This window comes from Streptomyces sp. CCM_MD2014 (assembly GCF_000772045.1).
GTDB classification, from domain to species: domain Bacteria; phylum Actinomycetota; class Actinomycetes; order Streptomycetales; family Streptomycetaceae; genus Streptomyces; species Streptomyces salinarius.
Map to the genome: position 1 here is coordinate 8,087,843 of NZ_CP009754.1, position 186,201 is coordinate 8,274,043.

Sequence of the window (186,201 nt, forward strand, 5' to 3'; positions counted from 1 at the left end):
GCTTCGGCGTCATCGGCTTCACCGCGCTCGCCCAGGGGCTGCTCACCGGCCGCTACCTCGACGGCGTGCCCGAGGGCTCCCGCGCCACCCAGGGCAAGTCCTTCGCGGCCGACTGGCTCACCGAGGACACCGTCCGGCGGCTGCGCGCCCTCGACGACATCGCCGCCCGCCGGGGCCAGAGCCTGGCGCAGATGGCGCTCGCCTGGGCGCTGCGCGATTCGCGCGTCACCTCGCTGGTCATCGGCGCCTCCCGCCCCGAGCAGCTCGAGGAGAACGTGGCCGCCCTCGGCAACCTCGCCTTCGGCGACGACGAACTCGCCGAGATCGACCGGCACGCGGTCGTCGACGGCGACGTCGACCTGTGGCGGCAGGCCCGCACCGGCGCCCTCGGCTGAGGCGCCGCCCGCCCGGACGCTCCGTTCAGGCCCCCGGCGTTCCGTTCAGCACGAGGGTCCGCCGGCGATACGGAGCAGCCGGGGCGGCTCGTGCGCCGGTTCGGGCAGCCGCAGCGGCTCCAGCCCCGGCGTGACGGTGCCGAGCAGAGCCGCCCGGCGCGCCCCCGTACCCGAGGGAATCGCGCCCGGCAGGCCGTTGACGGTCAGGAAGCCCAACAGGGCGAAGGCCAGCGCCTCCTTGGCGTCCGACGGCAGCCCGAGCGCGTCGCTGGAGCCGAGGGCAACCCCGGGCAGCTCCTCGGCGATCATGCGCATCAGCACGGGATTGCGCGCCCCGCCGCCGGACACCACGACCCGCGTGACGCCGTGCGCACGGCAGGCGCCGGCGACCGTGACGGCGGTGAGCCGGGCCAGCGTCGCCAGGACGTCGTCGGGTTCCGCGACGGGCGCCGCCTCCAGCGCGTCGAGCAGGTACGGCAGGTGGAAGTGCTCCTTGCCGGTGCTCTTCGGGGCCGGCCTGCCGTAGTAGGGGTCGTCGAGCAGCACCCGCAGCAGCTCCGGATCGACCCGGCCCGCCCCGGCCCGGCGCCCGTCCTCGTCGTACTCGGCCGCGCCGTCCGTGAAGTGCCGTACGGCGGCGTCCATCAGGGCGTTCGCGGGCCCGGTGTCGAAGGCAAGCGGTTCGGCGCCGGGCGCGACGACGGTGACGTTGGCGATCCCGCCGAGGTTGAGGGCCGCGGGGACGCCGGGCAGCGCGGCCAGGGCGAGGGCGTCGGTCATGGCCACCAGCGGTGCTCCCTGGCCACCGGCGGCGACGTCCCTGCCGCGCAGGTCGGAGACGACGGGCAGTCCGGTCGCCTCCGCGATCCAGGCGGGCTGCCCGAGCTGGAGGGTGCCGCGCACGGAACCCTCCTCCACCCAGTGGTACATGGTCTGCCCGTGCGAGACCACCAGATCGGCGCCGCCCCCGCACAGCTCGCGCACGGCACGCACGGCCACGTCCGCGAACGCCTGCCCGATGCCGGTGTCCAGTTCGGCGACGGCCCGCATCGTCACCGCTGCCGGCGGCAGACTGCCGGCGATCAGGTCGCGCAGCCGGCCGGGGTAGGGGGCGGAGAGATGGCCGAGCGGACGCATCACCAAAGTCTCGCCCCGGAGTTCGAGGTCCGCGGCGGCCGCCTCGACGGCGTCGTAGGACGTGCCTGACATCAGGCCGATCACACGCACGATGCACTCCTGCGATGGTTGGGCGAGCCGGGCGGGCCACGGTGCCCGCCCGGACGGGATCACTTCCGGTCGGCCGCCGTCGTCAGCCGGTCCGGCCCGGCACCCGGCTCCTTGTCGAGCGCGTTGCCCGCCGCGGACCGGGGCGCCCGGTGGAACAGGCTCAGCACACCGCCGACGACCAGGGTGATCACCACGCCGATGGGCACCAGCCACTGGGCCGCGATCGCCTGCGACACCGTCGTCCCGTCCGAGGTGACGTCGATCTTCACCCCGCGCACGATGTACGTCATCACGCCGATGGTGACCAGGAAGGCCACGATGGAATCGGCCTCGTTGGCGCGTTTGACGAGCCGCCCCAGCAGGAAGGCGCCCAGCAGCGCGCCGTAGGTGTAACCCGCGATGGTGAGACCGGTCAGATAGACGTTGCCCGTGCTCGCGCTGAACGCGCAGGCGAACACCGCCATGAGCGTCGCCCACACCAGCGTCGTCCAGCGGGCCAGCCGGAGCAGCGTCTCCTCGGACGGTGTGGTGCGGAAGAAGCTGTGGATGATGTCGGCGACCGTCGAATTGGACATGGAGTTCAGCGCCGAGGACAGCGAGCCCATCGCGGCGCCCAGGATGCCGGCCACGAGCAGGCCCGAGACGACCACCGGCAGCCCGTGCAGGATGAACTCCGGGTAGAGGTTGTCCGAGCTGGACAGCCCAAGCTCCGAGAAGGACCTGCCCTCGTTGAACGACCACAGCAGGGCGCCGACGAGCGAGAACGCGGCGAACTGGACGGTCACGAAGACGCCCGAGGCGATCATGGCCTTCTGGCCCTCGCGCAGCGTCCGGGTCGCCAGCACGCGCTGGACGATGAGCTGGTCGGAGCCGTGCGAGGCCATGGCGAAGATGGCGCCGCCGACGATGGCCGTGGGCAGGGCGAACGGGCTGGTGAGGATGTGGGCGAGGTTGAAGTCGGTGTCGAAGAGCGTGAACCGTCCGGCGTCCAGGGCGCGCGCGTAGCCGTCGCCGCCGACGTGCGCGGACAGCACCGCCACGGCGAGGACCGCGCCGCCGAGGTAAAGGATCATCTGGATGGCGTCGGTCCAGATGACCGCCTTGATGCCGCCCAGGTAGGTGTAGACGACGGTGATCAGCGTGATCACGACGATGATGACGCGGTAGCTCGCGTGCACGCCGAACTCGTCGAGCAGCAGCTTGATCGGGATGGCGGAGGCGAACAGCCGCACACCCTCGGCCAGAAGCCGGGTGAACACGAACGTCACCGACGCGAGCCCCTGCAGCTTCAGCCCGAACCGGTCGCCCAGGTACTGGTAGGCGCTGACGAAGCCGCCGCGTTTGTAGAGGGGGATGAGCACGGTGGCCACGACGACACGTCCGACGACGTAGCCCAGGGCGAGTTCGACGTTGCCGAATGCCTGGCCGCTGTAGGCGCCGCCGGGGACGCTGATGACGGTCAGCACGCTGGTCTCCGTGGCGACGACGGAGAAGGAGACCGTCCACCACGGCATGTGGCCCTCACCGACGAAGTAGTCCTTCGCCGACTTCTGCCGGCCGGCCTTTCGCAGGCCGATCCAGGCGATCCCGATCAGATAGACCACGATCACCACGAGGTCGAGCTGGCGCACGCTTGCTCCTAGGCACGGGCCGGTGGGTTCGCCGGCGCGGGGGGAAGTGGGGTGGCGGCCGTCCGGTGGACGCGGACGACGAGACGGGCATGGGGGGTGGAGCGGTCCACGGCCAGCAGCCGGGCCCCGTCGAGGGGGTCGCCGAGCGCGGACGTCAGCCGCACCGGGAGTCCGGATCCGGTGAGCGCCGCGGTCAGCGGAGCCGTCAGGGCCGGGCCGAGACCCGTGAGACCGCCGGTGACGGCCAGGGGCAGCGGGCCGCCGTCCGAGACGATCCGGCCGGCCGCCGCGAGGGCGGTCTCGGCCAGGTCGGCGGCCGCCTCCCGGACGATCGCCGAGGCCACGGCGTCCCCCGCGTCGGCGGCACGGGCCACCTCCGGGGCGAACGAGGCGGCAGTCCGGGCCGGGTTGCCGTCCCCTCCGACGGTCGCCGGCAGCCGTTCGGGATCGCCGAAGAGACGGGTGGCCGCGTCCAGCAGGGCGGTGGCCGGGCCCCGGCCGTCGTGGGCGCGCAGGGCCGCGCGCAGTCCGGCCGTGCCGATGCGGGCGCCGCTGCCGTCGTCGCCGAGCAGGGGACCCCACCCGTCGACGCGTGCGTACGTCCCGTCGGCGCCGATGCCGACCGCGACCGACCCGGTGCCGATCGCCAGCACCACACCCGCCCGTCCGCCGAGCGCGCCCGCGTGGGCGGTGACGGCGTCGCTGGTGACCGCCGCATCGTCGACGGGCAGGTCCTCCAGGAGAGCGCTGGCCAGGGCACGGGACGCCGCGGGGGCCGAAGCCGCTCCGGCGGCACCCACCAGGACGGCTTCTGGCCGGGCGCCGCCCCGCTCCCGCAGCAGCGGCTCGACGGCGGCACGCACCGCCGCCCGGGCCGCCGCCACACCGTCGGGCGCCGCCAGACCGGGAGCACCGGCCACGGAGCTGACGGACGGTGAGGACTCGGCGCCGCGCCACAGCACGGCGCGACAACCGGTCTTCCCCAGATCCACCGCCACCACTGCAGTCATACGGCTCGCCCCTTGCCCGAGGACCCGGCACGTCGAAGGCCACCGGGTCGCCGGTGACCGGTGCGGATCGCCGTCCGAGTATGGGAACGCCGCCCTCCGGATGTCAATAAGTAACGTGCGGTCGTTCACCACGTAACTTTTTGACGCCTTCGGGGCGCCCCACTACCCTGTGTTCACCACACCCAGGAGGGGCCATGGTCCGCCAGTCCTCGTCCCGCGTGCCGGAGGAGTCCGCCCAGGACGCCCCGCCCGCCGACATCCTCACGCGCATCCGCGCCGCCCGCCCCTCCCTGGCTCCCTCGGAACGGCGGGTGGCCGACGCCGTCCTGGCCGACCCGGGACAGGTCGCCGAGCTCTCCATCCACGCACTGGGGGAGCGGGCCAGCACCTCGGCGGCCACCGTCATGCGGTTCTGCCGCACCATCGGCACGGGCAACTACCCCCAGCTGCGCCTGGCGCTGGCCGCCGCGGCGGCGCGGGAGCACGCCCTGGGCGGCGAACGGGCGGCGCAGGGCGGCACCGACATCAGCCCCACGGACTCGCTGGACCGGATAGTCAGCAAGATCATCTACAACGAGGTACGGGCCCTGGAGGACTCGGGCGCCGGACTCGACGTCGACGCGCTGGGCCGGGCGGTCGACGCCGTGGCCAAGGCCCGCAGGGTCGACATCTTCGGCGTCGGTGCCAGCGCGTTCGTCGGCCAGGACCTGCACCAGAAACTCCACCGCATAGGCCGGATGGCCTTCATCTGGAGCGACCGGCACGCGGCGCTCACCGCGACGGCCCTGCTGGGTCCCGGCGACGTGGCCCTGGCCGTCTCCCACTCCGGCGAGACCGAGGACACCACCGAACCCCTCCAGGCCGCGGCCGAACGCGGAGCCACCACCATCGCCCTGACCAACGACCCGGGCTCCACGCTCGCGACCAGTGCCGACCTGGTGCTGACGACGTGCGCGCGGGAAACGCCGTTCCGCTCCGGCGCGACCGTCAGCCGCATCGCCCAGCTCGCGGTCGTCGACTGCCTCTTCGTCGGAGTCGCCCAGCGCTCCTACGACGCGGCGACCACCGCCCTCGAAGAGACCTACGGGGCCGTCCAGCGCCGCCGGCGCCCCGCACGCCGCACCGGATGACGAGGCGTCACTACCGCCCGGCCCCCACGCCTCGCGTTTCCGGGTACTCGCCCTCGCGCAGGCTCGTCACCAGTTCGCGCGGCAGGCCGTGGGTGTCGTGGAGGTAGTGGAAGTCCTCCTCCCCCAGCGGGCCCCGGAAGCGAGGCCGGGCGAGCACGTTCCGGCCGCGTTCCAAGAGCCGCCGGAACCGGCGCTCCTCCTCCACGAGCAGACGCCGTACGAGACCGGGGTCCCCGTCCTGCCGGAAGTGGTCGAACGTGTGCGTGATCAGCTCCTGCGGCAGGTCGCCCAGCTCCCGCGAGGGATCGTCCCGCCACAGCACGGTGAGCAGCCGTCGCACCAGGCGGCGCAGCACGTATCCCTGGCCGGTGTTGGCCGGACGCACCCCGTCGCCGACGACCACGGCCGAGGACCGCAGATGGTCGCAGACCACACGGAACGACGGTTCGTCCAGCGGCCACAGGGACGGCAGCACCCGACGCCACGGTTCGAAGACGTCGCACTCGAAGACCGACGACCTGCCCTGCAGCAGCGAGGCCAGGCGCTCCAGGCCCAGGCCGGTGTCGACGTTGCGCTGCGGAAGCGGCACGAGACGCCCGTCGTCGAGCCGGCGGTGACGCATCATCACGTGGTTCCAGACCTCCACCCAGCGGTCGTCGCCCGTGGGCGTGGACCGGGGCGGGCAGTCACCGCTCCACAGGAAGATCTCCGAGTCGGGTCCGCACGGACCCACCGGACCGTTGGACCACCAGTTGTCCTCCTCCGTCAGCTCCACGGGCACGCCGCGCTCCTGCCACAGCCGCAGGGACTCGGTGTCCGGCCCGACCTGCTCGCCGCCCCCGTACACGGTGGCGTGCAGCAGACCCGGGTCGACGCCCAGTCCCTCGGTGAGCAGCCGGTGGGCCCAGTCGAGGCTCCGTGAACCCCCGTAGTCGCCCAGCGACCAGGTGCCGAGCATCTGGAACACCGTCAGATGGCTGCTGTCGCCGACCTCGTCCAGGTCCGTGGTGCGCAGACAGCGCTGCACGTTGACCAGCCGCCGCCCCAGCGGATGGGGGCGGCCCTCCAGGTACGGGGTGAGCGGATGCATGCCGGCGCTGGTGAACAGCACGGGGTCGCCGGGTTCGGGCAGGAGTGTCGAGCCGGTGATCCGGCGATGGCCGTGTTCCTCGTAGTACTCGACGAACGTCCGGACGATCTGCTCGGTGTCCATGAGGTGACTCCTTCGCTTCGAAGCGGGAGGGGCACCGGAGAACGGCACGGTGTGGTCCTCGCACCGAGGCGAAGGCGACCGAGCGCCACGCGCACCACCGACGGGCCGTTTCCGGTCGCCGGTGGAAGAGGGGAAGGTCAGACGGCGGCAACCGGCGAGCTGGTCGCTCGCGCGGTCGCAACGGTGCGTGTGCCGATGACGTTCATGTCACGAACATAACGCTTCCGGCCCCTGCAGGCACCTGGGTTTTCCGCAACCGAGGCATCCCGTCCGGCCGTCCCCACCTCGGCACAGCAGCGCCCGGCGGCCCTGCGCCCTCGTAACACCTCAGTTGTCACCCCGCAGAGGTTTTGGTACGGCCCCCGCCCACACGGCGGGGGTCCGGCCCGACCACGGCTGTGCCCGTTCGAGCTGTCCGGCGAGGCGGAAGAGGAGGTCCTCGCGCCCGAAACCGGCGGCGAACTGCATGCCGACCGGGAGTCCCGTCCCGGTGTCGGCCGTCAGCGGCACGGACATGGCCGGTGTGCCGGCCACGTTGAACGCCATGGTGAACGGTGAGCGGTCGTTGAGCCGGTCGATCCAGCCGAGGCCGTCGAGCGCTTCCGCCCCCTCGCCGTAGGCGCCCAGCAGCGGGGGGAGCTCCGGCAGGGTGGGGGTGAGCAGCAGGTCGTGGGTGCCGAAGAACCCGGCCAGAGCGCGGGCGACGCGGTTGCGCAGGGCGAGGGCGTCGACGAACTGGGGCCCGCTGACCCGCTGTCCGTAGCGGTGGGCGGCCAGTGTCGACGGCTCGAGGGTCGAGGAGTCGACGGGCCGGCCGAGGGCGGCGGCCAGACCGTCGACGGAGGCCGCTAGGTTCGCCGTCGAGAGGCGGGCGTTGGCCAGCACGAACTCCTCCCAGCCGGCACCCAGGCCGACCGCGACCTCCTCCGTCCGGTGGCCGAGGGATTCGAGCAGCCGCACCGTACGCTCCAGCGCGTCGGCCACCGGGGCGGTGGTCCGGCGCCCGCCCCAGGCCTGCGGGAGGACCCCGATCCGCAGGGGTCCCGGAGCGCGGGTGACTTCCTCCGAGTAAGGGATGCGCGGCTGCTCGGCGAAGTAGGGGTCGCCCGGTTCCGGGCCGCGTATCAGGTCGAGCAGCGCCGCGCTGTCCCGCACGGTCCGGCTGACGCAGCCCTGGACGGCCAGCCCGTTGAACCCCTCGTCGAGGGCGGGCCCCATGGAGACCCGGCCGCGGGTCGGCTTCAGCCCGAAGAGGCCGTTGTACGCGGCGGGGATGCGCAGCGAGCCCGCCGCGTCGGTGGCGTGGGCGAGAGGGACCACCCCGGCCGCCACAGCCGCACCCGCGCCGCCACTGGATCCGCCGGCGCCGCGGCCGGGGTCCCACGGGTTGCGGGCCGGGCCGTACAGCACCGGTTCCGTGGTGATGCTGTAGGCCAGCTCCGGTGTCGCGGTCCGCCCGAGGGTCACCAGGCCGGCCCGGCGGAAGCGCCGCATCAGGAAGGAGTCGGAGCGGGCGACGTGCCCGGCCGCCAGACGGCTGCCCATCTCGGTGCGCCGGCCCGCCATGGAGATGCCGAAGTCCTTGATCAGGAAGGGAACTCCGGCCAGCGGCGTGCTGCCGGGGGCGGGCCGGTCGTCGGCCGGCCAGGTCTCCACGACCGCCCGGATCGCGGGATCGACCGTCCGTACCGCCTCGCGCGCGGCCGCCTCCACCTCGGCGGGCGACACCTCGCCCTCGGCCATCAGCTCCGCGAGCCCCACCGCGTCGTGGCGCACGTATTCGGAAACTCTCACTGTCACTCCTCGGAACACAGAACGGTACTGGTGAGTCCCATGCGATACCGATCGGTATCGTCCGGGACGGACTGGTACCGTAACAGGAAGGGAAGAGCCCCATCGAGGCACGTCACGGAGCAGGGATGACATCGACCGCCGCCAGGCCGGGCAGAGTGGCGAAGCTGCCGCCGCGTGAGCGCATCCTCGACGCGGCCGAGGAGCTGTTCCAGAGAGAGGGCATCCAGCGCGTCGGCGTCCAGGCCGTCGCCGAGAAGGCCGAGACCACCAAGATGGCGATCTACCGGCACTTCGAGACCAAGGACGCGCTGGTCGCGGAGTGGCTGCGGATCCTGGCCGCCGAGTACCAGGCGGCCTTCGACCGGGTCGAGGCCGAACACCCCGGCCGGCCCCGGGAGCAGATCCTGGGCCTGGCCCGCTTCATCGCGGAGGGCCTGCCGTCGCTCTCGTACCGGGGCTGCCCCTTCATCAACTCGCTCGCCGAACTTCCCGACCGCTCCCACCCCGCGCGGAGGGTGATCGAGGAGCACAAGGCGCACCAGACCCGCAGACTGGTCGGCATGTGCGCCGAGGCCGGGCTGCCCGACCCCGAGCAGGTCGCCGCTCAGATCACCTTCGTACTCGAGGGCGCTCAGGTCAGCACGCAGAACGGAAGCATCGACCGGGCGGGGGAGCGGTTGATGCGCATCGTCGAGGCGATCCTCGACCAGTAGTCCCGGGCAGAAGCGGCCCCCGGCGCGCAGGCCGGGGGCCGGTGGTGACGGGGCGGCGTCAGTGCGCGTCCGTCAGGGGGCGGGCGTTCCGTAGACACCCATCTCGTACAGCGAGTAGCCCCAGGTCGTCTTCCGCTTCACCCCCTGCATCCGCACGTACCGCACGGTCTCGCCGGAGTCCACCCGGACGACGTCGTTGCCGCAGGCCTCCGGGCGCCGGGTGGACACGGTCCGCCAGGTCACGCCGTCGGGCGAGGTCTGGACGGCGTACTCCGCCGCGCAGGCGCCCTCCCAGGCCAAGGTCACCGCCGCGACCTCGGCCGGGGCCGCGAGCTGGACCTGCACCCACTCGTCGTCGGAGTAGCCGGACGCCCAACGGGTGCCCAGTTCGCCGTCGTTGACGTACCGGGCCGCCAGCCGGTCGAGGTCCTGCTCGACGCTGGACGCGGACGCGGTCCCCGCGAGGGCCAGGTTCTCCCCGCCGCCCGCGGAGTCCCACAGCCGCAGCCGTAGCTCGGCCTGGACCAGGAAGGCGTCGAGCACACCGTCACCGACCTTCGGCTGGACCTTGCCCCACGAGTTGCGCGGCGGATCGACCCGCACCGCCCGGGCCTGCTCCCGGAGCCTGTTGGACTCGGCGAGCAGCCGGTCCGAGGTCTCCTCGTCGCCCTCCTGCCGCGCCGCGAGCGCGTCGAGCATGGCCTCCATGGCCCCGCCCCACAGCTCGGTCGCGTCCAGCCAGGGCGCCGCGTCGACCGTGAAACCCTCGTCCACCGCGCCGCCGCGGATCGTGGCCGGTGCCCGCTCGATCGCGCTCGCGTAGGTACGCAGCGCCTCGACGGCCTCGGCGCGCCCGCCCTCGTCCCAGGCCGTCCAGAACCGCTCGACGCGCCGGGCGAGTTCGGGTGCCTGCGGCTGCCAGGGGGTGGCCCCGAAGGTCGGTGCCATGTGCTCCAGGTCGCCGAGGACGAGCAGCGCGTCGGTGGCCTCGGGATCGCCGCCGGCCAGGTAGGACATGGCGCGCGGCCAGTTCGTGTCCGCGTCGTACGCCCGGTCGTTCCAGGTGAAGTCCGCGGTGCCGAAGACGGCGACCTTGCTGGCGTACGGCTGGTTCATGGGGTTGGCGACGATGCCGGAGAGATGCTCGGACAGGCCGGCCTCGCGCTTGTCGTACGGGGCGAGCAGCAGCCGCCCGCTGGTGTTGCCGAAGTCGTTGACCGGGTAGTTGTCCCAGACGAAGACCTTGCGGCCGAAGAGCCTGGAGACCTGGTCCGCCTCGTCGTTGGTGATCTTCGGCGGGACGACGGCCGTGCCGGTCCACATCACCACGACCGCCGGGTCCAGCGTCTCGCGCATCGTCTGCTTGTAAGCGGTGTCGGTGAGGTCGCCGTATTCGGTGGGCACCATCTGCAGGGGCTGGACGCCCTCGTGGCCTGCGACGAAGTTGTGCTGCACGTCGTTGAGCAGGTCGACCTGGGCCCTGGCGGCCGCCGCGCGGCCGGGCTCGCCGTACGCGGCCCGGTCGCCCTCGCAGTTCCAGCGGGTGTAGCTGATGTCGTCGAGCGGGATGGAGAAGGCGCGCGTCCCCAGGTCGTACAGCGCCTGGAGCTTGGCCTTCAGCGCCGCGCGGTCGGCCGGGTCGGAGTAGCAGACGGACTCGCCGGGGGAGACGGCGAAGGTGAAGCGCACGTGGTTCTCCGTGGCCCGGTTCACCAGCTCGCCCAGCTCCGCCAGCTTGTCCGCGGGGTAGGGCTCGCGCCACTTGCCCCGGTGGTAGGGGTCGTCCTTGGGGGCGTAGATGTACGTGTTGGCCTTGACGTCCCCGTAGAAGTCCATCTGGTCGAGGCGTTCGGCGTGCGTCCACGGCTGTCCGTAGAACCCCTCGATGGTGCCGCGCAACGGCATCGAGGGGTGGTCGCTCGCCCGGACACCCGCCACCTTCCAGCGTTCGTCACCCGCCCGGACGAAGAGCTGGCGGAGGGTCTGCACGGCGTAGAACTGCCCGGCGGCGTCCGTGCCGCCGAGGGCGATCCGCTTGTCCCGCCCCGCACCGAGGACGCGCAGGGCGTAGCCCTCCGCGTGGTCCGGCACCGTCGTGTCGCCGAGCGTCCGGGCGATGTCGGTCCGCGTGGCCGGGCCGAGCCGTACGGTGAGCAGTCCGGCGGACGCCGGGGGAACGTTTCCGGGGGCGACGACGTCCACCCGGTGGGCGCCGTGGGCTTTCAACTCCCGCACCAGACGGGTCCGGGCGGCGGCGTCCGTGTCCCGGTCCGCCACGACGAGCACCCGGTCGGTCACCGGAACGTCGTCACCTGCACGGCTGAGGGACTGGGGGGTCGGTGAGACCGGCGGGACCCTGGACGCCGCGGCGGCAGGCGCGTCGTCGGCGGCGGCCGGGAGCGTCTCGACTGCCAGGGTGCTTGCCAGTGCAAAGCATACGCCGAGCGTCGTCAGCGTTTTCGTGCGTCTTCCCATGGGCCCTCCAGGCTTGGTCTGGACCAGGTGATCAGCCGTTTCTCCAGGGATGATGCGGCACGACCGGAGGGAGACGTAAGACGTATGGGGTCTAGACCTCTTTGAGGCATGCCTTTACTCTGGCCAACATCGTTCCCCGGGCGCCGATTTGGCATGCCCGGCTCATGGATCGGGCTGAGGCTCATGGAGAGGTGGCCATGAAAGTCGGACGACGACGCGGCATCGTGGCAGCGATCTGCTCGATGACGGCCCTCGCGGCCGCACTGCTCCCGGGCACGACCGCCGCCGGAGCCCCGGACCCGGGCACGGCCGTGGCCCCGGCCATGGCAGAGGCCCCGGCAGTGCTCCCCGCGCTGCGGGAATGGCGGGCGGAGAGCGGGCAGTTCAAGCTTGCCCCGGGCGCCCGGATCGTGCTCGGCCACGCCGACGCCACGACTGCCGCCGACGCGCGCAGGTTCGCGGCCGAGTTGCGCGAGGTCACCGGGCGGACCCTTGCGGTGGTCACGGCACGGGCCGGCAGACCGGGCGACATCGTGCTGCGCCAGGACGCCACCGCGCACCGGGACCTGGGCGACGAGGGCTACCGGCTGCGCTCCGGCGACCGGCTGACCGTCACCGGCGCCACCTCCGCCGGCGTCTTCTACGGCACCCGCACGGTCCTGCAACTCCTGCGCGGGGACGGCACCGCACCCGCCGGCGCGACCCGCGACGTGCCGGAGTACCGCGAGCGCGGCGTCGGCGTCTGCGCCTGCTACATCCACATCTCCCTGGACTGGTTCGAGCGGCTCATGCGCGACATGGCGCAGCAGAAGCTCAACCAGCTATGGATCGAGGCCAAGGTCAAGAGCGACGTCGACCCCGAGTCGGCGTTCTGGGGCTACTACACCAAGGACGAGGTGCGCCGTCTGGTCGCGATGGCCGAGCGCCACCACATCGAGCTGATCCCCGAGATCAACTCGCCCGGCCACATGGACCCGTACCTGGAGCACCACCCCGAACTGCAGCTGAAGGACAAGAACGGCGAGGCGTCCCCGCCGCGCCTCGACATCACCCGTCCGGAGGCGTTCACCTACTACACCTCGCTCGTGGACGAGGCGCTCGACGTTTGGGACGCCGGTTCCTGGCACATGGGCGCCGACGAGTACATGATCGGCTCCGCCTATCCCGACTTCCCGCAGCTCCAGGCCTACGCCACCGAGAAGTTCGGCGCCGGGGCCACGCCGGACGACGCCTTCGCCGACTTCGTGAACCGGGTGGGCGAGCACGTCCGCGCGGAGGACCGCACGCTCCGCATCTGGAACGACGGGCTCCTCGGGCGCAACACGGTCGTCCCGCTCGACCGGGACGTCGCCGTGGAACACTGGCTCGGCGGCGGCAGCACACAGAAGCCGTCCGCCCTCCTCGCCGAGGGGCGTCCGGTGATGAACTCCGCGTACGCGCTCTACCTCGTGCGCGGCGGCTTCACCATGAACACCCGGCAGCTGTACGACTCCGGCTGGACGCCGCTGCGTTTCGAGGGGGAGACACTCACCACCCGGCCCGCCAACCTCACCGGCGCCAAGATCTCCATGTGGCCCGACAACGGAGCAGCCGAGACGGAGAACGAGGTCGAGGCCAAGGCGTTCATGCCCCTGCGCTTCATCGCGCAGGCCACCTGGGGCGGGCCGCGCCCCAGCGCCTCCTACGAGGACTTCGAGGCCCTGGCACGCGGCATCGGACACGCGCCGGGCTGGTCGAACACCGACCGCAGGCCCCTGCCCGACGGCACGTACGCCCTGGCCGGCCCCGGCCGCCGGAGTCTGTCACCCACGGCCGACGCGGCCGGCTCCACGGTCGCCTTCGTGTCCGGCGACAGCTCGGCGTGGGACCTCACCGCCACCGCCGACGGCTACTACACGCTCCGCTCGACACGGACCGGCCTGTGCCTGGACGCCGACCGCGGCAAGCGCTACCTGGGCGCCCCGCTCGAGCCCGGAGCGGAACTCACCCAGGAGACCTGCGCCGCGGACCGGCGCACCCAGCGCTGGCAGCTGACGACGCGCGGCGGCGCGCTGACGCTCACGAACGCCGTCTCCCAACTGGTGCTCGCGGCGGACGGCGCCTACGGCACCGCCGTGCAGGCGGCACCGGACACGACCGCCCCGACCCGGGTGCGGGCCGTACCGCGCGGCTGACCCGGCCGCCCCGGCCCGCGGGCGACGGTCAGCGCCGCGGGGCGTGCCCGGTGCCGCGGTCGTCGTCACCCCGCGGTCCCGTCGCCCAGGAGGGGAGCCAGGTGTCCTCGGGCAGCGGGTCCAGGCTCGCGAAGTGGCTGACCACCGCCCGGAGCCCCGGGTGCGGATTCTCCCGGGGGAGGAGCAGCGAGAGCGGGTAGGCGAGCGTCGGACGCACGATCGGGATGCGGCGCAGGTCGTGGCTCGCCGGCCAGACGTACCGGTCGCGGGAGCCCACGAGGGTGGCCACGTCGTCGGAGTCGGCGAGGATGTCGAGGAGCACCTCGTTGCCGAAGTTCGGGCCCGTGGCGTCCACGCGGAGGCCGAACGCCGCGGTGAGCTGATTGTAGAAGTCCGCCCACTCGCTGCCCGGCGCGATGCCGGGCACCCAGATCCGGTGCCCGCGCAGCCGGGCCGGTGTCACGGCGCGTGCGGGGGCGAGCGGGTGCCTCGGACCGACGACGAGTTCCAGCGGGGAGTGGAAGGCGTGGATCATCCGCACCTCGCGCGGCAGGGTGGCCGGGTCGGTCACCGAGCGGAAGGAGGCGTCCACGTCGCCGGCCTGCACGGCGGCCACCGCGAGCCGCGGATCGTCGACCTTGAGCGTCACCACGTCGAGCTCGGTCCCGGGATGCGAGCGCCAGTAGTCGTGCAGGATGACGGCCTGCGCGCTCCGCAGGCCCAGAACGTCGATGCGCAGGGCCCGCGAGCCCCGCCGGATCGCGGCGACGGCGCGGTCGACGTCCGCGACGATGTTCCGGGCGTGCGCCAGGAAGGCCTGGCCGTCGAGCGTCAGCTCGACCCCTCGGGCGGTACGGGTGAACAACCGGACGTCGAGGGTGCGTTCGAGGGCCGCGATCCGCTTCGAGACCGCCTGCTGCGTCACGCCGAGCTCGTCGGCCGCGTGCCGCAGCTGTCCCAGCTCGGCCGCGCGGACGAACGACCGCACCGCCTCGGTATCCATGGCGGCGAGCATAGGGCGTGCCCGACCGGCGCGGAGACCGGCACCGCGGCGCCGGGGCCCGCACCTTCGTGCCATAACCTCGTGCGTGGGAACGTCGGTTGCCATGTGTCCACACCGAGGAGGCGGCGGTGCTCAACAAGGGCGGCTCGCGATTGCTCATATGCGCCGTGGCACTGGCCTGCCTGGCGCTGATGGGCCCCAGCGGCCCCGGCGGCGAACCCTCCGGCCGGTCCCTGCCCGCCGAAGCCGTCCGGGACGTCGTGCCGAACCGGGTCATGACGTGGAACCTGTGCAACCCCTGCGACGCGAGCAACCTCGACCGGGCGGCGGAGATAGCCGCCTACGCGCCCCAGGTCATCGGCATGCAGGAAGCGTGCGCCCGCGACGTCGACCGGATCCGGGACTACCTGGAGGTCTTCCACGGGCTCGTCTACCACGTCGCGTACGGGTCGGTCCTGGACAACTGGAGGCGCTGCGGGGGAGCCCCGTGGAATCCCGGCGGCTTCGGCCAGGCCATCCTCTCGGCCGCACCGATCACCGACCGGGTCAACGTCGAATACCCCGAAGGCGGTTCCGAGGACCGGGGGTATCTCGCGGTCACCACCGAGGTGGGCGGCCGGTCCGTCCGGGTCTTCGACACGCACCTCGCCCAACGGCGCCAGGAGGAGTTCCGGAAGGACCAGGTGAGCGTCCTGGCCCGGGAAGTCGCCCGGCACGACCGCGCCGTGGTCCTCGGCGACTTCAACGCCGTGCCGGACGCGTCCGAACTCGACCCCATGTGGGCGCTGGCCATGGACACCGACCCCCAGTGCCGTCCCGCGGCCGCCGGCGGCTGCGAGCCGACCACGGACTGGCGAAGCAAGTTCGACTACGTCTTCCTGCGCGGCATCGCCCCGCTCCGGCACCGGGTGGTCCGCACCGAGCACTCGGACCACGACATGCTCTACAGCGACCTGGACGTGACCTGAGCGCACGGTCGTCCGATGCGGTGGCTCTGCCAGAAGGGGCCGAGATCCTCGTCCGTCATGGACTGGGCGGCCCGCTTGAAGTCCTCGGTGGTGGAGACCCCGAACCAGTGGTCCCGCGCATAGCGCTTCAGGAGCCGCGCCATGGCCTCGGGCCCCAGGGTGCGTTCCAGGTCGGACAGGGCGCAGGGCCCCGCCGTGTAGACGAGGTGGTACTCGCCGCGGTGCTGCGACCAGTAGCCCATGGAGGCGGTCAGTTCCGTGTCGTCGGCGGGCCAGTAGACGTCCGACCAGCAGTCCTCCGTCTCCAGGCCGTAGAAGCGGAAGTTGGCGTACTGGGCGAAGCTCTCGTCCAGCCACGGCGAGGCGTACTCGTCGTTGCCGACGATGCCGTACCACCACTGGTGCGCCAGTTCGTGGACGACGGCGCCGCCCTCCTCCGTGGTGCCGAGCAGCACGAGGCCGGGATACTCCATGCCGCCGCCGAACCCGCTGGTCATCACGAGATCGATCTCGCCGTAGGGATAGCGCCCGAACTCCCGGCCGAACCGGTCGATCGCGGCGACGGCCTCCTCGCGGCTGAGGCGCACGCCCGCCGCGGAGGTGCCGGGCGCCCAGTACGCCTTCACGCGCACGCCGCCGGGGGAGGTCTGGGTCGCCGTGCGGAAGGGACCCGCGGCCCACGCGAAGTCGCGCACCCGCTCCGCGACGCTGAGGGTCACCGTACGGCCGGGGCCTCCCGGACGGGTCCTGGTGCGGCCCGTCGCCGGTACCTCCAGGCCCGACGGGTGGTCGAGCCGGACCCGGTAGTCGCCGGTGAGCGAGTAGAAACTCTCGCCGACGGCCACGTACGGGTCGAGGTGCCAGCCCCGCGCGTCGTGCACGGCGAGCACCGGCAGGGCGTTGCCGAGGAAACGGACGGCGCCCTCGCGGCCGAAACGGGCATTGCGGTCGGGCACCGCGATCGAGACGTCGAAGGCGACGGACGCCCGCTTCCCGTGCGCGAGGGGCTTCGGCAGAGCGATGCGCAGCGCCGTGCAGCTCACCGCGAGCGGGTCCGCCGTGCCACCGTGTACGCCCGACACGACGACCGGGGAGGGCACGCCCGGCGCACCGGGCCCGCCGGGCGTGCCGCACCCGTCCTCCCCGTTGCCCCACAGGCGCAGGTACACCTCGCGCAGCGGCCGGCCGGAGGCATTGCGGAACGACACCCGCTGTCGTCCCGTCCAGTGACCGCCGTCGGCGTCGGACCGGAGGTCCACGTCGTAGCGGGCGCGATCGGGTGTCGCCGCCGCCCCGGACCCGGTCGGCCCGGCCACCGCGACGGCGTCACCCACCAGGGCGCCGACCGCCAGGAGCAGCACGAGCAGCATCACGAACGGACGACGACCGGCCTGGAGCGGCGACGCGTCGGACAAGGACGTGCCAAGCAGCGACATGGCAGCGGATACTGCCACAACTCACCAGCCACCGAACCGGTTCGGCCGGAGCTTTGGTCCGCCGGGCCCCGAGCGACCGCATAATTGGTTGCCTGCCCACGCCGGCGGCGGATGCAATGTCCGGCATGGTCACCCAGGTGCACCCGCGGGGGCGGGACGGCAACGACGCGCACGTCCGGATCGGCGCCCTCGCGCCACTGACCCGGCCCGGCTGGGACGAAGCGGGCCGGCACCTGCTCGCCGGAATGGAGCTGGCCGCACGCGAAGTCAACGACGCCGGCGGCATCGCGGGCAGACCGCTCGAACTGGTGGTCCGGGACACGGCGGCCGATCCGGACGGGGCCGCGGCGGCCGTGGACGAACTGGCCCGGCTGGGCGTGGCCGCTCTCGCGGGGGAGTACCACAGCGTGGTCGCCCGCGCGGCCGCGTCCAGGGCCGATGCCCTCGGCCTGCCGTTCCTGTGCTCGTCGGCCGTGCTCGACGCGCTCACGGACCGGCAGACGCCGTGGGTCGCACGCCTTCCCGCGGCGCAGTCCCGCGGCTGGCGGATCTACGCGGACTTCCTTCTCGCCGCGGGCCACCGTCGTATCGCCGTGGTGGCCCAGCCGAGCCTCTACTGGGCGTCCGGTGCCCGCATCCTGCGGGACCGCCTGGCCGGGCGGGGCGGCACCCTCGTCGATCTCGACCTGCCCGAGCCGGACCCCGCGTCGGTGTGCGACGCGCTCGCCGAGCAGGACGCGAGCGCCCTGCTGCTCCTGGTCGGCATCCCCGAACCGGCCGTGTCGATCGTCCGGTCCGTCCGCCGCGACCGGCGCCTGGCCGGGATCACGATCGGTGCTCCGGCCGGGCAGCCGGAGTTCGCCTCATGGGCGAAGGCGCTGGCCGGGGACGGCGCCGCGATCCCGTTCCTGCGCTACCTTCCCGAGCGACTCGGCCCTCTCGGCGCGCGCGTCGGGACGGCCCTGCGCGAGCGGTTGGCCGAAGCGCCCTCCTTCGTCGCCTTCGAGGGCTACGACACGGTGGTGGTCCTCGCCGACGTGCTGCGCTCGCGCGGCGCAGACCGGGCCCTGACCGCCGACACCTGGGCCCACGTCTCCACCGAAGGCACCCGGGGACGGATCGGGTTCTCCCGCACGCCGGACGCCGCCGTGTGGCAGTGGCTCGGTGCTCCGGTCCAGGTCGTCGACCGCGACCCCGCGCAACCGGGCCGCTTCCGCGTCCTGCGCACCGGCTGACACACCGGCCCGTCGAACGCACGCGATCCCCGCGAGACCGAGCGGTCCGGTCAGCCGTACATCGCCACGCGGTGGAGCTCCGCGAGCGCGTCGTCGATGGGATGGGGCCGCGGCCGGCCGGCTTCGTCGAGCGCGTTCCACCTCTGGAGGTTCACCGCCACGGCCATCCGGCGCCTGCCGTCGGCGCTGATCGCGGCCAGGGTCCCGGCGCCCCAGGCCGTACCGCCGTGACCCCAGAAGGTGACCGGGCCGGGCGCCTGGACCGGGTGCAGACCGAGACCGTACTCGATCGTCCGTCCCTCCTGGGAGACGACCGGCACGGTCCGCCGCATCTCCGCGAGCGACGACCGGCTCACGATCTCGCCGGCCAGCAGCATGCCGAAGAAGCGGTTCAGGTCCGAGACGGTGGATATCAAGGAAGCCGACGGCCCCACCCACGACATGTCGTAGACGCTGTAGTCGCGCGGCGGGTCGATCATGCCGAACCAGGCCTCGTAGAGGCGCGAGTGCGGCCCGCCCATGTACGGACCGGTGGGCAGCTCGGTGTCGCTGAGCCCGGCGCGCTCGATGACGTCGCGGGTGATGCACCGCTCGGCGGAGGCGCCGGTCACCTGCTCCAGGAGCAGGCCCAGCAGCAGGTAGTTGGTGTTGGAGTACACGCCCGGAGTGCCGCCCGGGGTGCCGACCGCGGGTGCGGCGACGCCCAGTTCGATCAGTTCGGTGGGCTCGAACCGGGTGAACCGGTGGTCGTCCAGGCTCTGGGGACCGGTCTGCGCGAGCGCGGGGAACGCCTTGAGGGACGGATAGGCGTGGGGGAGGTACTCGGCCAGACCACTGGTGTGGTTCAGCAGCATGCGGACCGTGACGGCGTCGCCGCGCCTGCGGGGAAGCATCCCGGGCAGGTACCGGCCGATCGGCGTGTCGAGACCGATCCGCCCCTGCTCCACCTGCCGCAGGACCGCGGCGGCCGTGAAGGTCTTGGTGATGCTGCCGACCCGGTGGCGCATGCCGGCGCCGACCGGGCGGCCGGTGGCGGTGTCGGCGACCCCGGCGGCGCCCCGCCAGACCTGGTCTCCGTCCCGCACCTCGGCGAACAGGCCCGGCATTCCGGCGAGACGGACGTTCTCGACGGCTGCGTCCAGTACCTCGTGATCCAGTGAGTCGCTCATGACGTGCGTCCCTTCCCCAACCGGTCGACCGGCCTTGCACCCATTATGCACGCAGTGCGTGCATCACCAAGTGCACAGTGGGAACGAGAAGGGAGCCGATCGGGTTCCCGCCGGGCATGCCCGCCCCCGCGTCGGGTAGGACGTCACGTGCGGGCGCGGCCCAGGCGCCCGAAGAGCGAGGAGTGGCGGACGTGATTCGAAAGCTGCAGGCGGTCGCACTGGACTGCGCCGATCCGGTACGGCTCGCGGAGTTCTACGCGGAGCTGCTCGGCGGGCGGGTGGTCGCCGATCCGGACGACGACGAGTGGGTCGAGGTGCACGGGTTCGAGGGGACACCGCTGGCCTGCCAGCGGGTGGACGGCTACCGGGCGCCCCAGTGGCCCGGCCAGGACCGGCCCCAGCAGCTCCACCTCGACTTCGACGTCGACGACCTCGAAGGCGAGGAGAAGCGGGCGCTCGCACTCGGCGCGACGGTCCTGGAGCGGACGGACCAGATCCGTCCGGACGCCAACTGGCGGGTCTACGCCGACCCGGCCGGCCACCCGTTCTGCCTCTGCCTCCACTGAGTCCACCGCCGGCCGGCGGCGCCGGTGCCGACCGCGCCGGCGGGACTCCCCACGTGCTTCGGCCCCTCGGTGTCAGGCGGTCTCCGCCGCCGCGGCCAAAATCGCGGCCAGCTCGTCAGGCCGGGTGATCATGGGCCAGTGGCCCGAGTCGATGTCCGCGAAGTCGACGTGGCCGGCCCGGGCGAGCTCCGGAACGTCGCCCGCGTCGATCCACTTCCGCGCCTGCGCGGGCGTGAACTCGGGGCACACGAGCAGGACCGGCACGTCGAACCGGCGCTCGTCGGTCAGCCGCACCACACCCCGGGCCACGCCCTCGGGCACCGGGACCGCGGCCGCCGCCATCTCCCGCCTGGCCGCCTCGTCGAGGTCCGCGGCATCCGGCCCCTGGAAGGGCTCCCAGCCCGGAAACGGCATGGCGCCGTCCCTGACCTCGAAGAAGTCGGCGTACGGCTGCCCGTCGGGGGTCGGTATGCCACCGACGAGCGCGACCTTGGCCAGCCGTTCCGGTCGGCGGTCGGCGGCCAGCCAGGCCAGTGCGCAGGCCGCGGAGTGCCCCACCACCATGGGCTTGCCGGGCGCCGCGTCCACCGCGGCCAGCACCGCCGCCACCTGGTCGTCGAGCGTCGCGGTCGCCGCGCCGTCGCCCTGGCCCGGGAGGGTGAGCGGCACCGGGCGATGGCCGAGAGACTCCAGCGCGGACGCGACGCGGCTCCACACGGTCGCGTCCAGCCACAGGCCGCCGATGAGCAGGATGTCCATGATCGGTTCCCTTCCTCTGCTTGGCTTCACCGTAGAAGGGAATCCGGACGATCTACTGCCGGTTTGTCTTCCCCGGCCCCTCACGCGCGTCCGGGGTGCGGATTAGCCTGTGCCCGTGCCGAACGACGTCAGCCCCACCGCGCGAGCGCTCCGCGCCCTGGAGATCCTCCGGACCCGCCCCGCCACGACGGCGGACGAACTGGCCGCGCGGCTGGGCGTGACGGAGCGAGCGGCGCGGCGGTACGTCGGGATCCTCAGAGAGGCGGGCATCCCGGTGGAGTCGACCCGCGGGCCGCACGGCGGCTACCGGCTGGGACGCGGGACGAGGCTGCCGCCCGTGCACTTCACCCAGGCCGAGGCCCTCGGCCTGGTGATGGCGGCGCTGAGCGGCCGACCGGCGGTGGCCGACGCGGACGACCTCGTCGGCACCGCCCTGGGCAAAGTCGTCAAGGCGCTGCCGGAGAGCGTCGGCCGGCAGGCGGCACTGCTGCGGGAGTACGCGGCCGCCGCTCCCGACCCGAACGCCGCGCACCCGGATCCGGCCGTCACCAGTGCCCTCGTCGAGGCGGTCGCGCACCGGCGCCGCGTGCTGCTCGCCTACCGCAGCGAGGCCGGCAACGCCTGGGAGGAGGAGGCGGACCCCTGGTCCCTCGTGGTGCGCCACGGGCGCTGGTACCTGCTGTGCCACTCCCACCGCGCGGACGCGATGCGCACCTACCGGGTCGACCGGGTCGGCCAAGTCCGGCTCACCGCCCAGGGGTTCGAGCCGCCGGCGGCCTTCGACCCGGTGGCGGTCCTGGAGGAGAACCTCGGAACCGGATGGCAGTTCACCACCCGGGTGGTGTTCGACGCCGCGCCGGACGAGGTCGCCCCCTGGATCCGCCCGCCGATGGGACGGCTCGAACCCCTGGACGACGGCTGCCTTCTCGTCGGCAGCACCCGCAATCCGGACATGTACGTGCAGGACTGGCTCGCCGGGATGCCGTTCGCCTTCCGTATCGACGGCGGAGACGAACTAAGGGCCGCGGCCGCCAAGCTCGCGGCGCGCTTCGCCGCCGCCGTGGCGGACCGCCCGCCGCCGCCCGGCTCGCGCTGACCGGCCGGGCCGGGGTCAGGAGGCGCGGATCGCGGAGATGTCGAACTGCAGGCGGACCTTCTCGCTCACCATGCTGCCGCCCGCCTCGAGCCGCTGGTTGTAGACCAGACCCCAGTCCCTGCGGTCGATGGTGGTGGTCCCGTCGAAGCCGGCCCGTTCGTAGCCGAACGGGTCCACGACCGAACCGAGGTAGTCCAGTTGCAGCTCGACGGGCCGGGTGGTGTCGCGGATGGTGAGCTCCCCCGTCATGCGGAAGCTCTCCGCCCCCTCGTGGGTGGTCGAGGTGCTGCGGAAGGTCATCTCGGGGTAGCGGCGGGCGTCGAAGAAGTCCTTGCCGACGAGGTGGGCGTCCCGTTGCTCCACGCCGGTGTCGACGCCGGCGACGCGGATGACGATCTCGGCCCGCGACTCGGAGGGGCGGGCCCCGTCGAAGTACAGCCTGCTGTCGTAGTCGGTGAAGGCCCCGCGGACCGTGGTGACCATGGCGTGCCGCACGGAGAACCCGATCCGGCTGTGCGGACGGTCGATGGTCCAGTGCCCGGTCAGCGCGCGCAGGGCCGGGTCGAGCGTGGCCGTCCCCGTCGCGGACCGCGCGGCGGGCCGGTCCTGGCCGGCGGCCGTGGCCGGCTCCGCGGTGGCGGTCTGGCGTCGGCTGAAGATACCCATGAGTCGTAGGCCTTTCGAATCGATCACCTCGTGTTATCACGAAGGCGATCAGCGGCCCGCGGCAAGATGTGCGGCCTCGTCCGGCTTCCATGACCCCGGCCGCAAAGCTGCACCGGTTCGACACCGGGTCCCACGTTTGTGCACGTGGCAGGCTCAACGCAGCCGCCCGAGTGCGTCCCTCAGCCGCCGCGCGTCCCGCAGCCGTTGCTCGTAGGTGGCCCCCAGCACGAGCAGCACCAGACCGGCGAGGGCCGGAGGCACCCAGCGGGGGAGCGCGCCGGCGACCTGGGTGATGTACGGGGCCAGTTCGTGCAGCGTGACCAGCGCGAGCACACCCGCGCCGAGGACCAGCGGCGCCTGGAGACGGTGCCGGGCGCCCGTCAGGGTCACCGCGAGGGCGGCGACGCCGAGCAGCAGGGGGCGCAGCCAGTGCCCGTCGTCCCAGGCGGCGAACAGACTCGGCACCAGGGTGACGGCCAGCCCGGCGCCGTACGCCGTCCACGAGGAGACCGCCGTGTCGCGGCGCCGGCGCAGATATCCGACGACCAGCGCGGGACCGGTCACCGGCAGGGTGTAGGCCTCCGGCATGGTGACGTCCCAGGCCGTCAGGCGCACCCAGGCGGCCAGCAGGAACAGCGCGGCGGCAGCCCAGCCGGCCGGCCGCCGCTCCGGACGCAGGGCGGTGCCCGCCGCGAGGACACCGCCGAGGGAGAGCACCAGGGCCAGCACCGGCGGATCGGTCACGGCGAGTGCGAGGGCGAGCAGCCCGGCGGCCGCACCCGCCGCCTCGACCGGTACGGTCGCGCGGGAGCCGCTCGTACGCGCCGCGACCAGCGCCGCGACGGCGGGGACGACGAGAACCAGCAGCGCCGTCTGAGGCGGCCGCCAGCCCGCGGACGCGCCGATCGCGCAGGCCAGCGCCGTGGCATGGGCGAGGGCGGCGGGCGCGGCGATCGGAGCCGGCCCCGGGCGGCGGCAGACGGCACCGAACACGGCCGTCAGCGACGTGAGGGCACCGATCGTCGCGGCCTCGGAGGCCAGCGCGAGAAAGGCCAGGTCGACCGAGGTGACGAGAGCCAGCAGCAGCGCCGTGAGGCTCAGTGGCGACGGCCGCGGCAAGGTGCGGTCGGCCCACTCCGCGAAGCCCAGCGCCGCCACGACCACGGCCCCCTGCGCCACCAGGCCGGCCGTGCAGGGCAGTCGCAGCACCACCGGGAGGACGGAGACGGCCGCCCAGCCGAGAACGAGCGCCGCCACCGTGACGGCCGCGCGCCGCGTCGTGTTCCGTCCGGCCACCAGCAGCACCGCGGCCACGGCGGCGAGCACCAACGGCACGGTGGCCGCGTACGGAGGCCAGGGCAGATCCGTGAACACGGCCTCCCGGACGTCCCCCGGCAGACCGGACCACGGCCGCGCGCCCTGGGCCGACGGACCGAGGACGGTACCGGCCACCAGGGGAACCGACCACAGCACCGCGACGCACTGGACGGCCGCCGAAGCACGTACCAGCCCCTGGCGCAGCGGCCGGGGCAGCGCCGTCCGGTCCACCGCCAGCAGGGCGATACCGCAGGCCAGACACCCCGGCACCGTCCACTCGCCCGGCACCGCCACCCACAGCACCCCGCCGACCCCCGCGACCAGGCACAGTCCCGCGGCCAGAGCGGCGCCCACGGCGACATCGGCGTCGCGGACGAACCGGCCGGCGGCCAGGGCGACCGCCGCCGCCCCGGCCAGGAGCGCCGCCGCCCGGGCGGCCGTACCCGGGTCGGACGCGGTCCAGCAGAGCCATCCGGCCGACAGGACACCGGCGAGGCCCATGCCCAGTGCGCCGGTCACGGCGACGACCCGCACCGGCATCCGGGCCGCTCGCAGGGCGACGGCGGCACCGCCGGCTGCGGTCACCAGCAGCACGGCCGTCAGCGTGTGCGGGCCCGCGCCGGCGGCTGTCGCCCAGAGCAGCAGGGGGAGATGGGCGGTCGCCACGGCGAGGGGAAGGGGGTGCCGGAGCCCCGGGCGCGCGTCGTCGCCCGCCGAGCCGCCCTCCCCCGTCTCCCGGGCGCTGGCGGGCGACGGCGCCGGCGGGCCCGCGAGCACGGCGTACGCGGCCCACACCCCGGCCAGGACGGCGGACGCGCCCGCCGCGTACCCGACACCGTCCGTGCCGGCGAACGCCACCTCGTGAAGCGCGTAGGCGTCGAGCACGGTCAGGGCCGTCCCCAGCGCGGACACGGCCTCGGCGGTCGACCGCAGCCCGCGCCGCAGCAGCACGACGGGCCCGCCCAGCGCCGCCACGGTGAGCGCGCCGAGGACCAGCGCGCGTCCCGCGATTCCCAGGTGGCCCCAGCTGACGAGGGTGAAAGCGACCGCCGCGATCGTCAGCAGCACACCGCCGAGCACCAGCAGGACGTTCTGCACACCGGGCGCCGAGGCCTCCGGCCGCCGGGCGCCGGCGCCCCCGCCGGCTCGCGGCGGCCCGCTCCCGGCGTCCCGGGCGGGCTGGGGGGCGGCGGCCCGCAGCGTGTGGACCAGCCACTCACGGCGCCGCAGCAGGACGGCACGGCGCAGGTCGAGTTGCCGCAGCTCGGCGTCCAGGAGCCGCAGCTCCTCGGCCGGGGGCGGAAGGTTCGTCATGCCTGGGAGTGTGGCCCCCGCCACGCACCGGGACATGAGCGCGGATACTCAGGCCGTACTCATTGACCCCGGTTACGCCTTGCCGGACCGCTCCGGCAGGGCGCAGGGTGGAGGAATGAGCGGTCAGGAGGGCCCCACGCTCATCGCCTCGGTCCAGCGAGCCTTTCGGCTGATGGAAGCCGTGGGCGCCCACGGGAGCGGCGTACCGGCCAAGCAGCTGGCGCGCGAGACGGGGCTGGCCCTGGGCACCACCTACCACCTGCTGCGCACCATGGTGCACGACGGCTACGTGCGCAAGCTCGAGGACGGCACGTTCGTCCTGGGGGAGAGGCTGGGCGCACTGCACGCGGGGAGCCGCGACCAGACGGCGCTCAGCAGAGTCCGGCCCACGCTGACGGAGCTCCGGGACGGCTTGTCGGCCGCGGCCTACCTGACCCTCTACGAGGAGGGCGAGATCCGGGTCGCGGAGATCGTGGACGGGCCGAAGGCGCCCCGCGTCGACCTGTGGGTCGGCTTCGAGGACGCGGGACACGCCACGGCGCTCGGCAAGAGCGTGCTGCGCGAACTGGACGCCGACGCCCGCGCCGACTACCTCTCCCGCCACACACTGAACGATCTCACCCCGCGCACCATCACCTACCGCGCCGAGCTGCTGCGCCGGCTCGACGCCGCCCCCCGGGGCCCGGCGGTGACCGACATCGAGGAGTACCGGCTGGGCACCGCGTGCGTCGCGGTCCCCGTGCGGCGCGGCGACACGATCGGATCGCTCGGCATCTCCGTGGACGTCAACCGCACGGCCCACCTCGAAGAGGCGGTGGCGACGCTGCTCGGCACCGCGGAACGGGTGTCCCGGGGCCTCTCGCTCACCATCTGAAAACCGGGCTCTTGTGGCACCGCGGCCGTACCGCGTTTCCTGGATGAGACGGGCAAATCGGACAGTGGTGCAGGGGAGCGAGAAGTGAGTGATCAGGGCGTCGCGGGGCCGGACGTGCGGGTCGGCTGCCGGGTGGCGAACGGCTGGACGGTGGTCAGGGCCGACGACGAGCTCGACATCGCCTTCGCCCCCCTGGTCCGGGACGAGGTGGGACGGCGTCTCGCCGAGGGGCACCGGCACTTCGTCCTCGACCTGTGCGACACCCCGTTCATCGACTCCATGGGGCTCGGGATGATCGTGGCCGTGACCAAGCGCATCCGGAGTCATCACGGGTCGCTGCTGATCGCCTGTTCCGACCGGCGGATCCTGCAGGTTTTCGCCCTCGGCGGCCTGAGGGCGGTCTACTCCTTCCACCACTCCGTCGAGCAGGCCGTCGCGCGGCCTCCCGGCGGCGAGGGACTGGCCGGCTGGCCGCCCGCACGGGGCTGACGCGCACGCCACCGCCGGTTCCGTGTTTGGGCCGGCCGCGGCGGTTCACCAGACCGGGAAGCGTGTCCCCCGCGAGCGCGGGAAGGCTGCCCGGTCTCCACGGAAGGGTGGGTCATGAGAGCACGGGTCGGATGCCGGAGAATCTACGAGGAAGCCACGCCGGAGGACGGCAGGCGAGTGCTCGTCGACCGCCTGTGGCCCCGTGGCATGAGCAAGGAGAAGGCCGGTCTGGACGAGTGGCTGCGCGACGTCGCCCCCTCGACCGACCTGCGCCGCTGGTATCACCACGACCCCCAGCGGTACGACGAGTTCCGGCGCCGCTACTTCGCCGAACTGGAGGACTCCGAGCACGAGGCCGCGGTGCGGCGTCTGCGCGACATGGCGGCACACGGCAAGGTCACCCTGCTGACGGCCACCAAGGACGTGGACCACAGCGAGGCCGCCGCCCTGGTCCAGTGGCTGGACGGGGCCTGACGGAGTCCGGGGACGACGGCGCCGTCCGGCGGGCCGTTCGGGACCGGGCGGCGCAGGCTGCGGGCCGGTCCCGAACGGCCCGGTCACCGTCCCGCCGTCACCCCCTGCGCGGGGGCCGCCGGTCCGGGCCCGGCTTCGGGGCCGAGCGCCTGCAGGATGCCCTCGACGCTCCGCCTGGCGTCGCCGAAGAGCATGCTGCTGTTCTCCCGGAAGAACAGCGGGTTCTGCACCCCCGCGTAGCCGGAGGCCATCGAGCGTTTGAAGACGACGACCTGCTCCGCCTCCCAGACCCGCAGCACGGGCATGCCCGCGATCGGACTGGCGGGATCCTCGGTCGCCGAGGGGTTGACCGTGTCGTTCGCCCCGATCACGAGCACGACCGACGTGTCCGCGAAGTCGTCGTTGATCTCGTCCATCTCCAGGACGATGTCGTACGGCACCCTCGCCTCGGCCAGCAGCACGTTCATGTGCCCGGGCAGCCGCCCGGCGACCGGGTGGACGCCGAAGCGCACCTCGATCCCGCGCTCGCGCAGCCGCCGCGTCAGCTCCGCGACCGGATGCTGGGCCTGCGCCACGGCCATGCCGTAGCCGGGGGTGATCACCACGGACCGGGCCCGTGCGAGCAGCTCGGCCGCCTCGTGAGCCCGGATCTCACGGTGCTCGCCCTGCTCCTGGTCCCCGCCGGGCGGGGCCTCGATGCCGAATCCGCCCGCGATGACGGAGAGGAAGGAACGGTTCATCGCCTGGCACATGATGTAGCTCAGATACGCACCGGAGGACCCGACCAGGGCGCCGGTGACGATGAGCAGGTTGTTGTCGAGCAGGAACCCGGCCGCCGCCGCGGCCCAGCCGGAGTAGCTGTTGAGCATCGACACGACGACGGGCATGTCGCCGCCGCCGATGGAGGCCACCAGGTGCCAGCCCAGGGCGAGTGCCAGAACCGTGACCGTCACCATCAGCGGGAGGCTGGGACTGACGGTGAACCAGACCGTCAGCACCACGAACGCGGCCAGGGCCCCCAGGTTGAGGGCGTTCTTGCCGGGCAGCATCAGGGGCCGGGACTTGATCCGCGCGGACAGCTTCAGGTACGCGACCACGGAGCCGGTGAAGGTGACGGCTCCGATGAAGACGCCGATGAACACCTCCGCGTGGTGGATGCCGGTCAGATCGGCGGCGATCCGGCCCCGCGAGCCGTGGGCCTCGACCTCCAGGTAGCTGTTCCAGCCGACCAGGACGGCCGCGAGCCCGACGAAACTGTGCAGCACCGCGATCAGCTCGGGCATCTGGGTCATCTCCACGCGCCGCGCCCGCCACAGGCCCAGCGCGGCCCCGATCACCGTGGCGAGCAGGATCAGCGCGATCGGCCCGGCGGAGACGCTCTGTGCCGAGACGACGACGGTCGCCACCAGGGCGAGGGCCATCCCCGCGATGCCGTAGACGACGCCGGCGCGCGAGGTCCGGTGCTGCGAGAGACCGGCGAGGCTGAGGACGAACAGCAGGGCCGCGACCAGGTCGGCGGCGCGGGAGGCGGTCATGGACGTCATCGGGACTCGCCTCTCGAGAACATGGAGAGCATGCGGCGGGTGACCGCGAAGCCTCCGAAGATGTTGACGCTCGTCAGCAGGATCGCCACGAAGGACAGCACGGTGACAAGCGCGCTCTCGTGCCCGATCTGCAGGAGGGCGCCGATCACCACGATCCCCGAGATGGCGTTGGTCACCGACATCAGAGGTGTGTGCAGGGAGTGGTGCACCTTGCCGATCACGTAGTAGCCGATGACCACCGCCAGCGCGAACACGGTGAAGTTCTCCGCCAGCTGTGCCGGGGCGAAGGCTACCGTCAGGAAGGCCGCGAGCATGCCCAGGCCGATCAGACAGTAACGCCCCGCCGGGGTGAGGCGGGACGGCCTCGCGCCCACCGGGGCGGCGGTGGCCGCCGCCGGGGCGGTGGCGGGCGGGGCCGCCGACACGGAGACCGGCGGGGGAGGCCAGGTGACCGTGCCCGCACGGACCACCGTCACGGCCCGCTGCACCACGTCGTCGAAGTCGACGACGAGCCGGCCGTCCTTGCCGGGGGTGAGCAGCCTGAGCAGGTTGACCAGATTGGTGCCGAACAGCTGGGACGCCTGGGTGGGCAGCCGGGACGCCAGGTCCGTGTAGCCGATGAGGGTCACACCGTTGTCGGTCACCACGCTCCGGCCCGCGACGGTCCCCTCGACGTTGCCCCCCTGGGCGGCGGCCATGTCGACGACGACGCTGCCGGGTTTCATCGCCGCCACGTCGGCGGCGGTCAGCAGCCGCGGGGCGGGCCGGCCGGGTATCAGCGCGGTGGTGACGACCACGTCCACGTCGCGGGCCTGCTCGTGGTAGAGCTCGGCCGCGGCCCGGTCGTAGTCGGCCGACGTCGCCCGGGCGTAGCCGTCGGTGCTCTCCTCCTGGGCCGCGTCCACCGCGAGGTACTCACCGCCCAGCGACCGCACCTGGTCGGCGACCTCGGGACGGGGGTCGGTGGCGCGGACGATCGCGCCCAGACTGGACGCGGCCCCGATGGCGGCCAGCCCCGCGACACCGGCCCCCGCGACGAGGACCTTCGCCGGCGGCACCTTGCCCGCCGCGGTGACCTGCCCGGTGAAGAAGCGTCCGAAGACGTGCGCGGCCTCGATGACCGCCCGGTACCCGGCGATGTTCGCCATGGAGCTGAGCACGTCCATCGACTGCGCCCGCGAGATCCGCGGCACCGCGTCGAGGGCGAGCACGGTGACGCCGCGTGCGGCGAGCGCCTCCAGCAGCTCGGGCCGCTGCGCCGGGGCGATGAGGGCCGCCAGCGTCGTCCCCGCACGCAGTGCCGAGATCTCCTCGTCGGTGGGCGCGTCGACCTTCAGCACGACATCCGCGGTCCAGGCCTCGCCGATGCTCGCCCCCGCCTCGGAGTAGGCCTCGTCACCGAAGCCGGAGGCGGCGCCGGCCCCCGACTCGACGACGACCTCGTAGCCGAGGCCGAGCAGCAGGCGGACCGTCGAGGGCGTCGCGGCGACGCGGGTCTCCCCGGGCAGGGACTCGGCGACGACGCCGACGCGTTGAGGTGGTTGATGAGCGGGTTGGTGTCCAGTCATGTCCAGTCTCTCGTCGAGGCGTTGTTGCCCGGTTCCGTACCCAGAGGAGAGCGGCGGGGCACCGAAAACGCCCCCGCACACGGACGTCAGCCGAGTCTGGCCGCCACGGCGTCGAGGACCCACTCCAGGCCGGTCGCGAAGGACTCCTCGGCGTCCACGTGCGTGCCGTCGTGCACGGCCTTGGCCAGCGCCGGGAAGCGGCCCGTGGCCAGCATGCGCGTCACGTGCGGGCCCCGGGCGCGCTGCCACTCGCTCTTGGACAGTCCCGTGGCGCGCTCGGCCCGCAGCTCCGTGATCTCGCGCCTGATCGCGCCGGTGAAGTAGGCGCTGACCGTCTCCACGGCGCGCATGACGGTGTCCACGTCGGCGAGGCCGTCGAGGGCCGCCAGCGTCGCCTCGGACACGGCCAGGCCGTTCGGGCCCAGGGCCGGGCGGCCGCCGAGCAGGTCGGCCAGCCACTCGTGGCGGAGGGCGGCCCGCCGGGTGCCGTGGGCGAGGGAGCGCAGCGCCTCCCGCCAGTCGCCGGGTCGCTCCCCGGGCAGGATCTCGGCGTACACCGCGTCCACCATGAGGTCGAACAGGTCGTCCTTGGTGGAGATGTACCCGTACAGCCGCATCGGACCGGCGTTCAGCCGGGCGGCGACCTTGCGCAGGGAAACCGCCGCCAGGCCGCCCTCGTCGGCGAGCGCGACGGCGGCGGCGACGATCCGCTCCCGGTCGAGCGGAACGGGGCGATTCGGCTGCTCGGGCCGGTCCCACACAGTCATGATCACACCGTACTGACCGCACCGGACGCTTGCGTGGCGGCGTACGGCGAAAATACAGTGTATCGACATGAGACACCGTATCGCCGTGATCGGCGGCGGACCCGCCGGACTCGCCTTCGCCCGCGTCCTGCACCGCCACGACCGCCCCGTCACCGTCCTCGAACGCGAGTCCGGCCCCGGCGTGCGGCCCGCGGGCGGCACTCTGGACCTGCACGAAGGGCTGGGGCAGCTCGCGTTGGACAAGGCGGGGGTGCTGGCGGAATTCCGGGCGCTGTCCCGTCCCGAGGGGCAGGCCATGCGCATCCTGGACACCGACGGCACCGTTCTGCGCGACTGGCGGCCGGGTCCCGACGACCGGGCCAATCCCGAGATCGACCGCGGGCAGCTCCGTGACCTGCTGCTCGGCCCCGTGGACGTCCGCTGGGGCGAGCACGTGACGAAGGTCGTCCCGGGGACTGGGGACGGCGTGCGGGTCCACTTCGCGGACGGACGGGAGGAGACGTTCGACCTCGTGGTGGGGGCGGACGGAGCCTGGTCCCGAACCCGCCCGGCGGTCTCGGCGGTGACGCCGCACTACACCGGCGTCACCGCGGTCGAGACCTCCCTGGACGACGTCGACACCCGCCACCCCGACCTGGCCCGGCTGACCGGCGACGGCTCCGTGGCCGTGTACGGCGTGAACCGGGCGCTCGTCGCCCAGCGCAGCAGCGGAGGCCACGTCAAGGTGTACGCCCAGTTCCGGGCGCCGCTCGACCGGCACACGGAACGGGACACGGCCGACGCCGGTGCCGTGCGATCGCGTCTGCTGGCCCTGTTCGACGGCTGGGCCGCTCCCGTTCTCGACCTCCTCCGGCACGGCACCGAGTTCGTCCACCGCCCCCTCTACGCCCTGCCCGTGGCGCACACCTGGACCCATGTTCCCGGCGTGACGCTCCTGGGCGACGCCGCCCATCTGATGCCGCCGCTGGGGGCGGGGGCGAACCTCGCGCTGCTGGAAGGCGCCGAACTCGCCGAGTCCATCGCCGCCGCCGGCTCCGGGGACCCGGACGAGACCGTCCGCGCCTTCGAGGAGCGGATGTGGGCCCGGGCCGCCAGGTGGGCGGGTTTCACGACGGCCGGTCTGGAACGCCTCGTGGGCCCGGACCCGGCCGAGGCCCTCGCCCTCTTCGACCAGGTCCAGCCGCCCGGGTGAGCGGCGGCTTCCCGCGTTCCCCGGCGCGTCAGCCGGCGGGACGGCCGAACCAGCGGGACAGGTGCTCGTCCAGGTCCCGCTGGTCGTCGCCGATCCAGGCGACGTGGCCGTCGGGGCGCACCAGGACACACGGAACGTCCAGCGCGGCCGTGGGGTCCGCGACGTGATCGACCCGGTCCGGCCGGCCGTGCACGGTGAGGCGTCCGGTACGGTCCAGCAGCAGACCCCGTCCGCGGTGCAACAGACCGTAGAGACGGCCCTGTGCCACGTCGATGTCCCGCATGCGGCGGCCGACCAGGTCGGGGCCCGTACCGAAGTCGTAGCGGATGCCGATCGCGGTGATCTTCTCCACGAGACGGCGGTTCACCTCGTCGATGCCCGTCAGTTCGGTGAGGAGCCTGCGCACGGCCTGCGGGCCCGGTGCGGTGGAGAGCAGTTCCGTCTGGGCCCGGGTGTTGTCCAGCACGTCCTCGGCGACGGGCCGGCGTTCGGCCTCGTAGGTGTCCAGCAGGGTCTCCGGCGCCCAGCCGCGGATCTGTGCGGCAAGCTTCCAGCCGAGGTTGAAGGCGTCCTGAACGCCGAGGTTGAGGCCCTGTCCGCCGGTGGGCGGATGGATGTGCGCGGCGTCGCCGGCGAGCAGTACACGCCCGACCCGATAGCGCTCCGCCAGCCGGGTGGCGTCCCCGAAGCGGGACAGCCAGCGCGGGGAGTGCACGCCGAAATCCGTTCCGGCGACGGTGCGCAACTGTCGTCTGAAGTCCTCGAGGGTGGGTGCTGGTGCGCGGCCGCCGACTCCCGCGGCGGGAACCACGACGCTGTAGATCCCCGCACCGAAGGGCCGCAGCCAGAACCGCCGCTGGGTCTCGCGCACGGCGGCCACCCTGGCGGCGATCTCTTCCGGCGCCGCACCCACCCGCATCTCGCCCATCAGCGTCTCGTTGCGCGAGGGCTCGCCGGGGAACCCGACGCCCAGCCGTTTGCGCACCGTGCTGCGCCCGCCGTCGCAGCCGACGAGGTAGCGCGCACGCAGCCGCTCCCCGTCGGCCAGCTCCACGGTCACCCCCTCGTCGTCCTGCTCGAAACCGGTGACCGCGCTCCCGTGCCGGACCCGCGCACCGAGGGCGACCGCGTGTTCCTTGAGGATCCGGACGACGACCGGCTGCGGGATGCCCAGCAGATACGGGTAATCCGCGTCCAGGCCCTCCGGCGCGGGTGCGGGGATGGCGGCGAAGAGTCCGCCGACCGGGCGCCGTCGTCCGTGCCGCAGGAGACGGTCCAGCAGCCCGCGCATGGCCATCAGCTCGATACTGCGCATGTGCAGACCGACGATGCGGACGAAGGACGCGGGCTCGGTCTCCTTCTCCAGGACGAGTACCCGCACGTCGTGCAGCCGCAGCTCGGCGGCCAGCGTCGCGCCGGCCGGCCCGCAGCCGGCGATGATCACGTCGAAGTCGTGCCCGGCCGCGTCGCCCGACGACGGCCCGGGGGTGAAGTGCCCGTATTCCATGGGTGTTGCCTTTCGGGAGTGCCTTGGGTGTGAGGCGCTCCCGGCGACAACTGCGTCAGCCGCCGGCCATGACGGGAAGGGGGAGCACCCACGTCGATACAGCGATCACGGGTCTCACCTCCTCGGGCGGTGTCACGGTCCAGCGCAAACTACAACCGCGGGGCTCGGGGCGTCCAACCCTTTTCGGCGGAGAAACTCCCGGGCCGGCCGACGGGGAGCCGTGCCCGCCTACGGCGTGTAGACGGCCTCGCTGCCGTACAGCTCCCTGGTGAACGCGGAGACGTCGGCGCTGCGATCGCTGCCGTCGAGGTTGTACGTCAGATAGACGCCGTATCCCTCGTCGACCGTGCGACGGGCGAGGTCGGCCGCCGTGCCGCGGGAGGTCCGGCCGATCTCCACCGCCGCCGGTGACAGCTTCGACTTGGGCAGCGCGATGCCGGGGACCTGCCAGGTGCCGTAGTACGGGTTCCAGGCGTAGTCGAAGTCGGAGGAGATGTCGACGCCGCCGTAGGACAGGCGTGAGGCGGCCGGACCGATGTTGTACAGGCTGATGATCTTGTCCGGCATGTTCGCGCGCAGGGCCGTCACCAGGTGGACGAACGAACTGTCGTTGGGCTGCGCGGTGCCGTTGGTGCCGTACTCGGCGTACTCGTCGTCGAAGTCGATGCCGTCGAGGCCGTACTCCGCCACGGCGTCCGAGAGTTGCTTCGCGAACGCCGAAGCGTCCTGCTGGGACGGGAAGTTGGCGAATCCGGCGCCCTGGTGGTTTCCGAGCACCGAGAGGAGGACCTTGATGCCCTTTCGCTGCAACGGCCGTATCTGCGTGGCAACGTTGTCGAGGACGCGCTGCACGTTGTCGTTGAAGTACAGATACGCCTTGTTCGTGCCGGTGTCGTAGTTGATGTTCGCCGCGAAGATCACGGCGACGTCGAAGACGTTGCCGCCCCCGTTCGCCAGGGTGTACTTGCCGACGTTGAGCATGCTGTTGTTGTTCACCTCGACGTAGGCCACCGAGGCCGGCCCCTGCTTGACGGGGGCGGGGCCGGCCGGCGCGCCGCTCGCGGCGGTGGCGCCGACGAGCAGGGCCGCGGCGGTCAAGAGCGCGAGTGCCGCCGTCCGGGCCTTTCTCCGTACCAGAGTGAACATGGGTGATGGCCTCCCAACGCGGTGCGGCGCCCCGCCTGTTCGGGGCGCCGACGAGTGCTTCCAGTCTTCCCCTGCCCGATCGAGCCCCCGGACGTGTGCCGGAACTCTTCACGGCTTCCCCGCACGGCGCACGCCGGTGCTCGCGTCCCGGTCAGTCCGCGAAGAGGGTCCGAGCCGCCCCCGCGAGGGGTGACGTCGAGCCGGCCGCACCGGCGAAGTTGTTCTCGACCTCCGCCTTCTCCGCCGCGTCCGGGTACGGGTTCGTGCACGGGACGCCCGCACTCGACCCCGACATCAGGCTGGAGCACGGCCCGGGCTTGCGGTCCGGCAGCCCCAGGATGTGACCGAGTTCGTGGGACGAGATGCGCACCGTGTCGTAGCCCTCGTTCACCGCCTGACGCCCGATCCAGACGGTGCCCCTGCCCAGGGACGTGGGGAGGGCGCGGGGCCAGCCGTCGTCGGCCACGACGCGGATGTCGGCCCGCTGCCCGGCCCGGACCGGACGCAACTGTGCGCCCTCGACGCTCTCGTTCCAGATCTCCGCGCCCCGGTCGACCGCGGACCTGAACTCGGCGGAACCGCCGGCGTCGTAGGTGAGAACACGGGCTGCGGCCGGAGTGCCAACGGTGTCGCCCGGCGAATCGACGGCCACGGCTTCGCCGCTCAGCAGCGGCAACGACATCAGCGCGGCCGCGGCGAGGTGCCCGGCCAGTGTGCGCACGTGCATGCTCGACCTCCTTGTGGGGGAGAGGGGTCGTGTTCATGACATTACAGCGCTTCTCTGCCCGCCGGGAGGCCCCCGCAATCGGTCGATCCGGCTCGGCCCTCCTCAAGAGAGCCGAGCCGTTCAGGTCGTTGCCGTCCCGGCGGTCCGGCTCAGCAGGTCCGGCCGGTGTACCAGGCGCCGTCGATGTCGGAGCTGGCACCGATCCAGGTCACGCCGGGCACCACGCACCGTTCGCTGTTGGGCCCCCAGTCGTCGATCTCGATGACGATGTGCGAGCCGTCCGAGGTGCAGTGGTTGTAGTAGGCGTCGGAAGCGGTCTCGTAGAAGCCGCAGGGGTTCGCGGCGGCCGGTCCGGCGCTCAGGGTGAGGGCGCCGACCGAGGCGAGAGCCAGGGAGAGGGAGGCGAGGGTGCTGGTCACGATGCGACGAAGAGGCACGAAGGACTCCAAACGGTAGGGGATCGCCGGGGCTGGACTGCCGGAGCCGGCCGATCCGTTGTCGGTGCGCGGCCCAGACTCACAGTTCGGGGAAACGGATCCGGTCGACGAAGGCGCCGTTCACCCGGCGAATCGATTCAGTGCTGCGCCGACCGGTTGATCCGCGCCGGTGCGCCGGACTCCGCGGCGGCGAGGTGCTCGGCGGCCGGCGGCCGCAGAGGCCGGGGAAGCCGCCCGGCCGGGTGGGGAAGTGGCTCCTTCCGGCGCCCCCGAAGTGGCCCACACGGGCGGAGTGACTGGGGCATACGGTCGAGATCACGACACGTGACGTGCCCACCGGGCCGCCGGGGGGACGTGTGTGTGCACGACCATCACTTCTTCCGAGGACTCCTCATGCAGGCCATCACCGTCCACGATCGCGACGCAGGAGCCGACGGGCTCACCCTGACGGAACTCCCTCACCCCCATGCCGCCGAGAACGACGTCGTCGTGCGGGTGCACGCCGCCGGCTTCACCCGCGGAGAACTCGACTGGCCCGGCACCTGGACGGACCGGGCCGGTCGCGACCGGACGCCGAGCGTCCCCGGACACGAGCTGTCGGGGGTGGTCGAGGAACTCGGCTACGGCACCACCGGCCTCACCGTCGGCCAGCGGGTGTTCGGCATGGCCGACTGGACGCGCAACGGATCGCTGGCCGAGTACACCGCCGTGGAGGCCCGCAACCTCGCTCCCCTCCCGGCCGACGTCGACCACACCGTGGCCGCCGCGCTGCCCATCTCGGGGCTGACCGCCTGGCAGGGTCTCCTGGAACACGGGCGGCTCACCGCGGGACAGACGGTCGTGATCCACGGTGCCGCGGGGAGTGTCGGGTCGATCGCGGTCCAGCTCGCGCGAGAGGTGGGAGCGCGGGTGATCGCCACGGGTCGGTCCGCGGACCGGGACACCGCTCTCGGTCTCGGCGCCGACGTCTTCCTGGACCTCGAGTCGGAGCGGCTGGAGGACGCGGGCGAGGCCGACGTCGTCTTCGACGTCATCGGCGGCGAGATTCTCGACCGCTCGGCCGCCCTCGTCCGGGCCGGCGGCACCCTCGTCACCATCGCCCAGCCTCCCGAGGTCGGGCCGGAGAACGGCCGCGCGGTCTTCTTCGTCGTAGAACCCGACCGGGCCGGGCTCACCGCCCTGATGCAGCGGGTGCGGGACGGGCGGCTCAAGCCGTCCGTCGGGGAGGTGCGCCCGCTCGCCGAAGCGCCCGAGGCGTTCGCGCCCGGCCGCGGCAAGCGCGGCAGGACGATCATCCGCGTCGTGCCACCCGGCCCGGCACCGGCAGGCTCCCGGTGAACGGCGTCCGGCTCGAAGCCCTGGCCCCGCCCGACGGTGCGACGGCGGCCGCCGCGCTGGACGTGGCGACCGCCTACCTGCCCCCGGCCCTGCTCAACCACTCGCTGCGCGTCCACCTGTGGGCGGCGGCCCGCGGCACGACGGAGGGCGTCCCCTTCGACCCGGAACTCCTCTACGTCGCCGCGCTGTTCCACGACATCGGGTTGGTGCCGGCCTTCGACAGTCACACCGTCGCGTTCGAGGAGGCGGGCGGGCACGTCGCCAGGGTCTTCGCCGCCGGTGCAGGCTGGCCGGCCGAGCGCCGTGAACGCCTGTACGGCGTGATCGTCCGGCACATGCGGCCGCGGGTGGACGTCTCCGTGGACCCCGAGGGACACCTGCTCGCCCGGGCCGCCGCGACCGACGTCGTCGGCAGCGAGGCGGACGCCTACCCGTCCCGCTTCCGCGACGAAGTGCTGGACCGCCACCCCAGGCTGGATTTCGCCGGGGCCTTCCTGGCGTGCTTCCGGGACCAGGCGGCGCGCAAGCCCGCAAGCTCCGCCGCCGGCGCGGTGCGGTCCGGACTCCCCGGCAGAATGGCCGTCAACCCGCTCGACGCCTCCACCTGACCGTGCCCCGGACTTTTCGGGCCGGCCGGTCAGGGCACACGGTCGCTGACCGCGCCGTAACGAGACACGGGAGACCGACGTGGCGGACGACCAGCATCGCCGGCAGGACCCCACCGACCAGTATCCTCGTCCGGACTTCCCGGGCCAGGACCAGCCGCACCCGGGGTGGACCGGGCCGATGGACCCGCCTCCCGACCACGGTGAGGAGTCGTACCGCGGGGCGGGGCGCCTGAAGGGGCGCAGGACCGTCGTGACGGGCGGCGACTCCGGCATCGGCCGAGCGGTGGCCCTGGCCTTCGCGCGGGAGGGCGCCGACGTGCTCTTCACCTTCCTCGAGCAGGAGGAGGACGAAGCCCGGGAGACGTCCCGCCTGGTGGAGGACGCCGGGCAGAAGGCCGTGGCCGTCTCCTGCGACGTCCGCGAGGAACGGAACTGCCGGACGCTGATCGACCGGGCCGTGGCGGAGTTCGGCGGCATCGACGTCCTGGTGAACAACGCCGCCTACCAGATGGCCCAGCCGGACGGCATCGAGGCGATCTCGACGGAGCAGTTCGACCGGGTGATGCGGACGAACCTGTACGGCATGTTCTGGCTGACCAAGTTCGCGCTGCCGCACATTCCCGCGGGCGGCAGCGTCATCAACACCACCTCGGTGCAGGCGTACAAGCCCAGTCCGCACCTGCTGGACTACGCGATGACCAAGGGCGCCATCGTGACCTTCACACAGGGACTCGCCCAGATGGTCGCGGAGCGCGGCATCCGTGTGAACGCGGTGGCGCCCGGACCGGTGTGGACACCACTGATCCCGGCGACGCTGCCGGACACGGCCGAGTTCGGCAAGCAGAGCCCGCTGGGCCGCCCCGCGCAACCGGCCGAGCTCGCCCCGGCGTACGTCTACCTCGCCTCCGCGGAGGCCGGCTACGTCACCGCCGAGATCCTGAACGTGACGGGCGGGACGCCACTGCCCTGAGCCTGTCCGACGATTCCCGTCTGCCGCCCTCGGGCGACGACGCGGATTGTCAGACAGGCCCCGGCCCTCGCCCGTGCGGCCCTGGCTCCGGTGGGCGGCGACTCCCGTGCCGCCCCCGGGTTTCAGGCAGCCTGGGTCAGTTCCGCGCGACCGAAGAGGATCGCGTAGCCGGGAGGCAGCTGGGCGAGGACGCGGTCGAGCAGATCCGGCCCGGCGAGGCGTGCGACGACGCCCAGGACCGAGCCGACGTCCCACCGTGTGGTGGCGAGGGTGCCGCCGGTGCGGGCGGCGAGGTCCCTGACGAAGGCCCACCCGGTCATCGGTCCGGTCTCCGGGATCTGCGCGGCGAAGATCCTGGCCGCTTCGCGGGGGAGACGGGCGGCCAGATCGACCCGCTCCTCGCCGGTGACGCGACGGCCGAGGGCGGCCAGGACGGCGGCCACGACCTCTTCGGCGCGCTCCCTGGTGGGATAGGCGCCGTGGTATCGGACCTGCTCCAGCATCTGCACGAAGGACATGGCCGGCTCGGGCGTGATCGTCGTCGGAGCCGTCTGGGACTGCATCGGTGAGGGGCGCCTTTCTGTGTCGTGGGCTGGTGGTACGGCGTCGTGAGGTACGGCGTGGTCGGCGGTTGGCGCGAGAGCGGGCCTCAGCCCCGGGAGGCGCGGCCCGCGCTCGGGGCGGCGACGTCCTGGGGCCGCCCGAAGAGCAGGTCGTACCCGGGCGGGAGCTGGAACAGCACGCGGCGTGTCAGCTCTTCGCCGGCTGCGTCGGCGGCCACGCTGAGCACGGCCCCGACGTCCCAGGTGGCGGTCTGTTCGGTGGCTCCCTCGATCCACGCCGCCGTGGCCCGCACGAAGCGGTCGGCGGACAGCGGCTCGGTGGCCTGCAGCGGATTGAGGAGGATCAGGGCGAAGCTCTCCGGGAGCCTCGCGGCCAGTTCGGCCCGTACGTCGCCCACCAGGTGGGCGCCCAGGAGGGCCAGCACGGTGCGCGCCGCACGGTCGGCCTCGGCACGGGTCGGGTACTCGCCGCGTTCCTGTACCTGATCGAGGAACACGTCCCACCGCATGGTCATCGCAGTCCTCCTTCCCCGGGCGGTCGGTGCCGACGGGCGGGCGGAGGGCGTGGGCAGGGGACACCCGGTCCACCGCCCGCCGGAGCACGGCTCCCGCCTCAGCCGGAGATCTCCTTGTGGTCCGGGCCGGCACCGATCGAGATCTTGCGCGGCTTGGCCCGCTCGGCGATCGGGACGCGCAGCGTGAGCACGCCCGCGTCGTAGTTGGCGCTGATCCGCTCGGTGTCGAGGGTGTCCGCGAGCATCAGCTGGCGGGAGAACACGCCGAAGGAGCGTTCCGAGAGCTCCATCTGCGCCTCGTCGCCGCCGGCGACGGGACGACGTTCGGCCCGGACGGTCAGCATGTTGCGCTCGACGTCGATGTCGATCGCGTCCCGGTCGACTCCGGGGATGTCGAGGGCGATCACGTACACGTCGCCCTCGCGGTAGGCGTCCATGGGCATCGCCGACGGACGGGACCAGGTGCCGGACGCGGTGGGGAACAACTGCTGGGTGAGCCGGTCGAGCTCACGGAACGGGTCGGTGCGCATCAGCATGGTGAAACACCTCCAGTTCGAGCGGGTCCGCTCATGCGCTGGTTCTTGCTTCTTCTTGTACCATGTCATCGAAACGATGACAACAATTGATGTCATCCATTGGACGACATCGAGGTCGGGAGGTGACCATGGCCGCAGACCCGCGGGAACCCGCAGCCCAGCCCGTGTCCTTCCTCGCCGCCAAGGCGGCGCTGGCGGCGATCGAGGAGGCCGTCCACGGCGCCCAGGCGCCGCGGGACGGCGGGCAGTCCGGCGGCGAGGTCAGCTCGGACCAGGCGCTCGCCGCCCTGCTGCTCCTGCGCGAGATGCGCGACCAGCTGGCCGGGTGGGAGACGGGTCTGATCGAGACCGCCCGCGAGGCGGGGGCCAGCTGGGCGGACCTCGCCGGCCCACTCGGCGTCGCCAGCCGCCAGGCCGCCGAACGCCGGTATCTGCGCCTGCGGCCCGGCGCCCCCGGCAGCACCGGCGAACAGCGCGTCCAGGCCACCCGCGACCGCCGCGCCGCCGACCGCGCCGTCACGACCTGGGCCCGGGGCAACGCCGCGGATCTGCGTCAGCTCGCCGGCCAGGTCACCGCAGTCACGGGTCTCCCCGCCGACGCTCGTACTCCGCTCGTCCAGGCCCTGGGCCGGGACGACGCCGCCGGCCTCATCGAGCCGCTGTCCGGTGCCCGCGAGCACCTCCGTGCGCACCACCGGGAACTGGCCGACCGCATCGACACCCTCACCCGGCGCACCGACCGGCTCCGGCGCACCGGCAGCACCGAGGAGCAGCCGCCCGGCGGAGGGGCGTGAACGGTTAGGCACGGCGTGCCTCGACACATCGCGGGGCGGGGCGAGGGAGACCGCCGCGTCTTCTCCCTCACGTGCGACGACGTGGAGCGACGTCCAAGGAGACCGGGCCGAGCAACTGCTCCGGCCGGCGTCCGCCGGTGGTTCAGGCGGTCCGTCCGGGTGGGCCGACGACCACGCAGCAGTGGCCCGGGCGGGGTGCCAGGACGGCCCTTCCGGGCGGTTCCCCGCCCGCTTCGAGCAGCCCCCGCACCAGGTGCAGATTCAGCCAGCACACCAGTTCGGTGTGCTCCTGGGCGAGCCGGTGGAAGGGGCAGTTGCGCAGGTCGACGCCTCCCTCGGCGGTCGTCGACGGCTCGTAGCCGCAGCCGCGCAGCGCCGCCGTGAGGTCCTCGCCGCCGGCCGACCGGCCTGCCGCGTGCGCGGCCGCGGCGACCGCCTCCCGCACCGTCCCGGAGTCGTCGGCGGCGACGGCCTCGGCCAGTACCCCGGCCAGTAGGCCGTAGTCGCGGGGCGGCACGCTGACCGACAGCTCTTCGTCGGTGCGTGCGTAGCGCTTGGCCGGGCGGCCCGCGCCCGGGCCGCCACGTCCGGCGGCACGCGCGTAACTGGTCGTCAGCAAACCGGCCCCGGCCAGTCTGTCCAGGTGGTAGGCCGCAAGGGTGCGGCTGATCCCGGCCGCCCGCGCGGCCTCCTCCCGGCCCACGGGTTCATCGCGGGTCCGCACGTAGTCGTACAGCCGACGCCGCACCGGATCGTCCAGGCTGCTCAGGTCGCTGATGGCGTCCCTGTCACGGTCTTCGTTCGTACCCACACCGTCAATGTAACACCAATGAGATTTGACAAACGTTCGGCGACGTGGCCAGCCTGTAAAAACAACAAACCTTGGTGATAGACGGAGGCCGTCATGGCTGCTCCCGCTCATGTCCCCGCGCGCACGCACTCCCCCGAATCGGGATGGCGGCGCGCCGTGGACGAACCCGCATACGGCGCGTACTGGCTGCTGCGCGTCGGGTACACCGTGCTGCCGATCTGGATGGGCATCGACAAGTTCGTCAACGCCCTGACCGACTGGCCGTCCTACTTCGCGCCGTGGATCGTCGACGTGCTGCCGTTCTCCGCGCAGACCGCGATGTACGTCGTGGGAGCGATCGAGATCGTCGCCGGCGTCGCCGTGGCCCTCAAGCCCCGGTACGCCGCCTACGTCGTCGCGCTCTGGCTCGCCGGCATCATCGTCAACCTGCTGACCTACTCCGGGTTCTACGACGTTGCGCTCCGCGACGTCGGCCTGCTCGTGGGCGCGCTGGCCCTGGCAAGGCTCGCGGCCGCCCATGACCCGGCGTGGTCCTGGCGCCCCGGCGGCGGAGCCCGCACGCGCTGAACACCCGCCGGCCCGCCCGCCCGGGCCGGCCGGCCACCGCTCGGGGTCCCGGCCCGGGCCCCGCCGGCCCCCCCGGGACCCGCCCGCTCACGAGGAGGACGAGGGATGACTGCCACAGTCCCACTGCAGGTGATCGAGGACGTCACCGGACCCGACCTGGAGGTCGCCGAGCGTGCGGCGCGGGAATTCCTGGCCGCGCTCGGCATCATGGTGGACAGCGAGGGGACGCGGGACACTCCGGCCCGGATGGCCCGCGGCTACGCCGAACTGCTCACCGCCCGCCCCTTCCGGATGACCACGTTCCCCAACGACGAGGGCTACGACGAACTCGTCCTCGCGCGCGACATCCCCGTGCGTTCGGTCTGCCAGCACCACATGCTGCCCTTCGTGGGGAAGGCGCACGTCGGCTACCTGCCGGGTGCGCGCATCCTCGGACTGTCGAAGCTGGCCCGGGTCGTGGAGCACTTCGCCTGCCGGCCCCAGGTGCAGGAACGGCTGACCAAGCAGACCGCGGACTGGCTCGCCGAACAGCTCCGGCCCCGCGGAGTCGGTGTGGTCGTCGAAGCCGAGCACACCTGCATGACCCTGCGCGGAGTCCAGGCCACCGGATCGAAGACCGTCACCTCCACCATGCTCGGAACCCTGCGCGACGACCCGGCCTCCCGGCACGAGTTCCTCGCACTCACCGGCGTCCAGCGGTAGCGAGGCACCGGCCCCGCACCATCACACTGTCCCGGAGGCAGTCATGACCACAGCGCAGCACCCGCCCCGGCGGATCCTGATCGTCGGCGCCGGACTGGCCGGCGCGTCGGCCGCGGCGGCCCTGCGTGAACAGGGGTTGGACGGAGACATCACCCTGTTCGGGCAGGAAAGCCACGACCCCTACGAACTGCCCCCGCTTTCCAAGGGCGTCCTGCTCGGCGAGCGGGACGAACCGGACTGGGTCCGGGAAGCGGGCTACTACGGCGAGCACGGCATCGCACTGCGCCGTGACACCACCGTCACCGCCCTGCGCCCGGCCGACCACGTGATCGTCGATGCCGACGGCGTGGAACACGGATACGACCGGCTGCTGCTGGCCACCGGCTCCCGCCCGCGCACCCTGCCGGGCTTCGACGGCCCCGGCGTGCACGTGCTGCGCACCCTCGACCACGCCCTGGCCCTGAGGGCGAAGCTGACCGGCGGTTCCCGGGTGGTGATCGTCGGCGCCGGCTGGATCGGCTGCGAGGTGGCCTCCGCGGCCCGCGCCCACGGCGCCCACGTGACCATGGTCGACCCCGTTCCCCTGCCGCTGCGCAACGTCCTCGGCGACCGCGTCGGGTCGGTCTTCCGCGATCTGCACGCAGACCACGGCGTCACCCTGCGCCTGGGCGTCAGGGCGACCGGCACCCGCGCCGACGGCCGGGCGGTACTCCTGGAGGACGGCAGCGAACTGCCCGCCGACGTGGTGGTCGTCGGAGCCGGCGCCCTGCCCCGCACCGAACTCGCCGAAGCCGCGGGCCTGGACCTCGCGGCGGGCGGAATCGCCGTCGACGCCGCACTGCGCACCTCGGCCCCCGACGTCTACGCGGCCGGGGACGTCGCCGCCCACGACCACCCGCGTCACGAGGGACGCGTGCGCGTCGAGCACTGGGCCAACGCCAAGGACCAGGGCACCCATGTGGCCGGCAACCTCCTCGGCGGCCACGACGCGTACGGCGCCGACCCGTACTTCTTCTCCGACCAGTACGACCTCGGCTGCGAGTACCCCGGCCTGGCCGACCCGGCCCATGACGAACTGGTCCTGCGCGGTGATCCCGACTCCCGCGAGTTCCTCGCCTTCTGGCTGCGCGACGGACGGGTCACCGCCGCCCTCAACGTCAACTCCTGGGACCACGGCGACGCACTCACGGCCCTGGTCGGCACCCGGGCCCGGGTCTCCGCCCGGCAGCTCGCCGAGGCAGACCTGGACACCCTCCCCACCGTCGGCGCGGCCGACCGGCCGTGAGCCCCTTCCCGAGCGACGAGCAGGAGCCCATGACCGCATGAACGCCACAGCAGTCGACCTCGAGTTCCGCGGCCGCCGCGTCGTCAGCGACCGGCCCTTGGTGATGCTGACGGCGGGCCCCGCCGGCCGCATTTCCACCGGACCGCCCGGCCGGCCCACCGACCTGCGCCTGGCCTCCGTGATCGCCGAGGAGGACACCCTGCTCCTGCGCTACCTCACACGGCCCGCCGACCGCCCCGGTCAGGAGCAGGCCGTTGACGACGACGGCGACGCGTAAAAGGGTGGACGTGGCCGGCGTCCCGCCGCCACCGCCGCTTCCGAGTCCCGAGGACGGACCCACGTGAAGATCACCGCAGCCGACGTCGTCGTCACCAGCCCGGGCCGCAACTTCGTCACCCTGCGCATCACCACCGAGGACGGCCTCACCGGCCTCGGGGACGCCACCCTCAACGGGCGTGAGCTGGCCGTCGAGGCCTACCTGCGCGAGCACGTGGTCCCCTTGCTGCTCGGCCGGGACGCACACGCCGTCGAGGACACCTGGCAGTACCTCTACCGGGGCGCCTACTGGCGCCGGGGCCCGGTGACCATGGCGGCTATCGCCGCCGTGGACACCGCCCTGTGGGACATCAAGGGCAAGGCGGCGGGCATGCCCGTGTACCAGCTCCTCGGCGGCGCGTGCCGCACCGGCGCGCTGGCCTACGGGCACGCCTCCGGCCGGGACATACCCGAACTGCTCGACTCGGTGCGCGAGCACCTGGCCGACGGGTTCCGCGCCGTCCGGATCCAGAGCGGCATCCCCGGCCTCGACTCCGTGTACGGCGTGGCAGCCTCCGCCGCCGGAGAGGGCGAGCGCTACGACTACGAGCACGCCCGGCGTACGCGCACCACTCACCCGAGGCCCACCGAGGAGACCTGGGACACCCGCGCCTACCTGCGCCACATGCCCACCGTGTTCGAAGCCGTACGGCACACCTTCGGCCCCGAGCTCCCACTGCTGCACGACGGCCACCACCGCATGACGCCCATCCAGGCCGCGCGGCTCGGCAGGGACCTCGAGCCCTACGACCTCTTCTGGCTGGAGGACGCGACACCGGGCGAGGACCAGCGGGCGCTGCGGCTCGTCCGGGAGCACACCACCACCCCACTGGCCATCGGGGAGGTCTTCAACTCGGTCCACGACTACACCACGCTGCTCCAGGACCGGCTGATCGACTACGTCCGCTCGGCGGTGACGCACACCGGCGGCATCACCGCCGTGCGCAAACTGCTCGACATGGCCGCCGTGTACGGCATCAGGTCGGGCATGCACGGTCCGACCGACATCTCACCCGTGGGCATGGCGGCCGCCCTCCACCTCGACCTCGCCGTGCACAACTTCGGCATCCAGGAGTACATGCGCCACGCCCCTCAGACGCTCGAGGTGTTCCGCACGTCCTACCGCTTCGAGAACGGCCTCCTGCACCCCGGCGACGCCCCCGGCCTCGGGGTCGAGCTCGACGACGCGGCCGCGTCCCGCTTCCCCTACGAGCCCGCCTACCTGCCCGTGAACCGTCTGCGCGACGGCACCGTCCACGACTGGTGAGGCCCCGGGAGCCCGCCCGTCCCCCGGGGAGCGTGGCAGAGTGGGGATGTCCCGTCCGTCTCCCGGAAAGCCCCGCCGCATGCGTCTCCTGCTCATCAGGCACGGCCAGACCCCGTCCAACCTCAAGCACCTCCTCGACACCGCGGAGCCCGGCCCCGGTCTGACCTCCCTCGGCCAGGAACAGGCCGCGGCGCTGCCGGACGCGCTGGCGTCGGAGCGGATCGACGCGCTGTACGCCTCGACGCTCGTGCGTACCCAGCTGACCGCCGCGCCCCTGGCCGCCGCGACGGGGCTGGAGGTCCGGGTCCGGGCCGGTGTCCGGGAGCTGGCCGCCGGCGATCTGGAGATGCGCGGCGACGACGAAGCGGCACGCCGCTACATGCACACCGCCTTCGCCTGGTCCGCGGGGGACGTACGGCTCCGTATGCCCGGCGGCGAGAACGGGGTGGAGGCGCTGGGCCGGTTCGACGCCGTCGTCGCCGAGGCCCACGAGGACGGCGCGGAGACGGTGGCCGTCGTCAGCCACGGTGCCGCGATCCGCATGTGGGTGGCGGCGCGGGCGGACAACGTGGACGTCGCCTACGCCGCGCAGCACCCCCTGGCGAACACGGGCATCGTCATCCTCACCGGTTCGCCCGGCCAGGGGTGGCGAGCACTGCTCTGGGAGGGCACCTCACTGGGCCCCCTTCCCCACACCCCGGATCCGGACGACCCCACGGGCTCGGCTCTTTCCACGCCCTAACGCGCACGCTCGGCACCATCGGGAACAGCGGGGCCGGCCCGCGCTGTTGCACAGGCGCATGCCCGCCCCATTCGTTCGAGACGCATGTCTTTCGAGACGTGTGTCCGCAGGAGGAAGACTTTTATGACGGACCGACCCTTGACGCTCATGGCCGTGCACGCCCATCCCGACGACGAGGCCACCGGAACGGGCGGTGTCCTGGCGCGGTACGCGGCGGAAGGCGTCCGCACGGTGCTCGTGACGTGTACCGACGGCGGCTGCGGTGACGGGCCGGGGGGTGTCAAGCCGGGCGATCCGGGACACGATCCGGCGGCCGTCGCCCTGATGCGCCGTCAGGAGCTCCGGGAGAGCTGCGACGTCCTGAAGATCAGTGACCTGGAGATGCTGGACTACGCCGACTCCGGGATGGCGGGCTGGCCCGGCAACGACGCCCCCGGCTCCTTCTGGCGGACACCGGTGGAGGAGGGCGCCGCACGACTGGCGGAACTCATGCGGCACTACCGGCCCGACGTGGTCGTCACCTACGACGAGAACGGCTTCTACGGCCACCCCGACCACATCCAGGCGCACCGCATCACGATGGCGGCACTGGAGATGACGGAGTTGACGCCGAAGGTCTACTGGACGACGGCGCCCCGCTCGATGATGGGACGTTTCGGCGAGATCATGCGCGAGTTCGGAGAGGACGTGCCCGAGCCGGACCCCGACGAGGCCGCCGCGATGGCCGAGATCGGCCTGCCCGACGACGAGATCACCACCTGGGTCGACACCACCGCGTTCAGCGGTCAGAAGTTCGACGCGCTGGCCGCGCACGCCAGCCAGGGCGAGAACATCTTCTTCCTCAGGATGGGCAAGGAGAGGTTCGGCGAACTGATGGGCATGGAGACCTTCGTACGCGTCCGGGACACCACGGGCGCGCCCCTGCCGGAGAACGACCTCTTCGCCGGACTGCGCTGAACCCGGGCCGGCGGGGTTTTGGGGCTGTTAGCCTGCGCGCATGTCAGACCTGGGACCCGTCGCCTGGCCGCCCGAGCCGATCAGGACCGCCAGACTCGTGCTCCGCGGGTCCGAGGCCCGGGACCGCGCGGTGTTCATCGAGCTGCTGGCCTCGCCGGAGGTGCACACCTACCTCGGCGGTCCCCGCGCGCGTGAGGAGCTCGAGCGCGAGATGCCCGGGCTGCCGGGGCGGTGGCTCGGGTGTTTCGTCGTCGAGCTCGACGGGGCGATGATCGGCGAGGTCCTGCTCAGGAGACCGGCCGAGCACCAACGTCCGGCTGCCGTGGGGAAGGTCGATCTCGGCTACCTGTTCCTGCCGCGGGCGTGGGGTTTCGGGTACGCCGGCGAGGCGTGCGCGGCGGCTCTCGACTGGCTCGACCGCGCCCTTCCGGGCGAGCCGGTGGTGCTCACCACACAGACCGCCAACGCCCGCTCGATGCGTCTCGCCGCGAAGCTGGGGTTCACCGAGGCCGAGCGGTTCCGGGCATGGGACGCCGAGCAGTGGCTGGGCCTGCGGTCCCCGGCCGAACCGTCATCCTGAGCCGGATGCGCTGTGAGCGGGCGGCAGTTGGCCCCATCACGCGCGGCTCTGTGTGAAGCTTTGCCCATGAGTGATCCGAGTGAAGAAGTCAGGGCCAGACTGCAGACGGATCGTCCGCACTCCGCCCGTGTCTGGAACTATCTGCTGGGGGGCAAGGACAACTATCCGGTCGACAGCGAGGCCGGTGAGGTCATCCTGACGACGTTCCCCGAGTTCGCGGCCGTCGCGCGGGTGCAACGACGGTTCCTGGCACGCGCGGTGGGCTTCCTGGCGGGCGAGGCCGGTGTCCGCCAGTTCCTCGACATCGGCACGGGACTGCCCACCGCGGACAACACGCACGAGGTGGCCCAGCGCATCGCGCCGGAGAGCCGCATCGTGTACGTGGACAACGACCCACTCGTCCTCACCCACGCCCAGGCACTGCTCACCAGCAGCCCGGAGGGCGCCTGCGCCTACGTCGACGCCGATGTCCGGGACCCCGAACGGATCCTGGCCGAGGCCGCCAAGACCCTCGACCTCAGCCGCCCGGTCGCGCTGACCATGCTGGGGATCATGGGGCAGATCTCCGACGCCGAGCGTCCCGCGGAGCTGGTGAACACCCTGCTGGCGGGGCTGCCCCCGGGCAGCTACCTGGCCCTGAGCGACGGCACCAACGGCAACGAGGCCCTCAACAGGGCGGTCGAGGCCTACAACGGGCAGTCGGCCAACACCTACCATCTGCGGTCCCCGCAGGAGATCGCGGCCTACTTCGCCGGACTGACCCCGGTGGATCCCGGAGTCGTGTCCACGGCCACCTGGCGCCCGGACGCCGACCGGCCCGAGGAGACCACGGCCGACGTGTCCGTGTGCGGGGTCGCGGTCAAGCCCTGAGACGTCCCCGCCACTGGGCGCGGCGCGCGGGCGTGGGCGGCCCTGCCGAGGGGCCTGCTGCGCCGTGAGGCGCAGGCTTTCGACCAGGGAGGGGCTCCGGACGGACCGGAGCCCCACCGCGGGTCAGCTCGTCGGGAAGTTGTCGGCGGTGCTGATCCGGCTCTTCAACAGAGCCCCGGACTCGGTCAGCACGGCGCTGCTGCTGAAGTCGGTACCGTTGCAGGTGCCCGGCTTGAAGGCGGCGCTGCCCTCGTCGGCGTCGGAGAACGTCCAGTTCGCATAGCTGATCTTCAGCTGGTCGAGCAGGTCCAGCCACGCGATGCTGCTCGACCGGTCCACCGCGCCTCCGCCGGTGGCGCTCACCGTGCCGAACTCGGAGACGAACAGGGGCAGTTTCGAGGCCGCTCGGCTCACCGTCGCCCGGTAGTCGTCCTTGTGGCTCGCCGCGTAGAAGTGGAACGCGTACATGATGTTGGTCGCGTTCACCGGGTTGTTGACCACCTCGCTCTCGTTCGAGCCGTCCGAGACTCCCAGCGAGGACCAGCCGCGGGTGCCGACGATCACGACGGCGTCCGGGTCGGCTGCCCGGATGACCGGGATGACCTGCTCGGCGTAGTTCTTGACGGCCGCCCAGCTCACGCCGTTGGGCTCGTTGGCGATCTCGTAGATCACGTTCTTCTTGTCCGCGTTGCGCGCGGCGACGGAGGAGAAGAAGGTCTTGGCCCGGTCGAGGTTGTAGTTCGGGTCGCCCGGCGTGAGCGTGTGGAAGTCGATCAACGCGTACATGCCCCGTGCCTCGGCCATGTCGACCAGGCCGTTCACCCGGCGGGTGAACCCGTCCGGGTCGGTCTCGTAGCCGTCCTCCTGCACGTACATGGCCACGCGGAGCAGGTCCGACTTCCAGTCGTCGGCCAGCGCGTCAAGGGACGCGTCGTCGTAGCACGAGCCGAACCACTGGATGCCGTGCGTGCTCATGCCGCGCAGTTGTACGGGACGGTCGTACTGGTTGCACAGATGCACACCGCAGACGTGCAGCTGCCCGTTGACGTCGGTGGGGGTGCCGGTCGCGGGCGGGTCGGTCGGAGGGTCCGTCGGCGGGTCGGTGACGGACCCGGTGCAGGCCACGCCGTTGAGAGTGAACGACGTGGGCGCCGGGTTGGAACCCGTGAAGGATCCCACGAACCCCAGGTCGGCCGACGCACCGGTGGCGAGGGTGCGGTTCCAGTCGACGCCGGCGGCGGTGACCGTGGAACCCGACTGCGCCCAGGTGGCGTTCCAGCCCTGGACGACCTTCTGGCCGGCGTCCGGCATCGTGAACCCGAGCGTCCAGCCGCTGATGGGATCACCCAGGTTGGTGACCTTCACGCCGGCCTGGAAACCGCCCGACCACTGACTGGTGATCGTGTACTCGGCCGTGCAGCCGGTGGCCGCCTGGGCCGGGGGCCCGGCGAGCGCGGTGAGACCGACGACCGATGCGCCGGTCGCGAGTAGGGCCGAAAGGCGTTTCAACGCGAACCTCCTTCAATGGCGTGTGCATGACAGGCAGGCGACCGTTGGGAGCGCTCCCAAAAGGCCGTCGGCCGGAGACCGTACACCCGTGTGCCGATGTGCAACAGGTGTGGGGCCGCCGAACTGTTCCTCGTCGGCCACCACCGCCGGCCGCCACGGCACGACTCCGGTGTAGGTTCCGTGGGTCAGGGGCGGCGAACAAACCAAGGTCCAGCCGGGGGAAACGCGGTGCACACACTCAGAACGGCGCTACTGCCGACGCTCGCCCTGCTCGTGCTGACGGCCGGGTGCTCCTCCTCCGGCAGCGAGGACGAGCGGCTCCTGACCGCCCGGCAGGAGAAGTACTGCCGACAGCTCGGGGTGTGGCAGAAGGCTCGCGACGCCGCACGGACGGCCGAGGCCGAGCCGTCCGGGTACGACGAGGCCGACGGGCTCGCACGGATCGCCCTCCTGACCGTGCGGCCCCTCCGGGACGAGTCACTCGGAGACGGCCGCACGCTGGGGGAGGCGAGCGCCCAGGCGATGAACAACGGTGATCCGGAGGCGGAGGGACGTCTCGTCGAGTACTGCGCGGACGCCGGCTTCGAAACGCTGACCCGCTGAGTGTCCCCGCGTCGCGGACCGGAGACGGGCGAGGTGCTGCCCCTCAGCCGGCGCGTCGCACCGTGAACTCGTTGCCGTCCGGGTCGAGCATGAACGCCCGGCCGCGGTCCCCCTCACCGGCACCCGCGGCGTGCCTCGCCCCGAGCGAGAGCAGACGGTCGGTCTCCGCCTCGAAGTCGGCGTCGAGGGGCAGCGCGAGTTCGAGCTGGAGCCGGTTGGTGCCGGACTTGGGCGCCACCGGCGGGCCACCCCAGGTGATCTTGGTGCCGCCGGCCGGGGACTGGATCGCGGTCTCCTGGTCCTGGTCCCAGACCAGCGGCCACCGCAGCGCCTCACTCCAGAAGTAGCCGACCTCCTGAGTGCCGTCACAGGCCAGCGCTCCGACGGTGCCGGTGCCCGCCAGGAAGTTGTTGCCCGCCGCGACCACGCAGAACTCGTTGCCGTCCGGATCGGCGAGCACCACATGCCCCTCTTCCGGGAGTTGGCCCACGTCGATGTGTGTGCCGCCCAGTCGCAGCGCCCTGGCCACCGTTCGCCGCTGGTCTTCGGGGGACGTGCTCGTGAGGTCGAAGTGCGCCCGGTTCTGGCCGGTCTTGGGCGTTCCGTTCGGCAGGAACCGGATGCGGAACCCGATGCCGTCAGGAGGAAGAATCGCGAGGCCGTCGTCCGCACCGGTGGCCGGCTCCCAGCCCAGGACGCCGGACCAGAAGCGCGCCAGGCCCGCGGGCAGGGAGGTGTTGAAGCAGATCGCGAACAGTTGACTGGTCATACGCCGCTCAACCTCGATCCATCACGTCTTCCATGACGTTCGTACCCGGAACTCCGGCCCGCGAGAGGCCCCTGCGGCGACATGCCCGCCCCATGCGCGCAGCCTAGAGGCGGCCGCCTCGCACCCGCATCCGAGTTTCCCGCCCCCGGCACGGATCGGTGTTCCGTCCGGAAGCCGTAGGGTCGGACCGACCAGTCGACGACCAGGCGAGGAGGGGCACCCGGTGGCCCGGACGGGGACGACGGCGGTGCTGGCGCTGGTGCCGGACGCCGAGCCGCTGTTGCGGTCGGCCGCGGAGGTGGACGGGGCGGCGGTCCGGCCGGGCGTGCCGGCACACGCCGCGCTGCTCTACCCCTGGTTGCCCGCCGGTGAGGTGGGGGAGCCGGAGCTGCACCGGTTGCGGGCCGCCCTGCCGGCCGGCCCGATCCCCGTCAGTCTGGCCGCGGTCGAGCGAACCGGCGGCTTCGTAGGTGTCCCGGTGCCCGGACTGAGCCAGGTGGCCGACGCCGTGCGCACGGCGTTTCCGGCCCAGGTGCCCTACGGCGGCCGGTTCGGCCCTCGCCCGCCGGTGCACGTCACCGTGGCCCTCGACGCGGCCCCGCGGACCGCCGCCGTCATCGCCCGCCGCACCGCCGCCGCGCTGCCGATCACCACGGTGATCAGCGCCTTGCACGTGGTCGGCCTCACGCCCGCCGGGTGGCAGGGTCTCGCCGAACTGCCGCTCGGGCACCAGCGGTAGCGGGTACGCACCGGCGGACAACCGCCGGGCGACCGCGACCGGAGCGCCGGACTTCACGCTGATCTCGTCCACAGCACTGCGATCCGGCCAACCTCCCGCGGTTTCCACCCTCTGGACAACCGGGCAGCCGACCCGTCCCTCTCACAGCGCGAGCACAGCAACAACGTGCCCGCCTGCTTCCTTCCCACAGCACCCCCCAAGCATCAGAAGGACGAGGGATCGATGACCAGAACGCGCACCACCCGGCTGCGACGTCCACTGCTCGCAGGTACCACGGCCGTCGCCGCGATGGCCGTGACCGCCTCACTCGTGGCCGCCACCGCGGAGCCGGCGAAGGCGGCGACGGGGCCGGAACTGAGCCTCATCGCCGCCACCGGCTCACTCACGCTCACCTCCTGGAAGGAGGACCCGGGCGTCTACCTCGACCTCGGCACCTACCTCACCGCGGACGGCAGGCCGCTGGAGCTGAAGGTGACCCGGAAGTCCTACAAGGACCCGGTGACCATCACCCAGACCGTGTACGAGGGCGGAAAGGCCAAGCCCAGGACACTGCCCAAGGGCACGGTGAAGGACTTCTCCGGACTGCCCGGCTTCGCTGAGATCACCGTCACCGACAAGGCGGGCAAGAAGGTCCTCACCAGGACCGAGGACTTCTGCCCGAACAACGCCAGCGGCCGGGTACGCCCCGACGCGCCCGCCACCTCCAAGTATCCGGAGAGCTGCCCCACCAACCCGTTCACCCTCGGCTCGGTGTGGGGCGTCGAGAAGGGCTGGGCGGCAAACACCTACGCGGGTTCCTACACCGAGCCCGTCGCACTGGCGGCCGGGACCTACACCGCCAAGGTCGCCGTCGCCAAGAAGTACCGCGACCTGTTCGGCATCGCGAACAAGCCGGCCACCGTCAAGGTGACCGTGGTGGAATGGAGTTACGAGGACGACCAGGGCGCCGCCGGGGCGGCCGCGTCCCGGTCCGCGACGGCGAACGAGCACGCCGGTCACCCGGCCGCGCACGCGGACCACGGGCCGGGGCACGCCCCGGCACCCGCCCAGGCCGCCGCGCCGGTCACGAGCGGGGCGGGTCCCTCCTACAACGTGGGCCACGGACCGCTCAGGGCGGCGCCGCCCGCCCTGCCGTGGGCGCTGAAGAAGAAGCAGACCGCACGCTCCCTGCCGGTCGGTGACAAGGGCGGCCAGACCGACGGCTCCCGCAAGGCCCTGGCGCTCCAGCCGCTGGCCAAGCGCCCCACCGGCAAGGCCTCCGTCCCGGACGTCCCCAAGCCCGACCTGCGTTCGCTGCCGGCCTACGGCATCGTCGTCACCGACGGGGAGGAGGACATCCCCGGGAAGGACTACCTGGCCTTCAGCGCCAACGTGTGGAACGCCGGTCCGGCGCAACTGGTGGTCGACGGCTTCCGGTCGCCCGGCAAGGCCAAGATGGACGCGTACCAGTACTTCTACGACGCCAAGGGCAAGCAGGTCGGCTACACCCCGACCGGCACCATGGAGTGGGACCCGCGTCCGGGGCACGTGCACTGGCACTTCACCGACTTCGCCAGCTACCGGCTGCTGAAGGCGGACAAGAAGGAGGCCGTGCGCAGCGGCAAGGAGGCCTTCTGCCTGGCCAACACCGACGCGATCGACTACACGGTCAAGAACGCCAACTGGCACCCGTACAACACCGATCTGTCCACCGCGTGCGGTGAGGAGAACTCCATCTCCGTCCGCGAGGTGCTCGACGTCGGCTCCGGCGACACGTACTCCCAGGACCTGCCGGGCCAGTCCTTCGACATCACGGACGTCCCCAACGGCACGTACTACATCCAGGTTCTGGCCAACCCGGAGAAGCGGCTCAAGGAGACCAACCTCGACAACAACAGCGCGCTGCGGAAGATCGTGCTAGGCGGCAAGCCGGACGCCCGGACGGTGACCGTCCCGGCCCACGACCTGGTGAACGCGAACTGACGCGATCCCCGGGGACGCCGGCGTCCCGGGCCTGAACGCCGACGGCCACCGGCGGGTGGCCGTCGGCCACGGCGCAGCCCCGACCGTGCCGTGGTCACCCGGCCACCTCACCGCACACCTCGGCGACCAGCCCGTCGGCGTCGTCCAGCGCGGCACCGAGCGCGTCCGGCGCCGTACCGAGCGCGGAGAACAACGCGTGCGCCCGCCCGGCGAAGTCCGCAGGGGCACCGTCGAGCTCCGCCGCGGCCCGCACCGCGCCCTTCTCGTTGAGCACCCAGCACCTGGCATGGGCGTGGAGCGCGTGCACGAGGAGTCCGACCGCACGGAAGAGGCAGCCGGCGACGTAGAACGTGTCACCGCGCGCGGCCCCCTTGCGGGCGCCGGCCAGGATGAACGGAGCCTCCCACCGGGCGTTGTGGATGAGCGCTTCGCGCAGCGGCTCCGGATAGACGCGCATCTGCTCCCGCAGGGTTCGCAGCTCGCCGCTGGGATCGGCGAGAACGCGTCCCAGGGCCACCTCACCGGCGTAGGCGTGGGAGTACACCCCCAGAGGATGGCCCGGCTGGGCGCCCACCTCGAACCGCCCGGCCCGGCACTGCCGCCAGACGCGATGTACGCGATCCATGTCGCGGTAGATCCAGTCGACGCGATGGCCGTCGATGGTCAGCCAGCCACCCCCGTCGACCCAAGGTCCCCAGCCGCCCGGCTCGGTGACCTCCACCGTCCCGCCGGTCAGCTCGGCCGCCAGCAGACGCAGAGCCGCGGTGTCCAGCGGCGGCCGGTAGTACAGGCCCAGGTCGTAGTCGGAGTCGGGGCCGTGCGTCCCCGTCGCCCGGCTGCCTCCCAGACACACCGCGACGACGCCCCCGACGCCGACCAGTCGATTCGCGATCTCCATCAAGCGGTCCACGCGCCACAGTCTGTTGAGGACGGTCGCCGGACGCGACCGATTTACCGCCGTCCGCGTCCAGGGCCCGACCGCACGAACCACTGCCACGGAGGGTGAACCGGTTCGACGCGCACCGGCGCGTTGCCGCACCGTCGTCCCGGCCGGTGGCGGAGCATGTCACCCATGCTGTCCGGTCTCCTGGCCAGATTGGTCAAACTGCTGCTCGGGCGCCACGGCAGTGCGCTCCACTGGAGGGCCGCGTGCGCCGCGACGGTCGTCCTGGTGTTGGTACTTCTCGCGGGTTCGTACGGTGCCGTCCTCGCCGAGCGAGGCGCGCCGGGTGCGCAGCTGACCACGTATCCGAGGGCGCTGTGGTGGTCCGTGGAGACCGCGACGACCGTCGGCTACGGCGATCTGTATCCCGTGACCCTGGGGGGACGGCTCGTGGCCGTGGTGGTGATGGTCGCCGGGATCACGGCCTTCGGTCTCGTCACCGCCGCGCTGGCCACCTGGTTCGTCGGAAGGGAACAGGAGCGCCGGGGCCACTTGGTGCGCCACACCGAGCGGGCCGCCGAGGAGGTGTACACGCAGGCGACCCAGGCGCTGCACGAGCGTTTCGACCGGCTGGAGCGGATGCTCGACGACCGCCGATGAGTTTGCGCGAGCTGAAGGCGTGGGCGGCACCGTCGTCGGCGTCTGCCGGCCGAACGGCGAGCCCGGCTGCGACGGCTACCAGCCCGAGGTGGCCGCACGGCGTGGTTCACAGCGTCGCCCGAGGCTGCCCCGGGGTGAGGCAGTGCACCCGGGTCCGGTCGGCGTGCGGGATCAGCAGGTCCCGCAGTTCCCCGGCGGCGGTCTCGACGAGGGGTCCGTCGGTGGCGGCGCGGAGGGTTTCGAGGACGAAGGCGACGTGCGTGGAGCCTTCGGTGACGCGGGTGCGGTGTGCGTCGCGGTGGTTCCAGTGCCGGGTGAGCACGCCCGTGGAGTCGGTGTAGACGATCTCTCCGGCCTTGGGACTCTCGACGGTGTCGGGTTCGCCGAGCGGCGTGAAGGTCTCGCTGCCGTCCGCGTGGCGGATGTCGACGGTGCCGGTGACGTGGTCGAGGTCGAACGCGCCGGCGGGGAGGCCGTGGCGGACGGAGACGGAGTTGTAGGAGTCGACGGCCGGGTTGATACGGGGCAGGGTGCCCTTCTTCGCGAGGCGGCGGCCGAGGGCGTCGACGCTGGGGCGGATGCGGCGGGGATTGGTGCCGAAGGCCCGGTAGGCGGTGTGCCATGCCTCGATGCGGGGGTCGTTCTCGTCGGCGGGAGCCCAGGCGCCGTCGGCGAACCGCTGCTCCAGATCTTCCAGCGCGCTGCTGGTGGCGGGCCAGGGTTCGCGGCCGCGCAGGCCGGTCGCGGTGACGACGGCGACGAGGGTGCCGGGGAAGGCTTCGGCGACGGCGGGGCTGAGCCGGAAGGTGCTCATCGGCGCTGCTCGGCGGGCTTGTGATCGTCGTACTCGAACATCGGGGGGTCCTTCCGGGCGCGGGAGTCGGGTGCAGGACGGCGGCGGGGGAGCGACCGCACGAGGCGCATGCGCATCCCCTACCATCAGCAGAACGACTGCACCGTACAACGGACCGACCGTCGCGGGTCAACCGAACGACTGCACGGTCCAGTGTGCCGACCGATTCCTTGAGGGGCGACAGTTATGGCCGAGACCGAGGCGGCGCTGCGGACGCTCGCCCACAACGTCCGCACGGCCCGCACCCGCGCCGGACTGTCCCTGGACGAACTCGGCCGGCGTGCCAAGGTCAGCAAAGGGTCACTGGTCGCGCTGGAGAAGGCGCAGGGCAACCCGAACTTCGCCACCCTGGTGCGGCTGGCCGACACCCTCGGTGTCTCGGTGTCCGCCCTGATGGAAGGGGCGGCGCGGGAGCGCGTCCGGGTCGTGTCCGGCGACACCGTGATGCCGCTGTGGGCGGGACCGCGGGGCAGCGAGGCCAGGCTGATGCTGACGACCTCGGGACCGGCCCCGGTCGAGGTGTGGCGCTGGAAACTCCAGCCCGGGGAGGAATACCCCAGCCACCCCCACCAAGCCGGGGTGGTCGAGACGGTCAGCGTCACCGACGGACGCATGGTCCTGGTCGTCGACGGTGTCGAGTACTCCGTCGAAGCCGGGCAGACCGCCACCTTCGACGGCGACGTCGGCCACGCCTACCGGGGCGCCGGCGAGGAGACCTGCCACGTGATCATGACCGTCCAGTTGCCGCCCGGACCGGGCTGACGGCCTCGTCCCGTTCGCCGCGCCGGTCTCTCAACAGCCTCGAAGATCAAGGACAGCCGAGATCCATGTCTGAACGAGCGACGCAATCCGTCCTGCGGTCCCCGGGAATACCCCACCTGCTGACCGTGATGCTCTTCTGCTTCGCCGGATTCGCCCTCCTGCTCCCCGTCTCACCGGCATGGGCCGTCGGCGGAGTCGCCGACGAGTTCGGGGCCGGACTCGTCACGGCCGTCCTCATGGCAGCCACCGTCCTGGCCCAGATGTGCGTCCGAACGGCACTGCGCACCCTCGGGTGGACCCGCACGCTCGCCCTCGGCGCCTGCCTGCTCGGCGTGCCCGCCCTTCTGCAGAGCCTCAGCGACCACCTGCTGCCCATCCTGTTGACGACCGCCCTGCGCGGTGCCGGCTTCGGCATCGTCACCGTCTGCGGCTCCACCGCCGCGGCCGCCCTGGCCCCGCGCGGACGCCAGGGGGCGGCCATCGGCCTCTACGGACTCGCCGTCGCGCTGCCCCAGGTGGTGCTGACCCCGGCGGCACCCTGGCTGACGGCGACGTTCGCCCTCCCCGTGATCATCGCCTGTGGGGTGCTCCCGGTCCTCGCGCTGCCGTGGACCCGCGCCCTCGGCCGTGCCGTCGAATCCCGGACGAAGGAGCCGGTCACACGGGGCAGCCGTGTGGAACGTCCCGCCCGCGTGGCCACGGTGCTCCGGCGTATCCTGCTTCCGCTCGCCGTCCTGCTCGTGGTCACCGCGGCCGGCGGAGCGGTCCTCACCTTCGCCCCGCAGTTCACGAACACTCCCTCGCTCGCCGCCGCGGGGCTGCTCGCCCTCACCGCCACCGCCGCGGTGGCCCGCTGGGGCTGCGGAGAACTCGCCGACAGGATCGCCCTGCGGCCGATCATCGCCGTCCTGGTCTCGACCGCCTGCGCGGGACTGGCGGTGACCGCCCTGGCCGTCGGCGCGGACGGCGCGGCCGTCCTCCCCCTGCTCACCGGGCTGCTCCTGCTGGGAGCGGCGTACGGGGGGCTCCAGAGCCTCACGCTGGTACAGGCCTTCGACCTCGCGGGCGCGGAGAACCGCCACACGACGTCGGTCGCGTGGAACATCGGCTACGACGCCGGCACCGGGCTCGGTTCCCTCGTGCTGGGCCTGGCGGCGCAGGCCGCCACCTTCTCCGCGGGCTTCGCCCTCATGTCCGCGGTGATGGCAGCCGCGGTCCTCGCGGTCGCCCTCACCCCGACGCACCTCTCCGGTTCTCCGGCAACCGGCCGTCCCGGTAAGCAGGCGGGAGGGCATCGCCCGTCCACCACTCGGCTGCGGAAACGGCCGTAGCGACACGAACGCCCAGGGGCGGGCACCCGAGCGCCCGCGCCCCGGACGGCAGACAAGGCGAGACGTATCGTCTTGTCAATGTCGTCGTCCTGGCGTACCGTCCTCCCCATGGGTTCCCTGTGAGATCACCGGCGCCGACGGCGTAGAGCACCGCTCCGCCGTCGCAGCGCCTCGCCGTGCAGCCATCCACCCCGATCCGGCCGGGCCACCACAGGCGCGGCCAGGAGGGACCCGACCTTGCACACCTCACAACTCGCCCTCAGCCACGTCACCAAGCGCTACCCGGGCCGCACCGTTCTGGACCAGGTCTCCTTCTCCCTGAAACCGGGTGAGAAGGCCGGACTGATCGGTGACAACGGCGCCGGCAAATCCACCCTCCTCAGGATCCTCGCAGGCCGGGAGCGCCCCGACAGCGGTGAGGCGACGGTGACCGCCGCCGGCGGGATCGGCTACCTGCCGCAGACCCTCCCGCTGCCCCCGACGGCCACCGTCCAGGACGCCGTGGACCTGGCCCTCGCGGACCTGCGGGCTCTGGAGGCCGAACTGCGCCGGGCCGAGCACACGCTCGGCGAGGGCGAAGACCCGGCGGCCCTCGCGGCGTACGCCGTGCTCCTCGCGCGCTACGAGGCCCGAGGCGGCTACGACGCCGACTGCCGCGTGGACATCGCGCTGCACCACCTCGGCCTTCCGGGGCTCCGCCGTGAACGCCGGCTCGGCACCCTCTCCGGAGGCGAACGCTCCCGTCTGGCGCTGGCCGGCGTCCTCGCCGGCCGCCCGGAGACCCTGCTCCTGGACGAGCCGACCAACGATCTGGACGACCACGCCGTGGAATGGCTGGAGGGGCAACTGCGGGCGCACCCCGGCACGGTGCTCGCGGTCACCCACGACCGTGTCTTCCTGGAGCGCCTGACCACCACGGTGCTGGAGGCCGAGGCGGGGAACGTCACGCGCTACGGCGACGGGTACTCGGGCTACCGTACGGCGAAGGCGGCGGAGCGCCGCCGACGGCTTCAGGAGTACGAGGAGTGGCGGTCCGAGCTGGCCCGCAACGAGCACCTGGCCGCCGGCCACGCCGCCCGCCTCGACGCCATCCCGCGCAAGGTGTCCCTGGCCAACTTCGGCCACGGCGGCTTCCGGGCCCGTGGCCGCGCACACGGAGCGATGTCCCGCATCCGCAACGCGCGCGAACGGGTCGAGCGACTGACCGAGAACCCGGTGGCGCCGCCGCCGGATCCGCTCGTCTTCACGGCGCGCGTGCGGACGGCGGAAGGCGTCGCGGCGGCCCCCGGGACCGCTGCGGCGGAGCTGCCCGCCGTACGGCTGTCGGGCGTACGCGTGGGTGACCGCCTGTGCGTGAACTCCCTCGCCCTCGGCCGCCGGGGCCGCCTTCTCGTCACCGGCCCCAACGGCGCCGGCAAGACGACGCTGCTGAAGCTCCTCGCCGGTGAAGTACGGCCGGACGAGGGCTCGGTGCGGGTGCCGGGCCGGGTGGGTCATCTGCGCCAGGAGGAGACGCCGTGGCCGCCGGACCTGAGGGTGGTCGAGGCGTTCGCAAGGGGCCGGGCGGGTGGTGCCGACGAGCACGGCGCTGCCCTGCTCGCCCTGGGTCTGTTCCGCCCGGCGGAACTGCGCCTGCGCATGGGCGAGTTGTCGTACGGCCAGCGCCGCCGAGTGGATCTGGCGCGGCTGGTTTCGGAGCCCGCCGATCTCCTGCTGCTCGACGAACCGACGAACCACCTGTCACCGGCCCTGGTGGAGGAACTCGAGGAGGCGTTGACCGAGTTCCCGGGCGCGATCGTGCTGGTCACGCACGATCGCGCGCTGCGGGCCCGGTTCCGGGGCGAGCATATGGAACTGCCGGAGACCGCGGCTCGCTCCCGGAGGCCTCACGGACGCGGGAGCGGGAATTCGGCCTTGGCCCAAAGAGCCCGGAGATCGGCCGTGGGCTGATCACGGGGGTCCGCGTGGCCGCCGGTCGTCCACGTCCTGACCTCGGTGGCGGAGTCGCGGACGGGTGACCGGCCCGGGCTGCCGGTGGCCGCGAAGTCCGCCCAGGCGCGCACCATACGGCGGGCCGGCGTCCGGTCCGCCGGGGTGGGTGCGCCGCCGACGAGGAAGGACAGGCTCGTCGTCCAGGTTGCCGAAGGCGAACGGAACGTCCGCACAGTGCCAGGCGCGCACGGCTCCTCGCGCGTCGGCGCGCCGCCGGTCGAAACGGGACAGGAAGGTCCGGCCGCCGGCCCGGGCGTGGAGTTCGGCGAGCCGGTTGCCGTACTCACCGAAGATCAGGTCGGCGTAGACGGCGAGGTAGACGTCGAGCACCGGGGCATGGGGCATCGCGGCGCGGTAGCCGGCTGTCAGGCCGTCGGGCAGCCCGAAGGGCCACGCCGACGCCGCAAGAGGCTCCCGGAACCGGTTGTCGCCGAAGGGCGGGGCCGCGTAAGGGATCCCGAGGACGGCGACGACGTCCGCGCGCGCCCGAAAACCCCGGACCGCACCGTGTTCCGTGGGGAACACGTCCACCGAGACTGCCTCTCACCGCATGCCGAAGGACCAGGGTGCTTCAGCTTGGCACGGGGCGGCGGACCAGGACCGACCCAGATCACCCGCATTGACGCGCCGGTGATGTCAATTCCCGCACGGGGTGGGCCGGTTCGAGCCTCACCGCCGTGGCTACCGCAGCCAGATCCAGGCCATGGCGTGCAGTCCCGTGGCGGACGCCAGCGCGGCCGACACCCAGCCCGCGTGCCGCCTGAGCAGGGCGCGGCGCAGCTGGAGATAGCGTCCCTCGTACTCCTGGCGCAGCTCTCCGGCCCGTGTCACGGTCGCGCTGAGCATGGCCCGCACCAAGGTGATCCGGTGGTCGACATAGTGCCGGGTGAAGTCTTCGGCCTGGGCCGTGGTCATCCACGGCATCCGGTCGCACAGCGCCCGTGCCTCGGCGCGGGCTTCGTCGTAGTGGGCCTGTGCCCGCAGAAATCCCTCCGCCTGCGTGGCAATGGCCGAGGCGTCGCCCGCGGGCGGGTGCGGGCGACGACCGCCGGTCATGACCGTTCGCCTTCGTGGCCTGCCGCGTCGATCACGTCACGCTGGCCGGTGTTCTCCTTCTGGTCCAGCGACGTGAGGTCGAAGTGGTGCAGGTCGAAGGCAGGGGATTCGGAGCGGATGCGGGGCATGGTGCAGAAGTTGTGCCGGGGCGGCGGGCAGGAGGTCGCCCACTCCAGTGAACGGCCGAAGCCCCACGGGTCGTCCACGCCGACCGGCTTGCCGTACTTCGCCGTCTTCCACACGTTGTACAGGAACGGGAGCATGGACAGGCCCAGCAGGAACGAAGAGATGCTCGAGATCGTGTTCAGGGCGGTGAAGCCGTCTGCGGCCAGGTAGTCGGCGTAGCGGCGGGGCATGCCCTCGGCGCCCAGCCAGTGCTGGACCAGGAAGGTGCCGTGGAAGCCGACGAACAGCGTCCAGAACGTGATCTTGCCGAGGCGCTCGTCGAGCATCTTGCCGGTGAACTTGGGCCACCAGAAGTGGAAGCCGGCGAACATCGCGAACACCACGGTGCCGAACACCACGTAGTGGAAGTGCGCCACCACGAAGTACGAGTCGGACACGTGGAAGTCCAGCGGCGGCGAGGCCAGGATGATGCCGGTCAGCCCGCCGAAGAGGAAGGTGACCAGGAAGCCGGTGGACCACAGCATCGGCGTCTCGAAGCTGAGTGATCCCTTCCACATGGTGCCGATCCAGTTGAAGAACTTCACACCGGTCGGGACCGCGATCAGGAAGGTCATGAAGGAGAAGAACGGCAGCAGCACGCCGCCCGTGACGTACATGTGGTGGGCCCACACCGTCACCGACAGGCCCGCGATCGCGATCGTCGCTCCGACCAGACCCATGTAACCGAAGACGGGCTTGCGGGAGAAGACCGGAAGGATCTCCGTCACGATGCCGAAGAACGGCAGCGCGATGATGTACACCTCCGGATGCCCGAAGAACCAGAACAGGTGCTGCCACAGCAACGCGCCGCCGTTGGACGAGTCGAAGATGTGGGCACCGAACTTGCGGTCGGCCTCCAGCGCGAACAGGGCCGCGGCCAGCACCGGGAAGGCGAACAGGACCAGCACGGCGGTCAGTAGCACGTTCCAGGTGAAGATCGGCATGCGGAACATGGTCATGCCCGGCGCGCGCATGCAGACGATGGTGGTGATGAAGTTGACCGAGCCGAGGATGGTGCCGAAGCCGGAGAAGGCCAGACCCATGATCCACAGGTCACCGCCGATCCCGGGCGAGTGCTCCGCGTTGGACAGGGGGCTGTAGGCGAACCAGCCGAAGTCGGCGGCACCGTTCGGGGTCAGGAACCCGGCCACCGCGATGAGCGAGCCGAACAGGTACAGCCAGTAGGCGAACATGTTCAGCCGGGGGAAGGCGACGTCCGGCGCGCCGATCTGCAGCGGCATGATCCAGTTGGTGAAGCCCGCGAACAGCGGCGTCGCGAACATCAGCAGCATGATCGTGCCGTGCATCGTGAACGACTGGTTGAACTGCTCGTTGGAGAGGATCTGCAGACCGGGCCGGGCCAGCTCGGCGCGCATGAAGAGCGCCATCACTCCGCCGATCAGGAAGAACGCGAAGGACGTCGCCAGGTACAGGGTGCCGATCGTCTTGTGGTCCGTGGTCGTCAACCACTTGATCACTGCGTTGCCGGGCGTCTTGCGCGCAAGAGGCAATTCGTCCGCGTAATGGTCGCCAGCTGCGGGGCTGTGAGGCCCTTCGACGGTGGTCACAGCGAGCATGCCTCCAGATACTTTGCGTCAGGTACGGGGGCATTCTCGTCGCGCGAAGCGCAGCAGGACGCCGAAGGCAAACGAAACGCCGGTCGGCGCGGGCTCATTGCACTCGAACGGGCCAGGCGTGCTCGGCGGCGGCCGGAGGGCGCCCCTTCGGAACGCGTCCCCCGCGAGCCTCTCCGCAGCGGGACGCGGAAGCCCCGCCGACCGGTCGGACATGGGTGCGCGCGAGCCGGGCACCGTCGTTGGCATCGATAACATCGTCTGCCATAGTTCCTGTGCACGGGCGAAAGTCCGGCAAGGCATCGATAACATGATGAGCCTGTACACAGTGATCACCTTCCTCGCGCGCCGGAGGCTCTGGCGCGCGGGCATGACCGCTGGAGCCGTCACGTGACCACCTCCTCCCCGTCGGCCACCCTGACCCACGCCGGCGGCACCCTGTTGCGGAACGGGCGCCCGCACCGCCTCCTGGCGGGCTCGCTGCACTACTTCCGGGTCCATCCCGGCCACTGGGCCGACCGGCTCCGGCGGCTGGCCGCCCTCGGCCTGAACACGGTCGACACCTACGTCCCGTGGAACTTCCACGAGCGCACCGAGGGCGACATCCGCTTCGACGGCCCGCGCGACCTGGCCGAATTCGTCCGGCTGGCCCAGGAGGAGGGGCTGGACGTCATCGTGCGGCCGGGCCCCTACATCTGCGCCGAGTGGGACAACGGCGGCCTGCCCGCCTGGCTGACCGGCACCCCCGGGATGCGGCTGCGCACCTCCCACGGCCCCTTCCTGGAAGCGGTCGACCGGTGGTTCGACGAGCTGATACCGCGCATCGCGGACCTCCAGGCCGGCCGGGGCGGACCGGTCGTGGCCGTGCAGATCGAGAACGAGTACGGCAGCTACGGCGACGACCACGGCTATGTCCGCCACGTGCGGGACGCCCTCGTCGCCCGGGGCGTCACCGAACTGCTCTACACGGCCGACGGACCCACCCCGCTGATGCAGGACGGCGGCGCCCTGCCCGGCCACCTGGCGGCGGCGACCTTCGGCTCCCGCCCCCGCCAGGCCGCGGAACTGCTGCGCTCCCGCCGTCCCGGGGAGCCCTTCTTCTGCGCGGAGTTCTGGAACGGCTGGTTCGACCACTGGGGCGAGAAGCACCACGTCCGGCCGGCGGCCGGCGCGGCGGAGACCGTCGGCGACATCCTCGACGAGGGCGGCTCGGTGAGCCTCTACATGGCGCACGGCGGCACCAACTTCGGCCTGTGGGCGGGCGCCAACCATGACGGCGACCGCATCCGGCCGACCGTGACCAGCTACGACTCGGACGCTCCCATCGCCGAGAACGGTGCGCTGACACCCAAGTTCCTCGCCCTGCGGGAGAGACTGACCGCGCTGGACGGCGCGGGAACCCCGCCCCCGCCGCCGGCCGAACCGCCGGTGCTGGCACCCCGCGCACTCCCGGTGACCCGGCACGCGGCCCTGCTCGGCGGGCTGCGCGCGACGGCCGAACCGGTGCACGCACCCCTGCCGCTGAGCTTCGAAGAACTCGCCCTGGACTCCGGCCTGGTGCTCTACGAGGCCGAACCGCTGCTGCCGCCGGGCGACCACGAACTGACCGTCACCGGCCTGCACGACCGCGCCCAGGTGTTCGCCGACGACGCACCGGTCGCCGTACTGGACCGGGAGACGGCCTCGTTCACCCTCTCCGGAAACGGAGCACCCGTCCGGCTGGCGCTGCTGGTGGAGAACCAGGGACGGATCAACTACGGTCCGCTGCTGGGCCAGGGCAAGGGCATCCTCGGGGGCGTAAGGGTCGAGCGGCGGCTGGTGCACGGCTGGACGATGCGTCCGCTGCCGCTCGACCGGTGGACGCCGCGGGACGTCGCCCGTGCCGCGGCGGCGGCCCCGCCGGAGGGCCGGGCCGGTTTCGCCACCGCGGTCCTGTCCGTGGCCGAGCCCGCGGACGCCTGGGTCGCCCTGCCCGGCTTCGGCAAGGGCTTCCTCTGGGTCAACGACACCCTGCTGGGCCGCTACTGGGAGATCGGCCCGCAGACCACCCTCTACCTGCCCGGCCCGCTCCTGCACCCCGGTGACAACACGCTGACCGTGCTGGAACTCGAACGCCTCGGCGACCGCCTCACCCTGCACGACCGCCCCGACCTCGGACCACCGGAGGAATACGTGGAGACCTTCGACTGACATCCGCGCGCACGGCGAGGTGCGGCCCACCCCTCGGGGCGGGCCGCACGCGGTCGCTGACTCAGCGGGTGCCGGCGGGGCGTTCGCCCGGCGGGTAGCCCGTCGGCAGCTCCACGGGCACGCCGTACACGCGCATCTCCGCGGCGGCCGCATAGGGCTGCCTGTTGAGGGCGTTGAGCGCGGTGAACCGGACGTAGGAGGCGCGGACCCGGTCGAAGGAGACCCGCTGCGTGCGCGGGACGTCCTCCAGGGTGCCACCGGCCACCGTCGTCCAGTCCTTCCCGTCGTCCGACACGGCGACCTCGTAGTCGGCCACGCGCCCGTTCGGGCCGCCGCTCTGACGGCCCAGGTATCCGAACCCGTCGATGTCGGCGGCGCCGCCGAACTTCAGCGTCACCCAGTGCGGATACGGCGCCTGGGAGGCCGTGTAGTCGGTGTGCCAGATGGTGCCGGCGTCACCGTCGAGGACGTTGGACACCGGTCCCTCGCCGGGCCCCGAGGAGGTGTTCTCCGAGTCGGCGGTCGCGGTCATCGAGCCCGGTGAGAGGACGGGTTCGTCGGTCACCGAGGCCCGTGCGCCGGCCGAAACGGTCTTGGTGTCTCCGCCGTGGGCGTACGTGGCGGTCACCTTCCACACGGGGGAGGTGTCCGTCGTGCCGGCCGGCGGGGTCAGCAGCCAGGCGGTGCGCACGGTCGCGCCCGGCTCCACGCTCTCGAAGAGGTTGCCGTTCTTCTCCTTCACCTCGGCCTTCCAGCCCTCGGGCAGGCCGGGGAGCGCGATGCCGACGTTCACGGCGTCGGCGGACTCGTGGTTGGTGAAGGCCGTGACGTACTCACCGGGTACGCCGGGGCTCAGCTCGACGCCGTTCGGTGCCGTGACCGCCGCGCAGGCGGCCCCGGTCTCCGCCACGCCCAGGTCGGTCACGGTGAAGTCGTCGATGACCAGGTCGGCGCCCCGGGCGCTGCCGAGCTTGCGCAGCCCGACCCAGGTGTCCCCGCAGCCGGCGACGATCTCACGGGAGTAGGCCGCCGTGTCCAGGGCCGGCTCCAGGACGTCGCGGGTGATGTCCCGGGAAGTGGTCTTCCCGTCCGCGACCCGGTCCGCACCCGTCACCCAGGCCCACTGGCCCTCGATGTTGGTCTGGTACGAGAAGGAGACCCGGTACGTGTGGCCCTCCTCGAAGGGCACCGTTGCGGGGGTCGTGCGGTGGACCAGCCCGGTGTTCTCCGCGTGGGACTTCAGCGAGTGCCGGCCGGCCAGTACGTCGTCGACCGCCTTGCCCTTCAGGGCCCCGGAGTCGTAGGGGGAGTAGGTGTTCTTCCACTCCTTCTGGCTGTAGGGCTCGTGCAGGTCGCTGATGCTCGTGCGGGGATCGGTGACGCCTCCGGCGTCGCCCTTGACGAACGGTCCCCAGCCGGGCTGGTTGCCCTCGAAGTCGTCGTGGGCGATGACGGTGCCGTCCTCGGCGGTGGGGAGGGGAGCGGTGGTGTCCGCCATGACGCGCACGTCGTCCAGTACGACCGGGGCGCTGCCCGGGACGGCCCCGAGTTCCACGGTGACCGTACCGCCGCGCGGCGCGGTGAACGAGACGGAGGCTCGCTGGGAGTAGGTGTCCCGCTTCTCGTCGGAGGCCATCCTGTTCCGTGCCGGCGTGATGTCGAAGCTCCGGGCCTCCGTGTCCGTTCCGCCGCGCACCCGCAGGGTCGTGGCCCGGCGTGCGCCGGGGCCGATCTCGACGTCCGCGCCGAGCGTGTACCGCTTGCCCGGGGTCAGACCGCGGACCCGCTGAGAGATGCCGGAGGCTTCGTCACCGAGTCGCACCACGTTGTCGCCGTTGTCGGCCCGGACGATCCGCGCGCCGCCCCGTGCGTTCCAGTCGTCCAGGTCCCCGCCGTTGAATCCGGGGTCGGACAGCCCGGTGAACTCGCCGTAGTGGGCGCTGCGATGCGGTGCCTTGCCGCCGTTCGGCACGAGGACGTAGGGCTGAGCCTTCTCGGCGGTGAGGGTCACCCGGCCGTCATGGGCCTTCACCCGGGCCTTCTTCGCCCGGCCCTGGTCGTTGAGTTCGTAGAGAGTGAAGTTCTGGTTGCCCGCGAACTGTTCGGTCAGTTCGAAGGTGTGCTCTCCGCCGGACGCGCTGTAGAAGTACATCTTGTCGGCGTCGCCGGGCGAGGAGACGCCGTCGCCCTTCGCGCTGCCCCAGGGCAGCAGATAGGTGTCGCCCCGGAGGACTTCGGCACCGCCCATGGAGATCCGCCGCTCGCCGTCGACGGACTCCACGCTCACACCACCGGTGAGCTTGGCGGACTTGCCGAGCTCCCAGTCCAGCACCTCGTAGTGCTGGAGGAACTTGGTCGGCAGGTTGTCGGTCCAGATGTTGCGGTAGAAGGCGTTCCAGTCGTCGTGACCGGTCCACCCCTCGAACTCGACGACGCTGGCCCCGCCGAGCAGCGGGTCGACGTTCCACACGTCGCGGTCGGCGTTGGCGATGAACCGGACGATGTTCGAGTTGATGCCCTTGTTGGTGGCGCCGCCGTAGTTCTTGTCGGCGGCCCAGTGCGACCACACCGAGGAACCCTCGAACTTGTACGCCCACTCGGTGGCGACCTCGAAGCCCATCTTGCGCAGCTCGGCGGCCAGGCCGTCGGCCAGCCAGCCGCTGGAGTAGTAGGCGTCGATGTAGACGGTCTTGATGCCCGGCGCGTCTTTTCGGAGTTGCTTGAACCGGTCGAGGACGGCGCCGGTGCCCAGGTCCTTGCGCTGGTCGATGTGGTAGGCCTGGTTGAGCCAGTCCCACCCGTCGGGCTGGCCCTCGACCATGTCCTCGGTGAAGGTCTTCGCCTGTGCGTAGGCCTCGGTGGCGTTGACGTGGACGGCGAAGTCGGCGTTGTAGCCGGCGCCCGTGCGGGTGAGGCGGTTCAGATCCTTCCAGCCGCCCGCGCGGACGTTCTCGTTGCCGCCGTAGTCGGGGTGGGCGGAGTCGTGGCCCTCGCTCGCGTACCCCTTCTCCAGCACCCACTGGCCGAGGTTGTCGGTGGCCATGGAGATGCGCTTGGTGTTGTCCAGTGTCTTGAGGAACGGGTTGGTCGCCTGGCCGGCGAAGTTGAACGGGATCCGCTGGACCACGCGCTCGGGCACCCGCTCCGCGCCGAGCGGGCTGCGCATGTGCGCGCGGTGGGCGATGGCGCCGTCCTGCCAGTCGACCGTGCCGTCCTCGTTGGCGTCGGCGGCGAGGACCACGGTCGCCCGGGGCAGCTCGTAGGTGTCGACGCGGGGGTCGGTGGCGCCCTCGGGGTGGTAGGTGTAGGTGCCGACCGACAGCTCCGCCCGGCGCCGGCCCTCGCCCGCGTCGACGATGCGGGACTGCAGGCGGCCGTTCCAGTTGGTGTTGTCGTCCTGCGGCGAGTCCTCGGTCGCGTTGGTGATGACGCCCGCCGAGAGCTGCGCGTTGCCGACGAACGCGTACGGGGTGCCGACCGGTTCCCTGTCCGGGGACGTGCCGGCCGTGATGGGGATGAAGCGGTCGGCGGTCGTCGTCGAATCCGTGGAGATCTTCGTCCGCGCGAGGTTCGCGCCCGGGTCGGAGGAGTCCACGGAGACCAGGGACTGACCGGGGATCGCGAGGGTGTGCACGGTCGAAGCGGCCGTGCCGGAGATCTTCTCGACGGCGAAGACGACCGTCGTGTCCTTGGTGACCGTGATCGTGGAGGTGATCGTGAGACCGGGCAGGTCCTCGAACACCGAGGTGTAGGTCGCCCTGCTGCCGTGCGCCGTCATCGTGGTGGTGGCACGGTGGGCCTCGCCGTTGACGGTGAAGCTGTCCAGCGCCGTCGCCTGCCCGCCGAGAGTGCGCTGTCCCAGCCGGTAGGAGACGATCTGGGGGAACTCCCTGGCCACGGTGACGGTCAGACCGCCCTCGCTCAGTTCCACCGCCGTCGCAGCCGGAGCCGGGGAGGAGGCGGTCCGGGGCGGGGCCGCGCCCGCGGGGACGGCGGCGGTCGACAGCATGCCGAGGGCGAGGCCGAGCGCCGCGGCGACGGTGCCGGAACGCGGCACTCGTCTGCGTCCGGGCGGGCGGGGTGACGAGGGTGCCTTGGTGTCCACTGGCTGACTTCCTCCTCGGTCGGACGGGACATGGGGTCGGCCTGCGGTCTCGGCGCGCGGTTCCCGACGAGTGCCCACCGCGGTGTTATCGCTGCCATCCAGTCGTCACTTCGGCTCCCGGGTGTCTGCTACGGCACTTGTCGACGAGACCCGCCCACGCGAGGTGGGCGTTGGCGGGAACTATGGCAGAGGATGTTATCGATGCCAATAGGGGTGGCCTGGCTAGACTCAGAGGCGGACCATCACCTGCGCCGACGGCTCGGGCCACGGTGTGAACGGAGAGGCGAGCGATGGCATCGGAAACACCAGGAGCCGGCGGAACGCCCGTGAACAAGCGGACGGTCGACGACGGCGTCGCACGGCAGCCCGGCATGACCGACGTGGCCCGGCTCGCCGGAGTATCCGCCCAGACGGTGTCACGGACCCTGTCCGGCCATCCCAACGTTCAGCACAAGACCCGCGCCAAGGTGCTGGCCGCGGTGGAGCAGCTCGGCTACCGCAAGAACAACGCGGCGCGGATACTGTCGTCCGGGCGCAGCCGGACGATCGGCGTCATCACGTTGCAGACCACCTTCTACTCCCGCGCGAACCTGATCTTCGGCATCGAGACCGCGGCGCACGAGGCCGGCTACTCGGTCAGTACCGCGACCACGGCGTCACTGGACACCGCGGCCATCGAAAGCGCGTTGTCCCGGCTCGCGGAGCAGGACGTCGAGGGAGTGATCCTCTCCGTGCCGCTGGTCCACGTGAGCCCCAGGATCGAGCAGCTCACGCGCTCGGTTCCGACCGTCACCGTCGACGGATCGAGGACCTCGGCGACGGAGGTGGTCGCCGTGGACCAGACACTGGTCGCGCGCCTGGCCACACGCCATCTGACCGAACTGGGCCACGAGACCGTCTGGCACGTGTCGGGGCCGAAGGAGTGGCTCGACGCCGCCAGCCGGTGCGCCGGCTGGCGGGACACTCTCGTGGAGGACGGACTGTCCGTGCCGCCGGTGCTGGAGGGAGACTGGACCCCCGCCTCCGGGTACCGCAACGGACTGGTCCTCGGCAAGATCCCCGACGTCACCGCGGTGTTCGTGGCCAGCGACGAGATGGCCTTCGGCGTGATCCGGGCGCTGCACGAACTCGGCCGCAGAGTGCCGCAGGACATCTCCGTCGTCGGGGTGGACGACATCGCGCTCGCCGAGTACTGCTCGCCTTCGCTGACCACCGTGGCCCAGCCGTTCGCCGAGATGGGCGCCCTCGCGGTCGCTCACCTGATGCGGTACATCGCGGACCCGGCAGCGACACCGGAACCCGCCTCGGTCGAGCCCGTGCTGGTCGTGCGGGGCAGCACGGCGGCGATCGAAAGCCCTGCGGCACGGCAGCCCTGAAACGGCGCCGGTCGCACCGGCTGCCACCGCGCCGCCTCGCACGGTCCCCGCGGCGGGGGAGGGGCGGCGTCCCGTGACCGGTATGCGTCCGACGTCACCGCAGCCCGGCCCGTGGCGCGGCGTAGGAGAACCCGTACCCGGCGAAGTCGGCGACGTGGACGTACCCGAGGCGCTGGTAGAGCGCGTTGCTGGTGGGATTGCCCGGGTCTGCGAACAGGACCACGTCCGTCGCCCCTGCGGCCTGCGCGGCCCTGCTCGCCTCGGCCGTCACGGCCCCCGCGTAACCGCGGCCCCGGACGTGGGCGGGGGTGTAGACGGGGTCCACCCGGACCATGCCCCCGACGACCGGGGTCGAGGCCGCCATGGAGACGGGGACGCCCTCCGGGGTCTCCCAGAAGGTGAACCGCCTGTCGCCGAAACGCGATTCCTCCCAGGACCCGGCGTCGATCATGTCGAGGGAGGACCGCTCGCCGACGGCGACGCAGAACTCACGGCACCACCGCACGATTTGCTCACGGTCCTTGCCACTGGTCGGCCGCCCCCGGCCGTCCGGGGGCGGCTGCGGTGGCGTGAGTGTGCCGAGACGGTACAGATGCGTCCGCCAGAAGGGCACCGACGCCGCACCCGTGCACCGCCGCCACGACTGCGCGAAGGCACCGGCGGTGTCATGGTCCGCGATGACGTGGGCGGGAGAGTGACCGAGGGCGGCCAGACGGGCGGCGAGGACCTCGGTCTGCCCCGGCGGGAGGGGAGTGAGGCCCAGACGTCCTCGAGCAGTGAGACAGAAGGCGGCGCGGACCTCGCCCGCCGACTCCAGCCGTCCGAAAACGCCGGATTCGGCATCATGATCGGCCGTCCCGCGTACCCGCAGCTTCTCCAGGTCCGTCAGCGGTGTGTTGTGCAGGGCGGCGCGCGAGCGCAGGAAGTTCCCGGCCCGGGCGAGGAAGTCGTCGACGTCTTCGGTGAGGTGCCAGTCGTCCGAGAGCATGCTTCATGGTCCCGGACTCTGGCGCCGGTCGCCTCACTCCGGCAGCGTGCCGCCGTGCGGTGCCCGGAAACCGCCGATCCGCTGCTCGAGCAGTTCGGCCAGTCGCAGCGGCGTGCGGTCCTCGTACATCGGACCGACGATCTGTACGCCCACCGGCAGGCCGCCGGGAGACGGGCCCGCCGGTATCGCGGTGGCCGGCAGGCCGGGCATCGTGGCCAGACCGGCCCAGACGAGCTGGTCGAAGAACGGGTACTCGACGCCGTCGATGTCGATCCGGCGTTCCAGCAGATCGGGATCGTGGTCGTGCGGGAACGCGGGAGTCGGCGTGATCGGGCACACCACGGCGTCGAACTCGGCGAAGAACCGCCGCCAGCCGTGACGGTGGAGTTCACGGCGGTCGTTCGCCTCGAGCCAGTCGCGGTGGCTGAGCACCATGCCGCGCAACCGAGCCGCGTCGAGACTGCGGTCGTCCGCGCTCAGTCCTGCGGCGCGCGCACGAAGCTGCTCGTACGCCTCCACGGGAAAGCGCGCTACGGAGCCCGAGAACAGCAACTGCGTGTAGAGCGTCGCGGCTTCGGCCAGGTCGGGCAGGAGCGGAGTGTGCCGTTCGACGCGGGCGCCGCCGTCGACGAGTGCGTCGGCCACTCGGTTCACGCCGGCCCGTACGGCGGAGCCGGTCGGAATCAACGGATGCTCGTCGAGGACCAGGACCCGGAAGTCGCTCAGCCGCTGGTGGCGTGCGAGCGGCAGCGTCAGGTCGTGCGCCACGCCGAGCGTCAGCGGGTCCGGCCCGGCCATGACGTCGAGCAGGAGCGCGAGGTCGCGGGCGGTGCGCGCCATGGGGCCGACGACCGCGAGGTCGAGGTCGACCGGCAAGGCCGGTGCGGGCGGTGGGACCATGCCACGGTTCGCCGCCAGCCCCAGTGTCGGCTTGTGCGCGTAGACACCGCAGAAGTGTGCGGGCGTACGCAACGAACCGCCGATGTCGGAGCCGATGGACAGCGCGCCGAAGCCGCACGCCAGGGCCGCCGCCGAGCCACCGGACGATCCGCCCGACGTGCGCGTGTGGTCCCACGGGTTGTTGGTCGTTCCGTAGATGTCGTTGAAGCTCTGCAGATCCTGCAGCCCCAAGGGCACATTGGTCTTGCCGAGCATCACCGCGCCGGCCTGCCGGAGCCGCGACACCTGTACCGCGTCCTCGGCCGGCACATGGTCCCGGTACTGAGGCATGCCCCATGTCGTGGGCAGCCCGGCGACGTTGTAGGACTCCTTGACCGTCACGGGAACACCGAGCAGTGGCCGGTCCTCGCCCCGGCCGCGCGCCCGGTCGGCGTCGCGCGCGGCGGCCCGCGCACGGTCGAAGTCCGGCACGCAGATCGCGTTGATCGCCTTGTCGTCCCGCTCGATGCGGGCGATCGCCTCGTCGGTCAGCTCCACCGATGTCACTTCACCGGCACGCAACGCGGTCACGAGGTCTTCCGCAGCATGAAATTCGTACCCCATGCGCCGACCGTACTGACCTCACGGAGAAGCCATAAAATGCCGATTCGCACAATGGCTCGGACGTCTCCCCGCGACATCCCGCGGCGGGCGCGTGCCGGCCCCTTGTCGGTCGGTGACCCGGTGACGGTCACCGGCCGGGGTGTCTCAGAAATGTGAGCAGTGGGCCTCGGCACGGCCCGGCATCCGCACGGTCAGTTCCGAGAGCGGCGGAGATACCGGGCGACGGCGGTCTCGAAGGCCGTGTGTGCCTCGCGGGCACGGTCGCCCGACGCGTCCACGCCGACCCGGTCGTCGTAGTCGGGTTCGCCGACCTCGGTCGACGCATCGACCAGGCTGACGGCCAGGCGGAGGAGTGCCGCGTCGTCAGTCGTGAGCGTCAGCTGGGTCAGGGCCTTCGTCATGCCCGACCGCGCCTCGTAGCGGGCCGCCCGGATCTCCGGCGTCTCTTCCTCGCCCTTACGGCGCATGACGTGCTTGAGGTACTGGTGACGGCGGTGGTCGGTCGCAGCGCCGAGGAGGCCGGCCGCGGCGTCGGCGAGTGCCTGGCGGTCGCGGTCGCGACGGGCGGCCACGACGGTGAGGTGCTGCATGGCACCTGCGGTCAGGGCGCCGAGAAGTGTGCCGAGCACGGCAATGATCGCTGTGGCCACGACATCCCCCAGTCAATGTTCGGCATGGCCCTCTGGAGGACCATCCTGGACCACTCGGCCGTGCCGACGGGAACGAGCCCTGGCGGCAGCCTCCGGAACGGGGCGGTCGCCGACGACGACCCGCCCCTGTTCGACCAGCGCTCTCGCCATGGCCGGGCTGAGCGAGGACCGGCTCGCGCAGGACGTGACCCGGGAACGAGCAAATGTGAAACGCCGGGTCATGCTCTGCCGGGGCGACCCTGCCACACCCCACGCCGAGAACGCCGACGTCTGCCTCCGGCAGCCGCCGGACTTTCGCGCGGCCGGCCTCCGGTACGACGACTTCGACCAGGTCGGCGACGACCGAGTCGCCGAAATCCTGAACGGGCACCGGACCTCGCGCTCCCGCCCGTGAGGTGCCCGGCGCCCGACCTTCCGGGCCGGACCGGCGCGCCGTGCGCGGCCGCCCGTGAGCGCCTCGCACCGCGGCTCCCGCGTTCGCACCGGATCGATCGGGACCATCTCGTGACCGGCCCCTCAGGCCGGCCCCGCCGCCGGTGTACCGGCGGGCTGGTGCTCTGCGAAGTAGCGGACGATCGCCGGCGCCGGCGCGGGAACGTCGACCGGTGTGCTGCCCGAGCGCAGCGAGGTGGTCGCGGCGACCGCGGCGGCGACGGCCTCCCGGGCGGCCACGGGCGACGTCTCCGTGGGACCCCCGACGGCGGCGAAGCGCAGGAACTCCTCGACGAGCGCCCGGTCCGCGCCACCGTGTGTCTCCTCCGACGCCACCACGACGGGTACGGAGAGGTCGGCGTCGGCACGATAGCCGGAGCGGCGACGGTTCCACACGTCGACCCGCGCCGGATCGCCGTCGATGCCGTCGCCGAAGTTCTCCAGACGGCCCTCGTCCCCGATGACCGTGTAGTTGCGCCAGTAGTCGGGCGTGAAGTGGCACTGCTGGTAGCTGGCGAGCACACCGTTGTCCAGCCGGGCCAGCATCATGCTGATGTCCTCGACGTCGACGACGGGATTGAGGTCGCGCAGGGCGGACGGCGGCCAGACGTCCGGGTCGAACCAGTCGGGCATGCGCAGACCGGGCGGCACGGTCTCCTGCGTGGCCCGCCGCGGGTTGTCGCCGTAGACGGCGAGCGCGCCCTGGGCGACCACGTTGCGGGAGTAACCACCGGCGAGCCAGTGGATGACGTCGAGGTCGTGGGCGCCCTTCTGCAGCAGCAGACCTGTGGTGTTCGCCCGCTGGGCGTGCCAGTCCTTGAAGTAGAAGTCCCCGCCGTGGCCGACGAAGTGGCGGCACCACACGGCGCGCACACGGCCGATCGCCCCGTCGTCGATCAGCTCGCGCATCCGCCGCAGCATGGGAAGGTGACGCAGGTTGTGGCCCACGTAGAGCCGGGTACGGGAGCGGAACGCGGCTTCGAGCAGCGTGTCGCAGTCGGCGAGGGTGATGGTCAGCGGCTTTTCCACGAACACCGCCACGCCCGCCGCGAGGAAGAACAGCGCGGGCTTGGTGTGCAGATGGTCGGGGGTGAGCACGAACACGGCGTCCAGCTCGTCGTCGAGCATCCTCTCGTACCGGTCGTGCACCGCGACGTCGGCCCCGAACAGCCGCCGGGCGTCCTCCTGGCCCCGCGGGTCCGGGTCGGCGCAGGACACGATCCGGGCGGTGCCGGACCGGTTCACCAACGCGGCCATGTCCGCGCGCTGTCCGATGCCGATCACGCCGACGCGCAGCTGCGCAGCCGGTATCTGGTCACGGGTGCTCACTGGGCTGTCCCTTCGTTCCTTCGTTCCTGTGAGGGTTCGCGCACGTGCGTGTGCCCGCGCCCCACGGTCGGCGTCGGAGGCGCGGCCGGCGCCGCCAGTCCCTCGCTCACAAGCCGGCTCTCGACCTCGTTCAGGGCCGGCCGCACCGCCCCCGGCGCCACGCTCCGGGACAGACCGGACGGGGACGCCCGCTCGGTCACCGCGGACGGCGGGTTGCCGAGCAGTGCTCCCACGACGGACAGCCGATCCGCCTCGCGCATCCGGGACATGTCCGTTCCGGTCGTCGCCATGCCCGGTACTCCCGGGACACGTTGCGGTGCCCATCGCCGAACAATGCCGAACACTTTACTGATTCACCGCCGCGGCCGCGTGCGGCACGAGTCTGCTCCCGGTGCTCACCGCACGGGTGCGCCGTCGCGAGCTGACGCCGGCCACCGCGTCCGTACGCCGGGATACGCGCTCGACGCGTCGGACTTCTCGTCCTTCTTCCGCTCGGCGCCAGGTGAACACCCCCGCCGCAGGTAGTGAAGAGACATCAACCCTTCGCGGTACCACCGGAGTTGCAGCGTGGTCGGACTACCGCCGCAGGCGGGGCCGAGGTTCAAACCAGCGTGTGACGACGTGACCCGGTCCCGCCCGTAGCTTTTGTGCCGCACCACGCGGTGCCCGCCGACCACGGGCGCCGTAAGGGTCACGGGCCGACGGGCGACCCAACGGGGGGACCGGGCCCGCATCAGGAAGGGACAGTCATACCGTGAGTATTCGCCAGCACGCCCTCCTCGTCGTGGCATCCGCAGCCATCGGCCTCGGCCTCACACTCGCTCCGACGGCCTCGGCCGCGGGTCAGCACCAGTCGGGTGAGGCCAACGTCCAGGCCTCGTGCACCTGGCCGTACGTCTGCTTCTACAACGGCAGCACCAAGACCGGCCAGTTCAAGGACGTCACCTCCGGGTACCAGAACCTCCGGAGCAGCCGGGGAGCCACCAAGGTCGTCAACACCCGCAACGACGACGCGGTGCTGCTGCGCCGCGCCAGCGGCGGCCCGCTGTGCATCCTGCCCAACTACACGGTCGACCTGAGGCCGTGGGGCACGGTGACCGGCATCAGGATCCTGAACAGCTCGACCTGCTGACCGAGACGGCGGGAAAGAAGCGGCGCCCCGTCCTTGCCTGGCTGGGGGACGGGCCGCCGCGACCGGCACGAGTCGTCGGCCGGCCCTCGGTTCCGGGGGAGGGAAGGACGGCAGTGGCTCCGGGGATCACGCGAGCGGGCGGCCGCGTTCGCCGGCACAGAGGGTGACGAGGAGGCGGAGGTGCCGCCCGTGCCGGGGCCAGCACCCTTCACCACCGGGCGCGGTGCGGCCCGCGAGAGCCGACCCTCACAGGTCACGACGAGGATGTGTTCCCCGTCGGACCGCAGGACCGCAGGACCTTGGCGTTCTATCCGTCGTCGCTCGGCTGCTCGGCAGAGCGGGAGCGCCGATGGGCTGCGACTCGTTCGCGGGTCGCGCATCGGCGGGAGCAGTAGCGACGCTCCGGACCGCTGCCCTGGGTGATGAAGATGTTCTGGCAGGCGGGGGATGCGCAGATCCTGCCGGGCGGACGTTGGCGGTCCCAGACGAGGACGGTCAGGGCCATGCAGGACGAGGCGAGGAGCCACTCGGCCCAGGGGGCGTTGTCGTCGCGGTCGAGGTGAGGGTGCCAGGGAGTGCTGCCGCCGTGTGAGGTCAGGCGGAGCGGTCCGGTGTGGTCCGTCAAGATCTGGTTGAGGGCGGCCGCGGCGTCATCGGCGTGCTCGGCGGCGAAGACCGGCCTCAGCAGGGAAGCAGCTGTCCGCATCTCCGCGATATCGCGGGTGGTGAGGTCGACGGGGTCGGTCTCGCCGTAGGCGCGGAGCACGTCGGCGACATCGGCTGGGTCGGGGCAGTCGTCGGACAGGGCGTTGATCAGGGCGGCGGTGCGCCGGGCTGTGGTCAGCACGGAGTGCCGGGTGGACCAATCGTCGCTGTGGAATGACACGTGTGGAATGTAACGCATCTTGCGAAGTTTTGAGTTACCTCCGTAACGTCCTGGCGATGAGAAAGCGTTACTCATTCCGCTCGTACCTCGTCGGTGCAGTGGCAGCCCGTGCCGGGGACGAGATGTCAGGACCGGCGCTGATGCTGGCGGCATTCGCCGTGACCGGATCGACCATCGCCGCGTCGTCGCTGCTCGCGGGTATCACGATCTCCGCCGCGGCAGCGGGGCCGATGCTCGGGGCGCTCCTCGACAGGGCGGATCGGCCGGGACGCCTGCTGGCCGGGGCCCTCGCCGCGTATGCGGTGGGGCTGGGGATGATTCTCGGGGGACTCGGCCGGTGGCCGTTCGCCGTCACGCTCCTGATCGCAATGGTGACAGGGCTGCTGGGGCCGGCCCTGTCAGGCGGATGGACGGCTCAACTTCCGCGTGTGGTGGTGGGTGACCACCTGCCTCGGGCGAATGCGCTCGATGCCATGACGTTCAGTGTGGCGAGTCTGGCTGGTCCGGCTCTCGCCGGCGGCGTGGCAGAGGCGTCGGGCGCCCCGATGGCCGTGGTGGTCTCCGTGGTGCTCATCGCCTCGGCGCTGCCCGCCGCGTGGATGCTGCCCGCCCGTCCGGGTCGAGTGCCGGGAGTGCAGGCGACTTCGGTGGCCGGCGACCTTGTCGCCGGAGTCCGGGTCATCGTCGGAAGACCGTCCCTGGCCCGCGCCACTCTCACCTCGAGCGTCTCCTGCATCGCCCAGGGAATGCTGACGGCGTGCATCCCGCTCCTGGGCGAACGTGTTCTGGGCGGGGCCGGCCGTGGCGCGGTGCTGCTCTCCTGCGTGGCGATCTCGGCTTTGGCGGCCAACGTCGTACTCGCGCGGTTTCCGCGCTCCGTTGCCCCCGACACGGTCATCTGGGCCAGTGCCCTTGTCCAGGCTGCCGCACTGGCGTTGGCCGCGTGGGGCCAGCCAGTCGTACTCGTCGTGGCCGTACTCATAGCGGGAACGGGTGAGGGACCCCAGATGGCCGCCTTGTTCGCAGTCCGCCACCGGGAGGCCCCAGAACACCTGCGGGGTCAGATCTTCACCACCGGCGCCAGCCTGAAGATCACCGGATTCGCCCTGGGGGCAGCAGTTGCCGGGCCAGTCGCGGCTTGGTCGCTTCCAGGCGCTTTGGCACTCGCAGCGGGCGTGGCGGTCTTCGCCGCACTGGCCTTCTTCGTGGTCGGGTCGGCAACCGCCGCCCACTCGTCCGGGGACAGCACGACGTCGACTTGAGCGATTCTCAACGAAGGTTGAGCGCACGCTCGCGGCCGCCCCGGAGTTCCCGCGCTCGCCGCGTAACCGCTTCCAGCAGCGGCCCCCGTTCGGCGCATGCACCACGGCGCCAGTGCTCCAGGTGAGGTACATATACGCCTTTCGTACGTCATGCATACGTGATGCGTACGGTTGACGCTAGAGTGCTGCTTTCAGGAGGTGCTCCATGTCCGAGCTGTTCGACGCGGTCGACGCCCTCGTCGCGTCCCGGTCCGCGCTGCCGTCGGCGGCGGAGCGCAAGCGGTTGCGCACGGCGCACGGTTTGACGCTGGACGAGGTCGCCGCCGCGCTGAAGGTGCGGCGGGCCACGGTGTCCGGCTGGGAGTCGGCGAAGAAGCCGGTCGAGCCGCGCGGTCCGGAACGGGAGGCGTACGCCCGGCTGCTGAGGCAGCTCGCCGAGCTCTACCCCACGCCGGAGGAACCGGCCGGCCCGGTGACCGTCACGCCCGCCGCCCCCCATGTCCCGGGGCAGACCGAGGCCCTGACCACCGAACCGGCCGTCGAAGAGGCGGCCCCGCCCGCGACCGGGAACACGCAGCTCTCGGCTTCCGTCCCCGGCGCCACCGCTTCCGCCCCATCGCCCCGACCGGCGCGTGCGGCCGGGGCCTCGTCGACGTCGCACCGTCGGGGCGCCCGGAAGGCGGCCCCGGTCGGCGCACCGGCAGGCGTCGACCCACGGTTCGAGAACGGTCCGCTGGCGGTCGTCGACGCCGGCGCCGACGGCCGGGTTTCGGCGTACTGCACCGGGGGCCTGGTCCTGGACGTGCCCGCCAAGAGCCTCGCGACCCTGGTGGAATGGACGCTGAGCGAGGCGCGGCTCGGGCAGGCGAGGCTGTCGGGGCCGGGCAAGGACGCCGACCCGCTGCTGGTGCTCACCGAGTCCGCCCTCGAACGCTACGGTCTGCCCACCGCTCTCAACGACGAGGAGCGGCTCGCCGGGCGAATCCCGGAGAACCACAAGGTCGTCAAGCAACTGGTCCGCGCACAGTGGAAGCTGACCAAGCGCGGCTTCGGCCCGTGGGCGAGGGTCTACCGTCCCGCTCAGGGTTCGGAACGGGCCTGTGTGCAGTTGTGCATTCCCTCCTGGCACGCACTGGATGCCCGGCACTGGGGCGCGACCGGACAGCTCCCGCCCGCCGAACTCGCCCGTGTGCTGGGCCTGTACGCCTCCCGCGTGATGACACCGCGCGGATCGACCGCCGTGACGGGCCTGGAGTTGATGACCGCACTGCGTCCGCCGACCCGCGCCTCCGGCCTTGACGCGGCGGGCAGGCGGCATTCCGAGCACAACCCCGGCAGCCTGGGCAAGGACCCGGTCGACTGCGCGCCCTGCGAGGCCCCCGACGGGCACCCGCTCCTCAAAGAACTGCCGCGCTTCCACGTCCGAGGCCCGGGAGAGAAACTCTTCGAAGAGGCGTACGACTGGGCCCGGCCGATGACCGACGACGAGTGCACCCTGCGCCACCTGGTCGGCATCGACGTGAACATGGCCTTCGCCGCCGGCGCCAACGGCCTGAACGTGGGCCTCGGGGCCCCGACACGCGTCAAGGCCCCCGCGTTCGACCCCAAGCTGCCGGGCTCGTGGCTGGTGGACCTGTCCCACGTCGACCTGTCGAAGGTGAAGGCCGGCAAGGAGTGGGTGGAGCTGCAAGGCAGCCTCCTGCCCTCCCCGTTCACGCCGAAGGGCGACCGCCCGGAAGGACCGTCCTGGTACGCCACGCCCACCGTCGCCTACGCCGTGGAACTCGGCTACGAGGTACGCCCGCTGGAGGCCTACGTCCGCTACGAGAACGGCCGCTACCTGGACGACTGGTACCAGCGGCTGCGCGACGCCTACCTCGCCACGATGGCCGACCTCGGCGTTGCCGCCGACATGCCGCCGGCCGACTTCCTCAGGGCGATGGACGGCTACAAGGACCGCGACCCTCAGCTAGCCGTCGTCGCCTCCGCCATCAAGGCGACCGTCAAGGGCGGGCTGGGCAAGCTCCGCGAGCGCCCGCGCGGAGAGGGCTGGAAGCCCGGGCAGCCGTGGCGAGCCCTGTCCCGGCCCACCTGGCGGCCGGACATCCGGGCGGCGGTCATCTCCCGTACCCGGGTCAACCTCCACCGCAAGATCGTCAAGCACGCGGCGTTCACCGGTCAGTACCCCGTCGCCGTCCTGTCGGACTGCGTCGTCTACGCGGCCGACGGCGAAAGCCCGCTGGACTTCCTGCCCTACCGCGACGGCAGGCCGCTGCCCGGCGGGTTCAAGCTCGGCGTCAACCCCGGTCTGGTCAAGCACGAGGGCACCCAGAGCGTCCTGTGGGGCGAAGAGGTCCGCGACCGGTTCGACGCCCCGGACCTCAACCTCGCCCGTTACATCAAGGACGGCACCGTCACCGACGCCGACCACGGCGAGTAGGGGAGCAGGCAGGCGATGAGCATGTTCACGGACGGCCTGGAGGCCGCCGTACAGAAGGCGTTCACCCGCCCCGCGCCCAAGACCGCGCCTGCGCAGATGCGCTATCTGGTCCGGCAGTTGAAGGGCACCCAGGCGGTCGCCCAGCTGCTGCGGATCTCCCAGCGCACCGTCGAGCGCTACGTGAAGGGCCAGATCAGAAAGCCCCGGCCGGACCTCGCCGCCCGTCTGGAGGGCGAGGTGAGGAAGCGGTGGCAGCCACAGGTCCGGGCCAGGGCGAAGGCGAAGGCGGCGACGACCGACGGCATCGTCATCGACACTCGCGCCCGCATGGGCTACACCGCGCCGGTCGGCTCGACGGACCAGGACCGCGTCCGGCACCTGACCGTCGCCCTGCCCCCGCGGTACGCCGCCCGCCTCTTCGAGGCGCAGGAGGCCGGCTCCGGCGAGCAGCGGCTCCGGGAGATCGCGGCGGAAGGCCTCAAGGAGGTGTACTTCCAGGACGGCGGCCGTCGCGCCGGAAGCCTGGAAGAGGTCCGCTTCACGGACATCGAGCACCTGGAATTCGATTTGTAGCGGCGTCGATGTCGAGATCCCGTGTCCGGCTCCGTCCCCGCACCGAGCCCTTCCCCCAACGAGGAGCACGAGATGAACCAGCAGACCGGCGGTCGCATCGTCACCAACATGGCCCTCTCCCTCGACGGCCACTACGCCGCACCCGACAACCCGCTCGACATGAGCTGGGTGATGCCCTACGCGGTCTCCGACGTGGCCCGCGACCATCTCACCGGCCTGTGGGAGACGGCCACCACGGCCTTGCTCGGCCGGGTCAACGCCGAGGGATTCCTCGGATTCTGGCCCACCGTCATCGGCATGGAGGGTGCCGACCCGCGAGACGAGGCCTTCGCCGAGTGGCTCGTCGGCACGGAGAAGGTGGTCCTGTCCTCCACCCTTGACACGGCACCCTGGGAACGGACGACGGTCGTCGACAAGCCGACCGCCCAGGTCGCCGAAGACCTCAAGAGCACCCGGAACGGCGACATCCTCGTCCTCTCCAGCGCGAGCGTCGTCAAGGCGCTGCTCCGGGCGGACGCGATCGATCGCCTGGCGCTCACCGTCTTCCCCGTACTCCTCGGTGGCGGACCGCGCCTGTTCGAGGACGGTCTGCCCGCCGGCGGGTGGACGCTCGCCAGGCAGGCCGCGGGCGAAGACGGCACGCTCGCGCTGGTCTACGACCGCAAGCGCTGACAAGAGCCTGCGAGTGCCGCATCCGGGCAGGAGGACCGAGGCCTCCCGGCGGATCTGCGACGGGGGAGCGGTGGATCATCGGGTCGGCTCACCGGTGCTTTCACCGGTGAGCCGACCGGCCGAGGTGGCGGCAGGACGAAGCCCGCCGGCCCGGCGCCCGCGTTGAGAGCACGTCCGTGGCCGCGACCGTGCTCCTCGCCGTGGCGGCGCTCACCGCCCTGCCCGCCAGGCTCCACACCCGCGGACCCGCCGGGCACGTCCTCGGTACCCGCCCCGCCTGACTTGGCCCTCCCCGAGCGGGCGTGGGAAGGAACACGGTGCGGCCCATGCCGATGTCACGTCCCGCTGGACGTCCGCGCGCGGCGGGCCGGGAAAGCGGTGGACCGGGTGGCCGAGGCCGGCGCCACGGTGCTGAGGACCAAGGACGAGCCGGACATGGGACTCCGCGCAGCGGCCGTGCGGGATCCGGAGGGCAACGAGTTCGACGTCGTGGGACCACCACCTCACCCGGTGCCCGACGGCACGGACGGCCACCGGCAAGGGACTTGGAAAGAGCGATGCCGCTCAGCGGCCGGCGGGCACGCGGTCACGGGTCCGTCGGTGCCAGGTTCTGCAAGCCCACCACCCGCAGCAACTGCAAGCGCTCGTACGACTCCGTGCCCGGACGGGCCGTGTGGACGACGAGCTGCTGGTTGTGGTCGGAGTTGACGAGGACCTCGCAGTCGAGCTCGAGGATGCCGATCGCAGGGTGCCGGAAGCGTTTCGTGGAGGCGCGCCGCACAGCGACCTCGTGATCGTCCCAGAGACGGGCGAACTCCGTACTTGCGGTGCGGAGTTCGGCGACAAGAGCGGCCGGTTCGGGGTCCGCGGGCCGGGACGCGGCCACCGCTCGCAGGCCGGCGACCTGCTCGCGGGCGCGCAGGGGGCGGTCCTCGGGCGGGAACAACTCCTGGGCCGCCGGGTCCAGGAAGAAGCGGCGGATCATGTTGCGTCCTCGGGGCGGGCGGGCCAGGACGTCTCCGCTCAGCGCCCGCGACAGCGCGTTCTGGGCCAGGACCTCGCCGCAGTCGGTCACCACCATCGCCGGGGTGTCGTGCAGCCGGTCCAGTACCAGGAGCAGGCCCGGGCGCACGTGCGCGCCGGTCGCCTCCCGGCGCGACGGCTCCTCACCGGCGAGGTGGAAGAGGTGGTCGTGTTCGTCCTCCGTCAGGCGCAGGGCGCGGGCCAGCGCGGTGAGCATCTGGCGGGACGGGCGTGGTCCCCGGGACTGTTCCAGCCGTGTGTAGTAGTCCACGGACATGCCGGCCAGCTGGGCGACCTCCTCGCGGCGCAGCCCTGGTGTGCGGCGGCGCGCTCCGGCCGTGAGGCCCACGTCGGAGGGGTGCAGGCGGGAGCGGGCGCGGCGCAGGAAGTCGGCGAGTTCGGCACGGTTCACCCTTCCAGGGTGCGGGAGGCCGACCGGGTTATCCAGGGACTCGCGGTCCCCTGATGAAGAGGTCTCTCCCGGCTCGTGCCGCCGCGGCCGAGGGTGGTCGTCAACGACGGACGACACGACGCGTGAGGAGCACATCATGCTGACCTTGGTGACCGGCACGACGGGACAGATCGGACGCCGCTTCGTGCCCAGGCTGCTGGACCAGCGGCAGCCCGGCGAGCAGGTGCGCGTCCTGGTGCGGGACGCGGCCCGCGGCAAGCGCTTCGCCGACCTGGGCGCCCAGGTCGCCGTGGGAGACATGCGCGACGAGGGGACACTCCGCGAGGCGCTCGCCGGCGTGGACACGGTCGTGAACGTCGCCGCCTCCTTCCGCGGCGTGCCGGACGAGGAGGCGTGGGCCGTGAACCGGGACGCCGCGGTGGCCCTGGGCCGCGCCGCGCAGGCCTCGGGCACGGAGCGGTTCGTGCAGGTCAGTACGAACAATGTCTACGGCGTCGGACGGGGCCGCCCGCTCACCGAGGAGGACGAGAGCCGGCCGGGCGGCGCGTTGTGGGGCGCCTACCCCGAGTCCAAGGCCGAGGCCGAGCGCGAACTGCTCGCGCTCAAGGGTCTGGACGTACGCATCGGACGGCTCCCCTTCGTGTACGGCGAGGGCGACCCGCACCTCGTCAACGTCTTGCAGTGGGCGGCCCGTTGGGCACCGCACCAGCGCCTGCAGATGGCCCACCACGCGGACGTCGCCCAGGGCCTGATGCGTCTGCTGTACGCACCGGGCATCGCCGGCCGCGTCTACAACATCGCCGACGACGCCCCCGTCACGACGGTGGAGCTGTACCGGCTCAACGGCGTCGAGGTGCCCGCCGGGCTCCACGAGCTCACGGACCCCGACCCGTGGTTCGGGATCATGTCCAACCAGCGCATCCGCCGGGAGCTCGGCTTCCGGCCGATCTACCCGAGCGTGTGGACCGCCCGGGACGCCGGAGCCCTGTGACGCGCCGGTCCTCCGGCACCGGCAGTCCTGACGCCGTCGAGCGGCTACTCCTCGGGCTCCCGGGGGATCGGACGCTCGAACACCTGCGGAGCCGCCCTCGGTCTTCAGGTCGCGCGGCGTGAGGCGGCCCCGGACGAGGAGGGCGGCCGGGGTGAGGCGGCCCTCCGGCGTCAGCCGGCCGGATCGGCTCGGAAGGCGATCAGGGCGATGTCGTCGCGGTTGTCGGAGAGGCTTTTCTGCAGGGAGACCAGAAGTCCGGACAGCTCCTCGTCCCGCTGTCGCGCGGCCGCGGTCAGAAGTCTGTGCTGGCCCTCGTCGAGGGAGGAGGTGGGGGTCTCGATGAGGCCGTCGGTGTAGAGCAGGAGGGTGTCCCCGGGGGCCATGGTGTGGGCGTGGCAGGTACGCGGGAGGCCGGGGTCGACGCACAGCGGGGGATCCTCGTCGGTGCCGGTGAGGAAGTAGGGCTCAGCCTTGGCGGGGACCAGCAGTGGCGGCGGATGCCCGGCGTTGGCCCAGGTCATGCGCCAGGTGCCGTCGGACAGACGTTGCAGGCGGGCGTGGATGGCCGTGGCGAAGGAAGCGATGTCCAGCCCCTCGGCGGCGTTCTCCAGCATGGTCAGGACGGCCGAGGGCCGGCAGTCCGGACCGTTGTTCCAAGCCAGGCCCCGGAGCATGCTCCGCAGCTGTCCCATGGCGGTGGCGGCCGTGAGGTCGTGCCCGGCGACGTCGCCGATGTCGAGAACGAGGGTGCCGTCGGTGTGGACGACGGCGTCGTACCAGTCGCCACCGATCTCGTTCGCCGAGCTGGCCGGCTCGTAGCAGGCGGCCAGACTCGCGCCGGAAACGGCCGGCGGGCTGGTGAGATGAGCATGCTGGAGGCGCAGGGCGGTGCGGCGTGCCCGCTGGAGATCAAGCGCCTTGCGCAGGGGCCGCTCCGCGAACTGGAAGATCCTCTGCAGTCGCTCGGTGTCGGCCGGACCGGGAGCGGGGGAGTCCCCGTTGGCGCTGATCACGGCGTAGCCGAGGACGATGTCTTCGGCCACCAGCGGATACAGGGTCACGCTGGTGGCGTTCGCAGTTCTGAGCCATTGCTCCGTGACCGCCGGGACGACGCCTGGCGGCACGCCTTCGCCCGCCGGCAGACGGAAGGTGCGCGGGGTGCGTCGCTCCAGCATGTCCCGAACCGTGTCACCGACGACGACCGTCTGGTCCCGCAGCGGAGGCCGGGCCGGCAGGCCGTGACGGGTCGAGGAAGCGGCCCGTCTGGCCGTGACGGGTACGTGCTCGGGCAGCGGCCACTCCTCCTGGGTCAGCAGCATGATCACGCAAGCGTCGGCGAGGTCCGGAACGATCGCCTTCACCACGGCCGCGAAGGACTCGTCCAGCCCCCCACCGGACACCTGCGCGATCTGCGCGAGAAGGCGTTCGCGCAGCGCGGCGTTCCAGGTGTCCTCGACGTCGTCGGTCGCGGCGATCCATTCCTCGGCGCGGCCGTTGCGCAGGATGGGCACACACCGGGACCACACATGACGGTACGAGCCGTCGGCGGCGCGCACCCTGAACGTGGTCTCGAACAGACTCGGCGGCTCCCGTTCGAGCGCGGCACGCCAGTCCCGCCGAAGACGGGCCCGGTCGCGGGGGTGGATGAACGCGGCCCATCGTTCGTCCATCCGGTCGTGCCACGGGCTCCCGGTCAGCTTCTGCCAGCCGGGGACGAGCTCCTGAGCGGATCCGTCCGCACGCAGCACCCAGACCATCTGGGAGACGGCCGTCACCACCGCCTCGTACCGCTCGAGTGCCATCGTCTCGGCCGTGGTGTCCAGCGCGACGACCATCACGCCGTGGCCTTCCGCGAGGGAGACGGGCGTACAGGAGTACACGAAGTACCGGGCCTGTTCCGGGGCGCCGGGGTCGGGCTCGCGCGTTTCGGGGAGCCGGCGGGGCCGCCCGGTGGCGACCACCTCGTCCAGCACGGTCAGAAACTCCTCCGCGTCCGGTTCGGCAAACGCCTCCCTCGCGGGCAGTCCGACCGGCCGGGCTCCGAGCAGCCTTGCACACGCGGCGTTCTGGTAGACCAGCCGGTGTTCGGAGCCCGCGAACAGCGCGATCGCCGCCACCGTCTCGTCGAAGAGCCTCACGTCGAGGGCTCTCACCGAGCCCGTCACCGGCCCGCGCCGTGCGCCCGCCAGACTCGCGGCAGACCGGGAGTCCGCCGGAGCAGGGTCGCCACCTCGGACTCCCCTTCCACGACCGGCCGTCGGGGCCACCCTTCGGCACGCGCGGACTCCGAAGGCCGAACCCGCGGGGACCGCGCCGTCACCCGGTCCCACCGGACCCGCTCGGCACCCCTGCGCTTCTCTGCGGCCATGAAACCATCCAATGAGACCCCACCGAGTCCCGCGCGCGGCCGTACGCCAAACGGGGCCGACGGTCCCGGCATCCCGCGAGGGCCAGCAGCGGCCGACCGAAAGGCCGCCGCGCCCGCTGAGCCGGACTTCCCGGTGCCGTTCGGGCCGGGAAGCCGGTCACCTCGCCGGGGCGCACACTGCAGCTCAGATCGTCTACGGCCAGAACCTCGCCCTGGCGGGCGCGCCGTCGCTCGGCGAGGGCACTCCCGGAAGCATGGCCGTCTGCACGGTCCTCCGCCGTGGCCGCCCAGGCCCACGGCCCGACGACGCCCACGGGAAGCGGCACGAGCACGGCAGGTTCTGATCGCGCCGCCTGCTACGAGGCGGCGTCGGCCCACAGGCCGGTGCTGTGGGCCTCGACGAGGGTGCTGATGCGGTTCACGACCTCACCGGCCGGCCGCGGATCGAGTCGGCGTCCGTCACGCAGGCGCAGTGCGACGTGATCGCCGGCGGCCTCCTTGGCGCCGATGACCGCTTGGTAGGGAACCAGGCGGAACTCTCGGACACGGGCACCCAGGCTCCCTCGGTCCGGCCCCACGATGCGGGCTCTCAGTCCCAGTCGGGTGCAGCGTCGGACGAGGGCGGCGGCGTTCGGCAGTTCGGTGTCGGAGATCGGGAGGATCACCAGTTGGGTCGGGGCGAGCCAGGGTGGGAAGGCCCCGCCGTGCTGTTCGACGAGGTGGGCGACGGCTCGCTCCACACTGCCGATGATGCTGCGGTGGACCATGACCGGCCGGTGCTTGGCGCCGTCCCCGCCGGTGTAGTGCAGGTCGAACTGCTCGGGCTGGTGGAAGTCGACCTGGACGGTGGACAGGGTGGATTCCCGGCCGGCGCCGTCGGTGACCTGGACATCGATCTTGGGGCCGTAGAACGCGGCCTCTGCCTCGGCGGCCTCGTAGGGCAGACCGGAGCGGTCGAGGACATCGGTCAGCAGGGCGGTGGACCGCTGCCACTTCTCAGGCGCGGCCACGTACTTGCCGCCAGGGCCCGGGAGGGAGAGCCGGTAGCGAGTGGCGGTGATGCCGAGCGCCTCGTACGCCTGGCGGATCATCTCCAGTGCCGCCCGGGCCTCCTCGGCGACCTGGTCCAGGGTGCAGAAGATGTGCGCGTCATTGAGCTGGATGGCCCTCACCCGGGTCAGTCCGCCGAGCACGCCGGAGAGTTCGGAGCGGTACATGCCGCCCAGTTCGGCCATGCGCAGGGGCAGTTCGCGGTAGCTGTGGGGGCGGGAGCGGTAGATCACCGCGTGGTGGGGGCACAGGCTGGGCCGAAGGACGACCTGCTCCCCGCCGAGGTCCATCGGCGGGAACATGTCGTCCCTGTAGTGCGCCCAGTGCCCGGAGATCTCGTACAGTTCCCGCTTGCCGAGGACAGGTGAGTACACGTGCTGGTAGCCCGCCCGCCGCTCGGCGGCACGGATGTACTCCTCCAGGGTGTGCCTCACGGCCGCGCCGTCGGGCAGCCAGTACGGCAGGCCCGCGCCGATCAGCGGATCGGTGTCGAACAGGCCCAGTTCACGGCCGAGCCTGCGGTGGTCGTGCGCGGTGGTCATCGCGGTCTCCTCGCTGGTTGCGGGGCAAGTGACCGGGCCTGCGGCGAAGCCCCGGGGCACTCGGCCCCGGGGCTTCAGGTCGTCCGTCAGCGCGCCGGGACACTCTCCGGCGTCGTCGTCATGGCAGCGCGCTTCATGCCGCGGACGTTAGCAGGATGCAGCGACGACCACACGTTCATTACGCGTCAGGAATGCCGGCCCTCGGGTGGCCCCCTGTCCGACTACGCCGCCCGTGCGTGACCTGCGGAGGCCGCCGGGCGGTGTCTCAGTTGTCCACCCCGGCTTCCCACTTGCGCCGACGCAGCACGTGGTCGCTGAAGAGGTGCCGGCACCGGTCGAGCAGTTCGCCCACCTCCGAGTCCCCGCGTCGCTCGTCCGGTGACGCATGCCAGCGCTGTACGGATTGCGCGGCCCAGGTGCGCAGCTTCACATCCGGATCCTCCAGCAGACCGACCGCAGCCCGCAGTGCCGCGACGCCTCCACGTGCGTCGAGGAGGCGGAACGCGCCGACGCGGACGTGCCGCGGCCGCTCGCAGCCGATGCGCTCCAGCAGCCAGTCGGCGGGCAGCTCCTCGGCCGTGGGCAGCAACGCGGCGGCGGTCTCGCGGACGACCCCGGCGGCAGGGTCGTCGAGGAGCGGCCGCAACCGCTTCGCATCCACGCGGTCCAGCGCCCGCAGCCCTGCCACCGCCCGTGCCCGCACCCCGGCCGACGGGTGCGCGAGCAGCGGCCGCAGCAGCCCGGCGTCCGAGCGGTTTCCGCACTCGGCGAGCCCGATGACCGCACCGGGCGGCAACTCGCGGTCGTCCGCCGCCGCGCACCGCCCGCGGTACCAGGCCGCCGGGTCACCACCCTGTTGCCGTACGACATAACGGGCGCAAGCACGCACGAGCGCGGAACGGTCGGTGAGAAACGGCTCCGCCCGCGGGGACCGCTCTGCCCGTCTCAGCGCGGTGACGCCGGCCGAACGGACGCGTGGGTTGCGGGCGGACAGCAGTGGAGTCAGTACGCGCTCGTGGTCATCCTCGTCTGCCAGTGCCGTGAGCGCCGCTGTGGCGCACAGGTCCTGCACCACGGTGTCCTCGTCCCGGGCGGCAGCGCGGGCCAGTTCGGCGGGGCGGAGCAGCCGGCCCTCTACGGCCAGCCGGTAGGCGAACCGGCGGACGGTACGGTCGGGATCAGTGAAGAGTGCGGCGAGCCGGCCGTGGGAGGCCTGACGCAGAGTGCGGCCGAGCGCGTCGACGCCGAAGGCGCCTCTGTCGCGGCTGCCGACGCGGAGGATGAGCGGTGCGAGGCCGAGGGCGGAGTCCGCGTTCAGGGCTTCGCTCAGCAGACGCCGGGCGTCCTCGCGTACCGGCTCGGCCCAGTCGGTGCAGCGGATCACGACCAACGGCAGCAGGCCGGGGTGTCGCAAGGACTGGCGCAGAGCTTCCTGACGTATCCGCCCGTCGCGGTGGCAGAGGGCGAGGGCGAGCCGGGACTCGTCGAGCCGAGTGAGGTCGGCGGAGGGCGGGCCGGAGTGCCACCATGCCGGCAGGAGCCGGGGACGGCACCAGGCCGCCTCGCGTACTGCCGCGTCCAGCGCGAGCCAGTCACCGGGATCGGTGACGTCGAGCGCGCTGTGCAGCGGTACACCTCCCGCGAGCCGCGACGCTGCCTGTGCCCAGTCCTCGATGTCCCCGAGCATGTGTCCGCCCCTCCGGCAGTGGTACTGGCGATCGCAGGATCAGCAGTCTTCCTCGAACGTGTCAGGGCTGGTGACCCAACCCGCGTTGAGGACGAGTCGGGAAGCGCCGTGCAGTGCGAGGAACCCGAAGGGACGGTCGAAGCGGACGCTGACCTCGCGGGCTCGGAACGGGTGGCGGGGCATGCCCGCGGCTCTCATGCCGAAGCCGGTGACGGCCGCGGAGCGGAAGCCGCGTGCGCCGAACGTCGCCGTCGCCGTCTGCGCGGCGGCCTGGACGGCGAGTGGCTTGGCACTGATGCCGGGAAAGTGGCCTCGCGAGGCGTCCGTCGCCGTGCGCAGCCCGAACAGGCCGGGGTCGCCGAGCAGGTCGTGATGGGCTGTGACGGTGAACGGCACGGTGGATACGTGGAGCGTGGGTTCGCCGTCGACGCTGGGAACGCGGGTCACGGACAGACCGGGGCCCGGGGCGCCGTACGGGAGTCGGCTGCCGGGGACCATGGCCCGGCGGTTGTGGAGTGCGTCCACGGCGGCAGTCAGTACCTGGCCCGCGGCTGCTTCGGGTGGTCCGAGGTACAGGTGGACGTCGACGCCCTGGGTGCCGATGATCCGGAGTTCGGTCAGGGGGCCGGCTGTCGTGTCCGCGACGCCGACCCGGTTCAGGAGACTGGTGGTGCGGTGCAGGGCGGCCAGGTCCATGCCGCGCCAGGGTCCTGTTTCGGCTGCCATCGCGCCCGGAGTGAAGGGCCGGATCCAGTCGGTGCGGAGGGTCAGGGCGCCGGCCAGCACCAGCAGGGTCTCTTCGTCCACGGTGACCGGCATCGCCTCGATCTGTCCTCGGGTGCATTGGGCTGCCCAGGTGTCGAGGCGCGACTGGTCGCTGTGGGGGTCACCGGTGAGCTGCCCGTGCACGTCGGCGGGCAGCCGGTCCAGCCAGGCCGGTTCGACGGGCAGGGTGCTGCGGGTCCACAGTCCCAGGGCCGCGCCCAGGCCGCGCGTCGCCCTGAGCATGGAGAGCAGATCTCGCGCTGCCGTCGAGGCGTCGGCCGCCGGCATGCCGAGTGCGTCCGACAGTTCCTGCCGGGCGGGACCTGCGGCACCGTCGGCGAGAAGGCCGAGCAACGGCCATACCCCGGCTGCGGCGAGCACTGTGCCGTCGTGGGGCAGGGCCGCGGCCCAGCGCGAGGTCAGTCCGTTGATGGCTCTGACTGTGCCGTGACTGGCCATGCCTGCCCTTCCGATGCTCCCGATCCTCGGGACAGTAGAGCCGAAAGCGCCTGACTGGCGAGCGAATTCGACGTCGACGTCACTGACGAAGCGCCACTGACTGAGGAAGCGCCACTGGCGGGGGAGCACGTGGCACTACGGCACACCTCGATGCGGTTGCCGTGCCGCGCAAAATCGGTCGACAGGCGCGTCCGTGAACCACTGTGATGGCTACGACTGCCCGCCGCACGGGGCGGGCCGGACAAGGGAGTTGTCCTTGGCGGCTGTTCGAACCGCGGACACACGCCCTCAGATCGATGAGGCGCTGGTCAGGCGCCTGGTCGACACTCAGTTCCCGCAGTGGGCGGGGCTGGCCCTGAGGCCGTTCAGCCCCGCCGGCTCCGATCACGTGATCTACCGGTTGGGTGAGGAGCTGGCCGTGCGGCTCCCGCGCCATCCGGGAGCCGTCGGACAGGCCGGGAAGGAACTCCAGTGGCTGCCACGACTCGCCCCGCACCTCCCGCTGGCCATCCCGGTACCAGTGGGAGTGGGCGGCCCCGGCTTCGGCTATCCGTGGCCGTGGGGGGTGTCCCGGTGGCTGGACGGCGAGGTGGCGAGCGTTGACACACTGGGGGACTCCACCGAGGCGGCCGTCGAACTGGCCCATTTCCTGGCCGCCTTGCAGCGGTTCGCACCCGACCACACCCCCGCCGGGCACACCACGGAAGCCCTCGCCGGCCACCCGTTGTCCGACCGGGACCGCGAGACGCGGATCGCCATCGCCAAGGCACACGGCGTGTTCGACACCACGGCGATGACGGAACTGTGGAACGCGGCACTGAACGCGCCCGGATGGGACCGCTCCCCGGTGTGGTTCCACGGCGACTTCCACACCGGCAACCTGCTGACCTCCGACGGCTGTCTGAGCGCCGTCATCGACTTCGGCGGGCTCGGAACGGGCGACCCGGCCTGCGACCTGACCATCGCCTTCACCCTGATGTCGGCAAACAGCCGAGCCGCCTTCCGCGAGGCACTCGGCGTGGACGACGCCACCTGGCTGCGGGGACGCGGCTGGGCCCTGGCCACCGGCCTGAACGCCTACACCTCCTACGCCGCGGTCAGCCCCCGGGTCGCCGCGCAGACGACCCGGCAGATCACCCAGGCCCTCGTCGGCTGACCACGGCACCACCATGCCGTCGCCGACGACCACTCGGCATGGACGGGCCCGCACGAGGAGGGTGGTGCCGGCCCGGCAAGCAGCGCACGGCCCGCAGGCGGCCCCGCGGAGCCGGACCTGGCGGCCTGGGCCCCGCACGGGCACGCTCCGCGACGACGTCGCAGTCTGCCCCGTCGAGGGAGTCGGGACCGCGTCAGGGTCTCTCTGGCGGCGGGGCGTCCGCCGGTCCGTCGTGTGCTGTACCGGCGGACTCGGTGTGTGAGAGTGCGGCGAGGAGGCGCAGCTTCTCGTCGCTGTCGCTGTCCTTGTCGGGGTAGTAGACGACGAGGATGACGTCGTCGATGGCCAGTTTGTCGCGGTGGAGGCGCAGCTCACCGACGACGGGGTGGTGGACGGTGGTCGTGCCTCCGTCGAGACTGCGGACGTCGTGGCGGGCCCACAGGGTGCGGAACCGCTGACTGGCCAGGGCGAGCTCTCCGACGAGTTCGACGAACCGGGGATCGTCGGTGTCGTCCCCGATGGTGGTGCGAAGGGCGGCGACGAAGTCGGCGGTGGCTTTCGTCCAGTCCTGGTGGAAGGCTTGTTCCTCGGGATCGAGGAGGAGAGAACGCAGCCGGTTCTGGCCGGGCTGCAGGCGGGGGGAGAGCGCGACCGCCATCGGGTTGGAGGCCAGTACGTCGAACGCGCGCCCCTCGACGAACGCGGGGATCTGCAGGTGGGCCAGCAACTCGTGCACGCGCGCCGGTACGTGCTCGGGACGCTTGCGTCGCGGCGCCCTGGGGCGTGCCGCCGCGAGGCCGAGCAGATAGGTCCGCTCGACGTCGTCGAGTCGCAGGACCCGCGCGAGTGACTCGAGTACCTGCGGTGAGGGGTTCTTGTCACGGCCCCGTTCCAGGCGCAGATAGTAGTCGGGACTGATTCCGGCGAGCAGGGCGACTTCCTCGCGGCGCAGGCCGGGCACCCGGCGGTTGCCCCCGGGCGGGAGTCCTGCCTGTGCCGGGGTGACCAGTTCGCGTCGGGCACGGAGGTAGCTGCCGAGCCGGTTGCCGGATGCCTCGTCCTTCATACCGACACCGTAATGCGGTACGCGCGTCCCAGCGGGGGCCCTGGCAGGACCAGGGAAGACGAGGGATCTGCCACACCCGGCGGATCCCGTCAAGACTGCGACTGCACTGTTTCGAAAGAGACAGAGAGCGTCACTGTCTGTGCCGCGGCCCCGACGCCGGCGGCACCCTGGACTGAAGGGAAGATCTCGTGGATCTCTCCAACCGCACCGTTCTCATCGTCGGAGGAACCTCGGGTATCGGGCGAGAGCTGGCCCGGCGGTTCGCTGCGGCGGGCAGCACCGTGGCCGTCGGCGGCCGCAGCCCGGAGGCACTCTCGGAACTCGCCGACGAAGGGTTCGGCACGTTCGCCGTCGACGTCACCGACGGTTCCTCCGTCGCGTCTCTCCGTGATGCCGTGCTCGCCCGGTACCCCGGGCTGGACACCGTGGTGACGATGTCGGGCGTCATGCTCCTCGAGGATCTGCGCGACCCCGCGCACTTCGAGGCGGCGGCGACGACGATCGACACCAACCTGCTCGGCACCATCCGGGTCGTCGACGCCTTCACCCCCCACTTGGTCCGGCGGGGTACCGGCACCTTCGTCACCGTCACCTCCGGCATCGCCTTCCTGCCGTTCCCGCCGATGCCCTCCTACGCCGCCTCGAAGGCCGCGGTGCACGCCTACTCCGAGGCACTGCGTGCGCAGCTCGACGGCACCGGTGTCGGCGTCGTCGAGCTCGTTCCCCCGGCCGTCGCCACGGCAGGACAGGAGAAGGTGAACCCGCACGCGCTGCCGCTCGACGACTTCGCCACCGAGGTCATGCACCTGCTGTCGCAGGACCCCACCCCCCACGAGATCCTCGTGAAGGGCGTCCATGTGCACCGCTGGGCCGAGCGCGACGGCACCTACGACGACCTCGTCGCTCAGCGGTCCCGGGCCCTGGCCATGCTCCCCGGCCGCCAGGGCTGACACCGTTCCCCTCCCGCCTGACCAACGGCCTCGTGACTCGTCTCCCGCATCGCGATGTCGCGGCCCGCTGATCCGTGTCCGCTGTGCCCCCGGCCGCCGCGGTCGCCGACGGGGCGCCTACCCGGCCGCCGACGACCGCGCCCCTGGGGCCCCGTCCCTGACGGCGCCATACTTCGGTGAACGGTCATGTGAGGGTCGTGCGTCGTCACAGCCTGGTGGCCAGCCAGATGGTCACGGCCGCCGTGGCGACGAGTCCGACGTTGAGTGCGATCCGGCGGTCTTCACCAGTGAGGTGCACGGCGATCGCACCGGTCTGCAGCACGACGAAGCCGACGGCCGCGGCCGTCGCCAGCGAGGGCGCGATGCCGGTCAGCGGTGGCAGGACCAGGCCGACGGCGCCGAGTATTTCGACCGTTCCCAGCGCCCTGACGGCGGGCAGGGGCATGCGGTCGACCCAGGCCATCATCGGACGGAGCTGATCGCGGCTTCGGGACACCTTCAGCGTGCCCGCGTAGCAGTAGAAGAGGGCGAGGAGTCCCGCGACGATCCAGTAGGCGATGTTCATCGTTTCCGTTCACGGGCCACGGGTTCGCGCGGCCCTGTCGATTGCGTAGGTTGCAGGAGGGCTTTTCCGTCCCGTCGGCTTCAGCCGAGGTCGGTGGCGGGCTCGGTCGCGTAGCGGCTCATCGCGTCGATGTTGGCTTCTCGCGTCGGCGGCCGGCCGCCGACGAACACGTCCTGGAGATCGCGGAAGTACTGCACGTACAGGTCGGGGGTGAAGGTGCTGAGCATGACGGCGGGCTGGTCGGTCGGGTTGGCGAAGGTGTGCGGGGCCCCGGGCGGAACCATCACGAGCGTGCCCGCGGTGGCGTCGTAGTCGTCGTTTCCGACGGTGAATCGCACGGTGCCGGACAGGACGTAGAAGCCCTCGTCGTGCCGGGCGTGGCGGTGCTGCGGCGGTCCCTGGGTCCGCGGGGCGAGGACGGACTCGGCGATTGCGAGGCGGTGCCCGGTGTGGCTGCCGTCCTCCAGGATGCGCATGCGCGTGGTGCCCAGAAGGATCGTCTCACCGTCGCCGGGACCCACCACCGATATCGCGGGGTCGACCTGCGGCTCGCTGTTCCTTGCTTCTTCGGTCATGCTCACGAGTGCACCGCCGGGACCCCGCCCCTGTCCAAGACCCATCCCGCAGCGCCGATACCTCGTGGGTATCGTTGCAGCGTGGAGCTACGTACCTTGCGCTACTTCGTGGCGGTCGCCGAGGAACTCCACTTCGGCCGGGCCGCCGCCCGACTGCACATGAGCCAGCCGCCGCTGAGCCGGGCGATCAAGCAGTTGGAGGCCGACGTCGGGGCTCCGCTCTTCGCCCGCTCGCCGGCCGGCGTCGCGCTGACGCCGGTGGGCACGGTGCTTCTCGACGAGGCGCGAGCGCTGCTCGACCATGCCGACCGCGTCCGTGAACGCGTCGGCGCCGCGGCCGGCGCCGCCACCGTCACCGTGGGCATTCTGGGAAACGGCAACGATCCGGGGGCCTCCAGGCTGGCCGCCGCCTACCGCCGGGACCACCCCGGCGTCGACATCCGCATCCGCGACACCGACCTGACCGACCCGACGTGCGGGTTGCGCGCCGGACTGGTCGACGTGGCCCTCACGCGGGCGCCGTTCGACGAGACCGGTCTGACGGTGCGTGCGCTGCGTACCGATCCGGTCGGCGTGGTCCTGCGCGCCGACGATCCGCTGGCCCGCCGCGACCGGTTGTGGCTGGCCGAACTGGGCGACCGCCACTGGTTCCAGTTCCCGCAGGGCACCGACCCCGTCTGGCAGGCGTACTGGAACGGTGGCAGGCCGCGAAAGGGGCCGACGGTGCGCGCCGTTCAGGAATGCCTGCAGGCCGTGTTGTGGAACGGCACGGTCGGCCTGGCCCCCCTCGGGGACGACCTGCCCGCAGGGCTGGTCGTGGTACCGCTGACCGACATGGCGCCGAGCCGAGTGGTGGCGGTGTGGAACGAGGGTGACACCAACCCGTTGATCCGGTCCTTCGTCCGGAGCGCGACAGCCGCGTACCGCCACTGAGGGCCGGCAGCCGATGCTGCGTGCAGCCCGTGAACGATCGAACGCTGCGGCCCGGTCGGGACGTCCGCTGGGCCGAACCGGCGGTTCGGTGGACTCGACAGGTTCGCCCCCGCGACCATTTCCGCCCGCCTCGCTGCGGATCCGGAGAGTACCGACGATCCGGTCCGTACGCAGGGCATGCCGACGCTGCCGGCGCCGCTCACCGGCCGGCCCCGGGCGAGGCGGACGAACGGCACACGGGCGGGGCCGCAGACCACGGCGTCGCCGGGGGTGAGGGAACCGCTTCGGCGCGATGGGCGAAGGACTGGTGAAAGCCCAAGTTTTCGAGCATCGTCCGCCGGACGAGAGGAGTCCCGATGACCGTCGGACCAGGTGTCGGCATCGGCACCGTGCGTGCCGATGCGGAGAGCGATGCCTCAGTGATCGCGCGGTCCCGGGATGAGCCCGAGGCGTTCGCCGCGCTCTTCGACCGGCACGCCGACGCCGTGCATCGCTATGTGGCCCGCCGCCTCGGTGGCGAGGTCGCCGACGACCTCGTGGCGGAGACCTTCACGATCGCGTTCCAGCAGCGGCACCGCTACGACCCGGCTCGCGGTGCGGGCACCGACGCCCGGCCGTGGCTGTTCGGCATAGCGACCAATTTGGCCGGCCGGCACCGGCGGGCTGAGGCCCGCCGGTTCAGGGCCATGGCCAGGGTTCCTGCCCCCGCCGACCACGACGAGCCGATGGCCGACCGGGCCGAGGACCGGGTGGTGGCGCGGGCCGTACGCCGCGAACTGGCCGCGGCGCTGGCCGCGCTGCCCGCTCGGCACCGGGACGTGCTGCTGCTGGTGGCCTGGGGCGATCTCGGCTACGGGGAGGCGGCCCAGGCCCTCGGTATCCCCGTGGGCACGGTCAGATCCCGGCTGCATCGGGCTCGCGGCAAGCTGCGCGAAGCGTTGGGCGGATCCGATCCGACGGCACTACGAGAGGTGTCCGACCATGAATGACGAACTCGAACTCCTGAGGGAGTGGGACGCGGACGCGACCCCGCTCACCGGCCCGGCAAGGGCCCGGGCCCGGCACCGGCTGCTCAACGCGATGGCCCACGCGGACCGGCGCACCGCCACCGGCCCCGGTCGCCGCCAGGCACTGCGCCTCGCGGCGGCCGCGGTCGTCGCCACGGCCGTCACGGGAACGGCGGTGCTGGTGGGCACGAACGGCTCCGACGAGGACGGCGCGCCGGGCACGGGCACCCTGCGGGTGGAGATCGCCGCCGCGACGGTGCTGAACGGGGCGGCGACGTGGGAGCGCGAGCAGGAGAAACAGCCGGTGGCGCCCCGCGGCGACCAGTTCATCTACTCGAAGCGGATCATCAAGGAGACGGAGGAGAAGACCGGCGAGGTCACGACCTACACCGACGAGATGTGGGACTCCGTGGACGTCTCCAAGCCCTCCCTGACCATGGAACTGGGCCGCGAGATGTGGGAGCAGCCCGCGGAGAAGGGCGGCGGGGTGTGGCCACCCCGGAAGTGGAGCGAGCTGAAGAAGCTGCCCCGGGAACCGGAACAGCTCGTCATGGCCATCATCTCCCTCGGCTCCCGCCCCGACGGCAGGTCGATCGGCGATCTCGACGAACTCGAACGCTTCGAGGCCTACTGGTTGCTGGGCGAGCTCCTGAAGAACCCGCTGCTGCCCCAGGGACTGCGCCCCGCGGCGTACGAGGCGCTGGCCCTTGTACCCGGCGTCAAGACCATCCCGGGAGTGCGGGACTCCGCCGGGCGGACCGGGGTGGGGATCGCCCATACCGGGCGCGGGTCCCACGAAAGCAAGTACCTGATCTTCGACCCGGTCTCTTATGAGTTCCTGGGATTCCGCGACGAGCGGATCTCGACGTCCGGGAAGAAGTACATCCAGCTGTCGCACGTGGTGGACTGGGGGATCGTCGACCGGGTGAGGGAGCGTCCTTGAGGCCGCTGTCCCGCGCCCGGTCCCGCAGGGCCGCCGGCCCCGGCAGACGGCCGGCGGCCCCGATGCCCCCTCCGGAAGGTCTCTGGGGATGCCGCGGCCGAGCCCGTGCACCGGGCTCGCCCGAACCGCCCCACGACCGCCGACCGTCGGGCAGCGCAGCGACTGCGCTCGCCGGACCGCCGGCGTCGTGCGCAGATACCCCCGGTACCCGTCCCTACGGGTGCGTGTCCGTGATCGCGATGACCTCGTCGAGACGGCCCAGGACAGCCTGCAGGTCTTCGATCTTGGCCCGGATGCGTTCGCGTTCGGCGCGCAGCATGGCTCGTTGCTCGGCGTCGGTGTGCCCGGAGTCCCAGCACGGCAGGAGCTCGGTGATCCTTCGGCTGGTGAGGCCGGCGGCGAACATCTGCTGGAAGAAGCGGACCAGCGAAATGGCGTCCTGCCGGTACAGGCGCTGACCGGACGCGCTGCGCTCCGCGACGAGCAGTCCCTGCTGCTCGTAGTAGCGCACGGCACGCACCGAGACGCCGGCTCCTCGTGCCACCTGGCCGATGCGGATCAGCCGCTCGGCTGCGGCCACTGTGTCGGTCATCGTGATTCCTCTCACCGCCGGCCCCGACCGGCGCACTTGCCTCTGACGCCAGCGTCAGGTTTTAGCGTACCGGCCATGGACATCAACAACTCCGTCGCTCTTGTCACCGGAGCCAACCGCGGCCTGGGCCGCGCCTTCACCCAGCGCCTGCTCGAGCGAGGCGCCCGCAAGGTCTACGCGACGGCCCGCCGACCGGAGACCGTGGACCTGCCCGGGGTCGAGGTGCTGCCGCTCGACATCGCCGATCCCGTATCCGTGAGGGCCGCCGCAGAGGCCGCCGCGGACGTCTCGCTGCTCATCAACAACGCGGGAATCAGTACGGGGACCGACCTGGTCACCGGACCGCTGAACGCGGTGCGGCACGAGCTGGAGACCAACCTGTTCGGCCACCTGGGAATGATCCGGGAGTTCGCGCCGTCGCTCGCCGGGAACGGTGGAGGCGCGATCGTCAACGTCCTCTCCGCCATGTCGTGGTTCGGGAGCAAGGGGGGCAATGCCTATCACCTGAGCAAGGCCGCCGCCTGGGCCATGACCAACGGCGTCCGCTTGGAGCTCGCCGAGCAGGGCACGCTCGTCACGGCGGTCCACCTCGGCCTGGCCGACACCGACATGGCCGCGGGGTGGCCCGTGGACAAGATCGCGCCGTCGGACCTGGCCGACGCGGCCCTCGACGGCGTCGAGGCGGGCTCCGCCGAGGTCCTCGCCGACCAGTGGAGCCGGGACGTCAAGTCCCGTCTGCCGCTGTCACCGGAAGAGTTCAGCGCCGCGATGGACCGCGCACTCGCGGAGCTGATGGCGACCTGAGGACTCCCGAGAGAAGTGCTTTTCCTCGCCCCTTCCCCTTCGCCCTCGTCGGAGGGGCGCGGAACCCGCGTAATCGCCATTGAGTAATCCGGCGACCTCGGCTTCGACGGCCGTCGAGCGCCCCGGCCCTTCTCCCGTCAGGATGCGTTTTCACCCGCCGGTCCGGGTGATGCGGCGCCAGTCGCCTGCTCGGCAGCAGGGGTGCCGACGTCCGTGGAGCTCTTCGGCGCGCCCTCGTCGCTGCCGGCGGCACTCCTGTCGACCGTGCAGTGGAGGGCGTCGTCGACCACGTCGGCGACGATGGTGTCACCGGGATCGGCCTCCCCGCCGAGGAGGAGGTCGGCGATACGGTTGTCGAGTTCCGTCTGGATCGTGCGCCGCAGCGGGCGGGCACCGAACTCGGGCTGGTAGCCGTGGGCGATCAGCAGCTTCTTGGCGGCTTCGGTGACCTCCAGCTTCAGGCCCTGCGCATGTACGCGGTGCGCGCTCCGGGCGAGGAGGTGGTCCAGAATCTCGCTCAGGTCGTCCTGGGTGAGGCTGTGGAAGATGATGATGTCGTCGATGCGGTTGAGGAACTCGGGCAGGAACCGGGCCCGCAGTTCCTGCATCAGCTCGTCCTTGAGGTCGGCGGCACGGCCCTCGTGGTCGAGGATGCGGTGGGCTCCGATGTTGGACGTCATGACGACCACGCAGTGCCGGAAGTCGACGGTGCGGCCCTGGCCGTCGGTGAGGCGGCCGTCGTCGAGGATCTGCAGCAGCGTGTTGAAGACGTCGGGGTGCGCCTTCTCCACCTCGTCGAACAGGAGCACGCTGTACGGCTGGCGGCGGACCTTCTCCGTGAGCTGGCCGGCCTCGTCGTAGCCGACGTATCCGGGGGGTGCGCCGACGAGCCGGGCGACGGTGTGCTTCTCCTGGAACTCGCTCATGTCAAAGCGGATCATGCGGTTCTCCTCGCCGAACAGCAGCTCGGCGAGGGTCTTGGCCAGCTCGGTCTTGCCGACGCCGGTGGGGCCGAGGAAGAGGAAGGAGCCCACGGGGCGGTTCGGATCGCCCATGCCGGCCCGGTTGCGGCGCACGGCACGCGAGACGGCGGTGACCGCCTCGTCCTGGCCGACGATCCGGGCGTGCATCTCCTCCTCCAGCCTGAGCAGCCGCTCCTTCTCCCCGGCGGTCAGCTGGGAGACCGGGATGCCGGTGCGGCGGGAGATCACGTCGGCGATGTCGTCGGAGGTGACCGAGACGACGCCCTCGCGGCGCTCCTCGATGCCCGCGAGTTCGCCCTCCGCCTCGGCGATCTCGCGCTTCAGCTCGCCCGCGCGGCCGTAGTCCTCGGCGGCGACGGCCTGCTCCTGTTCCCGGCGGAGCCGCGCGATGCGGTCCTCACGGCTGACCACCTCGGTGGAGCGGCTCGCGCTGCGCAGCCGTACCCGTGCACCCGCCTGGTCCATGACGTCGATCGCCTTGTCGGGCAGGAATCGGTCGCTGACGTAGCGGTCGGAGAGTTCCGCCGCCGCGGTCAGGGCGCCGTCGGCGAAGCGGACCTGGTGGTGAGCCTCGTAGGCGTCCCGCAGGCCCTCCAGGATCTGCACCGTCTCCTCGACCGTGGGCTCGGGGACCATCACGGGCTGGAAGCGGCGTTCGAGGGCGGCGTCCTTCTCGACGTACTTGCGGTACTCGTCGATGGTCGTGGCGCCCACCACGTGCAGTTCGCCGCGGGCGAGGGCGGGCTTGAGCATGTTGCCGGCGTCCATGGAGCCCTCGCCGGTCGCCCCGGCGCCGACGACGGTGTGCAGTTCGTCGATGAACAGGATGATCTCGCCGCGGGCTTGCTGGACGTCCTCGATGACCTTCTTGAGCCGCTCCTCGAACTGCCCCCGGTACTGCGCGCCGGCCACCATGGCGGACAGGTCGAGGGCGACCACCCTCTTGTCCTTCAGCGTGTCCGGGACCTCGCCGGCCACGATGCGCTGGGCCAGTCCCTCCACGATGGCGGTCTTGCCGACGCCGGGCTCGCCGATCAGCACCGGGTTGTTCTTGGAGCGCCGGGAGAGGATCTCGACGGTCTGTTCGATCTCCTCGGCGCGGCCGACCACGGGGTCGAGTTTCCCGGCGTTGGCCTCCTCGGTCAGGTCCCTCCCGTACTCGTCGAGCGTCGTGGCGGGCTTGCCGGCACCGTCACCCGATGTCCCGCCCGAGCGGGCGACCTGCTCGGTGAGCCCCTCCAGCTTGCCGATGTCCCGGCCCTCCGCGCTCAGCAGCCGGGCGGCGCCGGTGTCGCCGTCCAGAAGGGCGCCCAGTATGTGCTCGGGGCCTATGTAGGAGACGCCCGACGCCCTGGAGCGGGCGTAGGCGGTGGCGAGGGTGCGCTTGGCGGCCGGGGTGAGGCCCGGCTCGGCGGAGGGCTCGCCCGCCTCGCGGGGCAGGACCTCGGCGATCTGGGCCGCGAGCGAGTCGGGGTCGGCGCCCGCCCTGGCGAGCAGTCCCCGCGCGGGCTCGACCTTCGTGGCCGCCCACAGCAGGTGCTCCGTGTCCAGGTCGGACGTGCCGTCCTCCAGCGCCCGCCGGGCGGCCAGGTTGAGGAGTTCCTGCGAGGACTCGGTCAGCATCCGGCCGATCGGCACCCGCTGCACCGCCGGCGGCGAGGACGCGGGCGAGGTACCGAAGAACCGGTTGAACAGATCACTGAACGGGTCGGAGGGACCGAACGCTGAGCCGAACGACATCGACATGGCGACTCCACTGCCGGGGCTTTCCTCCACCCAAACGCCGCGGGCACACTCCTGCAAGCGGACCGGGCCGGTACCGAGCGGCACACCTCCTGCTGCAACAGACCGGACGGGCCCTGGAGCGCCGAAACGGTGCACGCCTTTCCGGAACAGCGCTCCGTCTGCGAACAAGCAGGGTGAGCGTGCCGGCGACGGTGACAGCCGGCGACGGTGACACCAGCACGATTGACCGGCGAGCCGCCGCCCAGGCCCCGGTGCCCGTTGCGGGCGGACCTGCCGAGCGGGACAAGTCACTGAGCAGGAGAGAGACTGGATCCACCGGCCACCGCAGTGCCGTGAAACAGCGGCCGAGCGTGTTCGCCGGCCGGCACCCTGTCGCCGCACAGCCGCCACAGCGCTGGTCCAGGACGTGTCCGCAAGCCTCGGCGAGGTCCAGGCCGACAACCGGCAGTTCCTCTGCCGGGAAGGCCACCGAGCCCGGTTCGTACTCGACCGAAGCGAAGGGCACGATGGAGGAGCGCGTAACTGATGTGACCCCTTGCATCTGCCGAGGGAAGGGGCGCCGACGATGAGCGCACACGAGTCATCGGGGAACCAGAGGTCGGGACCGGAGACGCCCCGGGCGTGGTCGTCATCGGCGGGAGGGATGCTCGACCTGCTCGGTGTGTCGGCAGTCGTGGTGGACGGTGCCGGCCGGATCGTCTTCTGGAGCCCGCAAGCCGGTGACGTGTTCGGCTATTCCTCCGAGGAGGCACTGGGCCGCTACGCTGCCCGGCTCCTCCTCCACGAGGAGCACCGCGGTCTCGCGATGAAATTGTTCGCCAAGGTATTGAGCACCGGAGAGAACTGGGCGGGAGCCTTCCCCATCAGGAGGAAGGACGGCAGCACGCGACTGGTGGAATTCCGCAACGTGCGGCTGCAGAACGACCGGGGCGAGATGTACGCCCTGGGGATCGCCGCAGACCAGAGCGTGCTGGAGCGTGCCGAGACCCAACTCGCGTTGTCCGAGCAACTCGTGTCGCAAGCACCCATCGGCATCGCGCTCATGGACACCAACCTGCGATACGTCCTCGTCAATCCGGCCCTGGAACGCATCAACGGTGTGTCCGCCGCGGATCATGTCGGGCGGCACCCGCACGACATTCATGTCTCCCCCGAAATCGGTGCCGCGGAGGCGGTGATGCGGGAGGTGCTGCTCACCGGTAAGCCGGTGCTCGACCAGTACATCGTCGGCCGCACCCGTGGGGACCCGGACCATGATCATGCATGGTCGGTGTCGTACTACCGCCTCGAAGGACCGGGCGGCCGAGTCATCGGTGTGGCGAACTCGGTCGTCGACGTCACGGACAGACACCGTGCCGCAGCCGAGGCGGACCGGGCCCGCTGCAGGCTGACGTTGATCGCCGACGCGTCGGCGCGGGTGGGGACCACGCTGGGGGTGGAGCAGACGGCACGGGAACTGGCTCATACCGCTGTACCCGAGCTGGCGGACGTCGCGGCGGTCGATGTCCTCGACAGTGTTCTGGCCTTCCGCCGTAACCACGGCCACCGCGACGGCCCTGAGCTCTTCCGTGCACTCGCGGTCGCCACGGCCCACCCGAGCGAGGCCGCCGACGCAGCGGACCCGGTAGGGGACGTGGCCTCCTACAGCGCCGACCGCTTGATCACACAGTGTGTGCACACCGGCCGGCCCGTCCTCGTGCCCCACACCGGTCCGGACGATCTGCAGCGCATCGCGCGCGATCAGGAGGCGGCGACGGCGCTGGCACGCGCCGGCGTCCACTCCTACCTGGCCGTGCCCCTGATCGCTCACAACGAGATCCTCGGTGCCTTCGACCTGATACGCACCCAGAACCCGCTCCCCTTCGATGAGGACGATGTCGTCCTCGCCCGGGAACTGGCGGCACGGGCAGCAGTAGCCATCGACAATGCCCGCTGGTACCAGAGCGTGCGCGATTCCGCCGAAAGCCTCCAGCGCAGTCTGCTGCCCAGCCACCCCTCCCGGCTCCCGGGGCTCGAAGTCGCCTCGCTCTACCAGCCGGCGCACGCCTCCTGCGAGATCGGCGGGGACTGGTACGACGTCATCCCGCTGTCCGGCGACAGAGCCGCCCTGGTCGTCGGGGACGTGATGGGCAACGGCATCGATGCGGCAGCGACCATGGGACGCCTGCGCACAGCCACTTGCGCTTACGCCGACCTCGAGCTCGAACCGCACGAGGTGCTCCGACACCTCGACCGACTCACCTGCGGGCTTGAGCACTACATCGCCACATGCCTCTACGCCGTGTACGACCCCCATCAAGGGGAGTGCCGCATCGCCAATGCCGGACACCTTCCTCCCGTCCTCGTGCGCCCTGGCAAGCGTCCTCGACTCGTCTCCCTTCAAGCCGGAGCACCCCTGGGCGTCGGCGGCGTTCAGTTCGACACCATGACCTTCGGCCTGAAGCCCGCAGACAGACTCGTCCTCTACACCGACGGACTGGTGGAGACGCGTGATCAGGCCATCGACGAACGGCTGGACGCGCTCGTCGATGCCTTGGACGGGCGGCCCTCGCCACTCGACGACACCCGCCGGAACCTCCTGCACTCCTTGCGCCACCCCGACGACCACGACGACGTCGCGATCCTGATCGCCGAAGCCCACAGCACCTGAGCCACCGTGTCGGCCCCTGTCACTTCATGGCGCATTCCCGCAGATCACGCGTACCTGCCGGAGCGCATCGCCCGTCCGCGGGCGAGAAGCCTCGCCCGAATCGAGGTTTGCGCCGGGGAGCGTTAACGTGGCTGACAGGGGGATATCCACGAGGAGCTGCCCCGTCTGGACACAGACATTGCGCCAACGGGAGCCCGGCCCCGACCTGCCCGATTCGCAGGAGGAATCATGACCAATCCCGAGGAAGACCCCAGCCGGCAAGAGGGTCCGGCGGACGGTGGTGCGGCGGGGACGCCGGGTGTGCATGACGGTGGGGCCGACGGTGGTGCGGAGGGTCCGGCGGACGGTGGTGCGGCGGGGACGCCGGGTGTGCATGACGGTGGGGCCGACGGTGGTGCGGAGGGTCCGGCGGACGGTGGTGCGGCGGGGACGCCGGGTGTGCACGACGGTGGCGCCGACGGAAGCGCGGACGAGCCGTCCCCCAGCGGCAGTTGAACGCCTTCCCCCGGGAATGCCGGCGCCCTGAGCCCGCGACAGCGGGCGACGGGGCGCTGCGCCGCCTCACCGACCTGAGCCCGGCGGAGTTCGCCCGAGACGTGTGGGCGCGGACTGCGCTGTACACACCGCGGGCGGGCGACTTCTCCGACCTGTTCTCCGCGCACGCTGTCGACGAGCTCGTCTCACGCCGCGGGCTGCGCACGCCGTTCCTCCGTGTGGCCAAGGATGGTTCCACACGCCCCGACACGTCGTTCACCTCGTCCGCCGGCGTCGGCGCCACGATCTCCGATCAACTGGACGACACGGCCGTGTGGCGGGCGTTCGCAGACGGCGCCACGCTCGTGCTGCAGGCGCTGCAGCGCACTTGGCAGCCGGTCGGCGACTTCGTGACCGGGCTGAGTTCGGACCTCGGGCACCCTGTCCAGGCGAATGCATACGTCACGCCGCCACAGAGCCGCGGTTTCGACGACCACTACGACGTCCACGACGTCTTCGTCCTCCAGATCCAGGGCACCAAGCGCTGGCTCGTCCACGAGCCGGTCCACCGCGACCCGCTGCGGGATCAGCCCTGGACCGACCGGCGCCCCGCCGTGGCCGAGGCGGCGAAGGCCGACGCCCGCATTGACACCGTCCTCGAGCCCGGCGACACCCTCTACCTGCCGCGCGGGTGGCTGCACTCCGCCCAGGCGCAGGGCGCGGTCTCCATCCACCTGACCCTGGGCATCCACACCTGGACCCGGTACACACTGGCCGAACAACTCGCGCAGCAGGCCCTCGCGATGCTGCGCGAGGACCCGTACATGCGTACCACCCTTCCTCTGGGGATCGGGGACCCGCGCGAGGAGATCGACCTCGTCAGGGGCCTCCTCCTCGCCGCCGTCGAGGGGGCGGACTCCGCGCCGTTGTTCCACCGGGCCAGGCGCGGGCAGGCACGGCCGGCCCCGTTGGGGCCGCTGGCCCAGTTCGAGGCCGTCGACGGACTCGGCCCCGAGTCCGCGGTGCGGCTGCGCGAGGGCCTGGAGGCGCGCCTGGAAGGGCAGTGTCTGCGTACCCGAGCCGGCTGGCTGGAGTTCCCCCGGACCGACCTGCCGCCCGTCACCAGCCTGCTCGACGGTGACGTCCACACGGCCGGAGACCTCGGCGTCGCGCTGGTCAGGAGACTGCTGCGCGCGGGCGTACTGGTGCCCGCCGAACCGTGAGGCCCGAGACGGCTGGGACCGGCCCCTTCTTCTGCTCCGACGCCGCCCGCGCACGCGGCGACCCCATCGCCGGCACGGCACCGTACGGCGGCGTCTGGATTCTCGTCGAGCACGGGGGAGGCTGGCCGGCGAACGGGTTCGACGGACTCGATCTCCAGCCGGACGTCAAAGCACGCGTGTACCGCGCGGCGCAAGCCGTGCGGGCCAGGATCCTCCTGGTCAGGAGACATGGGCGTCGCACGGCCTCTACTTCGGCCCAGCGCTGGGCCGTACTGCGCCACGACGGTTCCGGGGTGCACCGCCAACAGTGGGGTACGTGGAGCACGGACGAGGATCTGGCGGAGGTCGTCGAAGCTCTCGCCGCCCCCGGCGAAGTCGGTCTACCACCTGTCGTCCTCGTCTGTGCGCACGGTCAGCACGACCCTTGCTGCGCGGTGCGCGGGCGGCCCGTGGCGCGTGCGCTGAGCGAGCGCTGGCCGGACCTGGTGTGGGAGTGCGCACACGTCGGTGGCGACAGGTATGCCGCGAACGTCGTCGTCGCGCCCGACGGCGTCTACTACGGGGGTCTCGACGGCCGGTCGTCCGTCGCGGTGGTGGAGGAGCATCTGGCCGGCCGCATCCATGCCGAGTACCTGCGGGGGTACACGGATCTCTTCCCGCCGCAGCAGGCCGCCGTCGCGGCCGTCCTCGCCCTGGCCGGACCGGCGGGGCGGCAGGACTACGCGGTCACCGAGACGTCGCGCGACGGCGACCGGTGGAGGATCCGTGTCGCGGGCCGCCCGCCTCGAGCGTCACGGTTCGACGTCGTGGTCCGGTCGTACCGCACCCCGCCGACCCGGTTGACGTGCCGGGGAGTGGCGAGGAGCTCGGCCGTTGTCCACGAAGTCGTCTCGATCAGCACGGCATGAGCCCGCCATACGCCCTTCCACGCCGCCGCGCCGCAGACGCTGCTCGTGGCCACCTGATCACCACCCCCCCCGGCAAGGCGCCGGTGGGCGTCAGGGCCCCCACTGGTGGCGGGCACGGGCCATGTCCACCCGTGCCCCGCGCATCGGTGTTCCCTCGTCCCGCAGGAGGGCCGCCGCCCGCCCGCCGTGGCAGGAGGGCGGCGTCCCGTCCGCGTACACGACACGCCACCACGGCACGCCCTCGTCCAGCAGGCTCATGGCCCGCCCCGCCTGGCGCGCACCGACACCGGCCCGCCGGCCGACGTCACCGTAGGAGGCCACCGCACCCGCGGGAATCGAGCACACCGCGTCACGGACGTCGTCGACGAAGGTCACGGCCCCTCCACGTCGGGTGGCGGGTAGGTGAGATGGCCGTCGCGGACCCTCGCGTGCTCGTTCAACACCGCGGGCTTCGCGGCCGTCCGCGACGTGATGTGCACGACCTCCACCCCGGCGACCAGCAGCGCGTCGGTGATCAACCGACGGTGGCACCGCCACGGCACCGCCTCGCTGCACATGATCGCCGGCTGCTCGCGCCGCGCCAGTCGGATCAGCTCGTGCAGGCCCTCAGCGAATGCGTCGCTCGCCATGTAGTCGGCGTAGTCGCGGAAGGCTTTCACCCGCCACGCGCCGTTCTCGCTGGGAACCCCTTTCGGGGTGTGCCGTCGGCCCCCGAGCTGAGGGATCCAGAGGTATCCGATGCCGGACGGCAGGTTCGTCACCATCGCGGACCGGTTCCACTGGGGGTGCTTCCTCGACGAAGGGTAGGAGCGCACATCGACCAGGCAGGTGATGTCATGGCTGCGCAACATCTCCAGTATCTCGTCGAATTCACGCGTCGAATGACCGATCGTGTACACGCGGCCGCCCATTGGTTCTACACCTTTGTCAACGCGCCACCCTTGTGCATGGCGATGTGGTCGGTCTTGTCACTCTTTATTTCGTATTGCGGGTCATTCGGCGAGCAGTGTCGAGTACGGCCTTTGAATTCCACGTCATGGGTGTGCTTCTTGATGATGACGCCTTCGACGTATCCGGCCTCGGAGTTCCAGCGCACGTGGTCTCCCACGGCAAAGTCCCCAGCCATTGTCGTCCCCTTCTTTCCGTTCCTCGGCCGACGAGATGCGCGGGTTCCCGGCATCCCGACTCTGACACGCCTCCAGATTCCCGCGCCGGCGGAAAGGCGGCTATCCGGTGAACCGCTCGGTTGCCGAGCCGTCGGGGAGTGGCTCCAGCAGACGACAGCTGCCTGACGCGTCACCACAGGTCTTCTTCGGCTGAGCGGCACTGACTGATTGATCGACGGGGGAAAGGGCAGAAGAACTAATTCCGCTGAGCACTCCACGATGCGCCGTGTCGCTCACGGACGACGAGGTCACCGACCTCGCCGAATGATCGGCGGCAGTCGCCGGTGCCACCCGTCCTTTTCGTGGCAACTGCAACCGTGTGCGGGCCCACCGCCGACGGGCAGCGCTTCAAGCCGACCGGCCGGCCCGTGTCAGCCATCGGTGGCCGGCACGGGCCGGCCCGCACTGCTCCGGACGCCTACGGCTTCCAGGCGGACCACCAGGCCTTTTGACGTCGGCTGGTTGCTGATGTCCGCCACGCTGTCCAGCGGCACGAGGACCTGAGTCTCCGGGTAGTAGGCCGCCGCGCAGCCGCGGCTGGTCGGATAGGGGACGACCTGGAAACCCTCCGCGCGGCGCTCCGTCTCGTCGGTCCACACGCTCACCAGATCCACGCTCTGCCCCTCGGACAGCCCGAGTTCCATGATGTCCTCCGGATTGACGAGCACGACTTTGCGGCTGCCGTGGATGCCGCGGTAGCGGTCGTTGTTCGTGTAGGGAATCGTGTTCCACTGGTCGTGCGAGCGGAGCGTCTGCAGCAGCAGGTGTCCCTCGGGGGCCTGCGGCATCTCCCAGTCGTTGCACGTGAACCGGGCCCGGCCCGTGGATGTGCCGTAGATCCCCTCGTTGACGGGGTTCGGCAGACTGATGCCGCCCGGCCGGGTCACCCGCCGGTTGAAGTCGTGGAAACCAGGCACGACGTTGGCGATCCGGTCACGGACGGTCCCGTAGTCGGCCTCGAACCGCGCCCACGGAATGCCGGCTCCGCCGTCCAGGGTGCGGCGTGCCAGCCGGCACAGGATGGCGACCTCGCTGAGCAGCAGGCGGGACGCCGGCTGCAGACGCCCCCGGGAGGTGTGCACCTCGCTCATGGAGTTCTCCACGGTGACGAACTGCTCGCCGCCCGACTGGACGTCCACCTCGGTACGCCCCAGGGTCGGCAGGATGAGCGCGGTCTCGCCGCAGACCGTGTGCGACCTGTTGAGCTTCGTGGAGATGTGCGCGGTGAGCCGGCACCGGCGCACGGCCTCCTCGGTGAAGTCGGTGTCGGGAGCGGCCATCACGAAGTTGCCCGCCACGCCCAGGAAGACCTTGACCCGGCCCTCGTGCATGGCCCTGATCGCGTTCACGGAGTCGAGCCCGTGGTCCCGGGGCGGATCGAAGCCGAACTCGTCACGCAGCGCGTCGAGGAAGGAGTCGGGCATCTGCTCCCAGATACCCATGGTGCGGTCACCCTGCACATTGCTGTGCCCGCGCACCGGGCAGGCGCCGGCCCCGGCCCTGCCGAGATTCCCGCGCAGCAGCAGGAAGTTGACGATCTCCCTGATCGTCGGGACGCCGTGCTTGTGCTGCGTGACCCCCATGGCCCAGCAGACGACGACCCGCTTGCTGCGCAGGACGTCGTCGCGGACCCGCTCGATGTCCGCGCGTGCCAGCCCGGTCGCCCGGAGCACGTCCTCCCAGGCGATGGACCGGGCATGCCGGGCGAACTCCTCGAATCCGCTGGTGTGCGAGGCGATGAAGTCGTGGTCCAGTACGGCGCCCGGCCGGGCGTCCTCGGACTCCAGCAACAGCCGGTTGAGCCCCTGGAACAGCGCGAGATCGCCACCGCTGCGAATGTGCAGGAACCGGTCGGCGATCTGCACCCCGCGACCGATCACCCCGCGGGCCTTCTGCGGGTTCTTGAACCGCAGGAGCCCGGCCTCCGGCAACGTGTTGACCGCGATGACACGAGCTCCGTTGAGCTTCGCCTGCTCCAGGGCGGAGAGCTGGCGCGGGTGATTGGTTCCGGGGTTCTGACCGACGAGGAAGATCAGGTCGGCGTGGTGGAGGTCTTCGAGGCTCACCGTCCCCTTGCCCGTGCCCAGCGTCTCGTGCAGGGCGAATCCGCTGGACTCGTGGCACATGTTGCTGCAGTCGGGCAGGTTGTTGGTCCCGTACGCCCGGGCGAAGAGCTGCAGGACGAAGGCGGCCTCGTTGCTCACCCGGCCCGAGGTGTAGAAGACGGCCTCGTCGGGCGAGTCCAGTGACCTCAGTTCGTCGGAGATCAGTCCCAGTGCGTCGTGCCAGTTGACGGGCTCGTAATGGTCCGAGCCCGGACGCTTGACCATCGGCTCGGTGAGCCGGCCCTGCTGGTTCAACCAGAGGTCGGAGCGCTCGGCCAGCTCGGACACCGAGTGCCCGCGGAAGAAGTCCGCGGTGATCCGCCGCGAGGTCGCCTCGTCGTTGATGTGCTTGGCGCCGTTCTCGCAGTACTCGTTGAGGTGCCGGTGACCGGGGGAGGGGTCGGCCCAGGCGCAGCCCGGACAGTCGATGCCGCCCACCTGGTTCATGTTCAGCAGCGTCACTCCGGTGCGCCGCACGGACGTCTCCTCCAGGGAGTACTCCAGCGCGTGCGTCACCGCCGGCACGCCCGCCGCCCACGTCTTCGGCGGGGTCACCGCGAGTTCGTCCTGGGGCTCTTCGCCCGGTGGCCTGTGCATCAGGGACATCTCTCGCTTTCTGGCGGCTCGGATCAGCCCACGGGCCATCGGGGTACGTGGCTTCGCGGTGGCTCGGACTCCACCGGACGGACGCGTCCGTTGCGGATGGTGCCCCTCCAGCCCGGGTTCCCCTCGCCCAGGCCCTCGACGAACTCCTTGAAATGCGCCAGCTCGGACCTGAGCACGCGTCGCACCAGCCCGGACGCGTCCGCGAGGAAGACCACGACGTTCGGCCGCACGACCTGGAGGCGCACGGTGACCGCGGCACGGTCCGGTGCGGTCTCGTGGAACGTCACCTCACCCCGGTGCCGTCCGTCGAGACTCCGCCACTCCACGCAGGTGTCCGGCTGCTGCTCGACGATCTCCGTGGCGAACTCATGACGCGCCGGCCCCAGACCCACGGTCCAGTGGGTGATGGACGGCCTGACCTGCTCGACCTTCACCACCGAGGTCATGAACCGCGGAAACGTCTTGAACTGGGTCCACTGGTCGTAGGCGGTGCGCACCGGCACCGCGAGCTGGACGGTCTCTTCGATCGTGGTCATGGCTCGCCCATCTGCGATGGCTGGTCCCCACAGTGTCACCGGCGTACTGATGTGCCGCCATATGGATCTTGGAGGAGCGGCACACTCCGGCGACGAGTTCGGTGGCGGGCTGATGACAGGATGCCGGTGCTGAAGCGGAGCAGGACAGCAGACAGTCCAGACGGCTCACAAGCGGCTGATCGGGTGGGCCTATGACCGCGTCACCGGTCACCGGTCACCGGTCACCGGTCACCGCGTCACCGCGTCACCGCGTCACCGCGTCACCGGGTCACCGCGGTCCCGCGAGCGAGGCCACCGCTCCCGTGGCCAGGCGGACCGCCCGCCGGGTCACGGCCTCGAAGTCGTCGCCGGACTCCACCGCCGTCGTGGCCGCGTTGACGAAGCCCTGGAGCAGGCGCGCCGTACGGTGCGGGGCGTCGTCGCCGAGGTCGTCGAGTGCGGCGATCAGTGGTTCCAGGATCTGGGCGTGCGCCTGTGCCGCGCCTTCCCTGAGCACGGCCGCGTCCCGGTCACCGGCGAGCGCCTGGGCGATGCGGTGCTCCCCCTCCCGCACCAGGATCAGCTGCGCCCGGACGTAGGCCGCCACGGCTTCTTCGGGGGTCCGGGCGTCCGTCATCTCGGCGCGGATCCGGGAGGTCCAGCGGGGCGCGGCCTCGCGTACGACCTCGGCCAGCAGTTGTCCGCGGTCGGCGAAGTACTTGTAGACGCTGTTGCGGGCCAGTCCGGTGCGGGCGGCCACCGCGGAGAAGGTGACGGCCGAGGCGTCGCCCTCCTCCAGGATCTCGCGTGCCGCGGCGACCAGTGCGGCACGCTGCTGGGCCCGGTGGTCGGCGACGGAGGCTGCACGGATCTTGGGCACCTCGTCAGTGTAGGAGGCGATCGGCCCCGGGCGGATGGACCCCCGCTTGGGGACGCCGTGTCGCCATCTTCTATGTTGGGGACACCGTGTCCCCAACATTCTCCCTGGGAAGGCCTTCCCGTGTACTTGGCTCTGCTCGAACTGAAGGCGGCCCGTGGCCGCTTTCTCCTGATGGGTAGCGTCGTGGTCCTCGTTGCCGCGCTCGTCGGCATCGTCAGCGGTTTCACCACCGGACTCGGCGACGACACCATCTCCGCGCTGCGCAGACTCCCCGCGACCCACCTCGCCTTCGACCGCGGGGCCGACTCCGACCAGTTCGCCCGCAGCCTGGTGGGCGAGGCGGAACTGGACGGCTGGCGCGAGCGCGACGGCGTCGAGGCCGCTCCGCTCGGCGTCTCCATCGCCCGTGGCACCACGGACCGGAAGGTGGAAGTGGACTTCGCCGCCTTCGGTGTCGAGCCCGGGTCCTTCCTCGACCCCGGCGCCGCCTCCGGCACGGCCCTGTCCGCCGGCGAACCGTCCGGCGTCGTCGTCTCGCAGCAGCTGGTGAAGGACGGCGTACGTGTCGGCGACCTCCTGACCGTCGACCGCCTGGGTGTCGAACTCGAGGTGACCGGCACGACCGGGCGCTCCTCGTACGGGCACGTCCCCGTGGCCTATCTGCCCGTCGAGACCTGGCAGCGCATCCGGTTCGCCACGCCCGGCACGCGGGCCGCCGTCGCCGAGCCGCCGCACCAGTACAGTGCGGTCGCCCTCAAGGCCGGGGCCGGGGCGGATCTCACCGGGGCGGACCGGGCCCTGACCACTCGGACCGTGACCGTCGAGGACGCCTACGCCGCAGCTCCGGGCTACACCGGAGAACGTCTGACCATGACATCGATCCAGGCGTTCCTCTACGCCATCGCACCGCTCGTCGTGGGTGCCTTCTTCGCGGTGTGGACCGTGCAGCGCCGCCCCGAACTCGCGCTGCTGCGAGCGATGGGCGCCTCGCGGGCGCGGTTGCTGGGCCACACCCTCGCGCAAGCCGCGATCGTGGTGACGGCGGGCGCGGTGGTCGGAGCGGCGCTGGCCGCGGCGCTGGGCCTGGCGGTCGGCTCCGAGGTGCCGTTCAGTCTTCCGGCGGGCGCACTCGTCGCCACCATGGCGACGGTCGTCCTGGTCGGCCTCGCCGGGACCGCCGTCACACTGCGCAAGGTGACCACCGTTGACCCGATGACCATGCTGGGAGCCGGCCGATGAGTCTCGACCTTCTCGACGTCACCGTGCGGCTGGGCCGCGGCGAGTCCCGCGTCACCGCTCTGAGCGGGCTGACCGTGAGCTTCGCGCCCGCCGCCCTGACCGCGCTGGTCGGCCCCTCCGGGTCGGGCAAGTCCACCCTGCTGGCCGTCGCGGGCGCGCTGCTGCGGCCGGACGCGGGCCGGGTGCTGCTCAACGGCGCCGACATCGCGGGACTGTCCCCCGCCCAGCAGGCCCGGCTGCGCCGGGAGCGGATCGGCTACGTCTTCCAGAGCGGCAATCTCCTCAGCGGCCTCACCGCCCTCGAACAACTGCTGGCCGCGGCGTCCGTCGCCGGCCGCTCACCGCGGGCGGTACGCGCTCGCGCCATCGAGCTGCTGACCGAGGTCGGTCTGGGGCACCGGCTGCGGCACCGGGCCGACCAGATGTCCGGCGGGGAACGGCAGCGCATCGCCCTCGCACGCGCACTGCTGCTCGAACCGGACGTCCTGCTGGTCGACGAGCCGACGGCCGCGGTCGACCGGGATCGGGCGGCCGGCATCGTCGACCTGCTCGCCGCGACGACCCGGCGCCACAGCTGCGTGACCGTGGTCGCCACGCACGACCCGGTCGTGGTGGACGCGGCGGACCACGTGGTCGACATGGCCCGGCTGCGCGCCGGAGCGGACAGCCCGCGCTGACCGTCGGGCAGCGCCGACCGGCGAAGAGACCGCTCCCGGGCGGAACCGCCACCGGACCGGCGCACTGTGCGCCTGCCCGCCCTGCCCGCCCTGCCCGTCGAACACGTCGGAGGGCGGGTTCCACAGGGACGGCGTGGTCGACGGCCCTGCCCACGCTGACGTTGCCGACGCTCGCGGGATCAGCGGGGCGTCACTGGAAAGGGCGCTCGCTCTCCCGCGTGACCGGGAAGTACTGGTGCCGTACAAGGTTGGACGGAGAGGCCCGCACCGTGAAGGCGCGGGCCTCCTTCGTGCCTCACCGACCGCGGCCGCGGCCCTGCTCGGGGCTGCGGCCGGGTCGGGGCACAGCCGCCGGACTCTGCCGCACGGTCGAACCGTCGCCGGGGGACCGGGTGGCGTTCGTCGACCGGCTGCGCGCCGCCGCGGCGCTGGGACGGGCAGGCAGAGCCGGGCCCGGCTCGCTGACGGCGCGGTGCGCGGCGGTGTGCAGGACCTGGCGCCGTTCCTGCTCCTGCGCCCGCTGGCCGGGCGTGAGTGTCGCACGTCGGGCGAGTTCCCCGAGCAGTCGTTCAGCGGCCGCCTCCTGTCGTACGGCGGTCTGCCCGAGGCCCGCGGACAGGGCCGCATGCCGGTCGACGAGGGTGTGCGCGAGGAGTTGCACGACGGCGGCGTCGGTGTGGGCGAGCAGCGTCGGGTCGGGCCCGGCCGGAGCGGTGCCGCGCAGCTGAGCAGCACGCGTGGAGACCTCCCGCCACGGCGCGGTGGGCGGTGGGAGAATCGGGGCGGCTGCCCGGGCGATGTACTCCAGCTCCGGCATGGCGAAGTCCGGGGCCATCAGCGTCGCCGCCGCGTGCCGGGCGGCGAACTGGGCGGCCTCGGCGGGTGACTGCACGCGGGCGTGCTCGCTCCTGATCGCGGCGACGAGGGTCAGCTGGTCGGCCGGCGTTCCCTGGCCGGCGGCGATGGGCTGGGAGTGGACGGTGAAGCCGTCGCGGCGCAGCACGGCCGCGTAGTTCCCCAGGCCCTCGGCCTCGAAGGCCGCCGCGCCGCGGACCACTCCGGCGAGCGCGGCGTCATGGATGGCCGGGTCGACCAGGCGGCCGTGCCCGCGCTCCCGGAGTTCCTCCAGGTAGCGCGACATGATGCCCAGCCGGCTGATCGGGCCCGGCACGGCGACGAAGGCCGTCTCGATCCGGTACGGGGCGACGCCGGGCGGCAGGTGCGCCGACTGGATGCGACGGCAGATGTTCTCGTACTCGTCCGGGGTGACCATGGCGGACTCCAGCAGGATGTGGAAGCCGCGCTCCAGCGCGTACTGCTGGGCCTGTTCCCACCACGCGTCTCCGTCCGGCCGGACCAGGGCGTCGGCCTCCTGCGGCCGTTCGGCCTGCCAGCGTGCGTAGTCGGGGTGGTGGGGGTTGTAGAAGTCCATGTTGATCCAGGCGACCTCCCCGTTGCGCTCCAGGGTGTCCTTGACCATGCGGGTTACGGCCGTCTTGCCCGCCCCGGTCTGCCCGGCCACGATCACGACCACCGGGTTCTGCTGCGGGGTGCAGCCGTCCAGGTAGACGGGTGCGATCTGCTCGCGGAAGATGCGCCGATTCTCCTCCGGCGGCAGCCGGCCCTCGGTGGTCGGGCTCACGCGGCCCCGCCGGCGAGGTAGCGGCGCACCGTACGGGACAGTGCGTGGGCACGCTCCAGTGCGGCTGTGTCGTCCGGGCGCAGCCGGAGCTGGGCACGGCCCAGGTCCCGCTGGTAGCGGGTGAGCTGCTCGGCGCGCGTGCCGTCGGCGTCGCGCAGCGCGGCGGAGACCTCCGCCACGGCCGACCGCAGGTCGGCGAGGGCGGCCTCGTAGGGCTGGTCCCCGTACAGACCGCCGGGGACCGGTTCGACGTGAGCGAGGACCGGGTCGGTGGGGGAGTGGTCGGTCATGCGGGCGTCGTTCCTTCCATGTCGTCCAGCGAAGTCAGGTGAGCGGTGTCGCCCCAGGTGACCAGACGCAGCCGGTGGCCGTCGCCGTTCCAGTGCGACACAGAGGCGTTCGGGACCGGCGGCAGTTCCCCGGGCGCGACGGCGCCGATTCCGGCGAGGACATGGCGCAGGGCGATGACCACGCCGTCGTGCGCGACGACCAGGACCCGCCGCCCGGGCGCGGCCCGACCCAGGTCGGAGACGAACTGGCCCACGCGTACGGCGACGTCCGTGAGAGCCTCCCCGCCCGGCGGTCGGTAGCACCACTCGCCCAGCAGCTCCCGGCGGTCCGCTTCCTGCGGCGCCCGGGCCCGCAACGCGGCCGGAGGATGCAACTCGAACACCCCCATCTCCCGGTCCCGCAGCCGCTCGTCGACCAGCACCTCCAGCCGCGGTCCGCCGAGCCCGGCAGCGCGGGCCGCCATCCCCTCCCACGTCTGCAGGGCGCGCGTATAGGGGGAGCACACCACGAAGTCCGGCCCGGTCTGCGGCGCCTGCCCGGCCAGCCACTCGCCCAGCGCGACCGCCTGCGCGGCGCCCCGCTCCGACAGCGGAACGTCCCGGTCCCGGCCGGGTACCGGCACGGTGGACCCGGACTTCTCCGCCGCCGCGAAGGCGACGTTGGCCGTGCTCTGCCCGTGCCGCACAGCCCACAGTCCGGCCAGTGCGCAGGGCGGCACCAGGGCAGCCGGCGGCATCCCGTCAGGCGGCGTTCGTACGGTCATGACGTCCCTTCTCCGGACTCCCGGGCTTCGGTACGGAGCTGAACGGCGAGAGCGCCCACATGTCGTGGGGCGCGGGAACGCCCGCCGTGGCGCGGTCGGCGAGTTCACGCGGCTCCGCGGACAGGGCGATGCGGGCCGGAGCGGTGCGGCTGTATGCGTAGCGGTCGGCGTCGGGATCGGGCGCATCCGTCATGTCGTCAGGCTATCCCCGACGATCCGGCCGTGCGGCGCTCCGTCTCGGTCGTGCGTCCTGCACAAGTGGCAGGCGAAAGGGGTCACTTGTTCCCGGCCCGCCACAAGCACCGCACCCCAAGCTCCGTGCCCGTGTTCTCCGGCGACGCGGAGTCATGCGACCGTGACGGGGTCGATTGCCTTGTTCCCATGGTCCAGGGCGCAAACGGCGGTCTGCGCCTCTGCGTTCCCGCATGGGTGACGGGCTCGATCCGGCGAAGCCGCTGCTCGACCAGGGACATGCCGCGACGCAGTCGGCCGTCCTCGCGGGCTTCCCGAGCCATGAGCCTGCTGCGCCGGGTCTTCGCCCGCGAGGTGTCTGTGAGGCCTGCCGCACCTGCCGGCGCGTCTTCGCACCGTACGACGGGACGGCCGGTGTGCGGACGGCCCCGACGGTCCGAGCCGCCGCCTGCGGAGCGGGGAGAATGTACGGCACGTGCTTCCACCGGGGAGCCGGGAGCCCGAGGGTGATGACGATGAAGCGGAGCGAGCACAGCATCGGCGTACTCGTGTTCGACGACATGAAGATGCTCGATCTGTCCGGACCTGCCGAGGTCTTCAGCGAGGCCAATCGGTTCGGCGGCCGCTACCGCCTGACCATCGTGTCGGTCGACGGCGGTCCGGTCTCCTCCTCCATCGGCGTCCGGGTGCCCGTCGACAGCGACGTCACTGCGGCCCCCGGCTTCGACACCCTGCTGGTGGTCGGGGGCGACCGGCTCCCGCAGGGCCACGTCGCCCCGGACCTCGCCGCCGCCGCGCGGAACCTGGCCTTCCGGGCCGGCCGGGTCGCCTCGATCTGCACCGGCGCGTTCATCCTCGGCGCGGCGGGCCTGCTCGACGACAAGCGGGCCACGACGCACTGGCAGCACACCGAGCTGCTGGCCCGTCGCTGCCCCACGGCCCGCGTCGAGCCCGACGCGCTCTTCGTCCGGGACGGCTGCCTCTACACCTCGGCCGGGGTGACGGCGGGCATCGACCTGGCCCTCGCTCTGGTCGAGCAGGACCACGGCGCCGACCTGGCCCGCAGCGTCGCCCGGTCGCTGGTCGTGTACATGCAGCGGGCGGGAGGGCAGTCGCAGTTCTCCGCGTCCCTGCAGGGGCCGGCCCCGCAGACACCGGTGCTGCGGCAGGTCCAGGACGCCGTCCAGGCCGATCCCACCGCCGATCACACCTTGGAGGCCCTCGCCGCGCGCGTGCGCGTCAGCCCCCGCCACCTCACCCGCATGTTCCGCACGGAGCTGGACACGACGCCCATGCGGTACGTGGAACTGATCCGTTTCGACATGGCGAAGGCCCTGCTGGACTCGGGGCACAACGCGACGGAGGCGGCGGCGCGTTCGGGTTTCCCCAGTTACGAGAGCCTGCGGCGGGCGTTCGCACGGCACCTGGGCATCTCCCCGACGAAGTACCAGCGCCGCTTCACCACGACCGGCGCCGGGTCTCGCGCCCCGCAAAGACCCCGCTGAGGCGCGGCCGCGACCGCCCCCGGCGGGTGTGGCCGTTTGCGAGGGGGTGTCGGCCATCCGGTAGCGGACGCCGGGGCCCCGCGGGCGGAAGGTGGAGACACCGACCACCTCTGCCAAGGAGAACCGTCATGAGAGAAAAGATCGCCGGAGTCGTCGTCCCGGACAGCACGCTCGTCCGCGAGGCCACGGATCTGATCCGCAGCACCACCCCGCCGCTGATCTTCCACCACTCCCGGAGGGTGTTCCTCTTCGGCAGCCTGCAGGCCGAGACGCTGGGCCTGCGGCCCGACCCCGAGCTGCTCTACGTGGCGGCGCTGTTCCACGACACCGGCCTGGTCGACCCCTACCGCACTGACGACCAGCGCTTCGAGATGGACGGCGCCGACCAGGCCCGGGCGTTCGCGCTCGCCCACGGGCTGTCCGAGTCCGATGCGCAGACGGTCTGGACGGCCGTCGCCCTGCACACCACCCCCGAGGTGCCCTACAAGCTGGCGCCGGAGATCGCGGCCACCACCGCGGGCGTGGAGACGGACGTGCTCGGACTGAACCTGGGCAACCTCACCCGGGCCCAGATCGACGAGGTTACCGCGGCCCACCCCCGTCCGGACTTCAAGCGGCAGATCCTGCAGGCGTTCACGGAAGGGTTCCGGCACCGTCCGGCCACCACGTTCGGCACGGTGAACGCGGACGTGCTCGCACACTTCGTGCCCGGCTTCCGCCGCGTCGACTTCGTGGACGTCATCAACGATTCCGACTGGCCGGAGTGAGCCGGCATCGGTGCAGTCGGCGGCGAGCGGACATCGAGGACAAGGTGCATGTGACGTACCGGCGGTGTCCGCCCGGTCGCTGCGACTTCGAGGCGGTGGCCGGATGGCCGGTCCGTGGGAGTTGACGGTCGGCGTGGTGGTGGCGCTGCCGGCGGCGACCACGGGTGTCCGGTGCGCCGGCATACTACGCCGGCGCCGACTCCGCGCCTGGACTCTGCGGCCGCAAGGGGGCCGTCCCGCGCGGATCACCGCCGTGGTCGGGCTTGCGATCACAGGCGGCCGACAGTCGCTGCAGGGTGTGCCGGAAGACGCCCGCGTCGATCTGGAACGGGCGACCGGGGAGAGGCGAGGGCGGGTCGTCTCGGAGGAGTTCGGTGGGCAGGGCCTGCGGCGGAGGGTCTGCGGGCAGGTGAGGCTCGGGGAAGGCCAGCCACAGCCACACACCGAGCGGCAGCGGGACCGGGTACGCCGAGGTGCCTCCCGCCGGGGCCCAGGGCTCCCCTGTCTGTGGATGCTCCGGTACGAGGAGGAGGTCCGCGTCCGTGTCGGGAGCGGGCAGGTCCGGACCGGCCAGGGCGGCGTGCAGGGTCGGACCGTCCGTGGAAGGCAATGCGTCCAGGGCGCGTTGGAAGATCTCAGCGGTCAGACCGTGCGGGACGGACACAGGCCGGCCTCCGGAGGCCGCGAGCAGGTGGGCGAGCGCCCGGCCGGCTGCCGCTTCCCACCGCGGGCTCCATGACCACCAGTGGTACAGGCCGAGCCGCCGTCCTCCCCAGGAGGCGATCGGCTCGTACGGAGGTGTGCCCACCGCCGCGGCGGTCACGTCCGCCCAGGACAGCGGAGCGGGGGTGGCATCGCCAACGGCGTGCGGGCGCACGGCGTCCGGGGCGAGCCACACCGCCTGCCAGAGCGAGCAGTCGTCGATCCTGCTTGCCACCGGCAGTCCGCACACCTCGCAGGCCATGTTGGGGCCGTCGGCTCCGTCGAGGCCGCAGCAGTAGCCGCTGCACTTCTCCGGGATCAGCACGGTGCCGCGAGTGTCCCCGGGGGCGATGACGAACGAGTCGGTCACGTCGCCCGACAGCAGCCCGTCAGCCGACGCGTGGCCACCGCGGACGGCCTCGGCGTCCGGGGCGCCCTTCTCCCGGCTGCGCCATGCCGGCCCCCAGGGCTCCGACTCCACGGCAAACGTGCCAGGCTCCATGAGCACCGGGAGCTGGACCCCGTTCCCGTACACCTGATGAGCGTGAGCGGGCAGGGCGACTCGGGACAGCGGAGCGGTCAACTCGGCGCCGCAACCCGCACATACGAAGACGAACACATGCCCTCCGGTCGGGAACGAGGGGCATCTTCGCAGTAGGGCGAAGGAGAAGCCAACGAGATGCTGCCGGAGTGTCCTGCCTGAACGTCAACGAGTCGGCCGCTCGGCTGGGGGTGGTGGCCCCGACGACCGTCAGCCTCATGGTCAGCGACCTGTCGCGGCCGGGCGTCCCGCAGCGCACCGCCGATACCGCCGACGGGCCGTCCGATTCCGTGGACGAGGATTACTCCTTCCGGTTACCTTTGAAGACAAAGCCTTTGGGTCCAAAGGGAACTGGGTTCACCATGCCGCATATGACCGTCCACCTTCCAGAGAGCAAGCTGACCGGGAACGAGCCCATGCTCGTCGCCGCCCTGACCGACGCTGTCGTCGACGTCTACGGCGAATGGGCCCGCGACCTCGTCGGCATCCGCCTCGCCGGAGTCCCCGCAGGCCGTTACGCACGGGGAGGCAAAGCCGTGGACGCTGCCGCCTCGGTGGTCCTGGGCGTCCGCACCGGCCTCTTCGACCGCCCCGACGCCGACCGGATGACCACACGCCTCGGCGCCGCGCTCACCGACGCGATCACACGGGTCCTCGGTGATGATCTCCGCGCCGGCACGGTGGTCGAACTCGTGGCGTCACCGCCGGAACGCACCTTCGTCGGCGGCGCCCCCGCCGTGTGACCTTTCGGCTGGACCACCTCGCGACCGGGCTGTACTCAGGATCAGCAGTGCCCGGGGTGGAACGGTCTCCACCGCGTTTCCGCGTGGGCTTCGCAGGACTGCCCCCGACGTCTGGGCCGTCGTGCCGGGCACCGTAGGCGGCCCAGGCGGACCACTTCGTTGCTGAGCGTCAGGCGGAAAGCGTGACGGGTACGGGTGCGGGGACGGGGCGTGGTGGCGGGCGGCGTCACAGCAACGCGGCGATGCCCTCCCGGTTCTCCGGAAGCCCGGCCGCGCGGAACCACAACCGATTGCCGCCGATGCTGCCCGTCGCCTCGTCGGTGTCCACGAACGCCCGCAGCAGCGCGCGCTGGGCGGAGGTGAGCGAGTGGGCCGGGTCGTAGCCGCGGGAGAAGGCCCTGAACAGGATCGGCCCGCTCTCGTGGTCGACGACGGATCTGTGGCCGGCGGCCACCATGGCGATGGCCACCGGTGCCACCTCCTCGAACGACGCCGCCAGATCCAGCGCGGAACGCAGCACGGTGAACCGGAACCACCCGTCGACCCCACGCAGCGGCTCCGGGAACCATCCGTCCGTCGTTCGGGGCTCCCGCTGCGCGTCGAGGAGCACGGCGAGAGCGCGGGGGCGGTCGACTCGGACGGGACCGAGCGCGGCGCAGACCCGTACGGCCGGGTCGATGTCGGCGAGCAGGTCGGAGGTGTCCATTCCCCAAAGACTCAGCGCCCGCGCCACTGCGGCCCGCTCCCTCCGGCCCGTCATGGTGCCCAGTCGCGCCCGCAGCAGCGCGGCGGCGCGCGGTACCCGTTCGGCAAGGGCCGGGGCCGAGAGAAGCGGCAGCGCGGCGCCGAGCGCGGACTCACAGATCCGGGGGTCGCAGGAGGAGAGGAACGGCTCGACGGCGTCGTACAGGGCAGGACGAATGTCCCGGCACGCTCGCAGTGCGGCCAGCTCGTCGGGGTCGCGCTCGCCTCGCGTGTCCTCGTGCCAGGGCTGCCACTCCCAGTTGGCTCGGTCACGCGCCGGGTCCTCCCCGTAGGCAGCCGACTCGGCCACCTGGCCCAGCCAGTCGAGAAGGGCCGCCCGCAAGCTGCGCGGAGGCCCCTCGTCCCACGGGAAGTGTCCCTCGTGCTCGGAGAGGCACAGGGGATGGTCGAGGATCGCGGCGACGAACAGTGCCGCGGGCGCGGTGACCGTGTACAGAGAGCCCTGGTGCAGCACGCCCGTGTCCAACGCGGCCAACGCCCCGGACCGGACCGCGGCATCCTCGTCCAGAAGGGAACACAGGGACACGGGTATGTCCTCTCCGGTGCCGTAGGCGTGCCGGTGACTAGCCCAGTCCGTCTCCGACAGCAGTTCCCGAGCCACGGCCGGCAACCCGCTCAGGATCCGCTTCATGCGGGCACTCCCACTGTCCGTCATGCGTACAGCCTGCCAGCACCCACCGACAGCGCCCCCTCGGACGAGCAGCCGAGCCGGCGGGGTGACTACGGTCGGGTGCTGCGGACGGCCGGCGGACATGAGACCCGTCCGTACCCCGATGGCCTGTCAGTCAGGGCCCGCTGAGGACTGTGCCGAACAGAGGGAACAACCCTCGGACAAGACGGGAGGCGCTGAGGTGGGCCCAGCCGACCAGTCGGATGCGCCGCGCACGGTGGACGGCTTCGTCGAGAAGCACGGAGCCCGCAGGCGAAATGAGGCGGGCGGTGCGATCGTGCAGCCGCACACGAGATCCCGCATGGCCCTGCTCGGGGCTGCCTTGGCGGTTCGTCGTGCCCCGCACCATCTGGTCCGGCGCCATCAGCTTCGGCCTGGCCGCTTCTCTCAACTGAGGCCTGTGTCTTGGGGCAGCTTCGGTCACGCCCTCTTCACGGCGACCACCGTGTAGTTCTCTGCGTCCGGGTCGAAGGTGTTGGACTCCACTTCAAGACCGGCCGCTTGCAGCTGCGAGACGAGTTCCTCCTGCCGGAACGGCCAGCACGACAGCCTCTCGGAACGCGTCAGTACCGACCCGTCCGACGCCACCTGCGCCACAGCAATCTCCAGTCGGTGCTCTTCGTCCCAGCGCTGCTCGATCTGCCAGTTGTAGACGACGACCGCATCGCGTCCTTGACGCCGGACGAGTCGCTGCCCCACGTCCAGACGAGATCCACGCGCTCGTACGAGCTCCCAGGTGCGGGATGTGAGGACGAGGCGTCCGTCGCGACTCAAGAGCCGCGACATGGCGGTGAGCGCATCGAACCGAGCAGAGGCACCCTCGGCATGGGCGAGCGAGTTGCCCACGCAGAAGACCACATCGAAAGGCGGGGACCCGTCGAGAGTGTCGGACAGCTGGTCCCAGCTGACGCGCGCCGTGCGCAGCGGGACACCGTGTTGCTCCGCGAGTCGACGGGTCCGGCGCACCATCGCAGCGCTCGCGTCCGTCGCCGTCACGTCCAGACCGAGCGCAGCCAGACCCACCGCCAGTTGCCCGGTGCCACACGCGCAGTCGAGCACGCGCGCTTGCGGGGGAAGCCGTTCGACCAGGTCGCCGAACGCGGCGACAGAGCCCGCGGGAGTCAGCTTCCCTTCTGGAATCAGCCACTCGTAAACCTCTGAGAGGGTCCCGTAACCGGCCACTGCCATACACCCCAACCGAACTCGACGACGTCCCAGGCGCACGTGCTCGTCCCAGAGAATCACCCCAACCCTTCGACGCACCACAGGTTTGGAACCCGCCCCCCGCCCGACGTGCGGGGATTCCCCTTGGGAGTCCAGAACGCGCGGGCGATTCGACCACCCACCCCCTCCGACCAGGTCGTGTCTCTTCGGCCAGCATCCGCGGCCGTTCCCGGGGGAGGCGGTGCGGCAGGCGAGGCCCTCGGCCGCTCGTGCGGCGGGTTGACAAGGCCGAAACGGGTTGCGACCGGGCGCATGATCGGATTGGGTGCGTGCTCGTGACCTCTGTGAACGATCTCGTACGTCCGGACCGCTATCCGCGCTCCTCGCAGTATGACCCCGCTTGGTTGCTCGACCTCGACATGGGTCCGAACCCGCTGTGGCTGTTGGAAGACCTCGCCCACGATCTCGACCTGCGCCCGGGCATGCGAGTTCTCGACCTCGGCTCCGGCAAGGGTGCCACGTCGGTGTTCCTGGCCCGCGAGTACGGAGCTGAGGTCGTCGCGGCCGACCTGTGGACCGACCCCGGACAGACGGCTCAGGTGTTCGCCGGGGCGGGTGTCGGCGACCAGGTGGAGGCCGTGCGAGCGGAGGCGCACGCCCTGCCGTTCGAGGAACAGAGCTTCGACGCGATCGTCAGCGTGGACGCCTTCGAGTACTTCGGTACGGCGGACACGTATCTGCCCTACCTGCTGCGCTTCCTCAGGCCCGGGGGACAGTTGGGTATGGCGACTCCCGCCATGACACGGGAGATCCGTGAACTCGGGATGATCCCGTCCCACATCAAGGAAGTGGTCGGCTGGGAAGCGATCGCCTGGCATACGGCGGAGTGGTGGCGCTTCCATTGGGACATCACCGAGTTGGTGAAGGTCACGTCCGCGCGGCTGCAGCCGGACGCCTGGCAGGACTGGCTGCTGTGGGCCCGGGCCGGCGCTGAGTACCAGCCCGACCGCCAGAGGGCAAACCAGCCCGTTATCGACATGCTCACCACAGACCGGGGAGAATTCCTCTCCTTCGCCCTGGTAACCGCGCGTAAAACCTGACCACACGCCGTGTCGACGTTCTTCTTTCCGGTCGTGATCGGAGAGGAGAGCCTGATGTCGTCCCGGAGACGTGAGCGAGTGGCGCGGTGGCGGCCCGCGGCGGACGTCGCCCGCCGGCGACCGTGCCGGCCCTCACCCGTCCGAGTCATCGGCGGGGAGTCCCCGGGTCGCGTCGGGAGCATGAGGCCGTCGACCCCGGGAGCCGCGAGCGATTGTCCGCGACCAGCCGGTACACGCCGCGGGCGGCCCACGACACGGGCGGCACCATGAGTACCACGCCGAGCATTGTCCACGCACCGCCCGCGCTGAGCAGCAGTTTCGCAACGGCGCCGGAGCCGCCGTGGATCGTTCCCGCCGGTGTGACCCACAGGGCCTCGTGCCGGGCCCGCTCTCGCGCGACCCCGAGCCCCGCGAGATCGGCCTGCTGCCAGGCGACGGTTTCGCAGTGCGGGCGAACTTTCCTCTCGATCCATCGCACCGCAGCGGTGCAGAAACCGCAGTCTCCGTCGAAGACGAGCACAGGCACGGTCCGCATGTATTCATGGTGCCCCACTCGCGCTCTTCGGGACTCGCACGCAGCCATCGAACGGTTCCCCCCTCGAAGAGGCTCACGGCGAGCGGGCAGCGTTGTGATCACCTCGGCTCAGCGGTCTGTACGCAGCGGGACGGGCCGAGCCGTCGCACTGAGCCGGGTATTGCGGCTGGGGCCGTGCCATTCCAGGCAGACGACCGTGGCGTCGTCGCCGAGTCGCCCGTCGTGGTGGTCGAGGACGGCCCGCATGAGACGGCGCAGTGTTTCGGGGACGGGGAAGCCGTCGGCGTGGTGGCGGATGATGAAGTCGGTGAACCGATGGAGACCGAACTCCGTGCCCTGCTTGTCGCGGGCCTCGGTGATGCCGTCGGTGTAGAGCAGGATCCGGTCGCCCGGTTCGAGCTGTTCCTCGCACAGGGTGGCGGTGATGCCGAGCCCGGCGCCCAGAGGATGGGCGGGCGGGCAGTCCAGAACGGTGGTCCAGCGCCCGGCGCGGATCAGCACTGGCGGGTGATGGCCTCGGTTGATCCAGGTCAGGAGACCAGTGGCGGCGTCGAGGTCGGCAAGCGTGGCGGTGACGAACGTCTCGTGACTGAAGTGATCGAGCAGAATGTCCTCCACTCGCTCACCGAGCGTGACCAGATCGACCCCCTGACGGCGCTGGTTCCGGCAGGCCGCCACCACCAGGTTGGCGGCCAGTCCGGCATGGCTGTTGTGCCCCATGGCGTCGAAGATGCCCAGGTGCACCTGGTCGCCGGCGAGGGCGTAGTCGAAGGCGTCCCCGCCGATCTCGTACGCCGGCTCCATGGCGGCGGAGATCACCACGTCCTTGTTGGCGAACGAGCGCGGAGGCATCAGGTTCCACTGCAATTCCGCCGCCACGTTCATCGTCTGGGTACGCGACAGCCGGGCGGCCGCGTCGCTGCTCGGCTGCTTACTGACGATCAGCATGCCCACCAGGGACGCGAGTGTCTGGAACTGCCCGAGGTCGGCACCGTCGTCGAGGCTCCCGCGCAGCAGACCCAACCGCTCGGTGCCGTCCAGCACCGGCACCCACCAGCGGGAGCGCTCGCCGTCGGCCACCAGCTGGGGCCGGAGACCGGCGTACACGCGACCCGGCAGTGTGCCTTCGACCGAGTACAGCTCGCCGCCGTCCGCCGCATCGAGTCCGCGCCCGGTGACCTCCCGCAGGATCTCCTGGCGCAGATCGGCCAGGTAGAGGCGCACGTCGCGGATTCCGGCCGGGTCAGCATGGCGGGTGACCAGGGAGGGCAGCTGGTCGAAGCCGACCAGGTGGCTCTCGCCGAGAAGCCCCGTGAGCATTCTCGACGTGCGTTCGGACGCGTTCATGCTCGCCACCTCTCGCTCGCGCAGAGTGCGCCGGTCGCCCTCCCAGCATCGCAGACGAGGACGCGTGAGGGTCGGGACGACGACCGGCACCACGGCCCTCCGCGTGGGCGGGGCCGTAGTGTGACCAGCGGAGGCACGACGGCGCTTCGCGTCGGAGATCCGGGCCACGGTACGTGCCGGAGCGGTCATTCGCCGGGGAGCCCGGGGAGCAGCCGGTCGGCACCTCCGGGCCGGGCGGGGCCCCGGGTACCGCAGGTCCCGTCGCACCCGGACGACGGCGCACGGACGGGCCGCCGGCACACCGTCCCGTCGTCGTCGAGGCCCGTCGCGAGGTCCTACGACACCCGGCTCCGGGGAGCCCGCGAGGCGGACGGGGGAGTGGTCCACAAGGGGCGGGTGCCGAGTCCCGCGATGTCCAGGGCGAGTTCGGCGTACATCGCGTTGGCCCAGGAGAACCAGGGGCGGGTGAAGTGACTGGGATCGTCCTTGTGGAACGATTCGTGCATCTGCCCCGTACCCGCGTCGGTCGCGAGCAGCGTCCTGAGAGCGTCGATGCGCTCGGTTCTGACGTCACTGGTCAGACCCCGTACGGCGATGGCGATCGGCCAGATGTGGTCATCCGGTGTGTGCGGGCTGCCGATGCCTTCGGCCGCCGTCCCCCGGCTCCAGGTGGGGTTCGCGGGTGAGAGGACGAACCGCCGTGTGGCGAGGTACACCGGGTCCGTGGTGGGAACGTTCGCGACGAGGGGCAGGGACAGCAGTCCGGGCATGTTGGCGTCGTCCATGAGCAGCGCGTTGCCGTTGCCGTCCACCTCGTAGGCGTAGACCGGCCCGAACTCGGGGTGCTGGACGGTGCCGTGCCGGACCGCGGCCGTCCGGAGTTCCGACGCCAGTTGGGCGGCGTCCTCGGCGAGTTCGTCGGCGTGGGCGTGACGGGACAGTTCGGCGACGCCGTCGAGAGCGGCGGCGGCACACAGGTTCGCGGGGACGTTGTACCCGTAGCGGCACGCGTCGTCGCTGGGACGGAACCCGCTCCAGGTCATGCCGGTTCGGCCGACCGGCGTTCCTCGTCCGGCGTTCGGCAGCGTGTCGCTGGACGGGCCGTTCCGGCGACGGAAGCGGTAGGCGGACAGACGCTCGTGGTCCTGCTCCGTACGCCACACCGTGATGACGGTGCGCGCGGTCCGCAGCGTCCGCGCGACGTGGTCGGTCCGTCCGGTCGCCGTCCAGAAGCGGTGGGCCAGCAGGAGGGGGAAGGCGAGGGAGTCGACTTCGTACTTCTGCTCCCACACCCAGGGGTCCTGGCACAGGTCGTCGGGATCGTGGGCCCGTCCGGAGGGCCCGTCGTTGAAGGCGTTGGCATAGGGGTCGCGGGCCATGCAGTCGAACTGCCGGTGGAGCACGGCGAGCAGGAGGTCCTGCAGGGCCGTGTCGTCCTGGGCGAGTGCCAGGTACGGCATCATCTGCGTGGAGGAGTCGCGCAGCCACATGGCGGGGATGTCGCCGGTCACGACGAAGGCGGTGCCGTCGGGCATCGGCCGGATCGTGCGGGCCAGGGTGTCGTCCAGGCAGCGCGTCAGCGTGCGGCCGAAGCGCGGGTCGCCGAGGTCGGCGTCGAGCCGGCGGACTGCCCGCCGGAGGGTCGGATGGTCCTTGACACTGGTGGGAAAGCCCATGAGTCGGCCTTTCGGCGGTCGGCTGGTCATCGGTGCCCGCCTCGGCGGGCGGGGTGGTCGGGGCCGCGCACGGCCCGTGCGGGCGCCGTCTCGTCTGTGCGGCACGGGGTGAGGCGAAGGCAGGCCGTCCCATGGCGGGCGGCCTGCAGCGCGGCAACCGTGGCGGAGGAAAACGATCCGGCGGACGCTTCCCGACGAGCCGTCAGGCGTCGGCGGCCGGCCGGCCCTGCTCGTCTCCGGAGGTCACGCCGTGGCGGACCACGCGGGTGGCAACGGTGACGCGCCGGGAGGCGGGCGGCGCCGCGTCCCGGTGTTCGAGGCGGTCGATCAGCAGACGTGCTGCCCGGCGGCCGATCTCGTCGGCGTCGTACGAGACGAGGGTCAGCGGCAGCCCGAGCACGTCGGACAGGTCGAAGTCGTCGAAACCGGCGATGGGCAGGGTGGTGCCCGCCTTGTACAGGGCCCGGATCGCGCCTTGACTGATGCGGTTGTTGGTGCAGAACAGCGCGGTCGGGCGTTCGGCCGCCTTGAGCAGTTCGAGGGTCGCCCGCTCCGCGGTGGCGGAGTCGACCAGGCCCTGGCGGATGAGGGCGTGGGCCGGCTCCACGCCGACTTCTTCGTGTGCCGCCCAGAACCCGCGCAGGCGTTCGGCACCGGTGTACAACGCCGGCGGGTTGCCGAGGAAGGCGATGCGGGTGTGTCCGTCGGCCAGGAGGCAGGCGGTGGCCTCACGCGCGCCGTGGAAGTCCTCGACCAGGACGCAGTCGGTGTCGAGCCCGGCGGGCGGCCGGGCGGCGAGCACGACCGGAACGTGCCGCATGGCGTCGGCCAGGTGCTGCTGACGACTGCCCGCCGGGACGACGATGAGACCTTCCACCTGGTGATCGACGAGCCCGTCGATGATGTCGGGCTCCCGGTCGGCCTGTTCGGCGGAGTTGCTGAGCAGCATGCGGAAGCCGTATTCCGTCGCGACCTCCTGGACGCCGAGCGCGAGGCGCGAGTAGAAGGGGTTGGCGAGATTGGTGACGACGAGGCCGATCATCCCGCTGCCTCCGAGGCGGAGACTGCGGGCGGTCTGGTTGCGGCGGTAACCCAGCCGGTCGACCGCCGCGAAGACCCGTTCGCGGGTCGCTTCCGACACGCCGGGGTCGTTCTTGAGCACACGCGACACGGTCATGGCGCTGACCTGCGCCAGCTTGCCGACATCGTGCATCGTCGGCCCGCTGCCCCGGCGAGCGGTCATGCCCGTGCTCCTTCCTCCGTCTGCCTGCACCGGCGTCTTGGCCTTCACAGGGCGTCCGGCACGCCCTGCGCCCAGCGGGCGGCCCCGATCAAGGCTGCCTCCTCCGGCTGCCGGGCCGGCAGGACGGGTACGGCCGGTCCGCCGGCGGCAACCAGCCCGGTGGTGAGCGCAGGCCGGACCAGGTCCCACGACTGGGCCATGGAGCCACCGACGACCACAGCGGTCGCGCCGAAGCGGTCGATCCAGGGAGCCAGGGCGCGACCGAGTGCGTCGAAAGCGTAGCGGAAGACCTCCGCCGCGGCGGCGTCGCCCTTCACCGCGCGCACGGCTATCTCGTGGACGTCCGGAGGACGCCGATCACCCGCCGAAGGCAAGAGCCGGGCGTAGCGGGCGCGGATGCCGCGGCGCGAGACCGTGTCCTCCAGCGGACGCCCGCGCACCGTCAACCGGTGCACGTGTCCGCTCGGCGGGACCAGGTCGCCGGTGTGGACAGGACGGCCGGCGGCCAGGAAGGAGGATCCCACGCCCGTGCCCAGCGTCAGGCAGACGACGCGGTCGTGACCCGCGGCGGCTCCGGAGCCGAACTCGCCCATGGCGAACGCGTCTGCGTCGTTGAGGAAACACAGCCGCTCGGAGCGTCCGGCCAGGCGCCCGCGCAGGCCGGCCCCGACGTCCACGCCGGACAGGGATTCGAACTTCCCCACGCCGGCGAAGCGGCCGACGCCGGTCGCGTAGTCGAAGGGGCCGGGTATCGCCACCCCCCAGCACGGGCCGTGCCCGGTCGGCAGCGCCAGGGCGGCCGCCCCGATGGCGTCGAGCAGGCCGTCGGCTTGAGCCTGCGAGTCCAGCGGTCTGCGGATCCTGGTGGACGGCAGGGAGCGGCCCGTGACCGGGTCCACGAGTGCGGCGGTGACATGCGTACCGCCGATGTCGAGGACCGGTACCGGTGCCGGGGACCGACCCCCGGGGGACACGGTCACGGCTCGACCACCAGCGCCTTGACGATCCGCACCTCGTCGTCGCCGAGCGCGCGGACGCGGTAGGGGCCCACGGCGGCGGGGATCGTAATGGTCTCGGCGAAAGCCAGGGAGTGGACGCGGCCGTCGCGGGTTTCGACGAGGGCGCCCGCGCCCGCGGCGACGTTGAGGATGTGGAAGCGGCCCGCGGTGTCGTCGTGGAGGACGGCGCCTCCTTCGACGACGAGGCGGTGCACGGCGTAGAACATCTCGGGCAGTGCGCCGAGGACCTCTTCGCGCCAGCCCTCTCCCTCGCGCACGGTGCGCGGCCGCTGGACCAGGTCCTTGGTGACGTCGCCGCCGCGCCGGGTCGTGTCCAGGTTGGCGAAGCCGTGCTCGTAGGGCAGGGGCCGGGACGCGCCGTCGGCGTCCTTGCGGAGCCAGTCGTAGAACCGGAGGGAGTACAGGTAGGGGGTCGCGCTCACTTCGAGCACCAGGTTTCCCGCGCCCGAGGCGTGCGGTGTGCCGGCCGGGATCATGAACAGCTGCCCCACGGTCGCCGGGTGGGTCTGGACGTGGTCCGTCACGGGCATCGGGGTGTCATGGTCGATGGCGTCCTTCACCTGGCGGCGCATGGTGTCGGGGTCCGCCTCGTCGGTGAGGCCGAGCAGTACCTGGGCGCCCTCCTCGCTGGCCGTGACGTAGTACGTCTCGTGCTGGGTGTACGGCCAGCCGAACACCTCGCGCATGTACCGCTCCTGCGGGTGGAGGTGCAGGGACAGGTTGCCGCCGCCCATCGTGTCGAGGTAGTCGAAACGGATCGGGAAGGAGGTGCCGAACCTGCGGTGCACGTCCTCACCGAGCATGTCCTCGGGGTGTTCCACGCACAGCAGCTGGAAGGGGACCTCGACCTGCGGTCCGCCCTTCTCGCCGACCAGGACCCCCGCCTCGGGGGCGATCAGCTCGTAGCCGAGGGCGGTGTTGCCTGCCCGAGGGGTGAAGCCGAGTTCACTGGCCGCCCATTGCCCGCCCCAGGGGGTGGAGTTGAAGTAGGGACGGGTGCGCACCGGGCCCCGGGCCAGGTGCGCGAGGGTGTCGCGCAGCGCGGGACCGCCCAGTGACGCGGGGCGGCCGGCGTCCTGCACGTCGATCCAACGGTCGATCCGCCCCGCGATCGCGTCGCGGTGGCGGTCCAGCACGGGCCAGTCGGTGTAGAACAGGCGAACCAGGTCACCGGGCTCGTCGCGCCGGCCCAGGTTGACGCCGACCGGCAGCTCGCCCTTCGCCACCGCCGCCTCGGCGTAGCGCTTCGGCAGGTCGGCGTACCACAGCACATCCGGACCGCACAGCGAAGCACCGGGCCCGTACACCACGGTCACTCCGTCCGGCGCCGGACGCCCGGCCCGGGGGGCGGAGTCGAACAGGTCCGCGACCTGCGCGGGGGAGAGCGGCGTGAAGAAGGGGTCGCCGGAGTGGACGGGCCGGGCCGTCAGCCGTTCGTCGGCCGCCGTGGCGTAGTGGTCGCGGACATCGAGCAGCTCCACGTCGCGGCCCGCGGAGCGCAGGGCTCCGGACAGGCCGTCCGCCAGCGCGGGCCAGTCGAGGGCCGCGGGGCCGTCGACCGCCAGGACCAGCGCACCGAGCGGCAGGTCCGCGGCCAGGGCCGACCAGCCGGCGGCCACCTCTCCGGTGACCGGCGGGTAGCTGGGGAGGGGGTCGTATGAACGAGGCGCGGGCACATCTGCTCCTTACTCGGCTTCATGGTGCGGTGCGTTAACGATAACAGCGCATGGCTGAAGGTGTCCATGGTTGCAGTGCTGACTCTGTTCGCCTTATTGATCTCTCTGACCTGGGCTTTTTCTGCAATGCATGATGAGTGCGGATTCTTTTCGCCTTGAGGTCTTGCTACCGCCCGAATGGTGTCGTTAACCTCACGCCACACGCTCCAGGGCAGCTCCGGGGTTGATCCGGCGTCTGGGCGCCCTGCGAAACACATCCGGCCATGCAACGGGCCGATTCTGTGAAGGTGATCTATGTCAGCATCGGGCAGGACCAGGAGGGCGGCCGTTCCGCTCGCCCGGCGCCGGTTCCTCGCCGGGGTGGCCGCCGGTGCGGCCGCCCTGACGGCGGGAGGCTGCGCGCGGGGAACGAGTACGTCCGCGCAGCCGGGAACCACCAGCATCTCCAACGACAACGCCACCTGGGACGACGGTTACCGCGCGGCCGGCCACGAGCTGAAGAAGATCACCGGCTACGCACTCCGGCCGCTGTCGAACCCGTCCGTGACCTCGTACCAGCAGGTCGTCCAGATGACCCTGCAGACCTCGAAGGCCTCAGACCTCGTCAAGTGGGCATCCGGATACCAGCTCAAACGGCTGGCACGCGCCGGCGGACTCACCGACCTGAGTCCCGTCTGGCAGCGGTACGCGGCAAAGGGTTGGGTGCGCGGGACGTCGCGGGAGGCCGTCTCCTACCGCGGCAAGGCGTACGGGATCCCGCTGTACGAGTCGTACTACGTGCTCTTCTACAGCAAGCCGGTCTTCGCGAAGCTGGGGCTGTCCGCCCCGAGCAGCTGGGACGGACTGCTGCACTGCGCGGAAGTCCTCAAACGCAACAAGGTCACACCGTTCCTCGCCAGTCAGGTGGGCGGCTGGCCGGCGATCGAGTGGTTCCAGGAACTGGTGAGCAAGGTCGACCCGCACTTCTACCAGCGGCTGGTGGCCGGACAGGCCTCCTACACCGACGCTCCGGCCCGCCAGGCGATGGACATCTGGCACGACTTCATGCGCAAGGGGTGGATGACGTCTCCCGACTTCGACCAGGCGCGCGGCCCCGGAGCGCTGAAGGAGGGCACGGTGGGGATGTTCCTGCACGGCACCTGGCAGGCGTCCGGCATGTCGGCGGCGGGCATGGAACCGGGCACCGAGTACGGCGCCTTCATTCTTCCCACCGTGCGCGCCGCGACCCCGAAGAGCGTCATCGCGGAGTCCGGCGTCTTCGTGGTTCCCGGCCGGGCCTCGTCGCACGACGCCGCGATGGCCAACGTCGCGGCCTGGCTCGACCCGTCCGTCCAGCGCGTGTGGAGCGACTTCCTGCAGGACAGCTCCGCCAACCCGAAGGTGCGTTCCAGCAACCCGGTGGTGGCCGGTCTCCAACGGGACGTCGCCCGCAACCACCGGCTGGCGCTGGTCCGCTACTGGGAGTCCGGCCCGCCCAGCCTCATCCAGGGCAACACCAACGACCTCGGCGGATTCATGGCCGGGCAGACCTCACCGGCCACCACGCTGCGCCGGATGCAGGAACGCGCGGGCGACGAATGGGCGGCCTGGAAGCGAGACGAGGCATGAGCACTTACACGACCGGCCGGCGCCCACCTGGCACGACCGGCACCCCGCCGGCACCCCGGCGCACGACGCCGCGCAGCCCCCGGGAGCACACCCGGGCCACGGTGCGCCAGCGTCTGACGGCCGGCGGCTTCATGGCCCCCGCGGTCCTCCTGGTCACGCTCTTCCTCCTCGCCCCGTTCGTGTGGACCGTCTACCGCAGCTTCTTCAGCGACACACGGACCGCCCCGTTCAGCTGGTTCGAGAACTACTCGCTGTTCGCCTCCGACCCGGCCCTTTCCCGCTCCATCCAGAACACACTGATGTGGGTGGTGGGCACGGTCGCGCTCCCCTTCGTACTCGGGCTCGCCATCGCCTGCATGACCAACTCCGGCCGCTTCTCCCGCCTCGCGCGGCTGTGCGTCGTGCTGCCCTACGCGCTGTCGGGGTCCGCGGTGGCGGTGGTGTGGAACTTCATGCTCACCACCGACGGAGCCGTCAACCAGGTGCTGACCGGCGTCGGACTCGACTCACTGGCCCAGGGATGGCTGCTGACCTGGCCCGGCAACACCGTCGTGATGATCGTCGCCAACGCCTGGCAGGCCACCGGGGTCGCCGTCATCCTCTTCCTCGTCGGGCTGCAGTCCATCCCGCCCGAAACCCTGGAGGCCGGCTCCCTGGACGGAGCGAGCGGATGGCAGCAGTTCCGCCACATCGTCCTGCCCCAGCTCCGCCCGGTGTCGATCATCGTGATCGGCATGAGCCTGGTCAACGGCCTCAAGTCCTTCGACCTGATCTGGGTGCTCACCCAGGGCGGCCCCGGACGGGCCACCGAGACGCTGGCCGTCTCCATGTACAACGAGACCTTCCTGGAACTGCGGCCCGGCGCCGGAGCGGCGATCGCGGTCGTCCTCACCGTGATCGTGCTGGCCGCCTCCTGGCTGTACCTGCGCCGCCAGCTCGACGTGAAAGGCGTGTGACGATGTCCCTCGGCCGAGTCCTGCGCAACGCCGCCATCGGAGTACTGGCCGTACTGTGGCTGGTCCCCACCTGGCTCCTCGTCGTCAACGCACTGGTACCCGCGGCAAATTACTCCGGGAGCCCGCACTGGCTGCCCGAGGACTTCGGGCTCTTCGACAACATGTCCCAGGCCTGGGACAAGGCCCACCTCGGCCCGGCCCTCGGCAACAGCCTCCTGTACTCCGTGGTCAGCGCCGTTGCCGCCGCGGTGCTCGCCGGCTTCGCCGCCTTCGCGACGATCGTCATGCCCGTCAAGCGGCAGGCCCTGTGGTTCTGGGTCATCTACTCCGGCACGCTGCTGCCTCTCCAGGTCTTCATCAGGCCCTTGTTCCTGTCGTACGCCCACACGTCGCTGTACGACACCCAGCTCGGTCTCGTGCTGATCTACACGGCGATCGCCGTCCCGTTCGCCTTCTTCGTCATGCGCAACTACACGCTGACGCTGCCGCGGGAGGTCGTGGAGGCCGCACGTATGGACGGCGCGTCCTGGTGGCGGGTGTTCTGGCAGATCCACGTGCCGCTGACCCGCTCCGCGATGATCGCCGTGTTCGTGTTCCAGTTCGTCGCCGTCTGGAACGACCTGATGTTCGGCATCACCATGGCCACGAGCCGCAACATCCGGCCCGTCATGGCCGCGCTCGCCGACCTGCAGGGCAACTACTCCAACGTCGGACCGCCCGTCGTCCTGGCCGGCGCCCTCCTGGTCTCGCTGCCCACCGTGGTGCTGTTCTTCGCCGCCCAGCGCTTCTTCGTCAGCAGCCTCAAGATCCACCGCTGAACGCCCAGGACGCACCGCTGCAGCCCGGGACCCGCCGTCGAGCCCCGCACGCCCTCGCCTCCTTCCTCATCGCCGCGAAGGGAAACACCATGCTCCGATCGCTGCTCACCCGCGCCACCGCCCCCGTCGTCTGCGCCGGACTGCTCTGGACGGCCGCCCCCGCCCACGCCCAGACCCCCGAACGGGCACGCCCCGTCTCCTCCCACGAATGGGCCGACCGCGCCACCGCCGGCTACCGCGCGCTGCAGAAGCACCTGTACGAAGGCGCCGGCCACCACGGCCTGTACCTGGAGCACACACCCCGCCAGGCGGCGGACCCGGAACACTCCTACCTGTGGCCGTTCCGCGAGGCCGCTCAGGCAGCCGTCGACATGCAGGCACTGCCGCACACCGGGGCCGCATACCGGCGCGACGCGGCCGAACGCTTCGACACGGCCGAGCTCTACCACACCTTTGGCGAGCGTCCGGGCTACGAGTCCTACCTCCCCGCACCCCTGGGCACGGGCGGCGACGTGTACTACGACGACAACGCCGTGGTCGCCCTCACCCAGCTCGACCAGTACGAGGCCACCGGAGACGAACGCTTCCTGAAGCGCGCCGAGAACGTCGTTCCCGTCGTCTCACGGGCCTGGGACGGCGACCCCGGCAAGGCGTGCCCCGGCGGCATGGACTGGTACGACTCGCCGAACAACAACATCCGGGCCACCAACGTCACCGCCCTGTCCGCCCAACTCGCCGCCCGCCTCTACGAGCACACCCGTGACCGCGCCTACCTCGACAAGGCGGAGCAGTGGTACGGCTGGGTCTACTCGTGCATGCGCAAGGCGCCCGGTCTGTACGCCAACGACCGCGGCGACGACGGCAGCACCAACGAGACGCTGTGGACGTACAACTCGGGCGCCATGATCGGCACCGCCACCGCCCTCTACCGGGGCACCGGGAACGCCGGGTACCTGGAGAAGGCGGTGGAGGACGCCCGCGGTTCCCTGGCGTACTGGAAGACGGGCGACCGCCTGCACGACCAGCCGGCCGTCTTCAACGCCTTCTACCTCAAGGACCTCCTCGACCTGGACGCCGTCCGCCCCGACCCCGCCCGGCTGGAGGTGATGAGCGCGTACGCCGACGGCACGTACCGCACCAACCGGGACCCCTCCACCGGCCTCTTCCGCTTCCAGCCCTCCAACGGAGGCGACTACGACCCCGCGGCCCCGGCCGCGACCCTCAACCAGTCGGCCATGGTCCAGATCTTCGCCACCCTCGCCCACGCCACGGACCAGCACCGCCGGCCCTCCTGACGCGGTCCACCGCACCATCCCGCCCTCGACACCGAAGGACCTCACGCACCATGCCCAAGCCACCGCTGACCCGGCCGTCCTGGTGGGACTCCGACATCGCCCGCGACATCCTGAAGGAACGCGTGGCCACCACCGCGGACCTCGGCGGCCTGCACGTGCGGATGTCGGGAGAGCCTCTGCTGCGCAGTGACGGAAGGGGCGGACTGCTGCAGTCCATCCGGCTGCGGGTGTTCCGTCCCGGCGACGCCGCCGGGCACCCTCGCGTCACCAGGGCCCGCGTCACCACCGGCGGCGGCTCCCCCGTCCACTGCGAGGTCGTACCGGGCCCGGACGGCGACACCCGCCTCCTGGTCCCGGAGGTGGACGCGCCCACTCCCTTGCTGATCGAGCTTCCCGAGCTCGAAGAGGGCGCCCGGCTCACCTTCGAGGCGCGACCGCAGCGGCACTGGACGCTGCACCTGGTGCAGCACTCCCACCTGGACATCGGCTACACCGACCCGCAGGGCCGGGTGATGGCCGAGAGCCGCGCCTACCTCGACTCCCTCCTCGAACTGTGCCGGGACACCGACGACTGGCCGGACCCGGCGCGGTTCCGCTGGGCCGTCGAAGGATTCCACTCCTTCCAGGACTGGCGCGCCAACCGCCCCCGGCGCCAAGTCGAGACGTTCCTCGACCGCGTGCGCGAGGGACGCGTCGAGCTCACCGCCATGCCGTTCAACCTCCACACCGAGACCTGCTCGACCGACGAACTGCACGAACTGCTGCGCCCGGTGACCGAGCTGCGCCACCGGCACGGCGTCGACATCACCACCGCCATGCAGACGGACGTGCCCGGCCAGGTGGTGGGCCTGCCCGACGTCCTGGCCGACAACGGCATCCGCTACCTGTCCGTGGCCCACAACTGGGCCGGACGCGCCGTGCCCCACCTCGTCGGCGGGGAGCATCTTCCCCGCCTGTTCCGCTGGCAGGCGCCCAGCGGAAACAGCGTCCTGGTCTGGCGGACCGACACCCCGCACGGGCTGGCCTACATGGAGGGCTCGATCCTCGGCTTCGACGAGTCCTACGACCACGTCGACGACCTGCTGCCCGCCTATCTCAGCGCCCTCGCCCGATTCCCCTACCCTCACCAGGGACGCGGCATCCCGGGCTTCCCCGCCCTCGACCTGCCCGACACCGCCGACCCCTACCCCTTCGACGTCCTGCACCTGCGGGTGCTGGGCAAGTTCGCCGACAACGGCCCCCCGCGCCGCATCATCTCCGACACGGTGCGCCGCTGGAACGAGCAGTGGGCGTACCCGCAGCTGCGCGCCTCCCGCAACCAGGACTTCTTCGAGGACGCCGAGAAACGCGTCGGCGACCGTCTGGAGACCTACCGGGGCGACTGGAGCGACTGGTGGGTCGACGGCGTCGGCGCCGGCGCCGTTCCCCTGGCCGCCACCCGACGCGGGCAGGCCGCCCTCTCCGAGGCACAGACCGTGGCCGGGTACGCCCACCTCATGGGCGTACCCGGCAGCACCGCCGTCACCGCCGGCGCACCGGACGTCTACCGGTCCGCGTCCCTGTTCAACGAACACACCTGGGGTGCCGGCGACCCCTGGACCCACGGGGACCACGGCCACGGATCCGGCGAGAAGCAGTGGCACTGGAAGTACTCCCAGGCCATGCGCGCGCACGACGACGCCGAGACACTCCTCGACGCCGCCTCCGCGCTGCTCGGCGAAGCCCTCGCTCCCGCCGACGACGCGACGGCGTCCTTCTACGCCGTGAACACGTGCAGCTGGCCGCGGAGTGAAACCGTCCGGCTCTTCCTGCCGGAGAGCACGGTGGCGCTCGGCGTGCGCGTCCAGGTCGTCGACGCCCGCACCGGCACACCCCTGTCGTTCGCGGAGGAGGCCCAGACCAACGAGCGACACCGCGCGGCGGGCCGCTTCCTGCACGTACCCGTCACGGACGTGCCCGCCTGCGGAGCCGTGCGTCTGGACATCGTCACGGCCGCCGAGTCCTCGGCGCGGGGCGGGGAGACGGCGCGGCCGGCCGCCGACGACACCGTCCTGGAGAACGATCACCTGCGCGTGACCGTGGACCTGCGCGAGGCGTGCATCTCCTCCATCGTCGACAAGGCCACCGGCCGCGAGATGGTCCGCCAGGACGCGGCCGTCGGCTTCAACGGCTACGTCTACGACGAGTACGCCACGGCCGGCGCGTTCAACCACCAGTCGAGCAAGACCGTGGCCGACGACTCGATGCACCTGCTCACCTCGCGCAGCACCGCCCCGCCCGCGGCCCTCGTCGAGCGCACCACGGACCCCACCGGGCAGACCGTCGTCTACGAGTGCGCCCCGGCCGGCACCCGTCGCCTCCGGGTACGCGTGCACCTTCCGCACCACGCGGCCCGCGTCGACCTGGAGAACCGCATCGACAAGAACGCCACCCTGACCAAGGAGAGCGCCTTCTTCGCCTTCCCCTTCGCCCTGCACGATCCCGCCGTGCACACGGAAGCCACGGGCGGAGTCCTGGGCGGCGACCGGGAGACCGTACCGGGCTCGGCGGCCCACATGCGCGCCGTTCGCCGCTGGATCAGTCTGAGCGACGGCACCCGCCACGCCGCACTGGCGACGGCCGACGCCCCGCTCGTGCAACTCGGCGGGATCGCGATCCCCTACGCCCCCTATCCGCAGTCGCTGCCACGGCGGGAACCGGCGACGGTCTTCTCCTGGGTGCACAACAACATCTGGGACACGAACTTCCCGGCCCAGCAGGCGTTCGACCACGTCTTCCGCTACAGCGTCGCGTTCAGTACCGCCGCGGAGGGCGACGCGACGCACGCCGACGAGCTCGGCGTGCGAACCGCCGCCATCACCGGCCACCCCCTCGTGCCGGTACGGGCCCGCGCCGCCGATGCCGATGCCCCCGCCCAGACCCGGTTCCTGACCCTGGACGACCCCCGGGTACGACTGGTCGGGGTGACCGTCCCCGAGAGCGGCACTCTCATGGTGCGCCTGCAGTCGGTCGCCGACGCCCCCCTCACCTGCCGCCTGCGCACCCCCTTCGCGCTGGCGCGCGCCGTCCGGACCAACTACCTGGGCTTCGCCACACGCGACATCGCACCGGAACCCGACCGCGCCGTCCCCGTCGACGTGCCCGCCCTCGGCACGGCGGCCGTCGTTCTCCACCTGCGCCCCTCCGGCGCCGGAAGCACGGACGGTCCGTCCACCCGGACGGACGAGTGACCGCACGCCGCTCGGGCCGGCCCCGGGACGTGACGACCGCCGGCCCCGGCCGAACGCTCAGGGCCGGTGCGCGTCGCCCCGGACGGTTGCGGATGAACGAGGGTGCGTCGGCCATCGCCTGTGGGAAGGCCGGCCCGGGCCCCTCCCCTGGGGGGGGGTCAGTGCACGTTCACAGGATCACGGCATGTCTGATGCCTTCTCCATCTTGTGGACCCACCACGTGTGCGGGACGAGGTGTACGCCTTGCATGTCAACCGCCGTGAGGTGTTCGTGCTCAGCCGGATGCGGGTGATCGACCGTGAGCGGCGTGGCTGCTGCGGGACGGCTCCCGCAACGTGGGAGGACCCTCCGTGCCCCGGGCACGACGACGGGTCGATGCCCGGCGCCTGGGGCTGCGGCGCCGAGCCGGTGCACGTGGACGCCACACCCGTACGCTTCGGCACCCCCGTCCCCGGCGAACTGCTGGCCAGACTCACCTGGCGCAACCGCCGGGGCCGGACCCGCCGGCTGAAGCACGTGGTGGACGGCCGTCTCGAGAACTCGGTCAGCCTCCAGGGCTTCTACCGTCTGACACCCGAGTCGGCCGCAGAGCCGGCGGAGGTCACCGCGGGTGCCGTTTCCAGCCGCTGACAGACAACCCGCGGCACTGGAACACCCCTGCGACGACCACCGCAGCCGGCGTTCCACGGTGATGTCCGAACCGGTCGGAACGCCGGTGTCCGATGGGGTCTCGGCGATCACTGCCGCGCATGGGGAGTCCGCGACGAAGGGGCGTCGGACGAACATCGCGTTGTGGCAGGCACTCGCCAGCCGGATTCTCCCGTATGTGCCCGAGCCGCGCAAGCGGGTGCTCCCCGCCACGCCGCCGGAGGTTCTGGCGCCGGCGGCCGCGCTGAAGCGGGAGAGTCCGGGCCGCACGGCGGGGCACGGTGCAGGGCCGACCGCTGACCGCCCTGGCTCCATGGGTGTGGCGGGCGATCGGTCTCGAAGTCAACGGACAGGGGTCGGGAAGGACTTGTCGCCGAAGAGGATCCGGCCCGCCGCGGCCCGGCCGACCGGTGTGCGAAGCAGTGTGAAAGCCGCTTGGGCCATGGTGGGGGTGCGCACCTGGGCCAGTCCCCTGCGCAGGGTCAGCCGGCCTCGGAAAGCGGCGCGCAGAGCGGCTCCGTCGTAGGCGGACAGCGAGTCCGGCCGCTTGGTGCGCAGCGCGTGGTCCAGAACTTCGGCCGCGAACTCCGACAACCGCAGACAGGGATCCAGGCCGCCGGCGGTGAGCGGGGAGACCGCGCCGGCCGCGTCACCCACCAGAAGGCCGACGGCGCAGCCGATCCGGCGCAGTACGCCCCCGACGGGAATCGGGCCGCCGCGCCGCTCCACCGCTTCCGGACGGTCCACGCCGGACAACCCGGGCGCTGACGCGCTGAACCGCTGCAGTGCTCCGCGAAGTCCGTCCGGGAAACGGTCCGCATAGCCTGCGACGCCCACGTGCGCGTGCCGTCCGTCATTGACCACCCACGCCAGGTAGCCGGGAGCGAGCGAGGGGTCGAGCACGCAGTGGAAGGTCGGAGGCTCGTCGCGGCCGGCAAGCTCGAAGACCTCTTCGGCTCCGACCAGCAGGTGGTGGTTGCGGTCGAGGGCGAGGTCGCGGGCGACGCTGGAGCGGGCTCCGTCGGCACCGACGACGAACCGCGCCCGGACCGCCGTAGGCCCGTCGCGGCCCAGGAGGCGGAACGTGTCGCCCTGCCGTCCGGCGTAGCGCGTGCCCAGGGCGATCCGCACGCCGGCGGCCGTCGCGGTGGCCGCCGTCGCCGTGTACAGAGGCGCCATGTCTCCTACGCGGTACTCGTCGCGGCTGCTGACCAGGGATACCGGGCGGCGCAGATCGGGCGGGTAGAGGACGACCCGACGAATCGGTGGGCCGAGGTGCTCGGGAGGCAGCGGGAAGTCGTCGAGCGTCTTCCGCACGAAGATCCCCGTGGTGCGGACCGCGCCGGCGAGACTGGTTCGCCGGTCGACCAGGAGGACGTCGTGGCCCTGCCGTGCGAGGAGTGTGGCGGTGTGGAGGCCGGCCAGCCCGGCGCCGACGACCAGGACGTCGGTACGGGCGGTGGGCCCGAGGCGGTCGGTGCCGGTCGGTGTCGTCACAGGTGACGCCCCGCGGCCGTGGCCTCGTGCGCCGCGCTTTCGGCCTCCCAGCGCAGTAGGTCTCCGGGCTGGCAGTCCAGGACCTCGCAGAGCGCGGCAAGGGTGGTGAACCGGACCGCCTTGGCGCGGCCGTTCTTGAGAACCGCCAGGTTGGCGGGGGTGATGCCGACGCGTTCGGCGAGTTCGCCCACGGACATCTTGCGCCTGGCCAGCATCACGTCGATGTCGACGACGATCGGCATCAGATCACCTCGGCCAGCTCGGCCTGCATCCGGGTCGCCTCGACCTCGCGGGCGACCGCCTGGGCGAGCAGCATCCGCAGCACGAGCACGATCAGGGCGACCGCGAAGACCGCCAGGGAGACACCGCCGAGCAGCAGGACGACGCCCGGGGCCACCGCCTCGCCCGGCGCCAGAACGACGCCCAGTGCGAAGACCAGGAGCGCCGCAGCGGTGAAAGCGCCGATCACGCCATGCACGTACCGGAAGGCGCCGTCCGAGAACACGTTCCCGCGTCGCACCATGTTCACCAGCCGCCACACGCAGACCAGGACGGTCTGGGCCGTGCCGATGCCCAGGACCACGATCAGCAGGACCGGAACGCGCCGGTCCGCGAGCACACTGCCCTCCATGTCGTCGGCCAGCAGCGCGACCATCACGGTCTGCACGAACAGCGAACCGGCGAGCAGTGCCACGAGCACGGCACGCAGAGCCAGCACGGTGATCTTTCCCATCACTTCCCCTTCGATCGAAACACAGTGGGAATCTATCGATATTCGATAGGAGGGGCAAGGTGGTGGCCAGCGTCCGGGCCGGACAGCGGGTTCAACTGGAGCCGCGCTGGCCGGCGTCCGGGCTGCTGGGGGCCGGTGGAACGATCGCCGCAAGGTGATCGACAGGATCTTGTTCCGGGTCCGAACGGGCATCCCGTGGCGGGACCCCCCGAGCGCGTCGGTGCGGAGAGGCTCTCGTCACCAGCCTTGACGTGCCCGCCGATGGCGCGCCCCCGGCCCGCCGATTCCCGGTCCGTCCCTGATCCGCCTGACACTCCGAGATGAACGTCGCGGTGTGCCGTTGCTGCCGTGATCGTTCCGTTGGTCAGGCCCTGGTGACCGCATCCGGCTGCGGGGCAGGGCTGTCGGTCGCTCGGCCCGGCGTGTGGGCGGCGTGTCGGGCGGGCGCGAGGGCCGCGGCGAGTGCGGCGCCGACGAGGAACAGGGTCAGCACCGAGAAGCCGTGGGTGTAGCCGGAGGCGTAGGGCAGGCCGTTGTGCGCGAGGCGGCTGGTGACGAGCAGGCTCATGACGGCGGTTCCGATGGCACCGCCGATGGAGCGGAGGTTGGCGTTCATGCCCGTCGCGGCGCCGGCCTGCTCGGCGGGCACGCTGCTGACGATGAGGTTGGCCATGGACGCGAAAGCCAGGCCGACACCGAGCCCGAAGACTCCCGCTGCGACGGCGATCTGCCACTGCTCGTCATGCAACAGGGCGAGGAGGGCGCACGCGAGTGCGGCGAGGCCCGAACCGGCGATCAGCAGGTGCTTGGCGCCGAGCCGTGGCTCCAGGCGGCCGCTGAGGACACCGGCGACGAACATGGCGATCAGCATGGGCAGTATGAGCAGCCCGGATGCGGTGACGTTCGCCCCGAAGCCGTATCCGGCCGACCTCGGCGTCTGCACGAAGCCCGGCAGGAAGGCCCAGACGGAGGAGAGGCCGGCGCCGAACAGCAGAGCGGCCGTGTTCGTGGTCCACACCGGCCGCGTGCGCAGAACGCGCAGGTCGATCAGAGGGCTGGGGCTGCGTGACTCGGTGCGCAGCCACAGGGCGAAGAGGACGACGGCCGCGGCGAACAGCGAGATCACGGAGGCGGAGTTCCAGCCCCACCGGCTGCCCTGGCTGACCGGCAGGAGCAGTGCCACCAGCCAGCCGGACAGCAGCAGCGCGCCGACCCAGTTGACGCGTCCCTGCGCACGGTGAGGCGATTCGGGGATGTGGCGCGCGGCTATGAGGGCGGTGACGGCGACGATGGCGACGGGGATCCAGAACAGCCAGCGGTAGTCGAGCGCGGCCACGATGGGCCCGGCGGCGACGATGCCGACGCCGCCGCCGGCGGCGATGACGGCGGACAGATTGCTGATGCTGCGGCTGACCTGGCCGGCCTCGAACTGGTCACGGATGATGCCGAACGAGAGCGGGAACACCGCTCCGCCGATGCCCTGGACGACACGGGCGACGATCAGAACGCCGATGGTGGGTGCCAGCGCCGCGAGCAGGCACCCTGCGAGCACTGCCACCAGGACGGCGACGAGCGTGCGCGTCTTGCCGAGCAGATCGCCGACGCGGCCGAGGATCGGGGTGAACACCGAGGCGGACAGCAGATATGCCGTCATCACCCAGGTGGTGGCGGGCTGAGAGGTGTGCAGGGCGTGCTGGATCGTCGGCAACGCCGGCGCGATGAGCGACTGCAGCATCGAGAACACGCCCGCACCACTGGCGAGGACCGCGAAGGTGAGGCGGGGCGACTTGCTGGGCATGGGATGACTCTCCGGGGAACGGAAGGATGGCCAAGGGCGCCGGGACCAGTCGCCCGCCGCGATGTGGACGGCTGTGGATTGAACGGCCTGGCCGGATTCGTGCGGGCCGACATCTCATGGGCGGGACCGAAGGTCTACCGCCGGTGTGTGAACGCGGTCGGCCGGATGGGGGCCGGACGGGCCGGGCCCGTGCCGGGGGTGGGCCGTTTCGCGGGCGGGCCCGTCCGGCGCGGAGCGCCGGCCGCAGGAGCTGTGCTTGTGTCGCAGGGCGTGCGACTACCGGTTGCGGGTGATCGTCTTGTGCTCGACGTAGCCGGTCAGACCGACCTTGCCGTATTCACGGCCGATGCCGCTCGCCTTGTAGCCGCCGAACGGACCGTCGAAGCTCATCGGGGAGCCGTTCAGGGTGACCGTGCCGGTGCGCAGCCGGCGGGCGACGGCAAGGGCCCGCTCAGGGTCGCTGGTCCAGATGCCGCCGGACAGGCCGTAGGCGGAGTCGTTGGCTATGCGGACGGCGTCGTCCTCGTCGTCGTAGGCGATGACGGACAGGACCGGGCCGAAGATCTCCTCCTGAGCGATGCGCATGGAGTTGTCGACGTCGGCGAAGACGGTCGGGGTGACGTAGTTGCCCTTCTCCAGGCCTTCGGGGATCTGCGGTCCGCCGGTGACCAGGCGGGCACCCTCCGCCATGCCGACGTGTATGTAGTCGATGACGCGCTGCTGCTGGTCGGGGCGGATCATCGGGCCGATGAAGGTGTCGGGGGCCGACGGGTCGCCGACCTTCAGCGATTCGACCATGGTCTTGATCGCGTTGACGACCTCCTCGTAACGGCTGCGCGGGGCCAGGATGCGGCTCTGGAGGATGCATGCCTCGCCGTTGTTCGCCAAGGAGCCGAAGCGCAGGCCCTGGACGGCGGCGTCCAGGTCGGCATCGTCGAGGATGAGGGCGGCGGACTTGCCGCCCAGCTCCAGACCGACCCGCTTGAGGTGCTCGCCCGCGATGGAGGCGATGCGCCGGCCGGCGCGGGTGGAGCCGGTGAAGGAGATCTTGTCTACGTCAGGGTGCGAGACGAGGTACTCGCTGGTCTCGCGGTCGGCGGGAAGGATGCTGAGCACGCCCGGGGGAAGCCCGGCCTCGTGCCACAGGTCCGCCATCAGCATCATGCTGAGAGAGTTCTCCGGGGAGACCTTCAGGACGACGGTGTTCCCGGCCAGCAGGGCCGGCACCAGCTTGGCGGTGGCTGCGGAGAACGGCGAGTTCCACGGGATGACGGCGGCGACCACGCCGATCGCCTCCCGTCGGACGATGGTGTCGAAGGACACCGACGGGTCGGACGGCTCGATGATCTCCTCCCAGCCGAACTCCTCGGCCGCCTTCAGGTACGCCTTCACCTGGCGGGTCAGGAAGGGCTGGCCGGCCTTGGTGAACCAGCCGGCCGAACCGTTCTCGACGGAGATGGCCCGGGCGACCTCGTCGGCGTGGGCGGCACGCAGGGCGTCGTAGCGCCGGACGATCTCCTGTCGTTCCTCGGGGCTGGTGCGCGGCCAGAGCCCGTCGTCGAAGGCCGCGCGGGCCGCGGCCACGGCGGCGTCGACGTCGGCGGGTGCGGCCTGCGCGGCGCTGCCCAGCAGGGACTGGTCGTGCGGGGAAAGGATGTCGATCCGCAGATTCGGGTCGCTGGGGGCGACCCATGCGCCGCCGATGTAGAGCTTGTCGCGAACAGTCATGTCTTCACGGTTCCTATCGTGCGAAACGGGGGGAGAGGGCTTTGCGACCGCTGTCAGTCGCTCAGAGCGCTCGGCCCGCAAGGAGGTCAGCGATTCCGGCCTTCGAAAAGGCGCTACGACTCTGTCGTCGGCGTTCAGTGACGCCAGAACCAGTACCTTGCTCAGCCCTTGTGAGCCGCGGTGATCGGCCAAGTCCGTGACACAGCGCATCCCTCTGCTCGTGCGCCGGCTCGTCGTTCTCCCGGCGCTCCAGCGCGGCTTGCAACTTCATAGTAGAGGAAATTTTGGTTACTGCAACATATATGTGGCAGTTAATGTGTGTGTTGCCACTCACACGTTGAGTATCACATCGAGAGTGACTACTGGAAGTAGAATCTCCAGACCATGAGAGCTGACGCCGCACGCAACCTCACCGCTGTGCTCCAGGCCGGAGCCCAGTTGCTGGCCGAGGACCCGGGCACCTCGATGGCGGCCATCGCCGCCGCCGCAGGAGTGGACCGGACCACCGTCCACCGCCGCTTCGCCAGCCGCGAGGCGCTGCTCAGCGCCGTCTTCCAGGCCAAACTCGACTCCGCCGAACAGGTCCTGGACGAGGCACGCCTCACAGAGGCCCCCGTTCCGGTCGCCCTCCACCGCTACCTGGAAGGGATCATCCCCGTCAGTCGTCAGTGGCCTGTCGACACACGCCACATGATGCAGAAGGACCCCGAGGCCAGCCTCCGTCGCCAGGAGCAGAGCGCCCGGCTCGACGCCTTCGTCCGCCGGACCATCGACGAGGGCTACCTGCGCGCCGGCACCGACGCGGCCTGGGCGCGGGCGGTCCTCGACGGACTCGTCGACACGGCCGCCCACAAGTTCCCCGCCATGGATCCCCCCCGCGCCGCCGACCTCGTCGCCGGCACTTTCCTCAGCGGCCTCGGTGCCACCTGACGACCGACCGGCGGCCCAGGCCCGCGGCGAGCAGGAATGGGGGCAGGGCACCGACGTGGTGGTCTGCCCGGGCCCAGGACGATGATGGCGTCGTCCTGGGGCCAGGCGCCGCCCCGGTGGCAGGGCATCGCCCTGACCTCGGTCGGACCGCGCCCTTGTCGCTTCAGGTGACCTTCGCCAGACGGCTTGGCACCCCTGAATCCCGATGGCGGTGCCGGCCCGGCTACTGTGCTGCTCCTCGATCCGCTGTGCCGGCGAACGCGCGCGGGAGCGGCGCGAGTCGGCGGGCAGCGGACGGTTACGAACGTACGCATCAAGGGTGATGGTCACTCGTGTGGCCGGTCACGCCCCTTCCGCACTGTCACAATTCCTGCACGTAAGGCTCCGACGGGGCATGGGTGCGGTCGGGCGTGTGGGTGGGGCGGAGCGGAATGACCGAGCGCTGTGCGGCCGATCGTGCCGCGCCGGACGAGCTGGGGCCGGATGTGCGGGACCACGCCGTCCCGGCGCCGCGTGCGGCGGCGGGGGAGCGGCCCGGAGGGCGCCAGCACGGTGACGCCCTCCACCGGGATCCACGGGACGGTGGGCCCGCACGTGCCGTGCCCAGGCACGTGGCCTGCGTCATGGACGGGAACGGCCGCTGGGCGCAGCGGCGTTCCCTCCCCCGCACGGCGGGGCACCAGGCTGCCGAGACCGCCGTCATCGACATCATCGAGGCGGCTCGCGCCGCCGGTGTCGAGTGGCTCAGCCTGTACGCCTTCTCCACCGAGAACTGGAACCGCCCCGGTCCCGAGGTGGAATTCCTGATGCGTTTGGTACGCCGGGTCGTGCGCAAGCACGCGCCGCTGCTGCTCGCCCGCGGCATCCGCTGCCGCTTCCTCGGAGTCACAGATCCGCGTGTCCCCCACGCACTGGCCCGGGACTTCGACGACCTGACGACACTGACCGCCGACAACCGGGGGATGACGCTGACCGTCGCCTTCGACCACGGAGGGCGCCGGGACATCGTCGAGGCCGCGAGATCGCTGATCCTCAGTGGGACGCCCGCCGACGAAGTGACCGAGCGGCTCTTCGCGGATCACCTGCCGTACCCCGACACACCCGATGTGGACCTGGTGATCCGCACCTCGGGCGAACAGCGCATCTCGAACTTCATGCTCTGGCAGGTCGCCTACGCCGAGTGGGTCTTCCCCGAAGCGCTCTGGCCGGACTTCAGAGCCTCTGACTTCCTCGCCTGCCTGCACACCTACCGGTGTCGCGACCGCCGCTTCGGCGGCGTGCCGCCTCGGACGAACGGAGACCGCTCATGACCACCGCCACCACGGGCATGACCGACGAGACGCCCTTGTTCGGCCCGGAATCACAGTTCAGTGCCTTCTTCGACGACCCGCGCTGGGCGCTGGCCATGATTCGCGCCACCGTGCTGGAAGCGGCTCATCCGCAGATCGGCGCCGCCCTCGTCGACAACTCCACCTTCGTCGCCCACCCTTGGCGCCGACTGCGCAACACGTTCCTCAGCATGCGCCGCATGTTCGGCGCCGACAGCTCGGTGCGCGAAAGGGAGGCAGCCCGGCTCAACCGGCTGCACGCCCGGATGAGCGGCTCCGATTCCCGCGGCCGCGCCTACGACGCGATGGACCGGGCGACCCGGGCCTGGGTCGTCGCCACGCTCTTCGAGAGCGCGGTCACGATGTGCCGGCTGAGCGGTCAGCCGCTCGGCCAGGACATCATGGAGCGGATGTACGCCGAGTACCGCGCGTTCCTTGCCGCGCTCGACGGTGACGCCGCAGAACTCCCCGAAGACCTCAACGACTTCTGGCAGTACTTCGACCGGGTCGTCGAGAACGAGCTGGAGAACACCGAAGCGGCCCGTGTCATTCTCTACCGGCTCTTCGACCACCTGCCGGCGCCCGCGCTGCTCGACGGCGCACCGGCACTGTGGGCGGCGGGCCGGGCCGTCGCCGGCCCGCTCCTGGGCGCGATCACCGTCGCCTCGCTTCCTGAGCCGTACCGGCGCAGGGCCGGCCTGCCCGAGATGCCCGGCGCCTCGACCCTGATGCAGGGTGCCTACCTCGCCGCCGGGCTGGCCCGCTTCCTGCCGGCGGGCTGGATCAACGCCGAAAGCATCATCGAAACTCTCTCCCTCTCACCCGACAGCGACGATCCACGCGCCCGGACGGTGGCCGCCCTGCGCTCTCGCATGAAGCGTGCAGCGGCCCTGCTGCGCCTCCTCACGCCACCGAGCGGCGATCCCGAGCCCGACCGGTCGTCCCCGACGGGCACGGACGAAGGCCGGCGCTCGGCGGAGGACTTCTTCCGGACGGTGTTGGACCAGACCGGCGACGGTCACCTCGACTGGCCCGACCTGGCAGCCATGGCTCGTGAACTCTCCACCCGGCTCGACCTGGACGAACCCGAGGAGACCCGGCTCTACGACGCCTTCGCCGCCTGGTGGCGCGAGCTCCAGGCCGCCCTGGACACGGACGGTGACGGCCGTGTGAGCGCGCAGGAGTACGCCGCCGCAGTCCCCTCCCTCGCCGGACCGGCGCTCATCCGTGTCGCCGAGGTTCTCTTCGAGGTCACCGACAAGGACGGCAGCGGAACCATCGACGCCAACGAGTACCGGGCCCTCTTCCGCACCGCCTTCCACCGCGACCTGACCACCACGGATGGCACTCACGGGCGGAGCGCCTTCGTGGGCGACTTCCTGGCCTTCATGTCGGGCCGCCGCACGAGCAGCCCCTATGATCCCCTCCTCGCCGACGCCTGACCCCGCCGTCCGCGGGATCGTCGTCGCACGCCGACGGCGGCGTCATATGTAACGTTCCGGTGCTTCGGTCGCCGCGGGCACCCGGCCCATGGAACTGCCCTACGCGAGCCTGCACCAACTGTGCGCGCCGTTCCTCGACGAGCTGGACGACCTGCCGGCACCCCAACGGGAAGCCCTCCGCGTGGCGTTCGGCATGGCGGCCCGGCGATCCGCCCGACCGCTTCCTGGTCGGCCTCGCCGGCCCCTGGTCTCCGCCCCCCGGACTTGCTGCGTGCGGGCAAGGACTGGAAGATGCCGGTCCGTCTCGTCGAGGGAGCGAGCGACCGGCTTCCGTTCGTCCTGACCGGCGTCGGCACTGCCCGACCGGTGGGTGTCCGACGGCCCGGCGGAGGGCGCGCCACGCGTTCAAACCGGCGCTCGGCGCACGGGCAGAGCGCTCGACGGCGCTGCTGTGACACCTCGCGCTCTCACACGCTGTTGGGGGACCGGCGGGCGCGGACAGCATCCTTTCAGCACCGCGAGAGAAGGGGCTTGTGATGGCCAGTGAGTTTCAGCGGACCAAGTTGCAGGACATGTTCAACGCCTTCGACGTGAACGGCGACGGCTGCCTGGAGGAGGCGGACTTCGCGGCCCTGACCACCCGGTGGAGCCGGCTGCCCCGGGTGCGGGCGGACGGCGAACTGGCCGCGCGGGTGGAGGACGTGTTGCTCGGATGGTGGCAGCACCTCTCGGAGGCCGTCGACACGGACGACGACGGGCGGATCGACATGGACGACCTCCTCGCCATGGTCGACCGGCTGCCCGCCATGCGGGACGCGGTGGCCGCCACCGCCGACACGGTCTTCGACGCCGTGGACGAGAACGGTGACGGCCGCATCTCGAGGAACGAGCACCAGAGGCTGATCGACGTGTGGCACGGGCAGGGGATCGCGACCGGTGACGTGTTCGACCGTCTCGACCGGGATGCCGACGGTTACCTCAGCCGGTCCGAGTTCGCCGCGCTGTGGATCCAGTTCTGGATCAGTGACGACCCCGCCGAGCCGGGCAACTACGTGTGCGGGCCCGTCGCGGGTCACTCCCTCCGCTGATCCGCGGCCCCGGTCGGCCGGGCGGGCGGCGGGCTGCGGGGCGGCACCGGCCCTCGCGGGTCAGCCGTTCTCCGGAGCGATCAGCCACGCCACGAGGGTGCGCCACCGCTCGGGCCGGTCGGTGTCGCGCGGCCCCACGAGGTAGACCTCCTCGACGAGGTCCTGTGAGCGCAGGTCGTTGCGGGCGGCGAAGGAACCCACGGCGCCGTAGGTCAGGTCGAGGTCGTCGTGCCGTCCCTGATGGGTGGCGACCGCGGCCGTGCGCCTCGGCAGGTGCAGCTCGCGCACCGTGCCCGGCACTTCCGGCGGCAGCGGAGCGTCGAAGGGAACGTAGACGGTGGCGCGGCCATGGCCTTCGGTGAACAGGGTGTGCTCGTACCGGCCGCCAGGTGGGAGGACGGAGCGCTCTCCGGCTGCCGCGTCCAGGTCTCGCATCGCTTCGTCGTACCAGTCGAGGCCGGCTCCCCGCGGTACGTCGAGGGACACGGCCAGGACGCGCCGAGCGGGGAGTTCCTCCAGTGTCACCGCCCGCTCCGCCTCCGGGTCGAGGAGTTCCCGCAGCGCTTCGACGGCCCGCTGGGTGCGGCCGAGCCGGTCCTCGAGCCGGCGGAGGTGGGCCGCGACGACCTGCTGCGCGGTGCCGAAGTCCGGCCCGTCCGCGGACTCGGCGGCGAGAAACCGCCGCAGATCCGCCAGCGGGAGGTCCAGGTCACGGAAGCGCCTGATGGTCAGCGCCGGCCGGATCTGCGCGGGGGAGTAGTAGCGGTAGCCGGTGTCCGGATCGACCTCGGCGGGGACGAGCAGGTCCTGCTCGTGGTACCGGCGGAGCATGCGGATGCTCAGGTGCGTGACGCGGGAGAACTCCCCGATCGTCAGTCTGTCCGCCATGGAGCGCTCCTCCTCGTGGACGGGCCGCCGTCCGGCCGCGCGTGGTCAGGGGGTGATGGTCAGCACGGTGATCTTCCCCCGAACGTCGCGCTCGAAGGCGAAGCGGAGGGTGACCGGGCTGCCGGGGAAGTCCCCGGAGACCTGCGCGACGGCTAGGCAGGCGGCAGGGGTGCCGGTCACCTCCAGCAGGTCGTAGTCGACGTTCGGCGTCTCCTCGCGCCACCGGCGTACTTCCGCGAGTCCTCTCAGGCTGCGCCCGTCGTCGTGCACGGCGGCGTTCTCGTGGAACAGAGCGATGTAGTGCTCGTGGTCGGGGCATGTCGCCGCGGCGACGTACTCCTGGACGAAGGCACGGATGTCCTGCACGGCTGTCTCCCATGTCGTGACGGTGAAGGTTCACACGGTGCGGATGGTGCCGCCGTCGACCACGTGCTCGGATCCGGTGATGCCACTGGCCCGGTCCGAGACCAGGAACGCGATCGTCTCGGCGACCTCTTCGGGCTCCGCCGGCCGTCCCAGCGGGATGCCGCCCAGCACCCGCATCAATTCGCCGAGCGCGGCCTCGCGGGTGATGCCGCCCTCGCTCATCCGGCGTGCCAGCAGGCCCTCGGCGCCGTCGGTGCGAATGAAGCCGGGAGCGACCGAGTTGACCCGGACGCCCGCCGGGGCCACCTCGTTGGCGAGACCCTTGCTGTACGTGGTCAGAGCACTCTTGGCCGCGGCGTAGGCCAGGGTCGAGTGGTGCAGCGGCATCCGGCGCTGGATGGAGGTCACGTGTACGACCGCGCCCGAACCGCGAGCCACCATGCCGGGGACGATCGCGCGGTCGAGCCGGACCGCGGGCAGAAGGTTGAGTGCCAGTTCCTGCGCCCATCGCTCGTCGTCGAGCGCCGCGTATCCACCGGCCGGAGAGCGGGAGCCGCCCACGACATGCACCAGGATGTCCGGCACGCCGACCAGCTCGGCCACGGCCTCGGACGACGCCTTGACGCCTTCGGGTGTGCTCAGGTCGGCGGGCACGAAGACGACGTCGGCCGTCTCCGGAGCCGAGCGGGCGATGGAGACGACCCTCGCCCCCGCCTCCCGCAGCAGCCGTGCCGTCGCCAGCCCGGCTCCCTTGCTGCCACCCGCCACCACGGCGACGCGTTCGTCGAGATCATTTCTGTTCATGTCGGCCAGCGTGGGGCCTCTCCCGGGGGGAGACTCAAGCCGGGCGGCGGCCCGGCTCCGATCCCGTCGAGGCGTCGGCACGGTCCCGGGTTCTGGTCGGGGCGTCAGGTGGGGGACTTCTCTCCGAGCTTCCGGGAGAACGCCGTGGCGGACGCACGCGAGGCCTGCTCCACGATGCTGATGCCGACCTCCTGGGTGCTGCAGCCGTTGAGAAGCACCGCCATCAGATAGACGCGCCCCTCACGCTCTATCCGACCGATGCTGTTGACGTCCCACTTCTTGGTCTGGGTCCGCTTGAGCCACCCGTTCTTCAGCGCGGTCGTGCCCGAGTCGGCCGCCGCCGACACGCCCCAGGTCTGGCTTCCCACGACGTGCCGCATCAAGTCCTGGATGTAGGCCCGCGACGCCTCGCTCAGGGGCGACTTGTCGCCGAACACGGACTGGAGCAGGCGTATCTGATCCTCCGCTGTGGTTTGGGTGATGCCCCAGACGGTCCCGGAACCACCCTGTGTCTGGAACAGGCCGAGCCGTTCGTTGGCCGCGTCGAGCCCCGAGGCGCTGCCTATCCGAGTCCACAGGGCACTGGTCGATTCGTTGTCGCTCTTCTGGATCATGGCGGCGGACTGGGCACGCTCCTCGGTGCTCAACCTCCGTCCCTGGTCCTGCGCTTGGAGCAGCAGGGTCGCCAGGATGTCCACCTTCACGATGCTGGCGGTGTCGAAGACGTCGTGTCCGTAGGTCGCCATGGCACCGGTCTCGACGTCCAGCATCGCCACGGACATCCGGTTGTCGCCGAAGAGCGCGGTCACGGGCGCCAGAGCCGGTCCGAGGTCGAACGGTTTCCGTGTCGAGGCGGGCGACGGCGACGGCTTAGATGCGTCCGCAGGCGCCTCGTCCGCCTTCGCCCGGGCCGAGACGGCCGATGGGGACGGAGCCTTCCCGTCGGCGGACGCGGACGACTCACCGGAGTTGCCTCCGGTGAGGGCGTAGGCGGCGGCACCGCCGATCAGGATCACGACCGACGTCACGGTCCACGCCATGCGGCGTCGCCTGGCCCTGCGACGACGTCGTTGCTCCCGGCGAGAGCGGCCGCGTCGCCGAACAGGTGGGGTCTCATGCACGGGTGGGATGATAATCGAATCAAAGTTCGAGATCATCGGGTATCTCGACGGTGCGTCCTTTCCTGGTCGTCGACCACTTCCTTGTTCCGGATGGCGAGACGCACCTCACACCTCACCGGCGTCACGTATCAGGTCACGGATGGTCAGGTAGGGGCGTAACGGCGGAACAGTCATGAGCTGGAACCGGCCGACTCGCGCCCACGAAGGAGGTTCCATTGTCATGAGCGCACTCACCGACCTTCTGTCGGCCGACGGCATCCGGCTCGACGTAGAAGCGGAGGACTGGAGGTCCGCCGTTCGCGCGTCCGGACAGGTGCTGGTCGACGAGGGCATCAGTGCGGCCGAGTACACCGAGGCGATGGTACGCAACGTCGAGGAGAACGGCCCGTGCATCGTCCTCGCCCCGGGGTTCGCCCTGGCCCGCACCCGCCCCTTCGAGGCGGTGCTGAAGACCGGCATGTCCTGGGTGAGGCTGGCCTCTCCCGTCGCCTTCGGTCACGAGACCAAAGATCCGGTGCACCTCGCAGGGACGCGAAACACTGACCGCGTCCTGGGAGGTGAGGCTTATGACCGTGGTGTTCACGCGTTCGGCCATGAAGAGCCGGGTCCGCGCCGGGATGTTGCGGCCTTCGGTGGCGACGAGATCCCACGAGGGAATGTCCTTCCACGCCGCGGCCGGGGCGCCCCCCGGCGCGGCATCGGTCACGGGCCGGGGTAGCTGTATCGCCCGTCCGGCCGGGATGGTCCGACGCGACTGTGTGGGCGGCGGATCGGGGACCTTGTCTGCGGGCTCGAGGCCGGGCCAGGACCAGTCAGGAGGCGGCCAACGGTACGGTCATCACCCGCATGGTGGGACGAAGAGCCATGGCCGGGTCCGGAAGGCCGCCCGGTGCAGGCTGCCGGCCCGCGGCCAGTAGGCTGGTCGTTTGCTGTCGGACCAGGGAGGTCGACGTGGACTATGGCGACAAGCTCTTCTGGCTCTCGGTTGTGATTCAACGCAAGTACGCGGAGGTCTGCGCCGAGTTCGATATGACCCCCTCGCAGGCCACGCTGCTCTGCGCGGTCAGGAACGAGCCGCGGCGGATGGCCGACCTCGCCGCGTCGTTGGGTATGACCAAGAACGCATTGAGCCAGCTGGTCGATCGCACTGCGCGGCGCGAGTTGGTCGTCCGGGCAAGCTCGGCGCAGGACCGCCGGGTCGTCATGCTCAGCGCGACGCCCACGGGGAAGGCGCTCGGCGAGGCTGTTTACGCCGCGGTCGCCAAGCGCCTGCCCGAGATTGCGAGGGATCTCGACGCCGACGACCAGCGCGACTTCGAGCGCGTGGCCACCGCCATCGTGGACACCTCGGACCTCTCTTCGCCCACCTCGGATTAGCCCATCGCACTGTGAGGTCCCGCTGCACACGCATCTTGACGAGGTTCACGGCATGAACTAATTTCGTTCACGCCATGAACTAGTGAAGGGTGGCAGCGATGAGCGCACAGACGACCGGCACGATCGCAGTTTTCGGCGCGACGGGGCAGCAGGGCGGGGCGGTGGTCGACGCGCTGCTGGACCACAAGGCGCGGGTGCGGGCCCTGGTCCGCGATCCGCGGTCCGACCGGGCTCAGGCGCTGGCCGCCCGCGGCGTCGAGCTGGCGGCCGTCCGGGCCGAAGACCCGGCGTCGTCGGCCGCCGCGCTGGCGGGGGTCGAGGCGTTCTACTTCATGACCCCGGAGGCGAACAGCCTCGAAGAGGTCGAGGCGGAGGTCCGCATCGGTACCGCGCTCGTCGACGCGGCGGTCGAGGCGGGCGTCCCGCACGTCGTGTTCAACTCGGTCTTCGGCGCGGACCGGGAGTCGGGTGTGCCGCACCACGACTCGAAGCACGCGATCGAGGAGCACCTGAGGAAGTCCGGTCTCAGGGCCTCGATGGTCCGCGCGACCGCCTTCATGGAGAACTTCGCGAGCGTGCTGGCACCGAGCCTGGAGCACGGGGAGATCGTGCTGAGGATGCCGCTGCCGGAGGACGTTCCCCTGAAGATGATCTCGGTCAGGGACATCGGCCGGGTCGCCGCCGCGCTCCTGCTCGGCACCGCCCAGGCACCCGGCGGAGCCGTCGAGCTCGTGGGCGACGAGCTGACGGGCCCGCAGATCGCCGCGGCGTTCGGCGCGCACGCCGGGCTCCCGGCACGATACGAGGCCCTCCCGGTGAGCGTGCTTCCCAACGATCTCGACAGGGTGATGTTCCGCGAGTTCGCGCAGGCGGCGGAACACCCTGCGGACCCCGCGATGGTGCGCGCGATCGAGCCGGCCACCCTGGACCTGGCCGAGTGGATCCGAGCCACCGGCTGGACCGCGCCCACAAACGTGGCACCCTCACCCTGAAGGCTGCCTAACTGGCTCTAACAAAAGCTGCTGATCATGAGACTGTCGGCCTCTCCGCTCGTAGGTCTGGGCATGGGAAACCGTCAGTCGCGGCCGTGGATCGTGTCGGATGAACTGTGGTCGCTGGTCGAGCCGTTGCTGCCGACGCCAGGTCCGAAGAAGGTCCAGGGCAGACCGCGGGTGCCGGACCGGCAGGCCCTGTGCGGAATCCTCTTCGTCCTGCACACCGGCATCCAGTGGGAGTACCTCCCTCAGGAACTCGGCTTCGGCTCGGGCATGACCTGCTGGCGGCGCCTTGCGTCCTGGAACGAGGCCGGCGTCTGGGACCAGCTCCACCAGCTGCTGCTGAACGAGCTGCGGTCGAAGGACCGGCTGGACTGGGAACGGGCGGTGATCGACTCCTCGCACGTGCGGGCTGCCCGACGGGGCCCAAAAGCGGACCGAGCCCGGTCGACCGCGCACGGCCGGGCAGCAAGCACCACCTCATCGTCGATGGTCAGGGCATCCCGCTCGCGGTATCGCTGACCGGCGGCAACCGCAATGACGTCACCCAGCTGCTGCCCCTCCTCGACAAGATCCCGCCCGTCGCGGGCCGGGTCGGCAGGCCCCGCCGGCGGCCGGACGCTCTGCTGGCCGACCGCGGCTACGACCACGACATCTACCGCCGCCAGCTCTGGCAGCGCGGCATCCGGCCCGTGATCGCCAGACGGGGCGAGCCACACGGCACCGGCCTGGGCATCTTCCGCTACGTCGTCGAGCGCACGATCGCCTGGCTCCACGGCTTCCGCCGCCTACGCATCCGCTGGGAACGACGCGACGACATCCACGAAGCATTCCTCGGCCTCGCCACCTGCCTGATCACCCACCGCCACGTCCAACGCCTTTGTTAGGACCTCTAAGGGCTCATGCCCTGGGAGGATGGCCTTGTGGTGAGCATGCAGGAGTGGGAGGAGGCACGTCGTCGGCTGCACTTCGGGCAGCGCTTCTCCGGAAGGGTGGTCCAGGTGCCAAGACCTGGCACGATCGGCGTTGTCGTGGACATCGGACTCGTCGTCGGCGGCTTCGTTGACGTGCTGTTGCTGCCGGAAGATGGCACTCGGTGGCCGATCGTGGGCACCGAGTCCGAGTTTGAGGTCTGGTGGGTTGATGAACGGCCGCAGATTCGACTGAAACCGGTGGATCCCCAGTACCTACGAGAAGGCTTCACCGAGTGGCTCAGCCGGTGGCGACCCGGGTGGCCCCAGGAGCACGGCCTACCAGTCCTGACCATCGACTCGCCGCCCTCAGCACCTGATGCCGTCGGCTGAGGTGATCACCTACAACTCTGGGCGACGTTATCCGCAGCGAGACCCTGAAGGCCGAGGCGTTCGTCGCTCTGGAGCAGGACGCTCGCCTCAAGCCGTCCGGTGGCCAGTGGTACAGCGCCTACAGCAACACCTACGTCAACTCCGCCAGCGCCCTGGACCTCGACCACCTCGTACCCTGGTTGGGAGTTGAGGCTCCAGCACCTCCGCCTGAACCGGGAAGGAACTGCGAGGCCCACGCCAACGACCTCGGCGACGACCGGTCCCTGATCGCGGTCACCGCGGCCACCAACCGGTCCACGGCAGACCAGGACCCGGCCGAGCGGCCGCCCCGGTACCAGCCGTACCACTGCCAGTTACTTCACCGACTGGATCGCCACCAAGCTCCGCCGGCAGCTCGCCGTCGACCAGGAAGAACGTGACACTGTTACCCGGACCACGGCGAACTGCCCCAGCCTCCCGGTCGAGGTCACCCTCGCGCGGCAGCCACTTGCCAGTGCACCGCCACGCGACTCCCCCCGCCGGGCACCCGGACCGAGCCGGCCCGCCAGCCGGTCAGTACGAACAGCCGCTGGTGGGGAGGCTGCTGGGCGTCGGAGGGGTCTGGCCGTCGTACAGAGCGAGGAGCAGCGGCTGCGGACAGTGCTTCACCCCGCCGATCCGGATCTCGAAGTGGAGGTGCGGTCCGGTGGACTGTCCCGTGTTCCCGGACTCCCCGAGGTACTGGCCGGGTGTCACCACGGTCCCCGCGGCGACGCCCCGCGAGTCGAGGTGGCCGTAGATGTAGGTCGTACCGTCGGCGCTCGTCAGGGTGATGCCGTTGCCGAAGCCGCCGTCGATGTAGCCGACCGTGCCGCGCGTGACCGCGTACACCGGTGTGCCGATCGGTACCTGTATGTCGATGGCTGCGTAGTCGTGGTGGGGGTCGTCCAATTCACTGCGGGGAACCGCGGACCGGGGCAGCACGTACGCGTAGTTGCGGCCCGTGCAGACGGCGGTCTCCGGCTCGGCGGACAGCAGGGTCTGGGTCCAGCCGGAGGTGTCGACCGGGTCGTCGTTGTGGTAGACGATGTCGCTCCCGGAGCCGTCGGTGGGATTCATGTCCTGGTACCAGTACATGCCGCCGGCCGACGTCACACCGTAGTAGAGACCGCCGCCGGGGGAGAGCAGCTTCTCGAAGCCCGACCAGTCGGCCGACGCCAGCAGTTTGCTCGACCAGGCGCCCGCGCTGTCGATCCGGTACTCGATGAGCCGCCCGTCCGCGGTGTTCGCGAGCAGCCGGTCGTCACCCGTCGAGGCGAGCGTCTTCAGGACGAAACCGGTGCCGATTTCACGGCGCTGGCCGATGTGTTGGGATCCGGCCGGCTTGGGCTGGGAGACCAGGTACTGGATCAGCATTCCTCCGGCGGTCCCGTACAGGTGGCCATGTCCGTCGTACACGAGCTTGTCGTGCGTCCAGCCGGTACCGATCTGCACCGGCGCGCTCATCAGGGCCAGCGAGAGGTTGTTGGTTCTCACGTCGATCCGGTAGAGCGTGCCCGCGCTGTCGGTGGCCAGCACGGTGTTGAAGTTCAGTGTCGCCATCGCCTTCGGGACGAAGCCGAGGTCGGGTCCCACCAGTGTCTTGAGCCGGTCGCCGCTCGAGGGATCGATCTGGGAGTAGGTCAGACGGCCGTCGGCCAGCGCTCCGTAGATCGACACCGATCCGGAGCAGTCCGCATCCGCGGCAGCCTGGGCGGTGAGGGACAGCGCTCCGGTCGTAGCGGGTTCGGCCGCCCGAGTCGTGGCGGTGGTGACGGACACGAGGCCAAGGGCCAGAGCCCCCGTGAGAAGCGCGCGGACGGCGCCGCGGCGCCTGCTGGTCTGCAACGTTGGACCTCCGTGGTGTGTGATCCGGCATCGCGCGCCGTTGGGTGCCCGGCGAACGCCACCGGAATCCGCCGGGACATCGACAGGCAAGGGGTCCTGCCGACGCCTGTAATCGTCTCCACAGGGCAGACCGAGGCACCTCTGCCGTGACCTGTCCGTTACATGCGCATGCCAAGATGTCCGGAGGAGTGCGTACAACGTGACGCGTGAACTCCTTGACCGCCGCCGGCTCATACACCCCTGGCACGACTCAGTCCCGGGACGTGCCCTCCGCCGCCGGGTCTTGTCACCCAGCTACACCTGCAGCCCTTTGACAGGGCCGCGGCGCAATTCCCGTGCCCGAGGGCAGCGCGTCCCCCGGACGGGGACGGAGTGCCAGACCAGCGGGTCCCGGTGACGGCTCTTCCGGTGCCGGAGGGGCAGGGTCCTGTCCGCTGAGGTCCAGGACCTGAGGATGCCTCAGGAGCCCTCGCGCGAGGTGTAGTTGGCGGAGGGGTCGACGCCGGTCAGCTCTGTGCTCGCGTCCCACAGCCGGCGCGCTGTTTCGGCCTCCTCCAGCTGGGCCCACAGTCGCTCGCGGTGTGGGCGGCCCCGGAGCCCGAAGACGCGCGGGCCCCACAGTTCGCCCCCGGCGATACGGGGGTCGAGGACCGCCCGGGCCGCGGGTCGGGCGCCGGCGTGCTTGCCCTGAAGAACGAGGGCGGCGGGCGCCGCGCGCAACATCGCCCCCGCGTTCCGTACGTGGACGGGCGGCCGCGACGGGGTGAGGGAGTCCAGCGCTCCGCCGGGGTGGACCACCACGCTGGTCACTGCGCTGCCCGCGGCGCGCAGCCGGCGATCGAGCTCCAGGCCGAAGTACATCTGGGCCAGCTTCGACCGGGCGTAGGTGCGCTTGGCCTGGTATCCGGCCCGGGACTGCAGATCGTCCAGGTCCAGTCGCTCGGACTTGGCGGCGAAGCTGCCGACGGTCACGACGCGGGCGCCTGGCGCGGCTTCCAGCAGCGGCATCAGCCAGTGGGTCAGCGTGAAGTGTCCGAGGTGGTTGGTGCCGAAATGGATCTCGTTGCCGTCCACCGTCAGCTTGCGCTCCGCCTCTTCGAGGAGGACGCCGGCGTTGTGGACCACCGCGTCGAGGCACTCGACATCCAGGGAAGCCGCAGTCTCCCGGAGTGAGCCCAGGTCGGCGAGGTCAAGGGTCACTGACCGCACCCGCGCACCGGGCACCCGTGCGCGGATCGAGTCCATGGCGGACTCGGCCCGTTCGGCGCTCCGGCTGCCCAAGACGACCGTGGCGCCGGTGCCGGCCAGTTGCTCGGCGGTGAAGTACCCGATACCTGCGTTGGCGCCGGTGACCAAGTACACGCGGTCGGCGGCGGAGCGGGGCTGGGACACGGTGGGCCTCCTGTGAGGTGCGACAGCGGCTGCCCGGCGGAGCAACCCGCTTTCATGGCATCACTGGCCACCGACATATCCCCGACAACGATCCGACAGGGAAGAGCAGAGGCCGACACGCAGAAGACCGCAGCACCCGTGGTCTCCCTGACGCCGCCGGACACAGTGTGCAGCCGGCAAGCTCGGGCGCTCGTCCGCCGACTGAACGGGAGACCACCCGGCACCGGCAGGCACGCGGCGGCCCTGCGGTTCGCGGAGTGTCCCGTTCACCGCGGAGCACGCACTCGATGCGATGGGCTGGCCGGACTCGTCGTCGAGCCACCGGACCGCCGAAGGCAGACGGCGAGTCCGAGGGCCCCGGGACGAAGCCGCTACTGGTTGTTGCGATACAGGCCGCCGACGTCACGGACGTTGCCCATGAACAAAGGGGTCTGTGGACAGCTTGAAAGTCCGCGTGCGGTGCGGCGCGAGTGCGAACGCCCGCCCAGATCCGCGAGATCGCCGACTGCGACAGGCCGGTGGCCGCCGCCATCGGCCTGGTCGACCAGGAGGCGGCGTTCTTCGGCTTTTCCTCCAGCGTCTTGACGACGACCCGCTCGACGTCCGTGTCGGTGATCTTCCGCGGGAAGCCGGGCCGCGGCTCGTCACACAGACCGTCCAGGCCGCGTTCGATGAAACGCCGCCGCCAGGAGCGGACCGTGTCCGGACTGACCCGCAGCCGGCGTGTCACTTCCGTGACCGAGCGCCCCTCGGCGCATTCCAACACGATCCTTGATCGCTGGGCCAGAGCCTGGGCCGTTGTGCGGCGACGCACCCACCACTCCAGCACGGCCCGCTGGGCATCGGCCGACGACAACGGCGGAATCTTCGGGCCCGGACGGCTCATACCGAACCAACGACGAATCTCCGACTCAGGTCACCAGGCCCTGTCCGGCGCATCGTCCCAGACTCCCCGAGCACAGCCGGTGATGTGGACTGACGGTGCTTCCGATCAATTGGATCGACACCCGTTCCGGGTTGCGGGAAACTCCTCGCGATGACTCAACGAACCGACACGCCTCCTACGTGGGACGAGCGTACACAGCTGGTCACCTTCCTGAACTACGCTCGTGACACCGCGCGAGCCAAGTGTGAGGGCGTGTCCGCCGAAGACGCCCGCAAGGCCCCGATCCCGAGTTCACCGCTGATGACGGTGTGCGGGCTGATCAGCCATCTGCGTTGGGTCGAGTACTACTGGTTCCAAGTGATGTTTCTGGGCGAGGAGCTCGCGGGGCCGCTCAACGAGGCGACCGACGACGATCCCGACCCTGAGATGCGGACAGCAGTCGATATCCCGTTGCCCCAGCTTCTTGCCGAGTACGAGGAGCAGAGCGCCCGCTACCGTCGCCTGGTGTCCGACCACGACCTGGACGCAAGGGCCAAGCGTTCCATCAGCGACGGCCGCCACGTCGACCTCCGGTGGGTGATCCTCCACCTCATTGAGGAGACGTCCCGCCACAACGGCCACCTCGATGTCGTGCGTGAGCTCGTCGACGGGCGGACCGGCGCCTGATACCTGCCATGCGGATGGCGAGCTGAGCCACAGTCGGATCGCTGCGACGGTGATCGTGCCGTGGAAGACGTAGGCACGCTTGTCGAACCGTCGTGGGCCGGAGAACGCGGCCAAACCCTCGACACCGTCGGACAGGGGTACGTGGGCAACTGACTGGTCGGCGGCATGAGCACCCGGTACAACGTTCGCGACTTCCTTGTCTGAGCAGCTCGACGCGGCAACGGATCCCGCCGGCCTCGACGAAGACGTCCACTAGGACGCGCCCCGGCAGTGCCTGCACGACGACCAGCTGCCACTCGACGTCAGGGGCGCGGGCGCGCTCGTCCACCTCTATGCCGGCCCCTGAACCGGATCGTCGCTCTCACCAGCAACGACATCCGACCAGATTCCGCCGGCAACCGATCCCTCCTGGACCGCCGGCCTCTTTCTCTGCCCCCACCGTTCGACACCTGGTCGAGCAACTCGCACCAGACCATGAGACCGCCGCCGCGTCGGCGCCTGTGAGGCTAGTCCAGGGAAGCTTGCCTCGGCCTCGCCCACGAGAGCAATTGTCAAGAGTTGTGGATCACGGTGCCGTCCCAGCATGGATTAATCGTTCTTACGGAATCTCGGGAGTCGGTAGGTTGTCTCCTCGAAGCCGGTTCGGAGAGAGGCTGCCGGGGTGCTTACGCTGACGGAGATTGCTGAGGATCCCCTTCGCCTGACAAGCCGTCTGAAACCTCATGGCGGTTCGGATGTCATCCTCCGCCCCCTGACGCACGCCGACGCGGGGCAATTGGCCGAGTTCCTCGATGCACTGTCCTCCGAATCGAGGCGCTTCAGTACATTCGGCGGGTACGACCTTGCGACCGCCCGGGAGCTGTGTGACGCGATCGCGCGCTACGACAAGCTCAGGCTGGTGCTCGAGGATGTGCCGTCCGGCAGGATCGTCGGCCTGCTCGAATTCAGCCTCGCTCTGACTCCTGGGGACATCGCGCGCTACCAGGACGCGGGCATCCGCCTCGCCGAGACAACTGACTGCCGCTTCGGCCCCACTCTGGCTGACGGCTACCAGGGCCGAGGCGTCGGGACGCTCGCCTTCCCGCTTGTCACGGAGGTCGCACGACTGCTTGGCAGGACAAGGATCATCCTGTGGGGCGGCGTCCGCGCCGACAACCCTCGCGCCATCCGCTACTACAAGAAGAACGGCTTCCAACCGGTCGGCTTCTTCACCGAGGCGGACGGTTCCCTGTCGCTCGACATGATGCTGGACCTGCACCCAGCACCGGATCCGGCAGGGCCCTCGACCCGACGCGGTCACCCGTAGCAGCGCCGGCCGACCTTCCGCAGTCTGGCCGGCGACGCGCAACAGTAGCCGCCCAGCAGACAGCTCGTTTACCGCGCGTCGGGCGCTTCACGCGGCCACCGCTTCGGGGCGCTCGACGAGCTGGCCGGGTTCGAAGGGGGCTCCGGCGCAGACGAGCGGCACGAGGTGGGCACCGTTGACCGCCCGCCAACGTGCTTGGGCCGGCTCGACGAGCTTGATCACCATCGCCAGGCCGGCGGCGCGGGAGCCGGCGCCCTTGGTGATCTTGGTACGGAGCCGGACGGTGGCGAAGGTCGACTCGATCGGGTTGGTGGTCCGTAGGTGGCTCCAGTGCTCGTCCGGGTAGTTGTAGAACTCCAGCAGCACGTCCTGGTCGTCGGTGATCTTCTTGACGGCCTTGGGGAACTTCGCACTGTGGAGCTGGGTGAACGTCTTGATCGCCTGCTCGGCGTGCTCGCGGTCCTCGGCGTTGTAGATGTCCTGGACCGCCTTCTTCGCCGCCGGCTGGGCCGATTTCGGCATGGCGTCGAGGACATTGGCGGTTTCGTGAACCCAGCACCTCTGCTCGCGGGTGGTGGGGAAGACCTCGCGCAGGGCCTTCCAGAACCCGAGAGCGCCATCGCCGACCGCCGGCACGGGCGCGCGCATGTCCCGCCTTGCGCAGTCCCGCAGCAGCCCGGCCCACGACTCGGGCGATTCCCGGTAGCCGTCGGCCATGGCCACCAGTTCCTTGGTGCCGTCCGCGCGCACGCCGATGACCACCAGGACGGCGGCCTTGGCTTCGTCCAGGCGTATGCGCAGGTGGATGCCGTCGACCCAGACGTAGACGTAGTCGGTGCCGGACAGGTCACACTCCCGGAAGGCGGCGTGGTCGGCCTGCCACTGGGTGGTCAGCCGAGTGACGGTGGCCGACGAGAGCCCGGCGGAGGAGCCGAGGAATTGTTCCAGCGCGGGCGCGAAGTCCCCGGAGGACAGGCCGTGCAGGTAGAGCAGCGGCAGCACCTCGGCAATCTTCGGCGACTTGCGGCACCGGGGTGGCAGGATCGCCGAGGAGAACCGCTTGCGTTCACCGGTGGTCCCGTCGACGCGCTTGTCGTTCACCCGCGGAGCCTTCACCTCGATCACGCCGGCGGCGGTGGCGACCTTCCGGGGTTGGTGGTAGCCGTTGCGGACCAACAGGCGCCGCCCCATGTCGTTCCGCTCGTGGGCCAACTCGGCAACATAGGCGTCGACTTCTGCTTCCAGAGCGGCGGCCAGCATCCGCCTTGCGCCCTCCCGGACGATCTCGTCCAGCAGAGAGCCGTCTCGCGTGGTGCCGTCCCTCGTTGACTACGGTGAGCACAGGGCGCGCCTTCCCGACCGACGCTGCTACGTCGGCCTTGCCCGGTCACCTATCGATCAATCACCCGGGAAGGTACGCCCTCCCGAGCTGATCCACAGGTTCTGAGCATTCCTCCGCCCACGACCTACCGCCTGCCGTCCTGGCCTCGGTCACCGGCATACACGCGATCACGGCAGAACAGTGGCACCAACGCGCGGCATCCGACTTGAGCGCCTGCCTCGCCGCCCGGCGCCGGACGGCGACCAGCACGGACTGCGGATGAACGAGTCCTGCAGTGCCCGCTGAGGTCGAGGCGGTCAGATTCCGGCCCCTCATGCCGGCTCCCACGTCGTGCGGGCTGGCCGCCCGGTCGTCGCCTGGTGGCCAGCCCTCGTGTTTGCAGTAGGCGCTGCGGGCACCGCCGCCCTCAGCTGAGCACCTCGCGCAGGAGCCTGGCGTTCCTCACCAGCTGGCTCGATCCCTTGCGCACGGCGACCTCGTCGACCTGAGAGGCCGGCAGGAAGGCACCCGGGAACCCGGCTCTGCCGACAGATTCTTTGACGGCGTGTGATTTCGGGCGCTGGCGGCCCCCGAGACTGACGCGGTTTGCGCACTCGCGGCGGGTTTGCGTTGTATGGGGATCGACTAGTTGTCGTCGGAGCAGCTGGCAGCTGTCGAGGAGTTGGCAGCTGTCGGGGAGTTGGCAGTGGATCTCCGGCGTGGTGCTGAACCGCAAGATGCAGTCGGGGACTGCGGAACGTCGGAACGAAACGCGGTCTGCCGAATCGGTCGATGCCGTTCGTCTGGGCGAGTGGTCGGCGCACTTCGCTGCTGTTCAGGTACTACTGGGTCCACTCGTACGCGTGATCGGAGACGAATTCGGCGAAGGCGCGCGGCGGACGGCCGGTCAGTTCGAGCACCGCAGTGCTGACCTGGTCTTCACGTCCCTCCTTGATTCCGCGCTCGACGGCGGCAAGGGCGTCTGCGAACTCGGTCGGCATTCCGGAGGCACGGTGGGCGGCAGCCTGTTCCTCCTCCGTAATACGCCGCACCCGAACCTGTTTGCCGGTCTGCGCGGTGATGATCCGCGCGGCCTGTGGATAGCTCATCCCGTGCGGCCCGGTGATCAGGTAGTCGCTTCGAGCTTCCACCTCCAGGTCGGCCAATAGCGCGGCAGCACTGGCCGCGATGTCCCGCGCATCGACCCACCCGAGTTTGCCGTCACCGGCTGCCGTACGGATCTCACCGAGTCGATGGATGTGCTCGGCCAGTGGGTGCGGGCGCAGGAAGTTCTGCATGAAGCCGGACGCGCGGAGTACGACACCTCCGGGCTGGGCCTGAACCTGAGCGGCCATTTCCACGGCGCTGGGGGCGCTCGGCAGAACTATCGCGGAGCCGAGCATGACGAGGCGCTGGATACCGGCCCGCTGTGCTTGGCGCAGGAAGGGCTCGACCAGCGGCAGCGGGTCCACACTCTCCACCGGCGGAAGCAGGAAGACCCGGTCCATCCCGTCGAGCGCAGGTCCGTATGTGGTCGGGTCATTCCAGTCGAAGCGGATCGGATCGGGGTCGGCTGCGGCTGGGTTCCGGCTGGCGACCCGAGCCCGCACACCGGCGTTGCGGAGCACTTGCACCAGCGTCTTGCCGGTCTTGCCGGTCCCTCCGGTCACGAGCACTCCGGACATCAGGCGTCCTTCCTTCCAAGTGAGTCAATCAGCCCGGCGAGATTCCCGGCAGCGGCGGCCGCCGACAACGGGCTCCAGTAGTCCCGGAACAGAGCGATCTGCCCGTCGCGGACCGTGAGAACGACGATGTAGTCCAGGACGTAGGGCTGGGAGGTGGCCACGGTGCGGCCGGTGGCCGTCCACTCCACCACGACGGTGTCCGTTTGCTCCGTGGGCCGCACGGTAAGCGCGGCCACCTCCTTCATGTCCATCAGCTCCGGATAGTGAGCGAGGTAGGCGCGTACCTCCTCACGTCCGCGGAGAACGCGAGGGGAGCTCCCGGCTGCGAAAGGGAATTCCGCAATTCCGTCAGGGGCCCACAGATCTGCCACGGCATTCATGTCTTTGGCCAGCAGCAGGTCGACCATGCGGTGAAAAGTCTCCTCAGGCGTGCTGTGCACCATTCCTCCTCGTAGTCAACAAACCGACTGGACCACCATGCACAGCAGGTGTGCGGACGCGGAACGGACGGCTAAGCCCCGGACCAACAGTGCGAGGCTCAGCCGCCCCTCCTGTGACAGCATGGAAGAGTGAGCAGCCAGGAACTCGCAGACTTTCTCCGCCGCCGCCGTGAGGACCTGCGACCAGAAGACGTGCAGGCCGAGATGGCGCTTCCACCAAGTCGGCGTGTCCGTCGCACACCCGGATTGCGCCGCGAGGAGGTAGCCGCCCTGGCGCAGGTGTCAGTGAGCTACTACGAACGACTGGAACAGGCACGGGCGCCCCGGCCTTCACCGCAAGTGCTGTCCGCGCTGGCGACGGCTCTCCAGCTCACTGAAGCAGAGCGTGACCATCTGGCCCGCCTGGCCGGACAGGTGCTGCCGGCAGAGAACGACGGTGCGCCGGAGCACGTGCCTGAGGACGCCCAACAGTTGCTCGGCAGACTCGACGGCATCCCTGCCTACATCGTCAACGATCGGCAGGACATCGTCGCCTGGAACGCAGCAGCTGCAGCGCTGATCACGGACTTCTCTCGTCTCACACCCGACGAGCGCAACCTCACGCGCATCTCAACGAGATTCCGTGGCACCCTCTGCGCCGGCGCGCCCGGTTCGGAGGCCGATTTCTCTCAGCAGGTAGCCGCTCAATTGCGCGCAGCCAGCCTCCTGTACCCCACAGACAACGTGCTCGCGGAGCTGATCAACGAATTCGCGACCCACGATCCGAATTTCGCGAGCAGCTGGCGCAGACATGCTGTGCGCCCCGTACCCTGCGTGCGAAAAAACCTGCATCACCCCACACTGGGCGAACTCGAAATCGACCGGCACACCCTCAGCCTGCCCGGCTCGGGTTTCTCCTTGGTGATGTACACGGCAGAAGCTGGCAGCCCCAGCGCCGCTGCATTGAAGAGCCTTTGACCGCTTCCGCCACGGCAGCCACCGCGTCTGCCGAGGTCGGGCGGCGGGGGTGGAACCGTAGCCTCGGGATGGAGAACTGCCCACTTTGGGGTTCACGCGCCCATTTCGAGTAGGCCCAGAGCAGCCGTGTGCCGGTGTCTGCCTCGGGCATGCCCCGGGAGCTTCGTGACTACTTCGACCGTTGGCGATGCGTTGCCGCGCCCGGAGTACCGAGACCGTGGGCACGATCGCGGGCGTTCGTCGCGGCCACAGGCTCAGGAACCTGCCGCGTTTGTGGGCGCGGTCCAGCCGGTGGCTCGGATCCACTCGGCCAGGTCCAGGGTGGCCGGCTCGATCGCGCGCACCATCGCGGGGTCCGCAGGGTGTTCCGCCGCCTTCGCGAACTCGCGGAACATCACCCTGTCGAGGTCGTTGGGAAGCACGCTCACCGGGAGGGCCTCGTACCGTGCCGGGAGCCCGGCGTGCGCGCCGAACGCCGTGGCGATCTGGGGGCCCGTCAGCTCGTCGCCCACGAGCTCGACGGCTCCGCCGGGTGCCTGGGCGGTGCCGAGCAGAAGCGCGGCGGCGACCCGGACGATGTCCCTGACCGAGATCATCTTCAGGGGAACGTCCTCCGGCAGCGGCATCCTCAGCACGATCTCCTGATCTGGCCCCGCAGGTGACGGTTCGCTGCGTAGGCCGGACTACGCGAGGTCCGTGCTCGGTTGGCGGCGCCAGTCCCATCCGGCATAACGGTCCAGCAGCTTGAGGAACTCGCTCGTCTGGAGGATCTCGTAATGGTTGGTGTCGACAAGACCGTCCAGACCAGGGAGGACGTCGCGGAGCAAGGCCCGGGCCGCGTCCATGGACTGGCATGACACGTAGACCGCGTAAGGTTCGCCGATCCGGGTCCTCACCTGGTCCAGCTCTTCACGCTCGTAGTCCGCCAGGATCCCGCCCGAGAGGTCGATGTAGTACGAGTACCCGTGCCGGTGCAGCCTGTCATCCCCAGTCACAGCGTCCGGCACGAGGTCAAGAGCACGGATTCGCCCCTCAAGCAACGGACGTCGCTCCGCGGGGACAAGGATGATCACAGATGGCCAGGACACGCAGTTACCGTAGCGGAGCAGGCTTCTCTGGGCCTCAGACTTTTGGCCGGCTGTGCACCTTCTCCAGCAAGGAGACAGGCTCCAGGCGCTGGTGGGGGTCGTAGGTGAAGCACTGGGTGTCGGGGGTTCTGATGCCGCCGAGTGTGGTGGCGGACTTCGGCCGGCCATAGACGTGACAGAACAGCCGGTCCGCCGAGATAGCGGATCTTCGAACCTCACTGATCGTCAGCCGTGACAGCGCCCCAGTTCCGGCCTGACGAACCGCTGGTATGCAAGGGCCCACACGTCGGTCTCGCGGCGTAGCCGTCTCATCGTGGACAGCGGGTCCTCAGCCCAGCCCTCGAGGAGTGACCCAGCGGCCGCCTGGCACGACCGTTCGAAGACCACGGCGCCCGCGGCAGTGTCCAGCCCGGATTCGAGGAAGCCGACCGTTTCGATGGCACGCGCGGAGATCTCGTCGCGGGACATCGCCTCGTCCCGATCCAGACGCCCGAGGGCGGCAGCGGCAAGGTCTCGGTATCCGGCAAGGAACTCCTCGGAGAGAGGGAGTGCAGAAGCCTGTTTCCACAACTTGTCGTTCGCCTCCTCAGCCTCTCGGAGGAGCCTGGGATGAACCTCGGAACCGCGCAGATGGCGCCACACGGACCGGACTCCCCCGTCCACGCGGTAGTACAGGGACTGGAGACGTTCGTCCGCACACACAACGAAAACCGCGCTCCCGATCCGGAGGACCACGGACGCGTCGTAGGCCAAGGCGGCACCTCGGGCCAAGTCCTGCATGTGTGTGCTCCATCCTGTTGGGCTGTGCCGGCGAAGACGCCCGTTTCCCCATACCTGCCATCGGTCGACTACCACTCGAGCGTAGTAGCCGACGTAATGGCCGCTCCTCGGGCTGTCAGGAAGTTCTCACACGCAGGGCAGATCGGTCATGCCGGGGGAGCCCCTGGAGCCGTGATGCCGGAACGGCAGACGATCTTGAGTTCCGTCAATCGTCCGTAACCAGCACGAGGAATCGATCGACGACTCACGCCAGCCCTGTGACCAGTGCCTTCAAGATGGAGGAGTTCCGCGTCGCCAAACCCGAGACCTGGCCTGAGGCAGCGATCACCACGGTCACCGACACCGCCAACTACGGCAAGGCCGAAACCCAAGCGTGAGACCGGGTCCACCCGGGGCTGACCCACCGCTCGGCCTGGCTGGGGCCGACGGTGACTCCCCGTCGTTGAGGGCACTTTGGCGGCTGAAGGTAGAATTTCCTTTCAAGTAACAGGGTTGATCGGAGACACAGACGACGTGCCCGAGCTCCAACCTCTCCAGTTGGCCCGGCTGCTGCGCGAGCACGGGGTCCCGGCCATCCTCTGCGCCAACTGTGGCGATCCCCTCACCGACCGGCATCCGCGATGGAGCGGTGTATGGGTTTCGCCCAGCAACGACAGCGGACCGCTGTGCGAGGCCCCCGCCCCTGCGCTGCGGCTCCTCGCCCCGCTATGGCCGACCTCTTCGCCGGAGTCCGGTCTGTCGCCGACTGGGCGAAGCGGCTCAGGCCGTCCGTCCTTGCCGAGGCCCGCTACGCCTTCGACGCGTATATGAAGGGCGACACGGAGCCGATGAGGACTTCCTGCGCCGCTGCCTGCGTCTGTGGCCGGTGTTGGAGGATCACTGTCATGCTCTGGCCGTGGCGATGCTCGAGCGCGCGTGGGACCTCGGCCAGGTGGGCCTGGACTTCACCGGTGGTCAAACTCCTTCGCGGCCAGCGAGAGGTCACCATCTCGTCGACGCCGGTCAGGCGCTTCTGCCGCTTCTTGACGATCTTCGGTTCGAATGAGCCGTCGCGCTCGCGGGGCACGGTGATCTCCACCGGGGCGACATCGGCGAGCACCGTCTTGGAGCGTGTGCCGTTGCGTGAGTTGCCGCCGTTCTTGCCTGCTGGGTCGTGCTCGTCATAGCCGAGGTGGTCGGTGATCTCGCCTTCCAGGGCGGACTCCAGCAGCCGCTTGGTCAGCTGTTGCAGCAGCCCGCCGTCGCCGGTCAGCTGCAGGCCCTCGGTCTGGGCCCGGGCCACCAGCTCGTTGATCAACTGGTCGTCCACGGCCTTCGCCGGCACAGTCTTCGAGGGCTCAACGGCCTCGGGCTCAGCCACGTTCTCACTGGTCACCGATGCATCCTCCATGATCGGGAGTTACACCGAACGATTGACAGTCCCACCGGGCACGGCTCGCCCGATGGGCCGACGGGCGGGTACGGCTGCGCTCCAGGCGGGGCACAGTGGGACAACCCTTGGTTAGGTGATCAGGGGGAGGTAGATGGTGTCGACGATTTCCTGGATGTCCTGGGAGGGCATCGGTTTCATGTCCATGAGTGCCTGGTGGCGGAGTAGGTCGTAGGGGAGTCGGGTGATGCGGGGGGTGAGTTTTGTGCCGTCGATCTGTCCGCGTTCGACAGCGCGCTGCGTGACGGACTCGATCAGTGTCCACCTTTCATCGATTAGGGACGCGCGCAGGTCGGCGGGCGTGGTTTCCGATTCTTCGAAGTAGGCGGCCAGCTGTGCGGTCATGGCCGCGGCGAACATGGTGAACGCGCCGTTGAGCTGTTCGAGCAGGCCGATTGTGTCCTCGCGCAATGCCCCGGTGTCTGGGTCGGTGAGCGGGAAGCTGTCGCTGACGCGGCCGATGGCGTCGCGGACGAGGAGGTCCTTGGTCGGCCAGTGGCGGTTGACGACCGGACGGCTGGTGCCGGCGCGGTCTGCGACCGCGGCGAAGGAGAGGCCCGCGTAGCCACGTTCCATGAGTTCTTCCCAGGCGGCGTCGAGGAGGGCGGCCTGCAGTTCTGCGCCACGTCGGCGGCGGGGTCTGGGCTCCGGACTTGCAAGATGCATGTGTGCATCTTATTTTGAATGTCCGGTGCACAGCAAGCGGTACGGCCCCTGTCGTGCTCCTGGCCGCATCGCCGACGCTCCGGCACGGCTGTCGTGCCCCCTTACGGAAGGAAGAACATCATGAACACTCGCAACGATGCCCAGCAGACCACCCCGGTGTCGATAGATGTGCACACCATGGGCCGCACCGTCGACGAGACCCAGGTCGACCAGTGGGAGCTCAAGGCCGCACGCCGGGCCCTGAGGAACCTCAAGAGCGTGGCCAGCGGCCAGGTGATGATGGACCTCCTCGCCGGACAGATCGAAGCCGGCGACCGGTACTACAGGGAACTCGTCGCGGCCTCCGGCGGCGCCTACCGCGAGTCACGCACAGAGTTCACCATCCGCGGCCTCAGCGGCACCGCGCTGGCCAACTGGTTCTCCGCACAGGCCGGCACCGGACGCTTCCTGGACAAGTCGCTGCTCCTCAACGCCCACCCCGAGCACTACGTGGAACCGCCCACCTACACCGGCGGCATGGTGGAGACGATCGACGGCCGCCTGTGCCGGTTCAAGGTCTCGGTGGCGCGCGAACTCCCCGACGCCGTCGCCGTCTTTCTCGACGCCTCCTACCCCGTGACCCTGATGACCGCCCTGCTCAGTCTGGATGACGACACGCCCTTCGCCTACTGCCTCCACCAAGCCCGCGACACCGACGCCGGCGCCGACGTGGTGGTGCGCGTGATCTACCCATCGGCCGCCCCGGACTCATTGATCGAGGGCCACTGCGAGCACCTGTCGATCGAATTCCGCAGCTGGATCCGCAACGCGGCCACCGCCACCCGCTGACTCGGCAAAAGCCACGCACATGACTTTCACGAAAAGGAACGCGCTGGTGACCGGGGCAGGGGCGCTCGGCGGGCTGGGGCACGCGGTGGCACGATCCTCGCCTCTGGCGGTGCCTACGTGACGGTCACCGGACGCGACCCGCAGCACGGCGCCCAGGTCGTCGAGGATCTCGGTGTCAAGGCCCGGTTCCTGCCAGCCGACCTCAGCGACAGCGAGGACGTGCGGAGCGTCCACGGGGCACGGTCAATCAGGGCAGAAGAGTCGTCGGACGTCACCCACAGCGGCGCGATGTTGCGCTCGCGGGCCTTGGCGGAGCGCCGCCGTACGGTGTTCGCGGTGATGGGGGAGTACTGGGCCTCCCACCCGACGCGCGCGCCCGCTCCCGTCACCAGCACATCGGTGACGACCCGCCCGTCGGGCGACCGGGCCTCGGTCTCCACATCCAGCCCGTGCCGCGCTGGCGTGCGAGCGATCCGCTCCTTCATCGCCTTGTGCTTGTCGCTCTCCTGCGGTGTCGCCGCATGGGTGAGAGGCAGATGCGCCGCCACCCACGTGACCTGTCCGTGGCTGCGCCGGCGCCGCACGAACATTCACGGTGATTTGCCGGCCAGAGCGCACTGGCACTCCTCGCCCCGGTAGTCCTTCAGGCACTGCAGCAGGTTCCTGGCGCGCTGATCGACGGGCTGGGTGATCTCCTCCAGCAGCCCGGCATAGCCCGAGTTGCCGAGATCTTCATACGTCAGGGTGATCTCGATGCCGTGCCCGGTGTGGAACACCCGGTGGCACCATGGCAACGACAGTAGGCCCCGGTGCAGGGCGTGGAAAGAGGACCGCGGGGAGGGCGTCCGCGCCGCACCGCGGTGAAGCCGCTGGGCCGCAGGCCTCCCGCCCGTCGGGCAGGGAGCTTTCCGTGAGGTGGTCCACCTTCACTTCGGCCAAGTGCCCCAGGGCGTCACCGACGCGACGCTGTCGAGGGAAGAGGAGGCCGGTGCGCCGTCGCCTCGGGGACGAGATGTCCGGGAACTATCGGGGGCTATGGAACGTCTGGTTGAGTGAACACAGGGAGAACAGTGAGGAGTTGGTCGTCGTGGACGTCGTGATCGGCGTTGACCAGAAGAAGACTGCCGACTCGGAGAGACAGCTGCGGTCGCTGTACGAGTGGCTGCTGGCTGATGCGGCATGCCGCCGGCACGCCCGCCCCACGCTGGGATCCGGCGCCGCGGCAGTTCCTGGGGCGCAAGGCGGCGTCATCGATGTGCTCAGCCTGGTACTCGGGACGGGCTTCAACGCTGCGTCACTTGCGGTGGCGGTCGCTGCATGGCGGCGCAGCCGGCCGGGAACGCCGACACTCGTCGTCGAACGCCCCGACGGGACCCGGATCGTCCTGACCGGTGCAACGGACGAGGAGGCCGGACGTCTGCTCGCCGAACTGGAGCAGGAACGGGCATAGCGGACATGTATGATCCGGCGCCCGCGTCCAGGGCGGTTCTGGTAGGGGCCAGCACTTTCACGGCACTGGACGACCTCCCGGCGGTACAGGCCAATGTCCCCGCATTACGGAGCCTGTTGGGTGACCCGGTGCTGCATCTGGCCGCCGAACAGTGCCAGACACTGGTGGACCCGGCCTCCCCACGCGAGGTGTCCGCTGCCGTCCGGGCGGCCGCCCGTGAAGCCACGGACACCCTGCTGGTCTACTACGCAGGACACGGGCTCATTGACCCGGGCACCGGCCTGCTGCACCTGGCTGTCCCCGACAGCGACCAGGACTCCGTCTTCGACACCGCCGTACCCTATGAGTGGATCAAGCGGTCCATCGAGACAAGCGGCGCCGCCCGCAGGATCGTGATCCTCGACTGCTGCTACAGCGCCCGTGCCTTCGGTGTGCAGTCCGAGTCGGTCGCGGCACTCGCTGAGATCGACGGCACCTATCTGATGGCGGCCGCCGCGGAGACCGCTGTGGCACTGTCCCCGCCCGGCGAGCCCCACACCGCCTTCACCGGCGAACTCCTCGAGTTGCTGCGAAGCGGCGTCGCCTCCCCGAACGAGTTCCTCGACCTGGACGCCGTCTTCGACCAACTCGCCCGACGCCTGCAGGCCAAGGGCCGCCCCCGCCCGCAGAGCCTGTGCCGCAACAGCCTCGGCTCCTGGCCGTTCGCCCGCAACAACGCCTACCAGCCCGCGCCGGAAGGCCGCACTCCGATCCCGGACGTCGCCCGCGCCCTGGACGCATCCCGCACCGTGCCGGTGCCGGTGCTGGCCGCGCAGATCAGCGGATTGAGCGAACACCGCCCGGCCACCGCGACCGAAATGGTCCACACCGCCCTGCAACACCGCCCGGTCACCGACCTCGTGCGCCTCTGCGCCGCCCTCTACCAGGCCGGCTGCCAGCGCCACATCGAGGCCGCCCTGCCCGCACTCGTAGCCGCCCGCACCGTCCAGGAATGCGCCGACCTCCTCGAACAGCTCCTGGCCACGCCCGCCGAAGACGGCGCAGTCGCCCTGCTGCGCCTGACGGCCGAACTCAAGCCCGCCGCGGACACCGTGCGCCTGGCCACGGCTCTTAGAGGTCCTAACAAAGGCGTTGGACGTGGCGGTGGGTGATCAGGCAGGTGGCGAGGCCGAGGAATGCTTCGTGGATGTCGTCGCGTCGTTCCCAGCGGATGCGTAGGCGGCGGAAGCCGTGGAGCCAGGCGATCGTGCGCTCGACGACGTAGCGGAAGATGCCCAGGCCGGTGCCGTGTGGCTCGCCCCGTCTGGCGATCACGGGCCGGATGCCGCGCTGCCAGAGCTGGCGGCGGTAGATGTCGTGGTCGTAGCCGCGGTCGGCCAGCAGAGCGTCCGGCCGCCGGCGGGGCCTGCCGACCCGGCCCGCGACGGGCGGGATCTTGTCGAGGAGGGGCAGCAGCTGGGTGACGTCATTGCGGTTGCCGCCGGTCAGCGATACCGCGAGCGGGATGCCCTGACCATCGACGATGAGGTGGTGCTTGCTGCCCGGCCGTGCGCGGTCGACCGGGCTCGGTCCGCTTTTGGGCCCCGTCGGGCAGCCCGCACGTGCGAGGAGTCGATCACCGCCCGTTCCCAGTCCAGCCGGTCCTTCGACCGCAGCTCGTTCAGCAGCAGCTGGTGGAGCTGGTCCCAGACGCCGGCCTCGTTCCAGGACGCAAGGCGCCGCCAGCAGGTCATGCCCGAGCCGAAGCCGAGTTCCTGAGGGAGGTACTCCCACTGGATGCCGGTGTGCAGGACGAAGAGGATTCCGCACAGGGCCTGCCGGTCCGGCACCCGCGGTCTGCCCTGGACCTTCTTCGGACCTGGCGTCGGCAGCAACGGCTCGACCAGCGACCACAGTTCATCCGACACGATCCACGGCCGCGACTGACGGTTTCCCATGCCCAGACCTACGAGCGGAGAGGCCGACAGTCTCATGATCAGCAGCTTTTGTTAGAGCCAGTTAGGCGGGCGCCCGTTGACGGATGTGTTCGCGGCGGGAGAGATCCGGGCGGTTCGTTTGCTCGTGATCGATGGTGCAGAAGCCGTCCTGGAGGGTCGCCGTGATCTGCTGAGGGACGTCGCCACTGCTGCTTTCAGGGCCGGGCTCGGAGTGGTTGCCGTGACCCGCAGTGACGGGGCCACGCGGGTGCGCGAGGTTGTGCAGTCCGCCGCAACGCAGGCTGACCGCCCCGAAACGGTGGCCCAGCACGTCGTATCACGGCTCACTCTCGACGAGCGTCGCCAGCTCGCCGAGACCTTTCACACCTTGATCCGCTTCAGCGCCGACACGCGAGCCGATTGGCTGGTCGGTCGGCCGGGCCTGGTCGATGTCCTGCTGCGGGCCGGCACCGTCACTGAGACCAGCACGCTGCTGTCCGAAGCCGATGTGTTCGTCGCCGTCTGGAACGGACTCGTCCGAAACGGCGAGGAGTACCTTCCCGGAGGCGCGTCACCGGACGAGCGGGAACAGGCCGTCCTCGCCGTTGCCCGCCGCGCGCTCAAGCTGCCGGACAGCCCACCCGCCGCTGGTGCGTCACTGCCGCGACTGCGATCCGACGCGGTCCTGCGCCCCCCGGCCAACCCCGCGTTCGCCGCAGGCGACGAGTTCGCCACCGACCTAATGCGCGACTTCGCCTTGTGTCGCCTGTTCTTCATCGAAGGATGGGAGCCCTTGAGGAAGGCCGGAGCGCCCCGCTGGGCGATCCGCGCGGTACGACTCGCCTGCCAGGCGAAGCTGCTCGCCGGGGACCGAGCAGCCGCCTGGCGCGAACTGCACAGCGAATTCCGGCAGCTCGGTGAGGACGAGGGGGAGCGGTGGACGGAAGTTCCGATGGAAGCACTCCTCACCCTCGGCAACGCCCAGACCGCGATCGAAAACGTCTGGGACGACCTCGCCGCCGATGACCACCGCGGCCTCAAAACCCTGCTGCGCCTAGCCGACCTGCGCTACATCACCAGCACCGTCGCAGACCCGTTCACCCTTGCACCGGTGGTCGCCCTGACCTACTGCACCGACCGTGACTTGGGACAGAACGATGCATACCCCCGGGGGATGGGCAAGACTATCCGCGAACTCGTGCTGGCATGGCTGCGCGGCATGGCCCGCGACACCCAGGGGCCCGACCCGCTGCGCCAGCAGGTCCGCGATCGCGTCCTCGCCGCGCACCCGGAACGCTACGACGACTTTGCGGTCGAGGCACTCGCCACCCTGGGGCCCGACACCGACGAAGCCAGCGAGCAGTGGCTGCGGAACACAGCCGCCAAGGCCCCAAGCCACCTGGCAGCCGCCGTGGAGTCGCTCGGTGCCGTCTTCATGGCCCGGACTCATCCGCGACTGCTCCTGGACCTCACCGAGGCCTACTACATCCACCAGCCCAAGCGAAGCCGCTGGGGCGGCGGAGGACTGCGCGACGAGGGGATCCGCAGCCACCGCCACACGGGCTTCGGCCCGCCCTTCGCCGCCTGGCACTTCGGACCGTTCTACTGGCTTCTGCACAGCCTGCCCGGCGACGCCCTCGACATGATCAATCGGATGCTCGACCATGCAGCGGAACGTCGTGTCCGCACGCTCCACCAGCTCAGCTCGAACCTTGACGAGCTGGATGCCCCGCTCGAGGGAATCAGCCTCGACATCCCTGGCATCGGGCCTCGCCACTTCGTCGGCGACAGCCATGTCTGGGGCTGGTACCGCGCTTCGACCGTCGGCCCCTACCCGTGCATGAGCGCCTTGATGGCGGTCGAGCAGCTTGCCGACAGCCTTATCGCGGCGGGTATGCCCTACGAGAGGGTCGTGCGTCTGCTGCTGCGCGGCTGCAACAATCTCGCTATGGCCGGCCTGGTCGTCGGCCTGCTCGTCCGTCGTCTCGAAGACGCCGGGGATCTGCTGGATGTCTGGCTCACTTCGCCGGCAGTGTGGGGCCTGGAGAGCTCGAGGACGACTACCGAGGGCCACTTCCATGTGCGGGGACCGGCGCTGGACGATGTGGCCGGTGCCGACCGGCGCACGACGCCCCCGCGCGAAGTTGCCGCTGATCTGACTCAGCGTGCCATGGTCGCAGGAGATCAGGCACGGCTGGACGCTTTGGCCGAGGTCGCCGACCGACTGGTTGCTACCGCGCGAGCCGAAGCCGGCGACAACTCCGACGGGCAACTCACCAGGGTCCAGGGGTGGGCGTCACTGCTGCGGTCGGAAAACCATCCCGCCTACCGGACTAACGACATGGTCGTCCTGCAGTACACGCCTCCCGCGGAAGTCGCCGAGCAGTTCGCTCCGCTCGCCGCCCAGGTCGCAGCCGGCAGTGAAGCGCTGCGCCTGCAGCACACCTACGGCGACTACGACAACTGGCCCGAAAAGTGGCAGGCCGATGCGCTTCTCGCTGATCTTGCGCTCGCGCGGAAGGTCGCCTCCGATCCACCCTTGTTCGGCACCCTGCATCCGCAAGACGCTCCGACCGCCGTCGCGGCCGCCGCCGTCGTCAGCCACGCTCGCGGGCTCGCGGTCGTCCCCGACGACGACCTGCTATGGGCCGCCGACAGGCTCCTCACCACCCCTACGACCGCGCCCCCCGGCAGCAGGGACGACGACAGCTGGGTATATCCGATGGCTGCCTCCGGCTCAGCCGCCCGCGCCCTCCCCTCTCTCCTCCTCGCCCAGTTCGATCACCTCGGCATCGCGCAGGACCGCATCGAACAGAACACCATCGCCCTGGCCGCGCTGCCAGACGGCATCCGCACCCTCTTCGCCGCTGGCTGCGCCCCCGTGTGGGAGTCCCCCTGCGAAGCGGACAAGGACACGGACACACCCTGCCGGCGCCACCAGCCCCTGTGGGCCGCCGTCCAAGCAGGCCTCGGAGGCTGTCGCCTCGGCCCCTGGCGGTCAGGAAACCGTCAGCCGGAGTTCCTGCCGCCCCCCTACTCCGACACTCTGCCCGCCGTTCCGGCCACCGACCTGCTCGTGAACCGGCTTGCCATGCCGATCGCCTGCACAGCCGCCGCCCGCAGTACCACCTGCCTGGCCGAACAGGCCACCCTCCTCCTCCCGATCCTGATGGATGCGCACCGCAACGGCGCCGACCACTGGATGACCGAGGGCTACGCCGGATACGACAGCCCCGAGCGCGAACTCGTCGTCCGCACCCTCATCACCCTCGCCGCCGCAGGCAGTACGGAACCCCTCACCACGCACTTGCGGACGTTCGCTGACAACGCCAACGCCCTGCAACAGCTACTGCACGACGCCGCTACCCTCTTTACCTACGACGCCCCGCTTCGCGCACTTCTCCCAGCAGTGTGGCCGCTGATCCTCACCACCACGCTCGATGCTCTTGACGCAGGCGCCACCCTGCGAGCGGACAACAGTCGCTGGGCTGAGTACGCCATTGCTGCACTGCTTCCCACTCCACAACTGCGCACCTCCGACCTCAACCCCGACGACACCCTCAACCGCGCGAACCGCGACTGGCTCGCACCCAGCGCCATCAGCGACGCGACCGAACGATGGCTCGACCGGGCCCGAGGCGAGGCCAAGGCCGCCGATACGTTGGCACGTTTCGCCCGCACCACCCCGTCCACCTGGCAGTATGCGACAGGCCTGCCATGGCTGGAACACGTGATCGACGGCCGCTATGACGCCTTCGCCAACCACTGCTGGAACGTCACCGGCTGGCTCACCGAACTCCGCGAAACCGGGCTACCTGGCACCGCTGCTCTGAGCCGATGGCGCCGCGTTGTCGACGGCCTCGCCGCCGCTGGCGACCGAGAAGCTGTCGAGCTTCAACGCATCGACGAGTAATGCCGACCAGCCGCCAGCGGCACTCTCAAGCCGATGTACAACCCCCTCAAGCCTTGTGGCGAGCCGGTCGGTGGGTCACGCAGGGGCACCGGCCGCCATCAGCTGGTGGAGGAACTCCGGTGTGGCTGCGGCAGAGCGTTGACCAGATGCTTCTCGGGCAGGACCTTCTGGCGCTGCTCACCCGCTCACGAGCTCGACGAAGGACGGAGTTCTCATGGCCTCTCCTACCGCTGCGCCCGGTGTATCTGGTGGGGCGTCGTCGCCGTTGGGGCAGCGGCTGCACGGACTGCTGAGTTCCGAGCGCGTTGTCGGTGACCTGCGGCATTACTTCGGCATGGGCCTGCCGCCCGGCGCGGTGGTGTTCACCGGCAGTCGGTTCGAGCATCTGGCGGGTGGGGGAGACCGGCCGGACGTTGCCGACCGGGTCACGGCGGAGGACTTGGTCGCGGTGCAGACGTTGTCGGTGACCGTTCCGGCGTCTGTCGCGTTGGATCTTCTGGAGGGCCCTCTCGGCGTGCGGCTGTCCGGTCTGCTGCACGCCATTCCCAGGGACATCGACATGGTCGACGCCGAAGCGGACGTCTTGGTCGAGGGCTCGCCGGCGGACCAGGCCTGGCACCTCCTCTGCGCCCAGCGCGGAGTTAACAGGGTCATCGCTGGCAAGCTCTTGGCTCGCAAGCGTCCGCGGTTGTTGCCGGTCTACGACCGTGTGGTGCGCTGCGCTCTGGGCCGCCCGCGCCCCTCGTTCTGGCTGGCGCTGCATGCCGAGCTGCGCGCGGACGACTGCGCCCTGCATCGCCAGTTGCTCGCGCTGCGCAAGATCGCCGGGGTGCCGGAGACGGTGAGTGCGCTGCGGGTGTGCGACGTGGCGGTGTGGATGGGGCACCGGGCGGAGGGGCACGCCTGTCCTCGCTGACGTCGGCAGCGAAATTGCTCCTGCGGCGTTCTGGCGTGTGAGGGTGACGGACTTTACCAACCGTCGCCGGGGTGTGTGGGACGTTCGTGTGGAGTGGTCCGTGGGGGTGGGGGAGGGGTGTGGACTCGGGACCGGAAGGTGCCGCCGGCGGGGTGGTTCCCGGTTCGGAGGGGGCGGTACATGATGGATAGCCGACTGGTGGTGGGCGACTTACGAGTGCAGGAGATCGTCCGTGGCCGACGGGCGGGTCTGCTACACGGTCGTGGATGCGGACTGCTCGGTGGTGGAGGAGGCGGACGGGTTCCTGCGTACCTGCCGGGCGGGTACGGACCGGACGTACGCGTATGTGCTGGTGGATCATCTGCGGTGGCTGCGGTTCGCGGGCCTGGACACAGAGTCGGTGTCGCTTGAGGACCTACGGCACTACATGGCGGCCCTCGGGCGGATTACCCGGGGCCGTTCGGTCTGCCGTGGCGGAAGGCAAGCGCCCCTACGGACACAGCACGTTGAAGACCGCGGCGGCCTGCCTGAAGGGCTTCTACCTCCACCTGGGCACCCGCGGCGTGAACCCGGCACTGGCGGAGCACTGCGCGTTACCCGTTTGCCGACGCGGGCGGACCGGCGGCGGGCGATGCTCGGACACGTCCTGCACAGCATGCCCGCGAACCCTCTGGCTCCCGCGGAGCGGGTGCGTCGGCATCCGAAGATGTTGCCCGAGGGTGCCCGGGATCTGTTGCTGGGGGCGGCCTCGTGCGCGCGGGACGGATGGTGGTCACGTGGCTGGCCGACGGTGGGTTCCGGATCGGCGAGCTGTGGCGGCTGCGCCTGGTCAATCTGCACCTGCGGGAGCAAGCCGCGTGCGGTCAATGCCGGGGGCCGCACGTGCACCTCTGCCACCGCGAGGACAACACCAACCGGGCCCGGGTCAAGACCAAGACGCCCTGGACCTGGCAGGACAACGCCGTGTGCGGGGTACGGTGGCCGGGCGAGCCGGCGATGATCCACACCTACTTCGAGTACATCACCACCCAGTACCCCGCCCAGACTGCTCACGGAATGCTCCTGGTCAGCCTGCACGGCCCCTCCCGAGGCCAGCCGTGGACCACCGCTGCGGCCCGGGGCATGCTGCGCCGGGCCGCAGCCCGTGGTCAGATCGGCCGGGTGGTACCGCACGCCTTCCGGCACAGCTTCGCACCGCAGTGCTGGACGCCGCACGGGGCAATGCGGTGATCGCACGGGAGGCCGGCGGCTGGGCCTCGGCCGCGACCGTCGAGCAGGTCTACGGCCACGTGGACGTCCACGACCGGTCTTCACCGCGGCGCTGGAGCAGGTGTGGGGGACACGGCCGTGATCCGCTGACGCTGCTGCCCGGCCGCACCGACACCACCCGCATCGGCCGTGACCGGCTCGAACTGCTCACAGCCCTCATCGAGGCCCCCGCATTCGACCGCTCTTTCGCGACACGCTGATCTTCATCCCGCCCCAGCACCCGGTCTACGCCTGCAGTGC

166 protein-coding genes and 8 pseudogenes (1 of these 174 running past the window's edge) are annotated in these 186,201 nt (G+C 71.1%); 84 read left to right on the plus strand and 90 right to left on the minus strand.

What is annotated here, in order from left to right:
• Positions 1 to 395, plus strand: partial view of an L-glyceraldehyde 3-phosphate reductase gene (mgrA, locus tag NI25_RS36220; RefSeq protein WP_061446526.1) — the final stretch only. Its footprint begins 652 nt before the window's first position; the window shows 395 of its 1,047 coding nt (coding positions 653-1,047); its start codon lies off the left edge, out of view; the stop codon is at positions 393 to 395.
• Positions 396 to 440: 45 nt separating this feature from the next.
• Here the strand turns inward: mgrA and NI25_RS36225 are convergent, their stop codons facing one another.
• The 3 genes from NI25_RS36225 to NI25_RS36235 are packed head-to-tail and all read right to left on the minus strand — an operon-like array spanning position 441 to position 4,263.
• Positions 441 to 1,622 carry an anhydro-N-acetylmuramic acid kinase gene (locus NI25_RS36225; protein WP_061446527.1) on the minus strand — a complete coding sequence of 394 codons (1,182 nt, stop codon included), beginning with the start codon at positions 1,620 to 1,622 and terminating at the stop codon, positions 441 to 443.
• Between the two features lie 59 nt (positions 1,623 to 1,681).
• Positions 1,682 to 3,253, minus strand: a complete 1,572-nt coding sequence (locus NI25_RS36230) for a sodium:solute symporter (protein WP_061446528.1) — start codon at positions 3,251 to 3,253, stop codon at positions 1,682 to 1,684.
• A gap of 8 nt (positions 3,254 to 3,261) precedes the next feature.
• Entirely contained in the window at positions 3,262 to 4,263 is a 1,002-nt protein-coding gene (locus tag NI25_RS36235; protein ID WP_061446529.1) for an N-acetylglucosamine kinase, read from the minus strand.
• A 194-nt stretch (positions 4,264 to 4,457) separates the two neighbouring features.
• Here NI25_RS36235 and NI25_RS36240 point away from each other — a divergent pair, with 194 nt between their 5' ends.
• Positions 4,458 to 5,393, plus strand: a complete 936-nt coding sequence (locus NI25_RS36240; RefSeq protein ID WP_061446530.1) for a MurR/RpiR family transcriptional regulator — start codon at positions 4,458 to 4,460, stop codon at positions 5,391 to 5,393.
• A gap of 10 nt (positions 5,394 to 5,403) precedes the next feature.
• On the opposite strand, the gene NI25_RS36245 is transcribed toward NI25_RS36240, so the two are convergent.
• Together NI25_RS36245 and NI25_RS36250 are read right to left on the minus strand one after the other, a co-directional pair.
• Positions 5,404 to 6,606 (minus strand): alanine--tRNA ligase-related protein, encoded by a 1,203-nt coding sequence (locus NI25_RS36245; RefSeq protein WP_061446531.1) that lies wholly within the window; start codon positions 6,604 to 6,606, stop codon positions 5,404 to 5,406.
• A gap of 327 nt (positions 6,607 to 6,933) precedes the next feature.
• Positions 6,934 to 8,400 (minus strand): amidase, encoded by a 1,467-nt coding sequence (locus tag NI25_RS36250; RefSeq protein WP_061446532.1) that lies wholly within the window; start codon positions 8,398 to 8,400, stop codon positions 6,934 to 6,936.
• A 125-nt stretch (positions 8,401 to 8,525) separates the two neighbouring features.
• Between NI25_RS36250 and NI25_RS36255 the strand changes: the two genes are divergently transcribed.
• The gene (locus tag NI25_RS36255; protein ID WP_061446533.1) at positions 8,526 to 9,113 is read left to right on the plus strand and encodes a TetR/AcrR family transcriptional regulator; all 588 of its coding nucleotides are present in this window, start codon (positions 8,526 to 8,528) and stop codon (positions 9,111 to 9,113) included.
• 72 nt (positions 9,114 to 9,185) lie between these two features.
• Here NI25_RS36255 and NI25_RS36260 read toward each other — a convergent pair whose 3' ends face one another.
• The gene (locus NI25_RS36260; protein ID WP_061446534.1) at positions 9,186 to 11,588 is read right to left on the minus strand and encodes a beta-N-acetylglucosaminidase domain-containing protein; all 2,403 of its coding nucleotides are present in this window, start codon (positions 11,586 to 11,588) and stop codon (positions 9,186 to 9,188) included.
• A 197-nt stretch (positions 11,589 to 11,785) separates the two neighbouring features.
• Here NI25_RS36260 and NI25_RS36265 point away from each other — a divergent pair, with 197 nt between their 5' ends.
• The gene (locus NI25_RS36265; protein WP_061446535.1) at positions 11,786 to 13,762 is read left to right on the plus strand and encodes a family 20 glycosylhydrolase; all 1,977 of its coding nucleotides are present in this window, start codon (positions 11,786 to 11,788) and stop codon (positions 13,760 to 13,762) included.
• Between the two features lie 28 nt (positions 13,763 to 13,790).
• Here NI25_RS36265 and NI25_RS36270 read toward each other — a convergent pair whose 3' ends face one another.
• Complete coding sequence (locus NI25_RS36270) at positions 13,791 to 14,765, minus strand: LysR family transcriptional regulator (RefSeq protein WP_061447255.1); 975 nt, start codon at positions 14,763 to 14,765, stop codon at positions 13,791 to 13,793.
• A gap of 128 nt (positions 14,766 to 14,893) precedes the next feature.
• Between NI25_RS36270 and NI25_RS36275 the strand changes: the two genes are divergently transcribed.
• Positions 14,894 to 15,733 (plus strand): endonuclease/exonuclease/phosphatase family protein, encoded by an 840-nt coding sequence (locus NI25_RS36275; protein ID WP_061446536.1) that lies wholly within the window; start codon positions 14,894 to 14,896, stop codon positions 15,731 to 15,733.
• Here the strand turns inward: NI25_RS36275 and NI25_RS36280 are convergent.
• Entirely contained in the window at positions 15,709 to 17,169 is a 1,461-nt protein-coding gene (locus NI25_RS36280) for a M1 family metallopeptidase (protein WP_061446537.1), read from the minus strand. The two genes, NI25_RS36275 and NI25_RS36280, sit on opposite strands and share 25 nt — an antisense overlap.
• A 116-nt stretch (positions 17,170 to 17,285) precedes the next feature.
• Here NI25_RS36280 and NI25_RS36285 point away from each other — a divergent pair, with 116 nt between their 5' ends.
• Positions 17,286 to 18,404, plus strand: coding sequence for an ABC transporter substrate-binding protein (locus NI25_RS36285; RefSeq protein WP_107071975.1), 1,119 nt, complete (start codon positions 17,286 to 17,288; stop codon positions 18,402 to 18,404).
• Positions 18,405 to 18,454: 50 nt separating this feature from the next.
• On the opposite strand, the gene NI25_RS36290 is transcribed toward NI25_RS36285, so the two are convergent.
• Entirely contained in the window at positions 18,455 to 19,573 is a 1,119-nt protein-coding gene (locus tag NI25_RS36290; RefSeq protein ID WP_061446538.1) for a serine hydrolase domain-containing protein, read from the minus strand.
• 191 nt (positions 19,574 to 19,764) lie between these two features.
• Between NI25_RS36290 and NI25_RS36295 the strand changes: the two genes are divergently transcribed.
• Positions 19,765 to 20,139 (plus strand): VOC family protein, encoded by a 375-nt coding sequence (locus tag NI25_RS36295; protein WP_061446539.1) that lies wholly within the window; start codon positions 19,765 to 19,767, stop codon positions 20,137 to 20,139.
• Positions 20,140 to 20,211: 72 nt separating this feature from the next.
• Here NI25_RS36295 and NI25_RS36300 read toward each other — a convergent pair whose 3' ends face one another.
• Entirely contained in the window at positions 20,212 to 20,898 is a 687-nt protein-coding gene (locus tag NI25_RS36300) for an alpha/beta fold hydrolase (RefSeq protein ID WP_061446540.1), read from the minus strand.
• 115 nt (positions 20,899 to 21,013) lie between these two features.
• On the opposite strand from NI25_RS36300, the gene NI25_RS36305 reads away from it, so the two are divergent.
• The gene (locus NI25_RS36305) at positions 21,014 to 21,994 is read left to right on the plus strand and encodes a helix-turn-helix transcriptional regulator (protein ID WP_061447257.1); all 981 of its coding nucleotides are present in this window, start codon (positions 21,014 to 21,016) and stop codon (positions 21,992 to 21,994) included.
• A 15-nt stretch (positions 21,995 to 22,009) separates the two neighbouring features.
• On the opposite strand, the gene NI25_RS36310 is transcribed toward NI25_RS36305, so the two are convergent.
• Together NI25_RS36310 and NI25_RS36315 are read right to left on the minus strand one after the other, a co-directional pair.
• A complete protein-coding gene (locus tag NI25_RS36310) occupies positions 22,010 to 22,660 on the minus strand; it encodes a YceI family protein (protein WP_061446541.1) in 651 nt (216 codons plus the stop codon).
• A 153-nt stretch (positions 22,661 to 22,813) separates the two neighbouring features.
• Positions 22,814 to 25,291 carry an SCO7613 C-terminal domain-containing membrane protein gene (locus NI25_RS36315; protein WP_061446542.1) on the minus strand — a complete coding sequence of 826 codons (2,478 nt, stop codon included), beginning with the start codon at positions 25,289 to 25,291 and terminating at the stop codon, positions 22,814 to 22,816.
• Between the two features lie 115 nt (positions 25,292 to 25,406).
• Here NI25_RS36315 and NI25_RS36320 point away from each other — a divergent pair, with 115 nt between their 5' ends.
• The 3 genes from NI25_RS36320 (at position 25,407) to NI25_RS36330 (ending at position 27,128) form a co-directional block, all read left to right on the plus strand.
• Positions 25,407 to 26,165, plus strand: coding sequence for an IclR family transcriptional regulator (locus tag NI25_RS36320; RefSeq protein ID WP_061446543.1), 759 nt, complete (start codon positions 25,407 to 25,409; stop codon positions 26,163 to 26,165).
• 84 nt (positions 26,166 to 26,249) lie between these two features.
• Positions 26,250 to 26,654: an STAS domain-containing protein gene (locus NI25_RS36325; protein WP_061446544.1), complete on the plus strand. Its 405-nt coding sequence runs from the start codon at positions 26,250 to 26,252 to the stop codon at positions 26,652 to 26,654.
• Between the two features lie 114 nt (positions 26,655 to 26,768).
• Positions 26,769 to 27,128, plus strand: coding sequence for a DUF488 domain-containing protein (locus tag NI25_RS36330; protein ID WP_061446545.1), 360 nt, complete (start codon positions 26,769 to 26,771; stop codon positions 27,126 to 27,128).
• Between the two features lie 83 nt (positions 27,129 to 27,211).
• Here the strand turns inward: NI25_RS36330 and pntB are convergent, their stop codons facing one another.
• From pntB to NI25_RS36345, 3 genes are all read right to left on the minus strand, one after another.
• Positions 27,212 to 28,672 (minus strand): Re/Si-specific NAD(P)(+) transhydrogenase subunit beta, encoded by a 1,461-nt coding sequence (gene pntB, locus NI25_RS36335; protein ID WP_061446546.1) that lies wholly within the window; start codon positions 28,670 to 28,672, stop codon positions 27,212 to 27,214.
• On the minus strand, positions 28,669 to 30,240 hold the full coding sequence (locus tag NI25_RS36340; RefSeq protein WP_061446547.1) for a Re/Si-specific NAD(P)(+) transhydrogenase subunit alpha: 1,572 nt from the start codon (positions 30,238 to 30,240) through the stop codon (positions 28,669 to 28,671). Before NI25_RS36340 ends, pntB begins: the two co-directional genes overlap by 4 nt.
• 86 nt (positions 30,241 to 30,326) lie before the next feature.
• A complete protein-coding gene (locus NI25_RS36345) occupies positions 30,327 to 31,007 on the minus strand; it encodes a TetR/AcrR family transcriptional regulator (RefSeq protein ID WP_061446548.1) in 681 nt (226 codons plus the stop codon).
• A 67-nt stretch (positions 31,008 to 31,074) separates the two neighbouring features.
• On the opposite strand from NI25_RS36345, the gene NI25_RS36350 reads away from it, so the two are divergent.
• The gene (locus NI25_RS36350; RefSeq protein ID WP_061446549.1) at positions 31,075 to 32,199 is read left to right on the plus strand and encodes an FAD-dependent oxidoreductase; all 1,125 of its coding nucleotides are present in this window, start codon (positions 31,075 to 31,077) and stop codon (positions 32,197 to 32,199) included.
• Positions 32,200 to 32,227: 28 nt separating this feature from the next.
• Here NI25_RS36350 and NI25_RS36355 read toward each other — a convergent pair whose 3' ends face one another.
• From NI25_RS36355 to NI25_RS39850, 4 genes are all read right to left on the minus strand, one after another.
• Positions 32,228 to 33,706, minus strand: a complete 1,479-nt coding sequence (locus NI25_RS36355) for an FAD-dependent monooxygenase (RefSeq protein WP_061446550.1) — start codon at positions 33,704 to 33,706, stop codon at positions 32,228 to 32,230.
• 228 nt (positions 33,707 to 33,934) lie between these two features.
• The gene (locus NI25_RS36360) at positions 33,935 to 34,852 is read right to left on the minus strand and encodes an endo-beta-N-acetylglucosaminidase H (protein ID WP_061446551.1); all 918 of its coding nucleotides are present in this window, start codon (positions 34,850 to 34,852) and stop codon (positions 33,935 to 33,937) included.
• A gap of 151 nt (positions 34,853 to 35,003) precedes the next feature.
• Entirely contained in the window at positions 35,004 to 35,579 is a 576-nt protein-coding gene (locus NI25_RS36365; protein ID WP_061446552.1) for a snapalysin family zinc-dependent metalloprotease, read from the minus strand.
• A 149-nt stretch (positions 35,580 to 35,728) separates the two neighbouring features.
• Positions 35,729 to 35,998, minus strand: coding sequence for a DUF6355 family natural product biosynthesis protein (locus NI25_RS39850; protein WP_383517957.1), 270 nt, complete (start codon positions 35,996 to 35,998; stop codon positions 35,729 to 35,731).
• A 411-nt stretch (positions 35,999 to 36,409) separates the two neighbouring features.
• Between NI25_RS39850 and NI25_RS36375 the strand changes: the two genes are divergently transcribed.
• The 3 genes from NI25_RS36375 to NI25_RS36385 all read left to right on the plus strand — a co-directional run bounded on the left by NI25_RS36375 (position 36,410) and on the right by NI25_RS36385 (position 38,932).
• Positions 36,410 to 37,354, plus strand: coding sequence for an NADP-dependent oxidoreductase (locus NI25_RS36375; protein WP_061446553.1), 945 nt, complete (start codon positions 36,410 to 36,412; stop codon positions 37,352 to 37,354).
• Positions 37,351 to 37,962 (plus strand): HD domain-containing protein, encoded by a 612-nt coding sequence (locus tag NI25_RS36380; protein ID WP_061446554.1) that lies wholly within the window; start codon positions 37,351 to 37,353, stop codon positions 37,960 to 37,962. Before NI25_RS36375 ends, NI25_RS36380 begins: the two co-directional genes overlap by 4 nt.
• Before the next feature lie 79 nt (positions 37,963 to 38,041).
• Positions 38,042 to 38,932 (plus strand): SDR family oxidoreductase, encoded by an 891-nt coding sequence (locus NI25_RS36385; RefSeq protein WP_061446555.1) that lies wholly within the window; start codon positions 38,042 to 38,044, stop codon positions 38,930 to 38,932.
• 122 nt (positions 38,933 to 39,054) lie between these two features.
• Here NI25_RS36385 and NI25_RS36390 read toward each other — a convergent pair whose 3' ends face one another.
• The 3 genes from NI25_RS36390 to NI25_RS36400 form a co-directional block, all read right to left on the minus strand.
• Positions 39,055 to 39,495: a DUF2267 domain-containing protein gene (locus NI25_RS36390; RefSeq protein ID WP_061446556.1), complete on the minus strand. Its 441-nt coding sequence runs from the start codon at positions 39,493 to 39,495 to the stop codon at positions 39,055 to 39,057.
• Between the two features lie 86 nt (positions 39,496 to 39,581).
• Positions 39,582 to 40,010: a DUF2267 domain-containing protein gene (locus tag NI25_RS36395; protein ID WP_061446557.1), complete on the minus strand. Its 429-nt coding sequence runs from the start codon at positions 40,008 to 40,010 to the stop codon at positions 39,582 to 39,584.
• A 98-nt stretch (positions 40,011 to 40,108) separates the two neighbouring features.
• Positions 40,109 to 40,546, minus strand: coding sequence for an Hsp20/alpha crystallin family protein (locus NI25_RS36400; protein ID WP_061446558.1), 438 nt, complete (start codon positions 40,544 to 40,546; stop codon positions 40,109 to 40,111).
• Positions 40,547 to 40,674: 128 nt separating this feature from the next.
• On the opposite strand from NI25_RS36400, the gene NI25_RS36405 reads away from it, so the two are divergent.
• Positions 40,675 to 41,340, plus strand: coding sequence for a hypothetical protein (locus NI25_RS36405; protein WP_061446559.1), 666 nt, complete (start codon positions 40,675 to 40,677; stop codon positions 41,338 to 41,340).
• Positions 41,341 to 41,482: 142 nt separating this feature from the next.
• Here NI25_RS36405 and NI25_RS36410 read toward each other — a convergent pair whose 3' ends face one another.
• Positions 41,483 to 42,151 carry a helix-turn-helix transcriptional regulator gene (locus tag NI25_RS36410; RefSeq protein ID WP_061446560.1) on the minus strand — a complete coding sequence of 223 codons (669 nt, stop codon included), beginning with the start codon at positions 42,149 to 42,151 and terminating at the stop codon, positions 41,483 to 41,485.
• A gap of 156 nt (positions 42,152 to 42,307) precedes the next feature.
• Between NI25_RS36410 and NI25_RS36415 the strand changes: the two genes are divergently transcribed.
• The 9 genes from NI25_RS36415 (at position 42,308) to NI25_RS36455 (ending at position 49,436) form a co-directional block, all read left to right on the plus strand.
• Complete coding sequence (locus NI25_RS36415) at positions 42,308 to 42,718, plus strand: hypothetical protein (RefSeq protein ID WP_420710803.1); 411 nt, start codon at positions 42,308 to 42,310, stop codon at positions 42,716 to 42,718.
• Positions 42,719 to 42,823: 105 nt separating this feature from the next.
• Entirely contained in the window at positions 42,824 to 43,420 is a 597-nt protein-coding gene (folE, locus tag NI25_RS36420; RefSeq protein ID WP_061446562.1) for a GTP cyclohydrolase I FolE, read from the plus strand.
• A gap of 43 nt (positions 43,421 to 43,463) precedes the next feature.
• Complete coding sequence (locus NI25_RS36425; protein WP_061446563.1) at positions 43,464 to 44,705, plus strand: NAD(P)/FAD-dependent oxidoreductase; 1,242 nt, start codon at positions 43,464 to 43,466, stop codon at positions 44,703 to 44,705.
• 37 nt (positions 44,706 to 44,742) lie between these two features.
• Positions 44,743 to 44,982: a hypothetical protein gene (locus tag NI25_RS36430; protein ID WP_061446564.1), complete on the plus strand. Its 240-nt coding sequence runs from the start codon at positions 44,743 to 44,745 to the stop codon at positions 44,980 to 44,982.
• Positions 44,983 to 45,045: 63 nt separating this feature from the next.
• Positions 45,046 to 46,287, plus strand: coding sequence for a D-mannonate dehydratase ManD (gene manD, locus NI25_RS36435; protein ID WP_061446565.1), 1,242 nt, complete (start codon positions 45,046 to 45,048; stop codon positions 46,285 to 46,287).
• A gap of 79 nt (positions 46,288 to 46,366) precedes the next feature.
• On the plus strand, positions 46,367 to 47,029 hold the full coding sequence (locus NI25_RS36440; protein WP_061446566.1) for a histidine phosphatase family protein: 663 nt from the start codon (positions 46,367 to 46,369) through the stop codon (positions 47,027 to 47,029).
• A gap of 123 nt (positions 47,030 to 47,152) precedes the next feature.
• Entirely contained in the window at positions 47,153 to 47,986 is an 834-nt protein-coding gene (locus tag NI25_RS36445) for a PIG-L family deacetylase (protein WP_061446567.1), read from the plus strand.
• A gap of 40 nt (positions 47,987 to 48,026) precedes the next feature.
• A complete protein-coding gene (locus NI25_RS36450) occupies positions 48,027 to 48,566 on the plus strand; it encodes a GNAT family N-acetyltransferase (protein WP_061446568.1) in 540 nt (179 codons plus the stop codon).
• A 66-nt stretch (positions 48,567 to 48,632) separates the two neighbouring features.
• The gene (locus NI25_RS36455; RefSeq protein WP_061446569.1) at positions 48,633 to 49,436 is read left to right on the plus strand and encodes an SAM-dependent methyltransferase; all 804 of its coding nucleotides are present in this window, start codon (positions 48,633 to 48,635) and stop codon (positions 49,434 to 49,436) included.
• Positions 49,437 to 49,559: 123 nt separating this feature from the next.
• On the opposite strand, the gene NI25_RS36460 is transcribed toward NI25_RS36455, so the two are convergent.
• Complete coding sequence (locus NI25_RS36460; RefSeq protein WP_061446570.1) at positions 49,560 to 50,945, minus strand: cellulase family glycosylhydrolase; 1,386 nt, start codon at positions 50,943 to 50,945, stop codon at positions 49,560 to 49,562.
• A 228-nt stretch (positions 50,946 to 51,173) separates the two neighbouring features.
• Here NI25_RS36460 and NI25_RS36465 point away from each other — a divergent pair, with 228 nt between their 5' ends.
• Positions 51,174 to 51,548: a hypothetical protein gene (locus NI25_RS36465; protein ID WP_061446571.1), complete on the plus strand. Its 375-nt coding sequence runs from the start codon at positions 51,174 to 51,176 to the stop codon at positions 51,546 to 51,548.
• A gap of 43 nt (positions 51,549 to 51,591) precedes the next feature.
• Here NI25_RS36465 and NI25_RS36470 read toward each other — a convergent pair whose 3' ends face one another.
• Positions 51,592 to 52,317 (minus strand): VOC family protein, encoded by a 726-nt coding sequence (locus NI25_RS36470; RefSeq protein ID WP_061446572.1) that lies wholly within the window; start codon positions 52,315 to 52,317, stop codon positions 51,592 to 51,594.
• Between the two features lie 223 nt (positions 52,318 to 52,540).
• Between NI25_RS36470 and NI25_RS36475 the strand changes: the two genes are divergently transcribed.
• A complete protein-coding gene (locus tag NI25_RS36475) occupies positions 52,541 to 53,056 on the plus strand; it encodes a 2'-5' RNA ligase family protein (RefSeq protein WP_233520812.1) in 516 nt (171 codons plus the stop codon).
• Between the two features lie 222 nt (positions 53,057 to 53,278).
• On the plus strand, positions 53,279 to 55,018 hold the full coding sequence (locus NI25_RS36480) for a lysyl oxidase family protein (RefSeq protein ID WP_061446573.1): 1,740 nt from the start codon (positions 53,279 to 53,281) through the stop codon (positions 55,016 to 55,018).
• A 94-nt stretch (positions 55,019 to 55,112) separates the two neighbouring features.
• Here the strand turns inward: NI25_RS36480 and NI25_RS36485 are convergent, their stop codons facing one another.
• Positions 55,113 to 55,928 (minus strand): nucleotidyltransferase domain-containing protein, encoded by an 816-nt coding sequence (locus NI25_RS36485; protein WP_233520813.1) that lies wholly within the window; start codon positions 55,926 to 55,928, stop codon positions 55,113 to 55,115.
• 153 nt (positions 55,929 to 56,081) lie between these two features.
• Here NI25_RS36485 and NI25_RS36490 point away from each other — a divergent pair, with 153 nt between their 5' ends.
• Positions 56,082 to 56,561 (plus strand): potassium channel family protein, encoded by a 480-nt coding sequence (locus tag NI25_RS36490; protein WP_078884813.1) that lies wholly within the window; start codon positions 56,082 to 56,084, stop codon positions 56,559 to 56,561.
• Between the two features lie 106 nt (positions 56,562 to 56,667).
• On the opposite strand, the gene NI25_RS36495 is transcribed toward NI25_RS36490, so the two are convergent.
• The gene (locus NI25_RS36495) at positions 56,668 to 57,375 is read right to left on the minus strand and encodes a B3/4 domain-containing protein (protein WP_061446576.1); all 708 of its coding nucleotides are present in this window, start codon (positions 57,373 to 57,375) and stop codon (positions 56,668 to 56,670) included.
• A 225-nt stretch (positions 57,376 to 57,600) separates the two neighbouring features.
• Between NI25_RS36495 and NI25_RS36500 the strand changes: the two genes are divergently transcribed.
• From NI25_RS36500 to NI25_RS36510, 3 genes are all read left to right on the plus strand, one after another.
• Complete coding sequence (locus tag NI25_RS36500) at positions 57,601 to 58,176, plus strand: helix-turn-helix domain-containing protein (protein ID WP_061446577.1); 576 nt, start codon at positions 57,601 to 57,603, stop codon at positions 58,174 to 58,176.
• 65 nt (positions 58,177 to 58,241) lie between these two features.
• Positions 58,242 to 59,507 (plus strand): MFS transporter, encoded by a 1,266-nt coding sequence (locus NI25_RS36505; protein WP_061446578.1) that lies wholly within the window; start codon positions 58,242 to 58,244, stop codon positions 59,505 to 59,507.
• Positions 59,508 to 59,744: 237 nt separating this feature from the next.
• Positions 59,745 to 61,457, plus strand: coding sequence for a TlrC/CarA/OleB/SrmB family ABC-F type ribosomal protection protein (locus NI25_RS36510; protein WP_061446579.1), 1,713 nt, complete (start codon positions 59,745 to 59,747; stop codon positions 61,455 to 61,457).
• On the opposite strand, the pseudogene NI25_RS36515 reads toward NI25_RS36510, so the two are convergent.
• The 4 genes and pseudogenes from NI25_RS36515 to ctaD form a co-directional block, all read right to left on the minus strand.
• Positions 61,394 to 61,907 (minus strand): annotated as a pseudogene (locus NI25_RS36515) (carboxylesterase family protein); the annotation flags it as partial. The gene NI25_RS36510 and the pseudogene NI25_RS36515 overlap by 64 nt on opposite strands.
• Positions 61,908 to 61,949: 42 nt before the next feature.
• Positions 61,950 to 62,030: pseudogene (locus NI25_RS40860) on the minus strand (hypothetical protein); the annotation flags it as partial.
• Positions 62,031 to 62,180: 150 nt separating this feature from the next.
• Positions 62,181 to 62,555, minus strand: coding sequence for a hypothetical protein (locus NI25_RS36520; RefSeq protein WP_061446581.1), 375 nt, complete (start codon positions 62,553 to 62,555; stop codon positions 62,181 to 62,183).
• Complete coding sequence (gene ctaD / locus NI25_RS36525) at positions 62,552 to 64,297, minus strand: cytochrome c oxidase subunit I (protein ID WP_107071978.1); 1,746 nt, start codon at positions 64,295 to 64,297, stop codon at positions 62,552 to 62,554. Before ctaD ends, NI25_RS36520 begins: the two co-directional genes overlap by 4 nt.
• Before the next feature lie 387 nt (positions 64,298 to 64,684).
• Here ctaD and NI25_RS36535 point away from each other — a divergent pair, with 387 nt between their 5' ends.
• Positions 64,685 to 66,484, plus strand: coding sequence for a glycoside hydrolase family 35 protein (locus NI25_RS36535; protein WP_061446584.1), 1,800 nt, complete (start codon positions 64,685 to 64,687; stop codon positions 66,482 to 66,484).
• A gap of 61 nt (positions 66,485 to 66,545) precedes the next feature.
• Here the strand turns inward: NI25_RS36535 and NI25_RS36540 are convergent, their stop codons facing one another.
• Positions 66,546 to 70,589 carry an endo-alpha-N-acetylgalactosaminidase family protein gene (locus tag NI25_RS36540; RefSeq protein ID WP_061446585.1) on the minus strand — a complete coding sequence of 1,348 codons (4,044 nt, stop codon included), beginning with the start codon at positions 70,587 to 70,589 and terminating at the stop codon, positions 66,546 to 66,548.
• A 290-nt stretch (positions 70,590 to 70,879) separates the two neighbouring features.
• Between NI25_RS36540 and NI25_RS36545 the strand changes: the two genes are divergently transcribed.
• Positions 70,880 to 71,965, plus strand: a complete 1,086-nt coding sequence (locus tag NI25_RS36545; RefSeq protein WP_061446586.1) for a LacI family DNA-binding transcriptional regulator — start codon at positions 70,880 to 70,882, stop codon at positions 71,963 to 71,965.
• A gap of 94 nt (positions 71,966 to 72,059) precedes the next feature.
• Here the strand turns inward: NI25_RS36545 and NI25_RS36550 are convergent, their stop codons facing one another.
• The 3 genes from NI25_RS36550 to NI25_RS36560 all read right to left on the minus strand — a co-directional run bounded on the left by NI25_RS36550 (position 72,060) and on the right by NI25_RS36560 (position 75,106).
• Complete coding sequence (locus NI25_RS36550; protein ID WP_061446587.1) at positions 72,060 to 72,953, minus strand: GNAT family N-acetyltransferase; 894 nt, start codon at positions 72,951 to 72,953, stop codon at positions 72,060 to 72,062.
• A gap of 33 nt (positions 72,954 to 72,986) precedes the next feature.
• Complete coding sequence (locus NI25_RS36555) at positions 72,987 to 74,456, minus strand: amidase (RefSeq protein ID WP_061446588.1); 1,470 nt, start codon at positions 74,454 to 74,456, stop codon at positions 72,987 to 72,989.
• Positions 74,457 to 74,647: 191 nt separating this feature from the next.
• Positions 74,648 to 75,106 carry a hypothetical protein gene (locus tag NI25_RS36560; RefSeq protein WP_148315171.1) on the minus strand — a complete coding sequence of 153 codons (459 nt, stop codon included), beginning with the start codon at positions 75,104 to 75,106 and terminating at the stop codon, positions 74,648 to 74,650.
• Positions 75,107 to 75,254: 148 nt separating this feature from the next.
• Between NI25_RS36560 and NI25_RS36565 the strand changes: the two genes are divergently transcribed.
• Entirely contained in the window at positions 75,255 to 75,500 is a 246-nt protein-coding gene (locus tag NI25_RS36565; protein WP_061446590.1) for a hypothetical protein, read from the plus strand.
• 122 nt (positions 75,501 to 75,622) lie between these two features.
• Here the strand turns inward: NI25_RS36565 and NI25_RS36570 are convergent, their stop codons facing one another.
• Positions 75,623 to 76,867, minus strand: coding sequence for a Gfo/Idh/MocA family protein (locus tag NI25_RS36570; protein ID WP_061446591.1), 1,245 nt, complete (start codon positions 76,865 to 76,867; stop codon positions 75,623 to 75,625).
• Positions 76,864 to 77,157, minus strand: coding sequence for a hypothetical protein (locus NI25_RS36575; protein ID WP_061446592.1), 294 nt, complete (start codon positions 77,155 to 77,157; stop codon positions 76,864 to 76,866). Before NI25_RS36575 ends, NI25_RS36570 begins: the two co-directional genes overlap by 4 nt.
• A 464-nt stretch (positions 77,158 to 77,621) precedes the next feature.
• Here NI25_RS36575 and NI25_RS36580 point away from each other — a divergent pair, with 464 nt between their 5' ends.
• A complete protein-coding gene (locus tag NI25_RS36580) occupies positions 77,622 to 77,999 on the plus strand; it encodes a hypothetical protein (protein WP_078884814.1) in 378 nt (125 codons plus the stop codon).
• A gap of 307 nt (positions 78,000 to 78,306) precedes the next feature.
• Here the strand turns inward: NI25_RS36580 and NI25_RS36585 are convergent, their stop codons facing one another.
• Positions 78,307 to 78,903: a CGNR zinc finger domain-containing protein gene (locus tag NI25_RS36585; protein WP_061446594.1), complete on the minus strand. Its 597-nt coding sequence runs from the start codon at positions 78,901 to 78,903 to the stop codon at positions 78,307 to 78,309.
• Between the two features lie 38 nt (positions 78,904 to 78,941).
• Here NI25_RS36585 and NI25_RS36590 point away from each other — a divergent pair, with 38 nt between their 5' ends.
• The 5 genes and pseudogenes from NI25_RS36590 to NI25_RS39855 form a co-directional block, all read left to right on the plus strand.
• Entirely contained in the window at positions 78,942 to 80,147 is a 1,206-nt protein-coding gene (locus NI25_RS36590; RefSeq protein ID WP_061447260.1) for an MFS transporter, read from the plus strand.
• A 205-nt stretch (positions 80,148 to 80,352) separates the two neighbouring features.
• Positions 80,353 to 82,587: a telomere-associated protein Tap gene (tap, locus tag NI25_RS36595; RefSeq protein WP_061446595.1), complete on the plus strand. Its 2,235-nt coding sequence runs from the start codon at positions 80,353 to 80,355 to the stop codon at positions 82,585 to 82,587.
• A 15-nt stretch (positions 82,588 to 82,602) separates the two neighbouring features.
• Positions 82,603 to 83,160 carry a telomere-protecting terminal protein Tpg gene (gene tpg, locus NI25_RS36600; protein WP_061446596.1) on the plus strand — a complete coding sequence of 186 codons (558 nt, stop codon included), beginning with the start codon at positions 82,603 to 82,605 and terminating at the stop codon, positions 83,158 to 83,160.
• Between the two features lie 72 nt (positions 83,161 to 83,232).
• Complete coding sequence (locus NI25_RS36605; protein WP_061446597.1) at positions 83,233 to 83,832, plus strand: dihydrofolate reductase family protein; 600 nt, start codon at positions 83,233 to 83,235, stop codon at positions 83,830 to 83,832.
• Positions 83,833 to 84,114: 282 nt separating this feature from the next.
• Positions 84,115 to 84,312 (plus strand): annotated as a pseudogene (locus NI25_RS39855) (VOC family protein); the annotation flags it as partial.
• Positions 84,313 to 84,418: 106 nt separating this feature from the next.
• Here the strand turns inward: NI25_RS39855 and NI25_RS36610 are convergent.
• A complete protein-coding gene (locus NI25_RS36610; RefSeq protein WP_061446598.1) occupies positions 84,419 to 85,267 on the minus strand; it encodes a helix-turn-helix transcriptional regulator in 849 nt (282 codons plus the stop codon).
• Positions 85,268 to 85,403: 136 nt separating this feature from the next.
• Here NI25_RS36610 and NI25_RS36615 point away from each other — a divergent pair, with 136 nt between their 5' ends.
• Positions 85,404 to 86,258, plus strand: a complete 855-nt coding sequence (locus tag NI25_RS36615) for an NAD-dependent epimerase/dehydratase family protein (protein WP_061446599.1) — start codon at positions 85,404 to 85,406, stop codon at positions 86,256 to 86,258.
• Between the two features lie 170 nt (positions 86,259 to 86,428).
• Here the strand turns inward: NI25_RS36615 and NI25_RS39560 are convergent, their stop codons facing one another.
• The 4 genes from NI25_RS39560 to NI25_RS36635 form a co-directional block, all read right to left on the minus strand.
• Positions 86,429 to 88,396, minus strand: a complete 1,968-nt coding sequence (locus tag NI25_RS39560; RefSeq protein WP_061446600.1) for a SpoIIE family protein phosphatase — start codon at positions 88,394 to 88,396, stop codon at positions 86,429 to 86,431.
• Positions 88,397 to 88,982: 586 nt separating this feature from the next.
• On the minus strand, positions 88,983 to 90,218 hold the full coding sequence (gene thrS, locus NI25_RS36625; RefSeq protein ID WP_061446601.1) for a threonine--tRNA ligase: 1,236 nt from the start codon (positions 90,216 to 90,218) through the stop codon (positions 88,983 to 88,985).
• Between the two features lie 265 nt (positions 90,219 to 90,483).
• On the minus strand, positions 90,484 to 91,905 hold the full coding sequence (locus tag NI25_RS36630; protein WP_199561079.1) for a hypothetical protein: 1,422 nt from the start codon (positions 91,903 to 91,905) through the stop codon (positions 90,484 to 90,486).
• A 39-nt stretch (positions 91,906 to 91,944) separates the two neighbouring features.
• A complete protein-coding gene (locus NI25_RS36635) occupies positions 91,945 to 93,129 on the minus strand; it encodes a serpin family protein (RefSeq protein WP_061446602.1) in 1,185 nt (394 codons plus the stop codon).
• Between the two features lie 256 nt (positions 93,130 to 93,385).
• Between NI25_RS36635 and NI25_RS36640 the strand changes: the two genes are divergently transcribed.
• Positions 93,386 to 94,285 (plus strand): aminoglycoside phosphotransferase family protein, encoded by a 900-nt coding sequence (locus NI25_RS36640; RefSeq protein ID WP_061446603.1) that lies wholly within the window; start codon positions 93,386 to 93,388, stop codon positions 94,283 to 94,285.
• Between the two features lie 193 nt (positions 94,286 to 94,478).
• Here the strand turns inward: NI25_RS36640 and NI25_RS36645 are convergent, their stop codons facing one another.
• The gene (locus tag NI25_RS36645; protein WP_061446604.1) at positions 94,479 to 95,351 is read right to left on the minus strand and encodes a helix-turn-helix transcriptional regulator; all 873 of its coding nucleotides are present in this window, start codon (positions 95,349 to 95,351) and stop codon (positions 94,479 to 94,481) included.
• Positions 95,352 to 95,539: 188 nt separating this feature from the next.
• Here NI25_RS36645 and NI25_RS36650 point away from each other — a divergent pair, with 188 nt between their 5' ends.
• The gene (locus NI25_RS36650) at positions 95,540 to 96,301 is read left to right on the plus strand and encodes an SDR family oxidoreductase (RefSeq protein WP_061446605.1); all 762 of its coding nucleotides are present in this window, start codon (positions 95,540 to 95,542) and stop codon (positions 96,299 to 96,301) included.
• 205 nt (positions 96,302 to 96,506) lie between these two features.
• Here NI25_RS36650 and NI25_RS36655 read toward each other — a convergent pair whose 3' ends face one another.
• Both NI25_RS36655 and NI25_RS36660 read right to left on the minus strand, forming a co-directional pair.
• Positions 96,507 to 96,866 (minus strand): DoxX family protein, encoded by a 360-nt coding sequence (locus NI25_RS36655; RefSeq protein WP_061446606.1) that lies wholly within the window; start codon positions 96,864 to 96,866, stop codon positions 96,507 to 96,509.
• An 80-nt stretch (positions 96,867 to 96,946) separates the two neighbouring features.
• On the minus strand, positions 96,947 to 97,441 hold the full coding sequence (locus tag NI25_RS36660; RefSeq protein ID WP_199561080.1) for a cupin domain-containing protein: 495 nt from the start codon (positions 97,439 to 97,441) through the stop codon (positions 96,947 to 96,949).
• A gap of 81 nt (positions 97,442 to 97,522) precedes the next feature.
• Between NI25_RS36660 and NI25_RS36665 the strand changes: the two genes are divergently transcribed.
• The 3 genes from NI25_RS36665 (at position 97,523) to NI25_RS36675 (ending at position 100,324) form a co-directional block, all read left to right on the plus strand.
• Complete coding sequence (locus tag NI25_RS36665) at positions 97,523 to 98,374, plus strand: LysR family transcriptional regulator (RefSeq protein WP_233520814.1); 852 nt, start codon at positions 97,523 to 97,525, stop codon at positions 98,372 to 98,374.
• Between the two features lie 356 nt (positions 98,375 to 98,730).
• Entirely contained in the window at positions 98,731 to 99,363 is a 633-nt protein-coding gene (locus tag NI25_RS36670; RefSeq protein WP_061446609.1) for an RNA polymerase sigma factor, read from the plus strand.
• Complete coding sequence (locus NI25_RS36675) at positions 99,356 to 100,324, plus strand: CU044_5270 family protein (protein ID WP_061446610.1); 969 nt, start codon at positions 99,356 to 99,358, stop codon at positions 100,322 to 100,324. The genes NI25_RS36670 and NI25_RS36675 overlap by 8 nt, the downstream gene beginning before the upstream one ends.
• A 214-nt stretch (positions 100,325 to 100,538) precedes the next feature.
• On the opposite strand, the gene NI25_RS36680 is transcribed toward NI25_RS36675, so the two are convergent.
• Complete coding sequence (locus tag NI25_RS36680; RefSeq protein ID WP_061446611.1) at positions 100,539 to 100,916, minus strand: MerR family transcriptional regulator; 378 nt, start codon at positions 100,914 to 100,916, stop codon at positions 100,539 to 100,541.
• 75 nt (positions 100,917 to 100,991) lie between these two features.
• On the opposite strand from NI25_RS36680, the gene NI25_RS36685 reads away from it, so the two are divergent.
• Entirely contained in the window at positions 100,992 to 101,720 is a 729-nt protein-coding gene (locus NI25_RS36685; RefSeq protein WP_061446612.1) for an SDR family oxidoreductase, read from the plus strand.
• Between the two features lie 137 nt (positions 101,721 to 101,857).
• Here NI25_RS36685 and NI25_RS36690 read toward each other — a convergent pair whose 3' ends face one another.
• The gene (locus NI25_RS36690; RefSeq protein ID WP_078884816.1) at positions 101,858 to 104,449 is read right to left on the minus strand and encodes an ATP-dependent Clp protease ATP-binding subunit; all 2,592 of its coding nucleotides are present in this window, start codon (positions 104,447 to 104,449) and stop codon (positions 101,858 to 101,860) included.
• A gap of 565 nt (positions 104,450 to 105,014) precedes the next feature.
• On the opposite strand from NI25_RS36690, the gene NI25_RS36695 reads away from it, so the two are divergent.
• The 3 genes from NI25_RS36695 to NI25_RS36705 all read left to right on the plus strand — a co-directional run bounded on the left by NI25_RS36695 (position 105,015) and on the right by NI25_RS36705 (position 109,704).
• Positions 105,015 to 107,099 (plus strand): SpoIIE family protein phosphatase, encoded by a 2,085-nt coding sequence (locus NI25_RS36695; protein WP_078884817.1) that lies wholly within the window; start codon positions 105,015 to 105,017, stop codon positions 107,097 to 107,099.
• 491 nt (positions 107,100 to 107,590) lie between these two features.
• Positions 107,591 to 108,796: a cupin domain-containing protein gene (locus NI25_RS36700; RefSeq protein WP_061446614.1), complete on the plus strand. Its 1,206-nt coding sequence runs from the start codon at positions 107,591 to 107,593 to the stop codon at positions 108,794 to 108,796.
• On the plus strand, positions 108,793 to 109,704 hold the full coding sequence (locus NI25_RS36705; protein WP_061446615.1) for a sucrase ferredoxin: 912 nt from the start codon (positions 108,793 to 108,795) through the stop codon (positions 109,702 to 109,704). Before NI25_RS36700 ends, NI25_RS36705 begins: the two co-directional genes overlap by 4 nt.
• A gap of 90 nt (positions 109,705 to 109,794) precedes the next feature.
• Here NI25_RS36705 and NI25_RS36710 read toward each other — a convergent pair whose 3' ends face one another.
• From NI25_RS36710 to NI25_RS36735, 6 genes are all read right to left on the minus strand, one after another.
• On the minus strand, positions 109,795 to 110,079 hold the full coding sequence (locus NI25_RS36710) for an MGMT family protein (RefSeq protein WP_061446616.1): 285 nt from the start codon (positions 110,077 to 110,079) through the stop codon (positions 109,795 to 109,797).
• Positions 110,076 to 110,615 (minus strand): DUF488 family protein, encoded by a 540-nt coding sequence (locus tag NI25_RS36715; RefSeq protein ID WP_061446617.1) that lies wholly within the window; start codon positions 110,613 to 110,615, stop codon positions 110,076 to 110,078. Before NI25_RS36715 ends, NI25_RS36710 begins: the two co-directional genes overlap by 4 nt.
• 5 nt (positions 110,616 to 110,620) lie before the next feature.
• Positions 110,621 to 110,830, minus strand: a complete 210-nt coding sequence (locus tag NI25_RS36720; protein ID WP_061446618.1) for a DUF2945 domain-containing protein — start codon at positions 110,828 to 110,830, stop codon at positions 110,621 to 110,623.
• Positions 110,831 to 111,241: 411 nt separating this feature from the next.
• A complete protein-coding gene (locus NI25_RS36725; RefSeq protein ID WP_061447262.1) occupies positions 111,242 to 113,572 on the minus strand; it encodes an FdhF/YdeP family oxidoreductase in 2,331 nt (776 codons plus the stop codon).
• 32 nt (positions 113,573 to 113,604) lie between these two features.
• Positions 113,605 to 114,117 carry an SRPBCC family protein gene (locus tag NI25_RS36730; RefSeq protein WP_061446619.1) on the minus strand — a complete coding sequence of 171 codons (513 nt, stop codon included), beginning with the start codon at positions 114,115 to 114,117 and terminating at the stop codon, positions 113,605 to 113,607.
• Positions 114,118 to 114,385: 268 nt separating this feature from the next.
• Complete coding sequence (locus NI25_RS36735) at positions 114,386 to 114,976, minus strand: TetR/AcrR family transcriptional regulator (protein WP_061446620.1); 591 nt, start codon at positions 114,974 to 114,976, stop codon at positions 114,386 to 114,388.
• 120 nt (positions 114,977 to 115,096) lie between these two features.
• Here NI25_RS36735 and NI25_RS36740 point away from each other — a divergent pair, with 120 nt between their 5' ends.
• Together NI25_RS36740 and NI25_RS36745 are read left to right on the plus strand one after the other, a co-directional pair.
• A complete protein-coding gene (locus NI25_RS36740) occupies positions 115,097 to 116,215 on the plus strand; it encodes an ABC transporter permease (RefSeq protein ID WP_061446621.1) in 1,119 nt (372 codons plus the stop codon).
• Positions 116,212 to 116,892 (plus strand): ABC transporter ATP-binding protein, encoded by a 681-nt coding sequence (locus tag NI25_RS36745; protein ID WP_061446622.1) that lies wholly within the window; start codon positions 116,212 to 116,214, stop codon positions 116,890 to 116,892. Before NI25_RS36740 ends, NI25_RS36745 begins: the two co-directional genes overlap by 4 nt.
• Before the next feature lie 295 nt (positions 116,893 to 117,187).
• On the opposite strand, the gene NI25_RS36750 is transcribed toward NI25_RS36745, so the two are convergent.
• The 4 genes from NI25_RS36750 to NI25_RS36765 are packed head-to-tail and all read right to left on the minus strand — an operon-like array spanning position 117,188 to position 119,781.
• Positions 117,188 to 118,534 (minus strand): zeta toxin family protein, encoded by a 1,347-nt coding sequence (locus NI25_RS36750; RefSeq protein ID WP_061446623.1) that lies wholly within the window; start codon positions 118,532 to 118,534, stop codon positions 117,188 to 117,190.
• Entirely contained in the window at positions 118,531 to 118,824 is a 294-nt protein-coding gene (locus tag NI25_RS36755) for a hypothetical protein (RefSeq protein WP_061446624.1), read from the minus strand. The genes NI25_RS36750 and NI25_RS36755 overlap by 4 nt, the downstream gene beginning before the upstream one ends.
• Complete coding sequence (locus NI25_RS36760; protein ID WP_061446625.1) at positions 118,821 to 119,561, minus strand: histidine phosphatase family protein; 741 nt, start codon at positions 119,559 to 119,561, stop codon at positions 118,821 to 118,823. The genes NI25_RS36755 and NI25_RS36760 overlap by 4 nt, the downstream gene beginning before the upstream one ends.
• Before the next feature lie 4 nt (positions 119,562 to 119,565).
• Positions 119,566 to 119,781, minus strand: a complete 216-nt coding sequence (locus NI25_RS36765) for a hypothetical protein (protein WP_061446626.1) — start codon at positions 119,779 to 119,781, stop codon at positions 119,566 to 119,568.
• A gap of 514 nt (positions 119,782 to 120,295) precedes the next feature.
• Between NI25_RS36765 and NI25_RS36770 the strand changes: the two genes are divergently transcribed.
• Both NI25_RS36770 and NI25_RS36775 read left to right on the plus strand, forming a co-directional pair.
• Positions 120,296 to 121,285 carry a GlxA family transcriptional regulator gene (locus tag NI25_RS36770; RefSeq protein ID WP_061447263.1) on the plus strand — a complete coding sequence of 330 codons (990 nt, stop codon included), beginning with the start codon at positions 120,296 to 120,298 and terminating at the stop codon, positions 121,283 to 121,285.
• A 128-nt stretch (positions 121,286 to 121,413) separates the two neighbouring features.
• Positions 121,414 to 122,052 (plus strand): HD domain-containing protein, encoded by a 639-nt coding sequence (locus tag NI25_RS36775; RefSeq protein WP_061446627.1) that lies wholly within the window; start codon positions 121,414 to 121,416, stop codon positions 122,050 to 122,052.
• A 184-nt stretch (positions 122,053 to 122,236) separates the two neighbouring features.
• Here NI25_RS36775 and NI25_RS36780 read toward each other — a convergent pair whose 3' ends face one another.
• Positions 122,237 to 123,373 (minus strand): hypothetical protein, encoded by a 1,137-nt coding sequence (locus NI25_RS36780; RefSeq protein WP_233520815.1) that lies wholly within the window; start codon positions 123,371 to 123,373, stop codon positions 122,237 to 122,239.
• 293 nt (positions 123,374 to 123,666) lie between these two features.
• Here NI25_RS36780 and NI25_RS36785 point away from each other — a divergent pair, with 293 nt between their 5' ends.
• Entirely contained in the window at positions 123,667 to 124,038 is a 372-nt protein-coding gene (locus NI25_RS36785; RefSeq protein WP_233520816.1) for a hypothetical protein, read from the plus strand.
• 226 nt (positions 124,039 to 124,264) lie between these two features.
• Here NI25_RS36785 and NI25_RS36790 read toward each other — a convergent pair whose 3' ends face one another.
• Together NI25_RS36790 and NI25_RS36795 are read right to left on the minus strand one after the other, a co-directional pair.
• Entirely contained in the window at positions 124,265 to 125,458 is a 1,194-nt protein-coding gene (locus NI25_RS36790) for a hypothetical protein (protein ID WP_233520817.1), read from the minus strand.
• Between the two features lie 435 nt (positions 125,459 to 125,893).
• Entirely contained in the window at positions 125,894 to 126,661 is a 768-nt protein-coding gene (locus NI25_RS36795; RefSeq protein WP_233520818.1) for a class I SAM-dependent methyltransferase, read from the minus strand.
• 320 nt (positions 126,662 to 126,981) lie between these two features.
• Between NI25_RS36795 and NI25_RS36800 the strand changes: the two genes are divergently transcribed.
• Positions 126,982 to 127,737: an SAM-dependent methyltransferase gene (locus tag NI25_RS36800; protein WP_233520819.1), complete on the plus strand. Its 756-nt coding sequence runs from the start codon at positions 126,982 to 126,984 to the stop codon at positions 127,735 to 127,737.
• A gap of 145 nt (positions 127,738 to 127,882) precedes the next feature.
• Here the strand turns inward: NI25_RS36800 and NI25_RS36805 are convergent, their stop codons facing one another.
• The 6 genes from NI25_RS36805 to NI25_RS36830 form a co-directional block, all read right to left on the minus strand.
• Positions 127,883 to 128,272, minus strand: coding sequence for a thiol-disulfide oxidoreductase DCC family protein (locus NI25_RS36805; RefSeq protein ID WP_061446631.1), 390 nt, complete (start codon positions 128,270 to 128,272; stop codon positions 127,883 to 127,885).
• A 108-nt stretch (positions 128,273 to 128,380) separates the two neighbouring features.
• Positions 128,381 to 129,619 carry a PP2C family protein-serine/threonine phosphatase gene (locus tag NI25_RS36810; RefSeq protein WP_233520820.1) on the minus strand — a complete coding sequence of 413 codons (1,239 nt, stop codon included), beginning with the start codon at positions 129,617 to 129,619 and terminating at the stop codon, positions 128,381 to 128,383.
• 335 nt (positions 129,620 to 129,954) lie between these two features.
• Positions 129,955 to 131,295 (minus strand): glycoside hydrolase family 125 protein, encoded by a 1,341-nt coding sequence (locus NI25_RS36815; RefSeq protein WP_061446633.1) that lies wholly within the window; start codon positions 131,293 to 131,295, stop codon positions 129,955 to 129,957.
• A 202-nt stretch (positions 131,296 to 131,497) separates the two neighbouring features.
• Positions 131,498 to 132,538, minus strand: a complete 1,041-nt coding sequence (locus NI25_RS36820; RefSeq protein ID WP_061446634.1) for a LacI family DNA-binding transcriptional regulator — start codon at positions 132,536 to 132,538, stop codon at positions 131,498 to 131,500.
• 44 nt (positions 132,539 to 132,582) lie between these two features.
• Positions 132,583 to 133,518 (minus strand): ROK family protein, encoded by a 936-nt coding sequence (locus tag NI25_RS36825; protein ID WP_061446635.1) that lies wholly within the window; start codon positions 133,516 to 133,518, stop codon positions 132,583 to 132,585.
• The gene (locus NI25_RS36830) at positions 133,515 to 135,233 is read right to left on the minus strand and encodes a class I mannose-6-phosphate isomerase (protein WP_078884819.1); all 1,719 of its coding nucleotides are present in this window, start codon (positions 135,231 to 135,233) and stop codon (positions 133,515 to 133,517) included. Before NI25_RS36830 ends, NI25_RS36825 begins: the two co-directional genes overlap by 4 nt.
• 294 nt (positions 135,234 to 135,527) lie before the next feature.
• Between NI25_RS36830 and NI25_RS36835 the strand changes: the two genes are divergently transcribed.
• The 6 genes from NI25_RS36835 to NI25_RS36860 all read left to right on the plus strand — a co-directional run bounded on the left by NI25_RS36835 (position 135,528) and on the right by NI25_RS36860 (position 143,770).
• Positions 135,528 to 136,841: an ABC transporter substrate-binding protein gene (locus NI25_RS36835; RefSeq protein WP_061446637.1), complete on the plus strand. Its 1,314-nt coding sequence runs from the start codon at positions 135,528 to 135,530 to the stop codon at positions 136,839 to 136,841.
• Positions 136,838 to 137,797: a carbohydrate ABC transporter permease gene (locus tag NI25_RS36840; RefSeq protein WP_061446638.1), complete on the plus strand. Its 960-nt coding sequence runs from the start codon at positions 136,838 to 136,840 to the stop codon at positions 137,795 to 137,797. The genes NI25_RS36835 and NI25_RS36840 overlap by 4 nt, the downstream gene beginning before the upstream one ends.
• Before the next feature lie 2 nt (positions 137,798 to 137,799).
• Positions 137,800 to 138,615 (plus strand): carbohydrate ABC transporter permease, encoded by an 816-nt coding sequence (locus NI25_RS36845; RefSeq protein ID WP_061446639.1) that lies wholly within the window; start codon positions 137,800 to 137,802, stop codon positions 138,613 to 138,615.
• A gap of 89 nt (positions 138,616 to 138,704) precedes the next feature.
• A complete protein-coding gene (locus NI25_RS36850) occupies positions 138,705 to 139,910 on the plus strand; it encodes a glycoside hydrolase family 76 protein (protein ID WP_061446640.1) in 1,206 nt (401 codons plus the stop codon).
• Between the two features lie 50 nt (positions 139,911 to 139,960).
• Positions 139,961 to 143,140, plus strand: coding sequence for a glycoside hydrolase family 38 C-terminal domain-containing protein (locus NI25_RS36855; protein WP_061446641.1), 3,180 nt, complete (start codon positions 139,961 to 139,963; stop codon positions 143,138 to 143,140).
• 243 nt (positions 143,141 to 143,383) lie between these two features.
• Entirely contained in the window at positions 143,384 to 143,770 is a 387-nt protein-coding gene (locus tag NI25_RS36860; RefSeq protein WP_233520821.1) for a hypothetical protein, read from the plus strand.
• A gap of 360 nt (positions 143,771 to 144,130) precedes the next feature.
• Here NI25_RS36860 and NI25_RS36865 read toward each other — a convergent pair whose 3' ends face one another.
• Genes NI25_RS36865 through NI25_RS36875 form a run of 3 tightly spaced genes read right to left on the minus strand, consistent with a single transcriptional unit; the run spans position 144,131 to position 146,018 of the window.
• The gene (locus tag NI25_RS36865; protein ID WP_061446642.1) at positions 144,131 to 145,285 is read right to left on the minus strand and encodes an NAD(P)/FAD-dependent oxidoreductase; all 1,155 of its coding nucleotides are present in this window, start codon (positions 145,283 to 145,285) and stop codon (positions 144,131 to 144,133) included.
• Positions 145,282 to 145,527 (minus strand): helix-turn-helix domain-containing protein, encoded by a 246-nt coding sequence (locus NI25_RS36870; protein ID WP_061446643.1) that lies wholly within the window; start codon positions 145,525 to 145,527, stop codon positions 145,282 to 145,284. Before NI25_RS36870 ends, NI25_RS36865 begins: the two co-directional genes overlap by 4 nt.
• Entirely contained in the window at positions 145,527 to 146,018 is a 492-nt protein-coding gene (locus NI25_RS36875; protein ID WP_061446644.1) for a DUF2975 domain-containing protein, read from the minus strand. The genes NI25_RS36870 and NI25_RS36875 overlap by 1 nt, the downstream gene beginning before the upstream one ends.
• Before the next feature lie 127 nt (positions 146,019 to 146,145).
• Here NI25_RS36875 and NI25_RS40865 point away from each other — a divergent pair.
• Positions 146,146 to 146,229 (plus strand): annotated as a pseudogene (locus NI25_RS40865) (IS5/IS1182 family transposase); the annotation flags it as partial.
• Between the two features lie 153 nt (positions 146,230 to 146,382).
• Here NI25_RS40865 and NI25_RS36880 read toward each other — a convergent pair.
• Positions 146,383 to 147,816, minus strand: coding sequence for an MFS transporter (locus NI25_RS36880; RefSeq protein WP_061446645.1), 1,434 nt, complete (start codon positions 147,814 to 147,816; stop codon positions 146,383 to 146,385).
• A 276-nt stretch (positions 147,817 to 148,092) separates the two neighbouring features.
• Entirely contained in the window at positions 148,093 to 149,544 is a 1,452-nt protein-coding gene (locus tag NI25_RS36885) for an aldehyde dehydrogenase (RefSeq protein WP_061446646.1), read from the minus strand.
• 384 nt (positions 149,545 to 149,928) lie between these two features.
• Here NI25_RS36885 and NI25_RS36890 point away from each other — a divergent pair, with 384 nt between their 5' ends.
• The 4 genes from NI25_RS36890 to NI25_RS36905 all read left to right on the plus strand — a co-directional run bounded on the left by NI25_RS36890 (position 149,929) and on the right by NI25_RS36905 (position 154,332).
• Complete coding sequence (locus NI25_RS36890) at positions 149,929 to 150,474, plus strand: TetR/AcrR family transcriptional regulator (RefSeq protein WP_061446647.1); 546 nt, start codon at positions 149,929 to 149,931, stop codon at positions 150,472 to 150,474.
• A 623-nt stretch (positions 150,475 to 151,097) separates the two neighbouring features.
• The gene (uppS, locus tag NI25_RS36895; RefSeq protein WP_233520867.1) at positions 151,098 to 151,784 is read left to right on the plus strand and encodes a polyprenyl diphosphate synthase; all 687 of its coding nucleotides are present in this window, start codon (positions 151,098 to 151,100) and stop codon (positions 151,782 to 151,784) included.
• Entirely contained in the window at positions 151,781 to 153,244 is a 1,464-nt protein-coding gene (locus NI25_RS36900) for an oxygenase MpaB family protein (RefSeq protein ID WP_061446648.1), read from the plus strand. The genes uppS and NI25_RS36900 overlap by 4 nt, the downstream gene beginning before the upstream one ends.
• A gap of 536 nt (positions 153,245 to 153,780) precedes the next feature.
• The gene (locus NI25_RS36905) at positions 153,781 to 154,332 is read left to right on the plus strand and encodes an EF-hand domain-containing protein (protein ID WP_061446649.1); all 552 of its coding nucleotides are present in this window, start codon (positions 153,781 to 153,783) and stop codon (positions 154,330 to 154,332) included.
• Positions 154,333 to 154,392: 60 nt separating this feature from the next.
• On the opposite strand, the gene NI25_RS36910 is transcribed toward NI25_RS36905, so the two are convergent.
• From NI25_RS36910 to NI25_RS36925, 4 genes are all read right to left on the minus strand, one after another.
• Entirely contained in the window at positions 154,393 to 155,220 is an 828-nt protein-coding gene (locus NI25_RS36910; protein WP_061446650.1) for a MerR family transcriptional regulator, read from the minus strand.
• Between the two features lie 45 nt (positions 155,221 to 155,265).
• A complete protein-coding gene (locus tag NI25_RS36915) occupies positions 155,266 to 155,586 on the minus strand; it encodes a nuclear transport factor 2 family protein (RefSeq protein WP_061446651.1) in 321 nt (106 codons plus the stop codon).
• Between the two features lie 30 nt (positions 155,587 to 155,616).
• Entirely contained in the window at positions 155,617 to 156,390 is a 774-nt protein-coding gene (locus NI25_RS36920) for an SDR family oxidoreductase (protein WP_061446652.1), read from the minus strand.
• A gap of 104 nt (positions 156,391 to 156,494) precedes the next feature.
• A complete protein-coding gene (locus NI25_RS36925) occupies positions 156,495 to 157,430 on the minus strand; it encodes a serine hydrolase (RefSeq protein WP_383520675.1) in 936 nt (311 codons plus the stop codon).
• A gap of 301 nt (positions 157,431 to 157,731) precedes the next feature.
• On the opposite strand from NI25_RS36925, the gene NI25_RS40425 reads away from it, so the two are divergent.
• The 5 genes from NI25_RS40425 (at position 157,732) to NI25_RS36950 (ending at position 161,187) form a co-directional block, all read left to right on the plus strand.
• On the plus strand, positions 157,732 to 158,229 hold the full coding sequence (locus NI25_RS40425) for a PTS sugar transporter subunit IIA (protein ID WP_233520822.1): 498 nt from the start codon (positions 157,732 to 157,734) through the stop codon (positions 158,227 to 158,229).
• 233 nt (positions 158,230 to 158,462) lie between these two features.
• Positions 158,463 to 158,888: a MarR family winged helix-turn-helix transcriptional regulator gene (locus NI25_RS36935; protein WP_061446653.1), complete on the plus strand. Its 426-nt coding sequence runs from the start codon at positions 158,463 to 158,465 to the stop codon at positions 158,886 to 158,888.
• 98 nt (positions 158,889 to 158,986) lie between these two features.
• Complete coding sequence (locus NI25_RS36940; RefSeq protein WP_061446654.1) at positions 158,987 to 159,880, plus strand: NmrA/HSCARG family protein; 894 nt, start codon at positions 158,987 to 158,989, stop codon at positions 159,878 to 159,880.
• A gap of 72 nt (positions 159,881 to 159,952) precedes the next feature.
• Positions 159,953 to 160,770 (plus strand): IS5 family transposase gene (locus NI25_RS38140; protein ID WP_420710689.1). Its coding sequence is split into 2 segments (ribosomal slippage): positions 159,953 to 160,316 and positions 160,316 to 160,770, totalling 819 coding nucleotides; the frame shifts between segments, so codons are not numbered across the junction.
• Positions 160,771 to 160,815: 45 nt separating this feature from the next.
• Positions 160,816 to 161,187, plus strand: a complete 372-nt coding sequence (locus NI25_RS36950) for a hypothetical protein (RefSeq protein ID WP_233520868.1) — start codon at positions 160,816 to 160,818, stop codon at positions 161,185 to 161,187.
• A gap of 552 nt (positions 161,188 to 161,739) precedes the next feature.
• Here the strand turns inward: NI25_RS36950 and NI25_RS38145 are convergent.
• From NI25_RS38145 to NI25_RS40430, 3 genes are all read right to left on the minus strand, one after another.
• Positions 161,740 to 162,987, minus strand: coding sequence for a peptidoglycan DD-metalloendopeptidase family protein (locus NI25_RS38145; RefSeq protein WP_233520823.1), 1,248 nt, complete (start codon positions 162,985 to 162,987; stop codon positions 161,740 to 161,742).
• Positions 162,988 to 163,512: 525 nt separating this feature from the next.
• On the minus strand, positions 163,513 to 164,445 hold the full coding sequence (locus NI25_RS36960; RefSeq protein ID WP_107071982.1) for an SDR family NAD(P)-dependent oxidoreductase: 933 nt from the start codon (positions 164,443 to 164,445) through the stop codon (positions 163,513 to 163,515).
• Between the two features lie 52 nt (positions 164,446 to 164,497).
• Positions 164,498 to 165,331, minus strand: a complete 834-nt coding sequence (locus tag NI25_RS40430; protein WP_233520824.1) for a helix-turn-helix domain-containing protein — start codon at positions 165,329 to 165,331, stop codon at positions 164,498 to 164,500.
• 150 nt (positions 165,332 to 165,481) lie between these two features.
• Here NI25_RS40430 and NI25_RS36965 point away from each other — a divergent pair, with 150 nt between their 5' ends.
• Positions 165,482 to 165,997 carry a DinB family protein gene (locus tag NI25_RS36965; RefSeq protein WP_061446656.1) on the plus strand — a complete coding sequence of 172 codons (516 nt, stop codon included), beginning with the start codon at positions 165,482 to 165,484 and terminating at the stop codon, positions 165,995 to 165,997.
• Between the two features lie 661 nt (positions 165,998 to 166,658).
• Complete coding sequence (locus NI25_RS36970) at positions 166,659 to 167,303, plus strand: GNAT family N-acetyltransferase (RefSeq protein ID WP_061446657.1); 645 nt, start codon at positions 166,659 to 166,661, stop codon at positions 167,301 to 167,303.
• A gap of 87 nt (positions 167,304 to 167,390) precedes the next feature.
• Here NI25_RS36970 and NI25_RS36975 read toward each other — a convergent pair whose 3' ends face one another.
• The 3 genes from NI25_RS36975 to NI25_RS36985 all read right to left on the minus strand — a co-directional run bounded on the left by NI25_RS36975 (position 167,391) and on the right by NI25_RS36985 (position 170,716).
• A complete protein-coding gene (locus tag NI25_RS36975; protein WP_078884823.1) occupies positions 167,391 to 168,599 on the minus strand; it encodes an IS256 family transposase in 1,209 nt (402 codons plus the stop codon).
• A gap of 867 nt (positions 168,600 to 169,466) precedes the next feature.
• Positions 169,467 to 170,309 carry an NAD(P)H-binding protein gene (locus NI25_RS36980; protein WP_061446659.1) on the minus strand — a complete coding sequence of 281 codons (843 nt, stop codon included), beginning with the start codon at positions 170,307 to 170,309 and terminating at the stop codon, positions 169,467 to 169,469.
• The gene (locus tag NI25_RS36985) at positions 170,309 to 170,716 is read right to left on the minus strand and encodes a nuclear transport factor 2 family protein (protein WP_233520825.1); all 408 of its coding nucleotides are present in this window, start codon (positions 170,714 to 170,716) and stop codon (positions 170,309 to 170,311) included. Before NI25_RS36985 ends, NI25_RS36980 begins: the two co-directional genes overlap by 1 nt.
• 162 nt (positions 170,717 to 170,878) lie before the next feature.
• Between NI25_RS36985 and NI25_RS36990 the strand changes: the two genes are divergently transcribed.
• A complete protein-coding gene (locus NI25_RS36990; RefSeq protein WP_061446661.1) occupies positions 170,879 to 171,706 on the plus strand; it encodes a helix-turn-helix transcriptional regulator in 828 nt (275 codons plus the stop codon).
• A gap of 254 nt (positions 171,707 to 171,960) precedes the next feature.
• On the opposite strand, the pseudogene NI25_RS36995 reads toward NI25_RS36990, so the two are convergent.
• The 3 genes and pseudogenes from NI25_RS36995 to NI25_RS37005 form a co-directional block, all read right to left on the minus strand.
• Positions 171,961 to 172,350: pseudogene (locus NI25_RS36995) on the minus strand (NmrA family NAD(P)-binding protein); the annotation flags it as partial.
• 39 nt (positions 172,351 to 172,389) lie between these two features.
• Entirely contained in the window at positions 172,390 to 172,701 is a 312-nt protein-coding gene (locus NI25_RS37000; protein ID WP_233520826.1) for a hypothetical protein, read from the minus strand.
• A 318-nt stretch (positions 172,702 to 173,019) separates the two neighbouring features.
• On the minus strand, positions 173,020 to 173,574 hold the full coding sequence (locus NI25_RS37005) for a hypothetical protein (RefSeq protein WP_061446663.1): 555 nt from the start codon (positions 173,572 to 173,574) through the stop codon (positions 173,020 to 173,022).
• Between the two features lie 278 nt (positions 173,575 to 173,852).
• Here NI25_RS37005 and NI25_RS40870 point away from each other — a divergent pair.
• Positions 173,853 to 174,030 (plus strand): annotated as a pseudogene (locus tag NI25_RS40870) (transposase); the annotation flags it as partial.
• Positions 174,031 to 174,493: 463 nt separating this feature from the next.
• Here the strand turns inward: NI25_RS40870 and NI25_RS37010 are convergent.
• Positions 174,494 to 174,964 (minus strand): annotated as a pseudogene (locus tag NI25_RS37010) (transposase); the annotation flags it as partial.
• 111 nt (positions 174,965 to 175,075) lie between these two features.
• Complete coding sequence (locus tag NI25_RS37015) at positions 175,076 to 175,669, minus strand: TetR/AcrR family transcriptional regulator (RefSeq protein WP_061446664.1); 594 nt, start codon at positions 175,667 to 175,669, stop codon at positions 175,076 to 175,078.
• A 120-nt stretch (positions 175,670 to 175,789) separates the two neighbouring features.
• On the opposite strand from NI25_RS37015, the gene NI25_RS37020 reads away from it, so the two are divergent.
• A complete protein-coding gene (locus NI25_RS37020; RefSeq protein ID WP_061446665.1) occupies positions 175,790 to 176,497 on the plus strand; it encodes a hypothetical protein in 708 nt (235 codons plus the stop codon).
• Positions 176,498 to 176,610: 113 nt separating this feature from the next.
• Here the strand turns inward: NI25_RS37020 and NI25_RS37025 are convergent, their stop codons facing one another.
• On the minus strand, positions 176,611 to 177,045 hold the full coding sequence (locus NI25_RS37025) for a hypothetical protein (RefSeq protein ID WP_148315172.1): 435 nt from the start codon (positions 177,043 to 177,045) through the stop codon (positions 176,611 to 176,613).
• Between the two features lie 42 nt (positions 177,046 to 177,087).
• Positions 177,088 to 177,273 (minus strand): hypothetical protein, encoded by a 186-nt coding sequence (locus NI25_RS37030; protein WP_061446667.1) that lies wholly within the window; start codon positions 177,271 to 177,273, stop codon positions 177,088 to 177,090.
• A 311-nt stretch (positions 177,274 to 177,584) separates the two neighbouring features.
• Between NI25_RS37030 and NI25_RS39565 the strand changes: the two genes are divergently transcribed.
• Positions 177,585 to 177,947, plus strand: a complete 363-nt coding sequence (locus NI25_RS39565) for an effector-associated constant component EACC1 (RefSeq protein ID WP_158508473.1) — start codon at positions 177,585 to 177,587, stop codon at positions 177,945 to 177,947.
• 5 nt (positions 177,948 to 177,952) lie between these two features.
• Complete coding sequence (locus tag NI25_RS37040; protein ID WP_158508474.1) at positions 177,953 to 179,098, plus strand: caspase family protein; 1,146 nt, start codon at positions 177,953 to 177,955, stop codon at positions 179,096 to 179,098.
• On the opposite strand, the pseudogene NI25_RS38160 reads toward NI25_RS37040, so the two are convergent.
• Positions 179,067 to 179,920: pseudogene (locus NI25_RS38160) on the minus strand (IS5 family transposase). The gene NI25_RS37040 and the pseudogene NI25_RS38160 overlap by 32 nt on opposite strands.
• Positions 179,921 to 179,960: 40 nt before the next feature.
• Between NI25_RS38160 and NI25_RS39570 the strand changes: the two are divergent.
• The 4 genes from NI25_RS39570 to NI25_RS40440 all read left to right on the plus strand — a co-directional run bounded on the left by NI25_RS39570 (position 179,961) and on the right by NI25_RS40440 (position 186,161).
• Positions 179,961 to 183,776, plus strand: a complete 3,816-nt coding sequence (locus NI25_RS39570; protein WP_158508425.1) for a hypothetical protein — start codon at positions 179,961 to 179,963, stop codon at positions 183,774 to 183,776.
• Between the two features lie 265 nt (positions 183,777 to 184,041).
• Complete coding sequence (locus NI25_RS37055) at positions 184,042 to 184,692, plus strand: DUF6308 family protein (protein WP_233520660.1); 651 nt, start codon at positions 184,042 to 184,044, stop codon at positions 184,690 to 184,692.
• 765 nt (positions 184,693 to 185,457) lie between these two features.
• On the plus strand, positions 185,458 to 185,922 hold the full coding sequence (locus NI25_RS40435; protein ID WP_233520827.1) for a tyrosine-type recombinase/integrase: 465 nt from the start codon (positions 185,458 to 185,460) through the stop codon (positions 185,920 to 185,922).
• Entirely contained in the window at positions 185,919 to 186,161 is a 243-nt protein-coding gene (locus NI25_RS40440; protein ID WP_233520828.1) for a hypothetical protein, read from the plus strand. The genes NI25_RS40435 and NI25_RS40440 overlap by 4 nt, the downstream gene beginning before the upstream one ends.
• Positions 186,162 to 186,201 lie beyond the last annotated feature (40 nt).

Bases quoted from the DNA above. Each gene is read 5' to 3' on its own strand.
- NI25_RS36395 (WP_061446557.1), bottom strand. From the start codon at position 40,010: ATGACCATGCGGTGGGACGTGTTCCTCGATCAGGTACAGGAACGCGGC.
- NI25_RS36290 (WP_061446538.1), bottom strand. From the start codon at position 19,573: ATGAGCGACTCACTGGATCACGAGGTACTGGACGCAGCCGTCGAGAAC.
- NI25_RS36445 (WP_061446567.1), top strand. From the start codon at position 47,153: ATGACGGACCGACCCTTGACGCTCATGGCCGTGCACGCCCATCCCGAC.
- uppS (WP_233520867.1), top strand. From the start codon at position 151,098: ATGGACGGGAACGGCCGCTGGGCGCAGCGGCGTTCCCTCCCCCGCACG.
- NI25_RS36755 (WP_061446624.1), bottom strand. From the start codon at position 118,824: ATGACCGACCACTCCCCCACCGACCCGGTCCTCGCTCACGTCGAACCG.
- NI25_RS36820 (WP_061446634.1), bottom strand. From the start codon at position 132,538: ATGACCGCTCGCCGGGGCAGCGGGCCGACGATGCACGATGTCGGCAAG.
- NI25_RS36905 (WP_061446649.1), top strand. From the start codon at position 153,781: ATGGCCAGTGAGTTTCAGCGGACCAAGTTGCAGGACATGTTCAACGCC.
- NI25_RS36265 (WP_061446535.1), top strand. From the start codon at position 11,786: ATGAAAGTCGGACGACGACGCGGCATCGTGGCAGCGATCTGCTCGATG.
- NI25_RS36680 (WP_061446611.1), bottom strand. From the start codon at position 100,916: ATGACCGACACAGTGGCCGCAGCCGAGCGGCTGATCCGCATCGGCCAG.
- NI25_RS36965 (WP_061446656.1), top strand. From the start codon at position 165,482: ATGACTCAACGAACCGACACGCCTCCTACGTGGGACGAGCGTACACAG.
- NI25_RS36675 (WP_061446610.1), top strand. From the start codon at position 99,356: ATGAATGACGAACTCGAACTCCTGAGGGAGTGGGACGCGGACGCGACC.
- NI25_RS36355 (WP_061446550.1), bottom strand. From the start codon at position 33,706: ATGGAATACGGGCACTTCACCCCCGGGCCGTCGTCGGGCGACGCGGCC.
- NI25_RS36725 (WP_061447262.1), bottom strand. From the start codon at position 113,572: ATGCACAGGCCACCGGGCGAAGAGCCCCAGGACGAACTCGCGGTGACC.
- NI25_RS36760 (WP_061446625.1), bottom strand. From the start codon at position 119,561: ATGCCGCCGGCTGCCCTGGTGCCGCCCTGCGCACTGGCCGGACTGTGG.
- NI25_RS36920 (WP_061446652.1), bottom strand. From the start codon at position 156,390: ATGAACAGAAATGATCTCGACGAACGCGTCGCCGTGGTGGCGGGTGGC.
- NI25_RS36950 (WP_233520868.1), top strand. From the start codon at position 160,816: ATGCAGGAGTGGGAGGAGGCACGTCGTCGGCTGCACTTCGGGCAGCGC.
- NI25_RS36470 (WP_061446572.1), bottom strand. From the start codon at position 52,317: ATGACCAGTCAACTGTTCGCGATCTGCTTCAACACCTCCCTGCCCGCG.
- NI25_RS36685 (WP_061446612.1), top strand. From the start codon at position 100,992: ATGGACATCAACAACTCCGTCGCTCTTGTCACCGGAGCCAACCGCGGC.
- NI25_RS36245 (WP_061446531.1), bottom strand. From the start codon at position 6,606: ATGGACACCGAGCAGATCGTCCGGACGTTCGTCGAGTACTACGAGGAA.
- NI25_RS36655 (WP_061446606.1), bottom strand. From the start codon at position 96,866: ATGAACATCGCCTACTGGATCGTCGCGGGACTCCTCGCCCTCTTCTAC.
- NI25_RS36425 (WP_061446563.1), top strand. From the start codon at position 43,464: ATGACCACAGCGCAGCACCCGCCCCGGCGGATCCTGATCGTCGGCGCC.
- NI25_RS36645 (WP_061446604.1), bottom strand. From the start codon at position 95,351: ATGAAGGACGAGGCATCCGGCAACCGGCTCGGCAGCTACCTCCGTGCC.
- NI25_RS36490 (WP_078884813.1), top strand. From the start codon at position 56,082: ATGTCACCCATGCTGTCCGGTCTCCTGGCCAGATTGGTCAAACTGCTG.
- NI25_RS40435 (WP_233520827.1), top strand. From the start codon at position 185,458: ATGGTGGTCACGTGGCTGGCCGACGGTGGGTTCCGGATCGGCGAGCTG.
- NI25_RS36745 (WP_061446622.1), top strand. From the start codon at position 116,212: ATGAGTCTCGACCTTCTCGACGTCACCGTGCGGCTGGGCCGCGGCGAG.
- NI25_RS36690 (WP_078884816.1), bottom strand. From the start codon at position 104,449: ATGTCGATGTCGTTCGGCTCAGCGTTCGGTCCCTCCGACCCGTTCAGT.
- thrS (WP_061446601.1), bottom strand. From the start codon at position 90,218: ATGACCACCGCGCACGACCACCGCAGGCTCGGCCGTGAACTGGGCCTG.
- NI25_RS36585 (WP_061446594.1), bottom strand. From the start codon at position 78,903: ATGCGTTACATTCCACACGTGTCATTCCACAGCGACGATTGGTCCACC.
- NI25_RS36375 (WP_061446553.1), top strand. From the start codon at position 36,410: ATGCAGGCCATCACCGTCCACGATCGCGACGCAGGAGCCGACGGGCTC.
- NI25_RS36300 (WP_061446540.1), bottom strand. From the start codon at position 20,898: ATGGACATCCTGCTCATCGGCGGCCTGTGGCTGGACGCGACCGTGTGG.
- NI25_RS36315 (WP_061446542.1), bottom strand. From the start codon at position 25,291: ATGACGAACCTTCCGCCCCCGGCCGAGGAGCTGCGGCTCCTGGACGCC.
- NI25_RS36900 (WP_061446648.1), top strand. From the start codon at position 151,781: ATGACCACCGCCACCACGGGCATGACCGACGAGACGCCCTTGTTCGGC.
- NI25_RS36440 (WP_061446566.1), top strand. From the start codon at position 46,367: ATGCGTCTCCTGCTCATCAGGCACGGCCAGACCCCGTCCAACCTCAAG.
- NI25_RS36810 (WP_233520820.1), bottom strand. From the start codon at position 129,619: ATGAACGCGTCCGAACGCACGTCGAGAATGCTCACGGGGCTTCTCGGC.
- NI25_RS36240 (WP_061446530.1), top strand. From the start codon at position 4,458: ATGGTCCGCCAGTCCTCGTCCCGCGTGCCGGAGGAGTCCGCCCAGGAC.
- NI25_RS36575 (WP_061446592.1), bottom strand. From the start codon at position 77,157: ATGGCGACGACCGGAACGGACATGTCCCGGATGCGCGAGGCGGATCGG.
- NI25_RS36365 (WP_061446552.1), bottom strand. From the start codon at position 35,579: ATGCACGTGCGCACACTGGCCGGGCACCTCGCCGCGGCCGCGCTGATG.
- NI25_RS36910 (WP_061446650.1), bottom strand. From the start codon at position 155,220: ATGGCGGACAGACTGACGATCGGGGAGTTCTCCCGCGTCACGCACCTG.
- NI25_RS36270 (WP_061447255.1), bottom strand. From the start codon at position 14,765: ATGGATACCGAGGCGGTGCGGTCGTTCGTCCGCGCGGCCGAGCTGGGA.
- NI25_RS36805 (WP_061446631.1), bottom strand. From the start codon at position 128,272: ATGCGGACCGTGCCTGTGCTCGTCTTCGACGGAGACTGCGGTTTCTGC.
- NI25_RS36235 (WP_061446529.1), bottom strand. From the start codon at position 4,263: ATGACTGCAGTGGTGGCGGTGGATCTGGGGAAGACCGGTTGTCGCGCC.
- NI25_RS36840 (WP_061446638.1), top strand. From the start codon at position 136,838: ATGAGCACTTACACGACCGGCCGGCGCCCACCTGGCACGACCGGCACC.
- NI25_RS40430 (WP_233520824.1), bottom strand. From the start codon at position 165,331: ATGAGCCGTCCGGGCCCGAAGATTCCGCCGTTGTCGTCGGCCGATGCC.
- NI25_RS36505 (WP_061446578.1), top strand. From the start codon at position 58,242: ATGTCTGAACGAGCGACGCAATCCGTCCTGCGGTCCCCGGGAATACCC.
- NI25_RS36320 (WP_061446543.1), top strand. From the start codon at position 25,407: ATGAGCGGTCAGGAGGGCCCCACGCTCATCGCCTCGGTCCAGCGAGCC.
- pntB (WP_061446546.1), bottom strand. From the start codon at position 28,672: ATGACGTCCATGACCGCCTCCCGCGCCGCCGACCTGGTCGCGGCCCTG.
- NI25_RS36670 (WP_061446609.1), top strand. From the start codon at position 98,731: ATGACCGTCGGACCAGGTGTCGGCATCGGCACCGTGCGTGCCGATGCG.
- NI25_RS36875 (WP_061446644.1), bottom strand. From the start codon at position 146,018: ATGGGAAAGATCACCGTGCTGGCTCTGCGTGCCGTGCTCGTGGCACTG.
- NI25_RS40425 (WP_233520822.1), top strand. From the start codon at position 157,732: ATGAGCGCACTCACCGACCTTCTGTCGGCCGACGGCATCCGGCTCGAC.
- NI25_RS36340 (WP_061446547.1), bottom strand. From the start codon at position 30,240: ATGACTGGACACCAACCCGCTCATCAACCACCTCAACGCGTCGGCGTC.
- NI25_RS36615 (WP_061446599.1), top strand. From the start codon at position 85,404: ATGCTGACCTTGGTGACCGGCACGACGGGACAGATCGGACGCCGCTTC.
- NI25_RS36390 (WP_061446556.1), bottom strand. From the start codon at position 39,495: ATGCAGTCCCAGACGGCTCCGACGACGATCACGCCCGAGCCGGCCATG.
- NI25_RS36550 (WP_061446587.1), bottom strand. From the start codon at position 72,953: ATGCTCTCGGACGACTGGCACCTCACCGAAGACGTCGACGACTTCCTC.
- NI25_RS36660 (WP_199561080.1), bottom strand. From the start codon at position 97,441: ATGACCGAAGAAGCAAGGAACAGCGAGCCGCAGGTCGACCCCGCGATA.
- NI25_RS36890 (WP_061446647.1), top strand. From the start codon at position 149,929: ATGAGAGCTGACGCCGCACGCAACCTCACCGCTGTGCTCCAGGCCGGA.
- NI25_RS37005 (WP_061446663.1), bottom strand. From the start codon at position 173,574: ATGCAGGACTTGGCCCGAGGTGCCGCCTTGGCCTACGACGCGTCCGTG.
- NI25_RS36345 (WP_061446548.1), bottom strand. From the start codon at position 31,007: ATGACTGTGTGGGACCGGCCCGAGCAGCCGAATCGCCCCGTTCCGCTC.
- NI25_RS36310 (WP_061446541.1), bottom strand. From the start codon at position 22,660: ATGGGTATCTTCAGCCGACGCCAGACCGCCACCGCGGAGCCGGCCACG.
- NI25_RS36985 (WP_233520825.1), bottom strand. From the start codon at position 170,716: ATGGTCGACCTGCTGCTGGCCAAAGACATGAATGCCGTGGCAGATCTG.
- NI25_RS36855 (WP_061446641.1), top strand. From the start codon at position 139,961: ATGCCCAAGCCACCGCTGACCCGGCCGTCCTGGTGGGACTCCGACATC.
- NI25_RS36405 (WP_061446559.1), top strand. From the start codon at position 40,675: ATGGCCGCAGACCCGCGGGAACCCGCAGCCCAGCCCGTGTCCTTCCTC.
- NI25_RS36715 (WP_061446617.1), bottom strand. From the start codon at position 110,615: ATGGGCGGCCGCGTGTACACGATCGGTCATTCGACGCGTGAATTCGAC.
- NI25_RS36500 (WP_061446577.1), top strand. From the start codon at position 57,601: ATGGCCGAGACCGAGGCGGCGCTGCGGACGCTCGCCCACAACGTCCGC.
- NI25_RS36450 (WP_061446568.1), top strand. From the start codon at position 48,027: ATGTCAGACCTGGGACCCGTCGCCTGGCCGCCCGAGCCGATCAGGACC.
- NI25_RS36695 (WP_078884817.1), top strand. From the start codon at position 105,015: ATGAGCGCACACGAGTCATCGGGGAACCAGAGGTCGGGACCGGAGACG.
- NI25_RS36495 (WP_061446576.1), bottom strand. From the start codon at position 57,375: ATGAGCACCTTCCGGCTCAGCCCCGCCGTCGCCGAAGCCTTCCCCGGC.
- NI25_RS36870 (WP_061446643.1), bottom strand. From the start codon at position 145,527: ATGCCGATCGTCGTCGACATCGACGTGATGCTGGCCAGGCGCAAGATG.
- NI25_RS36880 (WP_061446645.1), bottom strand. From the start codon at position 147,816: ATGCCCAGCAAGTCGCCCCGCCTCACCTTCGCGGTCCTCGCCAGTGGT.
- NI25_RS36605 (WP_061446597.1), top strand. From the start codon at position 83,233: ATGAACCAGCAGACCGGCGGTCGCATCGTCACCAACATGGCCCTCTCC.
- NI25_RS36285 (WP_107071975.1), top strand. From the start codon at position 17,286: ATGTCCGGCATGGTCACCCAGGTGCACCCGCGGGGGCGGGACGGCAAC.
- NI25_RS36770 (WP_061447263.1), top strand. From the start codon at position 120,296: ATGAAGCGGAGCGAGCACAGCATCGGCGTACTCGTGTTCGACGACATG.
- folE (WP_061446562.1), top strand. From the start codon at position 42,824: ATGACTGCCACAGTCCCACTGCAGGTGATCGAGGACGTCACCGGACCC.
- NI25_RS36720 (WP_061446618.1), bottom strand. From the start codon at position 110,830: ATGGCTGGGGACTTTGCCGTGGGAGACCACGTGCGCTGGAACTCCGAG.
- ctaD (WP_107071978.1), bottom strand. From the start codon at position 64,297: ATGCTCGCTGTGACCACCGTCGAAGGGCCTCACAGCCCCGCAGCTGGC.
- NI25_RS36850 (WP_061446640.1), top strand. From the start codon at position 138,705: ATGCTCCGATCGCTGCTCACCCGCGCCACCGCCCCCGTCGTCTGCGCC.
- NI25_RS36980 (WP_061446659.1), bottom strand. From the start codon at position 170,309: ATGTCCGGAGTGCTCGTGACCGGAGGGACCGGCAAGACCGGCAAGACG.
- tap (WP_061446595.1), top strand. From the start codon at position 80,353: ATGTCCGAGCTGTTCGACGCGGTCGACGCCCTCGTCGCGTCCCGGTCC.
- NI25_RS36630 (WP_199561079.1), bottom strand. From the start codon at position 91,905: ATGCTCGGGGACATCGAGGACTGGGCACAGGCAGCGTCGCGGCTCGCG.
- NI25_RS36775 (WP_061446627.1), top strand. From the start codon at position 121,414: ATGAGAGAAAAGATCGCCGGAGTCGTCGTCCCGGACAGCACGCTCGTC.
- NI25_RS36520 (WP_061446581.1), bottom strand. From the start codon at position 62,555: ATGACCGGCGGTCGTCGCCCGCACCCGCCCGCGGGCGACGCCTCGGCC.
- NI25_RS36565 (WP_061446590.1), top strand. From the start codon at position 75,255: ATGGCCGGGCTGAGCGAGGACCGGCTCGCGCAGGACGTGACCCGGGAA.
- NI25_RS36835 (WP_061446637.1), top strand. From the start codon at position 135,528: ATGTCAGCATCGGGCAGGACCAGGAGGGCGGCCGTTCCGCTCGCCCGG.
- NI25_RS37020 (WP_061446665.1), top strand. From the start codon at position 175,790: ATGAACACTCGCAACGATGCCCAGCAGACCACCCCGGTGTCGATAGAT.
- NI25_RS36635 (WP_061446602.1), bottom strand. From the start codon at position 93,129: ATGGCCAGTCACGGCACAGTCAGAGCCATCAACGGACTGACCTCGCGC.
- NI25_RS36925 (WP_383520675.1), bottom strand. From the start codon at position 157,430: ATGGCGTGGACCGTGACGTCGGTCGTGATCCTGATCGGCGGTGCCGCC.
- NI25_RS36350 (WP_061446549.1), top strand. From the start codon at position 31,075: ATGAGACACCGTATCGCCGTGATCGGCGGCGGACCCGCCGGACTCGCC.
- NI25_RS36400 (WP_061446558.1), bottom strand. From the start codon at position 40,546: ATGCTGATGCGCACCGACCCGTTCCGTGAGCTCGACCGGCTCACCCAG.
- NI25_RS36795 (WP_233520818.1), bottom strand. From the start codon at position 126,661: ATGGCAGTGGCCGGTTACGGGACCCTCTCAGAGGTTTACGAGTGGCTG.
- NI25_RS37040 (WP_158508474.1), top strand. From the start codon at position 177,953: ATGTATGATCCGGCGCCCGCGTCCAGGGCGGTTCTGGTAGGGGCCAGC.
- NI25_RS37015 (WP_061446664.1), bottom strand. From the start codon at position 175,669: ATGCATCTTGCAAGTCCGGAGCCCAGACCCCGCCGCCGACGTGGCGCA.
- NI25_RS36785 (WP_233520816.1), top strand. From the start codon at position 123,667: ATGACCGTCCACCTTCCAGAGAGCAAGCTGACCGGGAACGAGCCCATG.
- NI25_RS36360 (WP_061446551.1), bottom strand. From the start codon at position 34,852: ATGTTCACTCTGGTACGGAGAAAGGCCCGGACGGCGGCACTCGCGCTC.
- NI25_RS36815 (WP_061446633.1), bottom strand. From the start codon at position 131,295: ATGGGCTTTCCCACCAGTGTCAAGGACCATCCGACCCTCCGGCGGGCA.
- NI25_RS36455 (WP_061446569.1), top strand. From the start codon at position 48,633: ATGAGTGATCCGAGTGAAGAAGTCAGGGCCAGACTGCAGACGGATCGT.
- NI25_RS36280 (WP_061446537.1), bottom strand. From the start codon at position 17,169: ATGTCGCTGCTTGGCACGTCCTTGTCCGACGCGTCGCCGCTCCAGGCC.
- NI25_RS36255 (WP_061446533.1), top strand. From the start codon at position 8,526: ATGACATCGACCGCCGCCAGGCCGGGCAGAGTGGCGAAGCTGCCGCCG.
- NI25_RS36555 (WP_061446588.1), bottom strand. From the start codon at position 74,456: ATGGGGTACGAATTTCATGCTGCGGAAGACCTCGTGACCGCGTTGCGT.
- NI25_RS36885 (WP_061446646.1), bottom strand. From the start codon at position 149,544: ATGACTGTTCGCGACAAGCTCTACATCGGCGGCGCATGGGTCGCCCCC.
- NI25_RS36845 (WP_061446639.1), top strand. From the start codon at position 137,800: ATGTCCCTCGGCCGAGTCCTGCGCAACGCCGCCATCGGAGTACTGGCC.
- NI25_RS36765 (WP_061446626.1), bottom strand. From the start codon at position 119,781: ATGACGGATGCGCCCGATCCCGACGCCGACCGCTACGCATACAGCCGC.
- NI25_RS36330 (WP_061446545.1), top strand. From the start codon at position 26,769: ATGAGAGCACGGGTCGGATGCCGGAGAATCTACGAGGAAGCCACGCCG.
- tpg (WP_061446596.1), top strand. From the start codon at position 82,603: ATGAGCATGTTCACGGACGGCCTGGAGGCCGCCGTACAGAAGGCGTTC.
- NI25_RS36545 (WP_061446586.1), top strand. From the start codon at position 70,880: ATGGCATCGGAAACACCAGGAGCCGGCGGAACGCCCGTGAACAAGCGG.
- NI25_RS36940 (WP_061446654.1), top strand. From the start codon at position 158,987: ATGAGCGCACAGACGACCGGCACGATCGCAGTTTTCGGCGCGACGGGG.
- NI25_RS36480 (WP_061446573.1), top strand. From the start codon at position 53,279: ATGACCAGAACGCGCACCACCCGGCTGCGACGTCCACTGCTCGCAGGT.
- NI25_RS36790 (WP_233520817.1), bottom strand. From the start codon at position 125,458: ATGACGGACAGTGGGAGTGCCCGCATGAAGCGGATCCTGAGCGGGTTG.
- NI25_RS36430 (WP_061446564.1), top strand. From the start codon at position 44,743: ATGAACGCCACAGCAGTCGACCTCGAGTTCCGCGGCCGCCGCGTCGTC.
- NI25_RS36590 (WP_061447260.1), top strand. From the start codon at position 78,942: ATGAGAAAGCGTTACTCATTCCGCTCGTACCTCGTCGGTGCAGTGGCA.
- NI25_RS36260 (WP_061446534.1), bottom strand. From the start codon at position 11,588: ATGGGAAGACGCACGAAAACGCTGACGACGCTCGGCGTATGCTTTGCA.
- NI25_RS36730 (WP_061446619.1), bottom strand. From the start codon at position 114,117: ATGACCACGATCGAAGAGACCGTCCAGCTCGCGGTGCCGGTGCGCACC.